Source organism: Wolbachia endosymbiont (group B) of Ablattaria laevigata (assembly GCF_964277395.1).
GTDB lineage: Bacteria > Pseudomonadota > Alphaproteobacteria > Rickettsiales > Anaplasmataceae > Wolbachia.
This window is the reverse complement of the sequence record NZ_OZ195519.1, coordinates 346,029-576,714: the sequence shown is the minus strand read 5'-3', so window position 1 is coordinate 576,714 and position 230,686 is coordinate 346,029. Positions and strand designations below refer to the sequence as shown.

General features: G+C 33.5%; 187 protein-coding genes, 3 tRNA genes, 1 other RNA gene and 16 pseudogenes (2 of these 207 only partly in view). 135 read left to right on the top strand and 72 right to left on the bottom strand.

Features of this window, described 5'->3' with window-relative positions; translation table 11 throughout:
• Together ACICP1_RS02750 and ACICP1_RS02745 are read right to left on the bottom strand one after the other, a co-directional pair.
• Nucleotides 1–209, bottom strand: partial view of a hypothetical protein gene (locus tag ACICP1_RS02750; RefSeq protein WP_395461041.1) — the beginning only. 2,428 nt of this gene lie to the left of the window's left edge; only the first 209 of its 2,637 coding nucleotides appear in the window; its start codon is at nt 207–209; its stop codon lies beyond the left edge, outside the window.
• Nucleotides 210–858: 649 nt separating this feature from the next.
• Nucleotides 859–1,632 carry a hypothetical protein gene (locus ACICP1_RS02745; RefSeq protein ID WP_395461040.1) on the bottom strand — a complete coding sequence of 258 codons (774 nt, stop codon included), beginning with the start codon at nt 1,630–1,632 and terminating at the stop codon, nt 859–861.
• Nucleotides 1,633–1,947: 315 nt separating this feature from the next.
• Here ACICP1_RS02745 and ACICP1_RS02740 point away from each other — a divergent pair, with 315 nt between their 5' ends.
• A complete protein-coding gene (locus ACICP1_RS02740) occupies nt 1,948–6,432 on the top strand; it encodes a DEAD/DEAH box helicase family protein (RefSeq protein ID WP_395461039.1) in 4,485 nt (1,494 codons plus the stop codon).
• A 304-nt stretch (nt 6,433–6,736) separates the two neighbouring features.
• Here the strand turns inward: ACICP1_RS02740 and ACICP1_RS02735 are convergent, their stop codons facing one another.
• Complete coding sequence (locus tag ACICP1_RS02735) at nt 6,737–7,648, bottom strand: Rpn family recombination-promoting nuclease/putative transposase (protein ID WP_395461038.1); 912 nt, start codon at nt 7,646–7,648, stop codon at nt 6,737–6,739.
• Nucleotides 7,649–7,761: 113 nt separating this feature from the next.
• On the opposite strand from ACICP1_RS02735, the gene ACICP1_RS02730 reads away from it, so the two are divergent.
• From ACICP1_RS02730 to ACICP1_RS02720, 3 genes and pseudogenes are all read left to right on the top strand, one after another.
• Nucleotides 7,762–8,160 (top strand): helix-turn-helix domain-containing protein, encoded by a 399-nt coding sequence (locus tag ACICP1_RS02730; RefSeq protein WP_395461037.1) that lies wholly within the window; start codon nt 7,762–7,764, stop codon nt 8,158–8,160.
• Nucleotides 8,161–8,306: 146 nt separating this feature from the next.
• Nucleotides 8,307–8,648: a transcriptional regulator gene (locus ACICP1_RS02725; RefSeq protein ID WP_395461305.1), complete on the top strand. Its 342-nt coding sequence runs from the start codon at nt 8,307–8,309 to the stop codon at nt 8,646–8,648.
• A 185-nt stretch (nt 8,649–8,833) separates the two neighbouring features.
• Nucleotides 8,834–9,304, top strand: a pseudogene (locus ACICP1_RS02720) (JAB domain-containing protein); the annotation flags it as partial.
• A 105-nt stretch (nt 9,305–9,409) separates the two neighbouring features.
• Here the strand turns inward: ACICP1_RS02720 and ACICP1_RS02715 are convergent.
• The 4 genes and pseudogenes from ACICP1_RS02715 to ACICP1_RS02700 form a co-directional block, all read right to left on the bottom strand.
• Nucleotides 9,410–9,983: pseudogene (locus tag ACICP1_RS02715) on the bottom strand (transposase); the annotation flags it as partial.
• Between the two features lie 105 nt (nt 9,984–10,088).
• Nucleotides 10,089–10,304, bottom strand: a complete 216-nt coding sequence (locus ACICP1_RS02710) for a hypothetical protein (protein WP_395461036.1) — start codon at nt 10,302–10,304, stop codon at nt 10,089–10,091.
• A gap of 51 nt (nt 10,305–10,355) precedes the next feature.
• Complete coding sequence (locus tag ACICP1_RS02705; RefSeq protein WP_395461035.1) at nt 10,356–10,691, bottom strand: hypothetical protein; 336 nt, start codon at nt 10,689–10,691, stop codon at nt 10,356–10,358.
• Nucleotides 10,692–11,030: 339 nt separating this feature from the next.
• Nucleotides 11,031–12,722, bottom strand: a complete 1,692-nt coding sequence (locus ACICP1_RS02700; protein ID WP_395461034.1) for a hypothetical protein — start codon at nt 12,720–12,722, stop codon at nt 11,031–11,033.
• 752 nt (nt 12,723–13,474) lie between these two features.
• Between ACICP1_RS02700 and ACICP1_RS02695 the strand changes: the two genes are divergently transcribed.
• Entirely contained in the window at nt 13,475–14,731 is a 1,257-nt protein-coding gene (locus ACICP1_RS02695) for a hypothetical protein (protein WP_395461033.1), read from the top strand.
• Nucleotides 14,732–14,933: 202 nt separating this feature from the next.
• Nucleotides 14,934–23,750, top strand: coding sequence for an ankyrin repeat domain-containing protein (locus tag ACICP1_RS02690; RefSeq protein ID WP_395461032.1), 8,817 nt, complete (start codon nt 14,934–14,936; stop codon nt 23,748–23,750).
• Between the two features lie 347 nt (nt 23,751–24,097).
• On the opposite strand, the gene ACICP1_RS02685 is transcribed toward ACICP1_RS02690, so the two are convergent.
• The gene (locus tag ACICP1_RS02685) at nt 24,098–25,027 is read right to left on the bottom strand and encodes an Rpn family recombination-promoting nuclease/putative transposase (protein WP_262986565.1); all 930 of its coding nucleotides are present in this window, start codon (nt 25,025–25,027) and stop codon (nt 24,098–24,100) included.
• 129 nt (nt 25,028–25,156) lie between these two features.
• Here ACICP1_RS02685 and ACICP1_RS02680 point away from each other — a divergent pair, with 129 nt between their 5' ends.
• From ACICP1_RS02680 to ACICP1_RS02670, 3 genes and pseudogenes are all read left to right on the top strand, one after another.
• Nucleotides 25,157–26,059: a helix-turn-helix domain-containing protein gene (locus ACICP1_RS02680; RefSeq protein ID WP_395461031.1), complete on the top strand. Its 903-nt coding sequence runs from the start codon at nt 25,157–25,159 to the stop codon at nt 26,057–26,059.
• Between the two features lie 164 nt (nt 26,060–26,223).
• A complete protein-coding gene (locus ACICP1_RS02675) occupies nt 26,224–26,886 on the top strand; it encodes a RadC family protein (RefSeq protein WP_230609182.1) in 663 nt (220 codons plus the stop codon).
• A gap of 106 nt (nt 26,887–26,992) precedes the next feature.
• Nucleotides 26,993–27,403, top strand: a pseudogene (locus ACICP1_RS02670) (hypothetical protein); the annotation flags it as partial.
• Between the two features lie 115 nt (nt 27,404–27,518).
• Here ACICP1_RS02670 and ACICP1_RS02665 read toward each other — a convergent pair.
• The 4 genes from ACICP1_RS02665 to ACICP1_RS02650 all read right to left on the bottom strand — a co-directional run bounded on the left by ACICP1_RS02665 (nt 27,519) and on the right by ACICP1_RS02650 (nt 30,926).
• Nucleotides 27,519–28,001 (bottom strand): IS630 family transposase, encoded by a 483-nt coding sequence (locus tag ACICP1_RS02665; protein WP_265015457.1) that lies wholly within the window; start codon nt 27,999–28,001, stop codon nt 27,519–27,521.
• A 28-nt stretch (nt 28,002–28,029) separates the two neighbouring features.
• On the bottom strand, nt 28,030–28,377 hold the full coding sequence (locus ACICP1_RS02660) for an IS630 transposase-related protein (RefSeq protein ID WP_213864026.1): 348 nt from the start codon (nt 28,375–28,377) through the stop codon (nt 28,030–28,032).
• Between the two features lie 139 nt (nt 28,378–28,516).
• Nucleotides 28,517–29,464 (bottom strand): IS110 family transposase, encoded by a 948-nt coding sequence (locus tag ACICP1_RS02655; protein ID WP_395460941.1) that lies wholly within the window; start codon nt 29,462–29,464, stop codon nt 28,517–28,519.
• Between the two features lie 493 nt (nt 29,465–29,957).
• On the bottom strand, nt 29,958–30,926 hold the full coding sequence (locus tag ACICP1_RS02650; RefSeq protein WP_141456909.1) for a transposase: 969 nt from the start codon (nt 30,924–30,926) through the stop codon (nt 29,958–29,960).
• Nucleotides 30,927–31,133: 207 nt separating this feature from the next.
• Between ACICP1_RS02650 and ACICP1_RS02645 the strand changes: the two are divergent.
• The 5 genes and pseudogenes from ACICP1_RS02645 to ACICP1_RS02625 form a co-directional block, all read left to right on the top strand.
• Nucleotides 31,134–31,862: pseudogene (locus ACICP1_RS02645) on the top strand (hypothetical protein); the annotation flags it as partial.
• Between the two features lie 79 nt (nt 31,863–31,941).
• Nucleotides 31,942–32,847, top strand: a complete 906-nt coding sequence (locus ACICP1_RS02640) for a helix-turn-helix domain-containing protein (RefSeq protein ID WP_395461030.1) — start codon at nt 31,942–31,944, stop codon at nt 32,845–32,847.
• A 49-nt stretch (nt 32,848–32,896) separates the two neighbouring features.
• Nucleotides 32,897–33,790, top strand: a complete 894-nt coding sequence (locus ACICP1_RS02635; RefSeq protein WP_250120255.1) for a helix-turn-helix domain-containing protein — start codon at nt 32,897–32,899, stop codon at nt 33,788–33,790.
• 456 nt (nt 33,791–34,246) lie between these two features.
• On the top strand, nt 34,247–35,146 hold the full coding sequence (locus ACICP1_RS02630) for a DMT family transporter (RefSeq protein WP_019236555.1): 900 nt from the start codon (nt 34,247–34,249) through the stop codon (nt 35,144–35,146).
• Nucleotides 35,147–35,193: 47 nt separating this feature from the next.
• The gene (locus tag ACICP1_RS02625) at nt 35,194–36,501 is read left to right on the top strand and encodes a UDP-glucose dehydrogenase family protein (RefSeq protein WP_395461029.1); all 1,308 of its coding nucleotides are present in this window, start codon (nt 35,194–35,196) and stop codon (nt 36,499–36,501) included.
• A gap of 17 nt (nt 36,502–36,518) precedes the next feature.
• Here ACICP1_RS02625 and ACICP1_RS02620 read toward each other — a convergent pair whose 3' ends face one another.
• The 11 genes and pseudogenes from ACICP1_RS02620 to ACICP1_RS02570 all read right to left on the bottom strand — a co-directional run bounded on the left by ACICP1_RS02620 (nt 36,519) and on the right by ACICP1_RS02570 (nt 54,324).
• Nucleotides 36,519–37,664: an MFS transporter gene (locus ACICP1_RS02620; protein ID WP_264685379.1), complete on the bottom strand. Its 1,146-nt coding sequence runs from the start codon at nt 37,662–37,664 to the stop codon at nt 36,519–36,521.
• Nucleotides 37,665–37,804: 140 nt separating this feature from the next.
• Nucleotides 37,805–38,848 carry a threonine aldolase family protein gene (locus ACICP1_RS02615; protein WP_211908064.1) on the bottom strand — a complete coding sequence of 348 codons (1,044 nt, stop codon included), beginning with the start codon at nt 38,846–38,848 and terminating at the stop codon, nt 37,805–37,807.
• Nucleotides 38,845–39,894, bottom strand: coding sequence for a threonine aldolase family protein (locus tag ACICP1_RS02610; RefSeq protein WP_211908672.1), 1,050 nt, complete (start codon nt 39,892–39,894; stop codon nt 38,845–38,847). Before ACICP1_RS02610 ends, ACICP1_RS02615 begins: the two co-directional genes overlap by 4 nt.
• 1 nt (nt 39,895) lies before the next feature.
• The gene (locus tag ACICP1_RS02605; RefSeq protein ID WP_211908065.1) at nt 39,896–41,671 is read right to left on the bottom strand and encodes an ABC transporter ATP-binding protein; all 1,776 of its coding nucleotides are present in this window, start codon (nt 41,669–41,671) and stop codon (nt 39,896–39,898) included.
• A complete protein-coding gene (locus ACICP1_RS02600; RefSeq protein ID WP_211908674.1) occupies nt 41,672–42,661 on the bottom strand; it encodes a phytanoyl-CoA dioxygenase family protein in 990 nt (329 codons plus the stop codon). It abuts the gene before it with no gap.
• 4 nt (nt 42,662–42,665) lie between these two features.
• Nucleotides 42,666–44,342 carry a WG repeat-containing protein gene (locus ACICP1_RS02595; RefSeq protein WP_263858704.1) on the bottom strand — a complete coding sequence of 559 codons (1,677 nt, stop codon included), beginning with the start codon at nt 44,340–44,342 and terminating at the stop codon, nt 42,666–42,668.
• Nucleotides 44,303–46,630, bottom strand: coding sequence for a glycosyltransferase (locus tag ACICP1_RS02590; protein ID WP_264377003.1), 2,328 nt, complete (start codon nt 46,628–46,630; stop codon nt 44,303–44,305). The genes ACICP1_RS02595 and ACICP1_RS02590 overlap by 40 nt, the downstream gene beginning before the upstream one ends.
• Entirely contained in the window at nt 46,587–47,540 is a 954-nt protein-coding gene (locus ACICP1_RS02585) for an NAD-dependent epimerase/dehydratase family protein (RefSeq protein WP_264376250.1), read from the bottom strand. Before ACICP1_RS02585 ends, ACICP1_RS02590 begins: the two co-directional genes overlap by 44 nt.
• A 125-nt stretch (nt 47,541–47,665) precedes the next feature.
• Nucleotides 47,666–48,415, bottom strand: a complete 750-nt coding sequence (locus tag ACICP1_RS02580; RefSeq protein ID WP_262986641.1) for an NTP transferase domain-containing protein — start codon at nt 48,413–48,415, stop codon at nt 47,666–47,668.
• Nucleotides 48,416–48,957: 542 nt separating this feature from the next.
• Nucleotides 48,958–51,072, bottom strand: a complete 2,115-nt coding sequence (locus ACICP1_RS02575) for an AAA family ATPase (protein ID WP_019236567.1) — start codon at nt 51,070–51,072, stop codon at nt 48,958–48,960.
• A gap of 2,258 nt (nt 51,073–53,330) precedes the next feature.
• Nucleotides 53,331–54,324, bottom strand: a pseudogene (locus ACICP1_RS02570) (virulence RhuM family protein).
• Nucleotides 54,325–54,565: 241 nt separating this feature from the next.
• Between ACICP1_RS02570 and ACICP1_RS02565 the strand changes: the two are divergent.
• The 24 genes and pseudogenes from ACICP1_RS02565 (at nt 54,566) to ACICP1_RS02450 (ending at nt 73,276) form a co-directional block, all read left to right on the top strand.
• Nucleotides 54,566–55,003 carry a Holliday junction resolvase gene (locus ACICP1_RS02565; RefSeq protein WP_264376397.1) on the top strand — a complete coding sequence of 146 codons (438 nt, stop codon included), beginning with the start codon at nt 54,566–54,568 and terminating at the stop codon, nt 55,001–55,003.
• A gap of 114 nt (nt 55,004–55,117) precedes the next feature.
• Entirely contained in the window at nt 55,118–56,350 is a 1,233-nt protein-coding gene (locus ACICP1_RS02560; protein WP_264376275.1) for a DNA modification methylase, read from the top strand.
• Nucleotides 56,347–56,823 carry a hypothetical protein gene (locus ACICP1_RS02555; RefSeq protein WP_264374877.1) on the top strand — a complete coding sequence of 159 codons (477 nt, stop codon included), beginning with the start codon at nt 56,347–56,349 and terminating at the stop codon, nt 56,821–56,823. The genes ACICP1_RS02560 and ACICP1_RS02555 overlap by 4 nt, the downstream gene beginning before the upstream one ends.
• 7 nt (nt 56,824–56,830) lie before the next feature.
• Entirely contained in the window at nt 56,831–58,327 is a 1,497-nt protein-coding gene (locus ACICP1_RS02550; protein WP_353272097.1) for an ankyrin repeat domain-containing protein, read from the top strand.
• A complete protein-coding gene (locus tag ACICP1_RS02545) occupies nt 58,324–60,147 on the top strand; it encodes a phage terminase large subunit family protein (protein WP_264688722.1) in 1,824 nt (607 codons plus the stop codon). The genes ACICP1_RS02550 and ACICP1_RS02545 overlap by 4 nt, the downstream gene beginning before the upstream one ends.
• The gene (locus ACICP1_RS02540; RefSeq protein ID WP_230609214.1) at nt 60,140–60,364 is read left to right on the top strand and encodes a gpW family protein; all 225 of its coding nucleotides are present in this window, start codon (nt 60,140–60,142) and stop codon (nt 60,362–60,364) included. The genes ACICP1_RS02545 and ACICP1_RS02540 overlap by 8 nt, the downstream gene beginning before the upstream one ends.
• An 8-nt stretch (nt 60,365–60,372) precedes the next feature.
• Nucleotides 60,373–61,059 (top strand): glycoside hydrolase family 25 protein, encoded by a 687-nt coding sequence (locus tag ACICP1_RS02535; RefSeq protein WP_395461028.1) that lies wholly within the window; start codon nt 60,373–60,375, stop codon nt 61,057–61,059.
• Nucleotides 61,053–62,468 carry a phage portal protein gene (locus ACICP1_RS02530; protein ID WP_264954011.1) on the top strand — a complete coding sequence of 472 codons (1,416 nt, stop codon included), beginning with the start codon at nt 61,053–61,055 and terminating at the stop codon, nt 62,466–62,468. The genes ACICP1_RS02535 and ACICP1_RS02530 overlap by 7 nt, the downstream gene beginning before the upstream one ends.
• Nucleotides 62,455–63,498: a S49 family peptidase gene (locus ACICP1_RS02525; RefSeq protein WP_264954012.1), complete on the top strand. Its 1,044-nt coding sequence runs from the start codon at nt 62,455–62,457 to the stop codon at nt 63,496–63,498. Before ACICP1_RS02530 ends, ACICP1_RS02525 begins: the two co-directional genes overlap by 14 nt.
• Nucleotides 63,499–63,524: 26 nt before the next feature.
• Nucleotides 63,525–63,887, top strand: a complete 363-nt coding sequence (locus ACICP1_RS02520; RefSeq protein WP_264954013.1) for a head decoration protein — start codon at nt 63,525–63,527, stop codon at nt 63,885–63,887.
• Nucleotides 63,888–63,931: 44 nt separating this feature from the next.
• Complete coding sequence (locus tag ACICP1_RS02515; RefSeq protein WP_264954014.1) at nt 63,932–64,936, top strand: major capsid protein; 1,005 nt, start codon at nt 63,932–63,934, stop codon at nt 64,934–64,936.
• A complete protein-coding gene (locus ACICP1_RS02510) occupies nt 64,936–65,247 on the top strand; it encodes a hypothetical protein (RefSeq protein WP_264954015.1) in 312 nt (103 codons plus the stop codon). Before ACICP1_RS02515 ends, ACICP1_RS02510 begins: the two co-directional genes overlap by 1 nt.
• Nucleotides 65,248–65,266: 19 nt before the next feature.
• A complete protein-coding gene (locus ACICP1_RS02505; RefSeq protein WP_395461304.1) occupies nt 65,267–65,758 on the top strand; it encodes a phage tail protein in 492 nt (163 codons plus the stop codon).
• Nucleotides 65,755–66,239, top strand: a pseudogene (locus ACICP1_RS02500) (hypothetical protein). Before ACICP1_RS02505 ends, ACICP1_RS02500 begins: the two are co-directional and overlap by 4 nt.
• Entirely contained in the window at nt 66,226–66,690 is a 465-nt protein-coding gene (locus tag ACICP1_RS02495) for a phage baseplate assembly protein V (protein WP_264376409.1), read from the top strand. The pseudogene ACICP1_RS02500 and the gene ACICP1_RS02495 overlap by 14 nt, the downstream one beginning before the upstream one ends.
• Nucleotides 66,687–66,941, top strand: a complete 255-nt coding sequence (locus tag ACICP1_RS02490; RefSeq protein ID WP_264376410.1) for a PAAR domain-containing protein — start codon at nt 66,687–66,689, stop codon at nt 66,939–66,941. The genes ACICP1_RS02495 and ACICP1_RS02490 overlap by 4 nt, the downstream gene beginning before the upstream one ends.
• 2 nt (nt 66,942–66,943) lie before the next feature.
• Nucleotides 66,944–67,279 carry a GPW/gp25 family protein gene (locus ACICP1_RS02485; RefSeq protein ID WP_264376411.1) on the top strand — a complete coding sequence of 112 codons (336 nt, stop codon included), beginning with the start codon at nt 66,944–66,946 and terminating at the stop codon, nt 67,277–67,279.
• A gap of 2 nt (nt 67,280–67,281) precedes the next feature.
• Nucleotides 67,282–68,064: a baseplate J/gp47 family protein gene (locus tag ACICP1_RS02480; RefSeq protein ID WP_264376412.1), complete on the top strand. Its 783-nt coding sequence runs from the start codon at nt 67,282–67,284 to the stop codon at nt 68,062–68,064.
• Nucleotides 68,065–68,088: 24 nt separating this feature from the next.
• Nucleotides 68,089–68,793: a DNA alkylation repair protein gene (locus ACICP1_RS02475; RefSeq protein ID WP_264376413.1), complete on the top strand. Its 705-nt coding sequence runs from the start codon at nt 68,089–68,091 to the stop codon at nt 68,791–68,793.
• A 7-nt stretch (nt 68,794–68,800) separates the two neighbouring features.
• Nucleotides 68,801–69,961, top strand: a complete 1,161-nt coding sequence (locus ACICP1_RS02470; RefSeq protein WP_264954017.1) for a phage tail protein — start codon at nt 68,801–68,803, stop codon at nt 69,959–69,961.
• Nucleotides 69,962–70,129: 168 nt separating this feature from the next.
• Nucleotides 70,130–70,834 carry an ankyrin repeat domain-containing protein gene (locus tag ACICP1_RS02465; RefSeq protein WP_264954018.1) on the top strand — a complete coding sequence of 235 codons (705 nt, stop codon included), beginning with the start codon at nt 70,130–70,132 and terminating at the stop codon, nt 70,832–70,834.
• Between the two features lie 38 nt (nt 70,835–70,872).
• Nucleotides 70,873–71,334, top strand: coding sequence for an ankyrin repeat domain-containing protein (locus tag ACICP1_RS02460; protein WP_264954019.1), 462 nt, complete (start codon nt 70,873–70,875; stop codon nt 71,332–71,334).
• Between the two features lie 4 nt (nt 71,335–71,338).
• On the top strand, nt 71,339–71,770 hold the full coding sequence (locus ACICP1_RS02455) for a DUF2924 domain-containing protein (protein ID WP_264954020.1): 432 nt from the start codon (nt 71,339–71,341) through the stop codon (nt 71,768–71,770).
• 9 nt (nt 71,771–71,779) lie between these two features.
• Nucleotides 71,780–73,276, top strand: coding sequence for a recombinase family protein (locus ACICP1_RS02450; protein WP_264954021.1), 1,497 nt, complete (start codon nt 71,780–71,782; stop codon nt 73,274–73,276).
• A 449-nt stretch (nt 73,277–73,725) separates the two neighbouring features.
• On the opposite strand, the gene ACICP1_RS02445 is transcribed toward ACICP1_RS02450, so the two are convergent.
• Nucleotides 73,726–74,862: an ankyrin repeat domain-containing protein gene (locus tag ACICP1_RS02445; protein WP_264954022.1), complete on the bottom strand. Its 1,137-nt coding sequence runs from the start codon at nt 74,860–74,862 to the stop codon at nt 73,726–73,728.
• 496 nt (nt 74,863–75,358) lie between these two features.
• Nucleotides 75,359–76,816 (bottom strand): ankyrin repeat domain-containing protein, encoded by a 1,458-nt coding sequence (locus ACICP1_RS02440; RefSeq protein ID WP_264954023.1) that lies wholly within the window; start codon nt 76,814–76,816, stop codon nt 75,359–75,361.
• A gap of 571 nt (nt 76,817–77,387) precedes the next feature.
• Here ACICP1_RS02440 and ACICP1_RS02435 point away from each other — a divergent pair.
• Nucleotides 77,388–81,047, top strand: coding sequence for an ankyrin repeat domain-containing protein (locus ACICP1_RS02435; RefSeq protein ID WP_395461027.1), 3,660 nt, complete (start codon nt 77,388–77,390; stop codon nt 81,045–81,047).
• 70 nt (nt 81,048–81,117) lie between these two features.
• Here the strand turns inward: ACICP1_RS02435 and ACICP1_RS02430 are convergent.
• Nucleotides 81,118–81,928: pseudogene (locus tag ACICP1_RS02430) on the bottom strand (IS630 family transposase).
• A 212-nt stretch (nt 81,929–82,140) separates the two neighbouring features.
• On the opposite strand from ACICP1_RS02430, the pseudogene ACICP1_RS02425 reads away from it, so the two are divergent.
• From ACICP1_RS02425 to ACICP1_RS02400, 6 genes and pseudogenes are all read left to right on the top strand, one after another.
• Nucleotides 82,141–83,074 (top strand): annotated as a pseudogene (locus ACICP1_RS02425) (reverse transcriptase domain-containing protein); the annotation flags it as partial.
• 102 nt (nt 83,075–83,176) lie between these two features.
• A complete protein-coding gene (locus ACICP1_RS02420; protein WP_395461303.1) occupies nt 83,177–83,611 on the top strand; it encodes a group II intron maturase-specific domain-containing protein in 435 nt (144 codons plus the stop codon).
• A gap of 455 nt (nt 83,612–84,066) precedes the next feature.
• On the top strand, nt 84,067–84,795 hold the full coding sequence (locus ACICP1_RS02415) for an ankyrin repeat domain-containing protein (RefSeq protein ID WP_395461026.1): 729 nt from the start codon (nt 84,067–84,069) through the stop codon (nt 84,793–84,795).
• A gap of 2 nt (nt 84,796–84,797) precedes the next feature.
• The gene (locus ACICP1_RS02410) at nt 84,798–85,007 is read left to right on the top strand and encodes a hypothetical protein (RefSeq protein ID WP_246038568.1); all 210 of its coding nucleotides are present in this window, start codon (nt 84,798–84,800) and stop codon (nt 85,005–85,007) included.
• Between the two features lie 141 nt (nt 85,008–85,148).
• Nucleotides 85,149–85,385: a hypothetical protein gene (locus tag ACICP1_RS02405; protein WP_064085657.1), complete on the top strand. Its 237-nt coding sequence runs from the start codon at nt 85,149–85,151 to the stop codon at nt 85,383–85,385.
• On the top strand, nt 85,372–85,560 hold the full coding sequence (locus ACICP1_RS02400; protein WP_139686480.1) for a transposase: 189 nt from the start codon (nt 85,372–85,374) through the stop codon (nt 85,558–85,560). The genes ACICP1_RS02405 and ACICP1_RS02400 overlap by 14 nt, the downstream gene beginning before the upstream one ends.
• A gap of 310 nt (nt 85,561–85,870) precedes the next feature.
• On the opposite strand, the gene odhB is transcribed toward ACICP1_RS02400, so the two are convergent.
• Nucleotides 85,871–87,043, bottom strand: a complete 1,173-nt coding sequence (gene odhB, locus ACICP1_RS02395) for a 2-oxoglutarate dehydrogenase complex dihydrolipoyllysine-residue succinyltransferase (RefSeq protein ID WP_395461025.1) — start codon at nt 87,041–87,043, stop codon at nt 85,871–85,873.
• A 150-nt stretch (nt 87,044–87,193) separates the two neighbouring features.
• On the opposite strand from odhB, the gene ACICP1_RS02390 reads away from it, so the two are divergent.
• From ACICP1_RS02390 to ACICP1_RS02380, 3 genes are all read left to right on the top strand, one after another.
• Complete coding sequence (locus ACICP1_RS02390; protein ID WP_395461024.1) at nt 87,194–89,491, top strand: hypothetical protein; 2,298 nt, start codon at nt 87,194–87,196, stop codon at nt 89,489–89,491.
• A gap of 268 nt (nt 89,492–89,759) precedes the next feature.
• Nucleotides 89,760–90,455 carry a polyprenyl diphosphate synthase gene (gene uppS, locus ACICP1_RS02385; RefSeq protein WP_211908364.1) on the top strand — a complete coding sequence of 232 codons (696 nt, stop codon included), beginning with the start codon at nt 89,760–89,762 and terminating at the stop codon, nt 90,453–90,455.
• Entirely contained in the window at nt 90,445–91,071 is a 627-nt protein-coding gene (locus tag ACICP1_RS02380) for a phosphatidate cytidylyltransferase (protein WP_265041539.1), read from the top strand. The genes uppS and ACICP1_RS02380 overlap by 11 nt, the downstream gene beginning before the upstream one ends.
• 15 nt (nt 91,072–91,086) lie before the next feature.
• Here the strand turns inward: ACICP1_RS02380 and ACICP1_RS02375 are convergent, their stop codons facing one another.
• Together ACICP1_RS02375 and coaD are read right to left on the bottom strand one after the other, a co-directional pair.
• Nucleotides 91,087–91,296, bottom strand: coding sequence for a zinc-finger domain-containing protein (locus ACICP1_RS02375; protein ID WP_007302836.1), 210 nt, complete (start codon nt 91,294–91,296; stop codon nt 91,087–91,089).
• A gap of 71 nt (nt 91,297–91,367) precedes the next feature.
• Nucleotides 91,368–91,874, bottom strand: coding sequence for a pantetheine-phosphate adenylyltransferase (coaD, locus tag ACICP1_RS02370; protein ID WP_007302835.1), 507 nt, complete (start codon nt 91,872–91,874; stop codon nt 91,368–91,370).
• A gap of 74 nt (nt 91,875–91,948) precedes the next feature.
• Here coaD and ACICP1_RS02365 point away from each other — a divergent pair.
• From ACICP1_RS02365 to ACICP1_RS02350, 4 genes are all read left to right on the top strand, one after another.
• Nucleotides 91,949–92,021 (top strand) — tRNA-Phe (locus tag ACICP1_RS02365).
• Between the two features lie 60 nt (nt 92,022–92,081).
• Nucleotides 92,082–93,020, top strand: coding sequence for a gamma-glutamyl-gamma-aminobutyrate hydrolase family protein (locus ACICP1_RS02360; RefSeq protein ID WP_264375532.1), 939 nt, complete (start codon nt 92,082–92,084; stop codon nt 93,018–93,020).
• 58 nt (nt 93,021–93,078) lie between these two features.
• Nucleotides 93,079–93,567: a transposase gene (locus ACICP1_RS02355; RefSeq protein WP_395461023.1), complete on the top strand. Its 489-nt coding sequence runs from the start codon at nt 93,079–93,081 to the stop codon at nt 93,565–93,567.
• Nucleotides 93,554–94,132, top strand: coding sequence for a transposase (locus tag ACICP1_RS02350; RefSeq protein WP_395461022.1), 579 nt, complete (start codon nt 93,554–93,556; stop codon nt 94,130–94,132). Before ACICP1_RS02355 ends, ACICP1_RS02350 begins: the two co-directional genes overlap by 14 nt.
• Before the next feature lie 211 nt (nt 94,133–94,343).
• Here the strand turns inward: ACICP1_RS02350 and ubiH are convergent, their stop codons facing one another.
• Nucleotides 94,344–95,501 carry a 2-octaprenyl-6-methoxyphenyl hydroxylase gene (ubiH, locus tag ACICP1_RS02345; protein WP_264686442.1) on the bottom strand — a complete coding sequence of 386 codons (1,158 nt, stop codon included), beginning with the start codon at nt 95,499–95,501 and terminating at the stop codon, nt 94,344–94,346.
• A gap of 161 nt (nt 95,502–95,662) precedes the next feature.
• On the opposite strand from ubiH, the gene ACICP1_RS02340 reads away from it, so the two are divergent.
• The 5 genes and pseudogenes from ACICP1_RS02340 to ACICP1_RS02320 all read left to right on the top strand — a co-directional run bounded on the left by ACICP1_RS02340 (nt 95,663) and on the right by ACICP1_RS02320 (nt 100,239).
• A complete protein-coding gene (locus ACICP1_RS02340) occupies nt 95,663–96,046 on the top strand; it encodes a hypothetical protein (RefSeq protein ID WP_395461021.1) in 384 nt (127 codons plus the stop codon).
• Between the two features lie 45 nt (nt 96,047–96,091).
• Nucleotides 96,092–96,713, top strand: a pseudogene (locus ACICP1_RS02335) (IS6 family transposase).
• Between the two features lie 146 nt (nt 96,714–96,859).
• Nucleotides 96,860–97,459: a peroxiredoxin gene (locus tag ACICP1_RS02330; RefSeq protein ID WP_010401485.1), complete on the top strand. Its 600-nt coding sequence runs from the start codon at nt 96,860–96,862 to the stop codon at nt 97,457–97,459.
• Nucleotides 97,446–98,393, top strand: coding sequence for a thioredoxin-disulfide reductase (gene trxB / locus ACICP1_RS02325; RefSeq protein ID WP_395461020.1), 948 nt, complete (start codon nt 97,446–97,448; stop codon nt 98,391–98,393). Before ACICP1_RS02330 ends, trxB begins: the two co-directional genes overlap by 14 nt.
• A gap of 91 nt (nt 98,394–98,484) precedes the next feature.
• Nucleotides 98,485–100,239: an ankyrin repeat domain-containing protein gene (locus ACICP1_RS02320; RefSeq protein ID WP_395461019.1), complete on the top strand. Its 1,755-nt coding sequence runs from the start codon at nt 98,485–98,487 to the stop codon at nt 100,237–100,239.
• A gap of 142 nt (nt 100,240–100,381) precedes the next feature.
• Here ACICP1_RS02320 and ubiB read toward each other — a convergent pair whose 3' ends face one another.
• Together ubiB and ACICP1_RS02310 are read right to left on the bottom strand one after the other, a co-directional pair.
• Nucleotides 100,382–101,803: a 2-polyprenylphenol 6-hydroxylase gene (gene ubiB / locus ACICP1_RS02315; RefSeq protein WP_264377922.1), complete on the bottom strand. Its 1,422-nt coding sequence runs from the start codon at nt 101,801–101,803 to the stop codon at nt 100,382–100,384.
• Nucleotides 101,800–102,531: a metal ABC transporter ATP-binding protein gene (locus ACICP1_RS02310; RefSeq protein WP_395461018.1), complete on the bottom strand. Its 732-nt coding sequence runs from the start codon at nt 102,529–102,531 to the stop codon at nt 101,800–101,802. The genes ubiB and ACICP1_RS02310 overlap by 4 nt, the downstream gene beginning before the upstream one ends.
• On the opposite strand from ACICP1_RS02310, the gene ACICP1_RS02305 reads away from it, so the two are divergent.
• Entirely contained in the window at nt 102,523–103,398 is an 876-nt protein-coding gene (locus ACICP1_RS02305) for a zinc ABC transporter substrate-binding protein (RefSeq protein ID WP_264374829.1), read from the top strand. The two genes, ACICP1_RS02310 and ACICP1_RS02305, sit on opposite strands and share 9 nt — an antisense overlap.
• Nucleotides 103,399–103,933: 535 nt before the next feature.
• Here the strand turns inward: ACICP1_RS02305 and ACICP1_RS02300 are convergent.
• Together ACICP1_RS02300 and rpmG are read right to left on the bottom strand one after the other, a co-directional pair.
• The gene (locus ACICP1_RS02300; RefSeq protein ID WP_264374830.1) at nt 103,934–104,062 is read right to left on the bottom strand and encodes a hypothetical protein; all 129 of its coding nucleotides are present in this window, start codon (nt 104,060–104,062) and stop codon (nt 103,934–103,936) included.
• Between the two features lie 957 nt (nt 104,063–105,019).
• Nucleotides 105,020–105,220, bottom strand: a complete 201-nt coding sequence (gene rpmG, locus ACICP1_RS02295; RefSeq protein ID WP_012481745.1) for a 50S ribosomal protein L33 — start codon at nt 105,218–105,220, stop codon at nt 105,020–105,022.
• A 148-nt stretch (nt 105,221–105,368) separates the two neighbouring features.
• On the opposite strand from rpmG, the gene ACICP1_RS02290 reads away from it, so the two are divergent.
• The 5 genes from ACICP1_RS02290 (at nt 105,369) to ACICP1_RS02270 (ending at nt 112,250) form a co-directional block, all read left to right on the top strand.
• Nucleotides 105,369–107,126, top strand: coding sequence for an Rne/Rng family ribonuclease (locus ACICP1_RS02290; RefSeq protein WP_395461017.1), 1,758 nt, complete (start codon nt 105,369–105,371; stop codon nt 107,124–107,126).
• 73 nt (nt 107,127–107,199) lie between these two features.
• The gene (gene dnaK / locus ACICP1_RS02285; protein ID WP_395461016.1) at nt 107,200–109,122 is read left to right on the top strand and encodes a molecular chaperone DnaK; all 1,923 of its coding nucleotides are present in this window, start codon (nt 107,200–107,202) and stop codon (nt 109,120–109,122) included.
• Between the two features lie 72 nt (nt 109,123–109,194).
• Nucleotides 109,195–109,479, top strand: coding sequence for a BolA family protein (locus tag ACICP1_RS02280; protein ID WP_265030515.1), 285 nt, complete (start codon nt 109,195–109,197; stop codon nt 109,477–109,479).
• Between the two features lie 7 nt (nt 109,480–109,486).
• Nucleotides 109,487–110,719, top strand: coding sequence for a cystathionine beta-lyase (metC, locus tag ACICP1_RS02275; protein WP_265030514.1), 1,233 nt, complete (start codon nt 109,487–109,489; stop codon nt 110,717–110,719).
• On the top strand, nt 110,688–112,250 hold the full coding sequence (locus ACICP1_RS02270; protein WP_007302714.1) for a Mur ligase family protein: 1,563 nt from the start codon (nt 110,688–110,690) through the stop codon (nt 112,248–112,250). The genes metC and ACICP1_RS02270 overlap by 32 nt, the downstream gene beginning before the upstream one ends.
• Nucleotides 112,251–112,617: 367 nt before the next feature.
• Here ACICP1_RS02270 and miaA read toward each other — a convergent pair whose 3' ends face one another.
• Entirely contained in the window at nt 112,618–113,502 is an 885-nt protein-coding gene (gene miaA / locus ACICP1_RS02265; protein ID WP_395461015.1) for a tRNA (adenosine(37)-N6)-dimethylallyltransferase MiaA, read from the bottom strand.
• A gap of 75 nt (nt 113,503–113,577) precedes the next feature.
• On the opposite strand from miaA, the gene ACICP1_RS02260 reads away from it, so the two are divergent.
• The 5 genes from ACICP1_RS02260 (at nt 113,578) to ACICP1_RS02240 (ending at nt 117,187) form a co-directional block, all read left to right on the top strand.
• The gene (locus ACICP1_RS02260; protein ID WP_127464170.1) at nt 113,578–114,048 is read left to right on the top strand and encodes a hypothetical protein; all 471 of its coding nucleotides are present in this window, start codon (nt 113,578–113,580) and stop codon (nt 114,046–114,048) included.
• A 147-nt stretch (nt 114,049–114,195) separates the two neighbouring features.
• Nucleotides 114,196–114,783, top strand: a complete 588-nt coding sequence (locus ACICP1_RS02255; RefSeq protein WP_006013379.1) for an L-threonylcarbamoyladenylate synthase — start codon at nt 114,196–114,198, stop codon at nt 114,781–114,783.
• 17 nt (nt 114,784–114,800) lie between these two features.
• Complete coding sequence (locus ACICP1_RS02250) at nt 114,801–115,652, top strand: DNA polymerase III subunit delta' (protein WP_395461014.1); 852 nt, start codon at nt 114,801–114,803, stop codon at nt 115,650–115,652.
• A gap of 36 nt (nt 115,653–115,688) precedes the next feature.
• Nucleotides 115,689–116,483 (top strand): hypothetical protein, encoded by a 795-nt coding sequence (locus ACICP1_RS02245; RefSeq protein WP_395461013.1) that lies wholly within the window; start codon nt 115,689–115,691, stop codon nt 116,481–116,483.
• 44 nt (nt 116,484–116,527) lie between these two features.
• Complete coding sequence (locus ACICP1_RS02240) at nt 116,528–117,187, top strand: VirB8/TrbF family protein (protein ID WP_139686506.1); 660 nt, start codon at nt 116,528–116,530, stop codon at nt 117,185–117,187.
• A 6-nt stretch (nt 117,188–117,193) separates the two neighbouring features.
• Here the strand turns inward: ACICP1_RS02240 and ACICP1_RS02235 are convergent, their stop codons facing one another.
• Nucleotides 117,194–118,690, bottom strand: coding sequence for a proton-conducting transporter membrane subunit (locus tag ACICP1_RS02235; RefSeq protein ID WP_010407433.1), 1,497 nt, complete (start codon nt 118,688–118,690; stop codon nt 117,194–117,196).
• 348 nt (nt 118,691–119,038) lie between these two features.
• Nucleotides 119,039–120,481 carry a replicative DNA helicase gene (locus tag ACICP1_RS02230; RefSeq protein ID WP_139686507.1) on the bottom strand — a complete coding sequence of 481 codons (1,443 nt, stop codon included), beginning with the start codon at nt 120,479–120,481 and terminating at the stop codon, nt 119,039–119,041.
• Between the two features lie 102 nt (nt 120,482–120,583).
• Between ACICP1_RS02230 and ACICP1_RS02225 the strand changes: the two genes are divergently transcribed.
• The 10 genes and pseudogenes from ACICP1_RS02225 (at nt 120,584) to ACICP1_RS02180 (ending at nt 129,311) form a co-directional block, all read left to right on the top strand.
• Nucleotides 120,584–120,666, top strand: a tRNA-Leu gene (locus tag ACICP1_RS02225).
• A 22-nt stretch (nt 120,667–120,688) separates the two neighbouring features.
• Nucleotides 120,689–121,306, top strand: coding sequence for an RDD family protein (locus tag ACICP1_RS02220; RefSeq protein WP_264374840.1), 618 nt, complete (start codon nt 120,689–120,691; stop codon nt 121,304–121,306).
• Between the two features lie 65 nt (nt 121,307–121,371).
• A pseudogene (locus ACICP1_RS02215) lies at nt 121,372–121,993 on the top strand (IS6 family transposase).
• 173 nt (nt 121,994–122,166) lie between these two features.
• Nucleotides 122,167–122,445, top strand: a complete 279-nt coding sequence (locus ACICP1_RS02210) for a YggT family protein (protein ID WP_010401649.1) — start codon at nt 122,167–122,169, stop codon at nt 122,443–122,445.
• Nucleotides 122,446–124,554 carry a DNA translocase FtsK 4TM domain-containing protein gene (locus tag ACICP1_RS02205; protein ID WP_395461012.1) on the top strand — a complete coding sequence of 703 codons (2,109 nt, stop codon included), beginning with the start codon at nt 122,446–122,448 and terminating at the stop codon, nt 124,552–124,554. It begins immediately after the preceding gene.
• Between the two features lie 127 nt (nt 124,555–124,681).
• The gene (locus tag ACICP1_RS02200; RefSeq protein WP_264687221.1) at nt 124,682–125,227 is read left to right on the top strand and encodes a hypothetical protein; all 546 of its coding nucleotides are present in this window, start codon (nt 124,682–124,684) and stop codon (nt 125,225–125,227) included.
• 176 nt (nt 125,228–125,403) lie between these two features.
• On the top strand, nt 125,404–126,030 hold the full coding sequence (locus ACICP1_RS02195) for a TRP75-related protein (protein ID WP_264330408.1): 627 nt from the start codon (nt 125,404–125,406) through the stop codon (nt 126,028–126,030).
• A 16-nt stretch (nt 126,031–126,046) separates the two neighbouring features.
• Nucleotides 126,047–127,327: a flavodoxin-dependent (E)-4-hydroxy-3-methylbut-2-enyl-diphosphate synthase gene (gene ispG, locus ACICP1_RS02190; protein WP_395461011.1), complete on the top strand. Its 1,281-nt coding sequence runs from the start codon at nt 126,047–126,049 to the stop codon at nt 127,325–127,327.
• A 258-nt stretch (nt 127,328–127,585) separates the two neighbouring features.
• Nucleotides 127,586–128,794 carry an ankyrin repeat domain-containing protein gene (locus ACICP1_RS02185; RefSeq protein ID WP_395461010.1) on the top strand — a complete coding sequence of 403 codons (1,209 nt, stop codon included), beginning with the start codon at nt 127,586–127,588 and terminating at the stop codon, nt 128,792–128,794.
• Between the two features lie 75 nt (nt 128,795–128,869).
• Nucleotides 128,870–129,311: pseudogene (locus ACICP1_RS02180) on the top strand (hypothetical protein).
• Nucleotides 129,312–129,330: 19 nt separating this feature from the next.
• Here the strand turns inward: ACICP1_RS02180 and ACICP1_RS02175 are convergent.
• Together ACICP1_RS02175 and ACICP1_RS02170 are read right to left on the bottom strand one after the other, a co-directional pair.
• A pseudogene (locus ACICP1_RS02175) lies at nt 129,331–130,451 on the bottom strand (IS256 family transposase).
• A 60-nt stretch (nt 130,452–130,511) separates the two neighbouring features.
• Nucleotides 130,512–130,748: a hypothetical protein gene (locus ACICP1_RS02170; RefSeq protein WP_395461009.1), complete on the bottom strand. Its 237-nt coding sequence runs from the start codon at nt 130,746–130,748 to the stop codon at nt 130,512–130,514.
• A 244-nt stretch (nt 130,749–130,992) separates the two neighbouring features.
• Between ACICP1_RS02170 and gap the strand changes: the two genes are divergently transcribed.
• From gap to ACICP1_RS02115, 11 genes and pseudogenes are all read left to right on the top strand, one after another.
• Complete coding sequence (gap, locus tag ACICP1_RS02165) at nt 130,993–131,964, top strand: type I glyceraldehyde-3-phosphate dehydrogenase (RefSeq protein WP_395461008.1); 972 nt, start codon at nt 130,993–130,995, stop codon at nt 131,962–131,964.
• Nucleotides 131,965–131,967: 3 nt separating this feature from the next.
• Complete coding sequence (gene tatC, locus ACICP1_RS02160; RefSeq protein WP_149168864.1) at nt 131,968–132,726, top strand: twin-arginine translocase subunit TatC; 759 nt, start codon at nt 131,968–131,970, stop codon at nt 132,724–132,726.
• A 155-nt stretch (nt 132,727–132,881) separates the two neighbouring features.
• Nucleotides 132,882–134,141, top strand: a complete 1,260-nt coding sequence (locus ACICP1_RS02155; RefSeq protein WP_395461007.1) for a magnesium transporter — start codon at nt 132,882–132,884, stop codon at nt 134,139–134,141.
• A 190-nt stretch (nt 134,142–134,331) separates the two neighbouring features.
• Nucleotides 134,332–134,484 (top strand): annotated as a pseudogene (locus tag ACICP1_RS02150) (IS630 family transposase); the annotation flags it as partial.
• 129 nt (nt 134,485–134,613) lie between these two features.
• Nucleotides 134,614–134,907, top strand: a complete 294-nt coding sequence (locus ACICP1_RS02145) for a hypothetical protein (protein WP_395461006.1) — start codon at nt 134,614–134,616, stop codon at nt 134,905–134,907.
• A gap of 147 nt (nt 134,908–135,054) precedes the next feature.
• Entirely contained in the window at nt 135,055–136,239 is a 1,185-nt protein-coding gene (locus tag ACICP1_RS02140; RefSeq protein WP_395461005.1) for a hypothetical protein, read from the top strand.
• Nucleotides 136,240–136,382: 143 nt separating this feature from the next.
• Nucleotides 136,383–137,004: pseudogene (locus ACICP1_RS02135) on the top strand (IS6 family transposase).
• A gap of 397 nt (nt 137,005–137,401) precedes the next feature.
• On the top strand, nt 137,402–139,963 hold the full coding sequence (gene clpB, locus ACICP1_RS02130; RefSeq protein WP_395461004.1) for an ATP-dependent chaperone ClpB: 2,562 nt from the start codon (nt 137,402–137,404) through the stop codon (nt 139,961–139,963).
• 27 nt (nt 139,964–139,990) lie between these two features.
• Nucleotides 139,991–144,661: an NAD-glutamate dehydrogenase gene (locus tag ACICP1_RS02125; RefSeq protein ID WP_395461003.1), complete on the top strand. Its 4,671-nt coding sequence runs from the start codon at nt 139,991–139,993 to the stop codon at nt 144,659–144,661.
• A gap of 5 nt (nt 144,662–144,666) precedes the next feature.
• A complete protein-coding gene (locus ACICP1_RS02120) occupies nt 144,667–144,957 on the top strand; it encodes a hypothetical protein (RefSeq protein ID WP_395461002.1) in 291 nt (96 codons plus the stop codon).
• Nucleotides 144,929–146,305, top strand: coding sequence for a PleD family two-component system response regulator (locus tag ACICP1_RS02115; RefSeq protein ID WP_010401888.1), 1,377 nt, complete (start codon nt 144,929–144,931; stop codon nt 146,303–146,305). Before ACICP1_RS02120 ends, ACICP1_RS02115 begins: the two co-directional genes overlap by 29 nt.
• A 22-nt stretch (nt 146,306–146,327) precedes the next feature.
• On the opposite strand, the gene recO is transcribed toward ACICP1_RS02115, so the two are convergent.
• Nucleotides 146,328–147,056 carry a DNA repair protein RecO gene (gene recO, locus ACICP1_RS02110; protein ID WP_007302913.1) on the bottom strand — a complete coding sequence of 243 codons (729 nt, stop codon included), beginning with the start codon at nt 147,054–147,056 and terminating at the stop codon, nt 146,328–146,330.
• A gap of 196 nt (nt 147,057–147,252) precedes the next feature.
• Between recO and ACICP1_RS02105 the strand changes: the two genes are divergently transcribed.
• On the top strand, nt 147,253–147,780 hold the full coding sequence (locus ACICP1_RS02105; protein ID WP_264683351.1) for a hypothetical protein: 528 nt from the start codon (nt 147,253–147,255) through the stop codon (nt 147,778–147,780).
• Nucleotides 147,781–147,832: 52 nt separating this feature from the next.
• Here ACICP1_RS02105 and ACICP1_RS02100 read toward each other — a convergent pair whose 3' ends face one another.
• Nucleotides 147,833–148,171: an outer membrane protein assembly factor BamE gene (locus ACICP1_RS02100; RefSeq protein ID WP_395461001.1), complete on the bottom strand. Its 339-nt coding sequence runs from the start codon at nt 148,169–148,171 to the stop codon at nt 147,833–147,835.
• Between the two features lie 129 nt (nt 148,172–148,300).
• Between ACICP1_RS02100 and ACICP1_RS02095 the strand changes: the two genes are divergently transcribed.
• The 3 genes from ACICP1_RS02095 to ACICP1_RS02085 all read left to right on the top strand — a co-directional run bounded on the left by ACICP1_RS02095 (nt 148,301) and on the right by ACICP1_RS02085 (nt 149,926).
• Nucleotides 148,301–149,290: a ribonucleotide-diphosphate reductase subunit beta gene (locus ACICP1_RS02095; RefSeq protein WP_264375301.1), complete on the top strand. Its 990-nt coding sequence runs from the start codon at nt 148,301–148,303 to the stop codon at nt 149,288–149,290.
• 131 nt (nt 149,291–149,421) lie between these two features.
• The gene (locus ACICP1_RS02090; protein ID WP_264375578.1) at nt 149,422–149,694 is read left to right on the top strand and encodes an ankyrin repeat domain-containing protein; all 273 of its coding nucleotides are present in this window, start codon (nt 149,422–149,424) and stop codon (nt 149,692–149,694) included.
• A gap of 4 nt (nt 149,695–149,698) precedes the next feature.
• Complete coding sequence (locus ACICP1_RS02085; protein ID WP_280143243.1) at nt 149,699–149,926, top strand: hypothetical protein; 228 nt, start codon at nt 149,699–149,701, stop codon at nt 149,924–149,926.
• 1,011 nt (nt 149,927–150,937) lie between these two features.
• Here the strand turns inward: ACICP1_RS02085 and ACICP1_RS02080 are convergent.
• Nucleotides 150,938–151,762 (bottom strand): hypothetical protein, encoded by an 825-nt coding sequence (locus ACICP1_RS02080; protein ID WP_395461000.1) that lies wholly within the window; start codon nt 151,760–151,762, stop codon nt 150,938–150,940.
• Between the two features lie 124 nt (nt 151,763–151,886).
• Nucleotides 151,887–152,684 carry a YgfZ/GcvT domain-containing protein gene (locus tag ACICP1_RS02075; protein WP_006012580.1) on the bottom strand — a complete coding sequence of 266 codons (798 nt, stop codon included), beginning with the start codon at nt 152,682–152,684 and terminating at the stop codon, nt 151,887–151,889.
• A gap of 113 nt (nt 152,685–152,797) precedes the next feature.
• Here ACICP1_RS02075 and ACICP1_RS02070 point away from each other — a divergent pair, with 113 nt between their 5' ends.
• From ACICP1_RS02070 to ACICP1_RS02060, 3 genes are all read left to right on the top strand, one after another.
• Complete coding sequence (locus ACICP1_RS02070) at nt 152,798–153,088, top strand: co-chaperone GroES (protein WP_007302813.1); 291 nt, start codon at nt 152,798–152,800, stop codon at nt 153,086–153,088.
• An 89-nt stretch (nt 153,089–153,177) separates the two neighbouring features.
• Nucleotides 153,178–154,827 (top strand): chaperonin GroEL, encoded by a 1,650-nt coding sequence (gene groL, locus ACICP1_RS02065; protein WP_395460999.1) that lies wholly within the window; start codon nt 153,178–153,180, stop codon nt 154,825–154,827.
• 287 nt (nt 154,828–155,114) lie between these two features.
• Nucleotides 155,115–155,618 carry a protein-disulfide reductase DsbD domain-containing protein gene (locus ACICP1_RS02060; protein WP_264376423.1) on the top strand — a complete coding sequence of 168 codons (504 nt, stop codon included), beginning with the start codon at nt 155,115–155,117 and terminating at the stop codon, nt 155,616–155,618.
• 144 nt (nt 155,619–155,762) lie between these two features.
• Here ACICP1_RS02060 and ACICP1_RS02055 read toward each other — a convergent pair whose 3' ends face one another.
• Together ACICP1_RS02055 and ACICP1_RS02050 are read right to left on the bottom strand one after the other, a co-directional pair.
• The gene (locus tag ACICP1_RS02055; protein WP_395460998.1) at nt 155,763–156,653 is read right to left on the bottom strand and encodes a hypothetical protein; all 891 of its coding nucleotides are present in this window, start codon (nt 156,651–156,653) and stop codon (nt 155,763–155,765) included.
• A gap of 75 nt (nt 156,654–156,728) precedes the next feature.
• Nucleotides 156,729–156,956 carry a hypothetical protein gene (locus ACICP1_RS02050; RefSeq protein ID WP_064085506.1) on the bottom strand — a complete coding sequence of 76 codons (228 nt, stop codon included), beginning with the start codon at nt 156,954–156,956 and terminating at the stop codon, nt 156,729–156,731.
• A 387-nt stretch (nt 156,957–157,343) separates the two neighbouring features.
• Between ACICP1_RS02050 and ACICP1_RS02045 the strand changes: the two genes are divergently transcribed.
• The gene (locus ACICP1_RS02045) at nt 157,344–158,681 is read left to right on the top strand and encodes an alanine:cation symporter family protein (protein ID WP_395460997.1); all 1,338 of its coding nucleotides are present in this window, start codon (nt 157,344–157,346) and stop codon (nt 158,679–158,681) included.
• A gap of 379 nt (nt 158,682–159,060) precedes the next feature.
• Nucleotides 159,061–161,316, top strand: coding sequence for a hypothetical protein (locus ACICP1_RS02035; RefSeq protein WP_395460996.1), 2,256 nt, complete (start codon nt 159,061–159,063; stop codon nt 161,314–161,316).
• Here the strand turns inward: ACICP1_RS02035 and ACICP1_RS02030 are convergent.
• The 4 genes from ACICP1_RS02030 to ACICP1_RS02015 form a co-directional block, all read right to left on the bottom strand.
• Nucleotides 161,303–161,893, bottom strand: a complete 591-nt coding sequence (locus ACICP1_RS02030) for a Maf family nucleotide pyrophosphatase (protein WP_264686397.1) — start codon at nt 161,891–161,893, stop codon at nt 161,303–161,305. The genes ACICP1_RS02035 and ACICP1_RS02030 overlap by 14 nt on opposite strands.
• Complete coding sequence (gene infA / locus ACICP1_RS02025) at nt 161,871–162,134, bottom strand: translation initiation factor IF-1 (RefSeq protein ID WP_052264695.1); 264 nt, start codon at nt 162,132–162,134, stop codon at nt 161,871–161,873. Before infA ends, ACICP1_RS02030 begins: the two co-directional genes overlap by 23 nt.
• A 71-nt stretch (nt 162,135–162,205) precedes the next feature.
• The gene (locus ACICP1_RS02020) at nt 162,206–164,179 is read right to left on the bottom strand and encodes a hypothetical protein (RefSeq protein ID WP_395460995.1); all 1,974 of its coding nucleotides are present in this window, start codon (nt 164,177–164,179) and stop codon (nt 162,206–162,208) included.
• A 158-nt stretch (nt 164,180–164,337) separates the two neighbouring features.
• A complete protein-coding gene (locus ACICP1_RS02015) occupies nt 164,338–165,615 on the bottom strand; it encodes an adenylosuccinate synthase (RefSeq protein WP_395460994.1) in 1,278 nt (425 codons plus the stop codon).
• Nucleotides 165,616–165,794: 179 nt separating this feature from the next.
• Between ACICP1_RS02015 and ACICP1_RS02010 the strand changes: the two genes are divergently transcribed.
• Nucleotides 165,795–167,321: a hypothetical protein gene (locus ACICP1_RS02010; protein ID WP_395460993.1), complete on the top strand. Its 1,527-nt coding sequence runs from the start codon at nt 165,795–165,797 to the stop codon at nt 167,319–167,321.
• Nucleotides 167,322–167,692: 371 nt separating this feature from the next.
• Here ACICP1_RS02010 and argB read toward each other — a convergent pair whose 3' ends face one another.
• Nucleotides 167,693–168,631: an acetylglutamate kinase gene (gene argB, locus ACICP1_RS02005; protein WP_017531630.1), complete on the bottom strand. Its 939-nt coding sequence runs from the start codon at nt 168,629–168,631 to the stop codon at nt 167,693–167,695.
• The gene (gene yihA / locus ACICP1_RS02000) at nt 168,606–169,202 is read right to left on the bottom strand and encodes a ribosome biogenesis GTP-binding protein YihA/YsxC (RefSeq protein WP_369800778.1); all 597 of its coding nucleotides are present in this window, start codon (nt 169,200–169,202) and stop codon (nt 168,606–168,608) included. Before yihA ends, argB begins: the two co-directional genes overlap by 26 nt.
• 110 nt (nt 169,203–169,312) lie before the next feature.
• On the opposite strand from yihA, the gene prfA reads away from it, so the two are divergent.
• Nucleotides 169,313–170,404, top strand: a complete 1,092-nt coding sequence (gene prfA, locus ACICP1_RS01995) for a peptide chain release factor 1 (protein WP_010401258.1) — start codon at nt 169,313–169,315, stop codon at nt 170,402–170,404.
• A 118-nt stretch (nt 170,405–170,522) separates the two neighbouring features.
• Nucleotides 170,523–170,966 carry a hypothetical protein gene (locus ACICP1_RS01990; protein WP_395460992.1) on the top strand — a complete coding sequence of 148 codons (444 nt, stop codon included), beginning with the start codon at nt 170,523–170,525 and terminating at the stop codon, nt 170,964–170,966.
• A gap of 362 nt (nt 170,967–171,328) precedes the next feature.
• On the opposite strand, the gene ACICP1_RS01985 is transcribed toward ACICP1_RS01990, so the two are convergent.
• Nucleotides 171,329–172,258, bottom strand: a complete 930-nt coding sequence (locus ACICP1_RS01985; RefSeq protein ID WP_064125222.1) for an AEC family transporter — start codon at nt 172,256–172,258, stop codon at nt 171,329–171,331.
• Between the two features lie 253 nt (nt 172,259–172,511).
• Complete coding sequence (locus ACICP1_RS01980; RefSeq protein WP_395460991.1) at nt 172,512–173,069, bottom strand: GNAT family N-acetyltransferase; 558 nt, start codon at nt 173,067–173,069, stop codon at nt 172,512–172,514.
• Nucleotides 173,070–173,085: 16 nt separating this feature from the next.
• Here ACICP1_RS01980 and ACICP1_RS01975 point away from each other — a divergent pair, with 16 nt between their 5' ends.
• Nucleotides 173,086–174,246 carry a multidrug effflux MFS transporter gene (locus ACICP1_RS01975; protein ID WP_264684792.1) on the top strand — a complete coding sequence of 387 codons (1,161 nt, stop codon included), beginning with the start codon at nt 173,086–173,088 and terminating at the stop codon, nt 174,244–174,246.
• 246 nt (nt 174,247–174,492) lie between these two features.
• Here the strand turns inward: ACICP1_RS01975 and ACICP1_RS01970 are convergent, their stop codons facing one another.
• A complete protein-coding gene (locus tag ACICP1_RS01970) occupies nt 174,493–175,458 on the bottom strand; it encodes a Mur ligase domain-containing protein (RefSeq protein ID WP_395460990.1) in 966 nt (321 codons plus the stop codon).
• Nucleotides 175,459–175,510: 52 nt separating this feature from the next.
• Between ACICP1_RS01970 and ACICP1_RS01965 the strand changes: the two are divergent.
• From ACICP1_RS01965 to ACICP1_RS01915, 11 genes and pseudogenes are all read left to right on the top strand, one after another.
• A pseudogene (locus ACICP1_RS01965) lies at nt 175,511–176,132 on the top strand (IS6 family transposase).
• 157 nt (nt 176,133–176,289) lie between these two features.
• Nucleotides 176,290–176,931 carry an HAD family hydrolase gene (locus ACICP1_RS01960; protein ID WP_010401658.1) on the top strand — a complete coding sequence of 214 codons (642 nt, stop codon included), beginning with the start codon at nt 176,290–176,292 and terminating at the stop codon, nt 176,929–176,931.
• A complete protein-coding gene (locus ACICP1_RS01955) occupies nt 176,931–177,404 on the top strand; it encodes an RDD family protein (protein ID WP_064085312.1) in 474 nt (157 codons plus the stop codon). Before ACICP1_RS01960 ends, ACICP1_RS01955 begins: the two co-directional genes overlap by 1 nt.
• Before the next feature lie 53 nt (nt 177,405–177,457).
• The gene (gene bfr / locus ACICP1_RS01950) at nt 177,458–177,934 is read left to right on the top strand and encodes a bacterioferritin (RefSeq protein WP_010406741.1); all 477 of its coding nucleotides are present in this window, start codon (nt 177,458–177,460) and stop codon (nt 177,932–177,934) included.
• 1 nt (nt 177,935) lies between these two features.
• Nucleotides 177,936–178,547 (top strand): SURF1 family protein, encoded by a 612-nt coding sequence (locus ACICP1_RS01945; protein WP_395460989.1) that lies wholly within the window; start codon nt 177,936–177,938, stop codon nt 178,545–178,547.
• Nucleotides 178,548–178,556: 9 nt separating this feature from the next.
• Nucleotides 178,557–179,555, top strand: a complete 999-nt coding sequence (locus ACICP1_RS01940) for a recombinase zinc beta ribbon domain-containing protein (protein ID WP_395460988.1) — start codon at nt 178,557–178,559, stop codon at nt 179,553–179,555.
• Nucleotides 179,556–179,642: 87 nt separating this feature from the next.
• Nucleotides 179,643–179,879, top strand: coding sequence for a WPE palindromic element domain-containing protein (locus ACICP1_RS01935; RefSeq protein ID WP_230440369.1), 237 nt, complete (start codon nt 179,643–179,645; stop codon nt 179,877–179,879).
• Nucleotides 179,876–181,150, top strand: coding sequence for a phosphopyruvate hydratase (eno, locus tag ACICP1_RS01930; protein WP_395460987.1), 1,275 nt, complete (start codon nt 179,876–179,878; stop codon nt 181,148–181,150). Before ACICP1_RS01935 ends, eno begins: the two co-directional genes overlap by 4 nt.
• Nucleotides 181,138–182,151: an Obg family GTPase CgtA gene (gene cgtA, locus ACICP1_RS01925; RefSeq protein WP_395460986.1), complete on the top strand. Its 1,014-nt coding sequence runs from the start codon at nt 181,138–181,140 to the stop codon at nt 182,149–182,151. Before eno ends, cgtA begins: the two co-directional genes overlap by 13 nt.
• A gap of 448 nt (nt 182,152–182,599) precedes the next feature.
• Nucleotides 182,600–182,937: a transfer-messenger RNA gene (gene ssrA / locus ACICP1_RS01920) on the top strand.
• 14 nt (nt 182,938–182,951) lie between these two features.
• Nucleotides 182,952–183,380, top strand: a complete 429-nt coding sequence (locus ACICP1_RS01915) for a ClpXP protease specificity-enhancing factor SspB (RefSeq protein ID WP_264682772.1) — start codon at nt 182,952–182,954, stop codon at nt 183,378–183,380.
• 251 nt (nt 183,381–183,631) lie between these two features.
• Here ACICP1_RS01915 and ACICP1_RS01910 read toward each other — a convergent pair.
• Nucleotides 183,632–184,206 (bottom strand): annotated as a pseudogene (locus ACICP1_RS01910) (IS6 family transposase).
• Between the two features lie 281 nt (nt 184,207–184,487).
• Here ACICP1_RS01910 and ACICP1_RS01905 point away from each other — a divergent pair.
• Complete coding sequence (locus tag ACICP1_RS01905; protein WP_010406361.1) at nt 184,488–185,264, top strand: enoyl-ACP reductase; 777 nt, start codon at nt 184,488–184,490, stop codon at nt 185,262–185,264.
• A 394-nt stretch (nt 185,265–185,658) separates the two neighbouring features.
• Here ACICP1_RS01905 and ACICP1_RS01900 read toward each other — a convergent pair whose 3' ends face one another.
• Nucleotides 185,659–186,840 (bottom strand): hypothetical protein, encoded by a 1,182-nt coding sequence (locus ACICP1_RS01900; RefSeq protein ID WP_395460985.1) that lies wholly within the window; start codon nt 186,838–186,840, stop codon nt 185,659–185,661.
• Nucleotides 186,841–186,958: 118 nt separating this feature from the next.
• Between ACICP1_RS01900 and ychF the strand changes: the two genes are divergently transcribed.
• The gene (gene ychF, locus ACICP1_RS01895; RefSeq protein WP_010406370.1) at nt 186,959–188,053 is read left to right on the top strand and encodes a redox-regulated ATPase YchF; all 1,095 of its coding nucleotides are present in this window, start codon (nt 186,959–186,961) and stop codon (nt 188,051–188,053) included.
• 7 nt (nt 188,054–188,060) lie between these two features.
• Here the strand turns inward: ychF and ACICP1_RS01890 are convergent, their stop codons facing one another.
• Complete coding sequence (locus ACICP1_RS01890; protein WP_395460984.1) at nt 188,061–189,488, bottom strand: hypothetical protein; 1,428 nt, start codon at nt 189,486–189,488, stop codon at nt 188,061–188,063.
• Nucleotides 189,489–189,630: 142 nt separating this feature from the next.
• Nucleotides 189,631–190,554 carry a class II fructose-bisphosphatase gene (glpX, locus tag ACICP1_RS01885; protein ID WP_007302771.1) on the bottom strand — a complete coding sequence of 308 codons (924 nt, stop codon included), beginning with the start codon at nt 190,552–190,554 and terminating at the stop codon, nt 189,631–189,633.
• 119 nt (nt 190,555–190,673) lie between these two features.
• Between glpX and ACICP1_RS01880 the strand changes: the two genes are divergently transcribed.
• Nucleotides 190,674–192,488 carry an ankyrin repeat domain-containing protein gene (locus tag ACICP1_RS01880; RefSeq protein ID WP_395460983.1) on the top strand — a complete coding sequence of 605 codons (1,815 nt, stop codon included), beginning with the start codon at nt 190,674–190,676 and terminating at the stop codon, nt 192,486–192,488.
• 77 nt (nt 192,489–192,565) lie between these two features.
• Here ACICP1_RS01880 and ACICP1_RS01875 read toward each other — a convergent pair.
• Nucleotides 192,566–192,639, bottom strand: a tRNA-Arg gene (locus ACICP1_RS01875).
• Nucleotides 192,640–192,790: 151 nt separating this feature from the next.
• Here ACICP1_RS01875 and ACICP1_RS01870 point away from each other — a divergent pair.
• The 6 genes from ACICP1_RS01870 (at nt 192,791) to ACICP1_RS01845 (ending at nt 197,140) form a co-directional block, all read left to right on the top strand.
• Nucleotides 192,791–193,528: an ABC transporter ATP-binding protein gene (locus ACICP1_RS01870; RefSeq protein ID WP_007302769.1), complete on the top strand. Its 738-nt coding sequence runs from the start codon at nt 192,791–192,793 to the stop codon at nt 193,526–193,528.
• 140 nt (nt 193,529–193,668) lie between these two features.
• Complete coding sequence (locus tag ACICP1_RS01865) at nt 193,669–193,836, top strand: twin-arginine translocase TatA/TatE family subunit (RefSeq protein ID WP_265024981.1); 168 nt, start codon at nt 193,669–193,671, stop codon at nt 193,834–193,836.
• 126 nt (nt 193,837–193,962) lie between these two features.
• Nucleotides 193,963–194,619 (top strand): exopolysaccharide biosynthesis protein, encoded by a 657-nt coding sequence (locus ACICP1_RS01860; protein WP_395460982.1) that lies wholly within the window; start codon nt 193,963–193,965, stop codon nt 194,617–194,619.
• 95 nt (nt 194,620–194,714) lie between these two features.
• Nucleotides 194,715–195,371, top strand: a complete 657-nt coding sequence (locus tag ACICP1_RS01855) for an exopolysaccharide biosynthesis protein (RefSeq protein WP_395460981.1) — start codon at nt 194,715–194,717, stop codon at nt 195,369–195,371.
• The gene (cysS, locus tag ACICP1_RS01850; protein WP_395460980.1) at nt 195,364–196,758 is read left to right on the top strand and encodes a cysteine--tRNA ligase; all 1,395 of its coding nucleotides are present in this window, start codon (nt 195,364–195,366) and stop codon (nt 196,756–196,758) included. Before ACICP1_RS01855 ends, cysS begins: the two co-directional genes overlap by 8 nt.
• The gene (locus ACICP1_RS01845; RefSeq protein ID WP_012481730.1) at nt 196,727–197,140 is read left to right on the top strand and encodes a YqaA family protein; all 414 of its coding nucleotides are present in this window, start codon (nt 196,727–196,729) and stop codon (nt 197,138–197,140) included. Before cysS ends, ACICP1_RS01845 begins: the two co-directional genes overlap by 32 nt.
• Nucleotides 197,141–197,170: 30 nt before the next feature.
• Here ACICP1_RS01845 and ACICP1_RS01840 read toward each other — a convergent pair whose 3' ends face one another.
• The 7 genes from ACICP1_RS01840 to hemJ form a co-directional block, all read right to left on the bottom strand.
• Entirely contained in the window at nt 197,171–200,107 is a 2,937-nt protein-coding gene (locus ACICP1_RS01840; RefSeq protein WP_395460979.1) for an AsmA-like C-terminal domain-containing protein, read from the bottom strand.
• Nucleotides 200,100–200,537 carry a ribonuclease HI gene (gene rnhA, locus ACICP1_RS01835; RefSeq protein WP_010401349.1) on the bottom strand — a complete coding sequence of 146 codons (438 nt, stop codon included), beginning with the start codon at nt 200,535–200,537 and terminating at the stop codon, nt 200,100–200,102. Before rnhA ends, ACICP1_RS01840 begins: the two co-directional genes overlap by 8 nt.
• Nucleotides 200,538–200,712: 175 nt before the next feature.
• Entirely contained in the window at nt 200,713–201,600 is an 888-nt protein-coding gene (locus ACICP1_RS01830; RefSeq protein ID WP_010401351.1) for a heme o synthase, read from the bottom strand.
• Nucleotide 201,601: 1 nt separating this feature from the next.
• Complete coding sequence (gene ctaD, locus ACICP1_RS01825; RefSeq protein WP_139686463.1) at nt 201,602–203,152, bottom strand: cytochrome c oxidase subunit I; 1,551 nt, start codon at nt 203,150–203,152, stop codon at nt 201,602–201,604.
• A 15-nt stretch (nt 203,153–203,167) separates the two neighbouring features.
• A complete protein-coding gene (coxB, locus tag ACICP1_RS01820; protein WP_395460978.1) occupies nt 203,168–203,932 on the bottom strand; it encodes a cytochrome c oxidase subunit II in 765 nt (254 codons plus the stop codon).
• A 556-nt stretch (nt 203,933–204,488) separates the two neighbouring features.
• Entirely contained in the window at nt 204,489–206,000 is a 1,512-nt protein-coding gene (locus ACICP1_RS01815; protein ID WP_264730728.1) for an HlyD family type I secretion periplasmic adaptor subunit, read from the bottom strand.
• Nucleotides 206,001–206,154: 154 nt separating this feature from the next.
• The gene (gene hemJ / locus ACICP1_RS01810; protein ID WP_006013861.1) at nt 206,155–206,583 is read right to left on the bottom strand and encodes a protoporphyrinogen oxidase HemJ; all 429 of its coding nucleotides are present in this window, start codon (nt 206,581–206,583) and stop codon (nt 206,155–206,157) included.
• Nucleotides 206,584–206,648: 65 nt separating this feature from the next.
• Here hemJ and pdhA point away from each other — a divergent pair, with 65 nt between their 5' ends.
• The 5 genes from pdhA (at nt 206,649) to ACICP1_RS01785 (ending at nt 213,844) form a co-directional block, all read left to right on the top strand.
• Nucleotides 206,649–207,629 (top strand): pyruvate dehydrogenase (acetyl-transferring) E1 component subunit alpha, encoded by a 981-nt coding sequence (pdhA, locus tag ACICP1_RS01805; protein ID WP_010401363.1) that lies wholly within the window; start codon nt 206,649–206,651, stop codon nt 207,627–207,629.
• 205 nt (nt 207,630–207,834) lie between these two features.
• Nucleotides 207,835–209,256: an Asp-tRNA(Asn)/Glu-tRNA(Gln) amidotransferase subunit GatB gene (gene gatB / locus ACICP1_RS01800; RefSeq protein ID WP_395460977.1), complete on the top strand. Its 1,422-nt coding sequence runs from the start codon at nt 207,835–207,837 to the stop codon at nt 209,254–209,256.
• An 11-nt stretch (nt 209,257–209,267) separates the two neighbouring features.
• Nucleotides 209,268–211,208 carry an NB-ARC domain-containing protein gene (locus tag ACICP1_RS01795; protein ID WP_395460976.1) on the top strand — a complete coding sequence of 647 codons (1,941 nt, stop codon included), beginning with the start codon at nt 209,268–209,270 and terminating at the stop codon, nt 211,206–211,208.
• A gap of 209 nt (nt 211,209–211,417) precedes the next feature.
• On the top strand, nt 211,418–212,755 hold the full coding sequence (locus tag ACICP1_RS01790; RefSeq protein ID WP_395460864.1) for an IS110 family transposase: 1,338 nt from the start codon (nt 211,418–211,420) through the stop codon (nt 212,753–212,755).
• A 48-nt stretch (nt 212,756–212,803) separates the two neighbouring features.
• A complete protein-coding gene (locus tag ACICP1_RS01785) occupies nt 212,804–213,844 on the top strand; it encodes an ankyrin repeat domain-containing protein (RefSeq protein WP_395460975.1) in 1,041 nt (346 codons plus the stop codon).
• 682 nt (nt 213,845–214,526) lie between these two features.
• On the opposite strand, the gene ACICP1_RS01780 is transcribed toward ACICP1_RS01785, so the two are convergent.
• The 5 genes from ACICP1_RS01780 to ACICP1_RS01760 form a co-directional block, all read right to left on the bottom strand.
• Nucleotides 214,527–215,447 carry a tyrosine-type recombinase/integrase gene (locus tag ACICP1_RS01780; RefSeq protein ID WP_010401376.1) on the bottom strand — a complete coding sequence of 307 codons (921 nt, stop codon included), beginning with the start codon at nt 215,445–215,447 and terminating at the stop codon, nt 214,527–214,529.
• A 2-nt stretch (nt 215,448–215,449) separates the two neighbouring features.
• Nucleotides 215,450–216,829, bottom strand: a complete 1,380-nt coding sequence (gene lpdA / locus ACICP1_RS01775) for a dihydrolipoyl dehydrogenase (protein WP_010401379.1) — start codon at nt 216,827–216,829, stop codon at nt 215,450–215,452.
• Nucleotides 216,822–217,931, bottom strand: a complete 1,110-nt coding sequence (locus ACICP1_RS01770; RefSeq protein ID WP_265041599.1) for a PQQ-binding-like beta-propeller repeat protein — start codon at nt 217,929–217,931, stop codon at nt 216,822–216,824. The genes lpdA and ACICP1_RS01770 overlap by 8 nt, the downstream gene beginning before the upstream one ends.
• Nucleotides 217,932–218,015: 84 nt before the next feature.
• Nucleotides 218,016–218,192, bottom strand: coding sequence for a hypothetical protein (locus tag ACICP1_RS01765; RefSeq protein ID WP_160141980.1), 177 nt, complete (start codon nt 218,190–218,192; stop codon nt 218,016–218,018).
• A gap of 52 nt (nt 218,193–218,244) precedes the next feature.
• Complete coding sequence (locus tag ACICP1_RS01760; protein WP_230440362.1) at nt 218,245–218,424, bottom strand: hypothetical protein; 180 nt, start codon at nt 218,422–218,424, stop codon at nt 218,245–218,247.
• On the opposite strand from ACICP1_RS01760, the gene ACICP1_RS01755 reads away from it, so the two are divergent.
• Nucleotides 218,342–219,547 (top strand): cbb3-type cytochrome c oxidase subunit I, encoded by a 1,206-nt coding sequence (locus tag ACICP1_RS01755; protein WP_395461302.1) that lies wholly within the window; start codon nt 218,342–218,344, stop codon nt 219,545–219,547. The genes ACICP1_RS01760 and ACICP1_RS01755 overlap by 83 nt on opposite strands.
• A 117-nt stretch (nt 219,548–219,664) precedes the next feature.
• Here the strand turns inward: ACICP1_RS01755 and ACICP1_RS01750 are convergent, their stop codons facing one another.
• The gene (locus ACICP1_RS01750; protein WP_265041600.1) at nt 219,665–220,312 is read right to left on the bottom strand and encodes a hypothetical protein; all 648 of its coding nucleotides are present in this window, start codon (nt 220,310–220,312) and stop codon (nt 219,665–219,667) included.
• Between the two features lie 149 nt (nt 220,313–220,461).
• Between ACICP1_RS01750 and ACICP1_RS01745 the strand changes: the two genes are divergently transcribed.
• The 7 genes from ACICP1_RS01745 to ACICP1_RS01715 all read left to right on the top strand — a co-directional run.
• Nucleotides 220,462–223,026: a valine--tRNA ligase gene (locus ACICP1_RS01745; RefSeq protein WP_395460974.1), complete on the top strand. Its 2,565-nt coding sequence runs from the start codon at nt 220,462–220,464 to the stop codon at nt 223,024–223,026.
• A gap of 41 nt (nt 223,027–223,067) precedes the next feature.
• The gene (locus ACICP1_RS01740; RefSeq protein ID WP_395460973.1) at nt 223,068–225,167 is read left to right on the top strand and encodes a hypothetical protein; all 2,100 of its coding nucleotides are present in this window, start codon (nt 223,068–223,070) and stop codon (nt 225,165–225,167) included.
• Nucleotides 225,168–225,304: 137 nt separating this feature from the next.
• Entirely contained in the window at nt 225,305–226,471 is a 1,167-nt protein-coding gene (locus ACICP1_RS01735; RefSeq protein ID WP_395460972.1) for a hypothetical protein, read from the top strand.
• Between the two features lie 43 nt (nt 226,472–226,514).
• On the top strand, nt 226,515–227,195 hold the full coding sequence (gene pyrF, locus ACICP1_RS01730; protein ID WP_010401398.1) for an orotidine-5'-phosphate decarboxylase: 681 nt from the start codon (nt 226,515–226,517) through the stop codon (nt 227,193–227,195).
• 811 nt (nt 227,196–228,006) lie between these two features.
• Nucleotides 228,007–229,170 carry a phage major capsid protein gene (locus ACICP1_RS01725; protein WP_395460971.1) on the top strand — a complete coding sequence of 388 codons (1,164 nt, stop codon included), beginning with the start codon at nt 228,007–228,009 and terminating at the stop codon, nt 229,168–229,170.
• A gap of 190 nt (nt 229,171–229,360) precedes the next feature.
• A complete protein-coding gene (locus tag ACICP1_RS01720; RefSeq protein ID WP_395460970.1) occupies nt 229,361–229,828 on the top strand; it encodes a hypothetical protein in 468 nt (155 codons plus the stop codon).
• Nucleotides 229,829–229,959: 131 nt separating this feature from the next.
• Nucleotides 229,960–230,686: the 5' portion of a hypothetical protein gene (locus tag ACICP1_RS01715; protein ID WP_395460969.1), read on the top strand. It continues 584 nt past the right edge of the window; the window shows 727 of its 1,311 coding nt (coding positions 1–727); it begins with the start codon at nt 229,960–229,962; the stop codon falls past the right edge of the window.

Sequence of the window (230,686 nt, the reverse complement as noted above, 5' to 3'; positions counted from 1 at the left end):
TTATCAATATTATTGTAACTTAAATCAAGTTGAGTAAGGTTTGTAAGATTAGCTAAAGCTTTTGCTCCTTCGTTACCAATCTGACACGAACCGAGAGAAAGTTCTTTAATATTTTTGTTCTCTTGCAAATAGCTTATCAAATTATTGATATCTACTTTTTTATCATACAAATGTAATCTGTTGTCTTTAACATACTGACTGAAAATCATTTTTATCTACTAATGTTATTTAATTAATATTATAATTAATATTTTAACAATTGTCAACTTTACTAATATATTAACTGAACTATATTATAGTTTGCAGAAAATACTGGATTCTATAGCGTTACAACAAATTTGATCATTTACTCTTTTAAAAATCGCAAAAAAGTACATACATTTGTGAGAGCAGCTCAAATAAAAGCAGGATTGTGAAAATAAAGATGTAAAATTTTGCAACAAAATCAGGCAAATTAGTTCGTATATAAATTTGGTGAAAGTAGGCTAAAATAGCTGATTTTAGCGTATAGTAAAATTATTATAAACAAAAATTTGAACGTATCACTTGGTAGACCATGCCATCCCAAGAAAAACACTTCTCACCGCCCTTGGTTTTGGTTGCCGGAAGTGATCATATTATTTGAGTTTTTAATGATAAATAATATTAAGTTAATATAATTTGTTTGGAATGGTGAGATCATTTGTTATAACCTGGAGCCTACATGCATTCCAAAAGGATAATATGATTTAGAATCTTATATAGCATGTGCGTAAGCTCAGACACAACACCGCCTAAACTTACGCCAGTTTTTTTTGAGATTTAACATCAAAGGAAAAAATAATTTCAGCCATTCTCCCCTAATAGAGTTAACTTTTATCAGTCAATCATTGAAGAGAAATTTAAATTCGCTGTGGAATGAGGAATGACATTACAAACACTTTTCAAGACGGTTCCTACACTGTTAATGCTACTTTTTGAACACTCAATAATGCTACCACAAGTATATTTCACACTACTTTTAACAACGCCAAACGCCGATTGCGATACATCCCAAACATGTACAGCATTATCAACAGTCGCTTTTCTCCGTGCTTCTCCTTCTTTAGAATTGTCAACATATACTCCTAATATTGATTGTCCTACTATTGCTCCTAAAATCCCTCCTGTTATTCCTACTAACATCACTCCTACTATTCCTCCTGTTGCCATTGTTCCTGCTACTGCTGCTTTTGCTAACCTAGAAGCAGAATTACCTTCTTCTGAGTTTTTGTAATTTCGTACGTCAATTTCTTTCTCATCAAGCTGCTTTTTTAGTCTAGAAATCTCATTATTTTGTTGATCAAGTTGACCTTCTTTCTCAGCAATGGTGTTGTTTTTATCTAATATCTCTCTTTCTTTCTGATTAATGACTTCGTTTTTCTCAGCAATGGTGTTGTTTTTACTAATTGCAGCACATGAAAATGCAATAGTTACAAAAGAAAACACAGCAGCAACAACAATAAGTGGAAGACCAACACTCAAAGCTGCAACTGGAGCTAAAAAAACAATGTAAGGAGCTACAGCAAACACTCCTGATGCCAATAAAGCCGAAGTAGCCAAAGCACCACTCACAAGATAAGGTGCATTAGCTTTATTAAATATATTTTTCATTATATACCTCTCTATAGTTAATTTATTATTTTAATAATAATATAAATAAATATATAATGTAATACTTTAAATTAATTAATAAACTAGACCTGCAGATTCAAAGAAAAACAGTTCTCACGATCTTTGGTTTTTATTGTTATCAATGGTTATATTATTTGGGTTTTTACTAATGTACATTAAAGAGTTAATACTAATTCATTTAAAAATAATAGAAAAATTTATGATTATTTTGTAATTTATTAATTAAATATGTTGATTAATTATTTAATTTCCTATATTATTAGGAGATTAACACTGTATTTTAAAGGTAAAAACATGGTACATTCATCTGCGCAAATATTCACAAAGTTTGATGACGACTCAAAAAAGAGAAATATAGAAGGGCTAGAAAAGACTTACTTGGGAGTCTTGCTGTCAATTGAATTAAATAGAAAAACCTCTCAAGTTGCAAAGGACATTAAAGAAAAAATAGAAAGTCTGTTGAGTAGCAATGAAGGTGAAATACATGATAAAGTAACAATAGGTGAAAGAGAAATTGGTGTAACTTTAACGAAGAAGGAAGAAGGTACATACAATGTTAAATTTGATGAAAGTGCTTCTTCTTCGGTAGATATTAAAGATACGAAAGATTACACTGACAAAGATCTACTTACTTTGTGCACACAGCATGAGTTGACAATCAGCAGAGATAAGAAAGGTAATCACCATTATAGTGTAACAATCAAAGGTAAAGAAAAAAGTGCAACAATAGGTGGGCTTGGTAAAATTGTAATATTTCCACAACATTTATCTTACATCAAAGAAACAATAGACCACTTAAAAGAAGGTAAGAGTCCAACTAAAGAGTTTGCACTTGCAACAGGAACTGGAAAAACATTTATAGAACTACTTGTTGAATATTTGCCTGCTAGGCTAATGGATGTACCTTACATATCTCTAGCACCTAATGAAGATCTTGTAACACAGAAACGCGATGACTGGAAAAAAGTATTATCTGACTCCGATATTGAAGATATTGAGTTGAAAGAGATAAGCGGTGATAAAGGGTGCTCTATATTGAGCAGCGAAAGCTTGATGAAAAATTGGAATCAATTTCTAGAGGCAATAGGTCTTGGACAGCTTCCTGGTATTATAAAAGCTCTCAACATTGGAGACAAAAGATTTGAAATAAGAAATGGAAAAATAAATATAGATGGTAAGGATTTTGTGATTCTTGCGGATAAAATTCAGTTTGATAACAAAGAATATAAAATTCAAGGTGGTAAAGTTACAATTAATGGTCAAGAATTTGAGCTAAATATTGAAAAATCTATATCTCTGTCCTTTGATGAAGAGCACCGAGTGGCAGAGCAGGAGTTGTATAAATATCGTATGGGGCTTTTGTCTGCACTTGTGCCTACGCTGTTTTTAAGTGCAACGCCTTCAATAAGCACTCATAGAGATATTAAAGGAAATGATGGGTTACTTAAAACTCTTTCTTTGACAGATAAAATGAAGTCAGATGTATATGGAGCTTTAAATTTACAAGTTCATACCAAAGTAAAAAGTAAGGATCTAGCAAAAGAATACTCTAATGGCATTGAAGAGTATGTAGATTTTAAGCCGGAAAAAAACGATCAATATAACAATGCAAATTTAACAGACGATGAATTAAAAAAAGAAGTAGAGAATTACCTGTATAGAAATGTTCAAAGCGTAATTGGTGAACCAGCATTGATTTTAGCTGAGTCAAATAAGCAGATAGATAACCTGAAAGAAATATTGCAATATGGTAGAAACGAAACCTTACCGAAACCTACTGGATCAAAGTTTTTTGACTTCTTAGAGCAAATTTTCGATTCTAAGCCAGACTATAAGTTAGTAACCAAATCAAAAAAGTTTGTTCTTATAACAGAGCAAGTTGCTAAGCAGTTCAATATTACAAAAGAAAAAGCAGCAAAAATTGTAAAAGAATGTTATGACTTCAGTGGCATTGCTGATTATTCTGCATTCCGTGTAATGCATGGAATAATTGAGAATACACTTTCAGGCTTAACAGGTCTAAATAGACACGAGCTTGATGAAAAAAGGTGTGCAGATTTGAAAGGTTTAGCAGCAGAAGTTAAAGCAGCATTAGACAACAATTATGATTTAGAAACATATGTTGAAGATCAAGGAGTTAAAAGTCACAAATTAAAGAAAGAGCTTGTTCAGCATATGCAATCTGTTATTGATGTTCTAAAAGAAAATAAAGACTCTGATTTGTTCATAAGATTGATAAGAAATTGGAACCAAGATAAAAAACTTCACATTTTGATGCCATCTAAAGAATTAGAACAAATTCCTGAAAAGCTGGTAGCTTTGCTAAGTAGCGGCAATTACTCTGTAGTAAGAGATTATCTTGAATATTATGGAGTAGAAGAAAGTGAAATAGATGACTTATGTGAACTGGGAAAAGAAGCATCTGCTGAAAGAAGAAAGTTTATGAATTCTTTAAGAGGATTGAGTGATAAAGAACAAAGTGAGCGCAAAGTATCTACACCTCTAGAAGAAAATGAGAAAAAACTACTTGAAGATCTTGGGAAAGAGCTTGGAATGAAATTAGAAAATCGTGATAAACTTACTTATAGTCAGTCCACGCCTTCGTATTATTGTAGTGAAAAAGCACATCCATTAAGCGCACTAAAAGATTTTTGTTATGAAAATAAGTACAAAGTAAAATTAGAAAATTTAAATCGCTCAGGCAATTTATCTGTAGAAGATCTTAAGAGTAAGCTTTCAGACTATATAAGTAGTCAACCATTAGAAGAATTAGAGCTTGTAAAAAAGAAATTGTCCTCGAGTAACAGTTCAGGCATATGTGAAGATCTAATAGATCTAAATAAGAATTGTTCTGATGCCGAGATGCTTGCTGAGCTTAAACAAGGTAACCATTATGAAGAACGTCTTAAATGGTGGAGAGATGAGGTACGCTCAGGTAATAAAAGTGTAGAGTTTATAGTAAACTTGCTACTCGATATTCATCACAATAAAAAAGAGTTAACTCAAGAATACTTAGAAAAGGTGGACACACAAATATTATATATTATTCTGGAGAATAGTAAGAATTATGTTAAGCAGAATCTTGAGAAAATTAACTCTTATAAGGAAAGGCTTATAAAAAAGTTAGATCAAGAACAGTTAGCTAAATTGGCAATAGGCCATTTATCAGAAGGTGATCTAAAAGATTTATATAAGGGTTTATTGGGAGAAGAAAACGATCATCATGCTTTGTGCCGCATGGGATTAGTTGGTAATGATATAGATCCTACCAAAGTACAGGGATACAATGACATCAATTTACAACATATTGGGATGCTAATAGACCCAATATCCACTGATTTTAACAAGCCTGCACAACTTATTCAAGCTCCAGGTAGACTTAGATGCCTAAATCCTAATAGACACTCCACATTCTTTTGCTATTCGAGTGGTGAATTGAGCTTTGACATAAATCTACTCAAGAAAGGAGGAGGGTATATTGATGCTTATAATGAATCAGTAGCAAAGCTGTCAAATCAGCAAATGTATGGAAATAAGCTTGCAACAGAGATAATAGATTATATTAACCAAGAAATAAAGAGCCTGAAAAGAATTGATGATTTGGCTGATCAAAGTATTCAAATTGCCTTAGATTCGTTTATAGAAGTTTATAATACCAATGGGCATGACTTCAATAAAAGTAAGAAGGAATTTATTGATATATTAAAACATGCACGAAGAAAGCTTAATAACTATGAAAAAGAGTTAAGAGATGATGGCGGTTTGGGTATTAAAATACTTGAAATGCTATATAAGGCTGTAATAACAGTTATGTATCTTCTTAATTGTTTCACGTATTACCTGGAAACAAAAAATACTTATAATAGCTTTTTGAAAGCAGTGAATGGGTTCAAAAGTAATCCTAATGTGGATACTTATGCTCATGTTGTAGCAGAATATAGCGTTAAAAGTGTCACAGAGATTAATTTATTAAGTGAGAAATTTAATGGAGCTTATCAACAGAGAAAAAAACCACAGGACGAAACTGGCACTAAAAGCTTCAATAATTACTTAGAGCATATCAATGCATGTTTGAAACATCCAGTGCATCTTAAATTATTTGATAAAATAACGTCACCGTTGATGAAAGGCGATTATTTGCTCAAGTTACTTGATCAGATTTATCCAGGAAAAAACAATCCAGATAAAGTGGAGAATTTGAACAAGTTCAGGAAAAATTTAAAAGACAAATCTTTTCAATTCACAAAAGATGATTTAAAAGATATAGAGGAGGTGCAATCTTATTTGCAGAATATAATTGAAAGAATTAACATTTATAATAACAATTATTATAAAATAAAAGAGTGTGATGCTTCTATTATTCCTCCTGCATTATCAAAATACAGGGTTAATAGTACATGTGAAATTGAAGAGAGTAAAGAATCAAGTGAGTGTAGACAAAAATATATAGAGCAACAACAATGTAAAGCTGGAATTACATGTGAAAGTGACTTAAATGAGCTAGAGATTTTGTCACAAAGGGAAAATATAAAATTGGCAAGGGAAGCTGCAGATTATGTTATCTCTCCACTGCTTGGTGACTCTTCTCGTGCAGCAAAAAATAAGCAAAGCTCAGAAGAAGATAAAAAAATTATCAATAGTGTTGTTGATAAAGTAAATGAAGTTAAAAATGATCTTGAGAAAAACGTCAAGCCTTTTACCACTGAAGACGTTATTTCACCAAGCACTAAGTTTATTAATCCTATAGCAAAATTGAAAGACACTTCGAGAATTTTATAAGAGGTCAGAAAAGGGAGGGGAGCTAAAAAAGAGCGATTGCTCTATTATGCAACGAATATTTTAGAGAGCACAGATGATGAAAGTTAGTAATCACAAAAATGTAAGGTGTGCCAAGAAGTATAGCCTTTCTTATAATAGTTCGAACGTGATAAGATATGTATTTATGTCGATAGTAGGCCAGTAGCGTATTACGATACGTTCGGATTATTGTGAAAAAAGCTATACGTACGGAACAGATTAATGATAGGCGAATAAATTCAAGACCTCAAAGTGATTTTACTCAGGATAGAAGTTTAAGGTTAAATTAACTTCTTAATTTTTGAATCTCATCCAAAGAAAGGCCAGTGATTTCAGCGATAACATCAATAGAGACACCGGCCTTAAGTGAATTTTTTGCAACTTCGATTTTACCTTTAATTTTACCTTTTTTATGGCCGATTTGGATGCCTTCTTGTCTACCTTTTTCTTGACCAACTTTAAGACCCTCATCAAATTTTTGAGCAAAAGCAGCAATCTCATCCATTATGCGTTTTTTCATTTGCTCATATGCTAATAACTCTTCTTCTGACCAATTAAACTTATTCATCTCTTCATAAGCTCGTTTTATTATTAGGTCACTACCAACTATCTTATCTAGATCCTCTTCCCTTGTTTCTCCTGCGTATCTAAAAAAGTAACACCATTTTTCTACTATATTTTCTAGTTGGTCTTCTTTGTTTTTCGTAAATTTTGGTAGTTCTATGAATACGAAGTAAAAATCCTTTAAGTCATGTTCAAAGCTATTTTGATCTAAAATGACATGATTAGATTTGTACTCAGCCTTATCTGGAAAAATAATACAATCAGCAACAGCAATAAAGATAATTTCCTTGAGGTTATGATAATCATCACCTTGATCTGCTTGACTTGAATAGGCTTTAGCAGCATAATATTGAGCACGCTTTTCAAAGCCCTTAGTTTTAGTGAACTGCATCTCTATGATGTATCTGGAACCTTGAGAGTCCTTACAAAGAACATCAACAATACTCTGCTTTTTAGCGGCAACTTCAGGGTCTAAAATGGTAGCTAAGAATTCAACATCGTGAATAGCCGCTAAGCCAGTAAAGCCTAAAATATCGTTCAAGAAATGAATGAGGATATCTTTATTCTTCTCGGTGCCAAATATTCTTTTCAATGCATAATCGTTGCGTGCGTCAAGAAACTTCGAAAGAGCCATGAGAAAGTAAGTTAAAAAGCATTAATAATTATACACAATTCTGAAGAAATATTCAACTAAAATGCAAACATTTTGTATATCTTTATTTGGTAGTATTAACCTGTATAATATTTATGACAAATACCTCGATAAGGTACAAGATAGCACAAAAAGTAAGGAGCTGGAGGTTAAAACAAAAATATACCCTGAAAAACTTAGCAGACAAGGCAGGCATAAACTATCATACACTGCTAAGATATGAGCAAGGAGCATGTGGCATTCCAATTGGAAGGCTAAAAATCCTAGCAGAGTCGTTATCAATCCCTATTAGAAATCTCTTTCCAAGACAAAAAGTACTAAAAGAAAACAGTTGTTTTGATAAAGCTAAGACCCAGGAAATGTATAATTTCATAGAAAAAACAGGAGGACGCAAAGCAATTTATATGTTAACCAAATCTGTCCGAGCTGAAGAAGAAAGTAATGTAAAAGCAGCAAGAATAAGAATTGCAAGGAATCTAGTTAAGGCAGGCTGAGGTTATCTATCGAGTAACAGGCTTATCAATTGAAGAATATGCTGATAAAGAGAGATACGAGCCAAACGGAGGACAAGAGATAAAAAAATGGAAGAGGATATACGCAAGAAGAATTAGCAAAAAAGCTTAATGTAGGGCCCTCACAGATACATCACTATGAACAAGGTAACGTTACTCTTTTAAGTGAAAGGTTGTGGGAGATAGCAAGAGAATTGTCAGTAGATGCTGAAGATCTAATAAAGGAGTACAAAGAAAGTGATTGCGAAGGAGAAAGTGAATTATTAAGTTTGGCAAGAGAATATAGAAAAATTGACAATCAGGAATCACGAGATGAGCTAAATATATGGGTAGAATTTTTCTTGCAAAGAAAGCAAATTTACAAAGAGAAGATTGATAAAGTAGAGGAAATGAAAGTTGCAAATAATTTACTCAAGTTAGGTTTTTCTACTGATGTTATTTCTAAAATAGTAACAACTTCTTTTACATAAAGAATTAATTTTCAATTAGATAAAATAAGCATCTGTTAATATCTTAATTTCTTGATGAAAAAATAAGTAAAAAAGATTGAAAAATTGATTTGACTTCACTCGAAAGCTATGGCCTTATGCCAATGCTGATAAAAAACAGCAGTAAATAATTAAAAACAATTTGTTATTAACGAGGAGTATATTTTATGAATAATGGTAAAAAACTTACAGAAGAAATAGAGAAAGTATTACAAAGTGGAGGAGGAAGTGCTCTATTTGATCGCGAAATAGTGGCAGTACTTCTAGGAGCAGTTCACGACAGAAAGCAAGCACAAGATGTTACTAAAACTCTAATGGATAATTGCCCAAGAATAGGAGAAATTTTAGGGCGAGAAATCGATGATCTGAAAATGATAGAAGGAATGACCGAACATGCAGCCGCAGCAATTGAATGTGTTAAAGAAGCTTATAAAAGAGCACTAAGAGAAGGATTAAAGAGAGGACCTGTAATGGATAGCCAAGAAAAGCTGATAGAGTATGTAAGGGTAAATATAGGCTTTTCAGCAAAAGAAGCTGTTCAGATAATATACTTGGATAAACAGCACCGTCTGATAAGAGATGAAGTGTATTTTGGTACAATAGATGAAGTACACTTATCTGAAAGGAAAGTGGTAAAAAAGGCATTATCAATTATTCAAATCTTTTCTTCATGCTGTCGATTCTTCTTTCTTATGACCTTTTTGGACTATTATGGGAAGGGCTATAGTACTCCCAACCAGAACTTCACTTTCAGCCAAATAAAAACCCAAAACTTCTTTTCTGCCATTTTGCTAATATGTTATACATACATTTGCTTACACAATGCCCGTCCTCCTTGACCTTAAAAAACCATGAACACTATTGGATATACAGATTGCAGCGGACGACTGCGCCATTCGTTGATTACCGGTAACAATTTGTCAGTAATACTTGATATCTCTGCTGCAGATATTTTATATTTCTTCTACATGCGATGCTATATCCCATGCCACTGGCATATGTACTTAAAACCTTTGCTTCAAGTTCGGTTTGTTTGCCTTTTTCTGACTACTTGTGGCTCGAAACTTCCTTCTCTATCTCTTGGTGTCAATAGTTCAAATACTTGTCCGTAAAGTCTTTGAATTTCTTCGTTTGTTTTCTTTGCTTTCAGCCGACAAATGGTTTTCTATCTCGCCTTCCCTCTAGCAGTTTTTTTATAAATGGTGTTAATGCTCCATCTCTTCCTGTCAATGGTCTTCCTTCTCGTATAGATGATAAGATATTTGTTTCTAATTCTTTATAGTCTACCAAACCGGTAGTTGTGTTTGCTTGACTCATTGTCAAACCTCCATTTTTTTATCAATTTATTACTTTACTTCTCGGTTTGACACAGTTTATTTAACACTCCCAAGCTTAATAGACAAATGGTAGGCAAAAAGCTTGTTACACCACCTCCAACGTTTCCATTACCCTTTTCCTTAAGCCATAACTATATGCTACTGGCATCCTTACCTTCACTACTATAAATCCATATCTTACTCTTTTTGGACTATTATGAGAAGGGCTATAGTTCCTTCTTTCTTTATCATTTATTTTGATAGTTCCAATCCTATGTTTATCACTATAACCAACACTGCCTGGCTCTAAATTAAAAAGCATCTTCGCTCCTCTTGTTTTTACATTTTAGTATAATGCAGATAATTTGTATTATCATAATCCTGGACCATATCCCCTTGCATTTACTTTGAGTAGTTGATTTTTATTAACCCCCTCTAGAAAGCTAGATGGATTTTCTATTGTATAATCTGACTGTTTAATAGCCTTATCTAACTCTTCAAATACGCTGCTATTTCTTTTAAAATACCCATATTCTATAGCTGTTAAAACACTTTTCCCCCCTAATAGACAATTTAGCCCTAAACTTGATTTATTCTCTAATTTGTTAAATCTTACTTCATCGACAAGCCTCACCTCTATTTTATTACTATCTTTCTCATTAGGACATAGATGAATACTGATCTCTCCTACTTCAGTGGTAAAAGACATTTCAATGATATCTCCTGAGATGTCTGTATAATTTCTCCTTCCTTCTATGTTTTCAACTCTAATTATACTTTTTCCAACTTGAACTATACCAATATTTAGATTTAAATCTTTAGCTTTTTGATTATTGAATATCTTTGCAACTTCAATAGTACTATTTTGTGGGTAATCTATACAAAAATATCCATTATCTATTTCTAGTTCAAAGTCATGTTTATCAATTTGCTCACTTTTACTTATAATACTTTCAAGTGCTAACTCCTTCAGCTTTGAAAGGTTTGCTTTTCGCTGACCTAAGGTATCTTTATCTGAACAAATTACGTTTACTACATCTCCATGCTCTTAATCGCTAAATCTGTTTAAAGATGCACCTTCTGATATTATCTGAAATATTTTTTTCTTGTGTAAAAACTCATAAATTCGAGTAGTGTCAGCAGATAAATATAGCTTTGGGAATGTGTCAGCTATACGATCTATCAAGGACATATCAGATTTATATGGAAAAGTGAACATTATTCCTTGTTTCAGTGCTTCGTTTATAACTTTATCAAGTTCTTTTTCGCACTCCTCATAATCTTCTTCGCTACCAGAGTAACCTAAAATATCCAGATAATCATGGATCTTATTTATTTTTTGCCAAATACTTTCATACTTTTCTTCTTCTCTTGTATTCGGTTTCACTTTCGCTAAAGAAAAAGAATCTTTTTGACGAATTAAAACAAAAGTATCTTTTTCTTTATGAATTATGGCTTCATCATAGAATAGTTGACTGTAACGCCTACCAAAACTTTCATCATAATCAGGGCAAGGGCTAACATTGTTGTCATCGTCACTTTCACTATCCGTTTCGTTCCATACTTCAATTGGGAAATCATTATTTTCAAGGTTTTCATCTTCACTTGTTCGACAATTTTCTGTTTTTCCATATAGCCAGGTTGATTTCTGGTCATCGCTACTTTCATCGTCAGCTTCATTCCATACTCCAATCTCGAAATCAGTATTTTCAAGGTTTTCATCTTCACTTGTTCGACAATTTTCTGTTTTTCCATATAGCCAGGTTGATTTCTGGTCATCGCTACTTTCATCGTCAGCTTCATTCCATACTCCAATCTCGAAATCAGTATTTTCAAGGTTTTTATCTTCACTTGTTCGATAATTTTCTGCTTCTCTATCTGGTAAGGTTGATTCTTGGTCATTATTATCAATAATATGTTTAATTTTCACTTCAGGTACAAACTGAAGCTTTGCTATTTCTTCTCTTACGTTTTCTTTGTTTATTTCATCTGCAAGAGACACTTCATTACTAATATAGAAATTTTTCTGTTTTAAACTTTCGTTTTCCTTCTGCAGTCTATTGAATTCTGCAAATAGTTCTTTATACTCTGATAAATAAATACAAAATTGATCTCTTACATCATTAAGCTCCTTCTCTTTTTCTAATATCTGATTTTCATAATCACCTTTCAAATCCTCTATACTGTTTATCAGCACTGTACTTTCTTTTCTTACTCTATTTAACTCATCTTCAGTCAAAACCAGTTTTTGCTGTAATTCTTCATTTATTTTGTCTGTTAACTGAATTTCATTCTTTGCCTCTTTTAATTGATTATTTAAGTTCTTAATTATATCACTTTTGTTCTGAGTTTCTAATAATAATATTTCTACTTTCTGTTTTAGCTGTTCGATGTCTTGATCATTTTCAGTTAAATTTCTCGTCCTTCTTTGTAATTCAACTTCAAGCCTTTTAATTTTCCATTCTAGGGTTTGCATTTCTCTGGTAAGTTCACTTACTTCTTCGTAATACTCTTCTACTCTTTTCTTATAGTGTTTTTGTAACTCTACATTTTTTTTAAGATCAAAATTTTCTTGTTGTAGATTTTCTATTTTACTTTTCAAACTATCTATTGCTTGATTTTCTTCATTGCTAATCTCAAATACCTCTTCAGGAAAATCTTCAAATTCACAAGATGAATTGCCTTCAAGGTCGTTACTACCAAATAAATTATATTGTACTACCTGCTTTAAACTAAACATACCTATACCCCCCACTAAAATAAACAAGTAATATATTGTATGCGCTATATATCATAAATACAATCAATTTGAATATAATCTATTTACTAATTCGTATTGTGAATTTTTATAGAGTAGGTTTAGGTGTAAAATATTATAATACCATTAAAGCAGGTGAATAAAGCACAGTCTTTTTGAGAGGATAAATTTAATGAAAAGACCATACTAATTAGTGTTATAAGGAATTGAATTATTGACTCTTCTGAAATTGCAAAAAAGGTCATATATTTGTGAGAACACGTTGCGTAAAAATAAGGTTATAAAAATAGAAGATTTAAATTATTTCCATAAGCTTGAGCAAATTAGTTCGTATATAAATTTGGTGAAAGTAGGCTAAAATAGCTAGTTTCGTGTTGTATTAAAATTACTATAAAGGAAAGTTCGCACGGATCTAGCGGCAGACCAACTGATTCCAAGAAAAATTGTTCTCACCGTCCCTGGTTTTGAGCACTGAAAATGGCTATATTATTTAAGCTATTAGTAAAATACGTTGTTAGATTAATACTAATTTTCTTAAGGAGGAATTTAAGGCAAACTCATAATGAAAACAGAATTTGAAGGTAAAGAAAAATCCCGTACCGACCTTCTTAAGAGACTTTTGCCTAAAACTACTTTGGGTTAGAAAATTTTCTACAATAATGATTGACAAGTTTTAAAGATAGAATACTATACTTAAAATGTAATTGATAATCTAATTAATTAAGGTAGTGGCTATGTTGCGTTCAGATATTCCAAAAGTTTTGTTTTCGTCTATTAAAGAGGATGATCCCCATAGAGCATCTAAGCTTTTTCAAATTGAACGCTGGTGCTATGCAAATTGGCGTCTGCACCAAAAAAGTGGCAAGAAAGGACGTAATTTTCTTGCACAGGTATTGTCTAGCGAGGATTGTTGGAAAAAAGTAGACAATTTACACGGAGTTAAGCTTGATAGGCAAATGGTAGGTAAAAAATTGATTGTGCAAAATTCAAATAGTCCTTTTAGTACTGATAAAAGATATGAGATTGCCTGTCGTTATTGCCTGGAAGAAGATATTATTGCTCTATTTGAAGAGAGAAAAAATAAACTATCAGCTCAAGGTAAGAGCAGTCTGTTGGAGTATGGTCACTTAGTTAAGACTCTAGGAGGCAACCTTTTAATAGTTTTTTGGTCACATTTTGTTAGTGGTTACATCTCTAAACTAAATTTAGATGGCTGTCATCCATATGAGTACGGGCTTAAATGTGCTGTGAGTCTTAAGCAAGAGCAGGCAGTGGAATTCTTTTGGAATAAAATAAAATCATTACCTGAAAGTGAGATGAGTGAACAGAAAAAGGATGAAATCTTGATGAAGACAGCAGTATATGTAGCAGGGAACCGTTGTAATAGTTATCCTGAAATATTCGAGTTTTGTTTTAGTCAAATAAGTCCTGATAAATATCCAGAACTTCTAAAAAGAGACTTAGCTGAAAATGGTTATTATGGTAGTTTGAATACACTACAGGGTGCACTTCGCTTTGATAAATTTCAGGAATTATTTGATTGTTTAAAGCCAAATGATGTTCCAGAAGATGATTATAATATCTGGTTAGACATGGAAATCAAAAAACATTCAGAGCCTTATGTAAGTGAAAGTGTAAAGCTTTTTATGCATATGTGGATGAAGGAAGGATTTGATAGCCATCGTGCTTTAGTGATAAGAGAGGAACTAGAGGATAAATCACCTCTTTTCTGTACAGTTTTATTAACACCTTTAGTAGAAAAGGGCTGTATGGAACCAGTATGGGCGTTATTAAATAAAGCTAATTCTGATCAGGTTAAAGAGTTTATGTGTTCTAAACAGGCAGGCTACATACGATCTATATTGGAAAAAAGAGATGCTGATTCATTGAATAAGTTTCTAGCATATAGAAAGTCTACAGATGAAGAGTTCACTAGCTTAACTGAAGTTGAATTAAGCAAAGCATGTGAGCAATTAGGGTTAGGCAATTAAGGTATTATAAGGCAATTCTATAAAGTAGGTGGTGGTTTCTTGTTACTACTTTAGCTTCTGTCAAAAAGATGTTGCATTGTAATACAAATGTTATATACACAAGTCAGCATGTAGGCAAAAATAGCTTTTATTATTGATATCTCTGATGGTTATACAATAAGCTTGGTATAGTGGGTTTAGTATAATATAATGAAGGGGGTTTGTGTTCAAGATACAATATCCAACAGATCATCTAAAAAAAGAAGATGTTAATTCAAAGATTACTGAATTATCGGATGAAGTGCAATATATAGAGCAAGCTAGAGAATTTTATCAACTTAAGCGTTATCGTAGATCTGATGTTGATTCCGAAAGTGGAAGTCAGATTAAGAGAATCGATGTTCCAGGAGACGGTAGTTGCTTGTTTTGGTCTGTTACTATGGCTTACTTAATACCCGTCAGAAACGACGATGCTTTATTTCGACAAAGGTATGAAGTACTATTTGGAAATGATGGAACTGTAACCCAAAATTTAGATCATATTAGAGGTTTGGTTCGGAATTTAGGTGCTGCGAATTATGATGATACATTTGCAAATTTAGTAAGAAACTTATTTCGTAATCGAGTAGTTGATCACATAAGTTCTTATAGAAATGAGTTCAGAGATTTTGTTGAAGGTGATTTTGAGCGTTACTTGGAAAACATGAGGAACCCTGATACTTGGGGAGGTGAACCTGAAATAAGAGCAATGAGTGGAATGCTTAGCGCAACGATTAGTGTTTCTGGTGAAGTTGAGACTCAATATGGTAATGGGGATATTCAAATACAATTATTTCATGTTGGTGCACCAGGTAAACGAAACCATTATAATTTTGGTCTTGAAAGGAATATTATTGATAATGATAAAGAGCTTGCAAAAGGCTTAAAAAGAGTCATGGGTAAAGTAAGACCACAAGACTTTGAGTTAATACAGTTATTGATAGAGGAAGCAGATAAAGAAGTTGGTATAAGCCGGCAAGATGAGGATTTTAAATCTTTTGAACCGAGATTTCAGTCATTTGTGGATCAGATTCCATCTTATTTACACTCTGTAGAAAAAGCAGGGTTTTTTACACACTTCTTCCTAGGTAGTTTTTCTACTTTGTTGGATACAGAGATGGCAAAAAAGCTAGACATCAAGGAGATTTATTTTAGCTTTGACGGTGCAAAGACTTTGAAGGTAGCTATTATAAAAAATGGTGAAATGAAGAGTCAAAAAGATGTGATCGATAAAGTAAAATTATTTGTTATATCAGAAAGTGGTTCTCATTCTTACACTCAAGAGTTTGATCAAGGTGAATTGAAGGAGGTATTAGGCAAGCTTTACTCTCTTATTGAAAATAACCTAGATAAAATTAAAGTTAAATCAATAAAAATCATTAAAGATGCCGGTCATCAGGGAGAAATAGTTGTTGATGTGAAAGATAAAGGAGTAGACATAGAACATAATTCTGAAGTTCAATTTAAAAAAGTGAGAAAAGGGTTATGGAGGGATCCCGAAGTCGATATAGCGAAGCTAGCTATTTCCAATCAGCGAACAGTTAAAGCATCTTTAAGGAGAATTCTTGATAAGATTTACACAATTCACTCCGAATATGCAGACTCACTAATCTATGCTAGCAGAGCACGTGAAGCAGCACATCATGGGTTTGCGGTAGGCGTTTTCATGAATTTCCACTATAGGTATAATCTTAGAGTTTACCCAGAGCAATTTGCAGGAAGGGGTTATGCAGATATTATCTTGCTGGCTCGTGGTCCTGATCGTGCATTGGATTCTATTCCCATTATTATTGAATTAAAAGCGGGAGCAGGTTCTAATGCTACTCCAGATAAGGCTTTGCAGCAAGCAGAAAGGTATGCACAAGGTTTCCAACCAAATGTTCAGCGAGTTTTAACTACTGCAGATAACATTTTATATGTTGGTGTCAACCTTGATAATCCGTCTCCTATCTCTGATATTAAAGTATCAAATCGTGGAGAAGAAATAATTCCTCTTTTTCAAGATATGTTAAAATCCTCTGATGATTGGGATACGCAAGAGATTGGTAAAAGAGAATTAAAAGAACAGATAAAAGATAATATGGAACGTATTTATCATACGTTTCCTGGTACATCAGAGAAGGGAGATAATCATTATTTTAGTAGGTTTTTACTAGGGCAATCATTATTATTAAGTGAAGATTCAGGAACAAGTTTAAAAAAGTATATTTTTATCTATGGAGACAATATACCTACTGAAGTGCATCCTAATCTTCGTAGGCTTGGACGTCCGGCAGCTCAAAGAGCCAGAGAAAGACTGTCAGCTAACCTTGATGCAAGCCATGCAGTTGTAACAATGGTGCTCATCCCAGAAAATACAGAGAAGTTGGTTTATGTGATGAATATTGTTGAAGCTAACAGAAAAGATGTTTTGAACGGGCTGAATGAAGTTCTTCCTCTTGATAGATTAAATAGAGAAATAGGGAATAGGGAAATAATCGAATTAAGTCTTAATTTTGATACTAGATACAAGTCAGATTTTAAAAGATATCTTACTATTTGGGCTGAAAAATACAATTCTTTACAAGAGTACAACAACGGAGATAATAGATTTCAAGGTACTTTTAAAGAAGTTACTTATCCTAATGAGTTAAAAGAAACATTTGATAAAGCACTAGATATCCAATCCTTATCAATAAGAGGATATAGTAGATTATTAGAAAAAATTGGAGAAGGAATCTTTCCTTTTAAGAGTCTCGTTAATAAAGAAGCTCATTTCCAGGGAATATTGAATGGAGTGTTTAGTTATTATAGTGACTTAAAATTACAGGAATCACCAGAAACTAGAGCATTAGTTTTAACTGAGTTTCAAACTGGTAGAGGGGAACGTATTGACATGCTAGTTCATGGTATTAAGTTTGTGGCTCAAGGTGGAAATGCTGAGGAGTACACTCCAATAGGGTTAGAACTTAAGGCATCAAGGCAGGGTAAAGGGGCTCAAGCTTTATTGAGGGAAGCAAATGATCAAATAAATGAAGAGTACAAAGAAGGTGTTACCTATAAAACACTTACAGATGGTGATGAGGTAAAATTTATCGGTGTTGTTTTCGATAAAGGATCTAATAATCCGAATAAACTTATTTTAACAAGTAGGACAACCAAGGAAGGATTTATTCCTGTTGAAGTAGTTCATAGTTCAGTTCATATGCTGCCTACTGGTGAAGCAACACAATCTTTGAATAAGTTAAATCTTAATGGCTGTGCAAAGCAAAGCAATAGAAAGAAGAGAAGTATTAAATGTTTATTTTCAAAGGATGATGTGGAAAAGTTTAGTAAAGGAAGGGTAGATAAAAATAATGTAGGTAAGGTTATAATTGATAGTGAAAAGTTCCTAACTTATGTTAAAAGCAGTCAAGATGAAGGGAAAAATGCTCAGCTAATAGAGTTTATTGGAAACAAAAATATTGAGGGTGACTATAAATATTTAGTTGATAAGGTGATTGGAGACCAAGGGTATGAGCGCTATATTCAGAATGAGCGTATCAAGGATTTATATGGTGACGTTTTACAGCAAAACAGTGATTTAACAAAAAACCCGAAATTAAAAAGCAGATTAATGAATGCTGCAGGTGGAATACAATTAATAAGAGGAATTCATGGTGCTATTGTATCTTGCAAGGATGGAACAGCAACGGATTGTGGATTAAATCTAGGTGGAATAGGATGGTCTTTTGCGTCTCAACCAATTGAGAATGTAATGGTTAAAATTGCTCCAAAAGTTGTAACATCAGCTGAAAAAGTTGTAGGAAGGATTATACCGGGTACTTTAGGTAAGCAGACAAAATTTGTTGTTCAAGTTGCAGGAGTAAAATTTGGAAGTAAAATAGCGAAAGGCACGGCAGGAGCTATAGCTGGTATATTTGATATTATTGATATAGGCATATCAGCAAATAACCTTGTAGACTGTAAAAATAGAGAAGATAGTAATAATCCATGTGGAGAAAAGGAGATAAGAGATAATATAGCTTCTATAGCCTTTTCTGGTGTGTCATTTGTTTCTGGTGTTGCTCTTACAGCAGCTAGTCTGCCTGGAGTTGGTATTGGAGTTGGATTTGGACTCATGGTAACTCATGGAGTTTATAGTGGTATTAGCAATATTATAGAGTATGAAAAGAAGTATGATACAACTCATGGTGAGAATTTCGATATCTTTTTGCATACGCTTTTACTTTCATCTATGCCATATGATCTGGAACACCTTGCAGCCAGAAATAATATGGTTAATAGTCAAGCTAAAAGAGCCTGGAAAGCTTTAAGTGATAGCCCTAATGATGTAGTTGCCTATGGAGTTGGTTTTGGGGTGGATAGCGACACGCCATCTCTTCATGCAGGGTATGGAAAGATTCTAATGAATAGAACAGATGCTGATACAACAAACCTTTCACGTGTTATACCTGACCCAATTCAAAATGCTACGATAATTTGCTTACCACAAGTCACTAGCGAAATTTATGAAAAAGGTATTAAAAAATCAGTTCCAACAGCTGTGCATCACTGTGAAAATACAATGGTTATTGCTGATAGAAGAAGAATGCAAAATGGTACAATAATTCTTTATAATTTAGAAAGCATAGATGAAGGTACCATTGTTGGAAGTAATACATTAAATAACTACTTCTTGATTTTTAGAGGAAACACAGGAATAACTGGTGGTAATAATACTGTTAACAAATTTATTCTTGTGAAACCTGGAGGTTTTTCGGGTAAAATTATTGGTGGAAGTAATGCTACTAATATACTTGACCTAAGTCAATCAACAGAATACGACTTTGTACAAGCAAAAATTGACTATCGTTTTAGACCTAACGCTCCCGGTCTTTTAAGGTTAACAACAAATCTTCATCGATTGATCAATGATTATGTTGATAGCAATGTCGATGCTTTCAGGTATAGCTATATTGGAAGGCAAAATAAGACAGATAATGTTTTATGTACATATAATTCTAGGCGCCTTACTAGAAACGATAATCGTGACGTCTTTATAAATAGTGGTGGAGGTTTGAGCAAAAATGAGAAGGATACAGTTGATAATTGTAAAAAAGTAGCTATTGCGCCATACACTAAAGTTACAGGTGCAGAAAATGATTATACCTTTTATATAAAAACCACAGATTACGAGGCTAAAGATTTATATTCAGAAATTGATGTAAAAGGAACGGGAACTGTAATCTTTCCGGAAACTAATCTGCTAGATGATTGTGATGAAATATCTTATTTCTCGACTAATAATACTTTATCTTTAAAAATAGGGCTGGGTCAAGGTAATCAATATACCCTTGATATTAAAAATTATATTAAGCAAGGCAGTAATCAACCTAATTTTATGCTGATAGATAAAAATGGTAGTAATATTATTCCTAAAATTGAGAAACTAGAATCATCCATTACAAAAATTAACTCGTTCGAGTTACATACAGAACATTCTCTTGATAGCTTTGATGCTGCAGAAAATCATTACAAGGAAATACTCATTAATAATAAGGACTATAAAGTCTTTGGTGTTGTTAGAGCAAAACTACAAAGCAATAGCGCATTCCAACATATGGTATTTGGTTCTTCAGGAGAAGATATAATAAATTTTGACCAAAGGAGTATGTTTGCTAGAGGTGGAAATGGAAGTGATATGTATGTTATTGATAGCAACACAGAGAAAAGAGAGATTATTATTGATAATAACTCAGGTGATAAAAAATTAGATATGTTGGTTATGCCAGAAGTTCCTGAGGAGTTTTCAATTCAACAGTGTAACTTGCATTTAAACTATAGTAATACTCATGTTCAAGTAAGAAATTATCTTAAGGGTAACAGCTATAGGCACCTTATGGTTATGAACAGTAAAGGAGAAACCTTTATTCCTTATGTACAATCAATGTCATGTGCTGGCTCTTCCGTAGAAAGTGGCAAATTATCTCCCTTTTTCCATGCCACACAGACTCAGAATATGTTTTTGTTGCCTAAGGATTTTGAAGGTGATCATTTAGTGATTGATTCTAATCTTGAAGATATCGAGAAATATAAAGATGAAGATGATCTCTTATTAACAAGAGAAGGTGAGATTCCTTTTATTATTAGAGTAGAAGATTTTTATAATGACCAAAGTAAATGGAGAGATGTTAATTTTCTTCTGTGGAACAATGGTAATTTTTTTCCATATTTAGGTTTACAGCAAGAGGTTGATGGAATAATGGACTATCAAGATAAACTTAAGAATGATTATGAAAAAATTATAAAAGAATATGTTATAGATTTCACTAAGTCTATCAGTATCACACATAATCAAGATGGCACTTTAACTTCGGTGGGGCAAGATGAAGAACGCATAGGAGTAGTGATATTAAAAGATATTACTCCAGATCAGATTAGGGTTTCCAGTAGTAATACAGATTTGGTGTTTTCCGACGAAGTATCTAACCATGTAATCAATGTAAAAAATTGGAATAATTCTGAGTCTTATAGGATTTCTACATTGGAATTCGATTTAGGGTTAGAACCAATAATAATCCGGAGATTAGACAGGTTTAGTTTGTCTGATATAGCAGAAATACAAGGTCTGATTAATAAAGCTTCAGAGATTTGCCAAAAGAAGGCTGGGTGCGAAGCTAACATTGAAGCTAAAAATAACGATGGCCAAACACTTTTTCATGTTGCTGCTCAAGAAGGCAAATTGCGTTCTATTAGGTTTCTTATAGGTAAAATTGAAAGTATGAATTTTGAAGATAATTTGTATTCAGAACCTGATGAACTAGTAAAAGCAGTTCGCCAAAGAGAAAGATTAAAGTCTCTCATAAATGAAAAAGATAAGTTCGGTTATACACCGCTACAATATGCTGCTAAAAATGGCAAGTGGGATATAGTTAATCTTTTCCTTGATAAAACTGCTGAAAGAAATCAAGATGACGTTGCAGATAAAGATAAATTCTCAACAAGCTGGACTACCGTGCACTATGCCGTTTACAATGGTAATATGAGTCTATTTAATGATATATTTCAATTTCTTTCAGATAAAGAAACTATGATTAATACTAAAGACAGTAGTGATTGGACACCTCTACACTATGCTGTATATTACAATGCTTTAGATGTGGTAAAATTTCTTGTGAACAAAGGAGCTGATATCAGTGTTAAAGATAAGGATAGTAAAACACCTTTAGACTTAGCTGCTCAAGAGAATGACACAAATGTAGCAGAGTTTCTAAAGCAAACGGAATTAGATAAAAAATTGTTAGCTGCAGTGCAAGATGCAGGTCTTAATGAAGTTAAAGATCTTATTAATCAGAAGGCTAATATTAATGCTAAAGACATGTACGGTTGGACGCTTTTACACTTTGCTGCTTCTCGTGATAAACTTAGTGTAGTTGAGTTTCTCTTCAATAACAATGCTAATATTAATGCTAAAGATGTGTATGGTAATACACCATTACATGTAGCTGCCCAGTACAGTAGTAGTCTTGAAATAGTTAAGTTTCTTTTAGACAAGGATATTAGCGGTATTAATAATATAACCAATAATGGTTGGACACCATTGCATGTAGCTATACAAGGAAACAAATTAAATACAGTCGAACTCCTTCTTGGCAGAGGTGCTGATATTGAAGTTAGAGATATTTATAACCAAACATCTTTAGATTTGGCTACTCGAAAAGGTTACCTAGATATAGCAGGAATTTTGAAGCAAGTACAATTAGATAGAAAATTGTTGACTATTGTGGAAAGCGGTGGTTTTAATGAAGCTAAAGGTCTTATTGCTCAGGGTGCTAACATTGATACCAATGACAAGAACGGTAATACACTACTGTATTCAGCTGCTGAAATCGGTGATTTAGATAGAATAAAATTCCTTCTTGATAATGGTGCTAATATTGAAACTAAAAATGGGGAATATCAAGCAACTCCTTTGCATGGAGCTGTGTTAAATGAAAGACTAAATGTGGTCAAATTGCTTCTTAATCGTGGTGCAAACGTTAACGCTGAAGACAAAGACAATTGGACACCTTTACATTATGCTGCTGATACCAACAGTCTTGATATAGTAAAAGTTCTTGTCGATGCTCATGCTAATCTTGATGCTAGAGGTGATTACGGCAAGGCACCGCTAGATATTGCTAGAGATAGTAGTATTGCAGAATATTTAGAGAAAAAACTCAATGAAAAAGGAGAAAAACCTGTGCAACGCAGACGCCGTCATCACCACGGGGATCACAATCGCAATCATAATCACTCATCACATAAATTCCTTTCTGTAGATTCAAGTAATCAACCTGGAATAGCAGCAAGTAGTAGCACAAGACCATCTTCATGGATAAATGATTTGTTTAGTTGGGTGAAAAGTTCTGTAGGTGGGTTTAGAGCTGTTTTACCTGAGGAAACATCAAGTACTACAAGTTCAATTTTACAAGTTGATGCGCCAATAGATGTAAATGGTACGATAATGTTACTTGATGTGCTTGTTAGAAAGGTTACGGGTCAAAAATACATTTTTACATCAGATCAGAACGTATCATTACTGGAAGCGCAGGGCTATGCATTGAATATTACAGAGAAATTTGAGAAAGTAGTAGAACAAGCTGCATTAAAAAGTGGCATATCAATGCACCGGTTAAATATTGATTATATGGAAATACAGAAAGAAGTTACAGGAAAAATCATGAGTGGTAAATTTAATGAAATTTCAGGGATTTTCAACTCATATGTAGAGAAAGCATGTTCTGGTAAAGAAGCTGGTAAATTAAGTCCGAAGAAATTTGACAAGTTTATAGCTCAATTTAATAAGGGTCTGCTAAATCAATCAATAGAGCAGATATTACACAACAGAGATGGTACATTAGAAGTTGATGGTGCAAAGCAAATGAGTTTAGAGCCTCAAAGTTATTTAAGTAATGCTTCAGTTCACAGCCATTCAGAAGTATCAACTTGTCTTTCTGAGATAGGAGTAACCAAGCTTGGAGGTAATATCAATAGGTAGGTTATAATATAAGAGGTGCAGCTATAAAATGCCAAGTAGTGAAAATTTTAAAGTGAAGGTAGCAAAATTAGCCAAAATAATTAGGGAAACCAGTAGCAAGTTTGATGGTCCTAATACTAAAATGGATGAAGTAGACATTAAATACTAAGTGGTTAATGTGTTTTCCATATTGAACTTACAGCACGTAGCTTTGATATAGAAGTTTGAGTAACGTTATGATAGTAATTTATATAATTCTATGTGCAATCCTTATAGCTATTTTAGACAGTTCATTAGATTCTTAATTAGGGAATATATCTAACTTAAAGAAGATTTTCATAAATGTTGAAGTGAATAAGTTGTAGTATTTATGTTTTTTCCCTGAGTTGTAAAATTTCAGAATGAGAGAGACCGGTAATTTGAGCTATAACATCTATAGGGACATCGGCCTTGAGTGAATTTTTTGCAACTTCAATTTTACCTTCAATTTTACCTTTTTCATGGCCGATTTGGATGCCTTCTTTCCTGCCTTTCTCTTCTCCAATTTGGATTCCTTCATGTTTAGCATCATCGAGTTTTTGAGCAAGGATAGCGTTTTCTTTCTGCACGCTCAATATTCTTTCTTCATATGCGATCAAATCCTTTTCATTCCAGCGAAACCTGTCTAATTCATCATATGCTAGCTTTATTATCGGAGCTTCTGCTGCTATCTTTTTTAGATCTTCTTCAGTTGTATCTTCTGCGTATTTAAAAAAGAAACACCATCTCTCTGTAGTATTCTCTAATTGCTCTACCTTATTTTTTGTAAATTTAGGCAACTCAATAAAGACAAATTGTAAATCTTTCAAGTAATGCCCATTGGTTTTGATATCGCGTATATTATGAGTAGAAATATAGTCAACTTCTTCAGGCAGAAGGTTACAATTGGAAATAGCAATAAAGAAGACTTTCTGAAGATGAATGTAATTACCAGATTTATCTAATTGCCGAGAGTAAGCTTTAGCAGCATAAAGTTGAGCACGTTTCTCAAAGCCTTTATCACGAGCGAGTTGCATTTCGATAACAAATCTATTACCAATAGAGTCTTTGCAAAGAACATCAACAATGCTTTGTTTGTCAGAGGCAATTTCAGGATCCATAATGGTACTAAGGAATTCAATTTCCATTATTTGATCAGAAGTAGAAAAACCTAAGATATCGTTGAGGAAGTGAATTAAGATATTTTTATTCTTTTCAGAGCCAAAGATCTTTTTAAAGCTCAAGTCATTTTTGGGATCAAGAAATTTCGAAAGAGCCATGACGAATTAACCTAAAAAGCATTAGTAATTATACACAATTGTGAAGAAATATTCAACTAAAATTCAAACATAGAAAGAAGCATCCCTTTTGTATATCTTTATTTGGTAGTATTAAACTGTATAATATTTATGGCAAATATCTCTATAAGGTATCAGATAGCACAAAAAGTAAGGAGCTGGAGGTTAAAGCGAGGCTATACTCAAAAAGATTTAGCGAAGAAAGTCAGTGTAACGTATCAAGTAGTACTACAATATGAAAAAGGAACACGTAAAATTTCGATTGAAAAATTGTATGCTATAGCAGAGATATTGTCGATTGGTATTGTAGACCTAATTCCTGTATCAAATGAAAAAATCTGTTTTGAAGATGAGGGAGAGAAAATATTAAATCTAGTAAGAAAATATAAAACGATTAATGATCAAGAGTTGCGCAAGGTGTTTTACTTGCTAACAAAATTTACCCGAGTTGGTGAGAAAAGTAGTAAAAAAGCAGAGAAAGTAAAAATTGCAAAGGGCCTGGTTAAAGCAGGGATTTCTGTTGATATTGTTTCACAAGCAATTGGCCTCTCTGCTGATGAATGTGTTGAAGAAAAAATAGGTTCTATATACTGCAAAATAGGAAAGAAGATAAAAGAATGGAGACTAGTGCGGGAATATACTCAGAAGGATTTAGCAAAGAAAATGAGTACAACACGTGATGAAATAAGCAACTATGAACAAGGAAGAACTGCTGTTCCACTGGGAAGATTATATGAGATAGCAAAGGCGTTATCGATTAATATCATGGACCTACTTGAACTAACAGAGGATGCAGATGATAAAGTGGTACCTAATTTAATTGAAGAATACAAAAAAATTGAAAGCCAAGAACTACGTCATGCACTAATGAAATCTCTGTTTGAAAGCATACAAATTTGCGAAGAGAAAGTGAAAAGAGCAGAAAAGATAAAGGATTTAGTTAAGGAAGGAATTTCTATCAATATTATTTTAAAAACAGTAGGCATCTCTTTAGACGAAATTCAACAAATTTAAAATAAAAAATCAGTATCTATTAATATCTTTACTTTTTGATGAAAAAATAAGTAAAAAAGATTGAAAAATTGATTTGACTTCACTCGGAAGCTATGGCTCTATGCCAATGCTGATAAAGCAGTAAATATTAAAAAAAAGTTTGTTGTTAGTGAAGGGTAAATTATATGAATAATAATAAGAATAAAGAAGAAATAGAATTCAGAATATTAGAAAGCAAAGGCAAAGCACTACTTGATCGTGAAATAATGGAAACATTTTTAAGTGCAGTACATGAAAGGCCGCAAGCTCAAGAAATTGCTAAAAATCTGGTGAATACTTATGCAGGAGTAGGAAGGATTTTAGGTAGAGAAATGGATGACCTGAAAGTTATAGAAGGAGTAACTGATTCTGCAGTAGCAATGATTATGTGTGTTAAGGAAACACTAGAAAGGGTACTGAGAGAAAAGCTCAAAAGTGAGCCAATAATGGACTTACAAGGGCTAGTAGAGTACTTAAACGTAAGTATAGGCCACTCAGAAAGGGAATGTGTAAAAATACTGTACTTGAATAAAAGGCGTCAACTAATTGGAGAAGAATCCTATATTGGTGAAATGGAAAAAGCACCAGTATACATAAAGGAAATTACAAGAAAAGCATTAATAAAGAATGCAACATTAGTAATAATGTCACACAACCACCCTGGGGGAAGTTTAGAACCTTCAGAAGAAGATCAAGAAGTAACAAAGAGCTTAGCAGCAGCATGTAGTACTGTAAGCGTTAGATTATTTGATCATATTATCATTACAAGTGGGGGTTATTTTAGCTTTAGAGAAAACGGATTGTTATAGCAGAAAGTATTTGCAAATCTACTCATATCAATTTATAATGAGTAATATAATGTATAATAACAAAGTTTATTGTACACTTAAAAAGTATTTTTAATATGAGGTTTATATGACTAGTAAAGATCAGAATAAAAAGACTAATGTTAATCACAAGAAAATATTTGGTGCTCTTGAAAGCGTTGATATAGAGCAGTCTAAATTTGTGAGTAAAATTAATAGCCAGAAGGAGATAAAACTGGAAGATACAATGCCTTTCCCTAGCAGAAACGTTCGCGAAAACAAAATCAACTATGGAAAAGGACTTGATTATATATATGGCACAAAACCTGTAAGTGATCAAGAAGATAAAAATCCATTTGCCTCAGCTTTGCAAAAAATAAAGCCAAATACAGAGAAGCTGAGCTGGTTTAAGAGTTCTATAGTAGAGGCAAAAAACGTAAATGAATTGCACAAAGTTATAGACAAAGTACTAGCTTCTGGAGCAAGGCTAAATGCATGTAATGATGGAGAATGGAGATATCAACTATGTTTAAAAATTTTTTATTTGTGTAATTTTGCAACTTCATATGGGCAATAAACCCCTGCTTTGTCGTATAAGAATAGAATTTTATATCAAACAGCTACTATAGTATTTTCTAAAATGGATGATAAAGTTCCATTATGGTATTACCAACCAAAAGCTGTAAGTCTGTATATTTATACATGAGAGGTCTGAGGCGGCTTTTGATGGTATGCCAACAGTATTCTATAGGATTCAAATCTGGTGAATATGTTGGAAGATACAGCAAATGACAGCCAAAAGACTCTATTAATGATTTTGTTTTAGTGGTCTTATGAAATGTAGCATTATCCATAACTATAGTTGTGCCAAGTGGCAATGTAGGTAATAACATCTTCTCCAACCATGTATTGAATACCTCTTTGTCACACCCACCTTTGAAAGTCATTGGTGCAATAAATCTCTTTCCAATCCACCCGGCTACTATACTGATTCTCTCTCGAGTTCTCCCTGGAATATCTGCATAAATTTTCTTTCCTCTTGGAGCGCGTCCATATTCTCGGTATAACTTATTATCAACTCCTGCTTCATCTATATATAAGATGCTGGAATGGTCTATTTTTGAGATTTTATCAATAAATTGCTCCCTATCTTCTTGATTGCGCTCTTGATATAGTGTGACTTTTTTTTAAAGTAATTTTTAGCTGTTTTAGTCTATACCAAATTGAGTTTATTCCAAATCCAAGATTTTGTTTCATCTCTGCCAGAGTATGATCTGGATTCTTTGTAACATATTCTTCGAGTATTTTGGGGTCTATTTTTCGAATAAAGCTACCGTTTTTAGATGGCTTGAGGCTTTCACCAGCAGCTTTCTTTTTTAACCAACGGTACAGAGTTGCTATTCCTATCTCCATAAGCTCTGCTACCTCAACCTTTGTCTTACCTTTTTCTATCATCAATACTGCCTTTTCCCTTAAATCCACACTATATGCCATTATAACTCAAATACTTTATTATACCTTTATCATTTACTTTAGGAAATACTATACCTTGCTTAAACCAATGAATATGTGCGTTTAGTGTGTGTGGACGCACATATTCATTAACTAATTTTAATTATTGCCATGTAAATTTCTAAACATGCAAATTAATTGCTTCTTTAAGTCTGGCATTGGCGATGACTATAATTTTACGCATAAGTGCAGTGAGTGCTACCATCTTTCTTTTACCACTATCAATAAGCTTACAATAAAAAGCAGCAAGTTCTGACTTGGAGTTTCTAGCAGCCATAGCAGCTGTGAAAAGCTTTGAACGAACGTTACTTCTTCCACCTACAATCCTTCGGTAACCAATAGCTTTACCACTTTCCTTAGGATGAGGTGCAACACCTGCAAGGCTTGCAATTTGCCTTTTGTTTAAGGAACCAAGTTCCGGTATAAGGCACAATAAACATTGAGAGGTTTTTCTACCTATTCCAGGAACTGTTTCAAGAATCTTCTGGTATCGGTTCAGTTCAGGGTTTTCATTGACTATTTTTTGTATAGCTTGATCAAGCTTTTCTACCTGATTATTGAGGAATTCAATAGTTTGTTGACAACTTTCCTTAATGTAATCATTTCCAGGAGTTTTAAGCCTATTTTTTTCTTGAACAAGCATTTTCGTAATATCATCACGGCGCTGACAAAGTGTAAATAAGGTGGTTTGTTCTTTTGAGATAGGTGTAAATAGCTGCAGACGTCCACAACGCTCAGCACCATATTGGGCGAGCGCTTTTGCATCCAGATTGTCAGTCTTTGCCAAAGTTCCATGAGATAGAATGAAGTTTTTAACTTGACGAGTATTAGCACGATGCACAGCAATGTTTCTGTCAATAAGAAAATACAATAAGCCAAGCTCATAGCCTCCTGTAGCTTCTAAAATTATCATGGAATTGGGTAAGATATTTGAAAATTTTTGGTAAAATTGTTTCCAGCCAGAACAACTATTGTCAAACTTGATAACACTTTTTTGTTCATTCACTGCAATAACAAATTCAAGTTTTCCGATATCAATGCCAATAAAATTTTGATAGGATATAACCATAAAGAACCTCGAGAGTTTAAGTTAAAATTTAAGATTGTAAACGGGTGCATATGTATGTCCCAAACAACTATTCAAACGTCTCGAAGGATAGGCTTGAGTACCTTGATATCTACGTATGTGTAATACTACCGTCTTACGGTCGCTCAAGCCTTTGATAACTATATTTTTTTATAGAGTTACCTTCCTTCTTGCTTCTTTTATATCATATTTCCAACTTACAACTGTCTTTATTGTCAACAAGTTATTTAGCTATAAAACAACAAAAAATTTATCTGCATTTTCTATAAATTAGTGTAACTGTGGATAAATACTTTAAGTGTGTGTGGACGTATTTATCCACAGTTATAGGACCATATCTTCTTAATCTTCTGAGAATAGTTTTACAAAGTACAGAGCTCAGTTAAAATCAAAATGATACATATTATAACTCAAAGTACATGTTAAATTACATCCTAAACAGTTGAGCATAAGATCCAAGCTTTTACTGTCAAAATTATCTCACTAAATTACCATTGAATGGTTGATCATTTTTAAGAATACCAAAAAATACATGCATTAGTTTTCTCATTAAAGCAACAATTATAACCTTTGGACATTTTCCTTTACTTGCTAAACGCTGACAAAACTTTTGAAAGTAAGAATTATGATTCTTGACTACTATAGCTGGCATATAAAGAGCTTTGCGAATACGCTCAGATCCTATTTTACATATTCGACTTTTTTTACTTACGGATGATCCTGATTGATAATGTTCTGGGTTTAGACCAGCAAAAGCTGTGAATTGTCTGGCATTATCAAAATTATCAACTGATGGCATTTCTGCAACAACAGCAACAGCTGTAAGATGTCCTACGCCTTTTATAGTCTTGATCTTTTCTGTTATATTTTTTAGATGCAAATGGTTATTAACATGTTCATTAATTTCTTTCTCTAGAGCAGCAGTTTGTGTGTCTATTGTAGCAATGACCTCAAGTATTGCTTGTTTACAATGGGAATCCGTATTTTTATTTTCCAAGCGATTCATCTGTTGTAGCTTGTCATCTTTAAATGCTTGCAAACAACGATAAAGGTCTCTTAAACGCCTAACTTCGGGAGGAGCAGGTTTCCAAAGATTAGGTTTGTTAGCAATACAAAACCTAGCAATCATGGCAGCATCTGACTTATCTGTTTTGTTTCTAAGTAGCTCACTTCTGCCAAAAGCTTTGATTTGGGCTGGGTTTACCACACTTACATTATGCTCCAAGTCATACATAAAATTAACTATATCTTCACTATAACAACCGGTTGCTTCGAGACACAGATGAATAAGTTCTGCTCCATGATGATTGCACCAAGCCACAAGCTTTTCAAAACCATCATGATTATTTTGAAAGACTTTGTACCGTTCTTTGTTGCCTACCAATAAACAAACATCAAATTTCTTTTTAGAAATGTCCACACCTAAAACAGCATTTGCTTGCATAAAATTGCCTCCAAGACTATAAATTAGGTTGAGAGTTTAGACTAACCTTGTAAATACGGGATATAATTCCAAAGATACTGTTCAGTCTTTTAACCCTATTGAGAGGGAGAGCAAAATCTCCACTACGGCCTTACTGGCATTAGCTTCGCTACGGCTTCACCCTCTCCTATAAGATATTTTAGCTCTAATACCTTACATTATAAAGATACAAGCTTCGCGGAATATGTGATACTGGGCACACATTTTCATAAATTTGATAAGGCTGATCGTAAAAAGCTAATACGTAAATTAATGCTAAGTGGTGCAGAGTTTCATGATACTCTACTGCAGAATAAACTGATAGGTGAAATCTATAATGAGCTACAGCCAGAAGTTCAGCCACAGATAGATAAGCAACTAGAAGAGCTAGAGGAAGCTGGCGAAAATGCTGTGCAAGAAGGAGAATTAATAGATGTTGAGATAGATAATACAACATCGTATATAGAATTTTCTGGGAATAGTAAGGTAGAGGTAGCCAAAATACTGGAAGCAAACAGAAAGTTAGGAAGTAATATCTTAAAAATTGGTAATGATGCAGTTGAAGTTAAAAGTGAGAAGGGAGGTATAAGAAACTATACCGATATTTCAGATGGCAGCTCTATCATGTTAGAATTTCCTACAAGCATTGGTAAGCTAAATATTATATTGTACCAAGAGGCAGATCAGGTGCAAGTGAGAGTAGAAAATAAGGAAATGTGGGCTGAGTTACAAAAAAGAGGCGAAGAAATAGGAAAAAACTGTCTCTTTGGAGGAGTGAAACTTAAAGAAGCGGTAGAAAGAGGTAGTTTCACTAGATGTGGCATATGGAGTGAAAAGCAGAAGGAAGTAAGTGAAAAATTGTTTTCATGGGCAGACAAAGTACGTGAAAATAGTAAAGAAACTTGTAGGGCACTTTAATTTAAAGGTTCCAGAGTCTGGCTATTATATCTGGAGCCTTTGAGCTATAATAGAAAATATTATATGCAAGGTTCTTTTTGTGGAAAAAAGTCTAGATTATAAAGTGGGAGAAAAATTAAAAAGCTGGAGGTTAGAGCGAGGGTACACTCAGAAAGATTTAGCAGAGAAAATTGGTGTAAAATACTGGGTGATATTGCAATATGAGAAAGGGAATCGTAGAGTTCCAATTGAAAGGTTGTATGCTATAACTGAGGCACTATCAATCAGTATTACGGATCTTATTCCTGTATCAAAAAGCTGTCTTGAAGATGAAGAAGAAATATTAAATCTAGTAAGAGAATATAAAAAGATTAACGATCAGGAGTTACGTAAGATGTTTTGTTTGCTAACCAAATTTGTCCAAGTTAGTGAGAAAAGTAGTAGAAAATCGGAAAAAATAAAAATTGCAAAGAGTCTGGTTAAAGCAGGAGTTTCTGTTGATATTGTTGCAAAAACAATTGGTCTGTCTGCTGATGAATGTGTTGAAGAAAAAGTTGGTTCTATCTACTACCAAATAGGCAAAAAGATAAAGGAATGGAGACTAGTGAGAGAGTATACTCAAAAGGATTTAGCGGAGAAAATGAGTACAACACGTGACGAAATAAGCAACTATGAACAAGGACGCGTAGCTACTCCACTGGGAAAATTATATGAGATAGCAGAAACATTATCGATTAGTATTACAGATCTACTAACAGAGGAAGATGAAGGTAGTAAAGTGGAAAATGAGCTACCGAATTTGATTAAAGAATACAAAGAAATTGAGAGCCAAGAACTACGTCATGCACTAATAAGATCTTTGTTTGAAGGGATACGTATTTGTGAGGAGAAAGTGAGAGAGATAGAAAGGATTAAAGTTGCAAAGGATCTAGTAAAAGGGGGAATTTCTATTGATACTATTTTGCAAGCGGTAGGTTTATCTATTGATATGGTTTTAGATGGATAGCTCGTAAAAAAATTATAGCAATAAAGTTTTTTTCTTAAATGGAGGATAAATGTTTGTTTCTGCAAGCAATGTTAGTTACGGAATAGGGCAAAGAATAGAAAATTGTAGGTTAATGCGAGGGCATACTCAAATAGGATTAGCAAGTCAAATAGGTTTAACATACCAAGAAGTAAACAGCTATGAAGATGGGTATATTCCTATTCCAATTGAAGTACTATATATAATAGCAAGAGTATTATCAGTTGACGTTGTAGATTTATTACCTGAACCAGTAATAGTAAGGGAAGACAGCTATGAAGACGAGGAAATACTCTATCTAACGAAAATATACGAGAATCAAAAGTTAGGCAAAATAGTACCTTCATTAGTCAGGTTTGTTCATATTAGCGAAAAAATTAATCAAGAAGAGGCAAGGTTGGAAATAGCAAAAAATCTAGTGAAAGAAGGGGTTTCAGTTGACATAATTTCCCAAGCAACCGGCTTATCTATTTACGAGTATGATAATACAGAGAAAGAAGTCTGCACTGATTCTATATACTACAGAATAGGGCAAAGAATAAGAGAATGGAGATTGATAAAAAGGTATACTCAGAAAGATTTAGCAAACAAAGTTGGTTTAACACTCAAGGAAATACACGAGTATGAAATAGGATACACTGCCATATCATTTGACAAATTATATCAAATAGCAGAAGGATTATCAGTGAATATTAAAGTTCTGCTGCCTAAAACAAATGAAGATAGTGAACTACTTAATTTACTAAGAAAAACTGAAGAGCAAGAATTAGTGAAGAAATTTTTATCTAGGGATATGAAGAATAGCAAAGAGAAAGTTAAAAAAACAGAAAAGATCAAGGTTGCGAAAAATCTAGTGAAGGCGGGTGTTTCTACTGATGTTATTTTGCGAGCAAGTGGCCTAACTGCCGATGAGTGTGAAAATTGAATTGTGTTTAAGATACAAGTAAAAATAGTCAATATATTAACCATTATAAATCCTTGTTTAGCTAACTCAACTGAAGCATTTTCATAAAGTTTTGCTGCTAATTCGTGTTGTTTGATAAACTTCAAATTTAATGCTTTTAAAATTGATGCTGAAAACACATATTGCTAATGCTAGCAGAGGAGCTAGTTGGTAAAATCGCCACAGCCGTCAGTACTCCCGATTACTTTTCCTGATAATGTGAGAGTATTCGCAAGTATTATCATATATTACAAAAAAATCAGTTAGCATTTCTGTTTATTAAAATTATGCAATAAAGCTGCATTTTATATAACACTTCTCAAATTATTTCTACTAAATATTTATGAATATGGTTAAACAGTAGATAGAAGAAACCTTTTCTATTATTGATCTTTTGTACAGTAAAGTTATCTCATAAAATATTAAATTTGGAGTTTTATGGATCACAGACTAAGAGCTTATTTGCTTGGAGTTACCTGGTTTATACTCAGTTTACTTAGTAGTGTAGTTAATGATACTATATCAAAGTGTCTCGGTTTACACCTTCAAAGTTTTAAGATAATCTTTTTCCGTTTTTTATTTAGCACTATTACTCTTATACCTTTTATATTTTACTATGGAATAGGAGTTTGTAAAACAAGTCGAATATCTATTCAAATAACTAGAGGTGCATTGTTGTTTTGTGGAATGACCTTATGGACCTATGGGTTGACTATTTGCCCAATAGTAACTGCAACAATTATAGGTTTCTCAATACCATTATTTGTTATGCTTCTTGCAATTCCTTTTCTGGAAGAAAATATAATTTGGCAAAGATGGGTAGTAGCTGTCATTGGTTTTATTGGTATTGCTATTACTACTAAAGCTTATAGTGAGGATTTTAATCCTAAAATTCTTATTTTTATTGTATCCGCATTAATCTTCGCTATACTAGATGTACTTAATAAGAAGCTTGTAATGAAGGAGACAATAATAAGTATATTATTTTACTCAGCTCTAACAACAACAATTTTTTCCACTCCATCTTTGTTATTTTATTGGCATATGCCTTCCTTGTTGGAGTTAGTATTACTGCTGATTTTAGGAATAAGTTCAAACCTAATTCTGTTCTTCATGTTAAAAGCTTTTGCTCTTACTGATGCTACTGCACTTGCACCTTATAGATACATAGAGCTAATAATTTCTGCAATAGTAGCATACGTTATATTTAATGAATTACCTGATAAAAGTGCTTTATATGGTACTTTGATATTAATACCATCAACCTTATTTATAGCTTATTCGGAAGGTAAGGCAATTAAGAAAAATAATGTAACAACAAAAGTTTATAATTGTTAATGGTATTTATTTTAGATGCTAAGCTATATTTTTAAGGTGATAATAAAATGCACATAACTATTATAGGAGTAGGGTATGTAGGCTTAGTATCTGGTACAATGTTATCGGAGCAGGGCCATAAAGTTGATTGCATTGACATAAATACTGAGAAGATTGAACTTTTGAAATCAGGGAAAATTCCCTTATATGAAACTGGATTAGCAGATTATTTAGAGAATAATATAAAGTCACAAAGGATAAGATTTTTTGATTCGTATTCTCAAATAAATCCCAATACAGAAGTAGTATTTGTAACTGTAGATACTCCATCAGACTCCCTAGGAAATGCAAATTTAAAGAATGTATATAATGCAGTAAGTGAAGTTTCTGAGAGAGTTAATCAAGATTGCTTAATAGTGATAAAGTCAACTGTTCCTCCTGGTACTGCAGAAAATATACATAATTATTTATCTAATAAGGGCTATAACTTTGATTTAGGAGTTAATCCAGAGTTTCTCAAGCAAGGCTCTGCAGTATCAGATTTTTTATACCCAGATAGGATAATAATAGGAGTAAAAACTAAGCTAGCTAGGGCAAAACTAGAAGTTATATATAGATCATTTATAGATAAGAATATTCCGTTAATAGTCACTGATACAGTTACTGCTGAAATGATTAAATATGCTTCTAATGCCTTTCTAGCAACAAAGGTTGCTTTTATCAATGAGATGGCAGGTTTATGTGAGCTATTAGGAGCAGACATTGACCTTTTAGCTAACAGTATGGGAATGGACCATAGAATAGGTAAGGAATTTCTCAAAGCTGGTCCAGGATTTGGAGGATCATGTTTTCCTAAGGATTTGTCAGCTTTATTAAGGCTTGCTGAAGACTACAATGTTAAGCTACAAATTTTAAATTCAGTTAAAGAATCTAACTATAATCATATAACAAACATTGCTAAAAAGGTAGAATATGTATTAAATGGAGTCCAAAATAAAAAAATAGCAATATGGGGGCTAACTTTTAAGTCTGGTACTGATGATGTAAGAAATAGCCCAGCTATAGATATTGCAAAATTGTTAGTGAATAACAAGGCTAAAATTACTGCATATGATCCAATGGGGATGGATAATGCTAGGCAAGTTCTAAAGGATATAGAGTACGCAGACAATGCTATAGGGGCTGCAAGAGACGCGGAAGCCTTATTATTATTAACGGAGTGGAAAGAATTTAAAAATCAAGATTTTGCAAGTTTAAAGAGTATTATGGCTGCACCTAATGTTTTTGATTTCCGTAATTTATTAGATAGCGAGCTATTACTAAGATATGGTTACCATGTTTATTCCTTGGGTAAAAAATCTATCTACAAAGTTTAACTGTTGAGAAATTTTTTTTACACCGCTTTACTTAGTTTTTTTAGATCTTTGCTTGATAGTATGGAAAAGCAAACGAGTGCAACAACAGAGCAAATGGAAAAAAATGAAAACATAATACTGTTACCACAGTGCTTAACAAGTACTCCTAAGAGCACGCATGAAAATATTGAACTTGCAATATACCCAAATAATCCTGTTAAGCTTACAATTGCACACACATTATTTTGTGGAGCAATTTCTACAGCTATAACACCTGTCAGTACTTGCACTCCAAATATAAAGAATCCTGATAAGATTGCACCAAGGTTCATAAGAATTATGTTTTGACCAAAGTTCATTGCAATAAAAGTGAGTGCTATACCCAACATGTAAAGTAATGCCAGCAAGCTTCTATTTTGAAAGAAGTACATATCACTAATTCTTCCTGTGATTAAAGTTCCAAGGATTCCACCTAAATCATATACGCCTGTTATTAGTGAGGATTGTACAAGAGAAATTTGTAATTTATCCATTAAAATTATAGGAAACCAAAAAAAGATTCCCATTTTTATAATATAAGCACAAAAAGTAGCACAACATAGAAACCATATGGAACTTGTTACCTTGATACCTATTTGAGATTTCTGCACCTTATAATAGGTAGTAAAGTTGGCACTTTCTTTGTAATATGCTTTTAATATTGTATAAATTCCAAAAAGTAAGCATAAGAGACCAGAGTACAAAAATGCACTTTTTGCATCATATATTTTAATTATACTTGGTAATACAATTAAAGTAATACAAGAACCAAGTTGCTGAGATGAGCTCATAACTCCCCATGATGATGCAATTGAAGAGATGCTAGAGTTTGTAACCATAAACTTGGTAATAGCTGGCCAACCTAACCCTTGTGTCCAAGCTAATAATATTAATGTTAACAGTAATAAAGTTAGATTATTATATGATGAAGTTATACCAATGGTTAATAATCCAGTTGCAATATTGCATAGCCCAAACATAAATAATGGATTATTTTTGGAGTCCATGATTATTCCATTAACAAATTTTGATACTCCATAAAAAAAAGAAAAGCAGGCAAAAAAATAGCTTAATTTTACATGGTCAGTATCTATTAACAGTGGTAGAGCAATTGGTATACTTTGTCTTGATAAATAAAGCAGCATATATCCACAGAAGAATAGTAAATATTGAAAGAAGACAAAGTTCACACCTATTCCCAAATAGCTCTATGCAGATGCTAGCATAATACTATATTGGTATAATATTGTTTGACAAGAAGTTTGCAAACAATTAGTGCAGAAAATTACTTACTTAGTATCTTTCTTATAGCAGATACAGTAGTATTAATATCTTCATAGCTTATATCTCTATGTGTTATAGCTCTGATTTTACCTTTGATGTTAGCCATTCTAATTCCATAATTTGTCATTAGTACGTTTATTAATTCTTGAGTAGATATACAATTAGTATGTAATGAAAAATACGCTATATTAGTTTTATACAGGTCGATATCAATTATAACTTGATCTATAGAGCCTAGGCCTTCTATAAGGTGCTGCATTTTTTTATGATCTTCTTCTAAAGAATTTACATTATTATGTAGAGCATATAAACATGCAGCTGAAATAATGCCAGCTTGGTGCATACCTCCGCCAATTTGAAACTTATAGTACCAAGCTTTTTCAATAAAATCTTCACTTCCAAGCAATATTGCGCCCATTGGAGCACCTAATCCTTTACTAAAATCAATAAATATCGAATCAAAATAACTTGCATACTCTTTTGGAGATATTTTAGTATGAGCACAAGCGTTGAACAGTCTTGCTCCATCTAAATGAGTGAATACGTCATTCTCTTTGCAGAGACTTGAGATCTCTTGAATATATTCTAAAGGCCACACAGCTCCACCACCAAAATTTGTCGTTTGTTCGATAGAAACAAGCCCAACTCTCGGAATATTTCTTAAACTAGGACGAGTAATAAACTCAACAATTTGTTCTCCAGTAAATATTCCTCTCGTACCTTTGATGGGCAAAGGAGTGGCATGTGCCTGGGCTGCGATCAAGCCAGATTGTACTATGAGTGGATGTGAAGTTTCATCAAGCAGCAAGTAATCACCAGGTCTTTGAATGTGTACTTTATAAGCAATTACATTGGACATCGTTCCTGAAATCAAAAAGATTCCTGCAGGTTTACCTAATATTTTACATGCGGTTGCCACTAATTCGTTTACAGTTGGATCTTCACATGCAGCTTCGTTTCCAACTTTTGCTTTAGCCATCGCTTCCCTCATTTTAGCTGAAGGGTCAGTGTTTGAATCGCTAAAGAAATCTATTTTTATTCTCATATTAAATTTAACACAACCTCCTTTATAATTTCAGCAGCTTTCATGATTTCTGTTTCCTTTGTGCCAAGATGGGTAACTGCTCTTATATGAGACTCGAGCCAAGGAAAAAGCAATAAACCATAAGCTTGGCACTTACTCAAGAAAACCTCATTAGTTACATTTAGTGCTTTTATACTGAAGCTTACTATATTAGTTTCTGGATAAGGTAGTACCAGTTTTATGTGTGGAATTTCTTTAATCTTATCTGCAAACAATTTAGCGAGCTTATTATCTTCTTTAAGCCTAGAGATATTATTCTGTAGTACGTATTTTGCTGCATTAGCACAATACCCTATCTGATGATAACCACTACCTAGCCAAACCTGTAGCTTTTTAGCCCTTTCAATTATCTCTCTTTTACCCATAAGCATTGAACCAAAAGGAGCGCCAAGTCCTTTAGTAAAAGAAAAGCTCATTGTATCCACATATTTAGCATAATCTGCTAAAGCAATATTTGTTTCGATATGAGCATTAAATATTCTTGCACCGTCTAAATGAAGATTTACATTGTGAGCTTTTAAAAAGTGATATAACTCGACTTGTTTTTCAAAAGGATAAATTTTACCATTAAACCCATTTATACTATTTTCTATAGAAACAAGACTCACCTGAGCAAAAATTTTATACCTCGGCTTAGAATTAATAGCATATTCTACTTCATCAACATCTAAGATTCCGCTATTATTTCTAATACAATTAAATACGATATTATTTACTTTTGCATTGCCTGCGCTATCGAAAAAATTAACGTGGTAATTATAATGAGTTATTAGTTCATCACCAGGACTTGTTTGACTGGCAATGGCTAATCTATTTGCAAGCATACCGCTGGTTACAAATAATGCTTCTTCTACTTTGAATAATTGTTTGCAATATTCTGATAAGTCATTACAGCTTTTGTCTTCACCATAAGCAAAATCTCCAACAGTTGCATTACTTATTGCATGTATAACGTTGGAGCCCTGCAGAGTTGTAGTGTCACTTCTCAGATCAATAATTTTTTCCATCTTATTTTTTGCCATTCAAACAACCAATTTGAGCATTCCAAAGTTCCTTGTAAAGACCTTGCTTAGAAACTAATTCAGCATGTTTACCATCTTGGACAATTTTTCCTTTGTTAAATACTAGAATTCGGTCCATGTGTAAAAGTGTAGAAATACGGTGTGCTATAGTAATCGTAGTTTTATTTTTCATCAATTTGAATAAACTCATTTGAATTGTTTTTTCTGTTATAGAATCTAACTGACTAGTTGGTTCATCGAGAAATAATATTGGAGCGTTTTTTAAAAATGCCCTGGCTATTATTATTCTTTGTCTTTCTCCTCCAGATAGCTTGATGCCTTTTTCTCCGACTGTAGTTCCATATTGATCTGGTAGAGTCATAATGAAATCGTGAATACCAGCCAGCTTTGCAGCTCTCATTATTTCTTCGATAGTAGATTGAAGTCTACCATATATGATGTTTGCTAAAATAGTATCATGAAATAACAATGGGTCTTGAGGTATTACAGATATTTGTTGCCTCAAAGAACTCTGTGTAACTTCTGATACTATTTGATTATCAATCTGTATATTACCTTTTTTAACATCAAATAGCCTTAGAATTAAGTTTATAAAAGTAGATTTACCACCTCCAGAATAACCAACTAGACCTACCTTTTCGCAAGGATTAATGGTAACTGAGAAATCTTGAAATAATGGCTCCTGACCTTCATAAGAAAAAGAAACATTGTTAAACGTTATTCTTCCACTTAATAAATTTAATTCTTTAGCATTTTCCTTATCTTGAATTTCTGGTACAGTAGTCAAGATTGGCAATGCATCTGAAACTTTGCCGAAATGAGTAGAAAATTGGGTAAGATTCCTAGTTAGATGGTTAAGAAACTCTATAATCGATATATTAATTCCAAGTACAAGAGCAATATCTCCTATTGCAATTTTGTTCAATTGATAGTCATAAATTAAAAAGTACAAGTTTACTGCTTGGAGTATATCAAATGAATAGCCATATATAAACCAAAGACAAAAGTATGCCCATTGTAATTTTCTCTCTGCAATAGTTCTTTTCTTGCATATTTGAAAAAATTTGTGTCTCTCATGTGCTTGCTGAGAAAATAGCCTTACTGATATAACATTTAAAATACTATCTGCTATACTAGCTATTACTTGTGAATTTTGTTTAGAGTAATTATCAGCTAGTTCAGTAAGTACACGAAAGCTGAAAATCGATACTAAAATAAAAATGCTTACCCAAGTGAATGTGGCGATTGCAAATTTTATGTTTACTAATGATAAGGTATAAATAGCTAAGACTAATGCTATGCTGTAACCGAAAAAACAATCTATAAGCAATCTTATTAACTCTATCACACTATCCATTAAGTTACTGGCCTTATGTACTAAACTTCCGGATAAATTGTTCTGATAATAGGAATGGTCTTGTTGGAGTAGCCTACAAAAAGACATATCAGCTATTTTTTGACGCATTAAGGTAAACATTCGAATGTCAACAAAATAGCCATAGAATCTAAAAGCAGTAGTGATAAGTAATGCCATACCAAGATAAGCGCTTACAGGTAATAAAAGATTTTCAATTACATTACCTTCCTGATATTTTACAGCTGTATCTAGAATATTTTTTACTAAATACTTTCTAAAAGACAAATCAACAGCTACCACCAGAGCAACTAAAGACATTATAAGTACATTAAGCTTGAATTTAGATACTATATTCAAGATGAACATCAATACACATTTGAAGCTATCAACTCTACTTCTGTTCATTTACAATGCTAGCTCCACTACGTTGACTTTTTTATTGAGAAATACAAGTAGTGAAAACCATAAATTTTTGTATATTTTTCCTGAGATGTCTCCAGCATCATGTAGTGCTGATGCTTGATTTAGAATAAGCAGCTTATATAAATCTCGCTTAGCCTCAGTAGTGTCGATCTCAGAAATATTTGTAGTTGTATCTGTAATAAAGGCTAACCAGCTCTTGATAAGTTCTTCCATGTTTTTTGCTTTTATACTTTCCTGGTAGCCAAACAATGACAAGCATTCTCTCAGTATAGATTCTGTTAACTCACCACAATTGAGTATACCAAAAACTGAAGGCTGAGGTTTTGGCACATAGGGAAGGTCTTGATCTTTTATAATCCACCTTGTTACATAAGCAAATCTATCTTTAGCATCTGTATTCTTATCACTACCATGCCATAACCGTGAATCAAAAACTATCGCATCTCCTGCTGAAATAGGTAGTGACTTAATTTTGTAATTTTCTCGGTTGTTTGAGTACTGATCAAAAAAATATGGGTACCAAAAATCAACTAAAGGCTGTATTTCCCATTTATGACTGTTTTCTATAATTTGTAGTGCACCTGAAGTTTCACTTACATTATTCAAAGCTAACCAAACGGAAAAGTGGTAAGGATCATTGAAACTATAGGAGATGTCTTGGTGAAAGGGAACTGCATCTATTAAATCAGCAGTTTTACATATAACATTTGATTTTTTCTGCAGTATCTGACACTGAAGTGACTTTTCAAGGTAATTTTTAATAATTTTATCTAATGCTTGAGATATAATTCTAGTTACTTGAGATAACATGCCCCATCTGCCGGTACAGTTTAAGTAGTCAGAAGTTGAAACACTTATTTCTTGGGATAGCTTTGATATCTTATTTGTTATATCACTTAAAGACTGAATTATTAGCTCTAAAGGAACCAGATTTTTGATAATAAAAAAACCATTTTTTTGTAATGTTTCCATGTGATTAACATCTGACATCAATAACTGATAAGTAATCTGTTAAAGGTAAAACAGCAAAAATTTTGAATCCTTTTACTTGTTTGAGTATTTTTTCCCAATCGTTTAATGTTCTTAGTTTACCTCCTGTTTCAACCATGACATTAATATCTACAGAGCCTCCAGTTGGAGAGCGGTAATCTAAAATAGTTTCTATCAATAAAATACGAGATATTCCTTTGACCAATTTTAAATAAGACAATACTTTATCATCATCATAGTGCTGTAGAAAGCGGCAAAAGACACCTAATTCATAATTTGTAACTGATAGTTCTTCCTGAGTTATAAGTTTGACTTTTAAATTTTCTACTAACTGTCTTGGTACTTTATGTTCGTTATATAGGCCTATAGAACCTTTATTGTGTATATCAGAATAAGCAAGAAATAAAGAGTGTACACCAAATAGCAATATATTCTTAGCATCATCTATATTAATTCTAGAATTAAACTCTTTAGTATCAAACCTAGAATATCCTAGTAATGCTTGGTAAAATGCTATTTTCTTATCTTCTGATGCTTCTCTTTCCTTAAAAGATTCAAATGAAGAGATAGACTTCTGTTTTAGTATATCGGCCATCTTTAACCAATTCTTTTCAGCGGCAACTCTTGCCCACATTGTTGCTGCTTTTGGCAAAAATGGTATTTCCTTAAAACACTTACCTTTTGATGATAGTTTCCATAAGTCCTCGTCCTTATCGTAATCAATAAACCCTATTTCCCACAACGCCCTTAACAGCCTTTCTAGATTTGGTACGATAATGTTTAACTTTTTAGATAAAAACGGCACAGTTGCAGGTAAAATATTTAACAAATCAAGTTCAATAGCAACGCTTGTTAGGTAAGTTTTCCAAAAGGCTGAAAGTTCTGCAGAAATCCTATGCACTTGAGATTCTTTACCTAAATCAAAAATACTAAACTTTACATTTCCGGTAATATCGATTTGTCCTAACACACCTTCAAAAGTTTCAACTTTTGCCATCCCATTATAAAATGCTTCTACCATTTTAAATCTCTGCTGGTAAACAGGATCACCATTAATATCTATATGAAACCAACCATGTTGATCTTCTGCAATAGAATACCCTTTATGAAAAACATTAAGTTTTTTATACCATTTATTATGTACTAACTTTCCATGATGATTAATATGTGTAGCTTTACCATCCTTATAGACTACAGCGATACCATCCTTAAAATCTCCAACATAATCATATTCCTCCTGATAAATCCTGTTGCCATTTAAATTAATATGAAAACATTTATCATGTCTTCTAACTACACAAATATCTTCCTGATAATTTCCAATCCATTGATACGACTGTTTGTATACTCTACATCCAGATGAATCAATATGGTAACACCCTGTATCATCTTCTACGGCCGCTCTATTAAAGTAGAATCCAAAAGTTTTTAGAAATCTATGATGATAAACTGCTTCTCCTCTTACATTGATATGATAAGCACCTGTCTGATCATAAACCGGTGCAAGACCGGGCTCATGAAATTTACCAACCTTTATAAACCTATCTTCATACAAAGGATTTCCTAGTAATTCGTGAAAACTCTCACACGGTGAAATTTTAATAGATTTAAGATTATCTTTGATTAATTGATCAAAGGTTTTCTCATGTTGCATGTTTTGCATAATTTGTAATTTAAATAATTCTTTTGTAAGCTTAGGTACTCACTACTCTGCCATATTTCCTCGAGTTTAACCTCATTAACATTACCAAAATTTCCTAATGTCTTACGGAGTTCATCTGGAGCACAGCAAGGACTAAACTTTCCTTCATTGTTTATCCATGCTTCTTTACCTAAAAATGGGCATTGACCACCTGGAGCCAAATCCTTAATACCTTCTTGAGAAAGAATTGTAAAATTTTCTAATTTTATCTTTTTACCATTTGGTAATAGCATATTATCTCTAAGCTCATATAACCTTCTCACCTCTGTATTCCATCTACTAATTGCTAACTCATCTCTTCTCATAGATAGATCCTTAATTTCCTCAAAATGTGCCCAAAGATGATGTCCTTTAACTCTATCTATGCCGTTTTTTATGGCCATCTTAACTATGTCATAGAGTTCATGTAAATTACTTTCCAAAAATGTTAATTGTAAAGTAACGGTACACCTTTCACCTGTATCGCTAAAGTATTTATCTCTAACTTCAAGGAAAGTTTTTAAATTTTCTGTCACTACTTCCCATTTTGAACCTTTCATGATTCTTTCATGAGTTTCTTTAGTTGCCCCATTCCAGGAAATCTTAACATCAGATAAAATTGGTACCAATAGTTCAGCCCATTTTCTAGCTCCTTTAATGGGAAAAGAACCATTGGTTGTGAGGTTAAGCTTAAGGCCGAACTCATGGCACAAATTGATTATTTCATCAAAGCTTTTATACATTAAAGGCTCACCCATAGTAGAAGGAATGATTTCCCTTAAAGGTGTGCCAGCTGCTTCCTTAATTACTTTTCTGATAGTTTCTATCGACAGTATCTTAGGTTTTATTCCTTTAGCTTTCTTTTCTTCTTTAACTTTGCTGTATGGTGAAAAACATTCGCACATTATACAAGCAAAATTACAGTAATCTGGATTAGTATCAAAAGTAATTCTCCAAGGACCGGGTTTAACAGCTACTGATTTGCCTTTCTTTTCAATAGCATTACGGTAAATCTTGTTAAGTTTCTCAATATGCTCACTCATAGAAGGTATATTTCCATTTTTAGTATAAGGATAGCCTTTTTGGGTAAGTTTATTGTATAACTCCTGATTTGTAGATAGGACTTGCATTTTTTCTGACAAACTACTTGCATCTCTGTGCTTAAATAATAGTCCATCTCTTACATATTCTGCCATACCACCATAATCGGCTGTTATAACTGGTATTCTAAGTTGCTGTGCTTCATGTATTACTAACGGTGAATTTTCACCCCAAATTGAAGGAACGACTATTGCATCAACTTTATTAAATACGTCAGTAACTATATTCTTATTATCATAACTTCCCATCCACTCTATTCTTTCTTTAACAACAGGTGAAAACTGATCGGCAATCGCTTTTAAAGCTTTAGTTTCTTCTCTTGCTGCTCCCCAAATTCTAAGTTTTGCTTTAGATGATAAGTGAGAAAAAGCTTTCAATAATAGATCAACACCTTTTTCGGGAGTATGAGTACCAATATAACCGAAAATAAACTCTTTTTCTTGTACTCTATTTCTATTCTTAAGACGATTGAGATCAAAACCATAATCAAGATAAGAAATTTTGTTTATCGGAACATAAAAATCCTGAGTAAATTTATCCATCAAGAATTTCGATGGGGAAATAAAGTAATCTATATAGTCTATTATTTTCCTTGTGTGCTTCATTCTAGTTGCAACCCATTGTTCCCAATAATTTAGGTCTGAATTCAGGAATTCTTCATCTCCTGTAAAATATCCCTTGTAACATTGGGTTGCACATTTTTGATCCTTTTGTCCATCACAAAGCTGTAATAAATCTTCAGAATTGCGTTGAATAAACCTTCCTCTTGGACACATTAACCAAAAGTCATGTAGCGTAAAAATTGTAGGTATATTTTCTTTAAAAGCAATTTCTGGTAAAGTAATTGATAGATGATTAAGATGACCAAAATGTATAAGATCTGGCTGAAAGTTATCTATTACTCTTTTAAATTTTATATCTACTTCTTCATTAATAAATTTATAACGATATTTAGCTATGGGTATATTAATTAAATGCAGTAAGATTCGAGAATCACTACGATCTAGGACTGTAGTGTAATAAAAATCAGGTAAAAAGCTATTTTCATACCTAGTAAATACTTGTACCTCATTGTTATTTGCTAGTTCATGAGCAAGAGTTTGGCTGTAAACCTCTGAACCAGCGCTATAATAAGGAGGGTAACCATGAATAACTTTTAATATTTTCATATATTACCATATCTATATTGTTAGGATACTCTTGTATATTGTTTTGTAGACTTTTTATAAAATTGCTTAATCCTACTTCTAATGAATGCTTTGGAGACCAACCAAGTAGCTCTTTAGCTCTAGTAAAATCACCATGGAACTTAGTTACGTCAAAATTTCTTGGAGGATAAAAATCAATTCTAGAATCACTTTTCGTGACTTTTAATATTGTTTTTGCTAAGTTTTCTAAAGTACATGGGCTATTAGTAGTAAGATGAATAGCAGGAAGAGAAGATTTTTCACTTTGTAAATATTTAACAGTTAAGCATATACCCTCTATAACATCATCCAAGTAGGTAAAATCAAAAACACATTCTTTACCTTCTATTTTAATTGGATCACCTCTTAATGCATTAATACAGAGTGCGGGAATTACTCTACTGTTATGATCTAGTAAACCACCGTATACATTTGAAAAGCGTAATATTGCTACATTAAAATCTTTTAAACTTGTTATTTGCTTCTCAATAAATGCTTTACCTTTGGCATAATTATTTATTGGATCGATACTAGCAGATTCTGTAACCGGCAGTTCCTTCTGCTCTCCATAGACTTCCCTACTACTTGCATATATAAACCATGGTTTATTTGGAAGTGACTTACATAACCCTAAAAACTGCATTGTACCATCAACATTAATTTTTTTACACAGTTCAGGATAAAGTTCACCATGTATAACTCGAGAAATTGCAGCCAGATGAATAATTCCTGTACACTTAGCAAGTAGTGGTACTATATCTTCTGAAAAAAAACTGAGTGGATTGTTGCGAAACCTAATATCACAGCTTATTACTTCATGGCCCTGGTTTTCTAACTTTTTCACCAAGGTTGACCCTATCAAACCTGCAGCACCTGTTATTAATATCCCCATGTATACCCTCTCACTACAAATAGGAAAATTTGTCGTACCAATTATCTTACAAGTAAGAATCAAAAGGTATTATAAAACCAGTATAAAACAAATGTCAACTTAAATTAATGAATAAAAAAATGTAGTTATGAAAGAAAAGTTGGCTGCCTTCTTTCTTGAAAATAGTGTTCGGCTTTAATCAAATCCTCTTTATTATTTACTCCCATTGCTTCTCTTTCATCAGAAACTACATAACCTACACTCAAGTTATTGTTTGCTGCAATGGGCACTATATCATTAAGACAATATTCATTGGTCGAATTATTGAATTTTATTTCTTTTACTAAGGTAAAGAGATCTTTAGCATATAAAGCCATTATTCCAGAGTTTGCAAGAAGCATTTTATCTCCATTTTTTAGGATTTTTTGAACATTTCCGTAATTATCAATTACTAATCTTCCATATTGTTCATCTTGACTATTGAATCCAAGAAGAACTAAATTATTATACTTTAAACAATCAGTCATTTTCATAACTGTATCGCTAGATATAAAAGGAGTGTCTCCATACTGTATTAAAACTATGTCTTGATCAGATAACTCCTCCAGATTTTCTAGAGCAATTTTAACTGCAGTGCCAGTGCCTGTAATATCTTCTTGAATTATTAGTTTTATATTGTATTGATCGATTATACTTTTTAGAGTATCAAAGTTTTCTAAATCTTTTAGAAGGGAGTTGTTAACAACAATTGATAAGCTTTTTAGACTCAGCGATTTTGCATTAGAAATTATATGTTCTAAAAGAGTAAGATTTCCCACTTGGTGCAACGCTTTTGGATATTCAGAATTCATTCTACTGCTCTTTCCTGCTGCTAATATTATCAAAATTTTACTCATACATAATTCAGGAATTGATTAGGTAGTAAGTTAATTTATAATTAGTAAGATGTAAAGTCCACTTTGATTTTCTAGAGGAAAATAACTACCATCGAACAGACAAAATTCGTTAAATTAGCATCTGTAGTAATTCTTAAGTAAAATTTTAGAAAGAGACGCCCCATAGTTATAATTGAGTGTGTGCTACTTTCAAGTATGGTTTTTATTGATGAAACCTCTTAGACCACTCTGTTTGAAATAAGGTAACTACTGCTTAATTCACCAAAAAGCCTGTAATTAAGTTCTAAAGCGAGTGTGTCCAACCCAATCGATTGTATCTCTTTAGCGTCTGTAATGCCCTTTAAAATTTGAATAAAATGTACTTATACTAATTCTATTAGTATAAAATAAACTTGCACATGATTTTATCGTCATTTTTATTCATTGTAAAGAAAATTTTGTATGAAGGTTTTTTAGAAAACTCACTTGCCCCTCTTAAATGCTCTCAACATCCTGAAAATTTGAATAAAAGTAATTGCTATTTTCAGAAACTTTTTGAAAAATTACCACAAAACATCTAAATCTTTAATAGGCAAGACCGCACCATTTGCTTGTAGATAGTAATGTGTTGGCTTTATTAACTTGTGCTCTACTTTATCTCCTACTGAAACTTTAAATTCCATATCCTGCACACAAAGAAATCCATATTTAGAATTGGTCCCATATCCTGCAGCATTACGAAAGAATTTAATCTGTCCAAGAGTTGCAAGATTATTTATTCTTTCTCTAATATTGCGCTCACTGCCAAGCCCCTCTTCTCCTTCAAAACGCTTTGCAAATTGTCCAGCAGTATAAATATTACCTTGATATGCGCTACTGCGAATTAAATTCAAGATAACCTCATGTTTTCTCATCCGTTCTAAATCCAACTTTTTACTATATTGATCTCTGATTATTGGTTCTGAATTTAAAACTGAATTGTCATGTACAAATGCCCCATTTTTCCAGTAAAGTGTCATTTGCCCGTTATTGCACTGCGAATAGTTAGATTTTTTGCGCGATAAAATTCTCTCATCAGGAGAAGCATTAGCTTTATCTGGTCTAGTCAAATACCAACGAGACCTTACTGTATTATTCCATGCTGTTGAACCGCCTGTGCCAGTTTTACGTATTATTCCCGCATCAGAAGGGTGGGCAAGTAATAAAACAGCTCCTTTTATTGCTTGAGCTATTCGACCACAACAACCTTGAATAAATTGTCTCACATGAGAACGGTCGTTTTCATTTCCTCCAAATAGGTCTGCTGCTGTATCTAATATCACAAGCTTCGGCTGAAACGATTCAATATCCTCAAGTAACTCTTGAAAGTACGTAGTTAATTGACCAGTATCTTTGTTATTAAAAACCATAAGTTGATTATTGTGCCCTGCTCGTGACCATAAGCCAACATTATCCTGAAAATCAGAAGATTCCATACCTGATTGATAAAATTCATTTATTGCGCATTGCCGACGCCAAAGTTCTTCTTCATCATCTTCACAGAACACACCATATGTCTTTATTTTTTCCAGATCTATTCCAAGCCAAGGTTTACCAAAAGCAGCGGCTGTCATTAATTGTTGAGCAAGGAGAGATTTTCCAACACCACCATCACCATAAAGAGCTGTAACACTTCCTACAGGGAGCCAATCCTTAATAACCCACTTTCTTTCTGGAGGGATATTGGTCCAAACTGTAGTATCAATTCTTTTTGACTTTCTTGAAGAATAAGGGCTTTTGTTGTTAAGGATAAATTCTTCAACGTTCATTCCTTCTAGCACACTATCTGCAGCATCCCAAGATTTTGGCTTATCTTGAGGAATCTTGAGAATAGAAAGTGATGCAACTCCAAAACCAGAAAGCTTTTTTGCGGCTTCTTGAGCATAATCTTTTCCAGGATCATCGTTATCTGGCCATATAATAATGTGTTTACCTTTAAGTGGAGTCCAATCAGTTTTCTCAATAGGTGCTTTTGCTCCAAACATTGCTGTTGTTGCAGTGATCCCTTGTTCTATGAGTAGCTCAGCACATTTTTCCCCTTCTACCAATATCACTCTATCAGATTTAGTGATGCCTGGAATGTTATACAGAGGCCTGATCTCAGGTGCAGTAAAGGTAGATTTTTTAGCATCAAATGGTTGATAACTTTTTCCTGAAGCAGTATCATAACGATATTTGCTGGCAATCAACTGATTATCCTGATCGAGATAGTCCCATTGAGTTATTCTCTTTTGCTCTTTAGTAGGTCGCTTGTTACATCCTATCCATTCACTTATCGAAGAAATTACTTCAACAAATTCTATTTTAGCGTTTTTCCCATGTGCAGCTGCCCAAAGATCAATAATGTCACCACCGTCCCCAGTTGCAAAATCAATCCATAATCCGACCTTGCCATACGCTAATTCAACTTTGAGGCTTTTGCCTTTATTACCTTGTACATCACCTATCTGAAATTTGTCACCATGAAAAGTTCCTCTTGGAAATAAATAAGAAAGGCATGATCTGATGTTTAATAATAGTTGTCTTTTTATTTCTTCTACATCAAATTGTTCTAATGGTTCTAAATGTGAGACAGCGTCGTTAAAATCATAATTTAAAGTATTTTTTTCTTTGACATCAGTTAAAAAATCTTGTACCATAGGTTGAAGCTCCTTTTAAAGTTAAGTGTTTGAAAGGTTTTTGAGCAAGGCTGTATTGGTTGCGGTCTTGTTCTCTTATCATGAAGTAAAAAATGTAGTAGGTGGTTCTCTTGGCAAAGCTTGAAAAATATATTAATAAGTGAAGGAAGTCAGTTCAGGTTTACAGTAAAGGTAAGATTGAAGGCTCTTAGAGTTTTCTTTCTTTTAAGACAAAATACTCTAATATAATTCTACAATATTTTCCTCACTATGTCAACTTCCTATTAAATAATCATAATGCTTCTATTTTGTCACATTGATATATTACATATTTATAGTATGTAATATATATTATATATAAGGAAATTTGCCATTTAACATTTTGGTTAAACCTCCACATATACGCAGCTTTGGAGCCGATTGGCAATTTTGCCAAATGAAATTTTATTTGCCATTTGAAATTCTCTTAAGGTATTGATTTTCTTGTATTTCTCTTTGTAAGTTCATCTGGTTATTTGGTAGGTTTGCCAAATGATTTGCATTTTGAAGCTTACTTTAATAAGTAAATATACCTATATGCTAGAAAATTTATAACAGTTGCTTACTGCATAAACTAAGTTCACTTATTAACATAACTCAAGAGATGCTTATATTTCTGTACCATTGACTATAGTATACCGGATCCCTTATCGATCTTTCCGGAAGTGAGGGAAATTTTTCCAAAACACGTTTACTCCTTATTATAAAAACATCTGACTTTAAACTTACACTATTTCCTTACTATATATGTTCACAAAAATTCTAAAAACTGTTCACTTTTTTAAAAAATTTTGCACAACTCCGCTTTCATACTCCACTAAATGACCTACTTTTCTAACGACTAAAAATGCAGTCCGAAATATGATTTGCTCTAAAAATTTTTCATTGAAATTACAAAAATGAACAGGTAACGCAAATTCTGTAAAGGACAATGGTGGTATTGAAAATTTAGCTCTGCTCTCAACTTACACTCCTCAAAAAAATTACAAAATTTAATTTCATTTTAACTTTAAACAAAAAGGCCACCTATAAGTTGCATCTGCATTATGTTGCAAAATATACTATACTTTCCTTATGAGACACTTACATAATCAAATAAGCTATCTACTACTTTTCTTCTCCTCCATAACAGATATATACTGTAAATGTGGTTTGAAATATGAATTGCTCTAAAATTTTTTTTATTACGATTTTTCTATTAAACTTTAATAGAGCTTAACGTGTTTACAATATACCCAGGTGAGAGATTTTCCGTCTATAAGAGGTAGCCGTAAAAATGCTATATTAGTAAAACTATTAATAATAATTATTTGTGAATTAAGTACTTTAGATTCGAGATTATATAGACTTTTGGCAGTTTAAGCCATTTTAGATTGGAAAATGAAATCTCATTAAGCTGAGAAGTGGGCTACTGTAGGGGAGTTTAACATAATTTAAGGTTACAAGTCAAGCAAACTACTATAATATCATAAAAGGCTGTTCCTTGGCTGATTTTGAGTGTTTCTTAGTTTAGAGAAAAACCCTATTATTATAAATAATAAAAATAAGGTATATAATAATACCCTATTTATATTTTATATTTTTCATTCTTATTTATTCTTTAATTTTTTAACTCTTATAGATAGCTCTCTAAAAAAAAAGGATTTGAGACAGGAAACGTTAAATTCTTTTTAAAAAATTTTCTTTACAAGGCATGAAAACCGTGTTAAACTTATATGTAAGTTTCTTTCGTGATAGTAAGATTAATTAAAATACCTTTTAGTTGAGTTTAGAGTTGTTTTATAAGCGATCTTTAATCAGGGGAGTATTTTTTTGCTTAAAAGTTGTGGCTAGCTTTAAAACATAGGTTTTCTCCTTTAGTTATTAAATTTCTGCTTTGCTTATAATATAAATGTCCTAACAATTAAATTACAATATGTATTCCGTTCAAGATTTCAGCCAATTTATTGAGTATTCCGGAAAAAGAGGATATGATTTGTTTGTTCTTTAGGCATAGGTGTCTAAAATTACAGAAATGAATCATTTTTTTCTATTGAGCTTTTTCTGCATCTAAAACTTATGTACCGCTTAAAATGGAGACAAAGATCAAAATTTATTTATTTACGTCTCTAATTTTATCTCGTATAATGGAGACAAAGATTTATGTTTTCACTATTTATTGGCAGATAGGGCTTTCTAAAGGGTGGTTCACCCCCCTTGAAATTAAAACAAAAGCAAGATGTCAAACACAGATAGCTCAACTACAAGCTGGTTTTTGTTGTAGTTATTTTCTCACTTTCTTTACTTGCTTTAATTAATTCATCAAAGTCAGATTCATGTAATTTATCTTGTATAACTCTATACTTTTCGTATTCTCCTTCAGCTAGAGCTTTTGCAACTTCAGCACTCAGCATCTTTAAGTACTTCATAATCATTGAACAATAGAAATGCATCCAACTTTTCAACCCAATTCTGCATTTTCATTAGCCGATGCTTTCTTGCTTGAAGTTCTGCATAATCTAGATACATTGAGACAATGTGATTTAGTTCACTTAATTCTTTTTCAGTCAAGTAGTTTTTTGCAACACTTACATCACTCTTATGAATTTTATTACCTAGACCATCTTTCCAAGTAGTTAGTCCCATATGTGGTTTTTTATGATCAACTCGATAGCTCTGCTGCAGTCAAGCCGTAAATCGCCCAATATAATTTATTCTGTACTTTTGCATAAAATTGTTTTGTTATTTCTGAATTTGGATCATAGTCTGCAGAGCATTCAGCATAAATGTCGGTAATCTTCTGGTAAAACCTACGTTCGGATGCTCCTGATTTTTTCAAGTAATTCATTGAAGTAGTCTTTGCCAAACTTTAGGCCGTTTTTTAGCCGTTCGCTATCTAATGCAAATCCTTTGATGATGAAATCTCTCAAAATTTTTGTAGCCCATACTCTGAAAGATGTAGCCTTTTTAGAATTAACTCGATAACCAATAGCTATCCAAATTATAAAATTGTGTAGGGTACTGTTTACCATCTTCAGCAGTATTCCGGGAAATCCGGATAACTGAATCTTTATCTAACTCTTGACTAGCAAATATGTTCTGTAAATGCTCACTAATTGTTCTAATATTAACATCAAACAACTCCGCCATTCTTTTTTGTGTAAGCCAAATGTTTTCATCTCGATACAAAACATCAATTCTCACGTCTCCATCTGGAGTTGTATATAATAAAATTTCGTTTTCATTTATTATCATATCTACTCTACCTTACTTCAAGTAGCATATAGGTTATTTGTAAAAAAGACAAGCAACTGTAAAACTCTAAAAATAGAGAACTATCTACTTTATTCTTTAGCTGGTGAGCAGTTTTGAAATTATTTTAACTTTTTTTTTAGAAAATCCCGGAAAAAGTAGTAAGAAATCCGGTATATATATAATAGAAGGGCATTGTTTCAACGAGGTTAGTTTACCTCTATACGCTTCAAACACAAAGAAAATGTCAATCCTAACACTCGACCTTGGCAAGCAAACGGGCTGGGCAATTCTAACAGATGGAATAATTGAAAGTGGAAGCAAAGGCTTTCATGGTAGTCGTTTCAGTGGAGGCGGTATGTGCTTCTTAAATTTTCGTAATTGGCTTAATTCTTTGAAAGACATTTCTGCAGTGTATTTTGAGGAAGTAAGAAGACATCTAGGAACTGATGCAGCTCATTGCTATGGTGGTTTTCTTGCAGTGCTGTCTGCTTGGTGTGAAGAACATCACGTACCATACAAAGGTGTTAATGTTAAAACTATAAAACGCTTTATAGCAGGCAAAGGTAATGCAAGTAAGAGTGAAGTTATTGAAGCGATACGTGAAAAAAGTTTTTCACCTAGAGATGATAATCAAGCAGATGCTTTAGCTTTGATGTTCTATGTTATGGAAAGATATTAATAAGCTCATAAAAAGTGGGTCCTTTCGGCCATAATGGCGGGTTTGGTGGTGCTGACCCCAGGCCTTTTCTAGTGTCAGAGATATTTTGAATATTAACTTTTTAATTATTAAGATATGAATTTAGCAATCCACTACTATCCTGTTGAAAACCTCGTCGAATATAAGCGTAATCCTCGTAAAAATGATGACGTAGTAAACAGAATGTGTGCTTCAATCAGGGAATTCGGCTTTCGTATACCAATAGTTGCAAAAAGCGATGGCACTGTGGTTGATGGTCATTTAAGACTTAAAGCAGCAAGAAAACTTGGTATGGAAAGTATTCCAGTAGTCCTCAGTGATAATTTAAATGAACCACAAACTAAAGCTTTTCGACTACTTGCTAATCAATCAGCTAACTGGGCAAAGTGGGATGATGAGCTTTTAAAAGTGGAAATTCAAGAGTTAGAAGATTTACAGTTTGATCTTAAAATGACTGGATTTGAATTAGAAAAAGTTCAAAACTTTCTTGATGATTTAGACAGTGAAAAAGAAGATCTTTCTGACTTAGTTGTTGATGACAAAAAAGTAGAAATAACAAAACCAGGGGATTTATGGATTTTAGGTGATCATCGAATCTATTGTGGTGATAGCTCTTTAGTTGAATCATATAAAGCGGTATTAGACAATAAAATGGCAGATATTACCGTATGTGATCCTCCATATAACGTTGATTACGGTAGCAGTCAGGAAAGAGAAGATAAAAAAATACTAAACGATAATCAAGGTGAAAAGTACGAACTTTTTCTCTACTACATCTGTTCCAATATTTTAGCATATACGAAAGGAGCAATTTACATCTGCATATCATCATCAGAGTTTTCGACGTTGCAAAAAGCATTTGAAGAAGCAGGTGGTCGTTGGTCAACATTTATCATTTGGGCAAAGAATCACTTTACGCTAGGAAGATCAGATTATCAAAGACAATACGAAGCAATGCTCTATGGATGGAAAAGCGGCAATAAACGTGAGTGGCATGGAGGAAGAAATCAAAGTGATCTGTGGTTTTATGATAAGCCAATACATAACTCACTACATCCAACGATGAAGCCAGTAGAGCTAATGGAGAGAGCAATAGTAAACAGCAGTAGATCTGGAGACATAGTACTTGATCCATTTAGCGGTTCTGGCAGCACACTGATTGCATGTGAGAGAACAGGAAGAATTTGTAGAACAATAGAGCTAGATTCAAAGTTTGTAGATGTAACGATAAAACGTTGGCAAGTGTATACAGGCAGGGAGGCAATTCTTTCTGGTGCTGGTAAAACTTTTCAAGAGATTCAAGAAGAAAAAAAGGAGCAAAAAAAGTGAAATTAATAACACAAACAGAATGGGCAAGAGAACAAGGATTTTCAAAGCAATATGTCTGTTATTTAGTAAAAAAAGGAATAGTTGAGTTGGAGGATGGTTTGATCAATAGAGAACAAGCAAATGAAGCAGTAGCAGCAATAAGAGATCCAAGTCAACCATTGAGAAGAAAAAACTATTCAGAAAACGGAGAAAAACTTTCCACGATGTTGCTTAAAACTCGAATCAAAAATGAAATGGAACGTGGTAAACTGCTTGAGGCAAAGGCAAAAGCTGAGATTGGTGAACTTGTAGCAGTAGAAGAAGTAAAAAGTGAAGCATTTAACGTAGCAAGAGTTGTCCGTAATAATTTGCTTAATATTCCAAATAGAGTTTCAGCACTACTTGCATCACTGAGTGATACTGAAAAGATTCATATGGCGCTAACTGAAGAGATTACAAACTCGCTTGAAGAATTATCTAACACTAAATTTTAAATATAAAATGTCTGCTCACTTAAGTTTAGAATTAATAAAGTGCCTCATTAATCAACCTGGATTAGATGTTAATGTTAGAGGATTAAATGGCAAGACACCACTACATTGCGCTATAGAATTTGACGAATTAAGCATGGTGGATTTGTTACTAACAAAGAAGAATATTAATCCTTTTGTTGAAGACAATGAAGGCAAAACCTCTTTAGATTATGCAAAAGAAGGTGAAAAGACAAGGATATTAGAGGCATTAGTCAATAATAAATATGGCTCTGAGGAAGATAGCTTACTTCATTTAGCTGCAATGATAGGTGAAGTTAATGCAGTTAGATATTTGATAGGAAAAGGTATTGACGTTAATATACGAAATGCTCTGCATCATACGCCATTACATTTGGCAGCTGGTATTGGACATGTAGAAGTTGTAAAGATTTTAGTAAGAGAAGGAAATGCTGAAATAGATGTCTTTGATGCACGAAATCAGACACCAATGCACTATGCAGTTAATAATAAAAAGTTGGAGATAGTAAAGTTACTGCTGAAGCTTGGAGCAGATGTAAATAGCACGCGCATGGGACAAAACTCAATGAAATTGTCGCCTGTGCATATAGCTGTAAGTAATACTAATTATGATGAAAGAGACTTATGTCTTGATATCCTCAAATCCTTAATAAAGGAGCCTAATGCTCAAGTCAATTTGCAAGACTATGAAAATAAAACACCACTACATTATGCTGAAAGACTTAAAACAATAGAAGTTTTACTAACGCGAGAAGATATAGATCCATTGGTAAAAGACGATAGCGGCAAGACACCATTTGATTACGCTAAACCTGAGATAAAGAAGGCTTTGATAAGTAATAAATACGGTTCTGAAAAGAATAGTCTACTCCATTTAGCTGCACAAAGAGGAGAAATTGAGATTGTAGAGTCTATTTTAAAAGAAGAAATTGATATTGACGTTTCAAATAATAAAGGTCTATCACCGATTTACCTTGCTGCAGAAAAAGGGCATTTACATGTAGTAAAGTTACTGCTGAAAAAAGGAGCAAATTACACACCTGTTTTGCATTTAGCAATCAAGTCAAATAATTTAGAGTTACTTAAAGCTTTGTTTAAAGAAAAGAACGTCAAATTACCAGACGAAAGGAGAGTATCTGTAATAAATTCACCAGTTTATTGTGCTCTGAATAGGTGTATAGAACATAGAGAAGTAAAAGTAAGAAAATACAATAATGTGATCTGCATTTTTACTTCAGTAAGTGCAGTAGCAATGGCAGCATATATAGGGTTAACAGCAACAACAATAAGCAGTGCAATCATTTTTGCAACAATAACAGGGGTATTTGCGCTTATTATAGCACTAATGATAAGTGAGATGAGCAAAAGATATATAGAAAAAGAGTTTCAGAAAAAGATGTTTATGGAATTGGAGGAGTGTGGAGGAATAAACTCTACTGTTAACAATATTGAGATAGAACCAATTATGAGTAAATGCAGACAATGATATACGCTAGAGCTTTTTCTGAAGGTTTAAAACCAGATCCAGAGCTTAAAGTATCAGAGTGGGCAAATGAGTATCGAGTTTTAGCGCCAACTGCAGCGTCAGAGCCAGGTAAATGGAGAACGGAAAGAACTCCTTATTTAAAAGAAATCATGGATTCACTATCTCCTTCTTCACCGGCTGAAAAAGTAGTATTCATGAAAGGAGCGCAGATTGGGGGAACAGAAGCTGGCAACAATTGGATTGGCTATATCATCGATCAAACACCAGGACCAATGCTAGTAGTACAGCCAACAGTCGAAATGGGAAAACGTTGGTCGAAGGGAAGATTTGCACCGTTGATAGAGAGTACACCATGTTTAAAGAGTAAAGTAAAAGACCCAAGATCAAGAGACTCAGGCAATACTGTACAAAGTAAGGAGTTTCCAGGTGGAATAGTAGTAATAACTGGAGCGAATAGCAGTGTAGGACTTAGATCCATGCCAGTAAAATATCTCTTTCTTGATGAAATAGATGCCTATCCAGGAGATTCAGGAGGAGAAGGAGATCCAGTGCTGCTCAGTATTGCCCGAACTAATACATTTGCAAGGCGAAAGATTTTTTTAGTGTCAACACCAACGATTCATGGAATAAGCAGAATTGAAAAGGAATTTGAAGCAACAGATAAGAGATATTTTTTTGTACCATGTCCATATTGTAATTACTATCAAGTTCTAAAATGGTCACAAATAAAATGGGAAAATAACGATTCGAAAACAGCACATTATGTCTGCACTGAATGTAGCGGCAAAATAGAAAATCATCAAAAGACAGAGATGCTTGAGCGTGGAGAATGGAGACCTACTAATAGAGTAAAAGGTGAGAAAAAAGGATTTCATCTTTCAAGTCTTTATAGTCCAGTTGGCTGGTATAGTTGGCAACAAGCAGTAGAAGATTTTCTCCATGCCAAAGAAAGTGAACAATTACTGAAAGTTTGGATAAATACAACGCTTGGAGAAACCTGGGTAGACAAAGGAGAAGTACCGGACTGGAAGCAATTATTTAACAGGAGAGAATCTTATCAAATTGGCACAGTACCAAAGGGTGAAGTAGTTCTCACAGCAGGAGTAGATGTACAAAAAGATCGGTTAGAAGTAGAAGTTGTAGCATGGGGAAAAAGCCGCGAAAGTTGGTCAATAGACTACCGAGTATTTGAAGGAGATACTGGGAGTGGGGAAGTATGGGGAAAGCTTTCGGAGCTTCTGAGTCATCATTTTATCGGTGAAAATGGGCTTGAATATATGATAAGTATGATGGCAGTAGATGCAGGATATGCAACACAAGAAGTATACAATTGGGTAAGAGGTCATCAAGGATCTGGAAGAGTAATGGCAGTCAAAGGTGTAAATAAAGCACTAGTGCCGCTTAGCAGCCCAAGTAGAGTTGATATAACAGTTGGCGGTCAAAAGCTGAAAAGAGGAATAAAGCTCTGGCCAGTAGGAGTATCGATATTAAAGTCAGAGCTTTTTCAACTACTTAATATTTTGAAAGAAGAAGAGGGAAAAGCTCTACCTGGATATTGTCATTTTCCGGAGTATGCACCTGAATATTTTAAGCAGCTAACGGCAGAGCAATTAGTCAGTAAGGTAGTAAAAGGATACACCAAACAAGAGTGGCAAAAGGTAAGAGAAAGAAATGAAGTACTAGATTGCCGAATTTATGCTAGGGCTGCATCTATTGCGCTTGGAATCGATCGATGGCCAGAGAGTAAATGGAATAGTTTGAGTGGAGAAAGTAAAAAACCTAAAAAAGTAAGACAGAGTAAGTGGTTGAAAAATGTATAACGAAGAGTATTTGTTTCAAGTTGAACAAGCAATAAAGAAGCTGCAAAGCGGAGAGCGAGTAGTATCAATTGCATATGGTGACCATGTTGTGAGATATGCTGAAGTGCAAATAAACGATCTTTTAAACTTAAGACAAAGAATCAAGGCTGAGCTCAAGGTTGAAGGTCAAAAACCAAAAAGAAAGATTGTTATTTCAACGAATAAAGGAGTGGTATGAGAAGTTGCATGGTAGAAAATGGATACCCAGATTTTCTAGAGCACTTGAGGTATATGATAGCTACCGCTACACCAGGCATGCTTATAAATGCAGTAATAGATTTGTCGCACTGGAATCAGGAGATAGATTTTAGATTAACAAAAGAAGATGGCATAGTAGGCATAATTCACAAAGCCACCCAGGGGGTAAAGTACGTAGATCCTGAATATACAAAAAGGAAAAAAGCCGCTGAAAAAGAGGAATTGCTTTGGGGTGCATACCATTTTGGTGTCGGGGAAAAAAGCGGCAAAGACCAAGCTGAGCATTTTCTCGAAACAATTGGTGATAGTTCAAATATATTGTTAGCCCTTGACATTGAGGAAAACAAAGATGGAAAAAGCATAATGCCAAAACAAGCAGAGGACTTTGTAAATAGGGTCTATTTAGTAACCGGACGTTTGCCGTTAATTTATGGAAGCCCTAGTTTTCTCAAGGATTTTGCCACGCCAACTTTAACAGAATGTCCACTATGGTTAGCAAAATGGGGAACAAAACTGACATTACCAATAGGATGGAGGAACTGGACTCTATGGCAATATACCGACGGTCAAACAGGAGCAAAGCCGCATGAAGTAGAAGGAATCGGAAAATGTGACAGAAATAAATTTAACGGAACTTTGAAAGAATTAAGAGAATTTTGGTTATCAGGATGTTAAAAACCTTCAAACAATTATTTGGCAAGCCAAAAATCAAAAGTTCTGCATGGGATGCAGCAGGCTCAGGAAGAAGGGTAATGTATTGGCAAGGAGAAGCAGGAAGCATAAATAATTTGCTTTCTCAAAGCCTTGAGCACTTGCGTAGCCGCTCTCGTGATATGGTAAGAAAAAATCCATATGCAGCAAATATTATAGATACTATTATGAGCAATTCTATTGGCACAGGAATAAAACCGCAGTCAAAAGCAAAGAATGCAGAATTTCGAAAGAAGGTGCAAGAATTATGGCTAAAATGGACAGATGAAGCAGATAGCTGTGGAATAAGTGATTTTTATGGATTACAAGCTCTAGTATGCAGAAGTATGATAGAGGGAGGAGAATGTTTTGTACGTTTAAGAACGAGAAAGCTGGAAGATAGATTTTCTGTGCCATTACAACTGCAAGTACTTGAGTCTGAACATTTAGATAATAAAACAAATCAAACTTTAGGAAATGGTAATGTAATAAGAAACGGGATTGAGTTCAATAGACTTGGGCAGAGAGAAGCATATTACTTATTTAGAGAACATCCAGGCGAAGGCTCATTTGGTGAATCAGTGAGAGTGCCAGCAAATGATGTTTTACATATTTATAGACCACTAAGACCTGGACAAATTAGAGGAGAACCTTGGCTTTCTAACGTGCTTTTAAAACTTTACGAACTTGACCAGTATGATGATGCAGAATTAGTACGAAAAAAGACTGCAGCAATGTTTGCGGGATTCATTACTAGACTCGATCCTGAAGCAAATATTTTAGGTGAAAGTGAGTCAAATGAGCAAGGAGTAGCACTATCTGGCCTAGAACCTGGAACAATGCAACTTTTAGATCCAGGAGAAGATATAAAATTTTCAGAGCCGTCTGATGTTGGAGGAAGTTATGAAGCATTTATGAGACAGCAACTGAGGGCAATAGCAATAGGCACAGGGATAACATATGAGCAGCTAACAGGAGATTTAACAGGCGTTAATTATTCATCCATTCGAGCGGGATTAATAGAGTTTCGTCGTCGATGCGCTATGCTGCAACACAACATTATAGTATTTCAATTTTGCAGACCAGTATGGAGTAGATGGCTAGAGTTAGCAGTACTTTGTGGAGAACTCTGTATAGATGAAAAAGTAGTAAAAGCAGCGAAAGAAGAAGTAAAATGGATACCACAGGGATTTGATTGGGTGGATCCACTAAAAGATCAGCAAGCACAGCAAATGGCAGTAAGAAATGGATTTAAGAGTCGATCAGAAGTAGTATCAGAAATGGGTTACGATGTAGAAGAAATTGATCAAGAAATAGCAGAGGATAATAAACGTGCCAATAGTCTCAATTTAATATTTGATTCTGATGTTGGAGGAAACAATGTTTCTAAGTAGACCATTAATGCTTGAACCAAAAAGTTTTGAACTACTATCTCTCCAAAGTCAAAAACAACCTATCTTTAAAAACGTAAAACACTATGTAAAGAACAATATAGAAAAGACAGCAATTATACCAATACATGGCATTTTAACTAAAAAACCAGGAGCTTTTGATGATTTTCTAGGCATGACATCGTACGAGAAGATACAAGAGGAAATAGCAGAAGCTTTGGAGAATGAAAAAGTGGAAATAATTCTTTTGGATGTAGATAGTCCAGGAGGAGAAGTAAACGGTGTATTTGATTTAGCTGATTTTATTTACGAATCAAGAGCAAAAAAGAAAATATTAGCAATAGCAAATGATGATGCGTATTCTGCTGCATATGCTATAGCTTCTAGCGCTGAAAAGGTTTTTGTAAGTAGAACCTCTGGTGTTGGAAGCATTGGAGTAATAGCAAGTCATATTGACCAAAGCGGTTTTGATGAAAAGCAAGGGGTAAAATACACAACTATTTTCGCAGGCAAGAGAAAGAATGATTTAAACCCACATGAGCCGATAAGTTCAGAAAGTTTAAAAAGCTTAGAGGAGGAAGTAAATCGCTTATATGAAATGCTGACTGAACTTATAGCACGCAACAGAGGACTTTCTGTACAAGCAATAAAAAATACTGAAGCAGGTCTCTACTTTGGCAATAATGCAATAGAAATAGGTCTTGCCGATGGAATAACAACATTTTGTGAATTTATTAACAAAGGAGAAAATACTATGAATAAACAAACTACAACTGACCTAGAAACTGATAATTTAACTAAGTATCGTACTGAAGTTGTTGAATTAATACGTTTATGTAACTTATCACGAATGCCAGAGAAAATAGGAGAATTTATTGAGCAGGGTGTAAGTATTGAGCAAGCAAGGGAAGTTTTAATGGAATTACTTGCAGAGAGAACGAAGAAGACAGAGATACTGAGTGCAATACCACAGAATTCAGGAGAAGAGTTGATGATGCAGGTAGCGAAAAGTCGTGCACAATCAGACATTTAAAATATATAACAAAAGGAGAAAATTTTATGAGTTGTATAACCGAACAAAATAATCTGGGTGACCTATTAAAATATGAGGCATCAAGTCTATATTCAAGAGATCAGATAACAGTAGCCAAGGGACAAAATCTAAAGCTGGGAACAGTAGTTGGTTATGATACTAAAGATGGTTTAATTAAAGCTTTAAATCCAACTGCAACAGATGGAGCAATAGGTGTAATAACAAGTGATGTAAATGCGACAGAAAATGCCAAAGCAGTAATCATTACACGTATAGCAATGCTAGCAGATCATGCAGTTGTATGGCCAGCAGGTATCACTGAAGAGCAAAAAGCTGCAGCAATAAAGCAACTTGAAGGACGAGGGATCATTATCCGTAAAGCAGTCTAAGGCTATATTAAACAATAAAAAAACACAAAGGGGGAAAAGAAAAAATGCAAAATCCATTTACAAATACAGCATTTAGCATGACGGCACTAACAAATGCGATGAATATATTGCCGATAAATTATGGACGAGTTGAAAATCTAAATTTGTTTCCAAGTAGGTCAGTAAGATTTAGACATATTACAATAGAAGAACATAATGGAGTTTTAAGTCTACTACCAACGCAAGTACCAGGGGCACCAGCAACAGTAGGAAAACGCGGCAAAAGAAAGGTAAGAACATTTACGGTTCCGCATATTCCACATGATGATGTAGTGTTACCAGAGGAAGTACAGGGAATAAGGGCATTTGGATCAGAGAGTGAACTTAAAGCGCTGGCAGATGTAATAACCGATCATTTGCAATTGATGAGGAACAAACATGCAATAACATTGGAACATTTGCGAATGGGAGCGCTGAAGGGAATTATTCTTGATGCTGACGGGTCAGAATTATTAAATCTGTACAACGAATTTGAAATAACACCAAAAGTAGTAAATTTTGCCCTTGGAACAGCAACAACAGATGTAAAACGTAAGTGTCTGGAAGTACTCCGGCACATAGAAGATAATCTAAGTGGTGAATATATGACTGGAATTCATGCCTTGGTAAGCCCTGAGTTTTTTGATGCATTAACTTCTCATGCTAAAGTAAAAGAAGCATATGAGAGATGGCAAGAAGGAGCAGTGCTAAGGAACGATATGAGATCGGGATTTACGTTTTGTGGCATCACATTTGAGGAATATAGAGGGCAAGCAACTGACCCTGAAGGAACGGTGAGAAGATTTATTGAGAAAGATACAGGGCACTGTTTTCCACTAGGAACAGCGAGCACATTTACAACATATTTTGCACCAGCAGATTTTAATGAAATAGTAAATACTTTGGGAAAACCGCTATATGCAAAACAAGAGCCAAGGAGGTTTGATAGAGGGACTGATTTACATACGCAGTCGAACCCTCTGCCAATGTGCCATCGTCCGGCAGTTTTGGTCAAAATTAGTTCTAGTTGATGAATATAGGTAGATTATTAGAAGACTGTTTTGAGCATTTAGGAGTGGAAGCCACATATTGTAATAAAAATAAGGAGGGTATTCGTAAAATAAAAGTGCTAATTAAACGTCCCGACACTACGTACTCTCTAGGTGCAGATGGAGTATTAACTCAGCAAATTGCTTCTATAGAAATACGTGATCAGGACGTTACTTCCTTTAGCATAGGTGATTATATCAAGATTGAAAAAATGTTCTACAAGATTTTTGAACCACCATTGAAAGATTCTTCAGGTAAAATATTAAAAATTAAGGCAATAGAAAGTGTTTGATATTAAAACTGGTAATAATATTAATGAAATAATCTCCAATATTGACAGAAAAGAGCAGAAAGTAAAACTGGCAGCTATAAAAGCACTAAATAGAACAGCACTATGGTTAAAAGCGCAAGCAGCTAAGGAAATCAGTGAGGAAAAGAAGATAAAATTAAGTTTGATAAGAAAGAGATTAAGAATTTTTAAGGCGAAAACTAGCAGATTAGAAGTGTTAATTAGAGCAAATCTCTATGACATTAGAGCATCGGCAATTGGCAAAATACAAAAAACAAGAAGAGGGTCGAAAGTAGGAAAGCATGAGTTTATAGGAGGATTTGCAGCAGTTATGCCAAAAGGAAATAGCGGTATGTTTAAACGTGAAGGAAGAGCAGCATTGCCAATACAAGAAGTAAAGCTACCACTGGAACCTGAAGGCTCAAGAATAATAAAAGACCTTGTTAATTATGAGAGTGAGAGAGAGTTTGAGAAATACTTTAAGCATGAGCTAAATTATATTTTAAAGGTATGACAAAGTTCTGGATAGATTTACATCAAGCAATTTGTACTACACTGAAGAAAGAAATCCTAACTATACAAACATGCGAAGTATACCCGACGATAAGAAAAGAACTGTTAGCACCAGCGGTATTAGTAGAACTTAGTAGTCTTGAAAAAGGAAGTGATCCAGGAACAGGTGAACTAGCTCTGAGGGTAAGATTTGAGGCAAGAATAGTAGTTGATAGTACTATAGAAAATGCCCCTATTATTGTCAGAACATTAGCTGCTGAGGTTGTGAAAATAGTAAATAAAAACACTTGGAACGTGAAAAATGTTTCACCAGGAGAATTTATATCAGGAGGAGGAGATGACTTTAGACCAGAGCTCGATGCATATTTAGTGTGGATGGTTGAGAATGGGTTCATGAGATACATATTGGTAAATCAGTGTGGTCAGAAACTGGAATTAAACCGCATATTATAGAGATAGGTAACGTACATGTTGGATCATAGTTTTGCGATTTCAGAGCTAAGTAGAAAAGTAGCGAATATCATTCGTATAGGAGTTGTAAAAGAAGTAGATTATGAAAAAGCAAAAGTAAGAGTGAAAATAGGAGAATTTTTAACAGATTATTTACCGTGGATAACAAGTAAAGCAGGAAAAGATAGAAATTGGTCTTCACCAGGTATCGATGAACAAGTTGTGGTATTTTCTCCTTTTGGTGAACTATCATTAGGAGTGGTATTAGGAGGAATATATCAGAAAAAATACCCTGCACCAGAGAATAAAAAAGAAATAAATAGTATGAAGTTTCAAGATGGAACAAGATTGTTATATGATAAGGGAAAACATCATTTAGAGATTGAAGTAGTAGACAAAATAACACTGAAAGCTGGGGGATCAAGTATAGAAATGACAAAAAGTGGAATAAAACTGAAAGCAGAAAGGATCGACTTAAATTGAACAAAGGAATAGTGAGGTTAGGAGACTACTGTGGAGAAGCTATACCACATTTCTGCATTAGCGGAAGTAATAATGTTTTTGTAAACGGTAAGTCAATATGTAGACAAGGAGAAAGTTTTAGTGAAGGAAAAGTAATGATTCAAGGATCAAAAACAGTGTTTGCAAATGGTCTTAGTGTAGGAAGAGTAGGAGATATAGTTTCATGTGGTTTTAAAGTAATAAAATGCAGTGAAAGCGTTTTTGCAAAATAGAAATGAAGGGTATGGATGCTAAAACAGGAAAAGCGTTAGAAGGAATAGAGCACTTAAAGCAATCGATAATTGATATACTGACCACTCCTATTAACAGTAGAATAATGAGGAGAGATTATGGGTCAAGATTATTTGAATTGGTGGATAAGCCAATAAATAGAGATTTAACACTTGAGATATATGCAGCAACTGCAGAAGCTTTGGAAAAATGGGAAAAAAGGTTTAAATTAGAAAAAGTAAAAATTACAGAAGTAAAAGAGGGAAAAGTAACGCTTGACCTGGAAGGATTATACGTGCCAAGTGGGAAAAACATTCGCTTTGATGGGGTTGTGGTATAAAGATGCAGCAGCCAAATATTATCGAGCCACTGAACTTTGAGGAAATCTTTTCGAGAATGAAGGAAGAGTTAGTGCGTAGAGATGAAAGTTTTACAGCATTAGTAGAAAGTGACCCAGCGATGAAGGTATTAGAAGTAACAGCATGGAGGGAATTGTTACTAAGACAAAGAATAAATGAGGCAGTAAAAAGTAATGTACTGAAGTTTGCAATGGGAGAAGATCTTGATAATTTAGCTGAGTTTTATGGAGTAGAGAGGCAGAAAGAAGAAGAGGATGAAAGATTTAGAAAGAGGGTAAAAATAAAAATAGTAGGTTGGTCACCTGGTGGGAAAGAATATTACCGCTATCATGCACTATCAGCTGACATTCGTGTTAAAGATACATTAGTTGAATCTCTTGTTCCTGGGAGCGTACAGGTCTCAATATTGTCCGTAGATGGAGTGCCTTCAGAAGAATTACTTAATATCGTAAGGAAAAAAGTTACTCAAGATGATGTTCGAATGCTAACTGATGCAGTTACGGTTATCGGCTGCAATATTATTTCGATGGGTATTCATGCTAAAATTATAGCACTATCAGAAGACACTATTGAGATAGCAAAAAAGCAATTCGTTGAAAAATTTGAATTAGCAAAAGGTTTGGGCTGGAATGTAACAAGGTCTTGGATAATTGCTAATCTTTTCATTGAAGGAATAAGTAATATTGAGCTGACAGAACCAAAGGAAGATATTGTTGTTAGAGGAAATGAGTGTGTTACCTTGAGAAATTTAAGCTTAAATGTATAGTGTTAGAAAAGATATAAATAAGTAATGGGCTCAGAATTAGAAGATATAAAATTGCTGTTACAGAAATTTGCTAGTTTATCACAGAAAAAACATACTTTATGTTATAAGGTTAATGTTGGTGATTATGCAGAGCACGACAAATTTATAGGTGTGAGTGTACCTATTTTACGAAAGATTGCTAAAGATTTTATAAACTTACCCCTTGAAGGTATAACAAACCTTGTTAAATCTCCTATTAATGAAGAAAGACTACTTGCTTTACTAATGCTAATCAATCAATACGAACGAGGAGATAAACAGTTAAAAAATGAGATCTACAAGTTTTATATGTATAACTTGAAATATGTGAACAATTGGAATTTAGTTGATTCTTCAGCTCATTTGATTGCTGGTGCTCATCTATATAACAAAGATAAAGAAGTTCTGGTGAGTTTGGCAAAATCAGAGATAGTGTGGGAGCGGCGTATTGCAATTGTGTCAACTCTAGACTTTATCCGTAAAGGTAAATTTAAATGGACGCTTAAGATTGCTGAGATTTTGTTAAAGGATACACATGACTTAATCCATAAAGCGGTTGGTTGGATGCTAAGAGAAGTTGGTAAAAGAAATAAGGAAGTGCTTGTGGTATTTCTTGATCGATATGCTGCCTGTATGCCAAGAACGATGTTGAGGTATGCAATTGAAAAGTTGCCTAAAAATGAAAGGGAAAGTTATCTTAACACTAGGTAAAAAAAGAATGCTGCTGCCACCAAATTCCACTAAACAAGAAAGAGATATAGTAGATAGCCTCGATTACAAAGTTGATCCGAGCTGCATTAGGGGATTTAAGTTCAGTTTTAAAGAGGAAGTATTACCATGGTTAATTGGAGAATATGGCTTAGAAGAAATACTACGCTGGGTAAAAGACAAAAGAAAAGCTGTAGTAGAAGGAGTGAAATTTCAAAGACTGAGAGGAACACCTGCATCACTTAAAATAGCGCTCAAATGGGCAAATATAGAAGATATTAAAATTATCGAAGAACCACCTGGAAAACATTTTTTCGAGTTGCAAATAGGAATAAAGGATGTTCCAAATGACTTTTTTGTGGATGCAGTAGTAGAACTTGCAAAACTATCATTACCAGCAAGATCAAGGCTAATGAGGATTTTCAATGATCACTACAATGTTGACAGGTTTATTTTAGATGAAAGCTTTTTTGGAAGTTTGTTATCGGATTACTCAGGGATAAAAATTGAAAAAGATGGACCAGTATTATCGTTTGGAAGAGTAAATTTTTTCAGGTCTAGTGGTCCAGTTATTAGGATTATAGAAAACTATCTACGCGATCATTATGAACGAGCTTTAAGCAATGATATATATCGCCTAGATGTAGCAATCCTTGGAGAAACCGAGCCTCACACAAAGAATTATAACGGTATTTATGAAAGAAGTCATCAGTGGTATAACTTAAAAGCCCTGTATCCTCTAACTCAAAGCTTATTACCATCGATTAAATTTGCAAAAGCGCAGATTGTACTGTCAGATAGCTGGAAATTAGGAGAAATAAATAGCTGTTTTCCGGTTGGTAGAATAGAAGAAGAAGGAAATAAATTTGTATTGGGAAACGATAAACTTTCAGGGCAACGTTGGAATTTAAAACACAAGCCAATTTTAGAAAGGTTTAGCATTACTCACAATTACAAAGTAGAAAACTATACTGATCAGAAGATTACAAAATATGGTTTAGCAGAACACAATATTAAGTATGAAAACGATTTAGATTCAGAGCAAAAAGATTCGATACACGAATTAGAAAATTACATTTTAGTATTTTACCCGGGAGTACTGAAGTGGCATGAACATCGACATTTGCACAGAAGTTGGAAAAATAGTCAAGCAATATGTGTAATAAGTTAAGTACTTATATTTAGATCCTCATATATTATATTAATAATAGGTTAAAATGTATGAAATAAAAAGAAAAGGACTTGCTTTCTCATGCTAAAAAGGACATGACTTGAATAGCAGCAGGTAAATATAAGAAATTTATCTGGCGCTAGAAAAGCTAATTTTGTGAGGTATGAAATGAGTTTTAGCAAGAGTAAGTTTTTTAAAGAAGTATCAAGTAAAAACATTAATAAAAGAAATGAAGAAGGAGAGACGATCTTGCATCAAGCAGTAGAAATCTCCAATTACAAAACAGTGAAGTTATTAATAAAAAAAGGGGCAGAGGTAAATGCAAGAGATAAAAAGGGTTATACACCACTACACTGTGCAGTATTTGCGAAAAGCTTAGAAAATGTAAAAGTGCTGCTAAGGTCGGGAGCAGAAGTAAATGCCACTCAATATGTCAGTGGATGTACGCCACTCCACTCTGCGTGCAAAGGAGCAGGAGTTGAAATAATAAAAGAGCTAGTAAAGGCAGGGGCTGAGGTTAATCAACTGAATAAGTATGGTGCAACACCAATGTATTACATCTGGGAAAGTGAAAAGTATCGTCTATGTGATAGCAAAGAGAGTGAAAAGGCAAGTAAATTTTTGAGAGAAAAAGGTGGAGTAACAAAAAGTAGAGAACTGACGTGCTATGGAATAGAGGGGCTAGTGGGAGAAATAGCAGACATGTTGAATGGAAGCTACATGCCGGAGCTAAAAATAATAGAGATAGAAGAAATAAGAAAGAGAGACAAATCACTAATAAAGAAAGAATGTCAAAATTTAGCAAGCAAGATAATCAGCCAAGTGAATGAAATGATAGATGAGGTAGAAAATGTAGTAGGAAGAAAGGCTTAAAAAGGGGACTTGATTTTAAAGAAAAGGTGAGGTGGATTATGTTAAAGCTTGGCAAATTTAATAAATCAGCAAAAGAATTATCAGAGAACTCATATAAAAATATTAAAGAGACGAAAATGGAACTGCATTATGCAATAGACGCAAAAACAGTGAGGTTATTAATCGAAAAAGGAGCGAATGTAAATGCAGCAGATGTAGGAGGATATACAGCACTGCACCTAGCAGTAACGGAGAAACGTCTAGAAATCGTGAGAGAATTGATAAAGTCAGGAGGGAATGTAAATGCGGAAGAATATGGAAGTAAATGCACTCCATTGCACCTTGCATGTATGGTAGGGAAAGTGGAAATAGTAAAAGAGTTAGTGGAAGCAGGAGCAGAAATAGAGCAAGAAGATAAGTTCGGAATGACAGCGATGGATTATGCGAAAACCAGTAAAGAAGTAACTGAAGTATTGAAGAAAGAAATAGACAGAATTGAGAAGCTATTTATGAAGGGCTAAAAATATGGAGAAGGAAATGGAAAAGAAAGTAATGAATTTAGAGAGAAAACCTTTGAGTGAGCTGAGAAAAACGTGGAAGAAGGTATTTGGGGAAGAGGCACCTAAACATTCAAAGAAATATCTGATACCTAGATTAGCATATAGAATGCAGGAGGAAGCGTATGGAAAAATGTCAAGAAAAGGAGCAAAAAGACTAGAATATCTGGCAGATCGGCTAGAAAAGGGAAAAAGAATAAGTAGCGATAAATTACCAGTAGAAGGGACAGAATTAATACTAGAGAGAGGTGAGGAAACGCATGCAGTAATGGTAACAGATAAGGGTTTAATCTACAGAGAAGAGTTTTATACATCATTGTCAGGAGTAGCAGGAAAAATAATGGGAATGAGTTACAACGGACCTTTATTATTTGGAATGCGTGATAAAAGTGGAAATTGAGGAGAGAGAATGCTAAAAGAGGTAAGGTGTGCGATATATACAAGAAAATCAAATGAAGATGGTCTAGAGCAAAAGTTTAATAGCCTTGATGCGCAGCGAGTAGCATGTGAAAAGTACATAAAGAGCAAAGAAGGCTGGGTAGCATTGGCCAAAAGGTACGATGATGGAGGTTTCTCAGGAAAGAATTTAGAAAGACCAGCAATAAAGGAATTGTTTAAAGATGTAAAAAAAGGAGAGGTAGATTGTGTAGTAGTGTACACACTAGACAGACTATCAAGAGAAACAAAAGACAGCATTGAAGTAACATCATTTTTTAGAAGGCACCGAGTAAATTTTGTAGCAGTAACGCAGATATTTGATAATAATACGCCAATGGGAAAGTTTGTACAAACAGTGTTATCAGGAGCAGCACAATTAGAAAGAGAGATGATAGTAGAGAGAGTAAAAAATAAAATAGCAACATCAAAAGAACAAGGACTATGGATGGGTGGAACTTTACCGCTTGGATACGATGTAAAGGATAAAGAATTAATAATAAATGAGAAAGAAGCAAAGACAGTAAAGCATATATTTGAAAGGTATGTAGAGCTGAAGTCAATGGCAGAATTGGCAAGGGAGTTAAACAGAGAAGGTTATAGAACAAAATCAGATATCTTTAAAAAAGCGACAGTAAGGAGAATAGTAACAAATCCAATATATGTGGGAAAAATCAGACATTATGAGAAAGAGTATGAGGGAAAGCACGATGCGATAATAGAAGAGGAAAAATGGCAAAAAGCGCAGGAATTGATAAGGAATCAACCATATAGAAAAGCAAAATATGAGGAAGCGCTGCTTAAGGGAGTAATTAAGTGCAAGAGCTGTGATGTAAATATGACACTGACATATGCAAAAAAGGAGAATAAAAGGTACAGATACTACGTATGCAATAACCATTTAAGAGGAAAAGGTTGTGAATCGATAAACCGAACAATAGTTGCTGGAGAAATGGAAAAAGAGGTAATGAAGAGAGCAGAACACCTATATGAAAAATGGGGAGAAAAAGCAGAAGAATGGAAAAATTTAAGTTTTGGAAAGCAGAAAGAAGTAGTGAAAAAGTTAATAAAGGGAGTAATGGTAAAAGAAGATGGAATAGAAGTGAGTTCAGAGGATAAGGTGGAATTTATACCAATAAAAAAGAAAGGAAACAAATGTACAGTAGTAGAGCCAGAAGGGAAAACAAATAATGCATTGCTAAAAGCAGTGGTAAGAGCCCATTCCTGGAAATGGCAACTAGAAGAGAATAAATATGCAAGTATAAAAGGGCTGAGTGCCAAAATTAATATAGGTACAAGACGAATACAGCAAATTTTAAGGCTGAATTATTTAGCGCCGAAGATTAAAGAAGACATAGTAAATGGGAGGCAACCGAGAGGTTTAAAATTAGTTGATTTAAGAGAAATACCGATGCTGTGGAGTGAGCAGATGAAGAGATTTTACGGGTTTAAGCAAGCTGTCTGTCAATAAAAAATGAGATAATTTCTTTAGAATAATCTTAAATTATTAAATTTCTCTATAATTCTTTTATGGAAAGATTGGTAAATCCAATACCCCCTTGTTTACTCACTAAATTAGATAAATTGTTAGCCTTTCATAGGTAACAAAGCTAACCTTCCCGCCATTTCTCCTTACGTTGAGCATATAGCTTACAGTACATTTTTGACCTTTTTACCATACCTTTACAAGTAACTATTTAGTAAAGTATGTTAGGTTAACAGAATTGTGAACTGCTGTCTATTTTCATATCACTATTATCAAAATGTAAAGTGTATTAAACAAGACTTGATGTGAGAAATCAGTTGTCATAATATACATGAATCACACAGCAAAGAAAGGAAGAATTTCTCCTTCCTACTCGCTTTAATTTGACACTTAGTCTATTATTTACTAGCTAGACTAGGAACTTATCGCCGATGTTATATATTTATCTCTAATGCTTTTTTTAAATTATTCATACTCGCATTTTCTAGATGTGTGGCTACTGTTTCAAGTAGTTCTGTCGGCAGTTTTGTTATAATATCAGGCTTTTCTTCATCCTTCCTTAAAAAAAGTTTTTGACGCTTCTGAGATAAGTGCTCAATTTCATTAGATAAAACTAGTCTTTCTGTTCCTTTAGCATATTGATCTTTTAAGTCATCAGCATGTATAGGAAATTCATTTCTATAGTTATCATTTTCTAATGCTCTTTGCAAAATTCCCTTTCGTGCATAATATACTAATTCACTATCCTTGCATATTAAAATATCATAAAATGTGATAGTAGTACCATCAATACTTTTTTCTTTGATTCTCTCAATTTCTAAACATTTATCCCAATATTTCGATAATTCTCTACCCACCACTCTAGCTTCGTGATCATTTTCAAATCTTGATAAAAAGAGCGGCTTTTCTACGTTGTAACCTTTTAGTTTCACTTCATGTGCTATGAGAAACTTTGCTATTTCTTTATTTTCCTTGATAACAGACCAATGCAAAGCAGTTCTGCCAAGTGTGTCTTGTACATCAACTTTGACCCCCGCTTCTATTAAATCTTCTACTATATCTCTATGTCCATTTATAGCAGCTAGATGTAAAGCGGTTCTACCACAATCTCCTTGTGAATCATTAACATCAACCCCTGCTTCTATTAGACGTTTTACTACATTTCTATGTCCCTCTTTAGCAGCTATTTTAAAAGCCATATTGCATTCAAAGGTCGAAGGACCTGCGTTTAGTAGAAGATTTAGTATATCTATATCTGCATTGCTAGCAGCATAAGCTAAAAGAGAGATAGAGTTTGAAAAGATTCCTTGATTGACATCAACTTTTTTTTCTATTAGTAGCTTTATCAAATCTATATTTCTGTTAAAAACAGCTAAATGCAACAAACCAAATTTGAATGGACTATCTTCTACGCAAAACATATAATTTACATCAAACCTTTCGCCTCTCCAACTTTTATATGTGCTTTCATCTTTTTCCTTTAACCCCTTTTTTATTTGTTCAAATATGCCATCTTTGTTTAATTTTACTGTTTTTAGTAGCTCTTTCCATTGTTCTAGTGTTAAAGACATAAGTACCTCAAAATAATAATATAATTTAGTTATTAAATATTTTAACAAAAGAGTCAAGATTTATATATTTCTTTATACTTTGTATAAGATTGTTCATATCTACTTTAGCTTCAGAAACATACTAAAAATTAGCGTGACAAAGATCTTGAATGTTTGCTTTTTCAAGAAACAAAAACTATCGTATATTTGTGAGAGCAAGCAGCGTAAAAATAGGCTTGTGAAAATAGAATTTTGAAATCTTTGCAACAAAGTTAGGCAAAACAGTTCGTATGTAAGTTTAGCGAAAATAAGCCAGTATAGCTGATTTTGCGACATAGTAGAATTACTATAAACTGTAATAGTTTAGACTTAGTCTGAAGTTCCTTAATCTCGCTTATGGAAAGATCAGCAAATTTAACACTCCCACTAAATTTAATAAGTTGATTGCAAAAATAAGATTTTCAGTAAGTTGGCCTTTCATAAGTAACAAAGCCTGCTATTTTCTTCTTACCCTGCCTTACAATTCCTGCCCTTGATTCATTGCAACTTCAGCGTCGATATTTTGAAGTGAGTTTGAAGGCTGACTAAAATGGTATATAATTCCACCAGCTAATAAGCAAAAGGCATCAACTGCTACTCCCATTCCTGAGGTAAGACCGGATGCTGCAAGTTCAGAGGCAACTACAACAGGTAACTTACTCTCTTGTTTTTTATTATTGTTATTGCTTGCATATCTAGCCTTATTAATCAAAATATGAGCATATTCTGGATATAGCTTTTTTAAACTCTCTTCATTATCAAATTCATTACGTACATTTTCATTTTTCTTCCATATGCCAAGCATTTTATTAACGTCGTTTTCTCTTAAAAAGTTATATAATGACCCATTTCTTTCTTTAATCATTTGAACTTCTTTTTTACAATTTCGAAGATGCTGTAAATAATTGTTATTCATTTCTTCTGAAGCATTTATAAATTGTAAATTGTCTTTACTAACATATGAATCAATAGCTTCTAATTTTGCTATGTGCTTTACTATTGAATTAACAATTACTTCATGCTTCCATCTATGGGCCAAGAACAAGGGAGCATAATCATGTTTGTCAGTGATATTAATGTCAGCTCCATTTTCTAACAGGGCTTCGACTATCTCTAAACGATCTATAAAAGCAGTTTTAACTGTATCTAAATGACCTCTAAAAATAGCTTTATGTAAGGGAGTATTGCCATAATTGTCAGTAACATTAACATCAGCTTTATTTTTTAACAGAGCTTGAACTATCTTTAAATGGCCACCAGTAGCAGCACTGTGTAAGGGAGTCTCGCCATTACTGTTTTTTACCTTAACATCAGCACCTTTTTCTAATAGAGCTTCAACTATTTCTAAATGACCATTATCAACAGCATTGTGTAAGGGAGTATTGCCATAATTGTCAGTGACATTAACATCAGCTTTATTTTTTAACAGAGCTTGAACTATCTTTAAATGGCCACCAGTAGCAGCACTGTGTAAGGGAGTCTTGCCATTCTTTTTTACCTTAACATCAGCTCCATTTTCTAATAGAGCATTAACTATATTTGAGTAACCCCAAAAAGCAGCTTTATGTAAGGGAGTATCGCCATTACTATCTTTTACCTCAACATCAGCCCCATTTTTTGACAGAGCTTCAACTATATCTAAGCGGCCATTAAGAACTGCTATATGTAATAACGTCAATTTGTAAGAAGATACATTTGGTAATACATCAAATTGATGATCTGGATTAAAGTTTATTTTGATATGTATCTTCTCATCTTGTTCCTTAAACAGATAACGTAGACTAAAGTTTGTTTTTTTCCACCTTTGATACGTACCTTTATCTCGTTCCTCTACTTTTCTTTTTATTTGTTCAAATATATTACCGCTGTTTGGGATTACTGCATCTAGTATTTCTTTCCACTGTTCTAATGTTAAAGTTATAACTTTTTTATTCAAATGGTATAATTTAATTATTAATCATTTTTATGAGAAAATCAAGAGTTATGTATTTTTTTTATATTTTATATAAAATTATTAATATCCGCAGAAACATACTAAAAATTAGCGTCATAAAAATCTTGAATGTTTACTTTTTCAAAACACATAAAAATAGTACATATATTTGCGAGAACAATTTAAATAAAAGCAGGTTTGTAAAAATCAAAGCATAAAATTATTGCAACAAAGCTAGGCAAACCTGTTCGTATGTAAATTTAGCGAAAGTGAGCCAAAATAGATAGTTTTGCGATATAGTAGAATTATTATAAAGAAAAGTTCGCATGTATCACTTGGTAGACCAACGCATCCCAAAACAAACTCTTCTCTCACTAGCCGGTTAGTTATTAGAGACGATCAAATTACTCAGGTCATTTAATACCAAACAAGTATAAATTTATTTCATTACTTATCTAATTACAAGATAAGAATTATGTATTAATAAATAATAAAGGTTAATCTAGTAATAAATATATTGACGCATTAATAATATTATTATATTCTTAATATAATTAAATAGTTAATAAAAGTTATGAGTATTGTATTTTATTGTGAAGAGTTTAATGACTGTGATTTAGACAATGGTAAAACTCCTTTAAGGAAAAAGTTCAATGAAATAATTAAAGATTTAGAGGAAAACAACAGTACAAGCCAAGGAAATATAAAGTTAATAAAAGGTGATGGGAATATTGAATATTTTCGAGCTAAATTAAGTGATAGTGACAGATTACTATTTACGAGGAGAAAACATAATGACAAAGATGCTTTTGTTATTTTAGAAGTAATTCTGAATCATGATTATCATAAGTCTAAATTTTTAACGAATAGAGAGAAAATAAGAAACATAAAAATAATAGGTGAAGAAGTTCCTGATACATTAGAGATTGAAGATGCTCCACAAGTTAGTTATCTCGGTAAATTTATTACTTTTAGTGCAAAGCAGGAAGATATAGTTGAAAGGATTGAATTGCCTTTAGTTATCAATGGAGCTGCTGGTAGTGGAAAGACATCAGTGGCTTTGGAGAGCCTAAAAAGGATAAAAGAGAAGTTCGAGGAAGGAAAAGTTCTATATATTACCCAGTCTGAAAATCTTATAAAACAATCAAAAGAATTATTTGAATACGAATACTATGATGAAATTGCTGGTGAATTCAAGATTGGCATTCCAGAAAGAATTGAGTTCTTATCTCTTCATGAGTTTCTTGAAAAGAAAGCAGAAGATATAAAAGGAAAGAAGCCAATTGATAGAAATAAGTTTTTTTCATGGTTCGATGAAATATGCAAGAAAGATAAATTTAAGGAGTATAAAAAAGACGGAGATAAAATATTCGAAGAATTTACAGCTGTAATAGGGGGAAAAGGCTTATTAGGAGAGAACGGAAAAGACCTATATGAGAAATTAGGAAAGAGAGAATCTATGTTTCCTGAGAATGAAAGGAGTAATATTTATGATTTTTTTAAAGAGTACAGGAAGTTTATAGAAAAAGATTCAGAGTATTATGATCCTAATCTTGTTACTCATCAATGCATTACAGAAGGAATGTATGATGCGATTGTTGTAGATGAAGTTCAGGATTTAACTGAGAGCACATTAGATCTGGTGTTAAAGAGTTTAAAAGATGAGAATAAGAGTAACTTTTTACTATGTGGTGATGTTAATCAAGTAATACATCCAAGTTTTTTCTCTTTATCTAAGTTAAAATCTTTTCTTTGTCAAAATAGATATATAATGAGCCAAGGATCGGGAGTTTTTTATACCCTTGAGAGGAATTATCGTAATAGTGAGCAAGTTATTGAATTCGCCAATCGTATACTACATCTTAAGAATTATTGTTTTGCTTCAGAAGATAAAATAACAGTAGACAACGCTTTTTTCATGAAGAGTGAGACTAAGAAGAAAGGGAACGTTGGCTTTATTACTGATGATAAAAAAGAAGAAATAGCAAAACAAGTAAATGAATCTATAAATTGCGCTGTTTTAGTTCTGAATGATGAAAGTAAAAAAAGTGCACGTCAGTTATTTGATACTCCACTTGTGTTTAATATACATGAAGCCAAAGGCTTGGAATTTGAAAATGTGATTCTTTACAAGTTTACATCATGTAAAGCTTATAATGAAATATGGAAGATAGCATGTACGGATAAAAGTGACGGGGAGATAGATAATACTATTAATAGAATTCGTGATTCATACAATGAAAAGGAAGTTAACACTTCAAGAAATAAGGATAAGAAAGATAAGTCTTTGGAGAAATATAAATTTTATATGAACGCTCTGTATGTTGGAGTTACTCGTGCTGCTAGTAATGTCTACATTATAGATGATAAAAGTAATTTATTGAAAATAATAGAACCAGGGGAAGAAGATAATGTAAATATTGAGCAAGAAAAATCGAGTCCTGAGGAATGGAGAAAGAAGGCACTAGAGTTAATAGAGAAAGGAAACATAGAGCAAGCTGAACGTATAGCAACAAAATTGCAAAAGGAAGGAAAAAGAGAATATGCTGAAGAGGTTACGAATGCGTTGAAAGCTAATAGAGATCATGAAAAGGATCAGGCCTTAGATAAAAACAAGCGTGCAAATTCAGTGTTAGAGAGTGATATAAGTTCTAGGTCTTCACAAAGCTCAGAACATGAAGGAGATGATATTAGCAAACCTCAGAGTAAAGAAAGTAGACATAATAAAAACAAAAAGAAGAAAGCTAAAAAACGCCATCAAGTTCAAGAGGTGGAACCACAGCTTTCTTTAGAAGATAGTACTAGTCAGAGTAAAAAACCTCAGAATGTAAGGCATAATCAGGATCTAAATGATGAAAAGGAATCAAAAAGATTAGAAAAGAATACAAAGGAATTATTTTTAGCTTTAAGAAATAAAAATCCGAAAAAGGCTAAAAGATTAATTGAGCAAGGAGTTAATGTTCATGCTAGAGATAAGATAGGTAGTACTGCTTTACATTGGGCAGCAGAAAATGGTTATTATGAAGTAGTTCACTCTCTTCTGAGTAATGGAGCTGAGATTAATGTTAAAATTGATAGGGAAGATTTTACTCCTTTAAATGCGGCAGTAGTGGGTGGTCACTATGATATAGTTGCACTTTTTCTAGAGAAAGGAGCTGACATTCATACTAAAGCTACTGGAAAATATGCAGGATATACTTCTTTACATTTTGCAGCAGAAAAGAATCACCTTGATATAGTGAAACTTCTTCTGGATTATAGAGCTGATGTTAATGCTAAAGATGATTCAGGTAAGACTCCATTACATCTTGCAGCAGGAAAGGATTATAAGTATGTAGTTGAATTCTTTCTGAAGCATGGGGCAAATGTTGATTATAAAGCTACTGGAAACTATCAAGATTTTACTCCTTTGCATTTTGCAGCACACAGGGATGCTAGGAATGTAGTTACACTTCTTCTGAATAACAAGGCTGACGTTTATGCTAAGACCGCTGGAAAGTACAAAGAATATACTGCTCTACATTTAGCAACAATATCTGATTCTGTTGAAACAGTTAAACTTCTTCTGAATTATGGAGTTGATGTTAATGCTAAGTGGATACAAAATGCTACTTTTTTACACTTGGCAGCATTATCTGGTTCTGTTGAAACAGTTAAACTTCTCCTAGATTATGGAGCTGATATTAATGCTAAGACTGAGGAAGGTAACACTCCTTTGTCGTTAGCACTAAAAAATAGCTATTCCAAGATTATTGACCTTCTGCTTGCTGACCCAAATATTAATATTGGTTGTATAGATCTCAAATCCGTTAAAAATGAAGGAGATAAAAGAAAATGTGTTATAAAAAAAGTTCAAGATGGTGAGTTGTTTAATAAGGTAAAAGAAGCGGCAAATGAAAAGGATACGCGTAAGCTAGATAAATTACTCAAAGAGATAAAAGAGTTACTAGAATCAAAGAAGAAACATGGTTTCAAACCAAGCTTAAACTACTCTCCAGATGGTAATGATGAAAATACGACTATTGAAATTGCCATTAACGCTGGTGGAAAGTTACTGCATCTTTTATATGATTATGCTGAGAAGAATATAGATAAAAACACTAAAATATTTAAAAAACTAAAACGTGCTAAAGAAAACTCTCAATCTAAGGGAGATCTTTGTGATGTTTCTGTTTTAAAACATTCTACTCCAGATCAAGGCTTTGTATTTAGTAATGGTTATGGAGTAATTTGAGGGTATGATAAAATATGAAGAAATTCCATCAAAGGAGAAGTATAGCTCTTTTCATAATAGTCCGAAAAGCTTATAGAAAAGCGGAATCAACAGCATGACGAAAAGATGTGAATAGAGGACTAGCTCTGTTTTTTATAGCAAACCAATGATGCTCAATTTTGTTAAAATCGGGAGAATAAGGCGGTAGATATAAAATTTCTGCGCCAACTCCTTTAGCAAATCTTATTAGACTTATGAAAAGTAGCATTATCAAGGATAACAGTTTGTCCAGGTTTCAAAATCGGTGTCAGAAACTGCTCAAACCATTTATTAAAGATATCCATATTACAGTGGCCTTCAAATGTTAACGGAACAACTATTTTTCTGCCGTTTAAGGCTGCAATCATACTGATTCGTTGAATTTTTTTACCAGATTTTAGAGCATAAAACCTCTGTCCCTTCTGGCAATATCCATAACTCGGTGTCCAGACTCATCTATATAAACTAAGTTTTGAGGTTCTTTTGTTGCTATAATTTTCAAAAATTCAGCGCGTTTTTCTTCGTTTCTTTCTTTGTATCCATATATCTTTTTTTGCGTGTGAGTCCAATTTTTTTAAGAGCTCGATGGATCGTTGGGATACTAACATTGCTCCAAAGCTTAGCCATTTCCGATACCACCATATTTTTTAGCAAATTCAGTAAATTTATTCCAGTCAGTAATTTTGTGATTATAACCTCCATTTCCAAGTTTTTTTGACTGAAAATCTCCTGTTTCTTTTCTTCTTTGCTGCCACTCCCATAACGTAGTTCTTCCAATTTTAAATCTTGCTGCCACCGTTTCACTGCTTTCTCCTTCTTCTAGTGCTTCCATTGCTTTTTTTATAACTATATGCTGCTGGCATCCTTACCTTCACTACTATAAAACCTTATTTTACCTCGTTTGGACTATTATGAAAAGAGCTATAACTAAGAAGGTGGCCCACTAAATGCTTCTATGTGGAGGGATTGTTTAAGAAGCTAATGCCTAAAGTAATATTTGGGATATGCAGACGTAAACACTGTAATTTGGAAGGTAAAGTTGTGAATAGTAGTGAATATGTTATGAGCCAACAAAATGTTAAGTATGAATGGAATTTGGCGCAAGCTTGAGAAATCTTCATTTAAGCTACAAAAACGAATTTACCGAGCTTCACAATGTAATGATATGAAGATGCATAATCTTCAGAGGTTATTACTAAAGTCAACAAGTGCAAGAATGCTCGCTGTTAGAAGGGTAACTCAGGATAACAAAGGGAAAAAGACTTCAGGCATTGATGGAAAGTCTAATCTTAATAAAAAGGAAAGATTGCTATTAGCAAATTCCTTAAATATAAGAGAGAAGGCAAAGCCATCAAGACGGGTATGGATCCCAAAATCTGATAGGCCATCGGAGTATCGCCCGCTCGGTATTCCTACAATAGCAGATAGAGCAAAGCAAACACTTGTTAAAATGGCACTAGAACCGGAATGGGAAGCAAAGTTTGAGCCTAACACTTACGGTTTTAGATCTGGTAGATCGTGTCATGATGCAATAGCAGCTATATTTATCGCACTTGGTCAGAAAACAGCATTTATACTAGATGCTGATATTTCCGGATGCTTTGAAACATTCTGCACTGCTTGAAAAACTTAATACCACACCAACTTTAAAGAGAATTATAAAAGGATGGTTGAAAGCAGGCATTATGGAAGATAGAAAGTTCAGTCCTACCAAACGTGGCACAATTCAAGGTGGAGCAATTTCTCCATTACTTGCATGTGTAGCACTATATGGACTAGAACAGAATATCAAAGAAGAACTTAAGGAAGAACTTTTCCAATATGCGAAAAAGAAATATAGCAGGGTGTCTCGCAAGCAGGCGCAAAATTCAGTTAGTGTAATTACGTACGCTGATGATTTTGTGGTATTACACGAGAGCGAGGAACTTGTGATGAAGGCAAAGGTTCTAACTGAAAAATGGCTAAAACCCGTTGGACTAGAATTAAAGTCATCAAAGACAAGAATTGCACATACACTGAAATCCCTAAATGGGGAAAAGCCAGGATTTGATTTTCTTGGATTTTCAATAAGGCATTATCAAACACGTCAAAATAAGAGAGGTTACAAGTTATTGATTAAACCAAGTCGTAAATCTATAAGTCAACACTTGTTATCTATAAAACATAAGCTTAAAGAGTTGCGAGCAGCGCCACAAGAAACTGTAATAAAAGAACTTAATCCAATAATAAGGGGTTGGAGCCAATATTACATCTCGGTAGTCTCAAGCAAAGTCTTTAATTTATTAGACTACTCTATGCATAACAAACTTTGGAAATGGGCTGTCTATAGACACCATGACAAAAGAAGGTGTTGGGTTAAAAGAAAATACTTTAAAAAGTATGGTAACGACAATTGGAGATATATGGTAAATAACAAGTTATATCTTATTAGACATAGGGATCATGCTATTAAACGACATATCAAAGTAAATGGAAATAGATCTCCGTATGATGGAGATTGGCCATATTGGGGAAATCGTTTAAGTAAATTACCAGATCACGAGTAATAAAATTACTGAAGTTACAGCAAGGTAAATGTAATTATTGTTATCTTTGGTTTAGGTTTAACACATGTACATCATCAAGATTGCAATAATAACATGAAAAATCTATCCTTGCTTCATAAGCACTGCCACGATCAATTACATGGAAGTATGTATACCAAATTAGAGAGAAGCCGGATGATGGGAAGTCCGGTTTTGAAGTCGAGTGGGGAGAGGTGACTTTCTCCACTTAGATAACTCACTAGCTGGTTTTGAGTTCTGGAAATGGTTATTTTATCTAAATTTTTAGTAGAATGTATTGCTAGGCCAAAGAGATATATAACTCTTTAGTCAAAAACTTAAATAAAATAGCCTGAAGATAAAATATTAAAAGACACATAAAAACTACTTGCATTGCCAATTGTATTGATTAGCATATAACAAAATTTAGGTTTTTATGTAAAATAGAGAGGGATTTTATGCAAGATATAAAGACTAACCCACAAGCAACTAGTTCAGATAGGGAAGAAAAATCTTTTCAGTTTAAAAATAGAATAAGACGTCAATATAACCCTGATGATACTAATATTGCCAAGTTGTTTCTTATGATACGTGAACACAAAACGGGCAATCCTGAGCTAGACAAGACTAATGCAATTAAAGAATTACTTACTCAAGTAGAAAATATTAATGATATAGATCTCAATGATGGTGGTAATACACCACTACATGTTGCTGTAAGCAAAGAACATCAAGACATTGTCGAACTTCTTTTGAATGTGTCTGGTATAGACCAAAACATTAAAAATAATCAAGGTAAAACTCCACTCGATATTGCTAAGCAATCCAATAAGGAAAAGATTATTGAAACTTTAGAAGAACATTTAACAGAATCTTCTAATCAAGCAGAAAGACTTTCTGCGCAAGAAAAGGAAGTGCATGAAAAGCTCAGAAAGTTTGTTGAAGATTTTGTTTTTATTTATGAACGCTCTTTATCAGAGTACTATGAGAGACTAGAAAATCAAATAGGAAAGCCAGGTAAATGGGCTGAGTTTGCTAATAAAATAATGGATATAGGAAACAGTGGAACAGAAGACATAAAAATAAAGGCCTTTTCTCTTATTGGAATTAAAGTTCTTCAAGAAGCAATATTCAGCATTGGTAGTAGTTATAATAGAGCAGAGCTGGCTTTGTTGCATAGCGAGTAGAGATGGGAGAAAAAAAGGGAGAAAATCTAAAGAAAGTGGTTACTCTATTAAGAAATGAACATTTTGTAGAGTATATGCCACAGAAGATGAAAGTCAGTAGTCATAAAGAGTATAATCAATTTTTAGAAAAAAGAGGAAATGTCTTTCATTTTATCGATGAAGCTATAGAAAACTGGTACGAAAGTTCAGAAAAAATTCCTGGAGATTTATAGCGATAAGGTTGTTATTGCAGTACATATAGTTGTTAATCTATTTAGAATAGGCTTAAGGCAAGCAGTTGGATTTATAAAAGGATATTTACAAAGTATAGTGAAGAATCTCCAAGTATTCACAAGCTTCTCGTCAAACTTAATTTGAAATTATGTGACCACAGAACAGATAAAAATGACATAGAGAATATTGAAATTGCTATAGATAGTACTGTAATCCATATTTATAGTAACAGTACTCAACATAACAAAGATAACGCCAAGATAAGGAAGTATAATGGTACAGATCAAATAAGAAAGCTACATGTTGCTTTGGACGAAAACAGCAAAAAGGCAATAGCAATTCGATATACTAATTTTCTTTCACATGATAGCATCTAAAATACTAAAGGAAATGGGTGATATCTATAAGATTAAGTCTCTGCGTGCAGATGGAGCTTATGATACAGATAATTTATATAAGTTGTGCAATCAATACAATTTGAAACCCATCATAAAGCCAAGAAAAAATCTGCAGCAATATAGATTATCTATCAGAAAGAAACAACAACATTAGTATAAGGAAAATTTACAATTTAACCCACTGGAAAAAGAAGACAAGGTATGAAATACGTTCACGTATCGAGAGTTTTTTCCTGAGGCTCAAAAAAACATTTGGATTTAGTTTTAAGAATAAATCTGAGGTAAATCGCTCTCAAGAGGTGCTTTTAAAATGCTATTTGATTAATAACTTTACTGATATAGGTATGCCTATTTTCAAATTTGCCTAGTAAATTCCTTTCATTACTCCTCCTCATTCCTTGCCATTCAACAAAGCCACCCATCTTGAAAACTTCAGAAAAACTTACTTGTCGCTTTTAACCTGCTTAAATTTCCAAAACCAATCTATTTGGATCTTCTATGTAATTTTTGATTTTCACAAGGAAAGTAACTGCTCCTTTGCCATCAACTATTCTGTGATCGTAAGAGAGGGCAATGTACATCATAGGTCTGATTTCAATTGAGTTACTCACAGCAACTGGCCTGTTTTGTATAGTATGCATTCCAAGTATTCCAGATTGCGGAGGGTTTATTATCGGAGTAGAAAGAAGTGAACCATACACACCACCGTTTGAGATAGTAAATGTTGCACCTTCCATTTCCGATACTTGCAGCTTACCTTCTCGTGCTTTTTTGCCAAGAGCAACTAAAGTTAGTTCAATTTCAGCAAATGACATTTGATCAGCATCACGAATAACTGGTACAACAAGACCTTTGTCAGTGCCAACAGCAACACCTATGTCATAGTAATTTTTATATACAATTTCATCACATGAAATCTCAGCGTTAATCTCACGAATTTCTTTTAGTGCTTGCACTGCTGCCTTTATAAAAAACGACATGAAACCCAGTTTTATTCCATATTTCTTTTCAAAAGTTTCTTTATACTTTGCCCTCAGATCCATGACGTTTTTCATGTCAATTTCATTGAACGTGGTCAGTATTGCAGCAGTATTTTGCGATGCTTTCAAACGAGCAGATATTACTTGCCTTATTTTGCTCATTTTCACTCGCTCTTCTCTTCTCTCTCCACTTACTACACTTTTTGGCGATTCATATTGTTTTACCGGAGGTTGTTCAGCTTTACTCATATGGTCTATCACATCCGCTTTAGTTATTCTGCCTCCCATGCCAGTTCCTTTTACATTTTCTGCACTAATTGCATTTTCTTCCATAATTTTACGAGCTGAAGGGGCATCTTTTTTATCAGCGCTTTCGCCTTTATCTTCTTTTTTCACTTCTTCTTTTACTTCTCCTACAGCAAGTTTTGCCAGTAATTGATCAGGGCTGATTACATCATCTTCTTTCACAAAAAATTCGGTTATTTGTCCTGAAGCTTCTGCAGTTAGTTCTAGCGCCGTTTTATCAGTTTCAATTTCAAAGATCAAGTCATCTACTTTTATTGTTTCACCGATATTTTTCTTTATTTTTACTATACCTTCCGTAACCGATTCACCACCAAGAGTTTTTGGTGCTCTGACTTCTATAATTTTGCTCATAAAACAACTTCTTTATAAAACTTCCTATAAATTTATACATGAAAAGAAACATAAATAAACTAATAAATTCATTAGGCCTTTTATCATAATGCTTGATTATTTCTTTTTATATATTTAAAATCAAAATACTAAGTAAATTGAAATAAGATTATGGATTTTGATAAAGCAGGCAATGCAGAAGATTTAGATAACGAAAAACTTCAACTGATATGTAAGGCTTATAACAGAGAATTACTATCAAATCAAAGAGTTATTGATGGCATCAATTCAATGAATTACAGTAAACTTAAAATCTTATGCAAGTATAATAATAAGTTTAGTTACAAAGGTATTGAAGAATTACTATCAGATAAAGAAATTGTTGATAACATCAACGATTACGATGATGAAATGTTGAGGTCTATGATAAATCATGCAACTTCGGAGCACAATATTCTAGAAATACTAAAAGGTGGAGAGGTTTGCAATACCAATAATGAATTTGAGAGTAGCGATAGTGAGGAAAATGAAGAAGATTATGGATATTATGATAATTCTGATTACGAGGAAGATGAAAAAAATGATCTGAATAACTTTGCTAAAGAAGCACTAGGAAATAAAGGAACTAATGAAAAACGTGTTGATGATGGTCAGTTTCATAATATTAATCACGTAATATTTATATACATGCTTAAAAGTAATAAGTTTACTGATAAAGATTTTACAAAGTTATACGACAATAAGGAAATTCTTGAACGCATTAATTCAGTTACTGATGAAAGATTTGAACTCATACTTAGTAGTAATAAGTTTGACGGTACCAGTATTATAGAATTACTAGAAAATCAAAATGCTGCTAGGAACATCGATCTTATTGATAAAGAAACGTTGAAATATATAATTGAGAATGATAAATTTAGTCTTAAAGATATCATAAAATTACTAGAAAATCAGGAAGTTGTTGAACGCATTAATTCGATTGGTCCTAAAAAATCTAAAATCATACTTAATAGTGGTAAGTTTGATGATATCAATATTATTGTAGAATTACTAAAAAATAAGAAAGTTGCTAAGAACATCAACCTTCTTAGTGAAGAACTGTTTGAACAAATAGTTAAGAATAATGAGTTTAGTAGTGAAAATATTATAAAAGCACTAGAAGATCTAGAATTTATTAAGCTTATCAAATTGATTGATCCTGGAAAATCTAAAATCATACTTAATAGTGATAAGTTTAATGATACCAGTGTTATTGTAGAACTACTAAAAAACAAGGGAATTGCTGAGAACATCAATATTATTAGTGAAGAACTGCTTAAATACATAGTTAAAAGTGATAGGTTTAGTAGTGAATATATTATAAAAGTACTAAAAGATCGAGAATTTATTAAGCTTACTAATTTGATTGATTCTAAAAAATCTAAATCCGTATTTAGGAAATTTGATTATACCATTATTATAGAATTACTAAAAAACAAGGGAATTGCTGAGAACATCAATATTATTAGTGAAGAACTGCTTAAATACATAGTTAAAAGTGATAGGTTTAGTAGTGAATATATTATAAAAGTACTAAAAGATCGAGAATTTATTAAGCTTACTAATTTGATTGATTCTGAAAAATCTAAATCCGTATTTAGGAAATTTGATTATACCATTATTATAGAATTACTAAAAAATCAGGAAGTTGTTAAACGCATCAATTCGATGAATAGTGAAATATTTAACTTGATATTTAAATATCTTGATAAAGGATATATTATGGATTTACTGAAATATCAGAGTTTGTTTGATCAAATCAATTCTCTTGATGGGAATAAAGTTAGTATCATGATAAGTAATAATTTTTGTACAGATGAAGAGATTGTAGAAATACTAAAAGATCAGAGTTTACTCGCTCGAGTCAATTCTATTGATCTTGAAAAACTTGAACTTATATCTAATAGTAGTAAGTTTTATCGACCCATGATTATGGATTTACTAAAAAGTCAGAATTTTATCGATTCTATTAATACTGAAAAATTTCGACTTCTACTTAATAGTATCAAATTGCATGGCAAAAGGATTATAACACTACTAAAAGATCAAAATGCTGTTAAGCATATTAATTCTGTCAATAATGAAGAGCTAAAAGCAATAACAGATAATGTTACTGGTAAGGTATTTGTCAATATATTTAAAAATTTTAAACCTAGCGTAAAGTCGACTTTGAGGCTTGCTATACTCCTGCGTAAAGCTGGTAAAATTACAGATATTAATATCGATTACTTGAACAACAAGGAACGTATTTACGAAGATATAATTAAATATGTTTCCCAAGAGCTGGACATAAATATAGAGTCACTTATACCACTCCTTACATTTAAAAGATATACTGAATGCGAAGAACCTGTGTCAAAATTATATAATTTATCTTTAGAGCAGGTTATTGAGAATATAAATCCACATAAAAGAGCCAGGTATTCCTAACACCACTAAATTCATTTGTTTATAATAATTTCACTATACCGTAAAATCATCTATATTAGACTGTTTTTGCTATATTTTCTCTCCGCTTTTTCTTGGTAAGATCACTAAGCAGCTGATTGAGAAAATTTTTATAATATAGACCTTCGATGATTTTTCAGTAATAATATAGTTTCAGGCGAATATAGTGAACGTTTCATACAGAAATATAGAAATTAAGCTAATTTAATATAGGTAATATTGGTAAAACCGAATAACAGGTTGAATTCAAATGTTAAATCTAGAATCTCTGCCAAAACATCTAGCAATTATTATGGATGGTAATGGTAGGTGGGCAAACAATCAAGGAAGGGTAAAAATTGATGGCTATAGAAAAGGCAGTGAGGTTGCATTTGATATTGCTAAGCATTGCACAGTCCTGGCCATACCTTACTTAACTTTGTATGCATTTTCCATGGAAAATTGGCTCAGATCTGAAAACGAAACAGACTACCTATTTAATTTATTTTACTCCACTTTAACTAATGAAGATAAAATGAAATTCATTTACAATTGTAACATTAAGTTAAATTTTATTGGCAATTTAAGTCTATTGCCCAGTAAAATATTCGATCAAATCAAAAAAGCAGAAGAAGTGACACATAAGAACGATGGTCTATTACTCACTGTTGCAGTTAGTTATGGAGCAAAGCAGGAAATTATACATGCTATCAACAACGTCATAAAAGGAAATATTGATTGCGTATTGGAAGAGGAATTTGAAAAATTTCTGTATACTAAAGATTTGCCAAAATTGGATTTATTAATTCGCACTGGTGGCGAAAAAAGGTTAAGCAATTTTTTATTATGGCAAGCAGCTTATGCTGAATTGTATTTTTGTGATACTTTGTGGCCCGATTTTTCTTGTCAAGATTTGAGTAAAGCATTAGCAGATTATACAAAGAGAGAGAAAAAATATGGTAGATAATAATTTTATGGTGAGAACACTGTCTTCAATAGTAATATTACTGATATTTTCTTTTGCTACATATTTCAGTGATTTATCATTTTATCTACTAATTTTTTCAATTGCAGTTTTATCTTCTTTTGAATGGTATAATCTAACTCAGGGCAATAGAATCTTATACATTTTTGCATTACTACTCATTGCACTACCAAATGCCTCGCTAATATGCCTATATAATCTACCACAGGGAAAATATGCATTAGTATGGCTTATCTTAACTATTTGGAGCATCGATATTGCTGCCTATTTTTTCGGCAAAAATTTTGGTAAAACTAGAATTTGTCCAATCATTAGCCCTGGGAAAACTTGGTTAGGACTTTTTGGTGCAGTCTTAGCTGGAATAGTGTGTACAATTTTTGGCTCAATATTTTTGAGTTTATTTCCAATTTTTTATTCTCCAATAATTGGTTTGATAGTTGCTATTCTAGCCCAACTTGGAGATTTCACTGAGTCACTCATCAAAAGAGTTTACAATGTTAAAGATAGTGGAGGTATTATACCAGGCCATGGAGGAGTACTCGACCGTATGGATAGTTTCATTTTTACTGCCCCTCTCATTGCTATTTACATAAGCTAAAAAAATGAAGTACTATTAACCTTTGGTTCTTTCCTTCTTGCTTATTACTTTCACCTCAACAGATTGAAATTCTTCGGCACTCACTATTTCATCCATTGACTTATTACAATAAGGACAATACATTTCTCCTTCTTTGTGTAAGTATACTATTGGATGACCAGAACCATCATCATTCTCATCACCACGGCAGCAAACTATTACATTATTATCCCTCACTTTTAACATGTCTCTCCTTTAGCTTACAATATTTTACACATCTAACATACTCGTTTGGAAATAAAAAAGACAACAAATACTTATTCTCCATTTTCTACCCTATTTAGATTAATCAATTCACTTTGGACACTTTTTGACACAAAGTTGCTAACATCTCCTCCTAATCTCGCTATTTCCTTTACAAAACTTGATGAGATAAATTGAGTATCCTCAGATGCAGGAAGAAATATAGTTTCGATTTCAGGAAAGAGCTTATAATTTACCCAACTCATTTGAAACTCGTAATCAAAATCCGATACTGCTCTCAGTCCTCTAATAATAACAGAAGCATTTTGCTCTTTGGCAAACTTCACTAGCAACCCATTAAAGGATATAATATCTGCATCAATTCCTGCTCCTTTCACTTCATTTTTAGCCATGCTTGTGCGCAGTCTTATGTCAAAATTAGTATGTTTATTAACATTCTCTGCAACACCAATTATCAACTTATCGACTAGCTTACATGCTCTTTTTATTATGTCAAGGTGCCCAAAAGTTATGGGGTCAAATGTACCAGGATAAATTCCTATTTTGTTACTAATGTTCATTCTTTGTTTCTATACTTCAAAAACTTTTGATGGACATGATAACGTTTTTTATCTAAAAATGAAAGTACGTAGTTGGCCTGATAGCTCAGTTGGTAGAGCAAAGGACTGAAAATCCTTGTGTCGCTGGTTCGATTCCTGCTCAGGCCACATTCTTTTTCTTAATGTTCTATAATATATTATAATATTAATATAATTATTTAGGAAATAATGTATAAATGTTACAATAGAATATTTAATATACTATTAATTACATTTCTACTATTAAGTAATATCGCTTATAGTGAAAAAGTAAACAAAGAATTATCTGCTTTGACAGTGGAAAATGCAGTAAATTATAATATAATTGTTGGTTTATTGCAAACAGATGAATCTCAAAATATCTATGAGATATTCAATAATTTTGGGGTTAAAACTATATTCATTGACTACGACAAAATAATTAATCTAAAAGAAATCCAAGAAGAGTTCGCAAAACAAGATGAAATATTGGCAAAAAAGCTGATACTAGATCGAATAAAAGTTGAAGTTGCAAAATTTATCAAAGAGCAAAAGATAAACAGAATATTTATTTCAGATAACTTTCATTCAGCTCTTAACCCTTACCGCCAGCTTGTGAATGAAGCAATTGTAAAAACAGTAGATGACAATCCTACAATTCATTTGCTTGCCATATGCGGTGGTTTACAAGACATTATGCATGCAAAAGAAATTGAAATAACAAATGTTGTTAATGATGAGAAGAATCATTTAAAATCATCATCCTATCCACAAAAAGAGAATATATCTCTTCAGCAGATAAAAATTGTTCCAGGTAGTCGTTTGGAAAAAGTGGTAGCTAGATTTTTACTACCTAATCAAAATGGCTGGTTTTCAACTTATTTTCCGAATGCTCATTCAGGTACAGTAAGTAATACTACAGAGAATAGAAGAAGGCTAGAGCTACTTGGATATAAAATTGCAGCATTTGCCAATGACGGGGTAATAGAAGCTATCGAAGATAAGCATGGTAATATTTACTTTCAAAGTCATCTAGAAGCCCTTGTTGTCAAATCAGATAAAAACTCTCGTTTGTCAAGCCAAAAGGTACGTCAGGTTTCAACACTAGTTGCTATAGCGATTATAAATGATTTTCTTCATCGCGTTTAATGCTAAAATAAGGAAAATCATTTAATGTCATGCCAGTACCCTTTTTCTTGTCATTCCAGTGCGTGACGCTGGAATGGCTTTGTTGCATAGATCAAATAAAAAGAACTGGCAGTTACTGACAAAATTCACTATAAGACAAGCATTTAAACTACTAAAGAAAAATATGCCACAAAAAATGAGAGTCAGTAACTGCCATGAATATAACAAATTTCTCCAAGAGAGGGGAAATATTTTTTATTACGTCAATGATGCCATAGAAAATTGGTACGAAAAAGGTCCAAAAATGGCTGGTGGCAACTATATTTATAGCGATAAGGTCGTGATTCTGGTTCACATAATAACTTATTTATTTAGAATAGGTCTGAGACAAACAGCGGGATTTATAGCAGGGTACCTTGAGCAAGTAAGGAAAAACTTGCAAGTTATTAGCTATTCCCAGGCCTCAAGAAGGCTTAAAAAACTTAACATCAAAATTAATGATCGAAGACATGATAAAAATAATACAGAAGATATTGAGATTGCCATAGATAGTATTGATCTACAATAATATTCCAGGTCATAGCAAGGCAAATGGTACAGATAGAAAGTATCGCCGCTATGAGCAAACAAGAAAACTGCATGTAATGCTAGAGATAGGTAGCAAAAAAGTTATAGCAGCAAAATACAGTGGCGGAGTTTATTCTGACCACTATGGAGCATGTGATCTTATTGCAAGGATTGATGTTAAATATAATATAAGCACACTATATGCAGACAGGGCATATAATCGAAAGAAGTTATACAAACTGTGCGATGAGCTTGACATAAAGACAAGGATTCCTCCGCAAAATAATGCAGTAGAGCATCCAAAGTTGGATTATATGGATGAGAGAAATTCTACAATCAAGCTCATAAAGTCATATGATGAAGATGGTATGAAGAGGTGGAAAAAAGAGATAAATTATGGGAAGAGATCTTATATAGAAAGTTTTTTCTCGCGACTGAAGCAAACATTTGGGTTTAGTTTTAGAAACAAATCTGAGGTTAATCGTGAGAGAGAACTGCTACTCAAGTGTTATTTGCTTAACAAATTTACTGATATAGGCATGGCTAAATTTGAGATAGCTTCATGAATTTATTCCACGTTATCTATTATCCGAAGAGTGATGCAACAAAGCCCGCTGGAATTCAGTTTTTCATTTCATCAAATTTAGCATAAGCTCAAGTTTGCTTATAAATTTTTCTGGATGCCAGTGTCTGGGCACTGGCATGACATTATGGAATTTGGGCTCCAGTGTCAACTACTCTAATGACACCTGATTATGATGAAAGAAATCTAATGATTTATATAAACCCCATAGCGTGACGAATGAAGCGTTTTTTAAGAAAATCTGAATTTTCAACTACCATTAAACCAAGATTGCTCAGAACTTTAACGCAAAGTATTCTGTTGGAAAATATTCTATTTAGTCCATCAGTTGCAAGTGCCATAGTAAAATTATCAAAGTATCTATCACGTGAAATTTTCTTCAATAGATAATTACTGCCAACATCAATGCCAGAGGATTTTGCAGCAGTTATTTGTCTAATAACACTCTCTACATCTCTCATTCCAAGGTTAAGTCCTTGACCTGCAACTGGATGGATTGAATGTGCTGCATCGCCAATAAGCAAAATTCTGCTTTTATGAAGCTTTCTCGCAAAAGTAAAACTCAAAGGGTAAGATTTTCTTTCACCCTCTAATTCAATTTCTCCCAAATAAGAACCAAATCTTTTTTTTAGTTCTATGATAAACTCCTCTTCAGATAAGCTCATCAGCATTTTTGAAATTTCGCATTTTTCTGTCCAAACTATTGAAGAAGTATAGCCACCTTTCATTGGCAAAATTGCAAATGGACCACCAGGAAAAAACCGCTCTACAGCTAAGTTTTGGTGATGTAGTTCATGTTTTACATTAAATACCATGCTATTTTGTTTATAATCAAATTTTATTATTGTTATAGAAAACAACTCTGGCAGCTTAGAGTTTTTACCTTCAGCACAGATAAATAGCGATGATATCAATTTTTGATCATTATCAAGAGTAACTTCCACGTATCCTTCGTCACAAGCGATTGTTTTATAGAAACGTGGAGAATATATATTGAGTTTATGCAAAAAATTATTATTAATTGCATTCCATATAATAGCGCTCTTGATTACATAACCCATTGGCTCTTCACCAACCATTTTATGGTCATAATGAACAGTAAATGGGCTATCTCCATCTAATATGCATATATCAAGTATTGGTTCAGCTTCATCTTCTAAGAACTGCCAAATTCCTAATTTTTCTAGTATTTTTTTTGACCCTTGAGAAATAGCAAATGCTCGATTATCATCAACTGCACGTGGTAAACTATTTTTCTCAATTACGGCTACAGATACAGAGTCATTACTCAGGCCAATAGCAGTAATAAGACCAATTAGCCCACCACCTGAAATGATTACATCGTAATTCATTTTATTTACCTAAAATTACATTTTATTCGTTTTGAAAATAGTTTAAACAAACTTCGTAGATGCTGGACTTCTTATCACTACCTTAGTATACCTCAGATTAGTAATAAAGTATTAATTATTTTATGCTAAAATAGGTTTTATTTTATTAAAGGAAACAGCTTATGACTACAGATTGCAAAGAAGAATTATCAAATTGCACTTCTAGGTACAGAGAAGAAATTGTAAACAACAAAAAAGCAATTGAACAAATCATAACTGGCAATAATAAAATCAATATAAGCGATTACTTTTATCAGGGTAATACAATCTGTAATGAAGAACTATTTAATGTAGGAGGCGAGTGTCAAGATACACAACGTGGTAAATATACGTATGATGAATGGAAGCAAAAAATTGAAAAATCTCACGCTAACGAGTTGTTAAAAGACAAAAATTTGCAAGAAACGTTAAAAAGCAAAGATTCGCAAGAAGAGTTAAAAGGCAAAATATCAAAGAGTCTTGAGGATTATAAACAGTATCATGAAAAGGTTCTGTCGCATTTGTAGGGAAGTAGAAAGAAGAATGATATAATTGTCTAAAAAAAAGCAAAGATGTTTCGTATCAATCAAAAATTGTTGCCATATTTCAAAGGATTTAGCTTTTCAGCGGATGTTATCTGTATACATGAAATGTCGATTCTCTTTGAGCTATCGAGATTTGGAAGAAATGATGAGTATAAGGGGAGCAAAATGCTACGTTACAAAGGTGGGTTATCACCACTGATAGATGAGGCAGTAAGGAAAAGAAAGAAGCAGGTTGGTAGTAGTTGGAGAGACTTACATTAAATTAAACGGTAAATGGGTTTATTTATATACTGTAGACTTGTGTGTTAGTAGAGACAAGTCTGCAGCACTTGCATTCTTTCGTAAAGCCTTCAGGAGTAACTATCTTCCTGAGAAAATTGTAATTGATAAAAGCGGCAGTAATACTGCTGCTCTTGATGATTTGAATGCAGAAATTTCTGAAGATTACAGTTCTTCAAATAAAATATCTAAATAATATTGTTGATAGATTTATCAAAAAACTAATAAAGCCAATGCTTGGGTTTAAAAGCTTCCATTCCGCAAAGATTACCATCACAGGCATAGAAAATATTCGTATGATTCAAAAAAGACAAATTATTAAAATAATGTTTCTACTTTTGAGAATTTTGCTATGTTAATGGCTTCATAACTCCTATAATCCCACCTTTAATGATCTTCTTTCCTATGGTTTATAGATTCGACAGAACCGTTTTTATAGGATTGGGGCTAAAGAAAACTTGCATGTAAATGTATCAAGGTATAAAATTATAAATATTAAGAATGAATAGGTTAATTATGAATCTTGTAACAAAATCCGCTATCGATTTTACTGCTTCGGCTGTTCTTGCTAGTGGAAAAATAGTTGATGATTTCTGTTTAAGTAAACATATAAAGGATAAGTATGCTGTCCTTTTTTTCTATCCACTTGATTTTACTTTTGTCTGTCCAACTGAGTTGATATCATTTAGCAACAAAATAGAAGATTTTTCAAAACGTAATGTTGAAGTGATAGGAATAAGTATAGATTCAAAATTTTCACACTATAAATGGCGAAACACTCCAGTTAATGATGGTGGTATTGGAGAGGTTAGCTACAATTTAGTGTCTGATATCAAAAAGTCTATATCAAGAGACTATGGGGTCTTATATGATGACTCAATTGCACTAAGAGCAACTTTTGTTATTGATGATAAGTTTGTTGTACGTCATCAATCGATAAATGATTTTCCTTTAGGGCGTAATATCGATGAGTTTATTAGAATTATTGATGCAATAAAACATAATGAAGAGCATGGTGAAGTATGTCCAGCAGGGTGGAAAAAAGGTAAGCCAGCAATGCAGGCAAGCGATGAAGGAGTGGCTGATTATCTAAACTCACACAGTGCAGAATTATAAATTGAGTACAAAAGTTCTTATTATTGGATCTGGAGCAGCGGGTTATGCTGCTGCTATATATGCAGCACGTGCAAATTTAGAGCCAATTGTAGTAACAGGAATGCAACCTGGTGGTCAGCTTACAATTACTACGGATGTTGAAAACTATCCAGGTTTTATTTCTATACAAGGTCCAGAACTCATGGAACAAAAGAGGTTGCATGCAGAGAAGGTGGGGGCAAGGGTAATAAATGACGAAATAAAAAGCGTTGAACAACTTGAGGATTCTAATGAGTATAGATTTAGATCTTGTGGTAATGCTAGTGACTACTATTCGAATGCAATTATAATCGCAGCTGGTGCGCAAGCGAAGTGGCTTGGCCTGGAGAGTGAAAAGAAATTTCAAGGTTACGGAGTTTCGGCATGCGCAACTTGTGATGGTGCATTTTTTAGAAATAAAGTTGTAGCTGTGGTTGGTGGTGGAAATACTGCTGTTGAAGAAGCAATATTTTTAACTCGATTTGCTAAGGAAGTTATACTGATACACAGGCGTGATAAGTTAAGAGCAGAGAAAGTAATGCAAGACAGGCTCTTTAAAAATGATAAGATAAAGGTAATATGGAATCATACCGTAGAGCAGATTCTTGGAGAAGAAAATCCTAAAAAAGTTACTGGCATTACAATTAAATCGACGAAAACCAATAAAGTTCAGGAATTAAAAGTGGATGGAGTGTTCATTGCAATTGGGCATGCACCAAATACAGGTATTTTTAAGGGCTTTGTTGAAATGGACCAGCAAGGTTATATAATTACGAAACCTGGAACAACTCTAACCAGTAGGATAGGAGTGTTTGCCGCTGGTGATGTTCAAGATAAGGTATATCGCCAGGCAGTAGTTGCAGCAGGTACAGGGTGCATGGCTGCACTTGATGCAGAAAAATTTTTGGAATCATAATTAGTTCTAAAATTTTTAACTAAATTACTTGCAATTTTCTTTGTTTTTTTTATAATTATGTTAATAAATTATAGGTTGAGGAGAATTTAGTATGCTTTCGCAAAATAATGTAGATTTTGGAAGAAGGGTTGTTAGTGATGTAGGATTACGAACTCAAAATCAAACAACTTCAGGACAATCAACAACAAAATTATTTAAAGCTATTGATGAAGAAAATCTAGGAGATTTTGAGCGAGCTCTGGAAGAAGGTGCGAATGTTAATACGTTTGATGAGGGATATACACCATTAATGACTATTATCATGGGTGGTGATGATAGTCCTACAAACTTAAAAATGATGACTTTGCTTTTACAGCACCAGAATTTAAATATTAATGCTCAAGAAACTAAAAAATCCAATACAGCTCTACATCTAGCCTTTCTCATGGAAAATAGGAATTTTGTACGGATGTTACTTAGACATCCTAACATGAATACAAACATTAAAAACAAAGTTTTTCTTCTTCAGGATCAATATCTTGAGCCTCGATATAATGGTTTCAGAGCAGAGCTTATAAAACATGCAGAGTACAAACAATGGTTTTTTTATACTCCTCAGGGATATATTGAAAAAATAGGGCGAATACAAAAAAAGGAGTTTTCACATCTTACAATAGAAATACAAAAAGCACAAACAGGAAAAGAATTATTAGATGCTCTTTCTAACAGAAATATTGACCGAGCAAAAAGACTATTAAATCAAGAACTCAACCCTAATTGTTGGAAAAGAAATTCAAATGGAGAAATAGAAACACCACTTAGCCTGATTATCAAATCATGTTTACAAGGAATAACAGAGGAAAATAAAAAAGAAGTACTGACTAAATTTTTAAAACATAAAGACCTAGATTTTAGTCAAATAAAACCAATACCAGCTATAGAGCAAAATTCAAGATTGAAGCAAATCATTGAAAAAGCTATGAAAGAGCGATTAACTGATGCTATTAATAGAAAAGATTTGGATTATGTAAAAAAATTAGTAGAAGATAATTGCTTCATAAATCGTGCAATTGTCACCGCTGTGTTGAGGAATGTTAATAATCCAAGTGAATCTATTAAAAATTATCTCAATGAGAAATTTCCTGCAAGTATGGAACAGCCTTCAGCAAATGCACATAATGTTGCTCCGGAAATAAACGATGAGTTTATTGCTCAAGAATTGCAGCGACTTGAAAACCTGGAAGGTGAACTTGAAAGAACAAAGGCTCAACTTGCAGAAAAAGAGCAAGAGTTGAATAGGACCGTAGATGAAAGAACAAGAGACACTGACAAAATTTCACAGTTAGAAAGGGAGTTGAGACAAGTAAGGCAGGATAATCAGGAAAGAATTCACACTCTCACTGATCAAGTAGCTCGACTTACTAGAGAAAAAAGTCAACTTGAAAACCTTAGAGATGAGCTTGAAAGAACAAAAATTCGACTTAGAGAAAAAGAGCAAGAGTTGAATAGGACCGTAGATGAAAGAACAAGAGACACTGACAAAATTTCACAGTTAGAAAGGGATTTAAGGCAAGAGAGATTAGAACTTCAAGCTCAAAATCAAGACTCAAAGAACAAAAACAGAAAACTTTCAGAAGCAAGCATTTATAATAGAAGGCAAAGTAACTATGCCTCTGCCTCTTTTGTGTTATCTGGAGCGTTTGCTATTGGTGCATGTTTAACAATATCGAATTTAGAAATATGTATTTCACTTGCTGTAGCTGCACTTGTTTTCATTGCAATTGGGTGCTACTGTTCATATAAAGCAAGTACAGTACTGAGTGATGTGACAAGCACTGAATTTGGTAATGTTATCAGTTTAAGATAGAGTTAAGGTTTTTACTTCTTCTCTAAACTCTGCTGAAAGTTTTATACATCCTGAAAATACCTTGATAATTCGAGTGAATGTGAACCTGAGTGGTTTCAAGACTTAAATAGTTGTTGTAAACTTGCTTTTATTATCTTTTAGTTTAAGAAATTAAAAATTTAACGATGAGAATTATAATTACAGACCAAAGTAAAAAGTAGGCTTTTCCATTTGATCTATTTTTCACTTGTAATTTTTTGTCAGCTATTAGGTTTAATTTTTCTATAAGGCTAAATATTCCTTGGATTGTTTTGATGGGATAAGAGCTTTTAATTTTTTCCCTATACCCTATTTTACTTTCATGTTGACTGTTTATCCATGTTTCAACTACTTTCCACATATTGATTTCTGGATAGACTTTCCTACATGTTCCTTCTAATAAAATCATAGTTTTCTGCAGCAATAACAATTGTGTTTGAACTTTCATATCAAAATCACCAGTTATTTTTAGTAGCTGAGTAAGTAATCGAGCAAATGAAATCTTCTGTATAGGCTGTCCAACAATGGGCTCACCTATTGCTCTGCAAGCTGTAACAAAATTTCTATGCTGTGATGGAACATAACCAGCTTTAAAGTGCATTTTTGCAACGTGATCGTAATCCCGATTTAAAAATCCCTTGAGTATCTCTATAACGTAGTAGCATGTCTCACGATCTATTCTACCCATGATTCCACAATCCAGGGCAATAATATTGTTATTACTATCGATCATTAGATTTCCTGGATGCATATCAGCATGAAAAAAACAATCCCTATACACTTGATTACAAAATGATTCTATAAGATTGATAGCTATTTGCTTGCGGTTATTCAGCTTTTCAACTTCGTATATTGGTATAGCTTCCATCCATTCTAATGTTAAAACCTTTTTTGAAGTTCTACTCCAATCTATTTCAGGTACGTAGAAACCTCTGTCATGTTTAGTATTTTCCTTCAGTTCCGAAGAGTGGGCAGCCTCAAAGCGTAGATCTAACTCTAATCGGCAAATTTCAGCAAAAGTTTTGACTAATTCAACTGGCTTCAGCCTTTTTGATTGTTCACTAAATTTTTCTGCAATTTCTGCAAGCCAAGAAAGCATTTTTATATCCCTTGAGAATGTTTTCTCAATATTTGGCCTCAAAACCTTTACAGCAACTTCCTTACCCTCAATTGTAACTGCTCTATGCACTTGAGAAATTGATGCTGCTGCAATTGGCTTTTCAGAAAAGCTTGAAAAAATATCGCTTAATTTACAATTAAACTCACTTTCTATAGTTTTAACTGCTATTTTATACGAAAATGATGGCAATCTATCACATATCAATAGCAAGTTATTTGTTATGTCCTCATTTAAAATATCAGTGCGTGATGAAATGGATTGCCCAAATTTAATGAACACCGGACCTAATCTTTCAAGAGCACGCTTTAGTTTATGACCTTGTATTTTATTTATTGATTTTTTTGATGGTGGAAGTAAATAAGGTAACACATTGTAGCGTGTTAGCACTGTAGTTATTTGCAGAAGACGTAGAATATTTTGAATCATTTCGCTGCGTAACTGCCAAATATTTCATTTATCTCCATAATTTCATCAGGTTTACCTTGATAATAGATAGTATTATTTATGCAAATTATGTAATCTGAGGATGGTAGAGCAGAGTTAAGGTCATGAGAAGTCATGAGAATCGACACTGATCGTTCTTTTGCGATTTTATTTATAATATCATAAAATTTAGCTCGTGCGTTAATATCCATTGCACTGACTGGCTCATCTAAAATGATCAAATCAGATTCTGAAATTAAACAGCGTGCAAGCAGCAGTAATTGTGTTTGTCCTGCAGAGATTTCTAATACTTGATTTTTTAGGATGTTACCGATACCAACCAATTCTATTGCTTCTGTAACAATGGGTTGATTTTTCTTCAATTTCTTCGAGGAGCTATTGAAAAGGAAAGACTCAACTGTTATTGGCATCAAATTACCAATACTAAAATTTTGTGGCATATAGCTAATTTTTATATTGTCAGCGAATACAATACTGCCAATAAAACCTTTATTTATACCAGCAACTGCTTTCACTAAAGAGGTTTTACCTCCGCCATTTGGACCAAGTATTGTAACTATATCTCCTCTTTCTACTGATATATTGATATTATCAAGAACTTTTTTACTACCATATGCAAGAGTAAGGTTTTCTATTTTTAGAATGCAGTTATTGACATTACTTAACTTTTTGGCGAAAATTGACTTCTTCTCAATATTTATATGAGACATTTACTGATTTTTTTTCTATTACTTTCACTTACACTATACTACAATAGTGCCTTTTCATCCAATTTAAAAATTGTAGCTACAATCAAACCTATACACTCACTTGTAGCTTCTGTTACAGATGGGATTTCAAAGCCAGAATTACTAATGTACGAAATAGTGTCTGAACATAACTACATGCTCAGGCCTTCAGATGCAAGTAAATTAGAATCTAGTAATATTATATTTTATATCGATGATTCTTTGGAAACATTTGTTAAAACTTTCGCTAAAGAAAATAAGAAGTTAATACCGCTATCAAGTGCAATCGATCTACTTCCTGCTCGACCACATTCGTTTTCTAGTCACATTCAAGATGAAAAAGATTTGCATATTTGGCTGAGTCCTGAAAATGCAAAAAGTATGATACTTTCTATCAGTGCAACATTATCTAATATAGATAAAGAAAATGCCTATCGATACAATACTAACGCAGAGGAGGCTATAAGAAAGATAGACCAAGAAGTAGAAAAAATTACGAAAGAATTGGATGAGTTAAAAAATCAAAAATACATAGTTACTCACGATGCTTATCAATATTTCGAAAAATATTTTGATTTAAGTTACCCAAGCGCCATTCTTTCTATAGAAGAGGATTCTTACATAGGTATGAAGAGTTTAATGAAATTAAAAAAGGTAATGAAAGAGGAAAACGTTAAATGTATTGTTTCTCATTCACGAGAGGATAGCATAAAGCCTAATGTCTTTTCTAGTGACGTAAAAATGGTGATTCTTGATCCTATTGGATCAGATGTAGAGCCTGGAAAGGATGCATATCTAGATATAATCAGCAGCATTGCACAAAATTTCAAGTCTTGTTTCACTGAGTAATGAGTTCTTTTATCTATTCAGATAGCATTGCAAACTTAGTGCTTTCTATTCCAATCACAACTATACCGACATTATCTACCAGAAGTATATCATCCCAGTCTGGGATTCAGTTAAGTTGGTAAGCATAAAAATATTATGTTAAAGCACAACGTTCTTGATGAGATTAGGGCAAGCCAATGTCAGCTACTTGAATGACACCATTTGCTATGCCCTCAAAAATGAATGCTCGTACAGCTGTGTGCCAGCTACTTGCATCTGCTATTTTTACTCATAATTATCTTGCCTGAACGAACTTAATTTCAAGTAGTTAATTATAGAAATAATCGTATAAAAAAAAAGAAGATAACCAATATCTTCTTTTACTCTAATTAAAAAGACATTGAATTGTAATTGTCTATTTCATCTGATATAAGCGATAATTTTATGCTCTCAAAACGGAGATTACTTGCAATATCTGTTAACTGTTCACTAAGGTTACTTTTTCTGGTGAATGGTGTTCAGGAGCTTTTAATTTTCTATTACAGTCAGCCTTACACTAAGATCTATTAATTTTTGTCAATAAATCATTACCCTCGTATTTATTTTCACACTGTCTGTGGCACAAATTAAGTAAATCAACACCATGCACTGTCAATGAAGCAGAATCTTGTGTAAATTTTACCATAATATACTCCTTAATCTGATTATATCTATATTAACATATAAATGTGAATATCATACTAATATAGTTACTTTTTATGGCAAGTGGTTTTTGGTTATTTTCTAAACTTTCTTTATAAAAACCATAGGCGCCTATGGTTTTTAGCTAAAGTAAAGATCAAGTATCTGGCATTCTGGACATAAAATCCTCCTGTGTAAAAAAGATTAGAAAAAAAGTGCGGCGCACATACGACAGAGATTAAGTATGTGTGTGCATCCACGTACGCTGAAGAAGATACGCCACATTTTTTAATGAGTTTGATTGTTTAATGAAAAAAGTCTGCAGATAAAGATAGATTTTGAGCTCTTAAAATATCTTTGAATATGATTATAGTCAGATTTAAAATATGCGCAAGCAATTTTTTTCTGTAAAAGTTTAACAAAAGAATTCAAAAGTTTGTGAACAACCTCTAAGTGTATGGTCCCAGAGTGTGATGGTATATAGACTATCTGGATCATTTAAAGTGTCAGATCAAGTCTTATTTAATAAATTGAAGAACTAAGTTGTTGATAACTGACCTTTAATTTTTATAGGAGCACTTTCGACTTCTTTAGTAAGAACATACTATAAGAACTATAATTATGTGCATTTATACATAATACTGTGGGTAATTTTTTAAAATAAAAAGAAGTAGCCTATCTAGTGCCTTTAGTGTACATTAAAAACAGTAAATTTATACTAAAACTTCTACACTTGCCAAGCTTTCTAATGACTTTTTCCCATTTAAACAATAAAAAGGCCAGATCAGGACAAAAACGCTACCATTTTCAGCCCTTATTCAGGTGGCTCAATTCCCCGTAACTTATACAAGTTACCGTAATCTTTGAAAACCTCAAATAGACTTTCTCTAATGCAAAACAGTATAACTAGTGAGCAATAAGCTACACTCCTTTTAGCTGTAAGCTTTGCATGATAATATACTTACTTTAATTTTTCTTCTTTAAATAATACGTGTCTTCTGACCACTGGGTCATACTTCCTAAACTCGAGCTTCTTGGGAAGGTTCTTAGGATTACGTTTTTTTACACAAAAATAGCCTGTTAGTTTCTCTTCTCCAGTTTTTGTTGTTTTAGTTGCGGTGCTAACTAGCTTGACAAGCAAAGAAGCATTTTTTTTCGCCATAATTGTAGTGATATAATAAATTCTATGCAAGTTTAGAACGCAAAACACTGAAAGTCAACCCAATAATGCAGGTCGCAAAATTCTTGACAATCAATAATATATTAAGTAGTATAAGAAGATTTCAGAATGAAAAGCAGACGGTAAATAAGTGGCGAGTGATGGCAAAAGGTTATTATTGATAGAAAGTACTACCTGTTCTAACGAGGTAAGGGTTGCCCTACTAGTTAATGGTAGGGTTGTAGAGTTTGAACAAGAATTCAAGGAAAAAAGACAATTAAGAGGTAATATATACGTTGCTTATGTAAAGCGTATAGAGCCTGCTTTGCAGGCCGTGTTCATTGAGTATGGAAAAAATAAGCAAGGTTTTTTGTCTTTTTCTGAGATATCTCTAAATTACTTTAATATTCCAGAAAAAGAGAAGGAAATTTTCCCTGACGAAGGCTATTCGAGCGGTGTGGACTGTTCAAATGATAATTGCACAGAAGAAGGCCTAGATTCTACAGCTAGTAATGAATCCAGCAGTGGTTTTGTGAGGGAGGTACCTTTACATAGAAAATATAAGTTACAAGATGTGATTTCAGTAAATCAAAAGTTATTGGTTCAATTAACTAAAGAAGAACGAGGAAATAAAGGAGCTTCATTTACAACATACGTAACTTTGGTCGGTAGATACTGTGTTTTCATGCCCAATTCCATAAGTAGGGGTGGAGTATCTCGCAGAATTGAAGATACCAACGTTAGAAAACAGTTAAAGGATATATTAAATTCAATAAATTTACCAAAAGGGTCAGGTTTAATAGTAAGAACTGTTGGTGCAGGAAAAAGTAAGAAAGAAATTGAGCAAGATTACGATAATTTGACCTTATTATGGCAAAATATCCAGCAAAACTTCTCTTCTTTAAATGTTCCATCATTAATTTACAACGAAGCAGATGTAGTTATGAGATCTGTACGTGACTTTTGTAGTAATGATACAGAAATTATAGTATCTGATAGAGAAGTTTGTGAAGCGGTAAGAAAATACACTAAAAATGTGTTACAAGGAAAATTACGTCCTAGGTTATATAGAGGCTCTGTTCCAATCTTTACTTACTATCGAGTCGAAGATCAAATTTCTGAATTATATAGCAATAGAGTAGAATTACCATCTGGTGGGTCTTTGGTGATAACCTTAACTGAGGCATTTGTTTCAATAGACGTAAATTCAGGGAAAATGACAGGAGAAGATAACATAGAAGAAACAGCTTATAGAACTAATATGGAGGCATTATCTGAAATATCAAGGCAAGCGAATCTCAGGGGCTTATCAGGGTTAATAGTTGTTGATTTTATTGACATGTTGAAACTTGAGTATTGCAAAAATGTTGAATTTGCTATCAAGCAGGCGTTTAAAGATGATAAAGCTAAAGTTCAATTTAGCTTTATCAATGACTTTGGTTTAATGGTCTTTTCAAGACAAAGAATTAAACCAAATATACAGGAAATTAATACTACAGAGTGCTTACGCTGTAAAGGTATTGGAAGAGTGAAATCAAACGAAGTGGTTGTTGCATCGATACTAAGGGATTTGCAACATATTGCTAATAAAAATCAAAATAAGTCCTTTGATTTAATAGCACGCAGTGCAGTTATAGCGCACATTTTTAATAATAAGCGTGATATGGTTTCTACAATCGAAAAAGAGTTCAATATTACATTAAATGTTAGTATTGATAATAGTTTAGATGCAGATACATTTATTTTAAAGCAAGGAGACCATATTAATTTTAATGATTATAAGCCATTGCAGAATTCTGGATGTCAAATTGTGAATAGCAGGGATAAAGAAGCTGGTAGTTCAGATAAACTACCGGACAACTTTTGGTTAACTAAATGGCTTTCGCGCCTTTTGGGCTCTAACAACTAAACGGGACTTGTAATTAACGAGTTTTATACTTATATATTTTACATCAGATAATATTTAAAAGGGAGTATTCATTATGGGAAGAGCAATAGGTATAGATCTTGGAACGACAAATTCTTGTGTTGCAATAATGCAAGGTAAGGATACAAAAGTAATTGAGAATAAAGAAGGAGCAAGAACTACTCCATCTATAGTTGCATTTACTTCATCTGGAGAAAGGTTGATTGGCGCTCCAGCAAAAAGGCAAGCAACTACCAATGCAAGTAATACTTTTTTTGCAACTAAGAGATTGATAGGTCGCCAATATAGCGATCCTGAAATGAAGAATCTAGGTGTACCGTATAAGGTATTTGCAGCAAAAAATGGTGATGCATGGGTTAAAACAACTGATAGTAAAGAATACTCTCCTAGTCAAATTGGTGCATTTATACTACAAAACCTGAAAGAAGCAGCGGAAGCTTATCTTGGGGAAGAAGTAAAGGATGCTGTGATAACAGTGCCGGCGTACTTCAATGATTCTCAACGTCAAGCAACAAAAGATGCAGGAAAAATTGCTGGATTAAATGTCCTCAGAATAATTAACGAACCAACTGCTGCAGCACTTGCTTATGGTCTTGATAAAAAGCACGGACACACAATAGTAGTGTATGATCTTGGTGGTGGTACATTTGATGTTTCAGTTCTTGAAATAGGTGATGGAGTTTTTGAAGTAAAGGCTACAAATGGTGATACTCACCTTGGAGGGGAAGACTTCGATAATGCAGTAGTGAATTATTTACTGGGTGAATTCAAGAAAAGTAATGGCATTGATTTGAAAAACGATCCAATGGCTATGCAAAGAATCAAAGAAGCTGCAGAAAAAGCAAAGGTAGAATTGTCAAGTGCAATGGAAACAGAAGTAAATCTACCGTTTGTTACAGCTGATGCAAGTGGCCCAAAACACTTAAATATGAAGCTAACAAGAGCAAAGCTTGAAAGCTTAGTGAATGATTTAATTGAAAGGACTATAATTCCTTGCAAAAAAGCTCTTGAAGATGCTGGTTTGTCTGCTAGTCAAATTGGTGAAGTAGTTCTTGTTGGTGGCATGACTCGTATGCCAAAAGTCATAGAGAAAGTTAAAGAATTCTTTGGCAAAGATCCACATAGAGGAGTTAACCCTGATGAAGTTGTAGCAATTGGGGCTGCAATACAAGCAGGAATTATTCAAGGTGATGTAAGAGATGTGTTACTACTTGACGTAACTCCACTTTCTCTTGGTATTGAAACTCTAGGTGGAGTATTCACTCCACTTATTGAACGTAATACTACTATTCCCACAAAAAAATCTCAGGTGTTTTCAACTGCAGAAGATAACCAAACAGCCGTTACAATTAAGGTACATCAAGGTGAAAGAAAATTGGCGATTGATAATAAACTGCTTGGTCAGTTTAGTTTAGAAGGAATACCACCTGCTCCTCGCGGGGTTCCTCAAATTGAGGTGACATTTGATATAGATGCAAATGGAATAGCGCATGTTTCTGCAAAGGATAAAGCTACTGGAAAAGAGCAAAAAATACGTATTCAGTCTTCAGGTGGTTTATCGGAGGATGAAATAAATCGGATGGTGAGAGAAGCTGAGGAAAAAGCACAAGAAGATGAAAAGCGTAAGAAATTTATTGAAGTGAAGAATCAAGCGGATAGTTTAGTTCATTCTACAGAAAAATCTTTGACAGAATATGGTGATAAAATTTCTCCAGAAGATAAATCTGCTATTGAAAATGCAGTTAATGAATTAAAAGAGGCTAGTAAGTCTGATAATATTGATGATGCTGATTCAATACAACAGAAGGTTACTAATCTTTCTCAACTTTCTATGAAGCTTGGAGAAGCTATGTATCAAGCATCTCAGCAAAACAGTGCTGAAAATGGCTTTTCATCAGAAGGAAATCCAAATGATAAGGAAGAAAAAGTAGTAGATTCTGATTATCAAGACATGGATAATAAAGAAGAGAATAAGTAATTCGATTGTCATCCCAGTGCCCAGATACTGTGGGATGACAAGAGGAGCGTATTGTTGCTTAAAGGAACTATTGTGGATATTATTAAGACAATAGAAGAAAAATTACGCGATTCAATAGGTATAATTGGTATTAATGTTATAGATGAGTCAGCGAAGCATGCAGATCATTATTTTGCTTCTTCTTCGACACTACCTTCACATATCAAATTAGTATTAATATCTAACGACTTTTCTGGAATGAGCTCTTTAAAGAGGCATAAATTGATCTATGAATTATTAAAGAGTGAAATAGAACGAGTACATGCGATTTCTCTTCACTTGTATACGCAAAGCGAATACAATCTAAAAAATAAATAATAAAAATGTGAACGAAGAGTCTTTATTAGTTAAAGCAGGAAGAAAATTTAATGATTATAAAGGGTCGATGAACCCACCAGTTTATCATTCTTCTACTATATTATTTCCTACTTACAAGGACTACTTAAATGCAGCAAATGGAGAAAGTATATACGATGTAATCAATGATGGTGTTGCAAGGGATTACAGTTACAGTAATGTTGGTACGCCTACTGTTCATTATTTTTCAAATGCACTGGCTGAAATTGAGGGTAGGGGACAAGCACTCATCTACCCTTCTGGATTATTTGCACTTACTTTTGCTATTTTGACTTTCACTAAAGCAGGTTCACATGTCCTGATACAAGATAATAGTTATTATAGGCTAAAGAGATTTGCCGAAAATGAGCTACCAAAAAGAGGAGTAGAAGTAACTTTTTATAATCCGACACAGGATATAACTGATTTAGTTCAGAGTAATACTTCACTCATCATGATTGAGACTCCTGGTTCTATAACGTTTGAGATTTCAAATATAGAGCATATAGTAAAAGTTGCTAAAGCACGTGGAATCGTAACCGTTTGTGACAATTCATGGGCCACTCCTTTGTTGTTTAAGCCGCTTGATTATGGAATTGATGTTGCACTATACGCGGTGACAAAGTATCTAGCCGGTCACTCAGATCTAGTGATGGGAGCTATGGTTGCTGAAAGTAAAATTTTTAAATTGCTTTATGAGAGCTATAAAAATTATGGAGTCACCATTCAATCGCATGACTGTTACCTTGCACACAGGGGACTTAGAACACTGCAAACACGCATGAGGAAGCATCAAAGTACAGCAATGCAAGTGGCAAAGTGGCTGGAAAAACATCCAAAAATCAAAAGAGTTTTGTATCCAGCACTTCCCTCCCATCCTCAACATGAATTATGGAAAAGTTATTTCAAAGGGGCAAGTAGCGTATTTAGTATAGTACTAGATAGAGAATATTCATGTGAAGAACTAGGCTGCATGGTTGATCACATGAAAGTTTTCGGCATTGGTGCTTCTTGGGGAGGATGTGACAGTTTGATATTACCAGTAGACCATAGATCTATGTCAAGATCTGTAATGAATTCAGATTATGGTGGAAGTTTTGTGCGAATATTTTGCGGACTAGAAGATCCTGAAGATTTGATTTTTGACTTGAATACTGCATTAATAAGACTGCCATGTTCAAGTGTTAAAGATGATTGTGAGACTGAAAGAGCTACTGCATAACATTGTAAATGCTGACTTTGATATTGAAATCAAAGGCGTCACATGTAATCCTAAGAGAGTTAAAGAAGGTTACCTTTTTGTTTGTGTGTCAGAAAGGAGTAAAGAACACGTAACATGTCTTCCTAATGGATGTGTACACAACTGTGTAGACGTTGTAATACAAGGGGCCAAGAAAGATGTCATACCAGTGCTCAGACACTGGGATCCAGAAAATTTAATTGTAAACAAGCATACTAGACAATTGTATAATGAAAACTGGATTCCAGTGTCCGCTACTCGAATGACAAGTACTCCAAGTTTTGCAGTGCTTTACCACTCGGACCCTCAAGGAATATACAGTGAAATAGTCAGCAGGTTTTATCAATTCAAACAACCTAAATATGTTGCTGCTGTAACTGGTACGAATGGTAAAACTTCAGTGGTGGAATTTTGTCGCCAGATTTGGCAAGATAATGTAGCGTCTATAGGAACACTGGGAACATGTGTCAATAATAATAGAAAAGATAATAGCCTTACAACGCCAAGTGCAGATGATCTTTATTCCACATTGCGTGACATAAATAATAAGAACGTAGAACACTTAGCATTAGAAGCTTCAAGCCATGGAATCGATCAATACAGAATCCATGGACTCAGGCTCAATGCTGCAGCTTTTACTAATTTCTCTCAAGATCATTTGGACTATCACAAAAGTATCGATGAGTATTTTGAGGCCAAGAAAAGGTTGTTTGATGAGGTATTGCCAAAAGAAAAAACAGCGATTTTAAATGCAGATATAGGCGAATATGGAGAGTTGCTCAACATAGCTGAAAAGCGTGGCAACAAAGTTATAACCTATGGAAAAAAAAACTCTGACATTACTTTATTAAAGCAGATACCCACTGCCAATGGTCAATACCTGACAATTCAAATCGGTGATGAAATTTATAACGCATTTTTTCCGATTTTTGGGCAATTTCAAGCATATAATTTGTTGTGTGCAATCGGTATAGTTATTTCATCTGGTATGGACTATCAAAGAATGTGTATAGATAAACTCGCTTCTCCATCTGGAAGAATGGAAAAAGTGAACACTTTTGCATTTGTCGATTACGCTCATACTCCAAGTGCACTCAAACAAGCTCTGTTATCTTTAAAATGGCACTTCAATAAAAAGATAGTTCTAGTGTTCGGTTGTGGCGGGAATCGTGATCAAACAAAACGTGCAGAGATGGGTAAAATAGCACAAATGCTTGCAGGTAAAGTTATAGTCACAGATGACAATCCGCGTGATGAAGATCCGGGGAAAATTCGTCACGATATTTTGTTACATTGCCCTGATGCACTGGAGATAGGAGATAGAAAAAAAGCTATAGAGAAAGGTATAAATATAGCACATGATGAAAATATGATTCTGCTAGTTGCAGGAAAAGGACATGAAAGATTCCAAATAATAGAAGGCCAATCCCTTGAATTTAGTGATGTTGAAGTTATTAGAGAGGGCCAAAAATTTGCTACTGCTGTTTTGCTCTCTCCTTCATCCAACGCCTGAATGGCTTTTTTCCTTAAGTCATAACTTTACGCTGCTGGCATTTTTACCTTCTTGTTACACTAAATCACTATCTTATCTTGTTCCTACTATTATGAGAAGAGCTATACAAGGATATGAAAGTGGAGATTGTGGTTACAAGATTAGTGAGAGAATATAGAAAAATTGAGGATGAAATATTGCGTGATATAGTTCATTTAGTGATAAAGGCTCTTACAGGTATAGTAGCGCTTCATAAGTAAGAATATTTTTACAAAGAATTTAATAATCACAATTTAGGCAATGATGAAAGTTCTTTAAGAAAAAAGTTTAATACTATCAAGAAAAGTTTGCATAGGCATAGCAATATAATACATAATAATCAAAATATCTAAAATTCTGTCAATTTATTTTCACAGTCAATCACTTGAGAATTCGGAAATTGATTTTTAAACCAAGTGTACTGGCGTTTTGCATAATGCCTTGTGTTTGTTTGAGCAATCTGTATTGCTTCGTCTAAAGTAATCTCCCCTTTTAAGTATCTTATAATTTCTGGTACTCCATGTGCTTTCATAGCTGGCAAATGTGGAGATGGGTTCATGCTAAGTAGGTTTTTTACTTCATCAATTGCTCCATTTTCAACCATTTCAATAAAACGAGAATTTATTTTTCGGTATATATCCTCACGTTTAGGTAGAATTGTATATACCTTAAAATTATTGAACAAAGGAGGCTGTCTATTTTCTTGCCATACAAAGATTGTCTTGCCAGTTTCAGTGATAACTTCAAGTGCTCTTGAGAGGCGATGTGAGTCATTAATAAATATTTTACCTTGAATCCTTGGATCTTTGCTTAGCACTAATTTGTAGAATTCCTCTTTACTTAAATTTTTCCTAAGTTCATTTACGTTTTCTCTCACTTCCTGGCTTATTTGTGGAATCGATGATAATCCCTTGATTAAGCTGCTAATGTAAAGCCCACTTCCTCCAGTGATGATGGGTATTCGTGAATTTTTCAGCGCGTTGTTAACTTCCCTCTTTAAATCCTCTAGCCATAAACCTACGGAATAATTTTCTCTTGCTGAAACATAACCGTATAGCCTATAAAATTCTTTCTGCTTTGGTGGTTGAGCAGTAATTACGGGAATCTCTTTGTATACCTGCTTTGAGTCACAGTTTATTATGCTAATGTTTTTATACTTTTTTATCAAGTTATCGCATAATTCTGATTTACCTGAGGCTGTAATTCCTGTAATAATTACTATATTATCCTTCATTTATATTAATTTAACTAACCTATGATAGGGTGTAGTAAAAATTTGGATTCTACAATCTAAAATTTGGAGACTTTTATGGCAGAAAATGATAACGATAACTCGTTTACTAAGCGTTTTACAAATAGGACCTCTAATGAGACAAGAGGAGGTTTTTCCAGTAAGTATTCATCTCAAAATACCAAAGAACATGCACTAGGAGCAAAAGGAAAAATTTCTGAATTGGCAAACAAAAAAGCTGAAGCCAAGGAAGCTTTTTCTGAAAGTGGCGGCATAAAGAGTAAAAGCAGAACTATCAACGAAAGATCCTTTGCTGATGCAACAAGAAGAAGTAGATCAGATCTCATATATCTAGTTCGTGGTAAAGATCGAGGAAGATCAGCTTGGCACTATGTATTAGTTGATAAAGATAAAAGAGAAATGTTTCTGGCAAAAAGTAGAACTGGCTCTATAGATGTTGCAGATTATGGAGAGATTTTATATTCAGGATGGGGAGATGATCCACCACAGGAGATAGTCGATAAAATCAATGCGGAGTTCGGATTGTAGTAAATCTGTTGTAAAAACGAGCAGTTGCTAATAAAATTTACTGTAAGTATACAGCAGATGCGTGCTAGCCATTTCGGTATCTTAATTGCTACCATATAGCGAGATAACTGTAAACCCAGAGCTATTGTAGACATAAGTTTTAGCTATATGGTATTTGAAGTAATAAATGCAATAAAAAATAATTTGTTAGCATGCTTTCCAACAGAGACAGTATATGCTCTTTCTTGTAATGCGCTAGGTAACGAATCTATAGAAAAAATATATCGAATAAAAAAGCGTTCTCAAAACAAGCCGCTCTCTGTATTTGTTAGTAATATTGATAGTTTGATAAATATAGCAAAGGTAAAGGAAGAGTATATCGATTTAATAAACTATTTTTCTCCTGGACCAATGACCTATATTTTACCACTTCAAGATAACAGTATATTACCAAATGAGTTCTTTAAAGATAGTATAGGCATAAGAATTCCTGATCATCCTATTGCGATTTCAATATTAAATGAACTGAAAACTCCAGTAGTTGCAACTAGTATTAACATTTCAGGAGAAAAAAGTATATGCAAAGCAAGAGATATACCTCAGTCTATTAAGCAACACTTATCTGCAGTAATTGAAGATGATGAATTAGTTTCTGGTATAGAATCTACTATTATTGACTTAACTGGAGACAAGATTAAGGTTTTAAGAAAAGGTAAAATTTCATTACAAACAATAAATAACGAATTTTCAAACTAAGATCTATAGGAGAAAGAATGAAAAAGGTGATAGGCCACAACCAAGCAAAAAAAAAGATAATGAACAACTTGTCTGTTCAATCTTGGCTGATCTGTGGTAAAAAAGGTATAGGAAAAGCAACATTCGCAAAATCCTTTTCTAATTGGTTTCTTATAAAAAATTACGATGAAGTAGCATTAGACTTACACATTGTTGAAGGTGATACAATAGGAGTGGAAAAGGTGAGAGAAATGAAAAACTTTTTGCACTTAAGCCCCATTCAATCAGAATATAAAATAGCTATAATAGATAGCTTAGAGTCAATGACTAATAATGCTAAAAATGCAATATTAAAAATATTAGAGGAGCCGCCACAAAATTCTAAAATATTTGTAATTAGCCATAAGCCATATGATGTACAAACCACCATCCGGTGTAGGTGTTTTCAGCTGAATTTACTTCCATTAACTTACGATGAAACAAAGCAGGTTGTTTCATCTCAGTGTAAATTCGACGATAAAATATTTAGTGAGATCATTACTTTGTTTCCTGGAACTCCGGGAGTAATAATAAATGCAATAAACAGTGGTGCTTATGAGTCACATAAGCATTTTTATACATTTTTCCGTAATCTAAATAATTCTGATATAGTTAATAAAATAATTAATAGTGAGATTGAGCTAGAACTAGCATCACATATAATTCAAACCTCCATTTTAGAAAGTATAAAGAAAGAAGTAAATAATGTTGAAATTCTACTAAGTCAATGGAAAGAAATAGATGAACTTTTCGTTGCTGCAAAGCAATTTCGCTTAGATAAAAAGCATGTTTTAGCTAATGTAGTTAACATCATGACACAAAAATATAATACTTTTAACATAAATTTATGATAAAATTCTGCTAATTTAATACTTAAAGTATATAATTTGACTGATAATAAATTAACTGTATGGAAATCAATAGAAGTTTTAACAAACACTATACTGAACATGCAGAAAGAATTGAGTTTAATCAAGAATACAGCTTCAGATCAAGACGTCACTTTAGAAAAAGGGAAGGAGCTGTCAAGTGGCATCTATGAGGCAAATTTTAAGCTAAATAAGGCAATCAATATAGCTACTTTGCCAAGAATTGGCTATCATATGATTAATGATGAACTTGTTGTACGTAATCATATTACAAAAGAGGAAGTAAAGATCCCTAGAGATTTTCATTACTTTAAAGTTGTTAAATCCAATCACGATGATTGTAAATTAACGTTTTGTAATTTTTTAGGTAATGAGTTTTTTGAATATAAAAAGTATGATCCACAATATTCTGGTCTTTCAGATGAATATAAACTCATGGATTTTGGTAATATAAAAAAGACTAATAATCTAAAACTTAAGGAGTATGTTGGTCATGCACCTAAATTTTTTGCTGTAGAAGGATCTATTGAGCCTGGATCTGAAAACCATGTAATTGATCTATTTGAGCTAGTCAGAGACGGTAAAGGCAAAAAAGTGGGAACTCTTGCTGATGAATTTGGTTATTTTGATGATCAAAATAAATTACACTACTATAATTATCACAAAAGTGCAGAAAGTAATACTTATGATCCTGAAAGCTTCAGTGTAAAAATGATAAATTTAGATGTGAGCAAAATTGATAAATTTCACCTTATTGCAGAACAAGGTGATATAATAATTCATCCTATTTTGGAAAATTTAGACATATTTTAAAGTTTTTTAGAGTATCCAGTATATTATATAATTGGGTTTGTATTATGGAAGATAAATTACTTGAATCAGTAAAAAACAAAAGTTACTTCAGGAAAGCAGTTGAATGGTATTGCCACAGATACCTGTTCTGCGTTGTAGAAAGATCTTGGATGGCGTTAATAGCGTTACTTCTCTTAGTATGTTTATTTTTATCACTACTAAACATATACCTATTACTTCCTGTTAAAAAAGATTTAAATTTTGTGAAGTATATGAACCACACAGAAGATGAGTTCTCTGCAATACATAAACTTAGTTTTAGTAAAAAAGAAGATGAGTACATTTCCATAGCAAGGTATTTAATAAGTAAATATATTGAAACATATGAGTCCTCTCGGACTGTTGAGCCAAAGTATCAAGAAAATTTTATAAAAAACAATTCTGTATACAAAATCTACCAAAACTTTCAGGAAAAAGTGAACAATGAAGCTGTTTCATCCACAAGAAAAATTACCAACATAAACGTAACAACATTATCTATTGACCGGTTGACCAAGAACTTAGTTACATTTGCTGGAAACGCTACTGTAGTTTTTACAGCTGAGCAAAATAAGAAGATGAAAGATTATGCTGTGGAGGTCAGCTTCACTTTGTCAAATATAAAAGCAACTCTAGCTGGAATAGTGCCATTTAAATTTATTGTTAATAGCTATAAATATAGATGATTATATTTATAACATTATTTGGTAGCTAAAAAAAATAACTAAAGTGCATATAGCAGTAATAACTGGGGGTAAAACTAGAAGCATTGGTGTCTTTTTAATAAAATAATTTCTAGAAGGTTTTGAGAAAAAGGCGTTGTAAATTATTGGTAAAAAGTATAGAGCATTGAGTATAGTACTAACAATTAACACTAGAGTTACAAACACAGAAAGTGTTACATTACTAGAGTTGAAAACAGCTTGAAAGATGAGAAATTTGCTCCAAAAAGTCGGAGCAGGAGGTACTCCTATCATGGACAATGCACCTATAGTGAATGCTATCATGCTAATTGGCATACTACGTCCTATACCGTGAATTCTATCTATATATTTTTCACCCGTTTTCGTTATTATGATACCTGCAAAAAAAAATAAAGTAATTTTTGCAAATGCATGGCAAACTAATTGAAAGATTGCAATCTTCATGCTGAATTCACTAAAAATTGAAGCGAACAATATAATATACGACAATTGGGAGATGGTAGAGTAAGCAAGCAATTTCTTTAATTCCTTTTGCTTTAATGCAATCAACGATGCAGTAATGATAGTAAATCCAGCAGCGTACGGAAGCCACCCTCCAGCAAACCAATTTTGCTGCACAAAACGTTGCATATTATCGACGCCAAAAGTATATAATATAACTTTGATGATGATGAAAACTCCGGATTTCACAACAGCAACAGCATGTAATAGTGCACTCACAGGAGTTGGTGCAACCATTGCTTTTGGTAACCAAAAATGCATTGGCATTAATGCAGCTTTTCCTATTCCATAAATCAGCATAGCAAAACACACTGCAATAAAAGTGATGAGTGAAGTATCAAACTTGAATATTCCACCACTTACAAAATCTAAAGTATGGAATTCATTATATAATAGGCCTATTGCAGGAAAAAATAATACTAAAGAAGAGAAAAATAGTAAACCAAAGTAATAGCGTCCTGCAATTACTGATTCATTTGTTGAGTTGTAAGTAATCAGAGGGTATGTACTAATAGTTAGAAGCTCATAAAAGACAAATGTAGTGAGCAAATCTCCAGAAAAAGCAATAAACATTGCACAACTGATTGATGTTGAAAAAAAGCATAGAAAACTTGAGTGATTGCTATCAGCATAGTTATTTCTCATATAACATATTGCATATATACTGGTTAGTACCCACAAAAATGATATTAATAAACTGAATATTGCTCCACTAGACTCTAGCTTTAAACTAATATGCAAATTATTACCAAAATCCATGAGAATAAATTGAGAATGATCACCATACACCAAATATAAAGTGCATAGAGATGTATACGCAAACAGAAGCATAGAAGAAGCAACAGTAACGCTACTGTTCACTCTGGGCCATTTACTAGTAAAAGAAATAGCTAATGCACTTAAAAGTGGGATCAACGCAGTAATTAACAAATAATTCTCAGTAATAAAAAGTGGCAAGGAAAGAGATATTAAAACAAAATCCATTAAGTAACTCATCTTTCTGTTTAGGTAAAGCTAAAATTATATTCAAGTTATAGAGAATTTGCTATTTTTTAGTTGTATATCGGAAGTGTTAAATAAACCATACGCATCAAGTTAAGAAAAAGTGGCGTAAGGAAGAAAGGAAATAAGAAAAAAACTATTTTATATATTAAGTAATAAAGTTAGTAATTTATAGATTTTTCTAAAAAAATATCTTATCCTAGATAAGAATTTCCTAAAAAAATAAATGTAACAAATAAAATGCCAATCTTAAATATTGCTATATTTCACGATAGCTACTTAATTTGGCACGTATGGTTTGTTAAACACTTCCAGAATTACTCAAAACCGCTACAGACTATATCTTTCTGTATAATCTTTAAATGCACCTCTATTGGAGTCAAAATGTAGTTTCACACTACCAATTGGCCCGTTTCTTTGTTTTGCAATGATCAGTTCTGCAATATTTCTAATTTTCTCCATTTTCTCTTGCCACTCTCGATGTTTATTACTTCCTTCATTTGGTTGCTTTCTTAATTCATAATATTCTTCTCTATAAAGGAACATTACTATATCCGCATCCTGCTCTATGCTTCCTGAATCACGTAAATCAGAAAGTTGTGGTTTTTTATCATCCCTTTGCTCAACAGAACGAGAGAGCTGTGATAGTGCAACAATGGGAATATTTAGTTCCTTTGCAATTGCTTTTAAACCCTGCGTCACTTCTGAGATTTCTTGCACTCTATTTTCACTACTCCTTTTTGTTGTTCCTCGAATTAACTGCAGATAATCGATAAAGACCAACTCTACATTATATAGTTGATAGAGAAGACGTATTCTGGTACGAAGAGCACTAATTGATAACGCAGGAGTGTCATCTATGATGAAAGGTAATTCGGATAGATCTGTACTAGCATTAATGAATTCGTGTAATTCAAAATCACTAATTCTCCCAGTCAGTGCCTTATAATAACCAATGCCTGAATCTATAGTAATCAATCTTGCGGTCAATTGCTCTGCTGACATTTCAAGTGAAAAGAATGCTACATAATGTTGTTTATCTGTTCTTTTTTGCAAAATCTTACAAGCATTAAGTGCGATGTTCAGCGCCAATGCTGTCTTTCCCATTGAGGGCCTTGCAGCTATAATTAACAGATCAGATTTCTGCAAACCACCAAGAAGCTGGTTTAGGTCTTGAAGTCCGGTTGTAATACCTAGAGCCTCTGGGTTATTCTTCAGCTTGCTGATCTTCTCAACCACATCTTTAATTGAACTTGCAAGCTTTATATATGTCTTATCACCTTGCTTTTTTACTGCTAAGTTGAACAACTTTGTCATTGCCTGCTCAATTTGTACCTGTGCAGGATTTTCAATGTCGTAGTTGTAACTATCGTCAACTATCTCCTGTCCGAGCTTGATTAAGCATCTCCTTAAATAAGTATCACGGATTATTCTGGTCAAGCTATAGATGTCAAGCGCAATGCTTGCCTTTGCTGCAAGTTTTGCTAGGTACTCAACTCCACCACATTCGGCAAATGCTTTATCATTCTCGAAAAACATCTTGAGGCTCAGTTCATTAGCAACTATACCGTGTTTTCTGGTTTTAGATATCTGGGTAAAAATGCTTTGATGTAGTGGATCATAGAAATTATCTGCTGCAATTATATCTTCGACTGCATCACAAATTCTATTATCACGAACCATTGCACCAATGAGCATTTGCTCTGCTTCTAAATTGTGTGGCAATTTACATATTTCTTCTCTTGAATCAATAAGATTGGCTAATTCATTCATTTTAATTTTTCAGAGTAATGATTGATTATTGTAGAATATTCAGTCCTTACTTGAAAGAGAAAAAATTTGACTAATCCTGTGTTGCTTATAGCATTAAAGTAGGCCCCTGTGGTGGAATGGTAGACACGGCAGACTCAAAATCTGTTGCTTGCAAAAGCATGCTGGTTCAAGTCCGGCCAGGGGCACTCAAATATTGGAAAATGCTTTATGTTACACAAGTTTTTTAATCGTTTATTTTCCATTCTTTCTTCGATAAATGCTATTCAAAGGGTAAAGAAAGATGAAAATGGAATATGTTACGTAACAGGACTTAGACGCTATTTGTCAGTGCTGCTTGATTTAATTATCATCGTTTTGTTCTTGCAGCTTTGCGGCCAAGCCTTAAGCCAACTCTTCATGAACTCAGAGAGCAGTAAAATATTAGGCCAAATTGCTGCGAAATATCAGATGCAAACACCATTATCTGCAGAGGAAACAGCAATGCAGAGTAAACTAATCAAGTTACTAGTTCTAAATCAGATAGTTCAATTTATTATGCTTTTTAGTTATGTAGCATATATGTGGATAAGATTTGGCGCTACACCTGGAAAGTTATTACTTGGACTCAGAGTTGTAAATGCACAAACTTTTGAAAAATTGACTCTAAAACAAGCAATAAAGAGGTTTTTTTCCTTTATATTGTCAACTTCACCACTATTCTTAGGTTTCATATGGGCAAGCTTCGACAAACGTTGCCAAACTTGGCACGATAAGATTGCAGGCACAGTAGTTGTAACAAGTAAAAGTCTTAGATGTATGGTCTCAGAACATAATAGAGTGGATTAAGGGTTCTGTCGCATTTGTAGGGAAGTAGAAAGAAGAATGATATAATTGTCTAAAAAAAAGCAAAGATGTTTCGTATCAATCAAAAATTGTTGCCATATTTCAAAGGATTTAGCTTTTCAGCGGATGTTATCTGTATACATGAAATGTCGATTCTCTTTGAGCTATCGAGATTTGGAAGAAATGATGAGTATAAGGGGAGCAAAATGCTACGTTACAAAGGTGGGTTATCACCACTGATAGATGAGGCAGTAAGGAAAAGAAAGAAGCAGGTTGGTAGTAGTTGGAGAGACTTACATTAAATTAAACGGTAAATGGGTTTATTTATATACTGTAGACTTGTGTGTTAGTAGAGACAAGTCTGCAGCACTTGCATTCTTTCGTAAAGCCTTCAGGAGTAACTATCTTCCTGAGAAAATTGTAATTGATAAAAGCGGCAGTAATACTGCTGCTCTTGATGATTTGAATGCAGAAATTTCTGAAGATTACAGTTCTTCAAATAAAATATCTAAATAATATTGTTGATAGATTTATCAAAAAACTAATAAAGCCAATGCTTGGGTTTAAAAGCTTCCATTCCGCAAAGATTACCATCACAGGCATAGAAAATATTCGTATGATTCAAAAAAGACAAATTATTAAAATAATGTTTCTACTTTTGAGAATTTTGCTATGTTAATGGCTTCATAACTCCTATAATCCCACCTTTTTTCCTATGGTTTATAGATTCGACAGAACCGACATATCAGTTGATAAACAGACTAATCAGTTATTGTTTATACCTATTTCAGCATGAAAATTATTGTGAGGCTTGATTTTATATATATCACTACACATAATAGACTTTAGTATAAATTAGTAATATGCATCCAATCATATACTTACTTAACCTGCTACTTGATCTTTACAGCTTCATTCTAATATGCTCAGTTGTTCTCGATTTGTTGATTAAATTGAATGTAGTGAACATGTATAATGAAGTTGTAAGCAACATAATGCAAACTTTAAACCGACTTACCCATCCTCCACTAAAGGTTATCAGAAGGTATATACAACCGTTCAATGGATTAGATTTATCCGTGATGATATTGATAATAGCAATTCACTTTGTAAAATATACAATTACTTATTACTTTAAGTAGATGTTAAAAAAACAGCTAAAATCAGCGATATACCTGTTACTCTTAATGTATATATATATATCGGTTTTTAGCTATAATTATCAAGATCCATCCTTAAATACAGCTACAAATCAGGAAGTAACAAATTTGGGCGGAGTGGTAGGTTCATATTTAGCTGATATATTGGTTCAATTTCTTGGACTCGCTAGTATTACAATAGCTACAACCGTAGTTTACTTTTTGATATCAAAAAGGCTGCTGAAAATTCTCTATTTAATATTAATCAATTTAGGAATATGCGCTACATTAGCGCAACTTTCGCTCGGTATCACTGCAAGGTATGTGCATGGCGGAATGATAGGAAATGCACTAATTAGTAACTACCCATTTTACATCTTTGCAGTAGCAGCATCAATAGGTTTTGTAGGGTTAATTGGTTGGAAGAGAACGGTTTATTCTTTACTTTTCCTATGTAAAAAAATATTTTCCCTTTTTACAAAGGTTCTGTTTTTCAGGTTACGTAAAACTACTGATTATTCAATAGCACCGTTAGTAGTAGAAGAAAAATATAGAACCACTAGACAACAACCAAAAGAAAGACAGAAAAAAGCTACCGAAGAGATTTTTAAACCACCTTCTAGCGAGTTTGAGTTTCCAAGCATTCACTTACTTTCTAAAGTAGAAGAATCTGTGCAGAGAAAACAGTTGAATGCATTAGAGAGCAATAAGAATTTATCTCTGCTCGAGCAGGTTCTAAGTGATTTTGGCGTGCAAGGAAAAATTATAAGTGTATGTTATGGACCGGTTGTGACTTTATACAAACTTGAACCACAAGCAGGCACAAAATCTGCAAGAGTGATTGGTCTTGCAGATGATATTGCACGTTCAATGAGTGCACTTTCTGCACGTATTTCAATAATTCGTGGACAAAATGCAATGGGAATAGAATTGCCAAATAAAGAACGAGAAATTGTTATGCTGCGTGATTTACTGGAATCGCCAGAATACCAAAATGCAAACTTAAATCTTCCGATTGCACTAGGCAAGGAAATAAGCGGAAAACCAATTATTGCAGATCTGACTAAAATGCCCCACTTGCTTGTTGCCGGAACTACAGGATCAGGTAAATCAGTTGCGATTAACACGATGATTCTGTCGCTTGTTTATCGATTAAGTCCTGATGAATGCAAGATGATAATGATCGACCCAAAGATGCTTGAGCTTTCAATATATGATGCAATACCGCATCTAATAACGCCAGTGGTAACAGAGCCAAAAAAAGCTGTTATTGCTCTTAAGTGGATCGTGAAAGAGATGGAAAATCGCTATCGTATGATGTCATATTTAAATGTGCGGAATGTAATAAACTATAATCAAAAAATTACAGAAGCGATGAATAGCGGAATAGAATTGGAACGCGTTGTACAGATTGGCTTTAACTCAACAACGGGTAAACCTTTGTTTGAAAAAATACCGATTAAAATGGAGACATTTCCGTATATTGTGGTGATTGTAGATGAAATGGCAGATTTAATGCTTGTTGCTGGCAAAGATATAGAATGCTCTATTCAACGTTTAGCTCAGATGGCTCGTGCTGCAGGAATACACATCATAATGGCAACACAACGCCCATCTGTAGATGTGATAACAGGTGTGATAAAAGCAAACTTTCCAACGAGAATTAGTTTTGCTGTTACTTCTAAGATAGATAGCCGTACAATACTTGGTGAACAAGGGGCTGAACAATTGCTCGGTATGGGTGATATGCTTTATATGGCCTCTGGTGGTAAGATTATTCGAGTTCACGGTCCATTTGTAAGTGATGATGAGGTACAAAATATAGTTGATCATCTGAAAATGCAAGGTGAGCCAAACTACATGGAGGAAATCACTCAAGAAGATGAAAATTCTTTTGCAGAATCAGAAGGTGAAACAGAGAATGAAGAGAACGATCTATACAAGCAAGCGGTGGCCATCATTCAGAGAGATCAAAAGGTTTCAACTAGTTACATTCAAAGGCAACTTAGAATAGGCTATAACAGAGCTGCAAATATTGTTGAAAGAATGGAGAAAGAAGGTATTGTCAGTGCTCCAAGTTACTCAGGAAAGAGAGAGATATTGGTAGAATGATCGCTAGCTTAAACTTTCAGGTCGGGGAAAGTTATTTTAAGATCAATGTATAATGATAGTTAATTTAATAATAATTTAAACATTGGGAATGTAAAATTATAATATATTAATTAGCTAGGGGGTTAAAATGGTAAAAGGAATTTTGCGCAATTGGTTAGGTGTAACAGAATTGCAAGAAAGTCAAAAGATAGATGCTGAGAAGTTTGAAAAAGTTTTTGGTGAATTAAAAAAATGGCAAGAAGCTCAAAATATTGATGCTAAGCAGTTTGAAGAGGTATTTAGTGCATTAAAAGAATGGCAAGAAGCTCAAAAGATAGATGTTGAGCAGTTTGAAAAAGTTTTTGGCGCATTAGAAGAAAAGATTGGTATTGAGCAGTTTCAAGGTATGCAAGAGCACTTAAACGGCCTGCAAGAAAAATTTACAGGTTTAGAAGAAAAAGTAGAGACATTTGCAGACATGGTAGGGGGACAAGAACAAGCAATACTATGTGCCATAGTCAGTGCTGTTGCTGTAATAGCGGTAACTAGCTTTGTTGCATTCTGTATCTATCAGGGAGTTAAGCTTGATAAAGAGAAGAAAAATGACTTGTCTCAAGATAAACCAAATGGGAAGTTTAGTAATGTAGGTGATACCGAAAAACTGAATAATAATTTACAACAAGTAAGAGCGTAATGCTCTTCTTGAAAAGGTGTTACGTAAAATTTGTAACACCTTAAATTTCCTTTAGATTATGTAGGTTTTGGTAGTAAATTTTTTAGAAAGATGTTTGTATTATAAAGTTGGTAGAGATTCTGATTTACTTGAAGTTTGTTAATTGGTATCTTTTAAAGCACAATATTCACTATAGTATGCTTAAGATCTTTTCTAAAGTTTTATTTATATTAATACTTTTGGTTTCTAGTTTCTTTACTGTACATAATGTTGAAGCGAAGTCTAAGGTAAAGTTCAGTAAGAGGTACATACCTCCTGGTAACCCTGGTGGTGCAAACTTTCATGCAGACGAGGATTTTGCTGAGTCATATAAACTGTATGAGAAGCGTAGGGAGCTCCTCAAGAAAAAAAAGTTACAAGATCTAGCTATAAATAAAGAAGATCTAATCAAAAAATTAAAAGAAAAAAAAATTGCTAGCCTTGATAACGAGCCAAACAACGTGGGAGCTTGCATAGTTGAAGATGGGGAGGATGCTATGATCAATCAGCATGGTATTAATCTTGCACGTTTAAAGGGTGCTGTATTTATAGATCAAGAGCCAGTTTCTCAGTATGAAAGTAAGCAGCATAAAAGTGAACAACAAAAAGGGAAAAAAGTTACTTCAACACGAGAAAAAAAAGTTTCCCCTATAAATGTTACTATAAAAGAAAGTCCATCAAGAAGAACGTGCTCTCATGATTCTATTACTGATCTAAATAGAACACCACAGCATAGTTTAAATGGTTCAAGTTCATTTGGCAGTGTAGTTGACACAGTAAAATAGTGTCACGATTAATAATATGCTAGATAGAGACCTGACACTGAGTGATGATGCATATGAGTCATCGCCGGTTTCCAGGCATAAAACTCATACTGTAAAAGTTGGACAAGTGAAGATAGGTGGAAATAATCCTATAGTTGTTCAATCCATGTCACTTGGTGCACATATAGATTCTGACAACATAAAAAGCAGTGCTCAGAAATATGCAAAAGAAGTAATAGAACTAGCGCATGCAGGTTCAGAGTTGGTGCGAATTGCTTTGAACTCAGAGGAAGTAGCAAAAGCAATACCTTATATAGTAGAGGAAATAAATAAAGAAGGCTTTGATGGTAAGATATTAGTAGGCTGTGGACAATATGAGCTCTACAGGCTGATTCAGGATTATCCAGACAACATTAAAATTCTGGGTAAAATTAGGATAAATCCAGGTAATATAGGCTTTGGTGATAAACGTGATGAAAAATTCGAAAAAATTATAGAGTATGCAATAACGCATGATCTTCCTGTCAGAATTGGAGTAAATTGGGGTAGTCTTGATAAGTACCTTTCACAAAAATTAATGGATGAAAACTCCTTATCTAGTAATCCAAAAACTTCTGATGTTATATTACGTAAGACGCTTGTAATGTCTGCTCTTGGTAGTGCAAAAAAAGCTGAAAAGATTGGCCTTAATGCAGAGAAAATAATCATTTCATGTAAAGTCAGTAGAGTGCAGGATTTAATTTTAGTTTATACGGCACTTGCAAAATCTTCCAATTATGCGCTGCATTTGGGTTTAACCGAAGCTGGTATGGGTAACAAAGGCGTAGTAAATACCACAGCAGGGCTTACTTATTTATTGCAAAATGGTATTGGAGACACTATCCGGGCTTCTTTAACTCAGCGCCCTGGTGAATCACGCACTAATGAGGTGGTAGTATGTCAGGAAATACTGCAGTCTATAGGTTTGCGCTACTTTAACCCTCAGGTGAGTTCATGTCCTGGTTGTGGACGCACAAGTAGCGATCGTTTTCGTATATTAACTAAGGAAGTAAATGGCTACATAAAAACTCATATGCCGGTATGGAAGAAAAAGAATCCTGGTGTAGAGTATATGAAAGTTGCTGTTATGGGATGCATAGTAAATGGTCCTGGAGAGAGCAAACATGCAAATCTGGGGATCAGCCTGCCTGGGTATGGAGAAAAACCTGTTTCAGCAGTCTACAAAGACGGCAAATATTTCAAAACTTTACAAGGTGATAATATTTTTGAAGAATTTAAGGAAATTATTAGTGATTATGTGGAGAAGCATTACACATAAGCCTTTCACAAGTTTGTACTTAGACTACATTCTGTTTAGTGAACGTCAAATGAGACAATAAAGAACGTAAATTTAAAAAATAGATAATAGCTAATAGGGTTTCTTTTGCCTTTTTTTTTATATGGTAAATTTCTTAATATTTAGATTGGCCCGGAGTAGTATAGAGATGTTATTCCAGTATCAAGGACTGAAGTTTCCTGATCTACAATATTTGTACAGTTATGAAATAGATACAATTTGACATAAAAGCTTTACTTTTTGAAATTTTGGGTTACGTTTAATTTAACATATTTCAGTGGGGAATTTATTGTAAGTAGAAAGGAAGCTTTAAAAATATTAGGTTTTGAATCAAGCGATGCGCCCAGTGAACAAGAAATTAAATCAGCGTATAGAAAATTAGCCTTGAAATATCATCCTGATAAACATTCAGAAGCTGTAAAGAAACAAAATGAGGAGAAATTTAAAAAGCTAGGTACTGCATATGAATTTCTCACTAAGGAAAATATAGAAGGGGTTAAAAATCTAACTGACGAAAATTTAAATGAAATTAATTCGCCTGGAGATTTGAGGTTTTACTTATATAGGGCTCTATATAATCAGGATATAAAGTTTCTTGAAAAGCTTTTTTCCAAATTCAAAAGCAGTAAAGATGGAAGATTTGGTGATTACATCAATGAAGAACTTATTTGTATTTACTTTCCATTATCTATTGCTTTAATGCAAGCCAAAAATTCAAGAGATTATAGTATTTTGAGACTTCTTTTAGAAAATGGTGCTGACCCTAACATAAGGCTACTCAATAATAATGAAGCTTCGTTATGCTATTATATGGTTCTCAACGACAGCAGAATTGTAGAGTTATTGTTACAATATGGTGCTGATCCTAATATGGTAGATAGAAATGGTAAAAATCCGTTGTTTGAAGCGTTTTTGTGTGATGATGATCATACTATGGAAATACTTTTGAAATATGGTGCTAATCCTAATATGTTAGATGAAAATGGTCGAGGTCCATTATATCAAGCAATCAATTGTGACAACGATAAACGCGAAAAATATGTGGAGTTGCTTCTAAAGTATGGTGCAGATCCTAATCAGAAGGTTAATGGCTCCAGAGTTATAGAGTGTGCTCCATATTTCACTAATAATGGTGTAATGAATTTGATTAAAACGCTTACTCTGCCATACGGTAACAATGATAAAGTTAAAAGGTTGATGGCTGAGTACGGTGGAGTTGATAGACGTTATCTACGTGATCAAACGATACTGACTTGTTGTTGCTTAATAGTCGCTTCTGCTACTTTTTTTAGTATAGCTTCTCCTTTGCGCTATGTACTGACAGCAATATTTGCACTTGCTGCATGTTTTTTTATTAAAAATGCTGTACATGCTGCATTTTTTGCAAAAGAACCTTCTACTGAGTTTACCGAAGCTAGAGCTTGTCCAGAGATTAGTAAAAGGCTATAATATCTAAAGTTTTAGTGCTGGGTAAAGATGAGAAAAAAGCATCCAGCAGACCTAAGTCAAAGGGAATAGACAAGAATAGAAAGCTACTCCAGAGTATCATACAGGAAAGGAGGAAGGTCGTCAAAGTATAGCAAAAGAGAAATATTAGAAGCAATTTTCTATGTATTGTGTACAGGTGTAAATGGCGGTATTTACTATGTGATGGGATACCAAGGAGAAAATTTAAAAAATCATATAAAGGAAGAATATGGTATGGATATTGAGATTGTCAAAAGGCCTTCATGTAGGTTCTAAGTCAACAAAGACACACCGCCTTAGCTACTACCAATGAGGGGTTTAAAGTACAGCCAAGAAGGTGGGTTGTAGAAAGGACTTTTGCTTTAGGAATAGAAGACTATCGAAAGAATAAGATTTACTCACTGAAAATTTCATATATCTGGCTATGAGTAGAGTTATGTTAAGGAGAGAAATATGCTTGAGTTTATCAATTCCCGGACAAGTTGGGAGTGTTAAATAAACTGTGTCAAATCGCATTTTTAGTTCAACTCGATTTTTAACCTACCAGGAAAAAAGATATCAAGTTGAGAGATAGTAAAAGCCCAATCATGTATAGGCATAGTCCATTTCTCTCCTGCCTTCTTTATAGCACAATATACCTATTCATACAAGGCATTTGTGCTAGTAAATGAGCCCTTAGTTTTAGTAAATTTTCTGATCTGTCTATGTAACCCTTCAATAGGATTTGTGGTATAAATTAACTTTCTTACAGGGCCGGAATATTTAAAATAACTAGACAGATTTTCCCAATTATTCTCCCAAAACTAAAGTATATTTTTCTCCCCATTTTTCCTCCAGTTCAAGTAAATAATTCTCGGCTATTTCTCTACTTGATATGTTTTTTTCAAATCATTCATGAAAACTTTTGCTCGATACATATTTCAGTGAATTTCTTATCTGATGTACTATACATTTCTGCTTTAGGAAATACGCTATTTATAGCTGTAGGAAAGCTTTTTAACACAAGCTATCAGAATATCATCTACTCCTCTCTCCTTTAGGTCATTTAGTACTCCCAACCAGAACTTCACTTTCAGCCAAATAAAAACCCAAAACTTCTTTTCTGCCATTTTGCTAATATGTTATACATACATTTGCTTACACAATGCCCGTCCTCCTTGACCTTAAAAAACCATGAACACTATTGGATATACAGATTGCAGCGGACGACTGCGCCATTCGTTGATTACCGGTAACAATTTGTCAGTAATACTTGATATCTCTGCTGCAGATATTTTATATTTCTTCTACATGCGATGCTATATCCCATGCCACTGGCATATGTACTTAAAACCTTTGCTTCAAGTTCGGTTTGTTTGCCTTTTTCTGACTACTTGTGGCTCGAAACTTCCTTCTCTATCTCTTGGTGTCAATAGTTCAAATACTTGTCCGTAAAGTCTTTGAATTTCTTCGTTTGTTTTCTTTGCTTTCAGCCGACAAATGGTTTTCTATCTCGCCTTCCCTCTAGCAGTTTTTTTATAAATGGTGTTAATGCTCCATCTCTTCCTGTCAATGGTCTTCCTTCTCGTATAGATGATAAGATATTTGTTTCTAATTCTTTATAGTCTACCAAACCGGTAGTTGTGTTTGCTTGACTCATTGTCAAACCTCCATTTTTTTATCAATTTATTACTTTACTTCTCGGTTTGACACAGTTTATTTAACACTCCCGCATTTCCAAATTTTGTGAAGATTCAAATTCTTCTTGCATATCCAGTATGTCTTCTATTACTTGCTGATCTTCATCTCTTTCTTCTAATTGAAATGCTGCTGCTGCTTGAGGTGTTTCTAGCAGTTTTTTTAATATTTCTGTGCGCAGTTTCTCTGGTATTGATTTCCACTGTAGCATTACTAGCATTTCATTGTGCAGCACTGACATTTTCTGTAGTGTTTTCACTTTTTCTGACAGTCCTTTATTTTCTTTTTACAATGCTTCTATTTTTCTTTGCTGATACTGATTATCTGAATTTGTCATTGGTAATCCATGCATAACCTACTCCAAGTTAAAATTTAGATATTATTAATTAAGTGATACAGTTTCTTTAGTCAATCAATATATTATAACATTAGGATTAACAGCTAAAAGAATAGAATGAAATATTAGGCAATATTTCCTATAATTAAACTTTTAAGATGGAAAAATGACAATTCGTGTAGGAATTAATGGTCTTGGTAGAATAGGCAGAAGTGTATTGCGTGCTATTTTTGAAGTAGAAAACTATAGCGAGCAAATAGAAGTTGTGGCGGTAAATGGGTCGCTCAGTGCTGAGCAGCATGCACATTTGATTAAATATGACTCTGTTCATGGCAAATTTAACGGCGATATTGATTTTAACGAGTCTGAAAATTGGCTATCTATAAATAGCAGGAAATTTTCTTTATATAGAGAACGTAGCCCTGAAAATATTCCTTGGAATGTTGATGTAGTACTTGAATGCACTGGTGCATTCAACAAGCGTGCGGAAGCAGCAAAGCATAATGCAGAGAGAGTAATTGTCTCTGCTCCAGTTTCAGATGCTGACGTAACTATAGTTTACGGCGTAAATAACGATATGCTAAAAAAGGAGCATACAGTGATCTCAGCAGGTTCTTGTACTACAAACTGTCTGGCTCCGATTGTACACATTTTACACTCCAATTTAGGTATAAAAAGCGGTTTTATGACCACTATACATGCCTATACGAATGATCAAAATATTCTTGATGGCAACCATAGAGACTTACGCAGGGCAAGAGCTTGTGGCCTTTCTATGGTGCCAACTACAACTGGAGCAGCAAAAACAATTGGTTCTGTCATTCCTCAGTTAAAGGGTAAGCTAGATGGTACTGCTATTAGAGTTCCGGTTAGCAACGTTTCTATGGTTGATTTTAAATTTTTAGCTGATAAGAGAGCAACAACTAAGGAAATAAACGAAATATTTAAAAATTCAGCAAATCATGTGCTTTCCGTATGTAACGAGCCTTTAGTTTCAATAGACTTTGTCCATAACCCTTATAGTGCAATTGTGGATTTAGCTGGTACATATGTCACAGGTGATATCTGTAGAGTTGCAGCATGGTATGACAATGAATGGGCTTTTTCACTGAGAATGTTAGATATAGCGTTATTGTAAAGTATGAACGAAAACTCACAAAAATATGCTTCATTTTATGAGCACTTTGCGGAACTTAGAAAAAGGGTTATTTTTTGCTTTCTATTTTTTTGTGTTACCTTCGGGTTTTGTTACTACTTTAAAGAAAATATATACCGCTTTTTACTTGCACCTTTAATAGAAGTTACAAAAGATAGTGATGATTTTTCTCTAATCTATACAGACTTAACAGAAGCGTTTTTTGTATATCTCAGGGTTGCAATAATGAGTGCACTGTTGTTTTCTTTTCCTGTGTTTGCATGGCAATTCTATATGTTTCTAGCACCTGGCTTATATAAAAGAGAAAGGGCGGTGTTATTGCCATACTTAATTGCAACACCGGTTTTGTTTGTAACGGGAGCCGCTGTAGTTTACTACTACATATTTCCCTTAGCCTGGAAATTTTTTATTGCTTTTGAACATAGCGGTAAATCTTTCGGTATACCAATAGAGTTTATGCCATCAGTTAGTGAATATTTAGACCTTGTTCTTCAATTCGCGTTCGCTTTTGGTACTGCATTTCAAATTCCAGTCATACTAACCTTAATGGTGAGAGTAGGGCTAATCACTGCACAAAGTTTGTCAAATAAACGGAGAATTGCGATAGTGGTAATTTTCATTATTGCTGCAATCTTAACTCCACCTGATGTACTAAGCCAAGTAGGGCTTGCAATTCCAATGTTGGTATTATATGAGCTGTCTATTCTGATATGTAGATATATTGAGAAGAAAGCAAAGGATTGAATCAAGAATATTATTTATAAACAAAGAATGAGCACCAGAGCACTTTTTCTTGTTTGAGTGTTTTTGGCACCACAGTATTTTATTAATTTATTGACTTGTTTGCTTAAATATATAATAATTAAAGTATATTATTATTTTGAATAGGAGAATTTTATATGCCAAAATATGAAGAGTTAAACGAAACACAACAAAGATTATATGATTGTTTAATTTCTGAAATAGAAAAAGGGAAAGAGGATAAGATTACTGATATTCTCAAAAATTTAGAAAAAGAAGGGGTATTAGAAAAAGCACTTACTATTGCGAGTATAACTAAAGAGTTACGAGATTGTGAAAATCATACTCTAACACCTTTTGCCTATGCTATGGGTTTTAGTAACCAGAAAGTTATTAAAAATATTTTAGATGTAATTAAAGATAAAGCGATATTAGAAGCAGTACTTACTACTGCAAATATAAGTTTGAAGTTCAAAAACGGTGCGGAACATGATATAACACTGCTTGCCCATGCTACAATTCTTTATAATCAGGAAGCTATTAAAAATATTCTAGATGCAGCTAAAAATGATAATATGTTAGAAAAAGTTTTCGCTAGTGTAAGAAAAGATTATCTTAACAAAACCAAGAAGATTTTAGAAATATTAAAAAATCAAGAACAAGATGAAAAGGAAAAAACTAAAATTGATGGTTGGCTAGAAGTACTTGCAAAGAGCATATCTAGTTGTGAAAGTAAAGATGATCTTAACAAAATTACAATGCACGATAGAGTTCAAGAGATATTTGAAAAGCAAGAGCAAGAGGATTGGAAAGTAACCCTTGAAAGGATCGTGCCTAATCACAAAAATAAAGATATTTGTGATGTACTTAAGGAGATTTTAGACCCATCATCAAAAGATCCACAGCAAATTGCTGATAGGCTAACAGTACTTAAAAAGATCATGTCTGGTTGCGAAATTCAGGAACAATCTTCAGTAGCTGAAAGCAGCGTTCCTAAAACTGAAGGAAATATAACTGATGAAAGTAGTACATCTGAAATAAGTATTATGCCCGATTGTGAAAGTAATGAACAGTCTTCAATGGCTGAAAGCATCGTTCCTAAAACTGAAGGAAATATAACTGATGAAAGTAGTACATCTGAAATAGAGAATAGTAAACAAAAAGACAAAGTAAAAACTACTAATAAACCAATAATAATTGGCTGTGTTTATGGTGCTATAGCTGCATTGGCAACTGGTGGTGGATGTTTTGCTGCTGGTGTTGCATTACCGATATTGGCTTTAATTGGTATAGCTATAGCTGCTGCTCTAGTAACAGGACTTGTTGCTGGTGGTATTACATATGCAATATCAAAGCCTAGTGAGAATCTAGATAGAGCTAATGTAGAGCAAAGAGTTAGTATAGGGTTAACAGCGTAGTTAAGTAAAAGGAAGAAGTCTATTCTTCCTTTTCTCAAAGTTTTTTTTTGTTGATCATATATTCACAGCATTAAGTTTTATAGGTTGCTGTGTAAAAGATTAGGAAGTAGTTTTGTTAGTGTTGAAAATTATAGCTCTTTTCCTAATAGTGTGAACATGGTGGAATAGGTAAAGTAGCGAGGAGATGTGAATGCCAGTAGCATATAGTTATGATTTAAGGAAAAAAGCATTGGATGTAGGGGAAAGTAGAGCATTTGTAGCCAAGAGGTTCAAAGTTAACATTCTATGAATGGCAAAAAGGTGCAAGAAAATAGGCGATTTTAAATCAAAATGTAGATCCAATAGAGCGTGATTGATATCTTGCTAGTAATAGTGTAACAGCTTTTATTAAGATATTTTTTTACCATACGACAGCAATAACAAAATTAGAAAATTGATGGCTGAATATGTTGGCATTGATAAACAGTATATTATGCTTCAAGCAATATTTACTTTAGTAGCTTCTACAACTTTTTTTAGTATAGCTTTTCCTTGGTGCTGTGTACCAACAGCAGTATTTGCACTTGCTACGTGTTTCTTTGTTAAAAATGATGTACATGCTGCATTTTCTGCAAAAGAACTTTCTCCTGAGTTTGCCGAAATTATTACTGAAAAAGTAGTAAATAATGTTGAGCTCAATGTAGAAGACAACTCTCAATCGAGAAGCTACTTGTATGAGACTGTGTTATATAGCGAAACTAGATTTCACCTTTACACACCTAGATAAGGGGTAACAGCAGACACTAGAATGACAAAATCGTTATTCTGCTACTCATTATCGCCGTATAACTATAGCTATATATGAACTAAAAAAGTAATATTCACTAGATCTTAATATTTTAGATCTATATTTCAATAAAATATTACAATTAGTATGCATGATCCATTTAAAAGTGAGGATTATAAAAAAAATCTTGATTCTCTGATCAAAGCTATAAATCTAGGAAATCCAGAGAAACAATGTTATAAAACAGTAACAGATCTGTCTAATGCTTTAGCGGGTTTTACAGATAAGGCAGAAGATGTAGCTAAGCTTGTTATACGTGATGACTTGAATAATTGTGTAAAGCAGGCAAATAAAAAGCCATTAATTTTTAGGATATTCAATAGAATATTAGGAAGAGATGTTTCGATTAGGAATATAAGTAATTTTATAAAAGATAAATTGCCTCCTTCAACTGCTAGAACAGCAATCGAATATACAGATGTTATTCAAAAAATTTCAGATTTAGAGCGAATAGAAAGAAGTCAAGATAAATATAGGTCATATGGAATAAATTTAGAAAATAGACAGCAAAAGAAAAATCTCTTATATGAGCGAGAAGATTCAGGTTATGGAGGTTCATTAAACGAAGATCCTGAGTATGAAGAAATATCAAATTATCAAGAGGAAAAAAGTAAATCTTTAACAAAAGATTTGCGTAATCTACAATCAATTAAAGAGGAGCCGATTTATGCAACAATCTCTAAAGAACATATAGAAGCAAAAAGAGAACATAGGAAGAAACAACAACTTCAATCTCTTGTACCACCAAAACCACCAAGAGTACCACCAGTACCAGAGAAAATGTTTACTGCCAATCAAAAAATTAGACAAGAACCGAAAAAAGATAAACCTGCAGTACCACCAAAGCCTAAAGATTTAGGCGAAAAAGTAAGCACAGAGCAAAAAATAGTAGTGGAAAAATCAGCTGAGAGTAAACCTACACTACCACTAAAATCTGAAAATCAAGATGGTAAAGAATCAGCAAAAAAAGCTGATGGACCAAAAGTACTAGTAGTTGCTATGAAAAAAGAAGTGACTCGCGAGAGTAGTAAAGTAAAGGCATTAAAAGAAAGATTTGAGCGAAATCAAGTAAAGAACGTGTTGCCTGCTGAAAACAAAACTGCTTCAGTAACACAAACGGATATCAGTGTGAAGAGAAAACAATCTCGTTCATTTCCAGTAGGGAATAAAAAATCTTCGATCAACCATCTTGCCAGCAAAAATTTACCTTCCACGAATGTAAGTGTAAAAGAAATGGTTAAAAAATTTGAAGGGAGAAAAGGTGAAAGATAGTAATATTTGGGTATTTCCCTACTCATGAAAATTAGCTCTTATCATAACATTTTTACAGCCATAAGAGGAAGTTTTTCGGTTCTGTCGCATTTGTAGGGAAGTAGAAAGAAGAATGATATAATTGTCTAAAAAAAAAAGCAAAGATGTTTCGTATCAATCAAAAATTGTTGCCATATTTCAAAGGATTTAGCTTTTCAGCGGATGTTATCTGTATACATGAAATGTCGATTCTCTTTGAGCTATCGAGATTTGGAAGAAATGATGAGTATAAGGGGAGCAAAATGCTACGTTACAAAGGTGGGTTATCACCACTGATAGATGAGGCAGTAAGGAAAAGAAAGAAGCAGGTTGGTAGTAGTTGGAGAGACTTACATTAAATTAAACGGTAAATGGGTTTATTTATATACTGTAGACTTGTGTGTTAGTAGAGACAAGTCTGCAGCACTTGCATTCTTTCGTAAAGCCTTCAGGAGTAACTATCTTCCTGAGAAAATTGTAATTGATAAAAGCGGCAGTAATACTGCTGCTCTTGATGATTTGAATGCAGAAATTTCTGAAGATTACAGTTCTTCAAATAAAATATCTAAATAATATTGTTGATAGATTTATCAAAAAACTAATAAAGCCAATGCTTGGGTTTAAAAGCTTCCATTCCGCAAAGATTACCATCACAGGCATAGAAAATATTCGTATGATTCAAAAAAGACAAATTATTAAAATAATGTTTCTACTTTTGAGAATTTTGCTATGTTAATGGCTTCATAACTCCTATAATCCCACCTTTAATGATCTTCTTTCCTATGGTTTATAGATGCGACAGAACCTAAAATATACCCTGTATTCCAGGTTTGATTATGTCTGGAACAAGCCTAACGCCATTCTTTATTTCTTGTACTATAGAAATTGTTGTTAAGTTCTTTATGTTAAAATCATTGATATTCATTGCTCTTTTATAAAAAAATTAAGCTATATGCTTTATATCTTAACATTAGTTTAGTTTTAAAACAAATTAATATTTTAATATAAGTTTTCTCTTTTGTAGAGAATCTGCTTTTTCTTGTTTTGTATGAACTTAGAAAATTTTTATTGATGAATGACTTTAAGTTTAAAATTGAGAAAGTAGTTGTTATATATACCAGCAAGTATGAGTTAAATTTGTATTATGGACTTGAATAAATTTACCGAAAAAGCAAAAAGCCTAATCCAGAGCGCTCAAATGAAAGCATTGGGAGCTGGGCATCAGATTTTTATGCCTGAACATTTACTTAAAGTAATGCTTGAAGATGAGTCAGGTTTAGTTCAGGATTTGATAGGCGCTTGTGGTGGAAATGTTCAGAATATTTCTGATGCTGTGAGTAGTGCAATTAAAAAGTTTCCAGTGGTTGGAGGACCAGGTAGTGGTGGACTTCAGCTTTCAAGAGAGGTAGCAAAAGTTTTTGATGATTCAATTGGTATTGCGAGGAGAAATAAAGACACATTTGTTACTGTTGAGCGGTTACTGCAGGGCCTTGCTGCACAAAAAGATGAAATTGTAGGTAAAATTTTAGCAGAAGGTGGTGTAACACCGCAAAAATTAAATTCAGTTATTGCAGAAATGAGAAAAGGTGGCAGTGCAGACTCTCCAAATAGCGAGGAAAAATTAAATGCGGCAAAGAGGTATACAAAAGATATTACAGAGCTTGCTATGCAAGGTAAGCTTGATCCTGTAATTGGTCGTGATGAGGAAATCAGAAGAACTATGCAGGTATCGTTGAGGCGAACAAAAAATAATCCAGTACTGATAGGTGAACCTGGTGTTGGAAAAACTGCAATAGTTGAAGGTTTAGCAAACAGAATTGTTGCAAATGATGTACCACTTGGTTTGCGTGATGCAAAAGTTTTAGCTTTGGATCTAGGTGCGTTAATTGCTGGAACAAAATTCAGAGGAGAATTCGAAGAAAGATTAAAAGCAGTAATCAATGATATTTCAAAAGCAGAGGGGAAAGTTATCTTATTTATAGATGAGCTTCATACTTTAGTTGGAGCAGGAGCAACAAGTGGTGCAATGGACGCTTCAAATTTGCTAAAGCCTGCTCTTGCGCGTGGAGAAATTCGCTGTATAGGAGCTACAACTTTAGATGAGTATCGTCAACATATAGAGAAAGATCCTGCGCTTGCAAGGCGTTTTCAGCCTGTGTTTATTTCTCAACCAACTGAAACTGATACTATTTCAATACTGAGAGGTTTGAAGGAGAGATATGAGGTGCATCATGGTATTAGAATCACAGATGGTGCAATAATTGCTGCTGCAACGCTTTCTAATAGATATATAACAGATAGATTTTTACCTGATAAAGCGATTGATTTAATTGATGAGGCAGCAAGCAGAGTAAGAATTGAGATGGATAGCAAACCTGAGGTTATTGACGAACTTGAGAGAAAGATTATACAACTAAAAATTGAATCAGAGGCTTTGAAAAAAGAAAGTGATGAAAACTCTAAGCAACGTTTAAAAAAGATAAATGAGGAAATTGAGAGTCTAAACAGTAAATTTGCTGACTTAAGCAGTAAATGGCAGATGGAAAAGAATAAGATAGCTAAAATACAAGAAACAGCTGAAAAATTGGATAACGCGAGGAAAGAGTTGGAACTGGCTCAGCGTAATGGAAATTTAGGAAGGGCAGGGGAGTTGATGTATGGTGTGATTCCTCAACTTGAAAATGAGTTAAAAAATCAGGAAAAAGTTACTGATAGTTTCCTAAAGAAAGAAGTTACTGAGAGTGATATTGCAAATATTGTTTCAAAATGGACAGGCATTCCAGTTGATAACATGATGCATAGTGAAAAGGAAAAGCTCCTTAACATGGAAAATGAAATAGGAAAAAGAGTAATAGGGCAGAAAGATGCAATTGAAGCGATAAGTAATGCAGTAAGGCGCTCCCGTTCTGGTGTTCAGGATACTAATCGACCTTTTGGTTCATTTTTATTCTTAGGTCCAACCGGAGTTGGAAAAACAGAGTTAGCAAAATCTCTTGCCGAATTTTTGTTTGATGATCAATCAGCACTTCTACGCTTTGATATGTCAGAGTATATGGAAAAACACTCCGTTTCAAAGTTAATTGGTGCGCCTCCAGGATATGTTGGTTATGAACAAGGTGGCAGATTAACCGAAGCAGTAAGGAGAAGACCATATCAGGTAATTTTGTTTGATGAGATAGAAAAGGCAAATCCAGATATATTTAATATATTGCTGCAGATCTTGGATGAAGGCAGGCTCACCGATAGCCACGGTAAATTGATTGATTTTCGCAATACCATACTGATTCTAACTTCTAACCTTGGTGCTGAGGTGATGCTAAGAGGAGCTACCGAATCTGTGAAAGATGAGGTGATGAAAATAGTTAAGTCAGCGTTTCGTCCAGAATTTTTAAATAGACTGGATGAAATTATTATATTCCACAGCTTAACCAAAGATGACATTGATAAAATTATAGATGTTCAATTCTCTTATTTACAAAAGATGCTTGCTAAGCGTAAACTGAGTATTAGTTTATCGCAGGAAGCTAAAGAACTAATAGCACAAACTGGATATGACCCTGAATATGGAGCGCGGCCTCTGAAAAGGGTAATACAAGAATGCATTCAAAATAATCTAGCTAAGTTAGTTTTATCGGGGGAAATAGTAGAAGGAGATGAGCTAATAGTGTATACTTCTGGTAACGAAATCTTAGTTAAAAAGATCTAGATTCGCTGTGTATTTTTGTTTTGAAAAATGTGTATAAATCATAATGTTAATGTTGAGTCTTTATTTAAGCTAGTTGATCAAGGGAATAAAAAAGAGAAAGAAAAAATTAAAGAGTTTATACAGTACTTTTATAATTTTGTTTATAATAGTGACCTAAAAGTCAACGATAAATTTCTTTTATACATTGCAGAAGATGCATACAACTTCATTCTTAAAAAAGAAAAAGAAGAAAGTAAATTGGCAGTAAATAATGTAAATGATATTTCAGGAATAGAAGGTGATTTCACTATAATTAAAATCACAAATGATGACATGCCTTTTTTAGTTGACTCGGTTATTGCAACTATTAAGTCGCACGATTTAACCATATGCTACTACAGCAACAGCATAATTAATGTCCAAAGAAAAGACAGCCTAATAGATAATATTTGTCTTTTGGAAGAAAGTAATGGAATCAAAGAATCAGTAATATATGTAATCATTAAAGGTATAAGTGATAGCTTTGTTGATACATTGAAAGAATCTCTACGAAAAACGCTAAAAGCAGTTAATTGTGTTGTGAAAGACTGGCAACCACTGCTAAAGAAGCTTGATGAAGCTCTTAGGCAGCCTGCATTGACCACTGGAGATAGAGATTTTTTAGCTTGGTTGAAGAATAACAATTTTGTATTTCTAGGTTACCAAGAATACGTTGCTAATAAAGATGGAAAGCTCGTTCTGAGTAATGAGGAAAACCTTGGTTTAATGAGAGCAAGTGAAGAATATCAAGATTTATCGATTTCTTCTGCAGGTTTAGGTTCTTTATACATATTAAGATCAGACCTAATCTCAATAGTTCATCGGCGTACGTATATGAATTGTATAGGAGTAAAAGAATTTAATGACCAGGGTAGGGAACGGCATTTCTTTGGGTTATTTACTTCTGTAGCGGAAGTGCAAGATGTTCGGACTATTCCGGTAATAAAGGATAAGGTCACAACAATAGAAAAAAAGGCAGGATTTGTTCCTGGTGGCCATAATAATAAAGCTTTAGTTTCCATTTTACAGGCATTTTCTTGTGACGAATTATTCCAATCAAATGAAGACGAGTTATTTGAAATTTGCACCTCGATCATGTCTCTTGCGATTAGACCAAGAGTCAAATTATTTTTGAGAAAGGTAGGGAACTTTATTAGTTGCATAGTATTGATACCGATGCGTTATGCTAGTGCAAGACTAATGTTTAAGATACGCGATATATTGAAAGATGAAACGAATGCAGAAAGTTCAGATATTTACAACAACCACATCATCAATGAATATGATTTGATGAAATTACACGTGGTGCTAAGAACCAAAAGCGCTAGCGTTTTTGATGATGAAGTTTTGCGTATCGAAAACAAATTAGGAAACATTACAGAAAAGTGGGAAGATCGTTTTATAGACAATTTATATAATACTTTTAGCACTGTTGAGGATATATTTATCCGCTATTGCAAGGCATTTCCGATAAGTTATCAAGAGAATTTTGAACCTCATGATGCGTATTATGATATGAAAAAATTGGAGATAGTGAGAAAGAAAAAAGTCAGCGAAGTTGATTTGAGGCTTACTCGTGACAATCTCAACTATCAATTGAAGGTTTACACTCCAAGCAACGGAGGCCTTGAATTGTCAAAGATATTAAAGGTTACTAAGAATTTAGGAGCTAAGATTCTATCTCATAATGGTTATTATATAGAAATCAACGGTGGAATATGGATACATCATTTTGTGTTGTCAAGAGTCGATGAATTAATAGACAACATTACTTTAAAAGAGCAGTTTGAGATAACACTTGTCAAAGTGTTCAGCAAGGAAATAAAAAATGACTATTTTAACAGTTTGATCATTATTGCTGGGCTCGAGTGGAAGGAAGTGCTTCTGATTAGAGCGCTAAGCGCCTACCTAAAGCAGACATCATTTAACTATAACCCAGAATATATACAAAAAATAGTATCAGAATATCCAAAAGTAGTAAAGTATTTAATAGAATTGTTTCATGCAAGACTTGATCCTGAAATAGATATCGACAGGGTAGAAACTACTAGCATTTTGACAGAAAAAATCGAGGAGCTTCTAAAGGAAATCAGCAATGCTTCACATGATTATGTTTTACGTTCGATATTTAATTTGATGATGGCCATTTTGAGGACCAGTTATTATCAGGATGATAAACCTTACTTATCTATAAAATTTGATTCAAGTAAGATAAATGATTTACCTGATCCGCGTCCATATCGTGAGTTGTATGTTTATTCAAACCTTTTTGAAGGAATACATCTAAGAGGAGGGAAATTGGCCCGTGGCGGCTTGAGATGGTCAGATAGGACGGAAGATTTTCGCACTGAAGTTTTGGGCCTCATGAAAGCCCAGATGACAAAAAATGCAGTTATTGTACCTGTTGGTGCAAAAGGTGGGTTTGTAATAAAGCAAGTTTATAAAGACAAAAACACTTTAAGAGAGAAAGGTGTTGAATGCTACAAGAATTTCATTAGAGGAATGCTTGATATTACTGATAATGTAGTTGATGGCAAAATAATTCCACCAGAGAATGTAATTAGGTATGACGAAGATGATCCATACTTGGTAGTTGCGGCAGATAAAGGCACTGCTTCATTTTCTGATTATGCTAACCAAATAGCTTATGAATGTAATTTTTGGCTTGGAGATGCATTTGCATCTGGTGGATCAGCAGGTTATGACCACAAAAAAATGGGTATTACAGCAAGAGGTGCATGGATTGCAGCAGAGCGGCATTTTTGGAGAATGAATAAGGATATTTACCAAGATGCAACTGTTATTGGAATTGGAGATATGGCTGGCGATCTGTTTGGAAACGGTATGCTGCTTTCAAAAAATATGCGCTTGATTGGTGCATTTAACCATATGCATATTTTTGTTGATCCAAACCCTGACGCAGAAAAAAGTTTCGCAGAGCGTAAACGCCTCTTTGAATTACCGTTTTCCACTTGGATGGATTACAATAAAGATTTGATTTCTTATGGTGGTGGGGTATTTGAGCGTAGCAGCAAGCAAGTAGACATTTCTCAAGAAATGAAAAAGTGCTTTGATATAGTGGAAGATATCTTATCTCCAAATGATTTGATTCGGTATCTGCTCAAGGCAAAAGTGGACTTCATATGGAATGGAGGAATTGGCACATTTGTTAAGGCAAAGAGTGAAAGCCATGGCATGGTTGGTGATAAAGCAAACGATGAGTTAAGAGTGAATGGTGAGGATATTAGAGCTTCTATGTTTATAGAGGGTGGCAATCTTGGTTGCACGCAGCTTGGAAGGGTAGAGTATGCTAAGAGAGGTGGGTACATCAATGCAGATTTTGTTGATAATTCAGCAGGAGTAATATGTTCCGATCTTGAAGTTAACATCAAGATTGCTTTTGTTGCAATTATGAAAGAAGGGGGAATTTCCTTGGAAAAAAGGAATGAAATACTGGCTAGCATGATAGATGAAGTTGCATCTAAGGTACTTGAAAACCATAACAGGATTGAAACAAAAGCATTGCTTCTTGAGTGCTTGCAAGCTAAAGAAAAGTTGGAGCAGCACCATAAATTATTACTCAGTTTAGAGAAATTTGGGCTGCTAAACCGAGATGTAGAATTTCTTCCAGCTGAAGAAGAGGTAGCAAGAATGTTAACTGATGGAGAAGGTTTCTGTTCTCCTCAGCTTTCTGTTCTGATGTCTTATGCAAGAACAGCAATAAAAAATGAAGTTATACACTCTGAGCTACCTGAAAAAGATTTTTTGTGCCGTGATTACTTACTAAATTACTTTCCACAAAGGATGGTAACAGAGTTCAAGGATTCCATATTGAAACACCAACTTTGTAGGGAAATTATTTCTACTTGCATTACAAACGATGTAGTAAATAGGATGGGCTGTATATTTATTAATAATTTGGTTGAGAGTACTGGAATTAAAGTACATGAAGCAGTTAACATATATATCGTTGTTAATCACCTATATAATTTAAGTAGCCTTTGGCAGAAAATTGATGAATTGGATGGAAAAATTGATGTTGATTCATATTTGCAAGTAGTGAGAAGTGTGCAAAAATTTATTGGTAGGGTATCATTTTGGTTAGTAAAAAATCTTGGTAAGCTTAATCTTGTAGAACTAGATGGTGTTACAAAATTTAGGGGTGCAATTGAAACTTTAGGCCATGATATTTTAGATGAGCACCTATTAGAGGTCTATAATCATGGATTAGCTTCTTTGTTAGAGCTTAACATAAATAAAGATCTAGCAAAAAGGGTTGCTGATCTACGTATTCTTATTTATGCGCTGGACGTTATATCTGTTGCTGAGCAGACATCTTTGTCCATCCTTGAGGCTGGTAGAATATACTTTGAATTAAAGTCGCTGCTAAGATTTGATATGATTAGAACAGTTGCTGGCAAGATGAAAAGCCATTCTTCCTATTGGGATCGCAGCTTAATTAATGATTTATTAGATGATTTAAGCAATTATCAACATAAGCTAGCTGTTAAAGTTATAAAAGCTACTGATAATCATGTAGACAAGGTTCAAACTTGGGCTATTAATGATAAGGATTATATAGAGCGCTACAATAGCTTTTTAGATGAGATGGTCGCTTATAAACTTGATTTAAGTAAATTAATACTCATAATCAGAAGAGTTAAAATACTTGCTTCATAGGAAAAATGTTTAATATAGGTCTGTCAGAAGTTTTAGTTGTAGCTTTAGTGAGTATAATTGTTCTTGATAAAAGTAAAGTACCTGTATTTCTTAATCTTATTAAAAATATATATAGGTATTTCTGGGTTGTAAAATCAAGAGCTAGGAAATTGTTGAAGGATACCGGAATTAAAGAATTATATGAAGAGCATAACGTTGAAAAAGTCAATTACATAATTGGTGAAGATGGCAAGCTTTATCCTACTTACAATTTAGATAGTACAAAAAATGACAGCAAAAATCCTAGTAGTAGATGATATACCATCTAATGTTAAGCTTTTGGAGGCTCAGCTAAAAGCAGAGTACTATACAGTTATTGTAGCTTATGATGGCGAGGAGGCAATAGATTTAGTAGCAGAACAGCAGCCAGATATTATCTTACTTGATGTCATGATGCCAAAAATGAGTGGTTTTGAGGTTTGTAAGAAGCTAAAGAATGATCCCTTAACGACTTATATTCCAATAATTATGGTAACTGCGCTGCATGACACTCATGATAGAGTGGAAGGAATTAATGCTGGTGCGGATGACTTTCTAACTAAGCCGATAGATGAAACTGCTTTATCTGCAAGAATTAAGTCTCTTGTGCGCTTAAAGATGATAATAGATGAGTTGTGCTTGAGAGGAGAAACTAATGCTGAGATTGGTGGAGTAGCAGAAAGCAGTATTATGGATTATTCTAATCAGATTTTTGATGCTAACATACTTGTTGTAGATGAGGACACCTTTCAAGCAGAGCAGATACACAATGTTCTAAAGCAACGCTTCAGATCAATTAAAATACTGCACGATCCAAAAGAAGCATTAAAGGTTGGTATTAAGGATAATTACGACCTGATTATTTCTGACATGCAGTTTTCAAAAACTGACGGCCTACGGTTGTGTTCTAAGTTTCGTAGTAAAGTAGAAACACGTTATACACCAATTCTGATCCTTTCTGAAGATTATGATAAAAGCAATTTAGTAAAGGCACTTGATGTAGGTGCTAATGATTATTTAACAGTACCTTTAGATGAGAGTGAATTAATAGCTAGGGTTAATTTGCAAGTGAAACGCAAAAGGTATCAAGATGCCTTGAGAATGAATTTATTTAATAATGTGGAAATGTCTATAAAGGATCCATTAACTAACTGTTATAATAGAAGATATTTTGATGCACACTTAAGAAATATTGTTAAGGATTCTGTGGAAAAAGATAGAAGTTTATCTCTTATGATACTTGATATAGATTATTTTAAGATGGTGAATGATAACTTTGGGCATAATGCTGGAGATGAACTTTTAAAGGAAATACAGAAAAGAATTTCTGAAAATATCAGAGTGACAGATTTATTAGCTAGGTTTGGTGGTGAGGAATTTGTTGTTGTAATGCCAGATACCAATGTATCAGATGCGTATACTATTGCAGAGAGAATAAGGAAAATTATTGCCAAAGAACCTTTTATACTTGTGGATAAAAATACAACCCATAATTTAACTGTGAGCATTGGAATTTCAGCAATGCAAAGATCTGACCTTGATGATGTTAAAAAATTTATAGTACGTGCTGACAAATATTTATATAAAGCAAAAAACAGTGGTAGAAATAGAGTGGTTACTGGTTGAAGTTCTTTTAAATAAGTAGTAACTAAGATTCAAATGATAGCATAAAATTTCTCAACTCCGGAAATTTCGCATTTAACTGCAGAAATAGATATTTATTTAAAAAATACCCTGTAATTTTTAACCCTAGTCTGAATTCTTGATATGAGTAGCTATTTTGTAGGTTGTTATTGTATACATCATGCAACATCTGTGGAAAAGGTAGTAATTTATCTGCATAACAGTCACCTACTTTTTTTGACACTGCTCTACCAGTTTTTGGAGAAATAAATTGTAGATTTTCTTTCACACCTGTTACAGCACATTTTGATAGGTCTAACTTAAATCCAAGTTGCGTAAGAAGCAGAAGCTCTAAGTTAAGGTAATGACTTTGCCAAAACTGGCTATTATGTTTTATTACATCGATGAAGTGTCTAAAATTATCATACAACTTGATGCAGGATTCACTTTCTGGAAGCACTTTTTCTAATATAGACGAGAAAGAAACAATAGCAATGCTTTTTAACCTATCTTGAAAGAAATGATGAAATGGAGATTCAATCAATTCGCACTTTAAAAAACCTAGATTTTCAGGTAGCTTAGCACTCCATTCTGCATGTAATAGATTACTTATTTGAAACTTATAATTGCTATTGTTTGTTAACCTAGTTAATCCTCTGCACTTTCCATGATTTTTTGTAAATAGAGAAAGAATTAAATTTTTATCACCGTATTTTTTAACAGCTATAATAACACCTTCATCTTTCCATCTCATTTAGAGTATATTGACCATATGATATTATAGAGATAATAAAATTAGTGTAGCAAATTTGAGTTTAAGTCAACTGAAATATATTGACTTTATGTGCAATATTAGCTTTAAACCAGTAAAACAAGCTGCTTAACATATGCGCCCTCTCTATTTTAATTATATTCTTCTTTTGTCTCTATGTTGTTTTTTGCTTTTTTCAATGAAAGCCCAAACGAATGATTCATCAGTTATTCCTATACCACAAAGAAAAAAAGAATTAGTTGAGTTAGTACAACCGAGGCAAATTATTGAAATACAGGAAATTGATGAGGGTATTCCAATTCCCAAAAGAAAAAAGGGTGTAGAAAGAAAACTAAGAGAAGACATCAAAGAGGTGAAAAATGAAATAAGAGATAAGAAAAATATTGAGAACAAAGATGATGAATTGGCTGTAACAGAAATTATTAATTCTATAAGGGATAAACTGACAGAGTGTTGGAGCATTCCTGAGGGCATAGTTTATAAAGAAAATTTTAGTATAAAAATTAACTTATTATTATCCAGTAAAGGCGAGATCGTTGTAGCCAACGTAGCAGATAGTAGTTCTTATCAAAATAATCCTCTTTTTAGATCAGCAGCAGATAATGCAATGCGTGCAGTGTATAAATGTAGCCCGTTAATTGGCTTACCTGCTGAGCAGCATCACATTTGGCGCGAAGTCACGTTAGATTTTATTCTAAATAGGTGAATTTACGTTACCTAAATTAGTTACTTGTGATGAAAAATAGATCAGCAAATTTTCAATCAACAACAGCTAAAGACCTTTCTGCAACGTTGATTTCTCTTATATCTGTAACTTCGTCATTCTGATTAAACGAAATTTGCAGAGACTTACTACTGTACTTCCTTTTTCCCAAGAAGTTAGCTTGTTTAATTTTATATGAGACATAGTACCAAACATTTTCGTCGAACTTTGATACTAATGTTGGCAATCCTAAAGTATGAACCACTTTTTCTCTATCATCACCTACTTTTATTTTGCTCCACAGTTCAACATTAATGCCAGGAACTCCGTGATTATAGATAGTGTGAATGCAGCCTACTGAAAACAGCAAAACAGAAAATATTAATACTCGCATTTTATCAATTAGTTATTTGAAATCATAATACACTGATAAACTATCTGTCGTCAAATTTCAAAAAAGTTAAATTGACTGATTCTCAATATCATTTAATATAATATTTACTTCAAAATAATTAGGTACCTTATGTCATTGCTAGAAGCAGATCCAATATACAAGCCTTTTAATTATCCTTGGGCATATGATGCATGGTTGCAGCAACAAAGGATACACTGGATACCTGAAGAAGTTCCGCTTGCTGATGATGTGAAAGATTGGAAAACTAAACTTTCTAATGTAGAGAAAAATTTATTGACCCAGATTTTTAGGTTTTTTACTCAAGCAGATATTGAAGTAAATAATTGCTATATGAGGCATTATTCAAATATATTTAAGCCAACAGAAATATGTATGATGCTTGCAAGCTTTTCCAATATGGAGACTATACACATTGCAGCCTATTCATACCTTCTAGATACGATTGCCATGCCAGAAAGTGAATATCAAGCATTCTTAAAATATGATGCTATGAGAAAGAAGTATGAATACATGTTAGAATTTGAGGAAAGTAAAAAGCACGATAAAAAACATGTTGCTAAAACTTTAGCAGTATTTGGTGCCTTCACTGAAGGATTGCAGTTATTTGCATCATTTGCAATTTTGCTCAATTTTCAACGGTTTGGAAAAATGAAAGGTATGGGGCAAATAATTGCTTGGTCAGCACGTGACGAAACCTTGCACACCAATTCAATTATCAATTTGTTCAATACGTTTATTAAAGAGAATAATGAAATTTGGAATGACGAGTTCAAAGAAGAATTATATTCTGCATGTCGCACTATTGTTGAACTTGAAGATGAATTTATAAGTCTTGCTTTTGATTTAGGAGATGTTGAAGGGCTATCTGCAGAGGAAGTGCGCAATTATATACGTTACATAGCAAACAGAAGGTTAACGCAATTAGGTCTTAAATCTATATATAATGTTAAAGATAACCCTATTCCGTGGCTTGATGAAATACTAAATGGCGTGGAACATACAAATTTCTTTGAAAATAGAGTAACAGAGTATAGCCGTGCAGCAACTCAAGGCACTTGGGAGGAAGCTTTTGCTAAAAACGATACAAAAAGTGAATAGCAGTAACTTCACCCTTTTTTATCGTTTCAACGGAAGCTTGCGATACATATCAAAGGTGGAAGGAGGAAGAATTTGATATAAATCATCTATTTAGCTTAGAGAAAAGAGAGTATAGATATAAAGTTACATTATTGCATGTAATAGTTGGAGATTTTGATTGCTTAGAGGAGGAGGAGAAGAAGTTAATACGATATCTATTAGACAAAGGTGCTAATGTTAATGCACGAGATTCTTTTGGAAAAACTCCTTTGCACAATAGTCATGACAAAGAGGTAACACAAATTTTACTAGATGCAGGTGCTAATCTTTTTATAAAGGATCATTATGGAATGACTGCAAGAAAACATGCCCGTGATGAATCAAAGCAGCTTTTAAAAAAGGCAGAAGATAAATACAAGCAATAAAGCAATGAAATTTGGTGCTATTGTTGGTATTACGGCTGGAGTGGGAGTTGGTAATGGACTTTTTGCTGCTGCTGGTCTTTCATTACTAATATCGGCTTTTATTGGCGCAGCTGTTGCTATAGCAATAGGGTTTGTTGTTTTTGGTATTACATATGCAATGGTTCCTAGTGAGAAGCTAGATAGCGTTGACGCAGAACAAAAAGCTAGTACAGCGGCAAGTATGGTAGTGTAGTTAAGTAAAAAAAGGAAGAAGAGACTTCTTCCTCTTTTCTCCAAATTTTTTATATATAATTGAGAATAAAAAAACTGTGGATAACTCTGAAAAAGATCAAAAAAGACATCAAAAAGAGTATGATTAGATTGAAATATTTACAGAAAAACTTACTCAATTAGTAAATATCTCAATACTTTTAAGTAAAAAGACAAATAGAGGGTCGTATTGGAGCTAAAGGTTAGAATTTTAAGTATTTTGAAAGTAGGAACTTAATCTTAAAGAGGTACTTTAATAGTTCCTTTTAAGTACTAATCCGGAGGTTCGATAGGTTGTTGTTTAAAAGATTGGCAGATATTTTTATTAGTATCGAAAATTACATAATGTATATTATGGAAAATATAAGAAACACAAGCTTTCAGCAAGAGAAAATGCAATTTTTGCTCTTCTCAAACAGCATAAAAAAGTATCTGTTGAACCTCCAGATTAGTATCGAAAAATACTCAGGTACTACTTTAAAAGTTTTATCTTAAAATATCTAAAGCATTACTTTAAGAGTATTTAAAGAACTAAAATTTTAATTTAAATACCATTCCTTACCCTCTTATTGTCTCTTATCAAAAAAGTGTTAAAATAGCAACTAATTATATTAGTTCTTGCATAACTATATCAGCTTGGTTGCTTCATTGTTTGTTTCTTTTCTTTCAAAAATATCTAAATTGATCTAACTTTTCAGAGTTATCCACAGTTTTTTTTGTTCTCAATTATATATATATTAGTATTTAGAGATCATATTTATTATAGATTTCCAAAGTACTCAGAAATGTAAAATTATGTACTCTACTAGGTTATCAACTTAGTTATTAACAATTCTGTGAATAACTTAAACAAGAAAAAGGTGCTTTTGCGCGAACGGAGTTATCCTTTAACACTTTATGGTTACACATAGGACAAGATATCTAAAATCCTATTCAGGGTACCTAACAAAGTAAAAAATTTGGAGAGAAGGAAGAAGAGACTTCTTCCTTCTACTTAACTTTGCTGAGGCAAATCTTGTTCTGTTGCCGACCTTGATGTGTCAGGATTTTCTATCTTAGTAGATACTGCATATGTAATACCACCAGCAACAAGTCCAGTGAGTACAGCAGCAGCTACAGCTATGCCAATTAAAGTCAGCATTTGTAATGCAACACCAGCAGCAAAAAGTCCACCACCAACTGCTAATCCAGCTATAACACTGCAAATAGCACCAGCAACAATTGCTTTACTAGTTGGGCTAAATAGCTTATTTTCAACATTTGGATTTATTTTATCCGTACTGCTTTCAGCTTTCACTCTATTTTCAATAAGGTCTCTAATTGAGGTTATCAATTTCTCAAGATTTTCTTTTTGCTGTACACATTGTTCATTTGTAAATTCTCTCTCTATAGCAACTTTAATTTTTTTAAGCTCATCTTCGCTTAAAGAAGCGAAAAATTCTTCTTTAAAATCTTCTAGAATATTATTTAAAACTTCTGATGGATATTGGCGACTAGGATCTGTAATATATTTAATCAGTGAAATAGATTTCACCTTATTTTGATTTTTAGAAGATAAAATCTTTGCTCTTACAACTTCTTTAAGCAAAACTAGTTCTTTCGCACGCTTCAAAACTTCTTTAAGATAGTCTACACGAGTTGCTTCATAAGTTCCAATTATTGACTCCTGAGTTTTTTCATTAGTTTCACTAAAAATAGTAAGAAAATCTTCTTTTGATACTGTTCCTAAAAGTTCAACAATATCTCTAATATCTCCATTATCTCTAAATCTTTGATATAATTGTTGAAATGATTCTTTCTGTTTTTCTGTTAATGGCATATCAAACTCTATTAAAAATAATAATATACTTTAATTATGATATATTTAAATAATAAAGTCAAGAATTTAACTAGTATTGCAAACACTTAAACAAGAAAAAGGGGCTTTTACTCGAATAGATATTTTATAACGTCTTAATGCTAACTCCACCGACATATAAATTTGCGTGGCTTTTTCCAGTATTAAGCAATGCAAGTCCAATATTGTCGACACTAGAGCGTAGTTCTCCTACTTCTTCATTATGTTCACTGATTACTTTAGTGCCAATATTTGGAAGTGCATTTTTTCCCTCAACAAGGTAAAGTTTCCTTCTGAATTTTTCTTGTCTGCTCATTCGATTTACAACTTCCTGACCTATATAGCACCCTTTATTAAAGCTTATACCATTTATCTTATCGATTAAATATTGCAGCGGAAATGATGAATTTTGCACCATATCTTTTGCTCCATCTGGGACAAGGTTTTTAATTCTAACTTTTTCATACTGAATAAAATCTCCAACCGGTTCTTTTATTTCATCTTCATGTATGATCCTCATTCCTAGCAGCTTGTGCCTTGGATCTTGAAAAATAACTTGTGACTTACTACTACACTTCGCCAACTTAGCATCAAACAAAACTCCAACCTTATATAGTGAACTAATGTCTTTAATCCTCACTCTAAGGTAAGTTTTGAGCAAGTCTAATTTTTCAATTATTTGCTGTAGATGGGCATTTTCACACTCCAAATAAATATATTTATCATGCTCAATGAGGAAAAAATCGTACAGATATTTTCCCTGAGGATTGAGTAATAAAGAGTAAATTGCCTGCTGGCTACTTAGTTTATTAATATCATTTGTTATAACACCCTGAAGAAAATCTCTCGTATCTGGTCCGTATAAAGATATTAGACTACGGTTTGCTAGCGGTATGTAACCCATAAAACTTCTGTTCAAACCTTAAATTATACACTTTTACTAACTCCAACCCTTGAAATGTAACCTTTAGATGACTACATAGAATTGTAGGTTAATCTATTAATGAGGAAACATAAATGTCAAGTGTAAATTTGAATGTATTAGATGATAACGTGCTAATAAAGCCTATTACTGAAGAAAAACAAGGTGGAATTGTACTACCATCAAGTGCTGAAAAGAAGCCTACTAAAGGTGAAGTTATAGCAATTGGTAGTGGTTCACGCAACTCAAGCGGAGAGCGTATAGCTTTAACTGTAAAAACTGGTGATAAGGTTTTCTACAGGCAGTGGGCTGGGACAGAAGTAGAGCATGATAATGAAAAGTATGTCGTGATGAAGGAGTCAGACCTACTTGCTGTTATCAAGTAGGTATTCCTATTTTACTAAACTAATGCGCTATATAGTGCATTATGTATTTTAATATTCTAAATTTTTTATTAATTTAAGGAGTGATAAAAATGGCTAACATAGTAGTATCAGGCGAACAGTTGCAAGAAGCCTTTCGTGAAGTTGCAGCAATGGTTGACTCAACGGTGGGAGCAACTGCAGGGCCTAGGGGAAATACAGTAGGAATTAGCAAGCCATATGGTGGACCAGAGGTCACAAAGGATGGCTATAAGGTAATGAAAGGTATAAAGCCTGAAAAACCATTACACTCTGCGATAGTAAGCACCATTGCTCAAAGTGCTTCTCAGTGTAATGACAAAGTTGGTGATGGTACCACAACATGCTCAATACTGACTAGCAATATGATAATGGAAGCTTCAAAGTCAATTGCAGCTGGAAATGATCGTATTTGTATCAAAAATGGAATACAGAAGGCAAAAGATGTGATATTAAAGGAGATTACATCAATGTCTCGCACAATTTCTTTAGAGAAAATGGATGAAGTTGCACAAGTTGCAATAATTTCTGCAAATGGTGATAAAGATATTGGTAATAGCATTGCTGATGCTGTTAAAAAGGTTGGAAAAGAAGGCGTCATCACTGTTGAAGAGAGTAAGGGTTCAAAAGAATTAGAAGTTGAACATACAACTGGTATGCAGTTTGACCGTGGTTATCTCTCTCCATACTTTGTTACAAATAATGAAAAGATGAGCGTGGAGCTTGATGATCCATATTTGCTGATTACAGAAAAAAAACTTAATATTATTCAACCTTTACTTCCTATTCTTGAGGCTATTTTTAAGTCTGGTAAACCTTTGTTTATCATTGCAGAAGATGTTGAAGGTGAAGCATTAAGCACTTTAGTGATCAACAAATTACGTGGTCTAAAAGTTGCTGCAGTAAAAGCTCCAGGTTTTGGTGATAGGAGAAAGGAGATGCTCGAAGACATAGCAGCTTTAACAGGTGCTAAGTATGTCATAAAAGATGAGCTTGGAATCAAGATGGAAGATTTAACTCTTGAAGATCTTGGTACTGCCAAAAATGTTAAAATCACTAAAGACAATACTACAATTGTCAGCGAAAATAGCACCTCTGACAGAGTGAAAGCTAGAATTGAGCAGATTAAATCTCAGATTGAAACTTCAACCTCTGATTATGATAAAGAAAAGCTGAGAGAGCGTTTAGCGAAATTATCAGGCGGCGTTGCTGTGCTCAAAGTTGGTGGAGCAACCGAAGTAGAAGTAAAAGAACGCAGAGATAGAGTTGAAGATGCACTTCACGCAACAAGAGCTGCAATTGAAGAAGGTATAGTTCCCGGTGGTGGAGTTGCACTTCTTTACGCTGCATCTGCTCTTGATAAGCTAAAAGCTTCAAGCGATGAAGAGCAAATAGGTATCAACATTGTCAAAAAAGTTCTCAGTGCTCCAATCAAAAGATTGGTTAAAAATGCTGGTCTTGAATCTGCTGTTATAATTGACTATTTGATTAAGCAGAATGATAAAGAGCTTATATACAACGTTGAGGCTATGAACTACGCTAATGCATCAACAGCTGGTGTAATTGATCCGGCAAAAGTAGTTCGTATTGCTTTTGAAACGGCAGTGTCTGTAGCAAGCGCACTTATTACTACTGAATCTATGATAGTTGATCTACCAAACAAAGAAGAAAATGCTTCATCACCTATGGGTGCAGGAGCAATGGGCGGAATGGGTGGATTCTAAGTAAACAAGAGCCTTGGAGCAACTTGCTCCAAGGTATCTTTCTAGTTCTAAAAAGTCTTACATTTATAAAGGAAATAAATTTGTGATTTTCTATGCAAAGCCACTACTATTTATATTTGTTACGTCTCTTTAATATTATAACTGCTTAAAAATAAAAAAATAATATATGAAAGTTATAATTGCTACTATATTTGTATTAGCATAATATTATATTAACAAATGATTTATATAATATTTTTATTATAATAGATAGAACTTAAATTATTTTCTTCATAAATAGAGTATTTATGAAAATACGTATATACTCAATCCTACTTTTACTTTTTTCTTGCACTCAATTGTGCGCTGAAGAAGAAGTTGCAAAATTTGATCTGCTCATTGGTAAGGTAAATAAAGCAAACCTTACCATTGAAGGCGCAATAAAGGTTACAATAAAACCAGGTTGGCATATATATTACAAAGACCCTGGAGATTTCGGCCTTCCTACTTCCTTTGACTGTCAGGGTAACATATCAAATATAGATATTCATTGGCCTACTCCCAAGGAACATGAAGATAAAGTTGGGGAAGTTACATTTGTTAGTAACATATATGAAGATATGGTGTTATTTCCCTTTAAAAACAATATCATTCCAAATCAGGAATACGCTGATATTAACTTTCATATAAAGTACGCAATATGTAAAGATAGGTGTATCCCTAAAAATGCCGAGATAAAAACCAGTCAACCACTAAAGGATTTTATAGATTCTGATATCAATAAACTCATAAATGAGTGGTATGAAAAATAGAGCTCCCAGCGAGCAAGTGATAGTTATACGATAGCTTAAAAATGTTATTCCTGTCCCTGAATTTTCCAATAAAGATCTTTCCAAAAATTTCGATCATGAAGCCTTTTGGGGACCAAAAGGCTTCATTTCAATCAATAACGAAAATTATGACTTTGAAAGAGCTGCTTGCTTATTAACTCCTGTAGTAATTTGTATGCTTTCCACACTTGTTGGAGGATAAAATCCTTTTATTACTTCAGAGCCTTCTCGCTTTAAATATGACAATGCTTCATATAAAGTCTTCGCTTCATATTGTCTTCCTACTTTTACTTCTTTATGTGCAGCTAATTGATCCCAAGTAACACCATTGCTTTCAATAAACTCTACAGAACCATTATCGCTAATGCTAATTTTCATTTTACACTCTTTCCCCTCAACATACCAATTTAAATTCATATAATATGAGCCATTAGCTACTTCATAAATTCTTACTCCATTCTCATCAACTCTGCAGCGTATTCCCCTTGTTTCACACTTGCTTTTACTAGGCAGTAATAATGTAATTCCATCTACACCATATTTTCTGCATAGATCACTATTTAAAACATCAACCACATTTATTGATTTTGTAGGATCGCCAAGCATAATTCTGAGTGCAGGCTTAATCTTACCTTTCTTTCTACTTTCTTTAATTCCTATATATTCTAAAGTATTGTCTTTTATACTTTCCTTTACATCTTTTGCAATTTTCTGAGCAATTGCACCTACGACATTTTTGCTATCGTACTTATTGGCATACTTGTATTCATACCTGCCATTAACTTCATATCTATACTTTTCCTGTCCTTCTTCACTGGGAACCACAGTAGAAAAGTGTTTAAACCACACTTCATCATCATCAATACTAACTTCTTCGTTCTTATCTCCAGAATCTACAGATATTTTGCTACCTGGGCTTACATTTTTAAAGAACTTATCCTTTGCACGTAAATAAAAATTTTCATTTGTATTTTGATTCAGGTCAGTTTTAATTAGACCTTTAGGATTATCTAACATATACCTCCACACATTAAATTATATAGAGGTATATCAGTGTTGACCTTCTAGGTCAACACTAAACAATAACAAAAACTATAGTTGTTTCTTTTCACCTGCTAAAGATTGTGCTTGTGCTCCATCTACACTTGTTGAATGTTGCTTCAATATGTGATTTAGATATTCTCGTACTTCATCAGTGTATTTAATGCTCTTGTAGCTTAAACTTCTTATCAACACCTTGCCTAAATGAAAAATATTTCCTCTTTCTTGGAGAAATTTGTTATATTCATTGCAGTTACTGACTTTCATTTGCTGTGGCATATTTTTTCTTCAATGGTTAAATGGCTATTCTATAATGAATTTTGTCAGTAACTGCCAGTTCTTTTCTCTTGAGTGATGCAACAAAGCCATCCCAGTGTCAAGCACTGGAATGACACCCATTTCTTTCTAGTGTCCCCTTTCTTGTCATTCAAGTATCCTTTTCTTATCATCCGAGTAGCTAAAACTATGATCCATTGTTCATTTTCTGGATTCCAGTCTGGAATGACATTGTTTTAACATTGTACCATATTACAATGTTCATACAGTTGTGATTGGTATGACAAGATAAGATGTGCTAGAATAATGGAACCGAAGTCATACATAGAAAATAGGTTAGGTATTTTTCAACTTTTGCTATATACTCAAGTAAAAATCTCTCTTTTACAGATGGATACAGTAAAGTTTGTTTTATTACTGCCAACAATACTACTCATACTAGTTGCTGGTGTTTACCTATCGGTTAAACTAAAATGGTTGCAGATATTTAGACTACCGTATGCCCTTTCACTTATTGGAGCTAAAAGAGGAGAAAATAAATTTTCTTCTATAGCTGCTCTGTTTACAATCTTAGGGGGAAATTTAGGAGTAGGAAATATTTCAGGAACTGCTGTTGCTCTAAAAACCGGAGGACCAGGATCCATTTTATGGATGGCAATCATTATTGTTGTTACTTCTGTGATAAAATATGTTACTTGTTACCTAAGTATAAAAACCAGAAAAGAAAAAAATGGACGGTTTATAGGTGGACCTGTAGCCTACATGAATGACTCATTTAACTCTAGCAAAGCTACAATTGTGTTTCTAATTGTTATGGTAATAGTTTCAATAACAGTTGGTAATCTTGTTCAGGTAAATTCTCTATCAATACCACTCAGCATGGTAGATGTACCTGTAGTTATTGGCGGCATTGTAATGGCCATAATATTTTTTGTTGTTGCAGCTCTCAGCTTAAAAAAAATTAAAATTTTTATATCGGCTATGATACCGATAATGACGGTGAGTTACCTTACACTTTGCGGTATAATATTATTTAAGTTTAGTGAAAATATCCTTCCTTCTCTAAAATTAATAACAAGCAGTTTTTTTACAACTAGTAGCTTTAACTCTGGTTTATCTTTAGGTTTAATTTTAGAAATGTTGACTATTATTCAAGTTGGAACTTTGCGAGGTATTTTTGCAACAGATATAGGACTTGGCCTCGAAGGAATTGTACACTCCTCGATTACTCCTAAAAAAAATAACAATAAATTTATCATTGAACAGAGTCTAATCACAATAATATCTCCTTTTATAGTTGCACTCATAGTATTCATTACAACAATGGTACTGCTTGTCACAGATTCTTGGATTACTGATTTAGAGAGCACTAACATGTGCATATTTGCTTTTAGAAAAGCTATGAATTGGCCCTATACTGACTATTTAATTATGGCTATAATGTTTTGTTTTGCCTTTACTACTATCTTTACTTGGTTTTTTTGTTCAAAACAAACAATACGCTATGTATCTATGGATAATAAATACACCAAAATCTGGACTGTAGTTTTTACCTTAATCATTCCATTTGGTGCAATTGGTGGAGTTAAGTTACTCTGGGATATAGCTGATATCTCGATTGCTGCTTTGCTTTTTATTAACATACTTGCTATACTCAAGCTCACTTCTCAAGATCCAGAAGTATTTACTATGAGTAGCAAATACTTGAAGTTGCAAAAACAGAGCTAAAGCAATATTTTAAGTTGTCATCCCAGTCTGGAATCCAGCCTTTCATGAACTTCATCAAAAATGTTATGTTTTAACATAATAATTTTATGCTCACTAACTGAGTGCGACTGGATCCCAGTGTCAGCTACTAGAATGACATACTTTTTGGTGAAAATTACTCTTATATTATAACGTTTGTAGTTATGAATTTGACTATAGGATCAAGTCTAGAAAAATCTAGATTCCAGACTGGAATGACAACTTAAATGCTTGATGTGAACATAAAATAGCTCATGTCATCACGTTAGCAATACAACTTCTTTAATAAAAACTAAATCAATTCCCGTAATAATTGTACTAGCTAAGGCTAAAAGGCAGAGGGTTATTAGTGAGGGAAAATATGAATACTCAAAGCACACAACAATATCATGAATTCATTCGAGGATTTTTTACTTTATTCGATGAAATAAAAAAGGAAGACGACCCAATTTATAATTCCAGAGTTGGTTTTAATGCAGTAAAGTTTCTAATAAAGCACCCCATCTGGAATTTGGAGACAGATGAAGACAAAAATAAAGCTTATGAAGTTATTCTTCCAGAGCAGAACAAGATAAAGAAAGCCGAACAAAAGCTTGAAAGTGAAGTTAAAGCAAGGTTAAAAGAGTATGTTGATGATATCGCAGGAGTTTCAATATATGGCGATCACGCAAGTATTACACTGGGAGATGACAAAAAAGAGTTTAAAATCAGCGAGTTTTTAAATAGTGACTTTTGTCAGAAGAAAGGAATTTCGGGATTTTCAACGCTGCATAGTGATGGAAAGAGCGGAATGCACGGTTTTGTTGCCGAAGAAGGAGAGAAAAGAATAAGGCATTATGTTGTAACCGATGGTTCATATGAAATGACTTTGAATTGGCATGACAAAAATGGAAAAAAATGTACTATCAAAATCAAGATTGATAAAGATGGTGTAGATCTAACTGAACGTAATGGTGTTACTGAGGAACAATTAAAAGCAAACACAGATGTAAAAATAGGTGGCTTATTCCTATATCAAATACAATTCAAGGAGAAAGGACAAGAACAAGAGAAACAACAATCATCTGAAACTTTCATAGAAAGTGATATTAGTAAAGGTATTGGCGTTCAAGCTACTCAAGATCAAGAAGTTGAGTTTAAGCATGTAACGACTAGCACTACAAATTCTAATAACGCATCTGCTAAAAAGATTCCACCGTCACTTCCACCTAGAGCTAGTTCATTACCTAATAATCAGAAAAAAGATGAGTATCAGCCAATACGGATTAATAGTAGAAATAACTACAATTCTCCATATTCTGATGCTTCTTCAAGCAGTACTATTTTCACCAAGTCTGTAATCTACAATCAAGATAATACACAAGAGGATGAACGGTATGACAATCCTACATTTGCTACATTTGGACATGCTGTACCTGGAAGCCGAAAATCAGATGAAAGTGAGCAAATATCTAATAATCGGCAAAAAGGTGCAATTTTTGATCCTACAACTACTGAAAGCGCTGCACCAGTACAAGACGTTGCATTCAAAAAAGTTAAAGATGCATTTAAGTATGAAAACGCTAAAGAATCACGCAATACTGGAAATAAGCAACCACTAAATGATGTAGCTTCGATTCTTGCATGGAAAGCAAAAAATGAGTTATTACGTAGTGAAAGTGAGTATGATGAAGAATTTTCTGACTTCGAAGATGGTTGGAGCGATAACGAAGATGAGTATATAACGCTTTCAAATCCTCAATCAGATTATAAACAAGAAAAAGATTATCTTAGCACTAAGGAAAACGAAGAAAGAGGAAACGATAAACAAAAAGAAACCGAAGATAAATTACAAGAAAATGAATCGCTAGAATACAGCTTAACAGACATAAAAACAAACGATTCGGGCTATTCATCTCCAACTCACTCTAATCATGAAAAATCTCGAGTAAATTCTGGACAGTTAAAAGCGAGTCTAATGAATGTTGAACAAAGAGATGATACCCTACTTACGGAATTTACCAGTAAGTTGGATAAAGAAACTCAGAAATTCCTGCTAAAACCAGTAAATCAAAAGAAAATGAGTGGGCAAACAAAAGAACATTTATTAGCAGCTGGATTGCTAAAAGACAATGCAGCGGAGAAAGAAATAAACGACTCAGGTTACTCATCTCCAACTTACACTAGCCACTATAATTTTCAGGTCAATTCTGAGCAATTAGAGAAGAGATTAGAAACCATTGAACCAAAAGATACATTGGAAAAATTGAATAAAGGATTGAGAGAACCTTCACACCAGGCTACTAAAGATTTATTCTCAGAAAGTATGTTGAAAGAAATAAAAGAAGGTAAAAAATATGACCCTGTACGTAAGTTATTAGAAAGAAAAGTGGCAGAACAAGAAAATGATAATACTAATCTGACTATAGACAAAAATAGCGAACTATATAAATTGCTAGAAAAAGATGCAGCACAACTGAAAGCTGGAATAGTAGAAGAGGAAAGAAAAGATACTTTAACAGAACGCAATGATAGTCCTGATCGCAATAGAATTGCATTAGCAAATAGAAATAGAATCTGGGCTAAACTTATTGCTGAAGAAAAACAAAAAAAGGACAGTGGTATTAGTATAGGTTAAAGTAATTACTTAGCAAGCAATGGGTTTCATGTAATGGTAACCCTATTACAGAAGAGTATGAGCCACGTAAAAATAATACAAACATTCCTGCAAGACCTTGTATGTTGCACCCCCCTGCCCTGTTTTTCCACTCTTCTGATGCTAAATAATATTTAATTTCTTGTTCGCTGAGACGCTTAAATTTCACTATTGTAACTACAGTCCTAATATGCTGTTTAGATTGATCAGGAGTTAATAAACACACACTGGTGTATACTCTATGCCTTCTTCCTGATAACAAGCGAACGCATTTTTCTGCTTGCTCAACGTTTTCAGCTTTGAGCAGTATCCTTCTACCACAAGCAACAACTGTATCAACACCAAGCACAAAGTAATTTGGATTTGAACTTTGTGTTTTCTCAGCTTTACTTTTTGCCATACGGATTGAGTAATCTCTTGGAAGTTCCTTTTTTAAAGGAACTTCATCTATGTCTGCTGGCAAAATTAAACCTGGCTCAATATTTATTTGTTTTAGTAAAGCTATACGCCTTTTCGATGATGAAGCAAGAATAAGATTATTTAGAGATCGTCCTGTCACTTGTACCTTTAAGCCTTCTAATTATCCTACCCTTTTTTGCATTCCTATCATAAACACTCATCTCAACCAACACCCTATCGCCTATAATTATGCGTATTTTACTTCTTCTCACTTTCCCTGATACATGACAGATAATCTCATGTTCATTGTCCAGCTTCACTCTAAATTCTGCTGCAGGTAGTAAAGCAGTTACTGCCCCTTCCACTTCAAAAATTGTTTTTGATTTGTCTTCTTTTATCATTGTCGTATTATAATTTAATAATCTTTTTCAGTCTACTATAGATTTTAAATTATTATCAATACAGGAGATTTTTATACTCTACTTGAGTATTGCTCTTGCAACTTAACTCCAATCATCTCCTTAACAATGCAAGAGGAAAGCGAGCTACCTACGCTTCTACTCTCTACTACCTTCTCAATAGAAGTTATGTTAGAAGATAAATCATTATCACAATTTTCCTCATCGCTACCATATCCTCCATCAAAGCTTAAAGATCTGCATAATGTTGTTTTTTCTTTCAGTGGAACATTAGACTCATTATCAGTTTCATTAAAAACTTCTCCCATTAGAGTATAATATTTTTTTATACAACCACTGGGGATTTCATTCATTCTTTGTTTATCAGTAACTTGATCTTGTTGGTCCTCTAAGTATTTCACTTGATGATTTAAGTTTTCTATCTCCTCTTTCATTTCTTTAATTGTTTGAATTTGATCTGCAATTACGTCGATATAGTTCTCTTTCAATTCATCAATATTATCTTCATCTTCAGTGAGTTCAAGTATATCTTCTAGAAATTCCTCGTACTCGTTTTCTGGCTCCTCAATGTCGAACTTTAGTCTCTCTTCTTCAAGTTCATCGTTCAAATTGCTACACTGCCTCTCTAACTTTACAATTGTTTCTGCTTCTATTTCTTGCTTTAATTCAACATTTTCTTTAGGTAGCATTTGATTATCTGGAATCAATTCATCCATTTTTTGTGAGTTAGTTTCCGCTTGAGTTCTGATTTGTTGTGAAGCAATTTCTGGTTGAGTTTCAGTGTGCTGTAAATTGACTTCTAATGCATTGCTATTAATAGAAGGAGAAGAAGGAAGGCTATTATCAGCATCAACTTTATGATCTAACTTCCCCTCTGGTTCCTTACCTTGATAAGCCACCATAGATTCATTGTAAAAATTAATAGGAGCCCTATCCTCTTCTAGTGATTCCATTACAGCATCATATAAGGAGAGACCTTGAATATATAATTCATCGTTTTGCTTTATTAATTCTAGAATCTCCTTCGATGAAACAAAATCTTCACCATTAAATTTTAGTATTTCAGTTATGCCATCGCTACTCACATTCATAATCATGGTACACATTCCTGATCCATCTTTTGCAGGCCAAGTGCTTGTCATTTCATAATATGCACCTTCTTTAAATTCATAATATCTTTTCTTATCTTTTTGATGAGCGTGTATTTCATGTTTTTTATTGCAATAGATATTCAGTTCTTTAATATCTTTCTCTTGCTGTAAAACTTCACTAATCTTTGTTGGCTCACTCTTATCGTAATTAATAAGGTTAATATTCAAAACTCTATGATCGTTACCAGTTTCTGTGTAATAAGCTTGAAGCTCTACGTCTTTCCTCTCAAAATATTTACTTGCAGCTTTTTTTCCCTGCTCTGCCAATTCTATGCATTTATTTATATCTTCCTCAAAGCTCTTATTAGCAGACTCTGTTACTGCTTTATCTATATACGTTTGTTTGAAATCTCTATCGTTTATTAGGTCATAAAAACTCCACTCATCCCCAAAAGCCCTCTGCACATAAGTGAAATTCTTTTTTTCCTTTAGTTTTCTTAAGAACCACACCTTTTCTTTAAGATTTTTCAGTTGAAAGCTTATCCTTGCCTTTACACTAGAGTTTTCTGCGGGAATACTAACTTCTTCTAATTCTTTAAATAATTTATTATCTTTTATAATTGAGTAGCAAAACTTCACAATAGCGGAATTTGCAAACGAAGGATCTTTTTTTATACCTTCATCAAGAATTTCTTTAAAATGTGCAAATTGAGGTAGAACATAAAAATTTATTATTTCTTTTTCTGATCTCGTTTTATTAGCATGAGAGATATTATCTAATTGTGAATATAACTCTTTGAATGTATGGTAGATAAGTGTAGAGTAATAAACTTCCCTATTCAGTGAAGTTGGTCCTATACAAAAATGCTTTTCAAATTGATCACCTATTTTTCCTGCATCTACTGCTTTGTCTCCCTTAGTAAAACCTGCAATCATAATACGCCTCCTTTAACTATGTTTATATTATAACAATCAACATGTATTTAAGAAAAATCACACTGCTCACTGTACGTTTACGCTGCTACTTTGCATAATAGATTGCTTGAAGTCACACAAGTATAGTTTTTTATTAGATAAAAGTTAACAAGACGTTTTCATAGATTTTTAAGCTTAATAACATCCTCTCTTTTTGGACTGGTTGAAATTAGATGAATTGGTACACCTATTAATTCTTCTATTTTTCTCACATATTTCATCAAATTTGCAGGTAATTCCTTAACTGACCTTTTGCCTTGAGTTTTCTCTTTCCAACCAGGAAATTCTTCATATATTGGCTCTAATTCTTTTTGTATTGAATGTGATGCGGGTAAATAATCATACATTTTTCCGCCATACTTATAACCAGTGCCTATTTTAATAGTATCAAAAGAATCAAGAATATCTAATTTGGTTAATACAATGCTTGAAACTCCAGAGAGTTGTACGGCCTGGCGCACTAAAACTGCGTCAAACCATCCGCAGCGCCTTCTTCTATTGCTTACTGTTCCAAGTTCCTTACCTATAGAAAATAAGCTGTCTCCAATCTCGTTATTTTGTTCAGTAGGAAATGGACCATTACCCACTCTTGTTGTATACGCTTTTGCTACACCAATAATGTGAGCATTGTAGGATAATCCTGAGCCTGTTATCGCTTGCGATGCTACGGTATTACTTGAAGTAACAAAAGGGTAAGTTCCGTGGTCGATATCTAAAAATGCGCCTTGAGCTCCTTCAAATATTATTTTCTTACCTTCTTTCATAAAATCATTTAGTATCTTCCACACAGGTTTTTTATATGAAAGAATTTTTTCTGAAATCTGTCGAATTTCCTTTAATATTTCTTCTTTTTCAACCACCTGGTAGTTAAGGCCTTTTCTGATAGAATTATGGTAACTCAGGAGAGCATCCACTCTTTGATTGAGCTCATCTGCGTTTTCCAAGTCACAAATGCGTATAGCTCTCCTTCCAACTTTATCTTCATAACATGGCCCTATCCCTTTGTTTGTTGTACCAATTTTGTGATTTCCGTTTAAATCTTCAAATAGCTTTTCCTTGTCCTTATGTACGCTAAGTATTAATGGACAGCTCTCGGATACCATCAAGTTGTTATAGTTTACGTCCACTCCTTTAACTTTCAATGACTCTATTTCTGAGACTAGAGCATGTGAATCAAGAGCAACACCGTTTCCTATAATAGATATTTTGTCCGCTCTCAAAACAGCAGAGGGCAGTAAATTTAATTTATAAACCTCATCATCTATTACTATAGTGTGCCCTGCATTATTTCCTCCCTGAAATCTCACAACTACATCTGCATTCTCAGAAAGATAATCTACTATTTTACCCTTGCCTTCGTCACCCCATTGCAGACCAACAATTACAATATTATTCATCACTATTTTCTAGATTAATACGTAAATATTAATGCAGCATGCTACAAATGAAAAGAGAAATCTACGCCTTTCCTATATCCCTAAAATAAAGAAATAGACTATCGACTTTTTTATATATTATAAAATTATTCATCATTATATGGTACAACTTACAGCATATTTATAGTAAGGTGTTAATTATGAAAGAGGCAAAGAAGAGTCCGGTAGTTAGATTAAAGGCCACAGCTAAAGAATTCAATTTTAGTAAATTAAGAGCAGATCAAGATAATAAATTAGCGAATTCCGGTGAAACAATGTTCTTAGATTTTCAAAGAATGAATTTTATTATTAATGAAAAAGAAATAGATAAAAATTTTATTATTGCATTTAAGGAAGGAGCTAAAGATTATAAAAATGAGATTTTTAACCGTGATAATTTTGATAACCTCTCTGAAGAAGGTAAAGCTTTTATGGAACCAGTACTTAAGGAGCTTGATCAAGATAGACTATCTGAAGTTTGGGAAAATCATTGTAATAGCCCTACAGTTGCTGATGAAAAAAAAATTGATGAATATAGAAAGGAATTTGAGAGATTTTATAACGCAGGGAGAAGCTCTTATCATCTATTCTCCAAAAAAGATTACCGTGCATTAGCAAAGGAAATTTTCAAGGAAATGTTCAGGTACGCTGGGGCAGAAGTTCCAAGTGATGCTATTTTAGAAGAGCTAGTCACTAATTGCAATCAAGCAGGGTATGGGGCTGGTATATTTAATGAATCTCATTCCGCACTCAGTAGTTGTAGTTTAACTCCACACAGTCCTAAAAAAGCACTAAACATTTACTGCACTGACCACAACCGCATAAAAGTGACGTCTGATATGGCAATGCCTATAACCACGTTTGACAATCCGGAAGAGAAAATATGTGACCTATCCAGCTCATTAGAATTCACACTTGAATCTCAAGATAGCAAAGATAGTATAACATATAAAGAAGGTAAATTGTCACTTACTATTCCTGAAGAGTTGAAAAACTATAAAGATAATGGCAAGAGTTTGTTTGACATTATTAAAGAATATTTTCAGAAATTCTGTGCAGAATTAGGATTTAAACATGAGACAAAAATACAAATAGAGCATGACTTAGGTACTCAAATCAAAGTAAGTAACTATTTAGATGGTACGATATCAACTACAGGATCAGATGCAAATGAAAGATTTATCAATCTTTTAAGCGAAAATCTCAGAGATAGATTGTTCAAATCAGGTTCTGCTATAGAAGATGTTGATGATTTTATTGAAATTAAAGTATCTACCGTTATAGATCTATTGAGTAATTATGCTAAATTGGAAGATAATAAAGAAAACAGAGAGTTATTAATAAGTGAAGTAGCAGATAATTTAGGGCTTTCCACTCAAGATAAAACAGCATCAGAAGTATTGATGGAATTAAACTCTTTACCTTCTTCGATAAAAGGTCAGGTTAATCATAATCAAGTGCAGTTTGTTGTAAATATTTTTACCAATTTAATTGTTGAAGGAAAAATCGAAGTATACAAAGAAAAAAATGCAATTAATGCAATTGATGCAATTCATCAGAAGATAGATAAGGCAATTGTTGAGCAAGAAAAAAGAGCAACCAACAAACAAGATATAGAGAATGATAAATGGACAGATAAAATAAAAAAACAGAGATTATCTGTGGAATCACATGGGCATTTGCATTAAAGATACTGTGTACAGAGGCGTAGTATGCTCAATTTTCGCCTTTCATTTAAAGCACTCAAATTGACCAAACACACTCAATCCAAAGCGTTTGTAGATTCGATATCTTGAGTAACTTGACGCAGAGAGAATTGTATACCTTAGTCAACTTTTCTAGCGGTATCCATAAGGTAAATCATTATTTGAGTGTTACACCCAAGCCCTCTTTATTTTCCTCTGTTATCAAGCTAAAAATACCATTTGGTTTCATTATGTATACGAAACTATTATGCTTGCAAGAAAAAAAACCCTAAAAAACTGGAAAAGAGAATAGGAATTTGACATAAGCTATTCCCAAATTTTCAATGTTCATATGGTTATAAGCAGTACAGCTATTAATCATCCATTATTGATATACCTGAATTATTCTCAGTAAATAAATCAAGTATAATGTTAGGTACTCTACCATCAACTATGTGAACAACCCCTGCACATTCTTCTACCATTTTAGTATATGACATAAGCCTTTCAACAAATTTTTCTCCTTTAATTTTTCCACAATCAATCGATTCTTTTAAATTTTTAATCAAGACTCTTCCATTGCCAACTTTGTTTATTTCTTCATCTGTATCACTCAAGATTATCATTTTAGATGCGTAAACTGCAAGTGCAATTGCACTTGCAGTGCTATCAGTATCAATATGATATGTTTCTCCATTTTTTCCATAACCGATAGGTGCAATAACTGGTATAGAATCTGATTCTTCAATAAAGAATAATATATCAGGATTGATTTCAGTTGGTCTACCGATAAATCCCATGTCTAGTATTTTTTCAATATTATTTAATCTATTTTCCCTAAGCGTAGTGCTTATCTTTTCAGCTTTTATGAGGTTGCCATCTTTTCCACATAGTCCAATAGCTGAACCACCAGCAGAATTTATATGCTGAACAATTTTTTTATTAATTGAACCACACAGTGCCATTTCAATGATTTTCATAGTGCTTTTGTCTGTAAGTCTGACACCATTTATAAACTTATCATTCATACCTAGCATTTTTAACACTAAGTTAATTTCATATTCTCCGTCATGAACTACCACCGGATTTATACCAAGCTGTTTCAACAGAACAACATTATGCGCAAAAGCACTAAGCAGCGTTTCATCTGAGATTATTACACTGCTGCATTTGATGATAAAAGTTTCGCCTACAAATTTAGGTATGTTAGACAGAACTTCAAATAATATTTCTGTTTTTTCCTTCAATGGCATCTTACCATTTAAAGATTCATCACTTTTCATTTTTTTATCTTGTAAATTTGAAAAACTCATCTCTTACCTTGGTGATTTTATGCTTAACACGAATGCTTATTTGATGAATTGATACATGTTCATTATTAACCCACTTTTGAGTATTTTCTAGAATAGCATCTAGACTTTCCTGATTCACTTTATCTATTTTTGTTAGCACAATATTAAAGTTAATATTATTACATATTAACCAATAAACAAAGTCTTTGTCTATTTCTTTTAATCCTACCTTGCTATCTATAAGCACAAACACTCTTTTTAGATTTCTCCTGTGAATTAGATAGTACTCAATTAGGTTTAAGTATTGTACTGCTTCTTCCTTGCTTGCACAAGAATAGCCATAACCCGGTAGGTCGACAATCCTAAACTTATCATTGTACATAGAGTAAAAATTTATTTGTCTAGTGCATCCAGGTTTAGAAGAAACTCTTGCAGCTTTTTTGCTGTTTATCAGCAAGTTGATTAAACTTGATTTTCCTACGTTTGATCTACCAGCAAATGCAATCTCTGGAGCCGACTCATCTGGTAATGATTTTTTGTCTGAAGCTCCAAATATGAAGCTGCAGATTGATGTTATCTGTTTTGCCATTATACTTAGGTAGAAATATTCGAGACAATTATAGTGTTATTGCTTGATATAAGAAATTTTTTATTTCAGTATATATTACTTACTTAAACAGCTGAAAACTAGACCTGTACTATATGGATATAGAGAATAATTTACAAGACTTAAAAAAAAAGTTTTCTGATGTAGAGAGAAATCTGGAAAACCCTACCAATTTGAGTCAAAAAGAATTCGTTAGTTTTTCAAAAGAATACTCTGAACTCAGACCAATTATCGAGATAATCGATGAATATAATATATTAAAAGAGGAAATTTCAGATTTAGAAGAAATCATGAAAGATGAGAACAGCGATGGTGATATAAAAGAGTTAGCAAAAGAAGAACTTCTTGAGAAGCAAAAGATACTATTACCGAAAGTAAAAGCAAAACTAAAGTTGGCATTATTACCCAAAGATGAAGATGACTCAAGAAATGCAATATTAGAAATTAGAGCAGGCACAGGCGGAGAAGAAGCAGCATTATTTGCAGCGATGTTATTTCGTATGTATCAAAAATATGCAGAAAGAAGAAATTGGAAGTTTGAGCCAATAAGTATTTCTAATACAGGTATAGGTGGCTATAAGGAAGCTTCTGCACTCATTAATGGAACAGAAGTTTTTGCAAGACTGAAATTTGAGTCAGGGGTGCACAGAGTACAAAGAGTGCCAGAAACTGAATCCTCAGGAAGATTGCACACTTCCGCAGCTACTGTTGCAATATTACCTGAAGTAGAAGAGGTTGACTTTGAAATAGAAGAAAAAGATTTACGCATAGATGTTTATAGATCCAGTGGTCCTGGAGGGCAATCAGTGAATACAACTGACAGCGCAGTAAGGGTCACCCACTTGCCAACAGGGATAGTTGTAATACAGCAAGATGAAAAATCGCAGCACAAAAATAAGGCTAAAGCGCTCAAAGTGTTGAGAGCAAGGCTATACGAAATTGAAAGACAAAAAAAAGAAATGGAAAGGTCAACAATGAGGAAAAGCCAAATTGGTTCTGGAGATCGCTCTGAACGTATAAGAACTTATAACTTTCCACAATCAAGAATAACAGATCATAGAATTAATCTCACTTCACATCGACTAGAACAGATTATAAAAGAAGGTGAACTAGATGAATTTATTGAGGCATTGATTTCACGAAATGAAGCAGAAAGGTTGACTGGAGGGGGTAATGTTACTTTTTGATGGAAATTTGAAACAAAGCATAGGTATCAGGTTAAAAAGAAGTAAAGTTAGTTGTTCATAAGGTTGACAATTATTTAAATTTATGCTATAATTAGCAGCTCTATAACTTACAGAAACCATGGAAGTTGACTTTAATCAATATGTTAATAGTAATACCTTAGAGTTAAATAATCTATATGTATATATGGAAAAGCTAGTAAACTTTTTACAGAAAAAGCAAAATATTACAAGCTTGACTTTATCTAATTGTTATATTGATGCTCAGTGCAGAGAAGTTTTAAATGAAGCATTAGAGAATATTAATCTTCCAAATATTACTGAGTGTAAATTAACTTCTAGCATTATTGGCGCAGAAGGCTCAATAGCAATCACTAAATTGTTAAAGAATGGTAACTTTCCAAATCTTATTAAACTTGATTTAATTTCTAATGATATTGATGTTGAAAGTGGAATAATATTAATGAGTGCGCTAAGGGGTGGTAGTTTTTCAAATATTAAAGAATTTAATTTACTTTATGACAACGTCTGCAACGAAGGCATAGCAGTATTACGTGAATCATAGAACAACAATATGCTTCCAAATCTTATTAAGTTTAGTTTTCCCTTTAGTATTACTAATGATAACAAAGATATGGAAATGTCAAGCGAATACCTATTCGGTTAATAGCATCATATAGAAAAAGGCAAGTTACATTTATTTGTTGCTGCTCATAGAACATCCAAATTCAACTATAGACCTGCTAAAAGGTGTAGGAAATCTTACTGCTATTGACATTATTGCGAAAATTCCATCAATTGATAACTTCCTATTCTGTGTAAAAAAATAAGAAAGGAGAGGAAAAAAGGATTAGTTTCTTTTATGATTATCCAAGAAGTCTAGTCTAAATTCAAGTTTTATGAATAGGCTAGCGCTTAAATTTTTGATCAAAAAGGGACAAGTTTAGTAAAAAATAATGATATTATAAGTGGAACATAAAATAGTCCCACTGCAGTACTAATTAGGAGCAATAAAGTAGCTTTATCTGGTTGGTAATTTAAAATATTAGCAAGTATTATACTGGATCCAGAAATCGGAATAATAGCTAGTAACATCAGTGCTTTATAGATGCTTTCATCGTATATACCTGTAACATGCTTGTCTAGCAAGACAATTCCCAAAACAAATGACGGCCAGAATATGTACTTTGCTACAATAGTGGTCAAGGCAAGCTTCCAATCTACTTTAAAATTTGTAATTTGTGCAATACTTACTCCAAGCAGCACCATTCCTAATGTGATAAATGTACTTCTGATATTTATCATAACATCTGTCAAAAAAGTGGGTATTTGTATATCATATATACTTAAAAAGAAACCTAGAATCATTGCATATAATGAGGGAAGTTTGAGTAACTTTAATACGCATTCTTTTGCAGTATAGATACCATTTGCAGCTATATAAAATCCCAAGCTATTTTCAAATAGTGCCATTCCTATGTAACAGACAACATACACAGACACTGAATCTTCATCAAATAAAGCCATGGCAATCGGTAGACCAAAATAACCCATACTTGTGCTGCCCGAGCTAAACGCTAATATGTTTCTCGTGTTGTCCTTAAATAAAAAAGAAGAAAGATAATACACTGATAAGGACATAGTACTACCTATAAACCATATCAAAATCGGCAGAGAAATTACTTTTAAATTAACTTCTGTATGAGATACTCCGTATAAAATCACTATTGGATTAGCTATATAAAAGAGTATTTGAGATATAGTATTTCTATCAATTTTAAGATATCTTCCTGCTAAGTAACCAATAAGTATTGTAATGTAAATAGGTAATATTTTGAGGAAAAGAGTAAAGAACATACTAGCCTATTGTGATATCTTTGCTGATAAAGTGATATTAGATTTTAAGGTATTGTAAAAGTAAGTAAAATTTATTTTCCAATTAATCAAGTTCATAGTTAGTTAAAAAAGATTCACTGAGTGCCAAAATTTGTTCTTATATAGGACTTAATAATGATATTTTTATGATTAAATTATGTTAAGTTTGTATAAAGCTCCTTGTATATTTTTATAAACCACTTGTAGTAATTTAGGTAGATTGTTGAAAAAACACTCATCTTGAATGGTTCTCAGGAATTCTTGCCTTAATCATTAAAATCGCACTATTACTTTCCATAATTTTTTTAAAGCCAACTTTTTCGTAAACACGGATTGCACAAACATTTGCTATACCTGGGTCGACAAAGGCATTCTCATAAACTTTAAAGACAAATTTGTTTAAAAATATATTCAAAGCTTGTGAACCAACTCCTTTACCTACATAATTCAGCTCTCCGATATACCAGTCTATAGCAGCACAACTTTCTGGAAGTTCTAAAGTGTTATAGATCTGTTTAGGTGGGAAATCATTTTTGTTGTAATATTGAATATAACCAATATCAACTCCATCACAATTAATAATGAATGCGTGCATTGGTTTTTCAATAATTTGTGTCTTAAATTTCAAACGTTTGAATCCTTTAACGTAGTTGCTATATTTTTTCTCAATTAACTCTGGTGTCCAATTTATATCCGTATCCCACCACTTCTTTATATGGGGCATTTCTACCCATTTTAATAATAGTGAAAAATGTTCTTCTTTCAACGCTTTAAATGTGATATTTTTATTCATTAATTAAAGATTTTAAGTGTTACTACCGTTTTTATTAATTCTATCTCTAATTGCTAAGTTCATTGAAATTGATATTTCTGTACCTAGTTTTCCTGATATAGTACGCTATTTTAACGTACCGGAAGGCACAATTCAATTAACTATTGCTTATAATTTTTTAGGCGTTTGCATAGGAGGGTTATTTTTTGGTCCATTGTCTGAATGCTATGGCAGAAGAAGGATGATGATCATAGGCAACACTTTGCTACTCATCGGTGCTGTTGGCTGTGTCTTTGCGCTGTCAGTTTCTTGGCTTTTAATCTCTCGCTTTATTCAAGGCATTGGTGTTAGCACATCTGTAGTTGTGTTTGCAATTATTGCAGACAGCTATAAAGGCAACGAAGCAGTAAAATTTATTGGAATCATGAATTCTATTATCACAGTTCTCATAGCAATTGCACCAGTATTAGGCAGTTTCATCAACAAAATTGTTGGGTGGCGTGGCAACTATGCAAGTGTTGCAATACTTTGTTTCATCTCTTGGGTTTTGCTGCTTTTTCTGTTACCAGAAACAAAAAAGGACCGTGATATTTTTAGTCTAAAAAAAATGATGAAAGACTATAAAAAATTATTATCAAGTTCAAAATTTATGGTGTTGTCTTTGGCACAGAGCCTTTTTTCTGCGGCTTATATGTCATTCATTACTTGTGGCCCTTTTTTGTATATGGAAACTTTTGGTTTATCCAGCACTATTTATGCGCTACATCAAGGTGCAATGGTTGGGTCTTTCTCACTAATTAGCCTGTTTTCCAGTAAGATCTTAAAGAAACTTGGAGCAATTTGGTGTGTAATTTCCGGTACAGGCGTAATTGCTATTGGATCCCTATCACTTTTAATATTCAGTATAATCATGCCCAGTGCTTACTACTTAGTAACGCTGTCTATGGTTATTTTTTGTATTGGCTGTGGAATTTGTCAAGCAGTCATTTTCAATGCATCATTAAATATTTTCCCTGAAATGAAAGGCACAACTTCTTCTGCAATTTCATTTATTAGAGCTTCTATCATGGCTATTTTTATCGGCTTAACAAGCTACGTTTACGATGGTCAAGCAACCAGTGTAGCTATTCTTGTTTTTTTTGCAGTAGTTCTAATTTACTGTCTATTTATTGTTTTCAAGGTCTGGAAAAATCTATAATCACCATATAGATCCTTCTCATTTCTAGTTATTGCGGTAATATGTATTGTAACTTTGCTGGCTGCTCTAGATGTATCTCTTCCAAATCACCTAATCTATATTAGTTAAAGAGTATTATCTTGCTCATGCGTCTAAAGTTTGAGAGCCAATTTTCAGCAATCCAATCAAATTCCAATTTTTTTCAAACAACTGTTTCTTGCTATTTTTGTACCTTAAAAAATTTAGCTTACTTTTACGCTAGCTTGTTCAAATAGCATTAGTACGATTTACTTTTTTTGAATGTAGAGATTTTCTAGGGATTGTCCTCTTAAATTCTATAGTATCTTGTTTAACATTGAAACGAGAATCCAGTTTCAAGCATTGAAGTGACGAATCAAGAACTGCTTTTATCCCATCCCTATCAACTATTTGAGTAGTTGACAATGGAATCCAGTTATTTTCGTTTATACTAATCAATACATCAAATTCTATGCTATTATTGTGTTGTTTGACGTTGCTGGCTCTAATCTTATCATTCCCAAACCCAAACGTTATAGAATTATTCTCATCATAATTGACGCTTGCAGAATCAGGTAAAACCGCAAAATTCGCGTTGTTTACAAATCGAGAAAATGCATTTTTGATTTCGTTAAATGTACCGTAATGGTCTATATGGTCGTCATTAATACTTGTTACAACAGCAATATTTGCAGGAATTTTTAACATAGTTCCATCAGACTCATCAGCCTCGATTAAAAAAATGTCACTCTTGCCAAGTTTTGAATTACTCTGATAGGAGTTTAATACTCCTCCCACAATTACAGTAGCATCAGTACCAGAATGATCAAAAATGGAAGCAATCATAGCTGTTGTTGTTGTCTTGCCACTTGAACCAGAAACCGCTATCACATATTTACCTTTCATAATTTTAGCCAGCATGTCTGACCTATGCAAAACTGTTTTATTGTTATTTCTTGCTGCAACTAGCTCCACATTATCAGGTTTTATTGCGGAAGAATGTACAACTATTTGAGCTTGTCTAATACTACTTGCATCGTGACCAATATAGACCTCTATACCTAATTTTTGTAACCTATCTATATTGTCGTTTGATCGCGTATCACTGCCTTGAATTTTATAACTGGAATTATGAAGAATTTCAGCAATTGCGCTCATTCCAATTCCACCTATACCGATTATATGTATTACTTCTTTTTTAGGGTTCTGTCGCATTTGTAGGGAAGTAGAAAGAAGAATGATATAATTGTCTAAAAAAAAAGCAAAGATGTTTCGTATCAATCAAAAATTGTTGCCATATTTCAAAGGATTTAGCTTTTCAGCGGATGTTATCTGTATACATGGAATGTCGATTCTCTTTGAGCTATCGAGATTTGGAAGAAATGATGAGTATAAGGGGAGCAAAATGCTACGTTACAAAGGTGGGTTATCACCACTGATAGATGAGGCAGTAAGGAAAAGAAAGAAGCAGGTTGGTAGTAGTTGGAGAGACTTACATTAAATTAAACGGTAAATGGGTTTATTTATATACTGTACTCTTGTGTGTTAGTAGAGACAAGTCTGCAGCACTTGCATTCTTTCGTAAAGCCTTCAGGAGTAACTATCTTCCTGAGGAAATTGTAATTGATAAAAGCGGCAGTAATACTGCTGCTCTTGATGATTTGAATGCAGAAATTTCTGAAGATTACAGTTCTTCAAATAAAATATCTAAATAATATTGTTGATAGATTTATCAAAAAACTAATAAAGCCAATGCTTGGGTTTAAAAGCTTCCATTCCGCAAAGATTACCATCACAGGCATAGAAAATATTCGTATGATTCAAAAAAGACAAATTATTAAAATAATGTTTCTACTTTTGAGAATTTTGCTATGTTAATGGCTTCATAACTCCTATAATCCCACCTTTTTTCCTATGGTTTATAGATGCGACAGAACCATATAATATAACCAGTGTATTAGGTTACTATGTAAAAATGATTAACATAGAAGCTTTATCATCAAAATATTATTTACTTATTAGTTTAAAATACGTCACAATATAAAAATGAAAAATAGCCGATTAGCGGTAGTATTCGATTGGGATAATACCTTAGTTGATACTCAAGATAATATTTCTAATGCCATTAAGCATACTTTAGATTTGATGGGATCTGGCAGTAAAGTTGTTGATAGAAATTCTCATGAATCAAGAAAGAGCTACATGGTCAATTTGTTTGGTGATCAGTGGAAAAAAGCGAATCAGATATATCAAAAATACCTAGATAATGCATTGTTACAAAATATTACTCTGAATGAAGGAGTAGAGAAAATGCTGCAGACACTGAAAAGCCACAATATTTACCTAGCGATAGTTAGCAATAAGAAAAATACTAATTTACGTCAAGAAGTTGCCTACTTTAAACTAGATTCTTACTTTGAAAGAATAGTTGGATCATGTGATACTGCAGAAGATAAACCATCTGCAACTCCACTGCTATTTGCACTAGAGGAGAGTACGCTACCTGTAAATAGAGAAAATGTGTTTTTTGTTGGTGACAGCATCACAGATATTCTATGTGCACAAAATGCAAATTGCTTACCTATTGTATACGGACAATCAATAAGAGGTTATGAAGATTTGTTATATTTTCAACATTTTAATAAACTTACAGAATTCATAGTAAAGTATTTGAAAGATAGGTGGTAATGACAGAGATCGCTAGTGTACACAGGCGCTTTTGCGCATATTTAATAGATGTAGCAATTTTATTAATTCCAACCTTACTAATTGTGTTGTCATTAGGGGATTTTCCATTAATTTTACACCTGTCATACATGTGTATAAATTGTGGATACTTTACATATTTTATATCTTCAACAGCTCAAGCAACTCCTGGTCAACAGTTAATGAATATATATACTATCACTTTAGATAGTTCTAAAATAGGTTTGAGCTTAGCATTTGATCGCACTATCTCTCAGTTTTTCCTTCCTATGCTAAATAATTCAATTATCACCTTTATCAAACTTTTTCAAACATCAGTAAATGCTTTAAGTACACTAGAAGTGATTATAGTGATGCTTACCTTCAGTTGGTATTTAGTTGCTTGCTTCTCTCAGAGGAAACAGGCATTTCATGATGTGCTATTTGATACGATTGTTGTGAGAAAAATGAATTGATGTTGCCTTGATTGTTATGTAGATTACATTGGTATATTAGCTAAAGAAAGGTTATGAATAAAGAAATAGTAGAACATTTAAATAAATTACTTACAAATGAGCTGACTTCTGTACGCCAGTATCTTTTGCATTCTGCGATTCTTAAAAATAGCGGAATCAATAAACTTGCAGAAAAGATGAGAAAGGAGCTTAATGAAGAACTTGAGCATGCAAATAGGTTGGCAGAAAGAATTTTACTGCTTAAGGGCATGCCAAATTTTCAAGATACAAATAAAATCTCAAAGTATGAAGGAAAGTTCACAAAAGATACAATGCAGAAAATCTTAGAAGATAATTCTAACTTAGAAGAAGAAGGTATCAAGGGCATCAAAGAGGCAATTTCCGTTGCTGAAAAAGAAAAGGATTTCGTGAGTGTAATGTTATTAGAAGGACTACTGAAAAATGAGGAAGAGCACTTACATTGGATCAAAGAACAGATTGACCTTATTGAGCTTATGGGTATTGAAAATTACTTGAGAACACAAATATAGAGTGTTAAGAAAAACAGTATTTATTTTCATTATACCTTTTTTACTTCTTTTTTCACTCGGGTTATGGCAGTTATTTAGATTGAGCTGGAAGAATAATATTATCAAAAATATGGATCTTCCAGTTATTCATCTACTGCCTAGTGATAATCTTTCAAAGTTTAACTACAGAAACGTTAAAATCGACGGAATTTTAAGTGATATAGAACTATATGTTTTCGCAGGTCAACGTGGCTATCATGTGCTGTCTCCTATGTTGCTTATCAATGGACATTACATGTTAATAAATAAAGGAATAGTCAGAGAAAAAAAAGAAGAAAAAGCAAAAATTGAAAAAGTAGCTGCTGATGGCGTTTTGTATTGTGATGGTAGCAAAAATTGGTTTATCAAAAATGATATTGCTTCAAATACATGGTTTACCTTAAGTACAGAAGAAATCTCCAATGATCTAGGTATTAAGCTAGAGAAATGTATATTGTGGCAAGATAATTTTGGTGGCAAATTGACTATACAGCCAATAAAGCATCTTGAATACACAATTACTTGGTTTGCACTTTCCTTGATTTGGCTCATTATGTGCGTATTTTACTATAGGCAAAATATATATAAGTCGTAGAGATACAGTGTGGAAAAAGAAAAGCTACAAATAGAAAAAATGCAACAAAGTGGAAGAAAATACTTATTACAAGGGTTAGTGATATGTCAGTGTTGCAAATCCGTTTATTATGGAATGAGTAATGCTAAGGGAGGAAGAAGTTACTATCGTTGTCCTGGAAAACGTTTTGGTGAATGTAACAGCAAATCAATACGCGCAGATATACTAGAAGGGGTAGTATGGGAAGAAGTGAAGATGTTAAGAGGGCATATAACGAAGGAAAAGTGTGATTTATCAGAGGTAGATTGGGAGACTAAATTTAATATAATTAGAAAGTTAGTTCAGCGTATTGAAATTGATGATGATAATGTACATATGGTGTTTCGATTAAAAGAACTCGCTCTCGAAAGACAAAAAGAAGATATTCAACCTTGTACCAGAATTATAAAGAATGTAGTGCTATCAAATGCAATAGGAATGCATAAAGTTAGCAATGCCCTGGCTGCAATATCAGTTGCAGTGAAACTTGGAATTAGTGATGAAGAGATTAAAAAAGGTCTTTTGGAATTTAAAGGAGTAGCAAGGAGATTTTCTTTAATTGCCGATATTAAAGGTGTTAAGTTAATTGAGGACTATGCTCATCATCCAAATGAAATACAAGCAACCCTGGCAGCAGCACGTTTGACCACTAAAGGAAAGGTAACAGGAATTATCGAGCCGCTTCGTTTTGCTCGTGTTCGTAATTTTTTTGATGAGTTCGTACGAATTTTCATGATGTTTGATTATGTAATTCTCACTCCTGTCCATCCTCCAGAAGATAAGCCTATTCCTGGCTGTGGAATTGATGATATACAAAAAGCCTTGATCAGTAATGGGTTTAATGATGTGAAGATTATGAATGATGCTTTACTCATTTCACATTTTATTAGTAATTCGACAAGTTCAGGAGATGTAGTATTATTTATTGGTGCTGGTAGTAATATAGCTAAACTAGGGAAAGAAACTGCAAAGCTGCTGCTAGTAAAATAAACTTAAGCATTGGTGATTTATATGATAAAATTGTGTAGTAAAACTGGATCCCAGTGTCTAGGCAAACAACTGTACAGACATTGCGATATGGGGATAGCTTCCATTAAGAATGGTGTCATCCCAGTGCCCAGACACTGGGATCCAGAAGACTTAACTTTAAATAAGTGGCTGTATAATAAAAACTGGATTCCAGTGTCAAGCACTGACCATCCGCTACTCAAATTACCTGTATATTGCAATGTTCGTACACTGAAATGTTACAGCGCTGGGGTGACATTTCCCGAACGTGAACACAATTGTGAATCTAGTGGAGGTTTAGCATGATGAAAAAGACGATCAGCAGTGTATTTGCAAGAGAAATTTTAGATAGCAGGGGTTACCCAACAATTGAGGTAGAAATAGAACTATGTGATGGAGCAACAGGTAGAGCCGCTGTCCCTTCTGGGGCTTCGACCGGTAAACTAGAAGCATTGGAGCTGAGAGATCAAGATGAAAAAAGGTATTGTGGTAAAGGAGTGCTGAAAGCTGTTCAATCTGTGAGTGGAGTGATAGCAAATAAAATCATTGGCATGGATGCAGCAAACCAGAGTGCAATTGATAAAGTTTTAATTGAACTAGATGGAACAAAAAATAAATCTAAACTTGGAGCAAATGCAACTTTGGGTGTGTCTCTTGCTGTTGCAAAAGCAGCAGCAAACAGCTTTAAAATGCCGTTATATAAGTATTTGGGAGTAGGGGAAGAGCAGATGCCAGTTCCGCTAATTAACATCATTAATGGTGGAGTACATGCAGATAATAAACTCGATTTTCAAGAATTTATGATTCTTCCGGTTGGTGCTGAAACTTTCAGTGAAGCAATCAGAATATCTGCAGAGGTATTTCATAACTTGCGCAGCATTCTTAAGAAAAAAGGTTATAGCACAAACGTAGGAGATGAAGGTGGTTTTGCACCAAACATTGGAAGCACTGAAGAAGCTCTTAATTTGATAATTCAGGCTGTTGAATCTGCCGGTTATTCGATGAAAAATCACTTTGCACTGGGTCTTGATGTTGCTGCATCTACTTTTTATGAAGATGGAGTTTATAAATTTGAAAACAGAGAACTCACTTCAGAGGAATTGGTTCAGTATTATTTTGACCTTGTAGGCAAATATCCAATAATTTCTATAGAAGATGCAATGAATGAAGACGACTATGAAGGTTGGAAATTACTTACTGCAAAATTGGGAAGTAAAATTCAATTAGTCGGGGATGATTTATTTGTTACAAATTGTGAACTAATAAGTAAGGGAATAGAGGAAAAAATGGCAAATTCTGTACTAATTAAACCAAATCAAATAGGAACACTTACGGAAACTTTTGCTGCTATTGAAATGGCAAAATCAAATGGCTATAGGGCTATTATTTCGCATCGCTCAGGTGAAACAGAAGATACAACGATATCCCACATAGCGGTTGCATCGAATTGTGGACAAATCAAGACTGGCTCGCTGTCGCGTTCTGATAGGCTTGCAAAGTATAATGAATTAATGAGAATAGAAAGTTCATTAGGAGAAAATGCTAAATATTATTGTGGGTTAGCATGGACTTCATAGACGAAGTTAAATTATATTTAAAAGCAGGTGATGGTGGCGATGGCTGCGCGAGTTTTCGTCGAGAAAAATTCGTTGAATTTGGTGGCCCAAACGGTGGTAATGGAGGCAGGGGAGGAGACATAATTTTCATCAGTGATGCAAATCTCAACACTTTGCTTAATTTTCGTTGTCGAAGACATATTAAAGCAAGTAGTGGAAAAAGTGGTACGAGTAGAGATAGATCTGGCACGGCAGGAAAAGATATTATACTTAAAGTTCCAGTTGGTACACAAATAATCGATGAAGAAAGTGAGGAAATAATAGTAGATCTTGATAAACCTGACATGGAATTTCAAGTAGTGAAAGGTGGAAAAGGTGGGCTTGGAAATACTAACTTTAAATCTTCCACCAATAGGGCACCAAGACATTTTACCCATGGTCAGCCCGGCGAAGAAAGAAACATAGTATTGAAGCTAAAAGTTTTATCTGATGTTGGCATTATTGGTATGCCAAATGTAGGTAAATCTAAATTTTTAACCCGCTGCTCGAATTCTGATACGAAAGTAGGCGATTATGAATTTACTACTATAAGACCACATTTAGGTGTAGCAAAAGTGGATTATAGCGAAATTGTAATAGCAGATATTCCTGGAATAATCGCTGATGCTCATCTTGGAGTTGGGCTCGGACACAAATTTTTAAAGCACATAGAAAGGTGCAAAATTTTACTGCATTTAATTGATGTAACTCACGATGACATTATTTCAGCTTATAATTGTACGCATAATGAACTGAAGCTTTACAATAGCGATCTTGTTGAAAAAGAGGAAATTGTAGTGTTAAATAAATGTGACTTATTGGAAGAAACAGAAATTCTTGAGAAGAAGAATCATTTAGCCAATTATCTTGATAGAGAAGTACTGTGCTTATCAATCGACGATGATTTACAGCCCATCTTAAGATTATTAAATGAAAAAGTGAAAATTAAGGAAATTAATGTATATGATCCTTTTAAGATGTGAATTTTTTATTTGACAATCAAAGTCTGGATTCCAGTGGGTAATTTTCCACAGTTGTCTGCATTTTTTGTTCCACAACTTATCTTTTTTTCGGCTTGTGCCATTTCTCACACTGTCTCTTGCTTTCTTGAACTCAGAAATTCAATAGCTACAAAAGCATTTGAGTAGTTTTTTGTTAAGAATTAGGCATAGAATCCCCCATATTTATTAATAAAGAACAGAAAAAATGTAACGCACATACGACAGAGATTAAGCATATGTGTGCACCCATTTGCGCTGAAGAAGATACTCTACATTCTTTACTGAGTTTGATTATTTGATAAAAAAGTCTGCAGACGAAGATAGATTTTGAGCTCTAAAAATATCTCTACTTTGATTATACTAAGATTAGATAAATAGGCGAAGTAATTTTTATATTAATTTTTTAGCTTACAACCGATTTTACGTTCAACAACTTGACATTTATTCAATACTACTGTATAATAAAGATGTGCATTTTTTGTACTATGGCAATAAAATTACCTTGTAATAGGTGTATTGGACCCGAGGGCAGTACTCGGCGCCTCCACCATATTTTTTGATTGATACGGGGGCGAGTAAGGATCGACATGCATAGTAAAGATGGTAGCTTTGCTCGGTTAGATACCACCGCTAAGAGTTCACAATTTAGATGCAAACGATAACTTTGCTGCTGAAGACAATGTTGCATTAGCTGCTTAATTTAGGCACTATAACTTCATTGCTATAAGCACGGTTTAGGGAACGCCGGGTAACAGAAGTTCCCCCAAACATGTAAGGGTTATATGGATAAAACAGATTATCAGAAGTCGCTTAGTTATGCTAAATTTCAAGTTATCAAAAAGGCTTTGAATACTATATTAGATAATGTTTTTACTCCTCACTTAGAAATAGTATTTTTTACGTGCTTTAATGGTGTTGTCATGCCAGACTACTTGAAAGAATCATACCCTACTCAAATGCTTATTATATTACAGCATCAATTTTTTGGTCTAAAAGTTCTTGAAGATAAGTTTAGCGTCAGTTTGAGCTTTCGTGGAAAACAAGAACAAGTCACTGTACCGTTTTTTGCTATTAGTGAGTTTCATGATAAAATTTCAGGAGATACTTTAGTATTTAGCGTTGATTCTGATAAAGAATATGAAAGTGAGAAATGTGCTGAAAAGTCATCAAATGGTAGTATTATATCTATAGATCAACTTTACGATAAGTAGTTACTTCATTTTATAAATAAAAAATATTGTATCTGTTCAGGATATCGACAAGACCATAGAGTAAAAGTGAGTTTATAACAAATGGTATCATTTGAGTAGCTGACATTGGCTTTCACATAAAAAACGTTGTAAAGCGCTTTCATGCTTACCAACGGTTCTGTCGCAATCTATAAACCATAGGAAAAAAGCTGGGATTATAGGAGTTATGAAGCCATTAACATAGCAAAATTCTCAAAAGTAGAAACATTATTTTAATAATTTGTCTTTTTTTTAATCATACGAATATTTTCTATGCCTGTGATGGTAATCTTTGCGGAATGGAAGCTTTTAAACCCAAGCATTGGCTTTATTAGTTTTTTGATAAATCTATCAACAATATTATTTAGATATTTTATTTGAAGAACTGTAATCTTCAGAAATTTCTGCATTCAAATCATCAAGAGCAGCAGTATTACTGCCGCTTTTATCAATTACAATTTTCTCAGGAAGATAGGTACTCCTGAAGGCTTTACGAAAGAATGCAAGTGCTGCAGACTTGTCTCTACTAACACACAAGTCTACAGTATATAAATAAACCCATTTACCGTTTAATTTAATGTAAGTCTCTCCAACTACTACCAACCTGCTTCTTTCTTTTCCTTACTGCCTCATCTATCAGTGGTGATAACCCACCTTTGTAACGTAGCATTTTGCTCCCCTTATACTCATCATTTCTTCCAAATCTCGATAGCTCAAAGAGAATCGACATTCCATGTATACAGATAACATCCGCTGAAAAGCTAAATCCTTTGAAATATGGCAACAATTTTTGATTGATACGAAACATCTTTGCTTTTTTTTAGACAATTATATCATTCTTCTTTCTACTTCCCTACAAATGCGACAGAACCGAAAATATTCGTATGATTCAAAAAAGACAAATTATTAAAATAATGTTTCTACTTTTGAGAATTTTGCTATGTTAATGGCTTCATAACTCCTATAATCCCAGCTTTTTTCCTATGGTTTATAGATGAGACAGAACCTTTTTTATACGTTAGCTACAGTTAAAACATAATTGACTTTGCCTAGTTAATATTTCAAATTATAAAAAAGGCAAATAATTCTATGATATTGCAGGGCAAAAAAGGGTTAATAACCGGAATAATAAATAAGAGGTCAATAGCATATGGTATAGCACAGACCCTCTCAGAACATGGAGCTGAGCTTGCAATCACTTATCAAAATGAAACAATAAAAGAGAAATTATTACCAATAGCAAGTGAATTAAATGTAGAGTTAATATTGCACTGTAATGTTTCAAATGAGGAAACTATAGATAATGCTTTTAAGGAAATAAAGGAGAAGTGGGGTGCTATTGATTTTTTGGTACATGCAATAGCATTCTCCGATAAAAATGAGCTAAATGGTAAATATGTCAATACTTCACTAAACAACTTTATTAATGCAATGCATATATCGTGCTATTCTTTTACTGCTTTAGCGCAAAGAGCGGAAAAAATGATGTTAAATGGCGGTAGTTTACTTACTTTATCCTACTATGGTGCTGAAAAAGTTATGCCAAATTATAATGTGATGGGTTTATGTAAAGCAGCACTTGAAGCAAGTGTAAAATATATAGCATGTGATCTCGGACCACAGAACATCAGAGTAAATGCAATTTCTGCTGGTCCAATCAGAACTTTGGCATCTTCTGGAATAAGTGACTTTCACTCCATATCGGAATGGAATAGAAGTAATTCTCCACTTAGACGCAATGTTACAATAGAAGATGTTGGAAAGGCAGCACTATACTTATTAAGCGACCTGAGTAGTGGTACAACTGGAGAAATTTTACATGTTGATTCAGGGTATAATGTTGTGGGAATGAAGATAGTAGACTAATACAGTACTGCAGATGCATGTGAAGCCTGTGTTTTTTTGTTATCCGAGTAATTGACATTGGAGCCCAGTGTCAGCTACTCGAATGACAACATTTTTTAATTAAATCTCGCACATTAACCATAGAGTTATTATTTTATAAGTATTTGTTGCTGCTGATCTTCTATTTTTACTTCCTCCATTTGGGTTAAGGGATTGTGCGTGAGGGTTGCTCTTGAAGTTGCCTTGCAAGGAAAAAGTCTTTTTCCTCCCGATCTTGGAGTTGCTTTGCAAGCAAGAAATCCTATTGTTCTTGTGTTTGTTTTGCTAAGACTTTATTCTTATTAAGCAGTGGTTAAAATGAGCATGGCTTTTATTATAGAATGTCCCCCTATAGAAGTATATAGACTATGAAGACTTATCTTACAGGTTGTGGTACTTGTTGTTGATAAAATGTTTTTTCTACACGTGCTTCTTCCACACTGCACCTTCTTGATAAGACTGGCTCCTCAAGGCATTTTATACGTTGCTGTACATCATTAATGCACTGCCCTATAACATCACCAATTTTTCCATCAGCATTTTTTGCCAATAACTCATCAAACTCCCTCTCAATCTCTACTCTCTCAGAGATATCCTTTGAAAGATCACAATATTCCAAAATTTCATCTATCCGAAGTTGTTTTGCTAATAGAAAGTCTTCTTGCTCCTGCTGCTGTTTTATTAACTCTTGAGTTACAATTTTAGCCCTAGAGTAATGATTTCCTTCAAGATATATTGTTTCTCTCTCTTTACTACCCCATAACTCGTCATTTAATTTATAACTCTCACGATTAAACATCTGATTTAGTTGATCATTGTTTATCATTTCAGGATTTGGTTCAAACTTTTGTTGTTTCTCTCTGCCGCTAACTTTACAATGGACATTAATTTCAATGTTGGCTAAAGAAGCTAATAATTGAATTTCTTCAATAAAAGGAAAATAACTTTTACTGTCTATTGCTTCTAGATAGGATTGATAGAGTTCAGGTTTGTCAAGAAATGAGCGTGTAATAAAATCACTGTTATATTCGGCATTATAGTCACTCTCACCAATGCCATCAAGAGCCTCTGCATATTCACTTAGATTAAGCACAGCTTGATTATGCGATATATTAAATTTGCTAACAGCTCTACTTACTAACCTCTTCACATTACCTTCAGCATTTTCAATTTTCCTATTTGTTTGCTTAACCAGACCCTTTATTTTATCAGACTTGCCAGTTAAATCCCCTGGCTTATTAAAAAACATATTAAAAACCTTTTCTAGCTGATCCTTTAAAGGAGCTGGCATACTTGGATCATCTAAAGACGTAAATCGACTTAAAAATTTGTGCCATTCCATTCTCATATCTTGCGCTCTTTCAGCTTTATATGTACCAGAACTGTTATCACCAAACACTGCATGAAAAAAGCAATTGCCATCACCTGCAGTATCATATTTAACTACTTGGTTATTAGAAGGTTCTTTTTCTACATTACTCTCTGAAGTCTTGCGTCCTTTAGCATTTTCAATACTGTCAAAACCATTTGGTAATTTCCGTTTTCTAAGCCCAACCATAATTTCTACCTTAATTCAAGCTATATGTTATTATATTAACTAACTTATTAATAAGTAACTAATTAGGTATAGCAAAAATTTTTTAATTATGCAATAATTAAGGCTTTAAATAGCAAATATGAGCTTTAACTGTGGTATAGTTGGGTTACCAAATATAGGAAAATCAACTTTATTTAATGCACTTACAGAGTCAAGTGCAGCTGAAGCTGCAAATTATCCTTTTTGCACAATCGAGCCAAATGTTGGCAAAGTGCCAATACGAGATCAGCGTTTGAAACAAATTGCCTCGATTGCTCACTCGGGGAAAATAATCTACAATCAACTGGAAGTTGTCGATATTGCCGGCTTGGTTAAGGGTGCGAGCAAGGGTGAAGGACTAGGAAATAAATTTTTGAGTCATATCAGAGAAGTTGATGCCATTGTTCATCTGCTCAGGTGCTTTACGGATGACGATATCAGCCATGTAAACAGTAAAATAGATCCAATATCAGATGCTGAAATAGTGGAAATGGAGTTAATTCTAGCTGATATTGATAGCATAGAAAAAAGGCTTCCTCAATTGGAAAAGAAAGCAAAGCAAGGTGATAAAGAGCTAAAGAGACAACTTGAATTAATGCAAGAGGTATTAGCTACTTTAAAATTAGGTAAACCGGCAAGAAGCTTGGAGAATATCGATGAAGATGAGATGAAGTTGCTTCAATTGCTAACAACAAAGCCTGTTATGTATGTATGCAATGTTGAAGATACGAATATCATAACTGGTAATGAACTATCTAAAAGGGTGGAAAAAATGGCGGAAGAAAATAAAAGCAAATTTTATTGTATTTCAGCGAAACTTGAAGCAGATATTGCAAATCTTGATAGTGAAGAGGAAAAACAGAATTTTTTATCAGAATTTGGCTTACAAGAATCAGGACTTGATGGAGTAGCACGTATTATGTATGAAGTGCTAAGTATGATAACTTTTTTTACTGTGGGCCCCAAAGAAGCACGTGCATGGCCAATAAAGATAGGATCAACAGCTGACAAAGCAGCAGGTGTAATTCACACTGATTTTGAAAAGGGCTTTATAAAAGCAGAAACCATAAGCTTTGAAGACTATATAAAATATGGAAGCGAATTAGCTTGCAAAGATGCAGGGAAAATTCGCTTCGAAGGCAGAGATTATATCGTGCAAGATGGCGATATAATGCACTTTAGGTTTAATGTGTAGTATACATCTAACTACCAAAGTACCCGGGAGTCCAGCCTTTCTTTATGGCTTCCTCTTCGCTGATCTCATCTAGTTCCACGTCATGGAGAATGGAGCTAGGTGTTGTAACAACTTCTTTCCCCTGTGGTTGTATATTCTTCTCCTCCTCACATAATACGTTCTCCAGACATTCTTCTAAAAATTCATATAAAGCTTGATTTTCTATAAGCATATCCTTATTTTGCTTAGCTAATTCTAAAATTTCCCTTACTTGAACATCTTTACCATTAATAGTTACCTGACCAATCTCAATATTACTAGGATTTGCATTTAAACTAATAAAGCAGTCAACAGAATTACCTTTCTCATCTTCTGCACTCCACCTAATTTTCATATCGCATGTTGCATCTTTTGCAAAGCGGTAATTTCTTTGTTGCTTATCATTCTTTTCAATCGTTACAATTAGTTTACCATCGCTGTATATTTTTGCTCTTTTTACCTCATTTTTATTTCTTTCCATCCTTTCAATTTTGTCAGTGAAAAGACGGCTTGTTTCTAAACTCTTTTCAGGTTTAATAATATTTACACTAAGATTATCATAATGATTAACTTCTGCATTTTCGCCTGGCCAATAACGTCCATCAAAAAAGCCTACTAGACCATCTTCTTTTAGAAATTCTTTTGCATCATTCATCCCTTCTTCAATTCGAATAAGATATCTACCTAACCTATTTTCAAAATTCTTTTTCTGATCTTCATTAGTAAACTTCTTATCTAATATATTCATTATTTCTTTTTGCTGACTCAATATCGCATAGTTAAAAAGAAAAATATCCCTTTTTCTTCGATAATAATTTGCTATTTTATCAAATGGATCTGCCGGCCGGCCGCTATTATAATTTACATAATCATTAGGGTCTTCACATTTATTATCCTTAAAATCGAATCTCAAATTTTTAAAATCTGATAATACTTCTTCTGCCCTACCTTTAAGAAACTGAAGTGTACTTTGGAGATTTTCTCCATAACTCATTCCATCTTTAATCCTAGAATAAATATACTCACCCAATCTTTTTCTAAACTCTTCTTGTCTTTTGAGATCAGGAAGCTTATTATCTAATATATTGATTATCTCCTTTTGCTTGCTTAACACTACATAGTCAAAAAGGTCTCTCTCTTTTTTATACTTCTCTGCTATTTTGTTAAAACACTTACTATCATTATAATCCAATTTTTCGAAGTCTTGGAGCACGTTTTTTACATCATCCTCACTAAATTGAAGATTTGTTTGAGGAGATGCGTCAGTTCTACTTTGATCATCAAGTTGAGGATTTTTTTTAGTAGATTGGACTAATAAACTTTCTGTGCTGTTAGAGAAAGAATGATTATTTTCTTCAGATTGAGAACTTTTCTTTTTAGACGTATTCGTAAAAAAATTAGTTAGTGAACTAAACATTAAGCACCTCTTAGTATTACTATTTAACTATAACTTAATGCCAAATGTTGTAAAGCTAAAATTAATATGTAAATTCATTTTTTTAAGACAATTATAAGTATCTTCCTTCTATAAAATTTTATAATTAGCATATAACAAATGTTTAAGATATTGATTTTGTTTGTATTTTTATTACTTTACCAGGCAATATTATTAATGAATTAGTCAGACAAATATCTTGGCCAAACTTTACTCCATCCACAAACTCTCCATTTGTTACTCCAGTTGCAATGAACACTGATTCACTTCTTGCCATGTCTTTCACGGTGTAGATTTTTTCTGGGTCAGTGATATTCAAATTTTTTGCTCTTTCTTTTAATTGATCCGTGTCAAATATTAATCTTCCTTCTATCTGCCCACCGATTGAGCTTAGCGCTGCTGCTGCAAGCACTCCTTCTGGAGCTCCTCCTGTGCCGATATACATATCGTGATTGCCATTTATTAGCGAAACTATGGCTGCAACATCACCATCATCTATTAATTTCACTTTTGCTCCTAGCTTCCTAATTTTTGCTATTAATTCATCATGTCTTTCACGTTTAAGTACAGTTACTATAAGATCACTTGCTTTACATCCTTTTGCCTTGGCTAAATTGTCCAGATTCTTCTCAATCCTATTTTTTAGTGAGACTACACCCTCTGGGAGATTTTTTCCCACTGCTATCTTTTCCATATAAACATCAGGTGCATGTAAAAAATTACCTTTTTTTGTTGCAGCAAGAACAGACATTGCCCCTTGTTTATAATGAGCGCAAATCGTAGTGCCTTCAAGTGGATCAACAGCGATGTCAATCTCAGGGCCACTTCCTGTGCCAACTTTTTCTCCGATATATAGCATCGGTGCTTCGTCCCTCTCCCCTTCCCCAATCACAATTGTACCATTTATTTCCATTGAGTTTAGCACCGTACGCATTGCATCAACTGCAACCTGATCGGCCTTTTTTTCATTACCAAGGCCTGCCAATTTATATGCAGCAAGTGCTGCAGCTTCGGTTACTTTCACTAACTTATAGGCTAAATCTTCTATCATTTGCTCGAGAATCATAAATCAATATATATCATGCCACTTGATACTGCAAGATTACTTGACTGAATAATGAAAAAGTTGATATAATAAGCGTATAGCAATAATAGTAAGATTTGAATATGATCGGTAATTTAACTTATGAAGATGTAAAGAAATTTGTAACTGATAATCCTAATATAGTTGCTCAGGAATTTGGTGAGAAGCTAAAACAAAGTGGTCCAACAGATGCAAAGATTTGTGATTTGTTTATGGATATTCTCCGCTCAGGGAAAAGCAGTATTTTAAATGATTATGATACATTTCTAAAAATTGTTGAATTGCTCGCAAAGTCAAATATTAAAATTGATATTGGAGATACTACTTCTAAAACTGTATTAGATTACGCTGTGTCAGGTGAAAAACCTAACGTTATAAAGATATTTTTGGATAGCGATAAATTTGATCAAGAAAGAAAATCGAATGCTTTGTTGACCGCCGTTAATGAAGGTAAAGTTCAAGAGTTTGAGATATTTTTAGATTACATAGATCATACGAAAATACTAGAGGTTCTTAACACAGCTCCTCACAATGAGAGCACTGAAGTTATGAAGATACTCTTGAATAACAAAAGATTTACTGGAGAAGAGAAAGTTCAGGCTTTGAGTAATGCCTCTGTAGATGGCGACCTACCAAAAGTTAAGTTACTTTTAAAGTATATGACAGGTATACCAGAAGATGACATAAGAAATCTTCTAAAAATAATTGAAGAAGGGAAATTATCACTCAGAGAACAACTTCAAATAGATTCTGAGTTTAAAGTCGACTTCAGCAATTCTGATCACAATAAATATCTCTCAAGCTGTGTAATAATTGCACTGCTTAGATCAGCAATAAACAAGAAGCAAAACACACCTGATGGAGCGGAGTCCAATGTCAGTAATACAAGCACTGGTCTCACGCTAAATAATGATGACATTAGGAATCTGTGTCTTGATATAGATAGGGTTACAAAACAGGATAGCACAGTTACTAGTTTTGAAGATTTGCAAAAAAGGTTAAGAAGGAAGGGAATTAATCTTCAGAGCAAATGTGAAAAAAATGCTGTACTAGAATATGCAATTAAAGATCAAAATTTGAACGTTATAAAATTTCTCTTACAAAATGGAATGACCATCATCAATGCAATCGGTCAAGAAGGAAGGTATTACGTTAGCAAAATTGAAGGAGACAAACCTATATTATGCTTTGTTGTCTCTTACACTGATGATGACAATGCTGAGATTCTGAGCACGTTACTGCAAAGTGTTAATGCAGAGCAATCAAAACTAGATCCTGAAAGTGAATTGTACAGATTATATCAACAGTTAAAGGATGATGCATTCTGCACTGCTTCTTCAAAAAAGAATTCTGTGGCAGCAACAGCACTGATACAAAATGATCGAGAAATAATTGTGCCGCATGGATCAGCAACAAATAAGGAACAAGAAACATTCCACATAGAAACAAATAGTGTATCCAATAGTAATAGAAATGTTATTAGTAGACCTGTAGCAACAGTGCTCCCTGTTAGTACTAATGGTAATAATAACAAAAATGAAGCACCTGTATCAACAAGGACTGGCCCAACTGTCACACCAAATAATGATAAGAAAGCTAACGGCTTTGTAGAGGCTCAATTTTCTCCACCACATGAAAAAGAAACTAAATACAAAAAAAGTAAGGAGAGTTTTTACGCCTCATTAAGGAGTGATGTTGTTGGAGTTGTTATTGCAGGATTGTTTGTTGCTGCTGCTGTGATGGTTCCATCTTTAGCTGGTGTATTAGTTTGCAGTGTCCTAGCTATTTTAGTTGTAATAGTAACTGGATTACATGTAAAAAATTCTACACTGCCAAGTTATAGAGCAATGGAAGAAAATAAGGTTGAGCATATAAACCCAAGCATGCAAACGCTGTAAGTTGAGAAACTGGGACTCTAACTCCTAGAACGGTGTTGTAAACCTGTGTTAGTTTCTTCTACTTTATTAAGATTAAGTGGGACTAGTGCGATTCGAACGCACGGCCTTCGGATTAGGAATCCAACGCTCTATCCTACTGAGCTATAGTCCCATGTCTTCTGCTATTTATGCAAAATTATAGCAAAAAGTCTCGCATTTTTCTAGGCACCCTGTACAATTAATTCACAATAATAAAAAATATTTCTGTATTTCTTGAATGTAATACTGTTATATTTAATAATACGATTCCAATTGAAAGATTAATGCTAGTTAACAATATTAGTTACTTTTATAGTAATCAAGATGGCTTTGCTTTAAGCAACATCAACATTCAAGTGAAGAAAGGAAGTGTTGCCTGTTTACTAGGTCATTCTGGCTGTGGCAAGTCAACAATTCTAAAATTAATCGCAGGAATAGAAAATCCAAAATCTGGAACCATTGTTATAAATGATAAATTAGTTGCAAGTAACAAAGTGTCAATTGCTATAGAGCGTAGAAATATCGGATTGATTTTTCAGCATTCTGCATTATTTCCTCATAAAACAGTAATAGAAAATATAACTTTTGCTATTTGCAGTACTTCTAAGAAAGAAAAATACCTTACTGCATTGGAAATCTTAAAGCTATTTAATATAGAAAAATATGAAAACATGTACCCTCATGCTTTATCAGGAGGACAGCAACAATTAGTTGCAATAGCAAGAGTAATGGCGCAAAATCCTGATGTTGTTTTGCTCGATGAACCATTTTCTAATTTAGATATACTGCTCAAATATCGAATAAGGCACCATATATTGTCACTTTTTAGAAGCAAAAATATTCCTGTACTCATGGTAACTCATGATCCGCAAGAAGCGTTGAAAGTTGCAGATTTTATTTACGTGATGAAAAATGGTAAAATTATTCAATCAGGAGTTCCTAGCTACATATACCACAGACCTAAAGATGATACGTTAGCAAAATTTTTTAGTGAGCTTCCTTTTACTCTACAGCTAAACTAAACTTAATGTTAGGCTAAAACTATTATAAGATAATTAAAAACTCTTGATTTATAATTCAATAAAAGTGATATAATTTATGTATCACTTGGCTTCAGTCAAGTTTTAATACCTAAAAGTTAATATTTTCAACGGAGGTACAAATGAGTTTAGGTCCATGGCAGCTGTTTCTAGTCTTAATAATAATCTTAGTTCTGTTTGGTGCAGGTAGGTTACCACAAGTTATGGGTGATTTAGGCAAAGGCATTAAAAACCTTAAACAAGAACTTAAGGATTCAGAGAAACTATCATCTAGTGAACCAGATCGTTAGCTTCCTTATGTTTCGTGACACGCACTAAAGTGCGTGTCATTTGTTTAAACAAGGCTAAAGAATTGAAGAGGTATGATTGAAGTACAGTAATAATTATGTTAGTTAGAATGTTATTAAAGGTTAATCGTGGAAGAAAGTGAGAAATTGACTGAAGATAAAAAATTGGCCTCTGATATTCTAAAAGAGGTTGCAGATACCAATAACAACGATAGTGATAAAGTAACATTGTTCGACATCAAAACAGCTTTACATGAGCGTGGTTTTGGTATTTTAATAATCATCTTCTCTTTACCGCTATCAGTACCTATACCTGTTCCACCTGGCTATACAACCATTCTTTCTATACCTTTAATCTTATTTTCACTGCAGCTTCTATTTGGGTTTGATTCTCCTTGGATGCCTAATTGGCTAGAAAGGAAATCTTTTCAACGGTCAACACTAGCTCTCGTGGTAGAGAAAACTTCACCTACATTAAAAAAAATAGAAAAGTTCATGAAACCAAGAATGTCTTTCATTTTTCGTGGTCCGGGTGAAAAGATTCTAGCTTTTATGATGTTGCTTTGTGCAATAATAATAGCTCTTCCATTACCTTTTACTCACTTCCTTCCTGCAATTAGTATAACTCTTATTTCACTCGGCATTATGGGTAAAGATGGATTTTTATCTACGTTAGGAGTGTTAGTTTCATTCTGTGCGTTATTGGTTACCCTTATTGTAATAGTTAAAGGACCAAAACTTATAGCCGGAACACTTTCTCTTCTTAAAAGCTTTACAAAACTTTAATAAAAGAATGAAGTACAGCATGAAATGAATAATCGATATTGAAATATAGCAATAACTATGTTAGTTAGAAGTTATATTGTTATTAAAGGGTATCTGTGGAAAAAAGTGAGAAATTGACTGAAGATAAAAAATTGGCCTCTGATATTCTAAAAGAGGTTGCAGATACCAATAACAACGATAGTGATAAAGTAACATTGTTCGACATCAAAACAGCTTTACATGAGCGTGGTTTTGGTATTTTAATAATCATCTTCTCTTTACCGCTATCAGTACCTATACCTGTTCCACCTGGCTATACAACCATTCTTTCTATACCTTTAATCTTATTTTCACTGCAGCTTCTATTTGGGTTTGATTCTCCTTGGATGCCTAATTGGCTAGAAAGGAAATCTTTTCAACGGTCAACACTAGCTCTCGTGGTAGAGAAAACTTCACCTACATTAAAAAAAATAGAAAAGTTCATGAAACCAAGAATGTCTTTCATTTTTCGTGGTCCGGGTGAAAATATTTTAGCATTTATAATGCTGCTTTGTGCATTATCGATAGCAATCCCACTTCCTTTAACTAACTTCATTCCTGCAATTGGTACAACTCTCATTTCACTGGGTATCATGAGCAAAGATGGATTTCTCTCTATAATCGGAGTATTAGTATCATTGTGTGGGTTATTACTTACTCTTGTCGTAATAGTTAAAGGACCACAGCTTATATTTGGAGCATTTTCTTTTCTAAAAAGCTTTGTATATGGTTAAGCTTTACAACACTTTAACAAAAAAAAAAGAGCCCTTTACACCGATCGATAAAGATCATATAAAAATGTACGTCTGCGGACCAACAGTATATGATACTGCACATATAGGAAATGCACGTTCTGTTGTTGTTTATGATGTATTATTTCGACTGCTGAAATTTTGTTATGGCAAAGTTACTTATGTGCGTAATATAACCGACATCGATGACAAGATAATCAATGCAGCAAATGAGAAAAATAGTAATATAGAAAGCATTAGCAAATATTACACTAAAACTTTTCATGAAGACATGGAAAGCATAAATTGTGCAGAACCAACATATGAACCAAAAGCAACGGAAAACATAGATAACATTATCAAGTTAATTGAGTCTTTGCTGCAAGCTGGTCATGCTTATGAATCCAATAAACATGTATATTTTAGTGTAGAATCTTACCCTGAATACGGCGTTTTATCAGGAAAAAAAATTGATGAATTAAACTACGGTAGTAGAGTTGAAGTTGGTGAAAATAAAAAACACCCAGGAGACTTCGTACTTTGGAAACCTGCAAACGAAACTGACTATAAACTTTCAAGTCACTGGAATAGTCCATGGGGAGAGGGAAGACCAGGGTGGCATATAGAATGTTCAGCAATGTCATATGCTTACCTTGGCAAAGATTTTGACATTCACGGTGGGGGTATAGACTTGCAATTTCCTCATCATGAGAATGAAATTGCACAGAGTAAATCTGCATTTGCTGAGTCAACGTTTGCAAAATATTGGGTACACAACGGGTTTCTTACGGTAAATGAAGAGAAAATGAGCAAATCCTTATTTAATATAGTCAAAGTAAGGGATTTGTTAGATAGTGGAATAAAGGGTGAAGTAATACGTTATGCGCTGCTTAAAACTCACTACAGAAAACCACTTGATTGGACAGAAAATGTTATCTCTGAGTCGCAAGAAACTTTAAACAAGTTTTATCGGTTATTACGTAGTACATGTATTGAGGAAAGTGATGCAGAAGTCTCTAGAGATTTTATAGAGGCTTTGAAAAACGATTTAAACATTCCTGAAGCTGTAGCCATATTGCATGAAATGGCTACAGAAATCAATAAGACAAGTAATGAATGTGAGAGGCTCAAATTAACTAAGAAGTTTGTTAAAAGCGCAAGGTTCATTGGTATTCTTGAGTCAAGTTATCAAGAGTGGTTTGCAAGTGGTGTGAGTCATCAAGAAATAGAAAGGTTGATAGACTTAAGAAAAGTAGCAAAACAAAATAAAGATTATGATACTGCAGACAAAATAAGAGAGCAATTGAAACAAATGGGGGTTACAATTTCTGACAACGAAGATGGTACAACAACTTGGTATGGAAAATTATCTCCTATTATTTATAGATAGCCTAGTATCATCGCTTATCTTACCCATACATCAAGGTTTTGTACTTTACACTATGTTATGCTTTAGGTCAAACTACGATCAACTACTTATATTACTTTTTGGAGTATTAGGATCCAGTCTTGGTGGAATAGCTAACTGGTATTTAGGTAGAATAACAATTTTTATCAGAAGATCACATCACAAATTAGAGAATGAAGACAAAACACCAAAAATTGTAAGGCACCTACTGATTTGTGCAGTTGCATTGCTTTCGTGGGTACCAGCACTTGGAAGTGTAACTCAGATTTTATCCGGTTACTTCAAGTTAAACCTTTATATTCTTGTTCCCTTAATTATTTTATCTAACTTCCTCTGTTTGTTGTATCTAACGTTTACCATCTAACTAAACATCAATAAACAACTTTTCTTCTGGTCATATTGAGCTAAATTTCTTCTTCAAACTACCTTTTAAAATGCTTTTATTAGTTTTTGTCATAATACGATCAAATACTCCTAATAACCTCTTAAGTAAGCTTGGGGTTAGCGAAGAGATAGGATTAACAGATACGTTGTTGTTTTTATCATCACCATTTGCTTTGTAGTCTATTGAAATAATCCCCCTACTCTTCCCACCAGTCAGAAGTTTTCCGATTATAGGGATTTTCAACAAAGATTTGTTAATTGAGTATGCCGGTATTACTTGTCCTTCAACCTGGAATTTATAACCCTTAATATCGAGCGTACCACTAGTGCTAATGCCTAGTTCCGCTCCTTCAAGCCAAGATTCTTCAATTTCAACAGTGCCATCTTTATATGAAAAAGGTGCATTACACTTATAAAAATGTACACCTTCGTTCTTTATAGCATTTACAATACCAGGCAGTGAAGACATTGATAATAAAGTGGTAAGCAGTGGAGCATCTTTGATATAGAAATTGCTGATAGATAACATACCATAATGTTCTCCATTTTCTCTCTTAGAAGATAGATAAAGAGATAATTTGCCATTTTTAACTGATTTACCAATACCTAAAGAACGCAAAAGCATACCTGAATTATCCGAATATATTTCAAGCCCTATTTCACTATGTTCTACTAGTATATTACTGTTATCTTCTAAAAACTGTCCTGTGAATTGACTTCCACTACAATCACCTTTAGCACAAGTTACATTTAGCTTAGCATCTTTTATGATAATTCCTTCTTTCATAATTATATTATCAACATTCATAGTAACTTCTATTTTGTTATTTAATCGATTACTATCTTTGCCAAGTAAACCTAACACATCACTTAAGTTGATTTTCTCACCGTGAATAGTTATGGCATTTTTCTCCTTACCTGATTCAATTTCTATACTAAAATTATTATCAGGTAATTTAAAGTTGCTAGAATTTAAATATAGATTTCCATTTTCTACTCTTCCGCTAAATTTTATGTCTAGATCATTTCCTACAACGTCTAGTTTGTCTATTAGCAACTCACCTACTCCTTTTAGCCTTGTAGAAAATAAAACTTCATTGTGATCTTCAAAATGGTTTTTCCACCCTAAGTAGCTTGAACGCAACTCGAGCTCTGATAAATCTATATTACCATTAACGTACCCTGTTTTGTCTTGATACATTACTGACTCTATATTTGCATTGATATAACCATCACCGAAATTAAGTATTTGAGCAGGTAAATCTCCAGTCAAACTCCAGACAAAATTTTCATTTTTATTGCTACTTTTGAGGTCAAATAGAAGCTGTGTATTATTTACCATACCACTGCCATTTAAATCTATAAAGTCACTCCCAAAATCGAGCTTAATATCATACTTACCAAAACTTCCATTATACACCACCAAATTATCAATTTCAGAATGAAATTTGGCCGAAAAATCTACTTTTTTATCACTAGAGTTTAGATTAAAAATGCGAAAATTGAATACAGACTTTGCTATTCCACCTACTTTATCTCTTTCAAGTTTTACCACATCATCCAGCTTAAATCTTATAGGCTCATATAACCCATAAGCATCACTTACAGCCTGACCATTAATGGTAAGAACAGAATCTTCTTTATTGAGAGAGTTCATTTCAATATGACCACTATTGATAGTAAAATTCTGAAACTTAGCTCTATTTACAATAATTTTGAGATTGTTATCCTTGAGAGTTAACTCACCGTTCAACTTCTCCACTCGTTCAAAATCCTCATCAAATTGAACGCTGCCATTTTCTATATCAGCAACAATTACAATACCTGACAGATCATCATTTATTAAACTATCGATTTTACCGTTAAAACTTATAATTGTATTTATAATATTCCCATCAATATTATTACAATACCACTTTCTAAATTCATTGTTCACTAGACCATCTGGTACATAAGTACATAAATCTTTTGCAACAAGTTTACTAATATTAACTCTAAGCAAAGCATGATTTGTGCCAAAGTTCATTTTGCCAATCAAAGAAAGGTAAGTATCATTTAACTTAAAATGAAAGTTTTTTACGCTAATGATTTCATCACTATATGTCAAATTTACATTTACATTAGTCAAGGCTAAGTTTTTACCTGAGTGACTCTCTGTATTTAACACGTATATGTTTCCATCCATAACTTCATCCTTTCCATTAATTCTCATTGAGAAGTTCCCTTTGAACCCTATTTCTTTGTCCAAATTGTAACTTTTAACTAGTGTGGAAAACTCGTTAAATAGCCCCAACTTTAGGTTATAAAATGTTCCATACAAATTTAACAAATTATTGCGATTTTTTATCATAATAGATAAATCATCTAGAATCCCCTTTTTATCTTTTGTATGAACACGAATATCCAAAACATTAAAATTTTCCTCCTTTCCTACATATACTTTATCAATGAAGAATTCACCTTCCGTGCTTTTATTGACAGCAATGTTAGTAATTTCAATCCTTGAGTCTGCATTTAAGTAGAAAAAAATTTTTCTTATTGTCTTCAGCAGATTTTTTGTACTACTCATCTTATCTGTCATTACAGATGTTGTTATTCCTCTGGTCTCTTCCTTCTTGATATATATGTGTACATTACCAGCTAAAACCTGAGAGAACTTTTTGGAACTTAACTTAAAGTGTACGAAAAGCTCAGGAACTTCTATGGTAAAGTCAGGATTTGTTATTTTTAAATCTGTAATGACTAGCTTGCCATCTTTCTGCCAAATAACCGAGGTACTCTCCATGCTGACATCCGAATTGGTAAATATCTTTAATATTTTTTTCTTTATATAAAAATTAATATAACTAATATTGATTTCTAAAGGACCTTCCCCTTTAAAAGGGATAAAGAAGCAGAATATAAATAATAAAATTATAGAAAATGATAGAGCTATTTTTTTAAGCATCGATTATTGCTTTTCTTGCTAAGCTGTCGGCTTCTTCATTGTATTTATCACCATTATGCGCTTTCACCCACTTCCAGTTAATCTCATGTTGCAAAGCAACATCGTCTAATTCTTTCCATAATTCTATATTTTTTACTGACTTCTTATTACTTGTCTTCCAGCCGTTCATTTTCCACTTATTTATCCATTCTGTTATACCGTATTTAATATAGAGGCTATCCGTATACAAACTGATATTACAAGGAAATTTTAATACCTTCAGTCCATTGATCACTGCTGTTAACTCCATTTTATTATTTGTAGTATTTTCTTCTCTACCACAGATGTTCTTTCTATGATTTTGAAATAATATGATTGCTGCCCACCCTCCTGTCCCTGGGTTACCAGAGCATGCTCCATCTGTGTATATTGTCACTTCCTTTTTCTTCATCTTTAACTGTAGTGAATTAATAAAGTATATCGTTGCTTCTATAAAATCACAATTTTTATAGATATAGAGGCAATTTAAGCCGCACCTTTAAATTTTATTATGGAAATAAAAAAAAGTGCTACAACGAGCATTATTAGAAGAGAAAGTAAAAGATAGTTTTTATGTTCTTTCATGGTTAAAACAAATCAATAGAGCAGTAAATAACGCTGGCAAACAGAGAAAATAGATAAGAAATCGAATAAGAAAACATTTTTTTCTGCGAGCTATGACTCTTAAGCCTTATAACGGATGCAGCAAACCAAATAAAAACACACCCTTCAATAATTGCCATACTGAGGTAAAATAGAGCCTTTTTCAAAAATAGTGCTGGAAGTAAGCTAGTTAATACGAGTAACACGCTATAGATTAATATATATTTCCTCGTTTTTTCTGGACCATAAACGATATTGAACATTGGAATCGATGCTTTTGTATAATCTTCAGATCTATTTAAGGATAGAGCCCAAAAATGTGGTGGAGTCCACATAAAAATTATTAAAAATAGAATACAACTTTCCCAGCTTACAGAGTCAGTTACAACCGCCCAGCCAATCATTGGAGGAAAAGCACCTGCTGCACCACCAATAACAATATTCTGCGGAGTACGCCTTTTGAGCCAAATTGTATACACAAAAACATAAAATAATATGCTAATTGCAAGCAAAGCAGCAGAAACATAGTTCACTGCTATTGCCATGATAAATACTGACAATATTCCAAGAGTTATGCCAAATTCAAGCGCGCTTTCTGCAGAAACTCTACCTGAAGGTATAGGGCGGTTTTTTGTTCTCTCCATAAGCAAGTCTATATCTCTGTCATACCACATATTTATTGCACCTGCAGATCCTGAACCAAGAGCAATGCACATAAGAGATATTAGTGCAAGGAAAGGATGAATGCTACCTGGTGCAGCAACCATTCCAGCAATTGCAGTAAACACTACAAGGTACATTATCCTTGGCTTCAGCAAATGCCAAAAATCCAGTATTGTTGATTCAACATTTAGCAAAACACTTGTGTACATTCTATTTTATCACTGGTGGTTTTTCAAAAGTATGAAAAGGTGGTGGTGAAGATACCGTCCATTCTAAAGTGTCACCTTCCCAAGGATTATCTCCAGTTTTTTTGCCCCACTTAAAGAGATGTATAACTATAAATACAAAAAACATAACTGAAAGAAAGGACATATATGAGCCAATTGAGGATATATAATTCCAAGGGATAAACGCGTCGGGATAATCAGGTATACGCCTTGGCATACCTGCTAATCCCAGGAAATGCTGGGGTAAGAAAGTGACATTGGTGCTAATAAAAGTGAGCCAAAAGTGTATCTTTCCTAAACACTCGTTATATTGCTTACCTGACATTTTGCCTATCCAATAATAAAAACCGGCGAAAGCTCCAAATAATGCAGCAAGCGACATGACATAGTGAAAGTGAGCAACGACATAATAGGTATCGTGCAAAAGCTTATCTATTCCACCGTGAGAAAGAATTATTCCGGTTATACCACCTCCAACAAACATGAAAATAAAACCTAATGCAAACAGCATTGGTGTCTTCAATTCAATCGCTCCACCCCACATAGTTGCAATCCAACTAAAGACTTTTACACCAGTTATAACACCAATGAAAATTGTGCTAGTGCTAAAAAATATAGCAGCATCCTCGCTAAGCCCAACAGTAAACATATGGTGAGCCCAAACCATGAAGCCAAACGTTGCTATTCCTATCATGGCATAAACCATTCCCATATAACCAAATACTGGCCTATGAGAAAAAGTTGACACAATCTGACTGATGATACCAAATGCAGGAAAAATAATTATGTAAACTTCTGGATGACCAAAAAACCAAAACAGATGTTGAAATAACACAGGATCACCACCACCAGCAGGATCAAAAAAGGAGGTACCTATATTACGATCAGTGAGCAGCATAGTTATAGCACCAGCAAGTACCGGTAAGGCAACAATTAACATAAATGACGTGAGTAAAATAGACCAAACAAATAGTGGTATCTTAGTTAGTGACATACCTTTTGCACGCATATTGAATATGGTAACTATAAAGTTGATCGCCCCAACAATTGATGACATACCAGCAATATGAAGTGCAAGTATAGCAAGATCAACTCCTGCACTTGGGTGGGACATAATTTGCGACAAAGGTGGGTATAAAGTCCATCCTGTTCCAGGACCTTCGCCAGCAAATACCGAGAGGATAAGCAAAATAAAAGATGAAACTAACAACCAAAAACTTAAATTATTCATACGAGGAAATGCCATATCTGGTGCACCAATCATGAGAGGTACGAACCAATTACCAAATCCTCCCATTAAGGCTGGCATTATCATAAAAAACACCATTATTACCGCATGCCCTGTAATCATTACGTTATATAGCTGGTAATTATTGTTAAGTATATTAATGTGCATTAGCTGAGTACGAATAATTACCGATAATAATCCACCAATAATTCCAGCTAATATGGAAAAAATAATGTATAGTGTCCCTATATCTTTGTGATTAGTAGAAAACAGCCAACGTCTTATACCTTTTGGTACATCACTCATATCTATACTCCAAACTTAACTTACTAATTTTTTATCTTCAATCCACTTATTAAAATCTTCTTTACTCACTGCTTCAACAACAATTGGCATAAATCCATGACCTTGACCACATAGTTCATAACATTGCCCATAATAAATACCGGGCTTTGTAACGTTAAAACATGCTTCATTCAGCCTACCTGGTATTGCATCAATTTTTATACCAAAAGCCGGTATTCCCCAGCTATGTATTACATCTCCTGCTGTCACTTGTAAACGAATATTAGTATTGATAGGTAAAATAACGTTATTATCAACAGAGAATAGTTTTAAATCTCTTTCGGTAAAGTCTTCTTTTCCTTTTATATAGCTGTCAAATGAAATACCTTGATATTCTGGGTACTGGTAACTCCAATACCATTGATGACCAATAACTTTTAGTGTTATGTCAGCTTTTGGCACTTTCTCCTGTAGTTTAATTAATTCAGCATTTTTAAAAGCCAATACCCCAACAATAATCGTTGGTATAACAAACCAGATAATTTCTACAAAGATATTATGAGTTATTTTACTGACATTTTTCACTTTGCCCTTACGAAAGCGAAATACTACATAAGCAAGCAGGGCCCATACAAAAAGCATAATTGCAATCATTACACTCATCACAAACGAATGTGACTTAACTACAGCCTCCATTATCTCAGTTGCAGGCGCAGGAAATCCAAATTGCCAAGAAGTAGGAGCAGAAGCAATTGATATGTTTGAGTAAAACATTATCAATAATGCAAATAACTTCACCATATTTTTTGCTGTAAAACTAACTGTATAATAATATATATACACTTACTATGCAAACAGAGATTATAGAATGTACACAAGTGTTTTGCTAAATATTGAATCAAAAGTAAATGATGATTAATGTTTTTTTAGCATTTAATAAATATACTAATACGATACTAACTTGAGGAAAAAGCATTTACATGAATCTATTTTAAGTTAAAATATTATAATATTTTAAGTTAAGTATTTACTTTAAGGAAGTTCTATAATAAGTTTAATAGTGTCTGTTATTGCTAATAACCCTCTAGCCTCACACCTAAAAGCAGTAACAGACACTATTAAACTTTAGGTAAGTTTGCCTATTTATAATTCATTGAGGTAAAAATCTTACTAATTCCTTTAATTCTATTATACAGATGAGTTTACTAATTAACCTTTAATGTTTACGTTAGCATTTGCATCTTAAATCAAAGATTTACATATTATAGAAAATAATTATAAAATAATACACTACTTGTGTGTAAATTTTTTTGCATATCAAACTCTGTAAACAAATTTTTTAGAAAAGCAAAATAAATTATCTCTCTATGAAAGATCTATCGAATGTTGCAATTATAGGTGTAAACAAGAACGATAAAAGAGTGCGGGATTGAGTAACTATATATACTTCTGCTGGCATACCAGGATATAGGTATACGTTTTTAAATTGAGCAAGTTCTGATTTTGGTATCACCACTCGCACTGAATAATAACGCCCCATCCTTGGATCATCAAGAGCATCAGGGGAAATATGGTTTACTATACCGTTAATTAAACTTAAGCGACGTGCACTATAAGCGCTCAGCCTTACTTTAACTTTTAGCCCTTCTAGTCCGTCGATAGAGACTATATTGCTATCTTTCTTTTTTGCTGACAGTATCTCTTCTATGTTTCTGGTTAGAACTTTAGCATCTATTATTAGATCATCATCTGATGGTACTATACTCATGATTGGAACTCCAGATTGTATAACACCACCTTCAGTGTGGTATCTTATATCTGTAACTATACCATCTTGAGGTGATTTAATTATTGTACGTGCTAACGAATCTTCAGCAACCATCAGCCTCTCTTTTAAGTCTGCAATAGATGTATTGACTTCCTTAAGCTCAGCATTTGCTCTTTCTTGAGCATCATTCTTCACATTTATAATCTCTAACTCATTTTCTCCAATCTTTTGCTGTACTTGAGATATTGCAGAACGGTAATGTCCAACTCTACCCTCAATTTCAGCAAACTGTTTTTCTAAAGCTAAAATGTGTGGTTTGCTTATATGTCCACTATCAAGTAATTGTCTTTTTGTTTCTAACTCCTCAGTTATCAAGTCATATTGCTTATGGGCTGCATTTAGTTGAAAATTTAGCCCTGCTAATTCATCATTTAACTGCTTTATACGTTGTTGCAGTATGTCAGTTTTTCCTAATATACTCTTTCTCTGAGAGTTGAACAACTTTACCTGATTCTTTATCGCTTTATTTACAAGTTCATCGTTAGATAATCTTTTAACCTCATCAGAAAATTCTAGCGTATCTAAGTCTCCCCTAATTGCAATAAGTCTTGCTTCAGTTGCCAAAAGTGATAAGAGTTTTTCTTTAATTATACTCAAATTTGCCTTTTCGTTAACATCACTTAATAAAACTAAAGGCTCATCTTTTTTAACTGTTTGACCTTCTTTTACTAAAATTTTGCTTATTATTCCCCCACCCAAGTGTTGCACTATTTTTCTATTTGAAGAGACAATAACTTCTCCACTTGCATGCACTGCTCCGTCAATTGGAGCTATAGCCGACCAAATACCACCTATTCCAAAAAAGATGAATATCACGACTAAACCAAAAAATAGTGGTCCCCATGTGACTTTTAGGACTTCATTTGCGTTATTACTCTCACGTTTAAAAATAAAATTTATCATCGCATCAATCCATGCGAACGTCTTATCCAAAAATTGATATTTCTTCTTTCTATTTCCTGCCCTTTGCATATCTATATCATCACTACCAATCAGGCCTGTCAAAGAAAGTCCAGCACTAAGCTTTTTTAACTTACTCATTATAATACTACTGCGAATTCTTGTTAATCAGGATAACACACAAAAACAAAGAATCTATATCTTAAGTACTCTACTTAGACTATGGAACATCAGAATAAACTATTTAGTAACAATTCTTATACTCTATTGAATGGTTCAGCATTAGGCTAGAAAATCAAAAAGGTTTTACAATAACCATAATAACTATAATTATTATTAACACTGTTACTGCTTCGTTTAAAACACGAAAATAAACGTGAGTTTTCTTATTCAAGCCCACTACAAAATTTTTCCTATGCTTTGCAAGTAGGACATGAATAGCAAACATTAAGAATAATGCTAGCGCTTTTACATGAAACCACCCTTCGTGATATGGTTCCCTAATAATCATTAGCATAATTCCAAAACTAAGGGAGAAAAGCATTGCAGGGTTTATGATATATCTAAGGAGTCTCTTCTCCATTATTTGAAGTAAGCTGTCATTTTCTGACCCTGGTTTTACAGATGCATGGTAAACATAAAGCCTTGGCAAATAGAGCATACCTGCCACCCACATAATTACAGAGATAACGTGAAAAGCTTCAAGCCAGTGATAGTAGTCCATATAGATAGTATTATAAAATGTTAAAAATTTCTGGTATGATCTCAATTTAATAAAAGAAAGTCAATATGAAAGCAGAAAATTTCACTAAAGAACAGGTGATTGGATTCTACAGAAAAATGCTTCTCATACGCAGATTTGAGGAAAAAGCAGGACAATTATACGGAATGGGATTAATAGGCGGATTCTGTCACTTATCAATAGGGCAAGAAGCAGTTGCAGTTGGGACTCAAGCTGCATCAAAATCTGGTGATGCTTTTATCACAAGCTATAGAGACCATGGCTTAATGCTTGCATGTAATTCTGATCCGAATGTTGTGATGGCAGAACTAACCGGCAAAGAAACAGGGTGTTCAAAAGGCAAAGGTGGCTCCATGCACATATTTGATGTTGAAAAAAATTTCTTTGGTGGACATGGAATAGTAGGTGCACAAGTCCCAATTGGCACAGGAATAGCATTTGCTAATAAATACAAGAAAAAAGATAACGTTGTATTCACATATTTTGGTGACGGTGCTGCAAATCAAGGACAAGTATATGAATCATTTAATATGGCATCTTTGTGGAAGTTACCTGTGGTTTATATCATAGAAAATAACGAATACGCAATGGGAACTTCTGTACAAAGATCAACTTTAGTAACTGAACTATATAAAAGAGGAGAGAGTTTTGGTATTCCTGGAAAACAAGTTGATGGAATGGATTTTTTCTCTGTCTATGAGTTAACAAGTGAAATAGCTGAGCACGTACGTGGGGGAAAAGGACCTCTCTTGCTTGAAATGAAGACATATAGATATCGTGGCCATTCGATGTCAGATCCTGCTACTTATCGCTCAAAAGAAGAAGTTGAAGATATGAAGCAAAATCATGATCCTATAAGCACCTTAAAGCAGTATATAACAGACAATAAAATCGCTTCTGATGAAGAATGCAAAGCTATTGATAAGGAAATACGAGATTTAGTAAAAAAGTCAGAAGATTTTGCTAAAAATAGTAAAGAGCCAGGCATTGATGAACTATATACTGATGTTTATAAATTTGTTAGCTAATCAGTTGCCATCAAAATTATGTTTTGGCCTACTATAGATATTTTTTGGCAGCACTTAACTTTATTATATAACAGCCTAGTCAATAGAAACTGTAGTAACTCTTATATTATTGATATACACCGCTCTTGGATCATAGGTTAAATGAGTTTTATTTGACTTTTTGTGCTAGTTTGCAGAATATAAAGTTATTAATTGAATAAAATACATGACAAAAGAAAACTGGGAGACAGTAATTGGACTTGAGGTACACGCTCAGGTTTCTTCTAAGACAAAGCTATTTTCTAGTTCACTAACGGAATTTGGCACTGAGCACAATACTCAAGTTTCTCTAGTTGATGCAGCAATGCCAGGTACATTGCCAATATTAAATTATTTCTGCATAGAGCAAGCAATATGTACCGGTCTTGCACTTTCTGCAGAAATTAATAAGTGCTCTTACTTTGATCGTAAAAATTATTTTTATCCCGATTTACCACAAGGTTACCAAATAACCCAGTTCTTTGAGCCGATAGTTAAAAATGGTAAAGTGTTTATCAATAATAATGAAAAAGAAATAAGAATCGCAAGAATTCACTTAGAGCAAGATGCAGGAAAGAGTATTCATGAAGAAAGCAAAACTTACGTAGATTTAAATCGTGCAGGTGTTGCTTTAATGGAAATTGTTTCAGAGCCAGATCTTCGTTCATCTGCAGAAGCTGCAGAATTCATGAAAAAATTGAGGCAGATTTTGCGTTACATCGGTTCATGTGATGGTGATATGGAAAAGGGGTCACTTCGCTGTGATGCAAATGTTTCTGTTCGCCCAAAGGGTAGTAGCACATTTGGCACTCGTTGTGAAATAAAAAACTTAAATTCAATACGTTATATTGTACAAGCTATAGATTATGAAGCACAAAGGCAGATCAAAATTTTGGAAAGCGGAGGAGAAATAAGTCAAGATACCTTATTGTTTGATGTCACTTTAGGAAAAACAAAAGTGATGAGAAGCAAAGAAGATTCAAGTGACTATAGATATTTCCCTGAACCTGATTTGCTACCTGTTGAAATAAGCCAAGACAAAATTGATTCTATTAAATCATCTTTACCCGAGTTGCCAGATCAAAAAAAACTTCGATACATAGAGGAATTAGGTATCAATGAATATGATGCAGACGTTATCACTTCTGATAAAGAAATTGCCGATTATTTTGAAAAATTAGCAAAAAAGCATGATTCAAAGATTGCAGTTACCTGGTTAACCGTCGAGCTTTTCGGTCGTTTAAATAAAACAAATATTGATATTGTTAGCTCTCCAATTAAAGCAGATGCTTTATCCGAGCTCCTTGACTTTATCGTTGATGGAACGATCTCTGCTAAGCTCGGCAAGCAAGTTTTTGATATTATGTTTGAAACTGGCAAACCGGCATCTCTCATCATAGAAGAGCAGGACCTAAAACAAATAACCGATAGAGGTCAAATAGCAGAAGTTATCGACACAATCATCAATAGCAACCAAGATAAAGTTCAAGAATACAAAAGCGGTAAAACAAAACTATACGGATTCTTTGTCGGCGAAGTCATGAAACTTACCAAGGGAAAAGCCAGCCCTGATGTCGTAAACTTGGTTTTGAGTGAAAGATTAGGGTAAAAACAGGGGTAATGTATCTAGAAGATGATTCTCCTTGGGGTGTCAAACGCATTTACCATGGTATTGCCTTTCAAGAGTTATTGATCGTAATATCTCTAATGCATGAGATGGATATAACATCTCTCATGTCTAAGATGGGTAAAGAATGTTCTTTCTCCATAGACACAGAGTTAGAGTCAGCTCAAGGTTTTGATGACATTGTTGTTTGGCATGAGCAAAATAAAGATATAGTACATAAGTTTATACAAGTTAAGCACAACCAAAATGGAACTAAAAAAATCAGTGTAAGTAGCTTATTAACAAAAAGTGGTAAGTTTAGTATTTTAAAACTTTTCCTTGCCTATTTAAAAATCAAAAATAGTGCAAAGTTTAGTGATGGAATAAAGCATTTTCTTTTTGCTACGAATATGGATCTTGATTCACCATATTCAATACAACACGAAGTAAGAAACCTAAGAGCAATGTTAAGTGGAGAAAATAAAGGAAAAGAACTTTCATTTGTAAGGATAGACACAAAAGATGAGTTTCTGGATATAGGTGATAGTGCAAGATATAGAATTAGTGATTCAGGTGGTAGTGTTGCTCAATACTTGAAACAAAATATGGATTTTATAAAGCGTGAGATAGGCAAGGAAGTCAGCAATAAAGAGATAGAGGACTTTTTAAATGAACTGGTGTTCGTCGTTAACTTACCCCATGAAGCTCAGCTAAGAAAATTATTGCTAGGTAAGTTGAGTAGTAGGTTGAACAAAAAGTTCGACTATATTGGTGACAATCAAATCTTTTGTAATAATCTTCTAAAAAAAATATCAGACTGGGTAAAAGATATAAAAGCGCGTCCTCTTTCGTACAAAGAAGGAGAAGAACTTTTTCGAGAAGTTGAGCTGTGGGCTAGTACTTTAGGTAAGATAGAACAAGGAGTAAAAGAAAATAATGAAAGAATTGATAAAGTAATAGAACAACAACACAAGGATAGTAAAACACTACATAAAATATATGTGGCTGTAACGACACAGGATAACAAGCGGGTAGAGGAGCCTATTTGGTTTAAAATAATAGAGCCAGTTGCATTTTTTACTGGAAGAAATAGTGAATTAAAAGCCTTACATGATGCACTACAAAGGAGTACGGTCAGGCCAGCAATTATATCTCAGGTTGCTACTATTAGTGGTCTTGGGGGGATAGGTAAGAGTGAATTCGCTAGGCAATATGCTTACACATATGGAAAGGATTATTATGCTAACGTTATCTGGATAAATGCTGAAAGCGTTGAAACTATGAAAAATTCTTTCTTGGGGTTAGTTAAGGATGATAGATTAGGCATTTCTACCAAAGATAGGTACGAAAGGGACAAGACGATAGAAAATATTGTTAGAGAAATATATGCTTTCTTTGCAAGAAGGAAAGGAAAAAGCCTATTCATTTTTGATAATGCTGAGGGATATGAAAACATTAAAAGATTTTTACCTTCATCTTTACACCCTAGACATAAAAAACCTTACATTTTAATTACTTCTCGTGACTGTAAGTGGAATGTGAGAGGAGAAAGTGATATAAAAGTAATACAATTAGATAAGTTTGGTGAAGTAGAAGCTTTAGAATTTGTTAGAAAAGCTTTGAACATAGAGAATAATTTACAGGATAGGGAAATAGAAGAGCTAACAAGAGAATTACAATATTTTCCATTAGCTTTAGGACAAGCAGTTGTATATATCCAAGATCGAAATGAGGAATCGAGATTAAGAGGTGATAAGAGGTTTAAAATAAGTGATTACTTAAAAGAGTATCAACAAAATGCAGGAGAATTGCTTAAGAAAGGAATTTATGAAAATGAAGATCGTTATACTAAAACAGTTTTGACAACTTGGAATGTCACGATGACATATATATGCAAGCATCGAACAGACAAAATCTGTCAAATCAGAAAGAAACACACAAATTTAAGTTTTTAGTAATTTTCAAGTATAATTGTAGAGGGAGCGCCTCTGCAGTTATGATCGACATTTTCAATGGTGCCTAAGTGCCCGTATGCAAGCATGGTCTTGGAAGGAACGGTCAAATCATTGATGGAGTCATTTAGACTACCTCGGTTAGGAGATTGTACTATCAACCGTTCCAAGCTGAAGCGTTTCCCTGTAACAAATTATATGTAGGAGTTACCATGAAAAAAGCAAAAAGTAAATTAGAAATAGTGAATCCTAATGCAGCAGGAATAGACATTGGTTCAGCTGTACACTATGTGTGTGTACCTGAAGGAGGAGATGAACAACGCGTTCAGAAATTTGGCTGCTTTACTGAAGACCTTCATAACTTAGCACAGTGGTTGAAAAAGTGTAAAGTTACAACAGTAGCTATGGAATCAACAGGAGTATACTGGATTCCTTTATTTCAAATACTTGAGTCATATAAATTCGAGGTAAGATTGGTAAATGCACGGCATGTAAAGAATGTACCTGGTAGGAAGTCTGACGTTCAAGATTGCCAATGGCTCCAACAACTGCATAGCTACGGACTGCTTCATGGATCGTTTAGGCCAGATAATCAGATGTGTGTATTGCGCAGTTACGTGCGGCAGCGCAGAAATCTCACTGAAAGTGCATCTACGCATATTCTACGTATGCAGAAGGCATTAATTCAAATGAATATACAATTACACAAGGTTATTAGTCATATTACTGGGATAACTGGTATGAAAATCATTGAAGCTATAATTGAAGGCGAAAGAGATTCTGAAAAATTAGCAGAATTCAGGGACGTGCGAATGAAAAATGATCAGTCTACTATTGCAAAAGCGTTAGCTGGTGACTATAGAGAAGAACACTTATTCACGCTAAAGCAAGAATTTGAACTATATAATATTTATCAAGAAAAAATAGCAGAATGTGATAGAAACATTGAAGCCTATTATAAAACGTTTGAAACAAAGTCTTGTGAAAGCAAACAGCTAAGTAAGCAAAAGAATAAAAATAGCAAAAGTAAGCCAAGCTTTGCTTTGTATGAGGAACTGCACCGAATCACTGGTATGGATTTCACTAAAATTCCTGGATTTGATGTATTAAGTATACAAACCATAATTTCAGAAGTTGGTATAAACCACAGCAAATGGCCAACAGAAAAGCACTTTTCGTCGTGGTTGGGACTCAGTCCTGCTAATAAAGTTACAGGGGAAAAAGTGTTTAATACAAGAACACGTAAAGTCATTAACCGTGCTGCAAATGCTTTGCGAATAGCTGCTCATTCTGTAGGAAAGAGTAAAAGTGCGTTGGGTGCATACTACAGAAGATTGAAAAAACGACTAGGAGCACCGAAAGCAATAACAGCTACTGCAAGAAAAATGGCATGCATATTTTATAGTATGCTCAAATACGGACAGGAATATGTAGAAAAAGGAATGGAATACTATGAAACACGCTATAAAGATAGAATTGTAAAAAATTTGATCAAAAAAGCGAGCGAATTTGGCTACATATTAGTTCAACAAGAAGAGTTAGTTGAGTGAGTTTCTTAGGAGGAATATGGCTTTGAAGCATTAAACATTTTTGAAATAATGGCCTATCTTGCTCCTGATGATATTCGTATAAAAGAAATTTTTTCAAAGTCAATAGCGGATGATAAAGAAAAGCTGTGGAATGCTGTTGAACTACTTAATCGATATTCAATGATTAAGTTAAGGGAAGGGATAGTAAATATCCATAGTCCAGTACAGAAAGTAACAAGATTAAAATTGCAAGAGAAAGGTAGAGAGGAAGAAGTTCTTAGGAAAGCTCTAAATTTGGTGAACATTGGTGATGTAGCAAAAGATAATAAAATTCATGTTGCATTTATTTGGGGATATGCGAGTAAACATGGTAAGTTGATTGATGATTTTTACAAAGATACTAATTTACATTTGCTTGTTGAAAATGGTGATTATAAAGCTATTAAAAACTTATTAGCATATATAAAGAGAAAACATCAAAATAAGCTTAGTGGTATCGTTAATGCTAAAAATGGTTGTGATATTGCTCCATTGCATTTAGCTGCTGGGAATGGGGAATTGGACATAGCAAAATACCTGATCAATGAAGGTGCTAATATTGACGCTAGGGACTGTTTTTACCAAACGCCATTGTACTGGGCTGCTAAGAGTGGAGAGTTAGACATGGTAAAATATCTTGTAAATAAGGGTGCTAGTGTTGGTATTAAAGATAATTATGGCTGGACTGTGTTGTACTGGGCTGTTGAAAGTGAAAGTTTTGATATAGCAGAATACCTTATAAAAGAAAAAGGTATGGGTATTGATGTTAGTGCTAAGTACAGCAATGGCAAAACTATGTTACATGAGGCTATCAGGTTTGCAAAACTAGATGCAATAAAGTACCTGATTGATAAAGGAATTGATATTAATATCAAAAACGGATATGGTGATACTCCATTGCATTGGGCTGCTATCAGGGAAAAAGTTGATGTGGTAAGATATTTTGTAGAACAAGGTGCTGACGTTAACGCTAAAAATAATGAGGGAAAGACAGCATTGGATTATGTAACTGATAATCAAGAGCTTGTGGAGTTGCTTTTAACCCATGATGAAAGTGTTGAAGTAGCTTAAGAGAAAATTATTTATCTGTTTATTTTAACGTCCCAAAAATGTTTAACAAAAGTGTGTCAAACTGAATTTTTAGTTTAACTCAATTTTCAATAGATTTCTTGCATAAACAGGTGTCATCCCAGCTGGAACCCAATATCTGGATTCCAGTGTCACGCGCTGGAATGACATCAACTTTTGAATTCGAGTTATGCAAGAAATCCAACATATTAGGAACGACAATATCAGGTTGAGATGTAGTTCATATGTAAAGGTAACCTCTACTTTTCCTCAGCTTTCTTTCTAGGCTCTGTAAACAAAATTTTAAAGAAGCCATATAGTGTAGCTAGAGACATTTTTAGTCAACTGAGTAATTTTGTTCCTCTAGCCTGAGGTCAAAATAAATTTGAATGGGTTTCCCAGTACGTCAACAAGTGCATGAACTTTAGTCACAAATCCCCGTCCTCAATTAATTTGACCTGCTAACATTTTGTACACAGAGCCTAGCTCTTTTGCTATTTGCTTGACTTGTTTCTTTACATAGCTTCTAATTTAAATTCTGCTGTCTATTCTCTTTCATTCATAACCTTTTGCAAAACGTTTTTGCTTTCTTCTCTGCTGGTCACTATTGCTTATATAAAGCAAGTATAGTACTGAATGATGTTGCAAGCACTCAGTTCGGCAATATTATCGATTTAAGACGAAGTTAAGATTTCGATTTTTTATTCAAACTCTTCTGAAAGTTTTTATACATATTGAAGACATCTTGATAATTTAGGTGAGTGTAAACTTGAGTAGTTTCAAGGCTTGAGTGGCCAAGCAGCTGTTGTATTGATCTTATGTCAATATCTTCCTGAAGCAAATGAGTAGCAAAACTATGGCGAAATGCATGTGGAGATAAAATTTCTGGTAAGTTTAAAAATCTTCTTATTTTTTGCAAACGATTAGCAACATAAGTTCTTCCCAATTTTTTTCCTCTTACCCCGACAAAAAGATGTCCCGCTTCGTCAAAGTGGGGACAAGCTTTTATATATTTTTGTATACACTTTTTTACTACTGGAAGAATAAATACCTGCCTTTGTTTATCTCCCTTACCTGTTACTATTAAACTTTCATTGCTAATATCACTAACCTTAAGATTCAGTGCTTCAGTGATTCTTAAGCCCGTACCATATAGCAGAACGACAATTGCAATTTCTCTTTTTACCACCCAAGGCTCGCCTAGATCAGGCAATTTCATTTCTTTCAATAGAGTTTCTATGTTAGATATTGAAAGTGCTTTAGGTAGAGTTCTTCTCTGAATTGGCCTTGATAAAGAAAATACCGCTTCATTATTTATTTCATAATTGTTTTTTATATATTTGAAAAAATTTCTGATTACTGACAATGCGCGAGTGTTAGATCTCGCATTTACACCTCTTGCATAACGAGAGGTAAACCAACTTCTCAGTTCAGGTATGCTTAATTTTTCTAAAGAGCCAACATTTACTTCTTCACCAATGTGAGTATTTAGGAAACTTATAAGATCCTTGAGGTCCCTCATGTATGACTCCAAAGTGTTTGGTGAGTAAGACCTGTTGTACTTTAGCCAATCATACCATTTTTCAATGATTGAACCGAGGTCCACAGTTACTTTTTAAAGAAAGCATCGATGCACGCATCCCTAAAGGCTTCATTTATATCAGGATGAGAGTGACAAATTCTGTATATATCCTCTGCTGCTGCACCATATGCCATTGCAACCGCTGCTTCATTGATTAGCGTATCAGCGTATGCTCCTATGATATGTACACCGAGTATTGTATCTGCTTTGCTACAAGTCAGAACTTTCACGAATCCCTCAGCATCGTCAGTGACTTTTGCTCTACCGTTTGCAGCAAATTGACATTTACCAACTTTATACTTTCGACCAGCACTTTTTAGTTCTTCTTCAGTTTTACCGATTGAAGAAACTGCAGGGTGGGTGTAAATGACTGACGGTATGATTTCATAATCAACGTGAGGCAATTGCCTTGCTAATATCTCTGCAACTGCCACCCCTTCTTCCTCAGCTTTGTGAGCAAGCATTGCTCCACCAATCACATCACCAATAGCAAATATTCCTTTTACGTTGGTTTCATAACTATTGTTGACTTTAATAAAGCCACGACTGTCTTTTTCTATTTTTTCAAGACCCTCAGAGCATGGTTTGCGTCCTGCTGCCACCAATACCTTATCCGCCTCTATAGTATTTGTTTGATTATCTTTTACAGAGCAAACTTTCACACTCAAAGAGTTACTACTTTGTTTTATTCCCTCAACTTTAGTGCTAAGTAAAAATTTTATTCCTTGTTTTTGTAGACTAGAAAGTAGAGACTTACTTAATTCTCCATCCATTGCTGCAGCGATTCTGTCAAAAAATTCTACTACAGTGACTTCAGACCCTAGCCTCCTCCATACAGAAGACATTTCAAGCCCTATTGCCCCGGCTCCGATTACGACAAGTTTTTTTGGTACTTCAGTTAAAGACAATGCACCAGTTGATGAAATAATACTTTTCTCATCGATATTAATTCCTGGCAAAGAAATAACGTCAGAACCGGTTGCAATTACTATATTTTTTGTCTTCAGCACCTTACCTTCAACTGAAACTTCAAGGTTGCCTTGATCAAAAGAAGTAATTTTTCCAAGTCCATTGATCTTAGTAATTTTGTAAAGGTTAAACAGATATTCTATGCCTTTTCCAAGTTCCTGAACTCTAGCGTCTTTATAGCCTATCATTTCTCTCAAATCGAGACTTACATCCTTAACTTTTATGCCAAGTTTTGATAGATTATTTTTCGCGCTAGCATACTGATAAGAGGAATGGAGTAATGCTTTTGATGGTATACACCCAACTCGCAAACACGTGCCACCAAAAATGCTATTTTTGTCTATACAAGCAACTTTGAGTCCAAGTTTTGCAGCAGCAATAGCGCATTTGTAACCACCTGGACCACCACCTATAATAATCAAATCATAATCAGTCATAAAAAACAAACCTATTTTCTAAAGAATAAACACCATTTCCTTCAGTCGTTATATACATCTTACCATGGGTAAATACTGGAGCATGAAACACATTACCGGGTATTTTAATTACCCTTCCTGTACTTTCAGATCCAGGAAAAGCAAATATTGAACCTTTATTACTTGTTACCCAAAGCGTATGGGCATACATAATTGGAACAAACAATTGCACATTCTCTATAAAATCAGATGTCCAAACTGTTTTTCCACTTTGTATGTCGATGCCAATTACCTTATTATCTTTAGTCACCATGAAAATTCTTCCGCCTTCTTTTTGTTTCTCTGCAGGAATAAGAGGGCTATAATATGACTCAATGTTTGATATACTTTTTACTTGCAGTGGCCTTGACCATAAAATATTTCCTGAGTTTACGTCAATGCTATAAATATAAGAGTTGCTCGTAGCTATTAAGATATTATCGTGTACTCTAGGTGTAGTAGTTACATCTGTAAGCTGTGTGTCTAAAAGATTTGTAGCTAATTTTTGGCTCCATAGTTTTTTACCTTCTTCATTAAAAGCTATTAACTCGCCATTTGAAAATGGTGCCATTATTTTATCATTAGAGACTGCTGGTGAGATGGAATATAAACCTCGAACCTCATTTATACCATTTTGATAAGCCCAAATGGGGCTGCCATCTTTTACATCAAATACATGTAGATAGTTATCAATAGTCAATACTACCAACTTATTGTTTATTACTATTGCTTTCCCTCTTGCCGGAGCTCTTAATTCTTTTTCCCATTGAATCTCCCCTGTTTTCGCATCTATTGTGTGTAGAATGTTATCCACTACAAAGAAAACATTTTCTTTGTAGCTCGATAAACTCATATTACCAATTTTTTTCCTACTTGAGAGGTATAATTTCCAATTTATAACTCTTGGGTTATCGATATCAAAGGAATATAAGGTACCGTGCTTGTCTGGTAAAATAACGCTATTTTCTGTAAGTATTGGAGCGACATATCCTTGAGATAATTTTTTATCTACTAAACTTATTCGTTCGCTTGCCATTGTATAGTTACTATACAATAACATTATCATGACAATTATTATTTTCATTATTTAGTGAAAACAAGATTCATTAATATACATACTAGAAACGTAAATCACAACGAAAATGTTCTTAATTGTGGATCAAAAGCATTAACGTAATGTCATGCCATTATGTAAAGATTCTCTTACTGTAATAATTTTTATCAAGTATTGATTAAAACACATTTCGATAGCCCAGACTAACGCTGTCAGTAATATTACCATAATATGAAATGGAAATGGACGCAGCATTTTCACGATGAAAGATATTGTTGTAATGTCATTCATTTAAACTATGCATATCAATTTGAAAAATGTACATTGTCTTATGCTATAGTACCTAAAAGTAAATGCTCAACATACAAAATAACGCTTCACTTTGCAGGCAATGGATATTCTTGGCAGTACTTGCTCTTGCTTGTTCTGGACTGCTGTCAATAATTGTTATTTTTCTACGATTGCCTTTTATTTCTTCTCTCATTCCTTCTGCACAATATATCTTTGATAATGCACTTGTGATACACGTAAATTTGTCAATTTTGGTATGGATGTGCTCTATAATATCTCTGCTCTTCATCATAAACTTAAAAAACACCAATCATTGGTTTAACTTCTCATGGATTCTCTCAATCCTTTCCATGCTGCTAATGTTTATATCTGCATTTGTTCCAAATACTGAAGTTATCAAAAGTAACTATATACCTGTATTACAAAACAAATTATTTTTACTTGGACTCAGTCTTTTCATTACCATCATATTGATAAATACAGCTCTAGCCTACATATCAAATAAACAAGACTCATATCTTTCAATCGGACAAATTGGCCTGGTCATTATACTTGTGTCATCATTTCTTTGTGTTGTTTTAGCACATAAAAATATGCCTCCAGGTCTATATCACTCAGACAAGAATTTATTTTATGAATATCTCTTTTGGGGAGGCGGACATTTACTGCAGTTTGCCTTTGCTCAAGCAATGTTTTTAGTTTATTTGATCATACTGAATGCTCGCTATATTAGTCTAAATAAAATTACCATTTTACCACTATTTATAAACACAGTTTTGACCGTAGGTGCGCCGTTTATATACTTTACTTATTCGGCGGATAGTGCTGAATTAATACAGTTTTTTACCTGGCATATGAGAATTGCTGGAGCAGTTCTGCCGTGCTTTTTAACAATATTAGTGTCTTGCAACATAAAAACTCTGCTCAATGATAAGGGCAATTATCTTCTCCACTCGTTTGTATTGTTCATTTATGGAGGTGTGCTTGGAGTGCTAACTATTGAAGGAAATGTCACTATCCCTGCGCATTATCACGGTTCTGTGGTTGGTATTACTATAGCTTTTATGAATTTTGTCTACTGGCTGTTACCAAAATTGGGCTGTAAAGAAATAAAAAGCTCCATAGTAAGATTACAGATTTATTCATATAGCTTGGGACATTTTCTCCACATTACTGGACTTGTTTGGCTTGGTGGATATGGTGCATTAAGAAAAGTTGCAGATCTGCCAAGTATTTCATCAATGTTGGCACGTGCTTGTTTTATTACGGGTGGAGCTATATCAGTTATTGGTGGAATGTTATTCGTAATAATTGTGATTTTACATCTTCTTAAAGGCAAGGCTCGTACCAACTAACCCACAGAAACAAAACTAAAAATTTTAGTGTAAAATTACTATATTTACTTTGTACTATGGCTCAAACAACCTGCTTCAAATTTGGAAAGGCAGTGAAATGAAAAAAACTATATCAAGCTAGACTGAATTCTTATTTGCTACTCCTTGTGGTTCTTGTGTTCCATTTACTTGAGAGCTAGGTTTCATTATTAAACCACCAGCTAAGAATGCAGATACTGTTGCTATAACAACGATTAACCACATGTCCAATTTAGTTGTATGTTCAAGTGTAATATACACTACTAACCCAACAGCAAGACCAGTACTAGCAGTAGCGATGTATGTTGCTTTTTCTTTTAGTTGTTTATTTGCTTCATTTTTGACTTCTAATATTTTCTTTTCTTGCTGTGAATGCTGGATTTGAGTATTTAGTTTATTTTTTTCAGCTTTTAATTCTATATTTTCGTTCTGAGCTGTCTTCCTTGCATATTCTAAGGATCTATTTAACCGTTCAGCTCTATCCTTTTTAGTTTGTAAGTCTTTATTTTCCTTCTCTAGCTGCTCAAGTTTATTTATTTTTTGCTTCATTTCACTTTTCATTTCATTTTTTAGTTCATTTCTTATTTTATCTTTTAATGTAGCTACTGCTTCTTCTGGGCTTTTTTTACCTTTTAACTCCAGCACGTCTTCAAGCAATTCTGCTAGATCTATTTTTGCTGGGTGGGGCACATAATATGGGTGAGTTAAAATATCTCTAATCTCTTTTAAGTTGTGAAAGTTAAGCATAATAAACCTCAATACTAAAAATTTATTATGTAATACATTAAAAATTATAAGATCAAGAAGAATTTGTATCATAAATTAAAACGGTAGACATTAAAATTGCTGTATTCGCTCAATTGTGATAACTTAAAGCTTAAAACTGAGAAATATTTATGTTAGAAGAAAAATATAGTTTTAGAGAAATTGAAGACAAATACACCGTATTATGGGAAGGTAGCAAGGTTTATAAATGGAATGGTGAAAAGGATAATACTTTCACTATAGATACGCCTCCACCAACGATATCGGGAAAGTTGCACATTGGCCATATATTTAGCTATTGCCATACGGACTTTATTGCAAGGTTTCAACGTATGCTGGGGAAAGATGTGTTTTATCCAATTGGTTTTGATGATAATGGCCTTCCGACTGAAAGGTTAGTTGAGCAAACCTATAAAGTTAGTGCAAAAGAAGTTGGCAGAGAAAAATTTATAGAGATGTGCCATGAAGTTATTGAGAAGTCAAAGCAAGAATTCAAGGAGTTATTTAAATCGGTCGGCATTAGTTATGATTGGAGTTTGGAATATCACACGATCAGCAAGGAAGCTGTGGCACTTTCTCAAACGTCGTTTGTTGATCTATATAACAAAGGGTATATATATAGGAAAATGCAACCTATTCTTTGGGACCCAGTTGATAAAACCGCAATTGCGCAAGCGGAAATAGAGGATAAAGTCTTTGAGTCATCTTTGAACACGATAGTTTTTTCCACTGAAAAAAATGAGCAGATTCATATTGCAACTACGCGACCTGAGTTACTTCCTGCATGTGTTGCAGTTTTTTGTCATCCAGAAGATGCACGATATGCCCATCTGATTGGAAAAATAGCCGTAGTGCCAATTACAGAGGCAAAAGTTCCAATAATAGCTGATGATAAGGTCAAAATAGATAAAGGCACTGGGCTTGTTATGTGCTGTACATTCGGTGATGAGCTCGACATATATTGGCAGCAAAAGCATAATCTGCCGGTGACAATTATAATTGATCAGGATGGAAGGATGAATCTGCATGCAGTGTGTGATCAAAAATGGATCCCAGTGTCACGCACTGGGATGACAGGGGAGAAAGATGCCCATTATCAAGCTACTCAGGTGACAGAGGAGACACATGCCGGTGTCATCCGAGTAGCTGACACTGGGATCCATGGACTAAAAGTTAAAGAAGCAAGAAAGAGGATCATTGAAATCCTCAGTGGAAAAGGACTTTTAATAGAAAGCACTAGCATTTCTCATTCTGTTAAATGTGCTGAAAGATCTGGTGCGCCGCTTGAAATATTACCTACTTATCAATGGTTTGTCAAGACTTTAGAGCAAAAAACTCAAGTATTAGATAAAGTGAGTAAATGTAATTGGCATCCAGAATCTATGCGTAAACGTATGGAGGTGTGGATAGAAGGGCTAAGTTGGGATTGGTGCATCTCAAGACAGCGTTATTTTGGTGTACCATTTCCAGTTTGGTATTCAAAACGTAAGGGAGAAGAAGGCAAAATCATTCTAGCTGAAGTAAAGGATTTACCTGTAGATCCACTCAAAGATTTGCCGAAAGGGTATATTAAAGAAGAAGTTACTCCAGATCAAGATGTGATGGATACTTGGGCAACAAGTGCGATCACTCCTCAATTAAGTGCACTGGCAGTAAACAGTGAGCTCGGTTTACCAAGCCATCGGTATGATAAGATATTTCCTGCAGATCTGCGCAGCCAAAGCCATGAGATAATAAGAACTTGGGCTTTTTATACGATTTTGAAGGCACATTATCATGCAGATTCACTGCCGTGGAAAAATATCATGATTAGTGGTTGGTGTTTGGCTGATGATAAAAAAAAGATGAGTAAATCAAAAGGTAATATCATCACTCCTCATGTAATGCTTGAAACCTATGGAGCTGACGTAGTACGCTATTGGGCAGCAAACTCAAGACTTGGAGTTGACACAGTCTACTCTGAAAATATCTTCAAAATTGGCAAACGACTTGTTACGAAACTTTGGAATGCTAGCAAATTTGTTTCCATGTTTATGGAAAAACATCAAGGATTGAGCATAAATTCCATCAGTGAGACGATGGATAAGTGGATATTGTCCAAATTATATAAAGTGATAGAAAAAACGACGAACAACCTATTACAGTTTGAATACTGCGAAGCTTTGAGCGCAATAGAAGAATTTTTTTGGAAAGATTTTTGTGATAATTACTTAGAGTTAGTTAAAAAACGTGCATATGGAGATGCATTGGACAGCGAGGCAAACATGAGTGCGAAACAGAGTTTGGCATATGTACTCAATATTATTTTGCGGTTATTTGCACCATTTTTGCCATACATTACAGAGGAAATATATCATCAGTTGTATAGTTATAACTCCGTTCACAATAAAAGTAATTGGCCTAACAAGGAAGAACTTACCTATGATAAGTATTCTGAGGAAATGGGAGATAATTTCGTGCAGATATTAAACCTTGTGAGAAAAATAAAAGCAGATAATAACGTATCAGTTAAGCATCTTATACAAAAGTTGATGATAAAAGCGAGTGTAAAAGAGGATGAGTTAAATTATTCTGCTCAGCATGATTTGCAGTCAGTTTGCAATGCTGAAGTGATAGAATGGGTTGAGAGTACAGAAGCAGAGCTTATAACTGAGAATGGAAAATTTACTGTAAGTTTATTGATTGATGTAACTTAGCATTCGTATTACTATACTAATTATTTAGTTGTGAGGTAATAATGATTGGTAATTCATATAATAATAAAATTGAAGAGCAAAAAGATGATTATCATGACTTCATTCAAAGGTTTTTGTTTTTGCTCGGTAAGATAAAAGAAAAGAATAAATCAATTCACACTGCTGTAGCTAGTTTTCACATATTATCTTTTTTAATAAAATACAATGCCAATTTTAATGAAGATGAAGTGTATAAAGCCGTTATCCAAGATTTCAATAATGTAAAGGAAGCGAGACTAGAGCTTCAAGATGATGCTAAAAAAGTATTGAGTGGGTATATTGAAAGTGGTGTTGAAACAGTGTCAATATATGGTAGTTGTGCAGAAGTTAAATTGGGAGCTAATAAAAACAAATTCAAAGTCAGTGAGTTTTTGAATAGTAATTTCTGTCAAGATAATGGAATTTCAGGATTTTCAACTCTGCATAGCAATGGAAAAAATGGAATGCACGGTTTTGTTTCTGAAGAAGGAATAAGGCACTATGTTGTAACTGATGGTGCATACGAAATGACTCTGAATTGGTGTGATGAGGACGGAAAAAAGTGCACTATTATAATTAATATTGATGCTAATGGTATAGAACTTATCGAGCGTAATCGTGTTACTGATGATCAATTGAAAGCAAATAAAGATGTAAAAATAGGTAACTTATTCTTGTATCAAATAAAATTTAGAAATAAGGAGAAAGGCAATCATAAATCATCTGAGATTGTGATAGAAAATAGTAATAGAAATATTAACATTCAAACAACTCAAGAAATTGAGCTTGGCAGCAAAGAAGCTCAAATAGGCAGTACTAAAATGCAAGACAAAATTGCACAAGTTGTAGATGACAGCTTAAACGAAAGAATTAATAAATTGGAAAAAGAAAATACAAGATTAACTGGAAATAATCAAACTATATTAGAACAATTACAGCAAAAAATGAGAGAGGTGGAGGAATTAAATGGAAAGGTAAGGGAAAAAGATGAAGTTTTGGCTGAAGTAACACAAAAACTCAAGCAGCTAAGTGATTCGGTAGAGAGTGAATTTGAAAGGAGAAAAGTAGAGAAGGAAAAGTTAGAGGAGAAGTTAAGGAAAGCGCAAAAAGAGATACAAAAGTTAAGTAAAGAAAAAGCTGAATTAGTGCAAGAAAAGCAAGATTTAGAAGAATTTGCTGAAGGTCTAGATGTTGAAGTACAAAGACTAAAGGATCAAATAAGGCAATTAGAGTACAGTGTGGCTGTAGCAGTGAATGAAAATAAAAGATTAAAACAAAAATTGAATGATACTCAAAAAGAGTTGGATGGTAAGTATGGTGAAATCCAGAGATTAGAAAGTCAATCACACGAATTAGAAAGTCAAAAAATAACAGAATTGGAAATATACTTAGAAGAGAAAAAGAAAAAAATAGCAGAGTTAGAGGTGCTGTTGGAAGAAGAAAAGGGGGAAGTTTTTAGTTTAGAATCTAGATTATGTAATTCAGAAGAAGAAAAAAGACGATTACAAGAAAAGTTAAATGAAAAAACTCAAGAAGAGATTAATCTAGAAGAACTATGTAAGAAATTGGAAGAGAAAGAAGCTGAGTATCTCAATAGGATCAAAGAATTAGAAAGAAATCTTGATCAAGGAAGAAAAGAATTTGAAAAATTGCGAAGTGATCTAGAAGAAGAAGATCAAAATTGTTCTGAAGAGTACGAAAAGTTACTATCTGAGAAAATTACTATGAAAAGGGGAATTTCACGTTTAGATGATCAATCTTCATTATCTCATCAAAATTATGTCAGCTTTGTAAAGGATTGTACGGGTTTGATAACAGAGATGGTAAGTTTGTTTCAAGAAAGTATAGGAGAAAAAGACAATGTGACTATGCCAAGGAGTACTATGCTAGAGATTTGCGGAAGATTTGATGAATTGATTAAGCATTGTGTAGAAAGTGATCAAGAAATACAAAAGATGCTTGAAGAAGTATTTGAACAAATTAATGATAGCCCTGCTTCTTCAAATATGAGTAATGGGGATTTATCAGCACTACCAAATAAAGAGCTGAATGAAGCTTCATATTCAGAAGATTTTGGATATTCTAGTAGATGTTCTACTCCTAGATGTTCTACTCCTGTCTGATGCCACCTTGCATTTTGAGTTTAGTTAGAATATCAACTAAAGTTTATCACTGGTACAATTGTGATAAGTGTTCTCCTCTACAGGTAAGACAATTTTAATCAATATATACAAGACTGCTGAAGTTTTGTATATGGGTGATGAGCAATTTACTTAATAAATATAATACATTTTATTTTATAGCTAGTTCTCTGGCTACTCTCACGTTACTTACATCTTTAGCGCTTATTAATGTACCTAGTTCTTTAATTCTCGCTTTAGCTGTATTATCTGTTTTGGCTTTTATGATTTTGTATAAAATAATTATTGACACTAGTAAAGTGGAGAAGAAATTTGCTCACAAAGAGCGTGAGTTGACTCAAGAAAAGCACAATTTATACGAGGAAGGAAGAAAATTTTGTCAAAAAATAGAAGCTGAGAGGAAATATTTTCTTAAAGAAAAAAAATCTTTGGAGGAGAAATTAGAAGCAAAAATGATCCATATAATTGGAATAACAGAAGAATTAGAAAAAGTAACGAAGGAGAAAGATGAGCTTGCTGCACAAGAAAAAGAACTACTCCATAAAATCTCATATTTGTGTAAACAGTTACAGGAAAAAGAAGCTAATCTAACTGAGAGGAAAAAACTTATAATAGAATTGAAAAGAAAAATAGACAATGATAAATATGAGGAATTATATAAGGAAGTAGAGAAATTATCTAAAGAAAAAGAGGAGTTATCTAAGGAAATAGACAAATTACGTAAAGAGAAACATATACTATATATGAAAAAAGAAGAATTACATAAAAGAAAAGAAGAACTTTGTGTGAAATTAGATGAATTACAATGTAAATTTAAAGAAATTGATCAGAAAAATAAAAACTTATCTCAAGAGTTAAAAAGGAAATTTGAAGAGCTAGATAAAGCAGACGGTTTAATTAAAAATCAATCTTTTGAGTTAGACAGAATAAGACAAGATTGTAATAACGAAGTGAAAAATTTAAGAAATTCACTTTTAGAGCGAGACAGTCAAATAAAACAACTTCAATATGTGATAGATAAGATAGAAGAATCGATAAGAGAAAATGAAACAATTAAAGATTATAGCAAAAAAATAATATTAGGGGAGACTCAGAAAATAAAATTTATATTAGGGCAGCTTGTGCAATTCAAGCCAATGAAAGGTTCCAAAACATCGGAGGAAACGTCTGATTCTTTACAGGAAGATCTTGGATATGCCAGTCGTTCACCCACTCCGACCAGATTATCGTGTTCAGTGTCTGTACAAAGCATTGCAAGTGGACCAATCCCTGAATATGGATTGTAAAATGCAACAATTACTCTTATTATAAAAAAAATTATACAAGATAATGAACCCAATAATATGCGCACTGGATACACAAGATTTGAATGAAGCCATATCTTGGGCTAATGGTCTGCGTGATAAGGTTGGCATGGTAAAACTTGGGTTAGAATTTTTTGCTGCACATGGTCCTTCTGGAGTGAGAGAAGTTGCAAAATGCAATGTACCAATTTTTTTAGATCTAAAATTGTATGATATTCCAAACACTGTAGCTAGAACAGTTGAAGCAATAAAAGCTCTAGATGTTGAAATGCTAACATTGCATATCAGTGGTGGAACAAAAATGCTTAAAGAAGCACTAAGTGTAGTGCAAGGAAAGAAAATAAAGCTAATTGGAGTAACAGTACTAACCAGCATGATCAATGAAGATCTGAGTGAACTCGGAGTGGCAAGAGAAACAAAATCACAGGTAATTTTGCTAGCAAAGCTTGCAAAAAAGATTGGACTGCATGGAATAGTTTGCTCTGCACTAGAAGCTCAAGAAGTGCGCCAAGAATGTGGTAAAGACTTTAAAATTATTACTCCAGGAATCCGTATAAATCGAGGTCATGATGATCAAAAAAGGACAGCAACACCAAAAGAAGCAATAAATTCAGGAGCTGATTATATCGTAATTGGCAGACCAATTACAAAAAGCGGCAATCCCGCAAGTAGTGCAGAATTAATATTGAAATCCCTTACTGATTGAAGCAGGGCAGATAAGGTAGCATAGAGTAAAAGCAACAAACGGTATGTATCCGTTCAGCAGGGTGGCAAAACAAGGTAGACGAGAAAAGATAACTAAATGGGTGTCATCCTAGTGCTTGACCATTTTTCTTTTTTTCTGGATTCCAGCGTCACGCGCTGGAATGACAGGGCTGTGAGTGTCATCGAAGTAGCCGATACAGGCCTTTTTCTTCTGTCATCCCAGTGCCCTGACACTGAGATCCAGTTAAATTTACAGGTATAAAAGTAATCAACGTTTCTGGTGATGATAGAAAAATGGATCCCAGCACAGGATACCATTTATTGTTTTGGCAAATTTGTACAGCTACGTACTTTATTTGCACATTCTTCTGAACAGATACGCAGCGAAAAAAAATGCTTGACACAAAAAAATGGATGCTGTATAGTGCTAACGATTAAGTATAATATTTACCGTGGTGTAATACTACACTGCTTTTTTTACTTCAACAAGTAATCAGTATCATTTTTCTCTCGTTACCAGGCGCCTTACGTTTATTTGTATCTACCATGAAGCCAATGCTGGAATCCAGAAAAAAGACCGGTGAATGGCAGGCACGAGCATTATACGTATACAGTTGTATGAACGTTGTTTACCATGAGGGCGCCTCCCAGCACTGGGATCCATATTGTAAACAAGCGTTTGAGTTATACTAAGCTGCCATTCACCGGTCTTTTTTCTGAATGCAGTTTGCATAACAACGAAAAGGTACTGAGATTAAAGATTACCTTCAAATTACAATACTATTCTAATTTTATTTTTAAAGGAGGCTATTATGTCACTTACTGATATCGCTCACCGTGTTAATGAACTCGCTTCATCATGGGAGCAATTTAAATTAATAAATGATCGCAAACTAAAAGAAATCGAAAGCAAAGGACCTGAGCAGCTATGCAAGATAAATAGTAATATTGATAATTGCAAAGAGCGCTTAGATTTTATTGAAACTTCAGCTCAACGCCCAGAGATTAGCACAGATTTTAATACAGGTGATAAATATTTTTCTGATTATATTCGCAAAGGAATGGAAAGTAGGTTATCACACAAAACCCTAAGTGGAGATGACAATGATATTGGAGGGTATTTAGTTACTCCTCACATTGGAAAACGGATAAACAAGCGTATAGCTGATTCATCTCCAATGCGGCAAATATGTTCCAATCAAAGAATCTCTACTGAAACGCTGGATTATATTATAGAAGATTGTGACCGTGCTGGTGCAGGTTGGAGTGGTGAAACAGTAGAAGATGAAGATGGTGGCTATAAATCCAAGTATGATTTTGCACAAGACACAAGTACACCTAAAATTCAAAAGATTTCCATCACAACTTATGAGCTCTATGCTCAGCCGCAAATATCACAAAAATTGCTCGATGATGCATTTGTCAATGTTGAAAATTGGCTTGTAGAAAAGGTTGCCGAAACTTTCAGTAAGAAGGAGAATGAAGCCTTTATTAAAGGTGATGGCACTTTTCAACCTAAAGGAATTTTAACTTACGAAAATGGAAATGGTCATAATAAGATAGAGCAAATTAAAGCTGATAAGCTAGACAGCGATGCCATAATGATATTGTACTACTCTCTAAATGAACATTACTCTAAAAATGCATCATTTTTGATGAACAGGAGTACGTTAAAGGACGTTAGGCTACTAAAATCTGAAACAGGTCAGTATCTTTGGCAGCCGAGTTTATCGCTTGAAACTCCAGATACTTTAATGGGAATACCAGTATATCAATCTGCTGATATGCCACCTACAATGATTGCAGTAGCGGATTTCAAACAAGCTTATAAGATCGTAGATAACAGAGGAATGAGAATACTTAGAGACCCTTATACAAACAAACCTTATGTTAGATTTTTTGTTACTAAGCGTGTTGGCGGGGAAGTTGTCAACACCAGCGCTATTAAATTGTTGAAAATTGCAAGCAAGTACTAAAATTTTTATGAAATAATTGACATATTATACTTTTTATGTAATAATTAAATTATTATTAACTTAAGGAGTAAAATATGTTAAAAAAAATAAAAAACTTTTTTCAGTCGATTGCAGGAAAAATTGCATCAGGCTGGAACAGCATTAAAAACTTGTGGTCTAGTAAACCGCAAAAAATAGTGTAATTGAACTAGTGAAGGGTGAATCCAATCATTGGGGTGTTATTAAAGAAAATGGTAATAAGCAGTTAGTACTGCATACAAACAAAAAGAATGTACCAGAAATTATAGATGGGAGCGGTATTAATTCTAAAGATCCATCAAGATATCATATAAATGTCAAATCTGACGAAGCTATATTCGAAATTGTTTATAGCAAACTTGTTGTCATGAACGATAGTTCGGTATCCTTTATAGTGAACTCGGTATATGATAATAAAACTTTGTCTTGTGAGTTAGAAGGAATGAAAAAGATGTTGGGTTTAAATAGTAAGCGTACAGTTGTTACTATAGATAAAATATCTCAGAAACCTGAAGTTGTAAGTTCTACATCTAAAGTGCCTGCAAGTGATAGCAAGGTACTAAGCTCAGAAGCTGGTAAACCTAGTAAGGTGCTAGATAAGCCAGCTATAAATTCAACACCTATTATGCCACTTTTATAAAGAGTATCTTTTCTTCACAAAAGAGCATCTTCTTTGGTGCTCTTTTTTCTTTATAAGTTTTCTCCATAGGAGAAAATTGACAAATTAAACTTTATATATAATAATTAAATTATTAATTTAAGGAGTAAAGTATGTGGGAAAGTATAAAAAACTTTTTTAAGTGGATTGCTGATCGTAGAGGAATTTCATGGATTGCAAGAAAAATTTCATCAGGTTGGAATTGGTTATTTAGCAGTAAAGCAAATACTGCTCAAGAAAATATATCACCAAAGAGACCTTCAGATGAGAATGTAAATAAAAGTCCAACTGTTAGCACCCCTATGCAAAATGAGACTGAAGAACCTGTATCTAAAACAGGTACAAACGTCGAGCCAGCAGAAAATTTTCCAGAAAAATCAGAACAACCAAGAAGGCACGTAAATCCTAATAAACCTAATGTTATTCAACAAAGCACAAAGCCAGGGAGTTATTTTGAATTTATCGATAAAAAATTACTATTTGTTACAACAAACGAGAATTATAAACGTCTTGAAGAAAAATGTAAAAATGAAGACAAAAATGGTAAAGTTATACCTGGAGAATTTCGTATATTTGTAGAGTGTGAAAGTAACAAGTTTTGTATTACTGGCCCTTATAGTTCATGTCAAGATGTAGATGATGGAAAGAAATCTGTATCCATAACTTCAGTGAAGAAACAGCATGACAAGGGAACTATTTCAAAAAACCCATTAGAAATGATGTATAAAGTAGGCTTGGATGAGAACAAAAATCTTGCTGAAATAACTAGAATGTCTATAAATCCATTGAAAACTACAACACCTAATCTTAATGCTACTACGATACAACGAACAGTTAACA

Excerpts from the sequence above, each read along its gene's own strand:
- ACICP1_RS02545 (WP_264688722.1), top strand. The coding sequence starts at position 58,324 with ATGATATACGCTAGAGCTTTTTCTGAAGGTTTAAAACCAGATCCAGAG.
- prfA (WP_010401258.1), top strand. The coding sequence starts at position 169,313 with ATGGATATAGAGAATAATTTACAAGACTTAAAAAAAAAGTTTTCTGAT.
- ACICP1_RS02485 (WP_264376411.1), top strand. The coding sequence starts at position 66,944 with ATGAAGGGTATGGATGCTAAAACAGGAAAAGCGTTAGAAGGAATAGAG.
- bfr (WP_010406741.1), top strand. The coding sequence starts at position 177,458 with ATGAATAAAGAAATAGTAGAACATTTAAATAAATTACTTACAAATGAG.
- argB (WP_017531630.1), bottom strand. The coding sequence starts at position 168,631 with ATGAGTTTTTCAAATTTACAAGATAAAAAAATGAAAAGTGATGAATCT.
- ACICP1_RS02100 (WP_395461001.1), bottom strand. The coding sequence starts at position 148,171 with ATGCGAGTATTAATATTTTCTGTTTTGCTGTTTTCAGTAGGCTGCATT.
- rnhA (WP_010401349.1), bottom strand. The coding sequence starts at position 200,537 with ATGAAGAAAAAGGAAGTGACAATATACACAGATGGAGCATGCTCTGGT.
- hemJ (WP_006013861.1), bottom strand. The coding sequence starts at position 206,583 with ATGGACTACTATCACTGGCTTGAAGCTTTTCACGTTATCTCTGTAATT.
- ACICP1_RS02460 (WP_264954019.1), top strand. The coding sequence starts at position 70,873 with ATGTTAAAGCTTGGCAAATTTAATAAATCAGCAAAAGAATTATCAGAG.
- ACICP1_RS02390 (WP_395461024.1), top strand. The coding sequence starts at position 87,194 with ATGGATTTTGATAAAGCAGGCAATGCAGAAGATTTAGATAACGAAAAA.
- lpdA (WP_010401379.1), bottom strand. The coding sequence starts at position 216,829 with ATGACTGATTATGATTTGATTATTATAGGTGGTGGTCCAGGTGGTTAC.
- ACICP1_RS02195 (WP_264330408.1), top strand. The coding sequence starts at position 125,404 with ATGCTTAAGATCTTTTCTAAAGTTTTATTTATATTAATACTTTTGGTT.
- ACICP1_RS02595 (WP_263858704.1), bottom strand. The coding sequence starts at position 44,342 with ATGCAAAACATGCAACATGAGAAAACCTTTGATCAATTAATCAAAGAT.
- ACICP1_RS02605 (WP_211908065.1), bottom strand. The coding sequence starts at position 41,671 with ATGAACAGAAGTAGAGTTGATAGCTTCAAATGTGTATTGATGTTCATC.
- uppS (WP_211908364.1), top strand. The coding sequence starts at position 89,760 with ATGTTAAATCTAGAATCTCTGCCAAAACATCTAGCAATTATTATGGAT.
- ACICP1_RS02625 (WP_395461029.1), top strand. The coding sequence starts at position 35,194 with ATGCACATAACTATTATAGGAGTAGGGTATGTAGGCTTAGTATCTGGT.
- ACICP1_RS02695 (WP_395461033.1), top strand. The coding sequence starts at position 13,475 with ATGTTGCGTTCAGATATTCCAAAAGTTTTGTTTTCGTCTATTAAAGAG.
- ubiH (WP_264686442.1), bottom strand. The coding sequence starts at position 95,501 with ATGAATTACGATGTAATCATTTCAGGTGGTGGGCTAATTGGTCTTATT.
- ACICP1_RS01735 (WP_395460972.1), top strand. The coding sequence starts at position 225,305 with ATGAGCAATTTACTTAATAAATATAATACATTTTATTTTATAGCTAGT.
- ACICP1_RS02305 (WP_264374829.1), top strand. The coding sequence starts at position 102,523 with ATGAGACATTTACTGATTTTTTTTCTATTACTTTCACTTACACTATAC.
- ACICP1_RS01785 (WP_395460975.1), top strand. The coding sequence starts at position 212,804 with ATGGCCTATCTTGCTCCTGATGATATTCGTATAAAAGAAATTTTTTCA.
- ACICP1_RS01795 (WP_395460976.1), top strand. The coding sequence starts at position 209,268 with ATGTATCTAGAAGATGATTCTCCTTGGGGTGTCAAACGCATTTACCAT.
- pdhA (WP_010401363.1), top strand. The coding sequence starts at position 206,649 with ATGAAAGCAGAAAATTTCACTAAAGAACAGGTGATTGGATTCTACAGA.
- ACICP1_RS02470 (WP_264954017.1), top strand. The coding sequence starts at position 68,801 with ATGCTGCTGCCACCAAATTCCACTAAACAAGAAAGAGATATAGTAGAT.
- miaA (WP_395461015.1), bottom strand. The coding sequence starts at position 113,502 with ATGAAGGATAATATAGTAATTATTACAGGAATTACAGCCTCAGGTAAA.
- ACICP1_RS02615 (WP_211908064.1), bottom strand. The coding sequence starts at position 38,848 with ATGAGAATAAAAATAGATTTCTTTAGCGATTCAAACACTGACCCTTCA.
- ACICP1_RS02475 (WP_264376413.1), top strand. The coding sequence starts at position 68,089 with ATGGGCTCAGAATTAGAAGATATAAAATTGCTGTTACAGAAATTTGCT.
- ACICP1_RS01870 (WP_007302769.1), top strand. The coding sequence starts at position 192,791 with ATGCTAGTTAACAATATTAGTTACTTTTATAGTAATCAAGATGGCTTT.
- ACICP1_RS02010 (WP_395460993.1), top strand. The coding sequence starts at position 165,795 with ATGAAAGAGGCAAAGAAGAGTCCGGTAGTTAGATTAAAGGCCACAGCT.
- ACICP1_RS02050 (WP_064085506.1), bottom strand. The coding sequence starts at position 156,956 with ATGCCACAGCAAATGAAAGTCAGTAACTGCAATGAATATAACAAATTT.
- pyrF (WP_010401398.1), top strand. The coding sequence starts at position 226,515 with ATGAACCCAATAATATGCGCACTGGATACACAAGATTTGAATGAAGCC.
- ACICP1_RS01960 (WP_010401658.1), top strand. The coding sequence starts at position 176,290 with ATGAAAAATAGCCGATTAGCGGTAGTATTCGATTGGGATAATACCTTA.
- ACICP1_RS01815 (WP_264730728.1), bottom strand. The coding sequence starts at position 206,000 with ATGAGTAAGTTAAAAAAGCTTAGTGCTGGACTTTCTTTGACAGGCCTG.
- ACICP1_RS02020 (WP_395460995.1), bottom strand. The coding sequence starts at position 164,179 with ATGATTGCAGGTTTTACTAAGGGAGACAAAGCAGTAGATGCAGGAAAA.
- ACICP1_RS02610 (WP_211908672.1), bottom strand. The coding sequence starts at position 39,894 with ATGGAAAAAATTATTGATCTGAGAAGTGACACTACAACTCTGCAGGGC.
- ACICP1_RS02085 (WP_280143243.1), top strand. The coding sequence starts at position 149,699 with ATGAAATTTGGTGCTATTGTTGGTATTACGGCTGGAGTGGGAGTTGGT.
- ACICP1_RS02095 (WP_264375301.1), top strand. The coding sequence starts at position 148,301 with ATGTCATTGCTAGAAGCAGATCCAATATACAAGCCTTTTAATTATCCT.
- ACICP1_RS02450 (WP_264954021.1), top strand. The coding sequence starts at position 71,780 with ATGCTAAAAGAGGTAAGGTGTGCGATATATACAAGAAAATCAAATGAA.
- ACICP1_RS02540 (WP_230609214.1), top strand. The coding sequence starts at position 60,140 with ATGTATAACGAAGAGTATTTGTTTCAAGTTGAACAAGCAATAAAGAAG.
- ACICP1_RS01905 (WP_010406361.1), top strand. The coding sequence starts at position 184,488 with ATGATATTGCAGGGCAAAAAAGGGTTAATAACCGGAATAATAAATAAG.
- ACICP1_RS02415 (WP_395461026.1), top strand. The coding sequence starts at position 84,067 with ATGCAAGATATAAAGACTAACCCACAAGCAACTAGTTCAGATAGGGAA.
- ACICP1_RS01990 (WP_395460992.1), top strand. The coding sequence starts at position 170,523 with ATGGAAGTTGACTTTAATCAATATGTTAATAGTAATACCTTAGAGTTA.
- ACICP1_RS02205 (WP_395461012.1), top strand. The coding sequence starts at position 122,446 with ATGTTAAAAAAACAGCTAAAATCAGCGATATACCTGTTACTCTTAATG.
- ACICP1_RS02375 (WP_007302836.1), bottom strand. The coding sequence starts at position 91,296 with ATGTTAAAAGTGAGGGATAATAATGTAATAGTTTGCTGCCGTGGTGAT.
- ACICP1_RS02210 (WP_010401649.1), top strand. The coding sequence starts at position 122,167 with ATGCATCCAATCATATACTTACTTAACCTGCTACTTGATCTTTACAGC.
- ACICP1_RS02735 (WP_395461038.1), bottom strand. The coding sequence starts at position 7,648 with ATGGCTCTTTCGAAGTTTCTTGACGCACGCAACGATTATGCATTGAAA.
- ACICP1_RS02655 (WP_395460941.1), bottom strand. The coding sequence starts at position 29,464 with ATGGTTATATCCTATCAAAATTTTATTGGCATTGATATCGGAAAACTT.
- eno (WP_395460987.1), top strand. The coding sequence starts at position 179,876 with ATGATGAAAAAGACGATCAGCAGTGTATTTGCAAGAGAAATTTTAGAT.
- ACICP1_RS01865 (WP_265024981.1), top strand. The coding sequence starts at position 193,669 with ATGAGTTTAGGTCCATGGCAGCTGTTTCTAGTCTTAATAATAATCTTA.
- ACICP1_RS02310 (WP_395461018.1), bottom strand. The coding sequence starts at position 102,531 with ATGTCTCATATAAATATTGAGAAGAAGTCAATTTTCGCCAAAAAGTTA.
- ACICP1_RS02585 (WP_264376250.1), bottom strand. The coding sequence starts at position 47,540 with ATGGGGATATTAATAACAGGTGCTGCAGGTTTGATAGGGTCAACCTTG.
- ACICP1_RS01845 (WP_012481730.1), top strand. The coding sequence starts at position 196,727 with ATGGAAAATTATCTCCTATTATTTATAGATAGCCTAGTATCATCGCTT.
- ACICP1_RS02550 (WP_353272097.1), top strand. The coding sequence starts at position 56,831 with ATGTCTGCTCACTTAAGTTTAGAATTAATAAAGTGCCTCATTAATCAA.
- tatC (WP_149168864.1), top strand. The coding sequence starts at position 131,968 with ATGAACGAAAACTCACAAAAATATGCTTCATTTTATGAGCACTTTGCG.
- ACICP1_RS02120 (WP_395461002.1), top strand. The coding sequence starts at position 144,667 with ATGTTTAATATAGGTCTGTCAGAAGTTTTAGTTGTAGCTTTAGTGAGT.
- dnaK (WP_395461016.1), top strand. The coding sequence starts at position 107,200 with ATGGGAAGAGCAATAGGTATAGATCTTGGAACGACAAATTCTTGTGTT.
- cgtA (WP_395460986.1), top strand. The coding sequence starts at position 181,138 with ATGGACTTCATAGACGAAGTTAAATTATATTTAAAAGCAGGTGATGGT.
- ispG (WP_395461011.1), top strand. The coding sequence starts at position 126,047 with ATGCTAGATAGAGACCTGACACTGAGTGATGATGCATATGAGTCATCG.
- ACICP1_RS02685 (WP_262986565.1), bottom strand. The coding sequence starts at position 25,027 with ATGGCTCTTTCGAAATTTCTTGATCCCAAAAATGACTTGAGCTTTAAA.
- ACICP1_RS02560 (WP_264376275.1), top strand. The coding sequence starts at position 55,118 with ATGAATTTAGCAATCCACTACTATCCTGTTGAAAACCTCGTCGAATAT.
- ACICP1_RS02340 (WP_395461021.1), top strand. The coding sequence starts at position 95,663 with ATGACTACAGATTGCAAAGAAGAATTATCAAATTGCACTTCTAGGTAC.
- ACICP1_RS02740 (WP_395461039.1), top strand. The coding sequence starts at position 1,948 with ATGGTACATTCATCTGCGCAAATATTCACAAAGTTTGATGACGACTCA.
- coaD (WP_007302835.1), bottom strand. The coding sequence starts at position 91,874 with ATGAACATTAGTAACAAAATAGGAATTTATCCTGGTACATTTGACCCC.
- ACICP1_RS02660 (WP_213864026.1), bottom strand. The coding sequence starts at position 28,377 with ATGGCATATAGTGTGGATTTAAGGGAAAAGGCAGTATTGATGATAGAA.
- ACICP1_RS02200 (WP_264687221.1), top strand. The coding sequence starts at position 124,682 with ATGGTAAAAGGAATTTTGCGCAATTGGTTAGGTGTAACAGAATTGCAA.
- ACICP1_RS02400 (WP_139686480.1), top strand. The coding sequence starts at position 85,372 with ATGATAGCATCTAAAATACTAAAGGAAATGGGTGATATCTATAAGATT.
- ACICP1_RS02480 (WP_264376412.1), top strand. The coding sequence starts at position 67,282 with ATGCAGCAGCCAAATATTATCGAGCCACTGAACTTTGAGGAAATCTTT.
- ACICP1_RS02080 (WP_395461000.1), bottom strand. The coding sequence starts at position 151,762 with ATGCCATTAACAGAAAAACAGAAAGAATCATTTCAACAATTATATCAA.
- ACICP1_RS02435 (WP_395461027.1), top strand. The coding sequence starts at position 77,388 with ATGAGTATTGTATTTTATTGTGAAGAGTTTAATGACTGTGATTTAGAC.
- ACICP1_RS02125 (WP_395461003.1), top strand. The coding sequence starts at position 139,991 with ATGTGTATAAATCATAATGTTAATGTTGAGTCTTTATTTAAGCTAGTT.
- gatB (WP_395460977.1), top strand. The coding sequence starts at position 207,835 with ATGACAAAAGAAAACTGGGAGACAGTAATTGGACTTGAGGTACACGCT.
- ACICP1_RS01890 (WP_395460984.1), bottom strand. The coding sequence starts at position 189,488 with ATGTTTAGTTCACTAACTAATTTTTTTACGAATACGTCTAAAAAGAAA.
- ACICP1_RS02705 (WP_395461035.1), bottom strand. The coding sequence starts at position 10,691 with ATGTCTTTTACCACTGAAGTAGGAGAGATCAGTATTCATCTATGTCCT.
- ACICP1_RS01880 (WP_395460983.1), top strand. The coding sequence starts at position 190,674 with ATGATCGGTAATTTAACTTATGAAGATGTAAAGAAATTTGTAACTGAT.
- ACICP1_RS02240 (WP_139686506.1), top strand. The coding sequence starts at position 116,528 with ATGGAAGATAAATTACTTGAATCAGTAAAAAACAAAAGTTACTTCAGG.
- ACICP1_RS02580 (WP_262986641.1), bottom strand. The coding sequence starts at position 48,415 with ATGAGTAAAATTTTGATAATATTAGCAGCAGGAAAGAGCAGTAGAATG.
- ACICP1_RS02140 (WP_395461005.1), top strand. The coding sequence starts at position 135,055 with ATGCATGATCCATTTAAAAGTGAGGATTATAAAAAAAATCTTGATTCT.
- ACICP1_RS02060 (WP_264376423.1), top strand. The coding sequence starts at position 155,115 with ATGAAAATACGTATATACTCAATCCTACTTTTACTTTTTTCTTGCACT.
- ACICP1_RS02255 (WP_006013379.1), top strand. The coding sequence starts at position 114,196 with ATGGTATTTGAAGTAATAAATGCAATAAAAAATAATTTGTTAGCATGC.
- ACICP1_RS02075 (WP_006012580.1), bottom strand. The coding sequence starts at position 152,684 with ATGGGTTACATACCGCTAGCAAACCGTAGTCTAATATCTTTATACGGA.
- ACICP1_RS02565 (WP_264376397.1), top strand. The coding sequence starts at position 54,566 with ATGTCAATCCTAACACTCGACCTTGGCAAGCAAACGGGCTGGGCAATT.
- ACICP1_RS01725 (WP_395460971.1), top strand. The coding sequence starts at position 228,007 with ATGTCACTTACTGATATCGCTCACCGTGTTAATGAACTCGCTTCATCA.
- ACICP1_RS02260 (WP_127464170.1), top strand. The coding sequence starts at position 113,578 with ATGGCAGAAAATGATAACGATAACTCGTTTACTAAGCGTTTTACAAAT.
- ACICP1_RS02680 (WP_395461031.1), top strand. The coding sequence starts at position 25,157 with ATGGCAAATATCTCTATAAGGTATCAGATAGCACAAAAAGTAAGGAGC.
- ACICP1_RS02115 (WP_010401888.1), top strand. The coding sequence starts at position 144,929 with ATGACAGCAAAAATCCTAGTAGTAGATGATATACCATCTAATGTTAAG.
- ACICP1_RS02635 (WP_250120255.1), top strand. The coding sequence starts at position 32,897 with ATGTTTGTTTCTGCAAGCAATGTTAGTTACGGAATAGGGCAAAGAATA.
- ACICP1_RS02105 (WP_264683351.1), top strand. The coding sequence starts at position 147,253 with ATGAAAGCCCAAACGAATGATTCATCAGTTATTCCTATACCACAAAGA.
- ACICP1_RS02620 (WP_264685379.1), bottom strand. The coding sequence starts at position 37,664 with ATGCTGCTTTATTTATCAAGACAAAGTATACCAATTGCTCTACCACTG.
- ACICP1_RS02410 (WP_246038568.1), top strand. The coding sequence starts at position 84,798 with ATGGGAGAAAAAAAGGGAGAAAATCTAAAGAAAGTGGTTACTCTATTA.
- ACICP1_RS01740 (WP_395460973.1), top strand. The coding sequence starts at position 223,068 with ATGATTGGTAATTCATATAATAATAAAATTGAAGAGCAAAAAGATGAT.
- ACICP1_RS02230 (WP_139686507.1), bottom strand. The coding sequence starts at position 120,481 with ATGAATGAATTAGCCAATCTTATTGATTCAAGAGAAGAAATATGTAAA.
- ACICP1_RS01790 (WP_395460864.1), top strand. The coding sequence starts at position 211,418 with ATGAAAAAAGCAAAAAGTAAATTAGAAATAGTGAATCCTAATGCAGCA.
- ACICP1_RS02055 (WP_395460998.1), bottom strand. The coding sequence starts at position 156,653 with ATGTTAGATAATCCTAAAGGTCTAATTAAAACTGACCTGAATCAAAAT.
- ACICP1_RS02380 (WP_265041539.1), top strand. The coding sequence starts at position 90,445 with ATGGTAGATAATAATTTTATGGTGAGAACACTGTCTTCAATAGTAATA.
- ACICP1_RS02220 (WP_264374840.1), top strand. The coding sequence starts at position 120,689 with ATGTTACACAAGTTTTTTAATCGTTTATTTTCCATTCTTTCTTCGATA.
- ACICP1_RS02465 (WP_264954018.1), top strand. The coding sequence starts at position 70,130 with ATGAGTTTTAGCAAGAGTAAGTTTTTTAAAGAAGTATCAAGTAAAAAC.
- ACICP1_RS01770 (WP_265041599.1), bottom strand. The coding sequence starts at position 217,931 with ATGAAAATAATAATTGTCATGATAATGTTATTGTATAGTAACTATACA.
- groL (WP_395460999.1), top strand. The coding sequence starts at position 153,178 with ATGGCTAACATAGTAGTATCAGGCGAACAGTTGCAAGAAGCCTTTCGT.
- ACICP1_RS02590 (WP_264377003.1), bottom strand. The coding sequence starts at position 46,630 with ATGAAAATATTAAAAGTTATTCATGGTTACCCTCCTTATTATAGCGCT.
- ACICP1_RS02510 (WP_264954015.1), top strand. The coding sequence starts at position 64,936 with ATGAATATAGGTAGATTATTAGAAGACTGTTTTGAGCATTTAGGAGTG.
- ACICP1_RS02535 (WP_395461028.1), top strand. The coding sequence starts at position 60,373 with ATGGTAGAAAATGGATACCCAGATTTTCTAGAGCACTTGAGGTATATG.
- ubiB (WP_264377922.1), bottom strand. The coding sequence starts at position 101,803 with ATGATTCAAAATATTCTACGTCTTCTGCAAATAACTACAGTGCTAACA.
- ACICP1_RS02455 (WP_264954020.1), top strand. The coding sequence starts at position 71,339 with ATGGAGAAGGAAATGGAAAAGAAAGTAATGAATTTAGAGAGAAAACCT.
- clpB (WP_395461004.1), top strand. The coding sequence starts at position 137,402 with ATGGACTTGAATAAATTTACCGAAAAAGCAAAAAGCCTAATCCAGAGC.
- ACICP1_RS02155 (WP_395461007.1), top strand. The coding sequence starts at position 132,882 with ATGCCAAAATATGAAGAGTTAAACGAAACACAACAAAGATTATATGAT.
- ACICP1_RS02360 (WP_264375532.1), top strand. The coding sequence starts at position 92,082 with ATGTATAAATGTTACAATAGAATATTTAATATACTATTAATTACATTT.
- recO (WP_007302913.1), bottom strand. The coding sequence starts at position 147,056 with ATGAGATGGAAAGATGAAGGTGTTATTATAGCTGTTAAAAAATACGGT.
- ACICP1_RS01900 (WP_395460985.1), bottom strand. The coding sequence starts at position 186,840 with ATGGTTGGGCTTAGAAAACGGAAATTACCAAATGGTTTTGACAGTATT.
- ACICP1_RS01985 (WP_064125222.1), bottom strand. The coding sequence starts at position 172,258 with ATGTTCTTTACTCTTTTCCTCAAAATATTACCTATTTACATTACAATA.
- ACICP1_RS02445 (WP_264954022.1), bottom strand. The coding sequence starts at position 74,862 with ATGTCTTTAACACTAGAACAATGGAAAGAGCTACTAAAAACAGTAAAA.
- ACICP1_RS02575 (WP_019236567.1), bottom strand. The coding sequence starts at position 51,072 with ATGGTACAAGATTTTTTAACTGATGTCAAAGAAAAAAATACTTTAAAT.
- ACICP1_RS02235 (WP_010407433.1), bottom strand. The coding sequence starts at position 118,690 with ATGGATTTTGTTTTAATATCTCTTTCCTTGCCACTTTTTATTACTGAG.
- odhB (WP_395461025.1), bottom strand. The coding sequence starts at position 87,043 with ATGAGCAAAATTATAGAAGTCAGAGCACCAAAAACTCTTGGTGGTGAA.
- ACICP1_RS02070 (WP_007302813.1), top strand. The coding sequence starts at position 152,798 with ATGTCAAGTGTAAATTTGAATGTATTAGATGATAACGTGCTAATAAAG.
- infA (WP_052264695.1), bottom strand. The coding sequence starts at position 162,134 with ATGATAAAAGAAGACAAATCAAAAACAATTTTTGAAGTGGAAGGGGCA.
- ACICP1_RS02270 (WP_007302714.1), top strand. The coding sequence starts at position 110,688 with ATGATTGTGAGACTGAAAGAGCTACTGCATAACATTGTAAATGCTGAC.
- ACICP1_RS01745 (WP_395460974.1), top strand. The coding sequence starts at position 220,462 with ATGTTAGAAGAAAAATATAGTTTTAGAGAAATTGAAGACAAATACACC.
- ACICP1_RS02035 (WP_395460996.1), top strand. The coding sequence starts at position 159,061 with ATGAATACTCAAAGCACACAACAATATCATGAATTCATTCGAGGATTT.
- ACICP1_RS02515 (WP_264954014.1), top strand. The coding sequence starts at position 63,932 with ATGCAAAATCCATTTACAAATACAGCATTTAGCATGACGGCACTAACA.
- ACICP1_RS02045 (WP_395460997.1), top strand. The coding sequence starts at position 157,344 with ATGGATACAGTAAAGTTTGTTTTATTACTGCCAACAATACTACTCATA.
- ACICP1_RS01955 (WP_064085312.1), top strand. The coding sequence starts at position 176,931 with ATGACAGAGATCGCTAGTGTACACAGGCGCTTTTGCGCATATTTAATA.
- ACICP1_RS02675 (WP_230609182.1), top strand. The coding sequence starts at position 26,224 with ATGAATAATAATAAGAATAAAGAAGAAATAGAATTCAGAATATTAGAA.
- ACICP1_RS01840 (WP_395460979.1), bottom strand. The coding sequence starts at position 200,107 with ATGCTTAAAAAAATAGCTCTATCATTTTCTATAATTTTATTATTTATA.
- ACICP1_RS02495 (WP_264376409.1), top strand. The coding sequence starts at position 66,226 with ATGTTGGATCATAGTTTTGCGATTTCAGAGCTAAGTAGAAAAGTAGCG.
- ACICP1_RS01750 (WP_265041600.1), bottom strand. The coding sequence starts at position 220,312 with ATGCTTAACTTTCACAACTTAAAAGAGATTAGAGATATTTTAACTCAC.
- ACICP1_RS02530 (WP_264954011.1), top strand. The coding sequence starts at position 61,053 with ATGTTAAAAACCTTCAAACAATTATTTGGCAAGCCAAAAATCAAAAGT.
- ACICP1_RS01970 (WP_395460990.1), bottom strand. The coding sequence starts at position 175,458 with ATGCGACAGAACCCTAAAAAAGAAGTAATACATATAATCGGTATAGGT.
- ACICP1_RS02600 (WP_211908674.1), bottom strand. The coding sequence starts at position 42,661 with ATGGAAACATTACAAAAAAATGGTTTTTTTATTATCAAAAATCTGGTT.
- ACICP1_RS02015 (WP_395460994.1), bottom strand. The coding sequence starts at position 165,615 with ATGAATAATATTGTAATTGTTGGTCTGCAATGGGGTGACGAAGGCAAG.
- ACICP1_RS02745 (WP_395461040.1), bottom strand. The coding sequence starts at position 1,632 with ATGAAAAATATATTTAATAAAGCTAATGCACCTTATCTTGTGAGTGGT.
- coxB (WP_395460978.1), bottom strand. The coding sequence starts at position 203,932 with ATGGTGAAGTTATTTGCATTATTGATAATGTTTTACTCAAACATATCA.
- ctaD (WP_139686463.1), bottom strand. The coding sequence starts at position 203,152 with ATGAGTGATGTACCAAAAGGTATAAGACGTTGGCTGTTTTCTACTAAT.
- rpmG (WP_012481745.1), bottom strand. The coding sequence starts at position 105,220 with ATGGCGAAAAAAAATGCTTCTTTGCTTGTCAAGCTAGTTAGCACCGCA.
- ACICP1_RS02710 (WP_395461036.1), bottom strand. The coding sequence starts at position 10,304 with ATGCTTTTTAATTTAGAGCCAGGCAGTGTTGGTTATAGTGATAAACAT.
- ACICP1_RS01980 (WP_395460991.1), bottom strand. The coding sequence starts at position 173,069 with ATGAATAAAAATATCACATTTAAAGCGTTGAAAGAAGAACATTTTTCA.
- ACICP1_RS01915 (WP_264682772.1), top strand. The coding sequence starts at position 182,952 with ATGGATAAAACAGATTATCAGAAGTCGCTTAGTTATGCTAAATTTCAA.
- ACICP1_RS02700 (WP_395461034.1), bottom strand. The coding sequence starts at position 12,722 with ATGTTTAGTTTAAAGCAGGTAGTACAATATAATTTATTTGGTAGTAAC.
- ACICP1_RS02300 (WP_264374830.1), bottom strand. The coding sequence starts at position 104,062 with ATGGTAAAATTTACACAAGATTCTGCTTCATTGACAGTGCATGGTGTT.
- ACICP1_RS02525 (WP_264954012.1), top strand. The coding sequence starts at position 62,455 with ATGTTTCTAAGTAGACCATTAATGCTTGAACCAAAAAGTTTTGAACTA.
- ACICP1_RS02320 (WP_395461019.1), top strand. The coding sequence starts at position 98,485 with ATGCTTTCGCAAAATAATGTAGATTTTGGAAGAAGGGTTGTTAGTGAT.
- ACICP1_RS01935 (WP_230440369.1), top strand. The coding sequence starts at position 179,643 with ATGGGGATAGCTTCCATTAAGAATGGTGTCATCCCAGTGCCCAGACAC.
- ACICP1_RS02330 (WP_010401485.1), top strand. The coding sequence starts at position 96,860 with ATGAATCTTGTAACAAAATCCGCTATCGATTTTACTGCTTCGGCTGTT.
- ACICP1_RS02250 (WP_395461014.1), top strand. The coding sequence starts at position 114,801 with ATGAAAAAGGTGATAGGCCACAACCAAGCAAAAAAAAAGATAATGAAC.
- ACICP1_RS02630 (WP_019236555.1), top strand. The coding sequence starts at position 34,247 with ATGGATCACAGACTAAGAGCTTATTTGCTTGGAGTTACCTGGTTTATA.
- ACICP1_RS02145 (WP_395461006.1), top strand. The coding sequence starts at position 134,614 with ATGCTTCAAGCAATATTTACTTTAGTAGCTTCTACAACTTTTTTTAGT.
- ACICP1_RS02650 (WP_141456909.1), bottom strand. The coding sequence starts at position 30,926 with ATGCAAGCAAATGCTGTTTTAGGTGTGGACATTTCTAAAAAGAAATTT.
- cysS (WP_395460980.1), top strand. The coding sequence starts at position 195,364 with ATGGTTAAGCTTTACAACACTTTAACAAAAAAAAAAGAGCCCTTTACA.
- gap (WP_395461008.1), top strand. The coding sequence starts at position 130,993 with ATGACAATTCGTGTAGGAATTAATGGTCTTGGTAGAATAGGCAGAAGT.
- ACICP1_RS02520 (WP_264954013.1), top strand. The coding sequence starts at position 63,525 with ATGAGTTGTATAACCGAACAAAATAATCTGGGTGACCTATTAAAATAT.
- ychF (WP_010406370.1), top strand. The coding sequence starts at position 186,959 with ATGAGCTTTAACTGTGGTATAGTTGGGTTACCAAATATAGGAAAATCA.
- ACICP1_RS01830 (WP_010401351.1), bottom strand. The coding sequence starts at position 201,600 with ATGTACACAAGTGTTTTGCTAAATGTTGAATCAACAATACTGGATTTT.
- ACICP1_RS01765 (WP_160141980.1), bottom strand. The coding sequence starts at position 218,192 with ATGAATGACATTACAACAATATCTTTCATCGTGAAAATGCTGCGTCCA.
- ACICP1_RS02730 (WP_395461037.1), top strand. The coding sequence starts at position 7,762 with ATGACAAATACCTCGATAAGGTACAAGATAGCACAAAAAGTAAGGAGC.